Source organism: Nostoc sp. UIC 10890 (assembly GCF_054786515.1).
Genome location: NZ_JBSGKF010000001.1, coordinates 5,144,948 through 5,375,633, shown reverse-complemented (window position 1 = coordinate 5,375,633; position 230,686 = coordinate 5,144,948). Strand labels below are relative to the sequence as shown.

General features: G+C 42.2%; 220 protein-coding genes, 3 tRNA genes and 4 pseudogenes. 93 read left to right on the top strand and 134 right to left on the bottom strand.

Annotated elements, in window-relative coordinates; all coding sequences use genetic code 11:
- Positions 1-88: 88 nt before the first annotated feature.
- The gene (locus ACWATR_RS22360) at positions 89-2,617 is read left to right on the top strand and encodes a CPBP family glutamic-type intramembrane protease (RefSeq protein ID WP_460337164.1); all 2,529 of its coding nucleotides are present in this window, start codon (positions 89-91) and stop codon (positions 2,615-2,617) included.
- Positions 2,618-2,934: 317 nt separating this feature from the next.
- Here ACWATR_RS22360 and ACWATR_RS22355 read toward each other — a convergent pair whose 3' ends face one another.
- Positions 2,935-3,342 carry a universal stress protein gene (locus ACWATR_RS22355; protein WP_179069103.1) on the bottom strand — a complete coding sequence of 136 codons (408 nt, stop codon included), beginning with the start codon at positions 3,340-3,342 and terminating at the stop codon, positions 2,935-2,937.
- Positions 3,343-3,431: 89 nt separating this feature from the next.
- Between ACWATR_RS22355 and ACWATR_RS22350 the strand changes: the two genes are divergently transcribed.
- Together ACWATR_RS22350 and ACWATR_RS22345 are read left to right on the top strand one after the other, a co-directional pair.
- The gene (locus ACWATR_RS22350) at positions 3,432-4,634 is read left to right on the top strand and encodes a phosphoglycerate kinase (protein ID WP_460337161.1); all 1,203 of its coding nucleotides are present in this window, start codon (positions 3,432-3,434) and stop codon (positions 4,632-4,634) included.
- A 111-nt stretch (positions 4,635-4,745) separates the two neighbouring features.
- Positions 4,746-5,363 carry an NUDIX hydrolase gene (locus ACWATR_RS22345; protein WP_460337157.1) on the top strand — a complete coding sequence of 206 codons (618 nt, stop codon included), beginning with the start codon at positions 4,746-4,748 and terminating at the stop codon, positions 5,361-5,363.
- A gap of 405 nt (positions 5,364-5,768) precedes the next feature.
- Here the strand turns inward: ACWATR_RS22345 and ACWATR_RS22340 are convergent, their stop codons facing one another.
- The 3 genes from ACWATR_RS22340 to ACWATR_RS22330 form a co-directional block, all read right to left on the bottom strand.
- Entirely contained in the window at positions 5,769-6,407 is a 639-nt protein-coding gene (locus tag ACWATR_RS22340; RefSeq protein ID WP_460337154.1) for a histidine phosphatase family protein, read from the bottom strand.
- Positions 6,408-6,652: 245 nt separating this feature from the next.
- Positions 6,653-8,830: a protein kinase domain-containing protein gene (locus ACWATR_RS22335; RefSeq protein ID WP_460337151.1), complete on the bottom strand. Its 2,178-nt coding sequence runs from the start codon at positions 8,828-8,830 to the stop codon at positions 6,653-6,655.
- Positions 8,831-8,894: 64 nt separating this feature from the next.
- Entirely contained in the window at positions 8,895-10,595 is a 1,701-nt protein-coding gene (locus tag ACWATR_RS22330) for a protein kinase domain-containing protein (RefSeq protein ID WP_460337148.1), read from the bottom strand.
- 133 nt (positions 10,596-10,728) lie between these two features.
- Between ACWATR_RS22330 and ACWATR_RS22325 the strand changes: the two genes are divergently transcribed.
- Positions 10,729-12,243 carry a phenylacetate--CoA ligase family protein gene (locus ACWATR_RS22325; protein ID WP_460337145.1) on the top strand — a complete coding sequence of 505 codons (1,515 nt, stop codon included), beginning with the start codon at positions 10,729-10,731 and terminating at the stop codon, positions 12,241-12,243.
- Between the two features lie 36 nt (positions 12,244-12,279).
- Here the strand turns inward: ACWATR_RS22325 and ACWATR_RS22320 are convergent, their stop codons facing one another.
- The gene (locus ACWATR_RS22320; protein WP_460337142.1) at positions 12,280-12,945 is read right to left on the bottom strand and encodes a transposase; all 666 of its coding nucleotides are present in this window, start codon (positions 12,943-12,945) and stop codon (positions 12,280-12,282) included.
- Between the two features lie 53 nt (positions 12,946-12,998).
- Between ACWATR_RS22320 and ACWATR_RS22315 the strand changes: the two genes are divergently transcribed.
- Positions 12,999-13,283: a hypothetical protein gene (locus tag ACWATR_RS22315; RefSeq protein WP_460337140.1), complete on the top strand. Its 285-nt coding sequence runs from the start codon at positions 12,999-13,001 to the stop codon at positions 13,281-13,283.
- A gap of 22 nt (positions 13,284-13,305) precedes the next feature.
- Here ACWATR_RS22315 and ACWATR_RS22310 read toward each other — a convergent pair whose 3' ends face one another.
- Positions 13,306-16,071, bottom strand: coding sequence for a HEAT repeat domain-containing protein (locus ACWATR_RS22310; RefSeq protein WP_460337137.1), 2,766 nt, complete (start codon positions 16,069-16,071; stop codon positions 13,306-13,308).
- A 160-nt stretch (positions 16,072-16,231) separates the two neighbouring features.
- On the opposite strand from ACWATR_RS22310, the gene ACWATR_RS22305 reads away from it, so the two are divergent.
- A complete protein-coding gene (locus ACWATR_RS22305) occupies positions 16,232-16,486 on the top strand; it encodes a hypothetical protein (RefSeq protein ID WP_460337134.1) in 255 nt (84 codons plus the stop codon).
- A gap of 63 nt (positions 16,487-16,549) precedes the next feature.
- On the opposite strand, the gene ACWATR_RS22300 is transcribed toward ACWATR_RS22305, so the two are convergent.
- Positions 16,550-17,137, bottom strand: a complete 588-nt coding sequence (locus ACWATR_RS22300) for a Uma2 family endonuclease (protein WP_460337131.1) — start codon at positions 17,135-17,137, stop codon at positions 16,550-16,552.
- A gap of 153 nt (positions 17,138-17,290) precedes the next feature.
- On the opposite strand from ACWATR_RS22300, the gene fni reads away from it, so the two are divergent.
- Positions 17,291-18,340: a type 2 isopentenyl-diphosphate Delta-isomerase gene (gene fni, locus ACWATR_RS22295; RefSeq protein ID WP_460337128.1), complete on the top strand. Its 1,050-nt coding sequence runs from the start codon at positions 17,291-17,293 to the stop codon at positions 18,338-18,340.
- Between the two features lie 209 nt (positions 18,341-18,549).
- On the top strand, positions 18,550-20,385 hold the full coding sequence (gene sppA / locus ACWATR_RS22290) for a signal peptide peptidase SppA (protein ID WP_460337125.1): 1,836 nt from the start codon (positions 18,550-18,552) through the stop codon (positions 20,383-20,385).
- 76 nt (positions 20,386-20,461) lie between these two features.
- On the opposite strand, the gene ACWATR_RS22285 is transcribed toward sppA, so the two are convergent.
- Positions 20,462-21,019 carry an HPP family protein gene (locus tag ACWATR_RS22285; RefSeq protein WP_460337122.1) on the bottom strand — a complete coding sequence of 186 codons (558 nt, stop codon included), beginning with the start codon at positions 21,017-21,019 and terminating at the stop codon, positions 20,462-20,464.
- A 198-nt stretch (positions 21,020-21,217) separates the two neighbouring features.
- On the opposite strand from ACWATR_RS22285, the pseudogene ACWATR_RS22280 reads away from it, so the two are divergent.
- Positions 21,218-21,409 (top strand): annotated as a pseudogene (locus ACWATR_RS22280) (signal peptide peptidase SppA); the annotation flags it as partial.
- Between the two features lie 224 nt (positions 21,410-21,633).
- A complete protein-coding gene (locus ACWATR_RS22275) occupies positions 21,634-21,873 on the top strand; it encodes a hypothetical protein (protein ID WP_181928723.1) in 240 nt (79 codons plus the stop codon).
- Between the two features lie 116 nt (positions 21,874-21,989).
- On the opposite strand, the gene ACWATR_RS22270 is transcribed toward ACWATR_RS22275, so the two are convergent.
- Both ACWATR_RS22270 and ACWATR_RS22265 read right to left on the bottom strand, forming a co-directional pair.
- Positions 21,990-22,721, bottom strand: coding sequence for a helix-turn-helix transcriptional regulator (locus ACWATR_RS22270; RefSeq protein WP_460337118.1), 732 nt, complete (start codon positions 22,719-22,721; stop codon positions 21,990-21,992).
- Positions 22,722-22,756: 35 nt separating this feature from the next.
- Positions 22,757-23,155 (bottom strand): hypothetical protein, encoded by a 399-nt coding sequence (locus ACWATR_RS22265; protein ID WP_460337115.1) that lies wholly within the window; start codon positions 23,153-23,155, stop codon positions 22,757-22,759.
- A 191-nt stretch (positions 23,156-23,346) separates the two neighbouring features.
- Here ACWATR_RS22265 and ACWATR_RS22260 point away from each other — a divergent pair, with 191 nt between their 5' ends.
- The 5 genes from ACWATR_RS22260 (at position 23,347) to ACWATR_RS22240 (ending at position 28,594) form a co-directional block, all read left to right on the top strand.
- The gene (locus ACWATR_RS22260; protein ID WP_460337112.1) at positions 23,347-24,660 is read left to right on the top strand and encodes a zinc ribbon domain-containing protein; all 1,314 of its coding nucleotides are present in this window, start codon (positions 23,347-23,349) and stop codon (positions 24,658-24,660) included.
- Between the two features lie 2 nt (positions 24,661-24,662).
- Entirely contained in the window at positions 24,663-25,442 is a 780-nt protein-coding gene (locus tag ACWATR_RS22255) for a hypothetical protein (RefSeq protein ID WP_460337109.1), read from the top strand.
- 183 nt (positions 25,443-25,625) lie between these two features.
- Positions 25,626-26,312 (top strand): hypothetical protein, encoded by a 687-nt coding sequence (locus ACWATR_RS22250; RefSeq protein ID WP_460337106.1) that lies wholly within the window; start codon positions 25,626-25,628, stop codon positions 26,310-26,312.
- Between the two features lie 44 nt (positions 26,313-26,356).
- Complete coding sequence (locus ACWATR_RS22245) at positions 26,357-26,752, top strand: hypothetical protein (RefSeq protein ID WP_460337103.1); 396 nt, start codon at positions 26,357-26,359, stop codon at positions 26,750-26,752.
- A gap of 243 nt (positions 26,753-26,995) precedes the next feature.
- Complete coding sequence (locus tag ACWATR_RS22240) at positions 26,996-28,594, top strand: Hsp70 family protein (protein ID WP_460337100.1); 1,599 nt, start codon at positions 26,996-26,998, stop codon at positions 28,592-28,594.
- Between the two features lie 23 nt (positions 28,595-28,617).
- Here the strand turns inward: ACWATR_RS22240 and ACWATR_RS22235 are convergent, their stop codons facing one another.
- The 4 genes from ACWATR_RS22235 to ACWATR_RS22220 all read right to left on the bottom strand — a co-directional run bounded on the left by ACWATR_RS22235 (position 28,618) and on the right by ACWATR_RS22220 (position 31,715).
- A complete protein-coding gene (locus ACWATR_RS22235) occupies positions 28,618-29,181 on the bottom strand; it encodes a Uma2 family endonuclease (protein WP_460337096.1) in 564 nt (187 codons plus the stop codon).
- Positions 29,182-29,358: 177 nt separating this feature from the next.
- Positions 29,359-29,898, bottom strand: a complete 540-nt coding sequence (locus tag ACWATR_RS22230; RefSeq protein ID WP_069070693.1) for a L,D-transpeptidase — start codon at positions 29,896-29,898, stop codon at positions 29,359-29,361.
- A 555-nt stretch (positions 29,899-30,453) separates the two neighbouring features.
- Positions 30,454-30,969, bottom strand: a complete 516-nt coding sequence (locus ACWATR_RS22225) for a L,D-transpeptidase (protein WP_069070694.1) — start codon at positions 30,967-30,969, stop codon at positions 30,454-30,456.
- Between the two features lie 113 nt (positions 30,970-31,082).
- Positions 31,083-31,715: a bifunctional 4-hydroxy-2-oxoglutarate aldolase/2-dehydro-3-deoxy-phosphogluconate aldolase gene (locus ACWATR_RS22220; protein ID WP_460337091.1), complete on the bottom strand. Its 633-nt coding sequence runs from the start codon at positions 31,713-31,715 to the stop codon at positions 31,083-31,085.
- Between the two features lie 224 nt (positions 31,716-31,939).
- Between ACWATR_RS22220 and ACWATR_RS22215 the strand changes: the two genes are divergently transcribed.
- Both ACWATR_RS22215 and ACWATR_RS22210 read left to right on the top strand, forming a co-directional pair.
- The gene (locus ACWATR_RS22215; RefSeq protein WP_460337088.1) at positions 31,940-32,185 is read left to right on the top strand and encodes a hypothetical protein; all 246 of its coding nucleotides are present in this window, start codon (positions 31,940-31,942) and stop codon (positions 32,183-32,185) included.
- Positions 32,186-32,566: 381 nt separating this feature from the next.
- On the top strand, positions 32,567-32,692 hold the full coding sequence (locus ACWATR_RS22210; protein WP_460337085.1) for a hypothetical protein: 126 nt from the start codon (positions 32,567-32,569) through the stop codon (positions 32,690-32,692).
- Between the two features lie 67 nt (positions 32,693-32,759).
- Here ACWATR_RS22210 and ACWATR_RS22205 read toward each other — a convergent pair whose 3' ends face one another.
- Positions 32,760-33,839 carry a hypothetical protein gene (locus tag ACWATR_RS22205; RefSeq protein WP_460337082.1) on the bottom strand — a complete coding sequence of 360 codons (1,080 nt, stop codon included), beginning with the start codon at positions 33,837-33,839 and terminating at the stop codon, positions 32,760-32,762.
- Positions 33,840-33,892: 53 nt separating this feature from the next.
- The gene (locus ACWATR_RS22200) at positions 33,893-34,876 is read right to left on the bottom strand and encodes a hypothetical protein (RefSeq protein WP_460337079.1); all 984 of its coding nucleotides are present in this window, start codon (positions 34,874-34,876) and stop codon (positions 33,893-33,895) included.
- Between the two features lie 538 nt (positions 34,877-35,414).
- Between ACWATR_RS22200 and ACWATR_RS22195 the strand changes: the two genes are divergently transcribed.
- The 5 genes from ACWATR_RS22195 to ACWATR_RS22180 all read left to right on the top strand — a co-directional run bounded on the left by ACWATR_RS22195 (position 35,415) and on the right by ACWATR_RS22180 (position 40,657).
- Positions 35,415-36,167 carry a winged helix-turn-helix domain-containing protein gene (locus tag ACWATR_RS22195; RefSeq protein ID WP_069070698.1) on the top strand — a complete coding sequence of 251 codons (753 nt, stop codon included), beginning with the start codon at positions 35,415-35,417 and terminating at the stop codon, positions 36,165-36,167.
- A 53-nt stretch (positions 36,168-36,220) separates the two neighbouring features.
- Entirely contained in the window at positions 36,221-37,546 is a 1,326-nt protein-coding gene (locus ACWATR_RS22190) for a sensor histidine kinase (RefSeq protein ID WP_460337075.1), read from the top strand.
- 28 nt (positions 37,547-37,574) lie between these two features.
- The gene (phoU, locus tag ACWATR_RS22185) at positions 37,575-38,243 is read left to right on the top strand and encodes a phosphate signaling complex protein PhoU (RefSeq protein ID WP_460337072.1); all 669 of its coding nucleotides are present in this window, start codon (positions 37,575-37,577) and stop codon (positions 38,241-38,243) included.
- Between the two features lie 521 nt (positions 38,244-38,764).
- Positions 38,765-38,821, top strand: a complete 57-nt coding sequence (locus ACWATR_RS40420) for a hypothetical protein (protein WP_465249744.1) — start codon at positions 38,765-38,767, stop codon at positions 38,819-38,821.
- Between the two features lie 216 nt (positions 38,822-39,037).
- Positions 39,038-40,657 carry an iron uptake porin gene (locus ACWATR_RS22180; RefSeq protein WP_460337069.1) on the top strand — a complete coding sequence of 540 codons (1,620 nt, stop codon included), beginning with the start codon at positions 39,038-39,040 and terminating at the stop codon, positions 40,655-40,657.
- 68 nt (positions 40,658-40,725) lie between these two features.
- Here the strand turns inward: ACWATR_RS22180 and ACWATR_RS22175 are convergent, their stop codons facing one another.
- Positions 40,726-40,977 (bottom strand): hypothetical protein, encoded by a 252-nt coding sequence (locus tag ACWATR_RS22175; protein WP_435024997.1) that lies wholly within the window; start codon positions 40,975-40,977, stop codon positions 40,726-40,728.
- Between the two features lie 231 nt (positions 40,978-41,208).
- On the opposite strand from ACWATR_RS22175, the gene ACWATR_RS22170 reads away from it, so the two are divergent.
- Entirely contained in the window at positions 41,209-41,820 is a 612-nt protein-coding gene (locus tag ACWATR_RS22170; RefSeq protein WP_460337066.1) for a DUF3318 domain-containing protein, read from the top strand.
- A 52-nt stretch (positions 41,821-41,872) separates the two neighbouring features.
- Positions 41,873-43,336 carry a hypothetical protein gene (locus tag ACWATR_RS22165; protein WP_460337063.1) on the top strand — a complete coding sequence of 488 codons (1,464 nt, stop codon included), beginning with the start codon at positions 41,873-41,875 and terminating at the stop codon, positions 43,334-43,336.
- Positions 43,337-43,532: 196 nt separating this feature from the next.
- Here ACWATR_RS22165 and ACWATR_RS22160 read toward each other — a convergent pair whose 3' ends face one another.
- The gene (locus tag ACWATR_RS22160) at positions 43,533-44,666 is read right to left on the bottom strand and encodes an ISAs1 family transposase (protein WP_460337061.1); all 1,134 of its coding nucleotides are present in this window, start codon (positions 44,664-44,666) and stop codon (positions 43,533-43,535) included.
- A 155-nt stretch (positions 44,667-44,821) separates the two neighbouring features.
- Here ACWATR_RS22160 and ACWATR_RS22155 point away from each other — a divergent pair, with 155 nt between their 5' ends.
- Positions 44,822-45,229, top strand: a complete 408-nt coding sequence (locus tag ACWATR_RS22155; protein ID WP_460337058.1) for a hypothetical protein — start codon at positions 44,822-44,824, stop codon at positions 45,227-45,229.
- A gap of 219 nt (positions 45,230-45,448) precedes the next feature.
- On the top strand, positions 45,449-45,640 hold the full coding sequence (locus ACWATR_RS22150; RefSeq protein ID WP_181928708.1) for a hypothetical protein: 192 nt from the start codon (positions 45,449-45,451) through the stop codon (positions 45,638-45,640).
- Between the two features lie 188 nt (positions 45,641-45,828).
- Here ACWATR_RS22150 and ACWATR_RS22145 read toward each other — a convergent pair whose 3' ends face one another.
- The 8 genes and pseudogenes from ACWATR_RS22145 to acpP form a co-directional block, all read right to left on the bottom strand.
- Positions 45,829-46,233, bottom strand: a complete 405-nt coding sequence (locus tag ACWATR_RS22145; RefSeq protein WP_412979770.1) for a hypothetical protein — start codon at positions 46,231-46,233, stop codon at positions 45,829-45,831.
- Positions 46,234-46,558: 325 nt separating this feature from the next.
- Positions 46,559-46,807, bottom strand: a pseudogene (locus tag ACWATR_RS22140) (hypothetical protein); the annotation flags it as partial.
- An 18-nt stretch (positions 46,808-46,825) separates the two neighbouring features.
- Positions 46,826-47,548, bottom strand: coding sequence for a leucine-rich repeat domain-containing protein (locus tag ACWATR_RS22135; protein WP_460337054.1), 723 nt, complete (start codon positions 47,546-47,548; stop codon positions 46,826-46,828).
- 61 nt (positions 47,549-47,609) lie between these two features.
- Positions 47,610-48,020 carry a PIN domain-containing protein gene (locus ACWATR_RS22130; RefSeq protein WP_460337051.1) on the bottom strand — a complete coding sequence of 137 codons (411 nt, stop codon included), beginning with the start codon at positions 48,018-48,020 and terminating at the stop codon, positions 47,610-47,612.
- 5 nt (positions 48,021-48,025) lie between these two features.
- The gene (locus ACWATR_RS22125) at positions 48,026-48,319 is read right to left on the bottom strand and encodes a hypothetical protein (protein WP_181928704.1); all 294 of its coding nucleotides are present in this window, start codon (positions 48,317-48,319) and stop codon (positions 48,026-48,028) included.
- A 133-nt stretch (positions 48,320-48,452) separates the two neighbouring features.
- Entirely contained in the window at positions 48,453-50,465 is a 2,013-nt protein-coding gene (gene tkt / locus ACWATR_RS22120; protein WP_460337047.1) for a transketolase, read from the bottom strand.
- 333 nt (positions 50,466-50,798) lie between these two features.
- Positions 50,799-52,049 carry a beta-ketoacyl-ACP synthase II gene (gene fabF, locus ACWATR_RS22115; RefSeq protein WP_460337044.1) on the bottom strand — a complete coding sequence of 417 codons (1,251 nt, stop codon included), beginning with the start codon at positions 52,047-52,049 and terminating at the stop codon, positions 50,799-50,801.
- 264 nt (positions 52,050-52,313) lie between these two features.
- Entirely contained in the window at positions 52,314-52,568 is a 255-nt protein-coding gene (acpP, locus tag ACWATR_RS22110; RefSeq protein WP_460337041.1) for an acyl carrier protein, read from the bottom strand.
- A 415-nt stretch (positions 52,569-52,983) separates the two neighbouring features.
- Between acpP and ACWATR_RS22105 the strand changes: the two genes are divergently transcribed.
- A complete protein-coding gene (locus ACWATR_RS22105; protein ID WP_069070710.1) occupies positions 52,984-53,889 on the top strand; it encodes a CoB--CoM heterodisulfide reductase iron-sulfur subunit B family protein in 906 nt (301 codons plus the stop codon).
- A gap of 526 nt (positions 53,890-54,415) precedes the next feature.
- Here the strand turns inward: ACWATR_RS22105 and ACWATR_RS22100 are convergent.
- Positions 54,416-55,060 (bottom strand): DUF3318 domain-containing protein, encoded by a 645-nt coding sequence (locus ACWATR_RS22100; RefSeq protein WP_069070711.1) that lies wholly within the window; start codon positions 55,058-55,060, stop codon positions 54,416-54,418.
- 77 nt (positions 55,061-55,137) lie between these two features.
- Positions 55,138-55,695, bottom strand: coding sequence for a hypothetical protein (locus tag ACWATR_RS22095; RefSeq protein WP_460337037.1), 558 nt, complete (start codon positions 55,693-55,695; stop codon positions 55,138-55,140).
- A gap of 564 nt (positions 55,696-56,259) precedes the next feature.
- Here ACWATR_RS22095 and ACWATR_RS22090 point away from each other — a divergent pair.
- The 6 genes and pseudogenes from ACWATR_RS22090 (at position 56,260) to ACWATR_RS22065 (ending at position 61,371) form a co-directional block, all read left to right on the top strand.
- The gene (locus ACWATR_RS22090) at positions 56,260-57,339 is read left to right on the top strand and encodes an amino acid ABC transporter substrate-binding protein (protein ID WP_460340598.1); all 1,080 of its coding nucleotides are present in this window, start codon (positions 56,260-56,262) and stop codon (positions 57,337-57,339) included.
- A 114-nt stretch (positions 57,340-57,453) separates the two neighbouring features.
- On the top strand, positions 57,454-58,380 hold the full coding sequence (locus ACWATR_RS22085; RefSeq protein WP_460337034.1) for an amino acid ABC transporter permease: 927 nt from the start codon (positions 57,454-57,456) through the stop codon (positions 58,378-58,380).
- Positions 58,381-58,527: 147 nt separating this feature from the next.
- Positions 58,528-59,703, top strand: coding sequence for an amino acid ABC transporter permease (locus ACWATR_RS22080; RefSeq protein WP_460337031.1), 1,176 nt, complete (start codon positions 58,528-58,530; stop codon positions 59,701-59,703).
- 55 nt (positions 59,704-59,758) lie between these two features.
- Positions 59,759-60,499, top strand: a complete 741-nt coding sequence (locus tag ACWATR_RS22075) for an amino acid ABC transporter ATP-binding protein (protein ID WP_460337027.1) — start codon at positions 59,759-59,761, stop codon at positions 60,497-60,499.
- Between the two features lie 183 nt (positions 60,500-60,682).
- Positions 60,683-61,051: pseudogene (locus tag ACWATR_RS22070) on the top strand (element excision factor XisH family protein); the annotation flags it as partial.
- The gene (locus ACWATR_RS22065; protein ID WP_460337024.1) at positions 61,039-61,371 is read left to right on the top strand and encodes an element excision factor XisI family protein; all 333 of its coding nucleotides are present in this window, start codon (positions 61,039-61,041) and stop codon (positions 61,369-61,371) included. The pseudogene ACWATR_RS22070 and the gene ACWATR_RS22065, both read left to right, overlap by 13 nt.
- 170 nt (positions 61,372-61,541) lie before the next feature.
- Here the strand turns inward: ACWATR_RS22065 and ACWATR_RS22060 are convergent, their stop codons facing one another.
- From ACWATR_RS22060 to ACWATR_RS22030, 7 genes are all read right to left on the bottom strand, one after another.
- Positions 61,542-62,495, bottom strand: a complete 954-nt coding sequence (locus ACWATR_RS22060; RefSeq protein WP_460337021.1) for a hypothetical protein — start codon at positions 62,493-62,495, stop codon at positions 61,542-61,544.
- A 402-nt stretch (positions 62,496-62,897) separates the two neighbouring features.
- Positions 62,898-63,161 carry an AbrB/MazE/SpoVT family DNA-binding domain-containing protein gene (locus ACWATR_RS22055; protein ID WP_460337018.1) on the bottom strand — a complete coding sequence of 88 codons (264 nt, stop codon included), beginning with the start codon at positions 63,159-63,161 and terminating at the stop codon, positions 62,898-62,900.
- Between the two features lie 165 nt (positions 63,162-63,326).
- Complete coding sequence (locus ACWATR_RS22050; RefSeq protein ID WP_163939065.1) at positions 63,327-64,730, bottom strand: ferredoxin:protochlorophyllide reductase (ATP-dependent) subunit N; 1,404 nt, start codon at positions 64,728-64,730, stop codon at positions 63,327-63,329.
- Positions 64,731-64,906: 176 nt separating this feature from the next.
- Complete coding sequence (locus tag ACWATR_RS22045; protein WP_460337014.1) at positions 64,907-65,695, bottom strand: DUF5331 domain-containing protein; 789 nt, start codon at positions 65,693-65,695, stop codon at positions 64,907-64,909.
- 32 nt (positions 65,696-65,727) lie between these two features.
- Positions 65,728-66,594, bottom strand: a complete 867-nt coding sequence (gene bchL / locus ACWATR_RS22040) for a ferredoxin:protochlorophyllide reductase (ATP-dependent) iron-sulfur ATP-binding protein (protein ID WP_012410753.1) — start codon at positions 66,592-66,594, stop codon at positions 65,728-65,730.
- A gap of 706 nt (positions 66,595-67,300) precedes the next feature.
- The gene (locus tag ACWATR_RS22035) at positions 67,301-67,555 is read right to left on the bottom strand and encodes a TIGR02450 family Trp-rich protein (RefSeq protein WP_460337009.1); all 255 of its coding nucleotides are present in this window, start codon (positions 67,553-67,555) and stop codon (positions 67,301-67,303) included.
- 75 nt (positions 67,556-67,630) lie between these two features.
- Positions 67,631-67,999, bottom strand: coding sequence for a hypothetical protein (locus ACWATR_RS22030; RefSeq protein ID WP_460337006.1), 369 nt, complete (start codon positions 67,997-67,999; stop codon positions 67,631-67,633).
- Positions 68,000-68,194: 195 nt separating this feature from the next.
- Here ACWATR_RS22030 and ACWATR_RS22025 point away from each other — a divergent pair, with 195 nt between their 5' ends.
- Positions 68,195-69,037: a GAF domain-containing protein gene (locus ACWATR_RS22025; RefSeq protein ID WP_460337003.1), complete on the top strand. Its 843-nt coding sequence runs from the start codon at positions 68,195-68,197 to the stop codon at positions 69,035-69,037.
- Between the two features lie 28 nt (positions 69,038-69,065).
- Here the strand turns inward: ACWATR_RS22025 and ACWATR_RS22020 are convergent, their stop codons facing one another.
- Entirely contained in the window at positions 69,066-69,317 is a 252-nt protein-coding gene (locus ACWATR_RS22020) for a hypothetical protein (protein WP_460337001.1), read from the bottom strand.
- A gap of 478 nt (positions 69,318-69,795) precedes the next feature.
- Between ACWATR_RS22020 and clpB the strand changes: the two genes are divergently transcribed.
- A complete protein-coding gene (clpB, locus tag ACWATR_RS22015; protein WP_460336998.1) occupies positions 69,796-72,414 on the top strand; it encodes an ATP-dependent chaperone ClpB in 2,619 nt (872 codons plus the stop codon).
- 268 nt (positions 72,415-72,682) lie between these two features.
- Here the strand turns inward: clpB and ACWATR_RS22010 are convergent, their stop codons facing one another.
- A complete protein-coding gene (locus ACWATR_RS22010) occupies positions 72,683-73,237 on the bottom strand; it encodes an SRPBCC family protein (protein WP_460336995.1) in 555 nt (184 codons plus the stop codon).
- A 421-nt stretch (positions 73,238-73,658) separates the two neighbouring features.
- On the opposite strand from ACWATR_RS22010, the gene ACWATR_RS22005 reads away from it, so the two are divergent.
- The 5 genes from ACWATR_RS22005 (at position 73,659) to lpxD (ending at position 78,084) form a co-directional block, all read left to right on the top strand.
- Positions 73,659-73,853 (top strand): hypothetical protein, encoded by a 195-nt coding sequence (locus tag ACWATR_RS22005; RefSeq protein WP_069070730.1) that lies wholly within the window; start codon positions 73,659-73,661, stop codon positions 73,851-73,853.
- Between the two features lie 135 nt (positions 73,854-73,988).
- A complete protein-coding gene (gene rd, locus ACWATR_RS22000; protein WP_069070731.1) occupies positions 73,989-74,153 on the top strand; it encodes a rubredoxin in 165 nt (54 codons plus the stop codon).
- 49 nt (positions 74,154-74,202) lie between these two features.
- Entirely contained in the window at positions 74,203-75,441 is a 1,239-nt protein-coding gene (locus ACWATR_RS21995) for a BaiN/RdsA family NAD(P)/FAD-dependent oxidoreductase (RefSeq protein WP_460336991.1), read from the top strand.
- Positions 75,442-75,824: 383 nt separating this feature from the next.
- Complete coding sequence (locus tag ACWATR_RS21990) at positions 75,825-76,898, top strand: hypothetical protein (protein WP_460336988.1); 1,074 nt, start codon at positions 75,825-75,827, stop codon at positions 76,896-76,898.
- 133 nt (positions 76,899-77,031) lie between these two features.
- Positions 77,032-78,084 carry a UDP-3-O-(3-hydroxymyristoyl)glucosamine N-acyltransferase gene (lpxD, locus tag ACWATR_RS21985; protein WP_460336985.1) on the top strand — a complete coding sequence of 351 codons (1,053 nt, stop codon included), beginning with the start codon at positions 77,032-77,034 and terminating at the stop codon, positions 78,082-78,084.
- Between the two features lie 753 nt (positions 78,085-78,837).
- Here lpxD and ACWATR_RS21980 read toward each other — a convergent pair.
- Positions 78,838-79,635 carry a 7-carboxy-7-deazaguanine synthase QueE gene (locus tag ACWATR_RS21980; protein ID WP_420758870.1) on the bottom strand — a complete coding sequence of 266 codons (798 nt, stop codon included), beginning with the start codon at positions 79,633-79,635 and terminating at the stop codon, positions 78,838-78,840.
- A 198-nt stretch (positions 79,636-79,833) separates the two neighbouring features.
- On the opposite strand from ACWATR_RS21980, the gene ACWATR_RS21975 reads away from it, so the two are divergent.
- Complete coding sequence (locus tag ACWATR_RS21975) at positions 79,834-80,883, top strand: anti-sigma factor antagonist (RefSeq protein ID WP_460336982.1); 1,050 nt, start codon at positions 79,834-79,836, stop codon at positions 80,881-80,883.
- Positions 80,884-81,071: 188 nt separating this feature from the next.
- Here ACWATR_RS21975 and ACWATR_RS21970 read toward each other — a convergent pair whose 3' ends face one another.
- The 6 genes from ACWATR_RS21970 to ACWATR_RS21945 all read right to left on the bottom strand — a co-directional run bounded on the left by ACWATR_RS21970 (position 81,072) and on the right by ACWATR_RS21945 (position 86,632).
- Positions 81,072-82,529, bottom strand: a complete 1,458-nt coding sequence (locus tag ACWATR_RS21970) for a YcjF family protein (protein ID WP_460336977.1) — start codon at positions 82,527-82,529, stop codon at positions 81,072-81,074.
- Positions 82,530-82,634: 105 nt separating this feature from the next.
- A tRNA-Met gene (locus ACWATR_RS21965) sits at positions 82,635-82,711 on the bottom strand.
- Positions 82,712-82,757: 46 nt separating this feature from the next.
- On the bottom strand, positions 82,758-83,711 hold the full coding sequence (locus ACWATR_RS21960; protein WP_460336974.1) for an asparaginase: 954 nt from the start codon (positions 83,709-83,711) through the stop codon (positions 82,758-82,760).
- An 88-nt stretch (positions 83,712-83,799) separates the two neighbouring features.
- Positions 83,800-84,300 (bottom strand): CGLD27 family protein, encoded by a 501-nt coding sequence (locus tag ACWATR_RS21955; RefSeq protein ID WP_069070739.1) that lies wholly within the window; start codon positions 84,298-84,300, stop codon positions 83,800-83,802.
- Positions 84,297-84,755, bottom strand: coding sequence for a ribosome silencing factor (rsfS, locus tag ACWATR_RS21950; protein WP_460336970.1), 459 nt, complete (start codon positions 84,753-84,755; stop codon positions 84,297-84,299). Before rsfS ends, ACWATR_RS21955 begins: the two co-directional genes overlap by 4 nt.
- A 602-nt stretch (positions 84,756-85,357) precedes the next feature.
- The gene (locus ACWATR_RS21945) at positions 85,358-86,632 is read right to left on the bottom strand and encodes a glycosyltransferase family 4 protein (protein WP_460336967.1); all 1,275 of its coding nucleotides are present in this window, start codon (positions 86,630-86,632) and stop codon (positions 85,358-85,360) included.
- A gap of 371 nt (positions 86,633-87,003) precedes the next feature.
- Between ACWATR_RS21945 and ACWATR_RS21940 the strand changes: the two genes are divergently transcribed.
- The 5 genes from ACWATR_RS21940 (at position 87,004) to ACWATR_RS21920 (ending at position 93,257) form a co-directional block, all read left to right on the top strand.
- Entirely contained in the window at positions 87,004-88,182 is a 1,179-nt protein-coding gene (locus ACWATR_RS21940) for a DNA cytosine methyltransferase (RefSeq protein ID WP_460336964.1), read from the top strand.
- Between the two features lie 170 nt (positions 88,183-88,352).
- Positions 88,353-89,033, top strand: coding sequence for a deoxyribose-phosphate aldolase (deoC, locus tag ACWATR_RS21935; protein WP_460336961.1), 681 nt, complete (start codon positions 88,353-88,355; stop codon positions 89,031-89,033).
- A gap of 111 nt (positions 89,034-89,144) precedes the next feature.
- Positions 89,145-90,095: a DNA repair protein RecO gene (recO, locus tag ACWATR_RS21930; RefSeq protein WP_460336958.1), complete on the top strand. Its 951-nt coding sequence runs from the start codon at positions 89,145-89,147 to the stop codon at positions 90,093-90,095.
- Positions 90,082-91,755, top strand: coding sequence for an MFS transporter (locus tag ACWATR_RS21925; RefSeq protein ID WP_460340595.1), 1,674 nt, complete (start codon positions 90,082-90,084; stop codon positions 91,753-91,755). Before recO ends, ACWATR_RS21925 begins: the two co-directional genes overlap by 14 nt.
- Positions 91,756-92,108: 353 nt before the next feature.
- Positions 92,109-93,257, top strand: coding sequence for a glycosyltransferase family 4 protein (locus ACWATR_RS21920; RefSeq protein WP_460336954.1), 1,149 nt, complete (start codon positions 92,109-92,111; stop codon positions 93,255-93,257).
- A 226-nt stretch (positions 93,258-93,483) separates the two neighbouring features.
- Here the strand turns inward: ACWATR_RS21920 and ACWATR_RS21915 are convergent, their stop codons facing one another.
- The 9 genes and pseudogenes from ACWATR_RS21915 to ACWATR_RS21875 form a co-directional block, all read right to left on the bottom strand.
- On the bottom strand, positions 93,484-94,284 hold the full coding sequence (locus tag ACWATR_RS21915) for a peptidase (RefSeq protein ID WP_460336951.1): 801 nt from the start codon (positions 94,282-94,284) through the stop codon (positions 93,484-93,486).
- A 10-nt stretch (positions 94,285-94,294) separates the two neighbouring features.
- Positions 94,295-94,528, bottom strand: coding sequence for a preprotein translocase subunit SecG (secG, locus tag ACWATR_RS21910; RefSeq protein ID WP_012410686.1), 234 nt, complete (start codon positions 94,526-94,528; stop codon positions 94,295-94,297).
- 143 nt (positions 94,529-94,671) lie between these two features.
- A complete protein-coding gene (gpmI, locus tag ACWATR_RS21905; RefSeq protein ID WP_460336947.1) occupies positions 94,672-96,270 on the bottom strand; it encodes a 2,3-bisphosphoglycerate-independent phosphoglycerate mutase in 1,599 nt (532 codons plus the stop codon).
- A gap of 223 nt (positions 96,271-96,493) precedes the next feature.
- Positions 96,494-98,179: an ABC-F family ATP-binding cassette domain-containing protein gene (locus ACWATR_RS21900; RefSeq protein ID WP_460336944.1), complete on the bottom strand. Its 1,686-nt coding sequence runs from the start codon at positions 98,177-98,179 to the stop codon at positions 96,494-96,496.
- A gap of 155 nt (positions 98,180-98,334) precedes the next feature.
- Positions 98,335-98,877: pseudogene (locus ACWATR_RS21895) on the bottom strand (Rpn family recombination-promoting nuclease/putative transposase); the annotation flags it as partial.
- Between the two features lie 247 nt (positions 98,878-99,124).
- Entirely contained in the window at positions 99,125-99,622 is a 498-nt protein-coding gene (locus ACWATR_RS21890; protein ID WP_460336941.1) for a hypothetical protein, read from the bottom strand.
- Positions 99,623-99,878: 256 nt separating this feature from the next.
- Positions 99,879-100,343, bottom strand: coding sequence for a hypothetical protein (locus ACWATR_RS21885; RefSeq protein ID WP_460336938.1), 465 nt, complete (start codon positions 100,341-100,343; stop codon positions 99,879-99,881).
- Between the two features lie 116 nt (positions 100,344-100,459).
- Positions 100,460-100,918, bottom strand: coding sequence for a DUF29 domain-containing protein (locus ACWATR_RS21880; RefSeq protein ID WP_460336935.1), 459 nt, complete (start codon positions 100,916-100,918; stop codon positions 100,460-100,462).
- 217 nt (positions 100,919-101,135) lie between these two features.
- Positions 101,136-101,498 (bottom strand): helix-turn-helix domain-containing protein, encoded by a 363-nt coding sequence (locus tag ACWATR_RS21875; RefSeq protein ID WP_094328443.1) that lies wholly within the window; start codon positions 101,496-101,498, stop codon positions 101,136-101,138.
- A 240-nt stretch (positions 101,499-101,738) separates the two neighbouring features.
- Here ACWATR_RS21875 and ACWATR_RS21870 point away from each other — a divergent pair, with 240 nt between their 5' ends.
- Positions 101,739-102,185, top strand: a complete 447-nt coding sequence (locus tag ACWATR_RS21870; RefSeq protein WP_460336931.1) for a hypothetical protein — start codon at positions 101,739-101,741, stop codon at positions 102,183-102,185.
- A 93-nt stretch (positions 102,186-102,278) separates the two neighbouring features.
- Here ACWATR_RS21870 and prfA read toward each other — a convergent pair whose 3' ends face one another.
- The 31 genes from prfA to rplC form a co-directional block, all read right to left on the bottom strand.
- The gene (gene prfA / locus ACWATR_RS21865; protein WP_163927947.1) at positions 102,279-103,376 is read right to left on the bottom strand and encodes a peptide chain release factor 1; all 1,098 of its coding nucleotides are present in this window, start codon (positions 103,374-103,376) and stop codon (positions 102,279-102,281) included.
- A 103-nt stretch (positions 103,377-103,479) separates the two neighbouring features.
- A complete protein-coding gene (rpmE, locus tag ACWATR_RS21860; RefSeq protein ID WP_251955662.1) occupies positions 103,480-103,722 on the bottom strand; it encodes a 50S ribosomal protein L31 in 243 nt (80 codons plus the stop codon).
- A gap of 109 nt (positions 103,723-103,831) precedes the next feature.
- Positions 103,832-104,248, bottom strand: coding sequence for a 30S ribosomal protein S9 (gene rpsI, locus ACWATR_RS21855; RefSeq protein WP_190935522.1), 417 nt, complete (start codon positions 104,246-104,248; stop codon positions 103,832-103,834).
- The gene (gene rplM / locus ACWATR_RS21850; RefSeq protein ID WP_334819036.1) at positions 104,248-104,709 is read right to left on the bottom strand and encodes a 50S ribosomal protein L13; all 462 of its coding nucleotides are present in this window, start codon (positions 104,707-104,709) and stop codon (positions 104,248-104,250) included. Before rplM ends, rpsI begins: the two co-directional genes overlap by 1 nt.
- Before the next feature lie 116 nt (positions 104,710-104,825).
- Positions 104,826-105,674 (bottom strand): tRNA pseudouridine(38-40) synthase TruA, encoded by an 849-nt coding sequence (gene truA, locus ACWATR_RS21845; RefSeq protein ID WP_460336925.1) that lies wholly within the window; start codon positions 105,672-105,674, stop codon positions 104,826-104,828.
- A 102-nt stretch (positions 105,675-105,776) separates the two neighbouring features.
- Positions 105,777-106,127 carry a 50S ribosomal protein L17 gene (gene rplQ, locus ACWATR_RS21840; protein WP_094349105.1) on the bottom strand — a complete coding sequence of 117 codons (351 nt, stop codon included), beginning with the start codon at positions 106,125-106,127 and terminating at the stop codon, positions 105,777-105,779.
- Positions 106,128-106,158: 31 nt separating this feature from the next.
- Positions 106,159-107,106, bottom strand: coding sequence for a DNA-directed RNA polymerase subunit alpha (locus ACWATR_RS21835; RefSeq protein ID WP_069070760.1), 948 nt, complete (start codon positions 107,104-107,106; stop codon positions 106,159-106,161).
- 311 nt (positions 107,107-107,417) lie between these two features.
- A complete protein-coding gene (gene rpsK, locus ACWATR_RS21830; RefSeq protein ID WP_012410703.1) occupies positions 107,418-107,813 on the bottom strand; it encodes a 30S ribosomal protein S11 in 396 nt (131 codons plus the stop codon).
- A 54-nt stretch (positions 107,814-107,867) separates the two neighbouring features.
- Positions 107,868-108,248, bottom strand: a complete 381-nt coding sequence (rpsM, locus tag ACWATR_RS21825) for a 30S ribosomal protein S13 (RefSeq protein ID WP_069070762.1) — start codon at positions 108,246-108,248, stop codon at positions 107,868-107,870.
- Positions 108,249-108,363: 115 nt separating this feature from the next.
- A complete protein-coding gene (gene rpmJ, locus ACWATR_RS21820) occupies positions 108,364-108,477 on the bottom strand; it encodes a 50S ribosomal protein L36 (RefSeq protein ID WP_015129703.1) in 114 nt (37 codons plus the stop codon).
- A gap of 117 nt (positions 108,478-108,594) precedes the next feature.
- Positions 108,595-108,819, bottom strand: coding sequence for a translation initiation factor IF-1 (gene infA / locus ACWATR_RS21815; protein ID WP_006276978.1), 225 nt, complete (start codon positions 108,817-108,819; stop codon positions 108,595-108,597).
- A gap of 213 nt (positions 108,820-109,032) precedes the next feature.
- Positions 109,033-109,587 carry an adenylate kinase gene (locus ACWATR_RS21810; protein WP_460336916.1) on the bottom strand — a complete coding sequence of 185 codons (555 nt, stop codon included), beginning with the start codon at positions 109,585-109,587 and terminating at the stop codon, positions 109,033-109,035.
- A 2-nt stretch (positions 109,588-109,589) separates the two neighbouring features.
- The gene (secY, locus tag ACWATR_RS21805; RefSeq protein WP_289799264.1) at positions 109,590-110,900 is read right to left on the bottom strand and encodes a preprotein translocase subunit SecY; all 1,311 of its coding nucleotides are present in this window, start codon (positions 110,898-110,900) and stop codon (positions 109,590-109,592) included.
- Positions 110,901-110,974: 74 nt separating this feature from the next.
- Positions 110,975-111,418 (bottom strand): 50S ribosomal protein L15, encoded by a 444-nt coding sequence (gene rplO, locus ACWATR_RS21800; protein ID WP_069070765.1) that lies wholly within the window; start codon positions 111,416-111,418, stop codon positions 110,975-110,977.
- A gap of 103 nt (positions 111,419-111,521) precedes the next feature.
- Positions 111,522-112,049 (bottom strand): 30S ribosomal protein S5, encoded by a 528-nt coding sequence (gene rpsE / locus ACWATR_RS21795; RefSeq protein ID WP_012410709.1) that lies wholly within the window; start codon positions 112,047-112,049, stop codon positions 111,522-111,524.
- Between the two features lie 115 nt (positions 112,050-112,164).
- Positions 112,165-112,527, bottom strand: coding sequence for a 50S ribosomal protein L18 (gene rplR / locus ACWATR_RS21790; protein WP_181928654.1), 363 nt, complete (start codon positions 112,525-112,527; stop codon positions 112,165-112,167).
- Positions 112,528-112,529: 2 nt separating this feature from the next.
- Entirely contained in the window at positions 112,530-113,078 is a 549-nt protein-coding gene (rplF, locus tag ACWATR_RS21785; RefSeq protein ID WP_460336911.1) for a 50S ribosomal protein L6, read from the bottom strand.
- Between the two features lie 86 nt (positions 113,079-113,164).
- Positions 113,165-113,566, bottom strand: coding sequence for a 30S ribosomal protein S8 (gene rpsH, locus ACWATR_RS21780; RefSeq protein ID WP_069070769.1), 402 nt, complete (start codon positions 113,564-113,566; stop codon positions 113,165-113,167).
- 20 nt (positions 113,567-113,586) lie between these two features.
- On the bottom strand, positions 113,587-114,135 hold the full coding sequence (gene rplE / locus ACWATR_RS21775) for a 50S ribosomal protein L5 (protein ID WP_069070770.1): 549 nt from the start codon (positions 114,133-114,135) through the stop codon (positions 113,587-113,589).
- Positions 114,136-114,260: 125 nt separating this feature from the next.
- On the bottom strand, positions 114,261-114,614 hold the full coding sequence (rplX, locus tag ACWATR_RS21770; RefSeq protein WP_435021217.1) for a 50S ribosomal protein L24: 354 nt from the start codon (positions 114,612-114,614) through the stop codon (positions 114,261-114,263).
- A complete protein-coding gene (gene rplN, locus ACWATR_RS21765; RefSeq protein ID WP_069070772.1) occupies positions 114,614-114,982 on the bottom strand; it encodes a 50S ribosomal protein L14 in 369 nt (122 codons plus the stop codon). Before rplN ends, rplX begins: the two co-directional genes overlap by 1 nt.
- A 46-nt stretch (positions 114,983-115,028) precedes the next feature.
- Positions 115,029-115,277: a 30S ribosomal protein S17 gene (gene rpsQ, locus ACWATR_RS21760; RefSeq protein WP_069070773.1), complete on the bottom strand. Its 249-nt coding sequence runs from the start codon at positions 115,275-115,277 to the stop codon at positions 115,029-115,031.
- A 6-nt stretch (positions 115,278-115,283) separates the two neighbouring features.
- Positions 115,284-115,511 carry a 50S ribosomal protein L29 gene (gene rpmC / locus ACWATR_RS21755; RefSeq protein WP_179068334.1) on the bottom strand — a complete coding sequence of 76 codons (228 nt, stop codon included), beginning with the start codon at positions 115,509-115,511 and terminating at the stop codon, positions 115,284-115,286.
- Positions 115,512-115,514: 3 nt separating this feature from the next.
- Positions 115,515-115,940 (bottom strand): 50S ribosomal protein L16, encoded by a 426-nt coding sequence (gene rplP, locus ACWATR_RS21750; protein ID WP_069070775.1) that lies wholly within the window; start codon positions 115,938-115,940, stop codon positions 115,515-115,517.
- Positions 115,941-116,020: 80 nt separating this feature from the next.
- Positions 116,021-116,803, bottom strand: coding sequence for a 30S ribosomal protein S3 (gene rpsC / locus ACWATR_RS21745; protein WP_322665917.1), 783 nt, complete (start codon positions 116,801-116,803; stop codon positions 116,021-116,023).
- Between the two features lie 53 nt (positions 116,804-116,856).
- On the bottom strand, positions 116,857-117,213 hold the full coding sequence (gene rplV, locus ACWATR_RS21740) for a 50S ribosomal protein L22 (RefSeq protein ID WP_069070777.1): 357 nt from the start codon (positions 117,211-117,213) through the stop codon (positions 116,857-116,859).
- 81 nt (positions 117,214-117,294) lie between these two features.
- Positions 117,295-117,573, bottom strand: a complete 279-nt coding sequence (rpsS, locus tag ACWATR_RS21735) for a 30S ribosomal protein S19 (protein WP_012410721.1) — start codon at positions 117,571-117,573, stop codon at positions 117,295-117,297.
- Positions 117,574-117,666: 93 nt separating this feature from the next.
- Entirely contained in the window at positions 117,667-118,530 is an 864-nt protein-coding gene (gene rplB / locus ACWATR_RS21730) for a 50S ribosomal protein L2 (RefSeq protein WP_069070778.1), read from the bottom strand.
- 100 nt (positions 118,531-118,630) lie between these two features.
- Positions 118,631-118,945 (bottom strand): 50S ribosomal protein L23, encoded by a 315-nt coding sequence (locus ACWATR_RS21725; RefSeq protein ID WP_069070779.1) that lies wholly within the window; start codon positions 118,943-118,945, stop codon positions 118,631-118,633.
- A complete protein-coding gene (gene rplD, locus ACWATR_RS21720; RefSeq protein WP_069070797.1) occupies positions 118,938-119,576 on the bottom strand; it encodes a 50S ribosomal protein L4 in 639 nt (212 codons plus the stop codon). Before rplD ends, ACWATR_RS21725 begins: the two co-directional genes overlap by 8 nt.
- A 107-nt stretch (positions 119,577-119,683) precedes the next feature.
- Positions 119,684-120,316, bottom strand: coding sequence for a 50S ribosomal protein L3 (rplC, locus tag ACWATR_RS21715; protein WP_069070780.1), 633 nt, complete (start codon positions 120,314-120,316; stop codon positions 119,684-119,686).
- A 950-nt stretch (positions 120,317-121,266) separates the two neighbouring features.
- On the opposite strand from rplC, the gene ndhN reads away from it, so the two are divergent.
- Entirely contained in the window at positions 121,267-121,743 is a 477-nt protein-coding gene (ndhN, locus tag ACWATR_RS21710; RefSeq protein ID WP_289799259.1) for an NAD(P)H-quinone oxidoreductase subunit N, read from the top strand.
- Positions 121,744-121,851: 108 nt separating this feature from the next.
- Here ndhN and ACWATR_RS21705 read toward each other — a convergent pair whose 3' ends face one another.
- Positions 121,852-125,118, bottom strand: coding sequence for an efflux RND transporter permease subunit (locus tag ACWATR_RS21705; RefSeq protein WP_460336898.1), 3,267 nt, complete (start codon positions 125,116-125,118; stop codon positions 121,852-121,854).
- 62 nt (positions 125,119-125,180) lie between these two features.
- Positions 125,181-126,710 (bottom strand): efflux RND transporter periplasmic adaptor subunit, encoded by a 1,530-nt coding sequence (locus ACWATR_RS21700; protein ID WP_460336895.1) that lies wholly within the window; start codon positions 126,708-126,710, stop codon positions 125,181-125,183.
- 586 nt (positions 126,711-127,296) lie between these two features.
- Between ACWATR_RS21700 and ACWATR_RS21695 the strand changes: the two genes are divergently transcribed.
- Both ACWATR_RS21695 and ACWATR_RS21690 read left to right on the top strand, forming a co-directional pair.
- On the top strand, positions 127,297-127,839 hold the full coding sequence (locus ACWATR_RS21695; RefSeq protein ID WP_460336892.1) for a phycobiliprotein lyase: 543 nt from the start codon (positions 127,297-127,299) through the stop codon (positions 127,837-127,839).
- Between the two features lie 351 nt (positions 127,840-128,190).
- A complete protein-coding gene (locus ACWATR_RS21690) occupies positions 128,191-128,508 on the top strand; it encodes an RNA recognition motif domain-containing protein (protein ID WP_069070785.1) in 318 nt (105 codons plus the stop codon).
- A gap of 183 nt (positions 128,509-128,691) precedes the next feature.
- Here the strand turns inward: ACWATR_RS21690 and ACWATR_RS21685 are convergent, their stop codons facing one another.
- On the bottom strand, positions 128,692-129,450 hold the full coding sequence (locus ACWATR_RS21685) for a YebC/PmpR family DNA-binding transcriptional regulator (RefSeq protein WP_460336888.1): 759 nt from the start codon (positions 129,448-129,450) through the stop codon (positions 128,692-128,694).
- Positions 129,451-129,622: 172 nt separating this feature from the next.
- On the opposite strand from ACWATR_RS21685, the gene ACWATR_RS21680 reads away from it, so the two are divergent.
- Positions 129,623-130,969, top strand: a complete 1,347-nt coding sequence (locus ACWATR_RS21680; RefSeq protein WP_460336885.1) for an ABC transporter substrate-binding protein — start codon at positions 129,623-129,625, stop codon at positions 130,967-130,969.
- 57 nt (positions 130,970-131,026) lie between these two features.
- Here the strand turns inward: ACWATR_RS21680 and ACWATR_RS21675 are convergent, their stop codons facing one another.
- From ACWATR_RS21675 to ACWATR_RS21660, 4 genes are all read right to left on the bottom strand, one after another.
- The gene (locus tag ACWATR_RS21675) at positions 131,027-132,598 is read right to left on the bottom strand and encodes a metallophosphoesterase family protein (RefSeq protein WP_460336882.1); all 1,572 of its coding nucleotides are present in this window, start codon (positions 132,596-132,598) and stop codon (positions 131,027-131,029) included.
- Between the two features lie 113 nt (positions 132,599-132,711).
- Positions 132,712-133,137 (bottom strand): type II toxin-antitoxin system VapC family toxin, encoded by a 426-nt coding sequence (locus tag ACWATR_RS21670; RefSeq protein WP_069070788.1) that lies wholly within the window; start codon positions 133,135-133,137, stop codon positions 132,712-132,714.
- Between the two features lie 19 nt (positions 133,138-133,156).
- Complete coding sequence (locus tag ACWATR_RS21665; RefSeq protein WP_292746820.1) at positions 133,157-133,372, bottom strand: hypothetical protein; 216 nt, start codon at positions 133,370-133,372, stop codon at positions 133,157-133,159.
- Between the two features lie 290 nt (positions 133,373-133,662).
- Positions 133,663-134,892 carry a damage-control phosphatase ARMT1 family protein gene (locus ACWATR_RS21660; protein WP_460340591.1) on the bottom strand — a complete coding sequence of 410 codons (1,230 nt, stop codon included), beginning with the start codon at positions 134,890-134,892 and terminating at the stop codon, positions 133,663-133,665.
- A 102-nt stretch (positions 134,893-134,994) separates the two neighbouring features.
- Here ACWATR_RS21660 and ACWATR_RS21655 point away from each other — a divergent pair, with 102 nt between their 5' ends.
- Positions 134,995-136,344: a glutamine synthetase family protein gene (locus tag ACWATR_RS21655; RefSeq protein WP_460336878.1), complete on the top strand. Its 1,350-nt coding sequence runs from the start codon at positions 134,995-134,997 to the stop codon at positions 136,342-136,344.
- Positions 136,345-136,440: 96 nt separating this feature from the next.
- Here the strand turns inward: ACWATR_RS21655 and ACWATR_RS21650 are convergent, their stop codons facing one another.
- Entirely contained in the window at positions 136,441-136,845 is a 405-nt protein-coding gene (locus tag ACWATR_RS21650; RefSeq protein ID WP_460336875.1) for a hypothetical protein, read from the bottom strand.
- A gap of 86 nt (positions 136,846-136,931) precedes the next feature.
- The gene (locus tag ACWATR_RS21645; protein ID WP_460336872.1) at positions 136,932-137,156 is read right to left on the bottom strand and encodes a hypothetical protein; all 225 of its coding nucleotides are present in this window, start codon (positions 137,154-137,156) and stop codon (positions 136,932-136,934) included.
- Between the two features lie 899 nt (positions 137,157-138,055).
- Here ACWATR_RS21645 and ACWATR_RS21640 point away from each other — a divergent pair.
- Positions 138,056-138,340 carry a DUF427 domain-containing protein gene (locus ACWATR_RS21640; protein WP_460336869.1) on the top strand — a complete coding sequence of 95 codons (285 nt, stop codon included), beginning with the start codon at positions 138,056-138,058 and terminating at the stop codon, positions 138,338-138,340.
- Positions 138,341-138,467: 127 nt separating this feature from the next.
- Here the strand turns inward: ACWATR_RS21640 and ACWATR_RS21635 are convergent, their stop codons facing one another.
- From ACWATR_RS21635 to ACWATR_RS21595, 9 genes are all read right to left on the bottom strand, one after another.
- Positions 138,468-139,163: a PEP-CTERM sorting domain-containing protein gene (locus ACWATR_RS21635; protein ID WP_460336866.1), complete on the bottom strand. Its 696-nt coding sequence runs from the start codon at positions 139,161-139,163 to the stop codon at positions 138,468-138,470.
- Between the two features lie 375 nt (positions 139,164-139,538).
- Positions 139,539-139,754, bottom strand: a complete 216-nt coding sequence (locus ACWATR_RS21630; protein WP_460336863.1) for a hypothetical protein — start codon at positions 139,752-139,754, stop codon at positions 139,539-139,541.
- 52 nt (positions 139,755-139,806) lie between these two features.
- Positions 139,807-139,959 carry an NACHT C-terminal alpha/beta 1 domain-containing protein gene (locus tag ACWATR_RS21625; RefSeq protein ID WP_460336860.1) on the bottom strand — a complete coding sequence of 51 codons (153 nt, stop codon included), beginning with the start codon at positions 139,957-139,959 and terminating at the stop codon, positions 139,807-139,809.
- Positions 139,960-140,163: 204 nt separating this feature from the next.
- On the bottom strand, positions 140,164-143,175 hold the full coding sequence (locus tag ACWATR_RS21620) for a hybrid sensor histidine kinase/response regulator (protein ID WP_460336857.1): 3,012 nt from the start codon (positions 143,173-143,175) through the stop codon (positions 140,164-140,166).
- A gap of 251 nt (positions 143,176-143,426) precedes the next feature.
- Positions 143,427-146,243 carry a methyl-accepting chemotaxis protein gene (locus tag ACWATR_RS21615; RefSeq protein WP_460336854.1) on the bottom strand — a complete coding sequence of 939 codons (2,817 nt, stop codon included), beginning with the start codon at positions 146,241-146,243 and terminating at the stop codon, positions 143,427-143,429.
- Positions 146,244-146,304: 61 nt separating this feature from the next.
- On the bottom strand, positions 146,305-146,802 hold the full coding sequence (locus tag ACWATR_RS21610; protein WP_460336851.1) for a chemotaxis protein CheW: 498 nt from the start codon (positions 146,800-146,802) through the stop codon (positions 146,305-146,307).
- Positions 146,803-146,806: 4 nt separating this feature from the next.
- Complete coding sequence (locus ACWATR_RS21605) at positions 146,807-147,184, bottom strand: response regulator transcription factor (protein ID WP_069071198.1); 378 nt, start codon at positions 147,182-147,184, stop codon at positions 146,807-146,809.
- A gap of 62 nt (positions 147,185-147,246) precedes the next feature.
- A complete protein-coding gene (locus ACWATR_RS21600; protein WP_460336848.1) occupies positions 147,247-148,314 on the bottom strand; it encodes a response regulator in 1,068 nt (355 codons plus the stop codon).
- 650 nt (positions 148,315-148,964) lie between these two features.
- Positions 148,965-149,381 (bottom strand): Pepco domain-containing protein, encoded by a 417-nt coding sequence (locus ACWATR_RS21595; RefSeq protein WP_460336845.1) that lies wholly within the window; start codon positions 149,379-149,381, stop codon positions 148,965-148,967.
- 496 nt (positions 149,382-149,877) lie between these two features.
- Here ACWATR_RS21595 and ACWATR_RS21590 point away from each other — a divergent pair, with 496 nt between their 5' ends.
- A complete protein-coding gene (locus ACWATR_RS21590) occupies positions 149,878-151,746 on the top strand; it encodes an SUMF1/EgtB/PvdO family nonheme iron enzyme (RefSeq protein WP_460336842.1) in 1,869 nt (622 codons plus the stop codon).
- A gap of 422 nt (positions 151,747-152,168) precedes the next feature.
- Here ACWATR_RS21590 and ACWATR_RS21585 read toward each other — a convergent pair.
- Together ACWATR_RS21585 and alr are read right to left on the bottom strand one after the other, a co-directional pair.
- Positions 152,169-152,250, bottom strand: a tRNA-Leu gene (locus ACWATR_RS21585).
- Positions 152,251-152,354: 104 nt separating this feature from the next.
- Positions 152,355-153,542, bottom strand: a complete 1,188-nt coding sequence (alr, locus tag ACWATR_RS21580; RefSeq protein WP_460336839.1) for an alanine racemase — start codon at positions 153,540-153,542, stop codon at positions 152,355-152,357.
- A gap of 439 nt (positions 153,543-153,981) precedes the next feature.
- Between alr and ACWATR_RS21575 the strand changes: the two genes are divergently transcribed.
- On the top strand, positions 153,982-154,479 hold the full coding sequence (locus ACWATR_RS21575; RefSeq protein WP_435025793.1) for an HNH endonuclease: 498 nt from the start codon (positions 153,982-153,984) through the stop codon (positions 154,477-154,479).
- Positions 154,480-154,543: 64 nt separating this feature from the next.
- On the opposite strand, the gene ACWATR_RS21570 is transcribed toward ACWATR_RS21575, so the two are convergent.
- Positions 154,544-154,789: a hypothetical protein gene (locus ACWATR_RS21570; protein WP_460336836.1), complete on the bottom strand. Its 246-nt coding sequence runs from the start codon at positions 154,787-154,789 to the stop codon at positions 154,544-154,546.
- A gap of 342 nt (positions 154,790-155,131) precedes the next feature.
- Between ACWATR_RS21570 and ACWATR_RS21565 the strand changes: the two genes are divergently transcribed.
- The 12 genes from ACWATR_RS21565 (at position 155,132) to ACWATR_RS21510 (ending at position 165,348) form a co-directional block, all read left to right on the top strand.
- Positions 155,132-156,415: a DHH family phosphoesterase gene (locus tag ACWATR_RS21565; protein ID WP_181928619.1), complete on the top strand. Its 1,284-nt coding sequence runs from the start codon at positions 155,132-155,134 to the stop codon at positions 156,413-156,415.
- Between the two features lie 279 nt (positions 156,416-156,694).
- A complete protein-coding gene (locus ACWATR_RS21560; RefSeq protein WP_460336832.1) occupies positions 156,695-157,165 on the top strand; it encodes a DUF29 domain-containing protein in 471 nt (156 codons plus the stop codon).
- 121 nt (positions 157,166-157,286) lie between these two features.
- Positions 157,287-157,532: a hypothetical protein gene (locus tag ACWATR_RS21555; RefSeq protein ID WP_460336829.1), complete on the top strand. Its 246-nt coding sequence runs from the start codon at positions 157,287-157,289 to the stop codon at positions 157,530-157,532.
- On the top strand, positions 157,525-157,914 hold the full coding sequence (locus ACWATR_RS21550) for a PIN domain-containing protein (protein ID WP_460336826.1): 390 nt from the start codon (positions 157,525-157,527) through the stop codon (positions 157,912-157,914). Before ACWATR_RS21555 ends, ACWATR_RS21550 begins: the two co-directional genes overlap by 8 nt.
- A gap of 152 nt (positions 157,915-158,066) precedes the next feature.
- On the top strand, positions 158,067-158,561 hold the full coding sequence (gene sixA, locus ACWATR_RS21545) for a phosphohistidine phosphatase SixA (protein WP_460336823.1): 495 nt from the start codon (positions 158,067-158,069) through the stop codon (positions 158,559-158,561).
- Positions 158,562-158,669: 108 nt separating this feature from the next.
- On the top strand, positions 158,670-159,806 hold the full coding sequence (locus ACWATR_RS21540) for a citrate synthase (RefSeq protein ID WP_069070628.1): 1,137 nt from the start codon (positions 158,670-158,672) through the stop codon (positions 159,804-159,806).
- 369 nt (positions 159,807-160,175) lie between these two features.
- Positions 160,176-161,294: an NADH-quinone oxidoreductase subunit NuoH gene (nuoH, locus tag ACWATR_RS21535; RefSeq protein ID WP_114083481.1), complete on the top strand. Its 1,119-nt coding sequence runs from the start codon at positions 160,176-160,178 to the stop codon at positions 161,292-161,294.
- A 106-nt stretch (positions 161,295-161,400) separates the two neighbouring features.
- Positions 161,401-161,985 (top strand): NAD(P)H-quinone oxidoreductase subunit I, encoded by a 585-nt coding sequence (gene ndhI, locus ACWATR_RS21530; protein ID WP_069070630.1) that lies wholly within the window; start codon positions 161,401-161,403, stop codon positions 161,983-161,985.
- Between the two features lie 133 nt (positions 161,986-162,118).
- Positions 162,119-162,733 (top strand): NADH-quinone oxidoreductase subunit J, encoded by a 615-nt coding sequence (locus ACWATR_RS21525; RefSeq protein WP_460336818.1) that lies wholly within the window; start codon positions 162,119-162,121, stop codon positions 162,731-162,733.
- Between the two features lie 59 nt (positions 162,734-162,792).
- Positions 162,793-163,098, top strand: a complete 306-nt coding sequence (gene nuoK / locus ACWATR_RS21520) for an NADH-quinone oxidoreductase subunit NuoK (RefSeq protein ID WP_006199065.1) — start codon at positions 162,793-162,795, stop codon at positions 163,096-163,098.
- A 6-nt stretch (positions 163,099-163,104) separates the two neighbouring features.
- Complete coding sequence (locus ACWATR_RS21515; protein ID WP_435025797.1) at positions 163,105-164,025, top strand: NAD(+) kinase; 921 nt, start codon at positions 163,105-163,107, stop codon at positions 164,023-164,025.
- Between the two features lie 492 nt (positions 164,026-164,517).
- Positions 164,518-165,348, top strand: coding sequence for a GNAT family N-acetyltransferase (locus tag ACWATR_RS21510; protein WP_435026234.1), 831 nt, complete (start codon positions 164,518-164,520; stop codon positions 165,346-165,348).
- On the opposite strand, the gene ACWATR_RS21505 is transcribed toward ACWATR_RS21510, so the two are convergent.
- On the bottom strand, positions 165,322-167,988 hold the full coding sequence (locus ACWATR_RS21505; RefSeq protein WP_460336812.1) for a bifunctional diguanylate cyclase/phosphodiesterase: 2,667 nt from the start codon (positions 167,986-167,988) through the stop codon (positions 165,322-165,324). The two genes, ACWATR_RS21510 and ACWATR_RS21505, sit on opposite strands and share 27 nt — an antisense overlap.
- 459 nt (positions 167,989-168,447) lie before the next feature.
- On the opposite strand from ACWATR_RS21505, the gene ACWATR_RS21500 reads away from it, so the two are divergent.
- Both ACWATR_RS21500 and ACWATR_RS21495 read left to right on the top strand, forming a co-directional pair.
- Complete coding sequence (locus ACWATR_RS21500; RefSeq protein ID WP_460336808.1) at positions 168,448-170,103, top strand: glycosyltransferase family 39 protein; 1,656 nt, start codon at positions 168,448-168,450, stop codon at positions 170,101-170,103.
- A gap of 97 nt (positions 170,104-170,200) precedes the next feature.
- Entirely contained in the window at positions 170,201-171,805 is a 1,605-nt protein-coding gene (locus ACWATR_RS21495; protein ID WP_460336805.1) for a glycosyltransferase family 39 protein, read from the top strand.
- 19 nt (positions 171,806-171,824) lie between these two features.
- Here ACWATR_RS21495 and ACWATR_RS21490 read toward each other — a convergent pair whose 3' ends face one another.
- On the bottom strand, positions 171,825-174,065 hold the full coding sequence (locus ACWATR_RS21490) for a glycosyltransferase (protein ID WP_460336802.1): 2,241 nt from the start codon (positions 174,063-174,065) through the stop codon (positions 171,825-171,827).
- 325 nt (positions 174,066-174,390) lie between these two features.
- On the opposite strand from ACWATR_RS21490, the gene ACWATR_RS21485 reads away from it, so the two are divergent.
- Positions 174,391-175,110 carry a DUF4079 domain-containing protein gene (locus tag ACWATR_RS21485; RefSeq protein ID WP_460336799.1) on the top strand — a complete coding sequence of 240 codons (720 nt, stop codon included), beginning with the start codon at positions 174,391-174,393 and terminating at the stop codon, positions 175,108-175,110.
- A 120-nt stretch (positions 175,111-175,230) separates the two neighbouring features.
- Here the strand turns inward: ACWATR_RS21485 and ACWATR_RS21480 are convergent, their stop codons facing one another.
- The 4 genes from ACWATR_RS21480 to ACWATR_RS21465 form a co-directional block, all read right to left on the bottom strand.
- Positions 175,231-176,409 (bottom strand): sensor histidine kinase, encoded by a 1,179-nt coding sequence (locus tag ACWATR_RS21480; RefSeq protein ID WP_460336796.1) that lies wholly within the window; start codon positions 176,407-176,409, stop codon positions 175,231-175,233.
- Between the two features lie 105 nt (positions 176,410-176,514).
- Positions 176,515-176,961, bottom strand: coding sequence for a response regulator (locus ACWATR_RS21475; RefSeq protein ID WP_460336793.1), 447 nt, complete (start codon positions 176,959-176,961; stop codon positions 176,515-176,517).
- 53 nt (positions 176,962-177,014) lie between these two features.
- Entirely contained in the window at positions 177,015-179,276 is a 2,262-nt protein-coding gene (locus tag ACWATR_RS21470) for a sensor histidine kinase (RefSeq protein WP_460336790.1), read from the bottom strand.
- Between the two features lie 338 nt (positions 179,277-179,614).
- The gene (locus tag ACWATR_RS21465) at positions 179,615-179,815 is read right to left on the bottom strand and encodes a hypothetical protein (protein ID WP_181928605.1); all 201 of its coding nucleotides are present in this window, start codon (positions 179,813-179,815) and stop codon (positions 179,615-179,617) included.
- Between the two features lie 410 nt (positions 179,816-180,225).
- On the opposite strand from ACWATR_RS21465, the gene ACWATR_RS21460 reads away from it, so the two are divergent.
- Entirely contained in the window at positions 180,226-181,257 is a 1,032-nt protein-coding gene (locus ACWATR_RS21460) for an HNH endonuclease (protein ID WP_460336786.1), read from the top strand.
- Positions 181,258-181,517: 260 nt separating this feature from the next.
- On the opposite strand, the gene ACWATR_RS21455 is transcribed toward ACWATR_RS21460, so the two are convergent.
- Positions 181,518-182,999 carry a GTP-binding protein gene (locus ACWATR_RS21455; RefSeq protein ID WP_460336783.1) on the bottom strand — a complete coding sequence of 494 codons (1,482 nt, stop codon included), beginning with the start codon at positions 182,997-182,999 and terminating at the stop codon, positions 181,518-181,520.
- A 253-nt stretch (positions 183,000-183,252) separates the two neighbouring features.
- Here ACWATR_RS21455 and tpiA point away from each other — a divergent pair, with 253 nt between their 5' ends.
- Both tpiA and folP read left to right on the top strand, forming a co-directional pair.
- Positions 183,253-183,984, top strand: coding sequence for a triose-phosphate isomerase (gene tpiA / locus ACWATR_RS21450; RefSeq protein ID WP_460340588.1), 732 nt, complete (start codon positions 183,253-183,255; stop codon positions 183,982-183,984).
- Between the two features lie 52 nt (positions 183,985-184,036).
- Positions 184,037-184,897 carry a dihydropteroate synthase gene (folP, locus tag ACWATR_RS21445; RefSeq protein WP_460336780.1) on the top strand — a complete coding sequence of 287 codons (861 nt, stop codon included), beginning with the start codon at positions 184,037-184,039 and terminating at the stop codon, positions 184,895-184,897.
- 3 nt (positions 184,898-184,900) lie between these two features.
- On the opposite strand, the gene ACWATR_RS21440 is transcribed toward folP, so the two are convergent.
- Both ACWATR_RS21440 and ACWATR_RS21435 read right to left on the bottom strand, forming a co-directional pair.
- The gene (locus ACWATR_RS21440) at positions 184,901-185,737 is read right to left on the bottom strand and encodes an SPFH domain-containing protein (protein WP_460336777.1); all 837 of its coding nucleotides are present in this window, start codon (positions 185,735-185,737) and stop codon (positions 184,901-184,903) included.
- Positions 185,738-185,771: 34 nt separating this feature from the next.
- Positions 185,772-185,927 carry a hypothetical protein gene (locus ACWATR_RS21435; RefSeq protein WP_460336774.1) on the bottom strand — a complete coding sequence of 52 codons (156 nt, stop codon included), beginning with the start codon at positions 185,925-185,927 and terminating at the stop codon, positions 185,772-185,774.
- Between the two features lie 207 nt (positions 185,928-186,134).
- Between ACWATR_RS21435 and ACWATR_RS21430 the strand changes: the two genes are divergently transcribed.
- On the top strand, positions 186,135-186,479 hold the full coding sequence (locus ACWATR_RS21430; RefSeq protein WP_460336771.1) for a hypothetical protein: 345 nt from the start codon (positions 186,135-186,137) through the stop codon (positions 186,477-186,479).
- Between the two features lie 795 nt (positions 186,480-187,274).
- A complete protein-coding gene (gene rpsU, locus ACWATR_RS21425) occupies positions 187,275-187,454 on the top strand; it encodes a 30S ribosomal protein S21 (RefSeq protein ID WP_460340585.1) in 180 nt (59 codons plus the stop codon).
- A 193-nt stretch (positions 187,455-187,647) separates the two neighbouring features.
- Here the strand turns inward: rpsU and pth are convergent, their stop codons facing one another.
- The 3 genes from pth to psbH form a co-directional block, all read right to left on the bottom strand.
- The gene (gene pth, locus ACWATR_RS21420; protein ID WP_460336768.1) at positions 187,648-188,289 is read right to left on the bottom strand and encodes an aminoacyl-tRNA hydrolase; all 642 of its coding nucleotides are present in this window, start codon (positions 188,287-188,289) and stop codon (positions 187,648-187,650) included.
- Positions 188,290-188,441: 152 nt separating this feature from the next.
- Complete coding sequence (locus ACWATR_RS21415; RefSeq protein WP_069073044.1) at positions 188,442-188,714, bottom strand: TatA/E family twin arginine-targeting protein translocase; 273 nt, start codon at positions 188,712-188,714, stop codon at positions 188,442-188,444.
- Positions 188,715-188,863: 149 nt separating this feature from the next.
- Positions 188,864-189,067, bottom strand: a complete 204-nt coding sequence (gene psbH, locus ACWATR_RS21410; RefSeq protein WP_069073047.1) for a photosystem II reaction center phosphoprotein PsbH — start codon at positions 189,065-189,067, stop codon at positions 188,864-188,866.
- Between the two features lie 85 nt (positions 189,068-189,152).
- On the opposite strand from psbH, the gene psbN reads away from it, so the two are divergent.
- The gene (gene psbN / locus ACWATR_RS21405; RefSeq protein ID WP_012410654.1) at positions 189,153-189,284 is read left to right on the top strand and encodes a photosystem II reaction center protein PsbN; all 132 of its coding nucleotides are present in this window, start codon (positions 189,153-189,155) and stop codon (positions 189,282-189,284) included.
- A 244-nt stretch (positions 189,285-189,528) separates the two neighbouring features.
- On the opposite strand, the gene ACWATR_RS21400 is transcribed toward psbN, so the two are convergent.
- A complete protein-coding gene (locus ACWATR_RS21400) occupies positions 189,529-192,804 on the bottom strand; it encodes an alpha-mannosidase (protein ID WP_460336763.1) in 3,276 nt (1,091 codons plus the stop codon).
- Positions 192,805-192,891: 87 nt separating this feature from the next.
- Here ACWATR_RS21400 and ACWATR_RS21395 point away from each other — a divergent pair, with 87 nt between their 5' ends.
- Together ACWATR_RS21395 and ACWATR_RS21390 are read left to right on the top strand one after the other, a co-directional pair.
- Positions 192,892-194,532, top strand: coding sequence for a hypothetical protein (locus ACWATR_RS21395; RefSeq protein WP_460336760.1), 1,641 nt, complete (start codon positions 192,892-192,894; stop codon positions 194,530-194,532).
- A gap of 284 nt (positions 194,533-194,816) precedes the next feature.
- Positions 194,817-195,113 carry a hypothetical protein gene (locus ACWATR_RS21390; RefSeq protein WP_460336757.1) on the top strand — a complete coding sequence of 99 codons (297 nt, stop codon included), beginning with the start codon at positions 194,817-194,819 and terminating at the stop codon, positions 195,111-195,113.
- Positions 195,114-195,117: 4 nt separating this feature from the next.
- Here the strand turns inward: ACWATR_RS21390 and ACWATR_RS21385 are convergent, their stop codons facing one another.
- From ACWATR_RS21385 to ACWATR_RS21375, 3 genes are all read right to left on the bottom strand, one after another.
- Positions 195,118-196,008, bottom strand: coding sequence for a lysophospholipid acyltransferase family protein (locus tag ACWATR_RS21385; RefSeq protein ID WP_460340582.1), 891 nt, complete (start codon positions 196,006-196,008; stop codon positions 195,118-195,120).
- A gap of 352 nt (positions 196,009-196,360) precedes the next feature.
- Positions 196,361-201,517, bottom strand: a complete 5,157-nt coding sequence (locus tag ACWATR_RS21380) for a beta strand repeat-containing protein (protein WP_460336754.1) — start codon at positions 201,515-201,517, stop codon at positions 196,361-196,363.
- Between the two features lie 61 nt (positions 201,518-201,578).
- Entirely contained in the window at positions 201,579-202,640 is a 1,062-nt protein-coding gene (locus ACWATR_RS21375) for a TIGR03032 family protein (RefSeq protein ID WP_460336751.1), read from the bottom strand.
- 532 nt (positions 202,641-203,172) lie between these two features.
- Here ACWATR_RS21375 and ACWATR_RS21370 point away from each other — a divergent pair.
- Positions 203,173-204,093 carry a lysophospholipase gene (locus ACWATR_RS21370; RefSeq protein ID WP_460336748.1) on the top strand — a complete coding sequence of 307 codons (921 nt, stop codon included), beginning with the start codon at positions 203,173-203,175 and terminating at the stop codon, positions 204,091-204,093.
- A gap of 91 nt (positions 204,094-204,184) precedes the next feature.
- Here the strand turns inward: ACWATR_RS21370 and arsS are convergent, their stop codons facing one another.
- The 5 genes from arsS to ACWATR_RS21345 all read right to left on the bottom strand — a co-directional run bounded on the left by arsS (position 204,185) and on the right by ACWATR_RS21345 (position 208,639).
- Entirely contained in the window at positions 204,185-205,177 is a 993-nt protein-coding gene (gene arsS, locus ACWATR_RS21365) for an arsenosugar biosynthesis radical SAM (seleno)protein ArsS (RefSeq protein WP_460336745.1), read from the bottom strand.
- A 43-nt stretch (positions 205,178-205,220) separates the two neighbouring features.
- A complete protein-coding gene (locus tag ACWATR_RS21360) occupies positions 205,221-206,180 on the bottom strand; it encodes an inorganic phosphate transporter (protein ID WP_460336742.1) in 960 nt (319 codons plus the stop codon).
- A 107-nt stretch (positions 206,181-206,287) separates the two neighbouring features.
- Positions 206,288-207,256, bottom strand: coding sequence for an arsenosugar biosynthesis arsenite methyltransferase ArsM (gene arsM, locus ACWATR_RS21355; protein WP_460336739.1), 969 nt, complete (start codon positions 207,254-207,256; stop codon positions 206,288-206,290).
- Positions 207,257-207,483: 227 nt separating this feature from the next.
- On the bottom strand, positions 207,484-208,158 hold the full coding sequence (locus ACWATR_RS21350) for a response regulator transcription factor (RefSeq protein WP_460336736.1): 675 nt from the start codon (positions 208,156-208,158) through the stop codon (positions 207,484-207,486).
- 193 nt (positions 208,159-208,351) lie between these two features.
- A complete protein-coding gene (locus tag ACWATR_RS21345; RefSeq protein ID WP_460336733.1) occupies positions 208,352-208,639 on the bottom strand; it encodes a Mo-dependent nitrogenase C-terminal domain-containing protein in 288 nt (95 codons plus the stop codon).
- Between the two features lie 403 nt (positions 208,640-209,042).
- Between ACWATR_RS21345 and ACWATR_RS21340 the strand changes: the two genes are divergently transcribed.
- Entirely contained in the window at positions 209,043-209,660 is a 618-nt protein-coding gene (locus ACWATR_RS21340; RefSeq protein WP_460336730.1) for a class I SAM-dependent methyltransferase, read from the top strand.
- A 194-nt stretch (positions 209,661-209,854) separates the two neighbouring features.
- Here the strand turns inward: ACWATR_RS21340 and ACWATR_RS21335 are convergent, their stop codons facing one another.
- Complete coding sequence (locus tag ACWATR_RS21335; protein WP_460336727.1) at positions 209,855-210,352, bottom strand: GNAT family N-acetyltransferase; 498 nt, start codon at positions 210,350-210,352, stop codon at positions 209,855-209,857.
- Positions 210,353-210,705: 353 nt separating this feature from the next.
- Complete coding sequence (locus ACWATR_RS21330; RefSeq protein ID WP_460336724.1) at positions 210,706-212,358, bottom strand: mechanosensitive ion channel; 1,653 nt, start codon at positions 212,356-212,358, stop codon at positions 210,706-210,708.
- A gap of 252 nt (positions 212,359-212,610) precedes the next feature.
- Between ACWATR_RS21330 and ACWATR_RS21325 the strand changes: the two genes are divergently transcribed.
- Positions 212,611-213,060 carry an SRPBCC family protein gene (locus tag ACWATR_RS21325; protein WP_460336721.1) on the top strand — a complete coding sequence of 150 codons (450 nt, stop codon included), beginning with the start codon at positions 212,611-212,613 and terminating at the stop codon, positions 213,058-213,060.
- Between the two features lie 133 nt (positions 213,061-213,193).
- On the opposite strand, the gene ACWATR_RS21320 is transcribed toward ACWATR_RS21325, so the two are convergent.
- Positions 213,194-214,018, bottom strand: a complete 825-nt coding sequence (locus ACWATR_RS21320) for a SirB1 family protein (RefSeq protein WP_460336718.1) — start codon at positions 214,016-214,018, stop codon at positions 213,194-213,196.
- Positions 214,019-214,717: 699 nt separating this feature from the next.
- Here ACWATR_RS21320 and atpD point away from each other — a divergent pair.
- The 3 genes from atpD (at position 214,718) to ACWATR_RS21305 (ending at position 219,087) form a co-directional block, all read left to right on the top strand.
- Positions 214,718-216,166 (top strand): F0F1 ATP synthase subunit beta, encoded by a 1,449-nt coding sequence (atpD, locus tag ACWATR_RS21315; protein ID WP_069071044.1) that lies wholly within the window; start codon positions 214,718-214,720, stop codon positions 216,164-216,166.
- A 144-nt stretch (positions 216,167-216,310) separates the two neighbouring features.
- Positions 216,311-216,724, top strand: a complete 414-nt coding sequence (gene atpC, locus ACWATR_RS21310; protein ID WP_435023206.1) for an ATP synthase F1 subunit epsilon — start codon at positions 216,311-216,313, stop codon at positions 216,722-216,724.
- Between the two features lie 251 nt (positions 216,725-216,975).
- Entirely contained in the window at positions 216,976-219,087 is a 2,112-nt protein-coding gene (locus ACWATR_RS21305) for an SPFH domain-containing protein (RefSeq protein ID WP_460336713.1), read from the top strand.
- 267 nt (positions 219,088-219,354) lie between these two features.
- Here ACWATR_RS21305 and ACWATR_RS21300 read toward each other — a convergent pair whose 3' ends face one another.
- Complete coding sequence (locus ACWATR_RS21300; protein ID WP_460336709.1) at positions 219,355-219,564, bottom strand: hypothetical protein; 210 nt, start codon at positions 219,562-219,564, stop codon at positions 219,355-219,357.
- A gap of 79 nt (positions 219,565-219,643) precedes the next feature.
- Between ACWATR_RS21300 and ACWATR_RS21295 the strand changes: the two genes are divergently transcribed.
- The gene (locus ACWATR_RS21295; RefSeq protein WP_460336706.1) at positions 219,644-221,530 is read left to right on the top strand and encodes a protein kinase domain-containing protein; all 1,887 of its coding nucleotides are present in this window, start codon (positions 219,644-219,646) and stop codon (positions 221,528-221,530) included.
- Positions 221,531-221,540: 10 nt separating this feature from the next.
- Here ACWATR_RS21295 and ACWATR_RS21290 read toward each other — a convergent pair whose 3' ends face one another.
- The gene (locus tag ACWATR_RS21290) at positions 221,541-221,840 is read right to left on the bottom strand and encodes a 30S ribosomal protein PSRP-3 (protein WP_094333099.1); all 300 of its coding nucleotides are present in this window, start codon (positions 221,838-221,840) and stop codon (positions 221,541-221,543) included.
- Positions 221,841-221,977: 137 nt separating this feature from the next.
- Between ACWATR_RS21290 and ACWATR_RS21285 the strand changes: the two genes are divergently transcribed.
- From ACWATR_RS21285 to ACWATR_RS21265, 5 genes are all read left to right on the top strand, one after another.
- The gene (locus ACWATR_RS21285) at positions 221,978-222,448 is read left to right on the top strand and encodes a DUF29 domain-containing protein (protein WP_460336701.1); all 471 of its coding nucleotides are present in this window, start codon (positions 221,978-221,980) and stop codon (positions 222,446-222,448) included.
- A gap of 44 nt (positions 222,449-222,492) precedes the next feature.
- Complete coding sequence (locus ACWATR_RS21280; RefSeq protein ID WP_460336698.1) at positions 222,493-223,308, top strand: TIGR01548 family HAD-type hydrolase; 816 nt, start codon at positions 222,493-222,495, stop codon at positions 223,306-223,308.
- Positions 223,309-223,382: 74 nt separating this feature from the next.
- On the top strand, positions 223,383-224,771 hold the full coding sequence (locus ACWATR_RS21275) for a cytochrome P450 (RefSeq protein WP_460336695.1): 1,389 nt from the start codon (positions 223,383-223,385) through the stop codon (positions 224,769-224,771).
- Positions 224,772-224,808: 37 nt separating this feature from the next.
- The gene (locus tag ACWATR_RS21270; RefSeq protein ID WP_460336691.1) at positions 224,809-224,976 is read left to right on the top strand and encodes a hypothetical protein; all 168 of its coding nucleotides are present in this window, start codon (positions 224,809-224,811) and stop codon (positions 224,974-224,976) included.
- On the top strand, positions 224,960-225,139 hold the full coding sequence (locus ACWATR_RS21265; protein WP_460336688.1) for a hypothetical protein: 180 nt from the start codon (positions 224,960-224,962) through the stop codon (positions 225,137-225,139). Before ACWATR_RS21270 ends, ACWATR_RS21265 begins: the two co-directional genes overlap by 17 nt.
- Before the next feature lie 53 nt (positions 225,140-225,192).
- On the opposite strand, the gene ACWATR_RS21260 is transcribed toward ACWATR_RS21265, so the two are convergent.
- The 3 genes from ACWATR_RS21260 to ruvB form a co-directional block, all read right to left on the bottom strand.
- Positions 225,193-226,470, bottom strand: a complete 1,278-nt coding sequence (locus ACWATR_RS21260) for a glycosyltransferase (RefSeq protein WP_460336685.1) — start codon at positions 226,468-226,470, stop codon at positions 225,193-225,195.
- A gap of 86 nt (positions 226,471-226,556) precedes the next feature.
- Positions 226,557-227,363 (bottom strand): tetratricopeptide repeat protein, encoded by an 807-nt coding sequence (locus ACWATR_RS21255; protein WP_460336682.1) that lies wholly within the window; start codon positions 227,361-227,363, stop codon positions 226,557-226,559.
- Between the two features lie 116 nt (positions 227,364-227,479).
- The gene (ruvB, locus tag ACWATR_RS21250) at positions 227,480-228,580 is read right to left on the bottom strand and encodes a Holliday junction branch migration DNA helicase RuvB (protein ID WP_460336679.1); all 1,101 of its coding nucleotides are present in this window, start codon (positions 228,578-228,580) and stop codon (positions 227,480-227,482) included.
- A 204-nt stretch (positions 228,581-228,784) separates the two neighbouring features.
- Here ruvB and hisF point away from each other — a divergent pair, with 204 nt between their 5' ends.
- From hisF to ACWATR_RS21235, 3 genes are all read left to right on the top strand, one after another.
- The gene (gene hisF, locus ACWATR_RS21245) at positions 228,785-229,558 is read left to right on the top strand and encodes an imidazole glycerol phosphate synthase subunit HisF (protein WP_069071056.1); all 774 of its coding nucleotides are present in this window, start codon (positions 228,785-228,787) and stop codon (positions 229,556-229,558) included.
- 99 nt (positions 229,559-229,657) lie between these two features.
- Positions 229,658-229,849, top strand: coding sequence for a hypothetical protein (locus tag ACWATR_RS21240; RefSeq protein ID WP_069071057.1), 192 nt, complete (start codon positions 229,658-229,660; stop codon positions 229,847-229,849).
- A 97-nt stretch (positions 229,850-229,946) separates the two neighbouring features.
- A tRNA-Ala gene (locus ACWATR_RS21235) sits at positions 229,947-230,019 on the top strand.
- The last annotated feature ends 667 nt before the right edge of the window (positions 230,020-230,686 follow it).

Here is a 230,686-nt window from a genome sequence, read left to right as displayed (position 1 = left end):
AGAATGAAATAGCCCTGGATTACCGCAAAGACTCAAAACAGTATATTTCAGAGTAAGATTATCAGCAGGTTTTCGTTGCTGATAATATATGATTTTCCGTGGATTGAGTCGAACAACAAGGCTAATATTTACGAGATTTTTACCGCTAGTGTTCATAGCAGTAATTGCAGTCTGGCAACTTTCCTCAACACAACCCCAGTTATTACAGCAAGAAAGCAATTACGCAATCCATATTCAACAAAAATTTAATCAATCTGGTTTTTATCCCGTTGCCCAAATTCCATCTGCAAACATTTATAAACCTATTGGTGACTGGGTAGGAAGGTTAATTTTACCAACGAAACAGAAATTACAAGATGGTTTAGATTGGGTGTGGATGGAAGTTCAATATGCACCACCTACAGCCCAAAATTTGGTAGGTAAAATTGTGCGTTTGGAATGGAAAAAGAATAAATATTTGCTTGCTTTGGGTCAAGCGGTAACACAAGATATAAATTTCACTCCGGAAGTGATTAAAAGTCAAAAACAAGGAAATATTCATCCTTTTCGACTAAATGGAGTTCGTCAGGTAGGGATTTTACGCTCTTTGGCTGGTGCAAATCCTGATGATGAAACAATTGTTGCTTTAGATTCAAGTACAATCATTGATGCAATTAAAGAAAAAGCTATTTTGCAAATTGAACGCGAACCAATTTTGGCAACTGGTAGATTTTATGGATTGGTAAAAATAGTTAAACCGATTAAATCTAGTTATAAAAATAGTTTATCTCCAGAGCCAAAACAGGATAACGATTATTTTTTAGTACAGCATTATAATCCGATTTCAAATAAGTTTGATGGTCTTCAAGAAACTATTCGTATTCCCCAACAAATAATAGATCAGCGAAATTTTGCTCCTTCAAGTTTGCAGCAAATCGAACAATCACCTGCTGGTGAAAATGGGTGGTATATTTATGGCGCTCCCGATGCAAAGGGTGTATTTACCGTAGTAGCACTTGCACCTCGTTCTCTATTTCAAATTCAACCCAATCAAATCATTACTGGTGAAGAATTAGGGCTAAATTACATCCGAGATGTAAATTGGCAAAATACCGAGAAAAATAAAGGTAAATTGAATACTGTATTATTAAAACCTGTAGAAACGCAAAATTTACTTAATCAATCTATATCAAAATGGCAAGAAGGCAATAAAGCTATTGTCTTACACCTATTTGGTGGAATTGGCGGAAGTAAAGGTGAATCAGTGGGAGTACCTTATACTATCACCGGACATTTTGCTTTTGGGATCGCAGAAGTTATCCGCGACGAATTTACTAACGAATTACGCTTCGAGACTAAATACCACCAAATTTATGCCCATAACCCTGATGGAATTATTGCCGGAACGCATACATGGGCTGATTATATGGGTAATTTACAACGTGGTTGGTTAGCAACACGTCCAGTATCGGATATTCTCATCAAATTCGACCCGGTAACGCAGGATTATGATTTTGATGGTGTTAAACTTTCGCCTTTAGAAGAATTCCAGCAACAATTAGAGGTAACAATGGCACGTTATCGGGTTGGTGATGGAACTGGTGGTGCAATGGTGTCACCTGCGACTTCATGCGTCCAAGACTCAAACCAAGCACTTTATGCTGCAATATTGGCAATTAAAAACCAAGTTGCTATAACTCCTCAAATTCAAACTTGGATACGCACAAACCCCAATCACCCGCAAACATTACGCTTTCAGCAGCTAGTTGAATTAGGTCAATCTTTAGAACAACAGTTAGCACCCTTGGGTATAGTTCGCGCTGATTGGCAAAGTCAAGCAGGAATACTCGCAGGTACGGGAATAGGAAAAACGACGGAAGCATTTCAAGATCGTAGTATTTGGGCTGGTTTGACAACATGGCGAACAATAATGCCTAGACTTGCACACGACGACCTTGCCGCAATATTTTTAAAGCATGGTGCAATTATGCAAGTATTGCGGACTAATCAAGTTGGTGGTTGGGAACCTAATATTACACCCATTGCTCCAACAGTACTTCTGGGACAAATTAAGATTCCCTTTAGCAATATTTCACCATTTTCAATTCTTTTAAATCGCACTTTAGCATCCTTAGTACTTCCAAGGCTCAAAGATTGCTTAGTTGTTGTTGTACTGCTGATAATTTATAGTATTATTGCTCTACCTTATGGTTGGAAATTTGGATTTTTACAGATAGAAGTTTGGTCTGCAAATTGGATTGATAAATGCTTGTTAATATTGCGTTGTCTATTTTTACCTGCAATTGTTGAAGAACTATTTTTTCGCGTTTTTTTGCTTCCTCATCCTAGCGAAATCAACAATTTGTTTCAATGGTCTTTGTGGGCAATAGTGAGTCTATTATTATTTATTTTGTATCATCCATTGAATGCTAGAACATTTTTTAAAGCTGGAATATCCACATTTTATAATCATGTTTTTCTTGTATTAGCTGCATTTTTAGAAATTATATGTACTGTTGCATATACCCTAACAGGATCTTTGTTTGTAATAGTTTTAATTCACTGGGTTGTTGTAGTAGTTTGGTTAATTGTTTTTGGAGGAATTAGAAAATTAGATAATCATCAAAAAATTCAGTAAGGAGGCAGGAGGCAGGAGTCAGGACAATACGGTTCGGTTAAAGGGGAAAGGGAAAAGCGGAAAGGTTTTGAATACATCGTTTACCCTTTACCCCTTACCCTTTCCCCAGACCACAAGGAAAATGAAAAATGCTTATCCGAACCGTATTGGGAGTCAGGAGGCAATAATGCTCGATTAAGGCTAAAACTAGATGCCTATATTTAGCATAACTAAATCTAGGACAACCTTACCCCAGCCGCCTTTTTGGAACAACCGCAGAACTTTTTATTAGCGATCGCACTACAACTACAAATTTACTAGTATTGAGCAACACACTTCTAAGGCACAATCAGCACTGGGCAAGGAGAAAGGTTAATCACGCGGGTGGTAACACTATCATCCGCTCCCTCTTCAGTCAAGCCTAGACCCCGACAGCCCATGATAATTAAATCTGCTCCAATTTCATCAGCAACATCGCAGATAGTAAAAGCTGGTTTGCCTTGCCTTTCCAGGATTTCGGATTGAATTCCTTGCCCAGAAAATAAAGATTGGGCATTTTCTAGCAGTTTAGCAACTACCTCTGGCGACACCATCGGATCGGCACTAGGCGCATCTGGAGGTGGTTCTTCTACCACAGACAGCAGCACCAAGCGACTGCTGTACTTTTTGACTACGTTGGTAACAACGTCAGCAGCTTCCCGCGTTTCCCGACTTTGATCGATAGGAAATAGTACTGTCTTAAATATATCTGTCACTTGGGTACCCCTGACTCCGGTAAAATCTTGATGGTTCTACTTTCAAAACAATAACAAAAAGGCAATCAGGAGAGTTTGGTGTGTCCAAAAAAAGTTTAGCAAGTTTATCTTCGGCTGATATCTCTGGGAAACGTGCCTTAGTGCGGGTTGACTTTAACGTGCCTGTGGACGATCAAGGCAACATTACTGACGATACTCGCATTCGCGCCGCTCTACCAACCATCCAAGATTTGACGCAGAAGGGAGCTAAGGTCATTCTCGCCAGCCATTTTGGCCGTCCCAAGGGTGTGGATGACAAATTACGCCTAACTCCCGTTGCCAAGCGTCTGTCTGAGTTACTGGGGCAAGAAGTCATTAAAACTGATGACTCTATTGGCGATGAAGTTGCAGCTAAAGTTGGCGCTTTGCAAAATGGCCAAGTGCTGTTACTAGAAAATGTCCGTTTTTACAAAGAAGAAGAAAAGAACGACCCAGAATTTGCGAAAAAATTGGCAGCTAATGCTGATTTTTATGTAAATGATGCTTTTGGTACTGCACACCGCGCCCATGCTTCTACAGAAGGCGTGACTAAATTCCTCAGCCCTTCTGTGGCTGGATATTTGGTTGAGAAGGAATTGCAATATCTGCAAAACGCCATTGAAAATCCCCAACGTCCTTTAGCGGCAATTATTGGTGGTTCCAAAGTTTCCAGCAAAATTGGCGTAATTGAAACACTGCTGGAGAAGTGCGACAAGCTGATCATTGGTGGTGGGATGATTTTCACCTTCTACAAAGCCCGTGGTTTGAATGTTGGTAAGTCGTTAGTGGAAGAAGACAAGCTGGAACTAGCGAAGTCTTTAGAAGCTAAAGCTAAGGAACGTGGCGTTGCTTTATTGCTTCCCACAGATGTGGTATTGGCAGATAACTTTGCCCCAGATGCCAATTCTCAAACCGTTAGCATTGAGAATATCCCCGATGGTTGGATGGGTTTGGATATTGGGCCAGACTCAGTAAAAGTTTTCCAAGAAGCCCTTGCAGATACCAAAACGGTAATTTGGAACGGGCCAATGGGTGTGTTTGAGTTTGATAAGTTTGCGGCAGGTACGGAAGCGATCGCTCATACCCTTGCAGAAATCGGTAAAACTGGCACAACAACCATCATTGGCGGTGGCGACTCAGTAGCGGCTGTGGAAAAGGTTGGTTTAGCCGATCAAATGAGCCATATCTCCACCGGCGGCGGCGCTAGCTTGGAGTTACTTGAAGGTAAGGTATTGCCTGGAATTGCAGCTTTAGATGATGCGTAATTAGGGACTAGGGACTAGGGACTAGGGACTGGCTAAGAGTCTTACCAGTACCCAATCCCCAGTACCCAGTACCCAATACCCAATACCCAAGCCACTACATGAGAAAAATATATGCAACCTAAATGGCTGGAATGGACGCAAAAATTACAAGCGATCGCTCAAAATGGGTTAACTTATTCTGAGGGCGTGTTTGATATTGAACGTTACAAACAATTACGAGCGATCGCCACAGAAATTATGGCGACTTACTCGAATGTAGAACACAGCTATATCCTCGATTTATTTAGCCGTGAACTAGGATATGCAACTCCCAAAGTTGACGTGCGGGCAGCTATTTTCCGTGATGACACTATATTGTTAGTCAAGGAAAGAGTAGACGGCTGCTGGAGTTTACCTGGTGGATGGGCTGATGTTGGTGAGTCGCCCAGTCAGGTAGTTGTGAAAGAAGTATATGAAGAATCTGGATATCAAGCACGCGCTATTAAACTCTTAGCAGTCTATGACAGAAACAAACAGGGACATCCACCATTGCCGTTTTATGTCTACAAACTGTTTTTTCACTGTGAACTCATTGGTGGTTCTCCATCATCAAGTATTGAAACTGAAGATGTAGGTTTTTTTCCTGAAAATGCGTTACCAGAACTTTCTATTGGACGTGTGACACCAACGCAAATCACGCGACTTTTTCAACATTATCGCCAACCAGATTTACCGACAGACTTTGATTAGTATAGGAATCCGCTTTGATTTCTGAACTAATTTGCGTAGGCAGGCAATAGGCAATAGGCAACAGGCAACAGTCAAGAAGGCTTCTTAGTTGTACTGAGTTTTTTCAGAAATCAAATATGAGTCCTATAAGTCCTATAGTTCCTTCAATATTTAATATACTTTGCCAAATTTTTTAGGCAATATACTACTACACAAATTTCCTATCTACACTAATTAACTATCCCTCTTTTGTCAGTTTCGGCAACACAAATTCTGAAACCTTTATTTAAAAAGGTTTTTATAGCAGTCCTAAATCATTCGTGAAAAATTAGATCCCCGACTTCTTAAAGAAGTCGGGGATCTGGACAACGCAAATTTTCACAACTTTCACGTCGCGCATCTCGGCTCAATACCTAGTAGGGACTATTATGTTCCCGGACGAGAGCGAATATGATCGGGTATATGATGGCGATCGCCTAATATTTCTAACAAAGGCCCATGAACATCAAATTTAACCATACTTACCGACGCAACCAAAATATTCACCCGATAGCGATAGCGTCCCAAATCAATTCCCAGTAAACTGCAAAGCGTAATCCGAATCGTGGCTTTATGGGAAACTACTAAAACATTACCGTGGGGATGTTTTTCTTGAATTTCAGAAATTACAGGCATAGAACGGTTAGCAATATCTACCGCAGTTTCTCCACCTTTGGGTGCATTCCAAGCTGGTTCTGTCAACCATTTTACATAGTTTTCTGCGTAATTCTCTTGGGCAAACGATTTACTCTTAGTTTCCCATTCGCCGTAACTACCTTCTCTAAGTCCGTCACGCAACTGCATATCCATACCGATAGCATCACAAAATGGCTTGGCAGTTGCAATTGCCCGCTTCATCGGGCTAACATAAACAGCCTCCCACTTCAATTTTTGATAAACATCGGCAAAACTCTTTGCCATCTGCATCCCTTCAGAAGTCAACTCCGCATCAGTTTCACCGCAGAAATTACCACTTTGACTAAAAGTAGTTTCTCCATGTCGCAGTAAATATAAATTGAGTGTCATAGATTGTATCGCGATTGGGATCAAGGAGTTGGTGCAAAAATAAACTAGCATCAATCTCGCAATCAAGTATGTGACACCAGGACAAAGTAATCAACCAAAAAAGTCAATCAACTACAAACATTTTGAAATCGAAGACAACTAGTACCGCAAGGCGGAAATAAACCACCCATTCTCAATCAACAAAACCCTTATGCTGTCTTCATTTTTAATTTTTAATTTTTAATTTTTAATTCCGCCTTGCGGTACTAGGGCGTTGTCTCCTGCGGCGGTGTCGGTGTCGGGGTCGGTTCAGGTGTGGAGGTTTCTGTGGGAGTTGGTGTAGGTGTTTCTGTGGGTGTGGGAGTTGGCGTGGGTGTTTCTGTAGGCGTTGGTGTTTCTGTAGGCGTTGGTGTTGGCGATGGGGGAGGAGTGGGATTTTCGGCTGTAATGCTGAGTTTATAATCTACTGGTTTCGATGCTGTGGAAACTACAACAAACTCGTAAAATCCGTTTTCTGGTAATTTAGTTGACAAACTACGCTGGGTAGAATCTTCTAAAAATCGAATTTTGCCAGAAGGTGAATAGACTGATAACAAAACTTGGGAATTTGCTTGTAGGTTCAAGTCTAGAGATTGGTCTTTGGCAAGTCCAGCAATGAATACTTTACCACCACCAGGTTGGAGAGTACCGCTGACTGTTTTGCCAGTAGCCCCCGGATCAAAGACAATTTTCTGGAAAGCACTACCGGCGAGGATAGCACTGAGTTTATCGCTAACAAATCCGTACCAAACTTGTCCAATGGGCTGATCTTGAAAATTTTTACCCCGCTGCTCAGGGAATACACGTAAGAAAGCCGCATCTCCTAAATCATACAAAGAACGACTACCAACGTTAATTTTGTTGACTTCCACTTTCCAGCGATCGCGTTCAGCAGTTGTGTAAGTTCCCAACTGTCGTCGTGTATTGGAACTCAATGGTGCAAGTTTTTCTAATAATTCTGAGGCTGTTTTATCCCATTCTGCCCGCAAACCTTCATCTTCAGGGCCATTGCTGAGAGTGCGTCCTCGCAAGCTGGGATTTCTATCCCAAAAAACTTGATTTACCAAATTCACATAGAAGTTAGAACTAATACCCAACTGTTGACGGCGATCGCTTAATTTTTCTTTGCGTTCCCGTTCTGCTGGTGAATATTGCGCTAAGGGATCGGTTGGTTGTTCACTGGTGGGAATTGGGCTGGCTGTAGGTGTAGGTTCGACTTCACCGACATCTCGTCTGCTATTCAATCCCCACGAAATTAATCCAACACTACCAACGACTAACGCCGCCACAAGGAAGATTTTTGTTGGTGTCCACCAGCTTGTGGGCTGAGGAGATGGGGGATATGAGGGAGATGGAGAGGATGGGGGAGGTGGAGAGACGGCGATGGTGGCGGATGTGGCTTGTGGTTGTGGTGGTGTGGGGTATTGAGTTGGGGGAAAGTTAGCTGGGGGCGAGTTGATAGCTTGGAGTACTTGACGGGCTGATTGATAGCGATCGCTTGGTCTTGCAGATAGCATTTTATCTAATACCTCTGCCAAAGTTTGACTCAGGCTTACTTCCCGTCGCCACTGCCAACTAAGAGTGTAGGTATCAATTAATTCTTGAGGTTGTTTCCCTGTCAGTAAAACCAACATGGTTGCTGCTAAAGCATACAAGTCGCTGTGGGGAGAAACTAACCCAGTTTGCATCTGTTCTGGAGGCGCAAATCCTATCTTACCTAGTAGAGTTGGTGATGGGGAAGATGCAACTACGCCGGGTTGGTAATATTGGGAAGCAACTACTGCTACTACTTGTTTGACACCGCCAAAATCAATTAATACTGGCAGTTTGTCAACAGTGCGAAGCATTAAATTATCTGGAGAAATATCTCGATGAATTACTCCTAGTGAGTGGATGTATTCCAACACTGGCAAAATTTGCTGCAATAATTGGCGTACTTCTACTTCTGTAAAGCGCAAACCTTGCTTTATCCGAGCATCTAACAATGAGTTGTAAGTTTCCCCTTCTACATAATCTTGCACCAAAAACAGATATTCTTTGCCTCCTAAGTTCATCCGCAGCAGTTCTCGGAAGCGGGGAATTTGGGGATGTTGGAGTTTATAAAGAACACTTGCTTCCCTCTCAAACAGTTCTTCAGCTTTTTGGACAACGTAAGCGGTTTGAACTTGGGGAGAAAATTCTTTTAAAACACAAAGTTCGCGGAAACGGTTGACATCTTCAGCTAAATAAGTACGTCCAAAGCCACCCTGGCCAATTTGACGTACAATCACATAGCGATCGCCTAAAGTTAATCCTGGTTGGATACCATAACTCATGGGCGTATCCAACAAATTTTCACCACACTGGAGACAAAAGCGACTACCTGGAGTATTTTCATGTCCTTTAGAACAATATATTTTAGTCATTAGTTATTAGTCATTTGTCATTTGTTATTAGTAACTCTTCTCCAGTCCCCAGTCCCCAGTCCCCTTACTTGCCAGATTGTACTTTACTGACTTGATCAGCTGCGATCGCATACCAAATTTGACCGAAAGTCTGTTGATTGAGTTTTCGACGCTGCTGATCAGGAAACAACCGATCAAATTTTTCATTTGTGTCTTTGGTCAGCTGATCAAATGTATAGTTCCCAAACTGCCCCGATCGCGCTTGTCGTCTCCATGTATCGTAATCTTTTTGACTATAGTTCCCCAATTGCCGACGAGCTGCGGTACTGAGGTTAGCCTGTTCTAGTTTATTCAATAAATCATTAGCGATACCAGACCATTCATCTCGTAAACTAGCGTCTTCAGGTTTAGATGTCAGGCTACGTCCTTTTAATTCTGGTTTTTTTGTATAAAATAAATCATCTACTGAGCGAATAAAAAATCCTTCAGAAATTTCTAGCTCTTGACGACGACTGATAATTTCCTGGAGATTGCTGTTTTTTCCTTTGTCGCTGACTGGTTTACCAATCGGATTTGGAAACTGGGGAATTTCTGGTAAGGAAATTGTTGGAATGGTAATTGAAGTTACGCTGCGAATGACTGCATTTACTACCGCCCAAGCACCCGCGCCAGTTAAAACAACTAAAGCCGTCCCACCAAGACTCATCACAAAAGGGCGAATCCAAATAGGTAAAGACATTGGTTTAGCAATGGCTTGCGTTCTGCTCTGGAATCTACTCACAACAGCACTGGCGCGTTGTCTTCCTGGAGCAACGACCATTGTCTTGATTTTGCTAGTAATATAATTACCTGGGGATTTAATCGCAGTTGACGATGGTAAATCTTTGAGGATTTGCTCGGCTCGTTGGTAGCGATCGCTCGGTTTATAAGCCAGCATCTTTTTTAACACCGCTTCCAGTTGAGGACTAACTCTGATTTGTTTTCCCCATCCCCAAATTCCCTGATAGCTGTCGTATAATTTTTGCGGTTCTTGTCCTGTGAGCAACACTAATGTTGTTACCGCCAAAGAGTATAAATCACTACTGAAAAATGCTTTTCCCTGACGTAGCTGTTCTTCTGGGGCGTAGCCCTTTTTACCTAGCAAAGTATTATTTTCAGCTAGCTTAGTCTGCCAAAAACCTTGAGAAGCTGGCAATTGCTTGACACCACCAAAATCAATCAGCACCGGGAGATTATCAGAACGCCGCCAAATCAAATTATCGGGAGAGATATCACGGTGAACTACATCTCGTGAGTGGATGTAGGATAACACTGGTAAAATCTGTTGCAGTAGAGTAATTACTTCCTCTTCACTAAAGGTTTTTCCTTGAGTTTCCCGCTGTTCTAATAATTGGTAATAATTATCACCATCCACATAATCTTGTACTAGAAAGAAAAAATCTTTACTACCGATTTTCACTTGTAGCGAGGCGTGAAAACGCGGAATTTGTGGATGCTGGAGTTTTTTGAGAACATTGGCTTCTCGTTCAAATAACTCTTTAGCTTTTTGTAAATCTTGATGTTCTTGTACTTGGGGTGCAAATTCCTTCAACACACAGGTTTGATGGGATTTATTTATATCCTCAGCCAAATAGGTGCGTCCAAAGCCGCCCTGCCCTAATTGACGGATAATTTGATAGCGATTATCCACAACCTGTCCCACACCAAGAGGTAATGGCTCACCGCAATGGGTACAAAAGCGGTTACTACCATTATTTGTGTGTTGTTTACTGCAATAGAGCTGCATGGTGCCCAAGGATAAATTAAGGTTTTATTGAGTAACTACAACGCGTATACCCTTATTTTCGGATATCCTACGAATTACGAATTACGAATTATTTTAACGGTGTTGGTCTACTTCAGGATAAACAACAAGCGTTATGAGCCGCAAATCAAGACAGCAGCAAGTAATTAAAGCATTTGAAGACTTTTTGTCTACCCCCCTAGAAACGATACTGCAACGGCATCTCAACACTCAAACTTCGACAGCTTTGAGCTTATTTCACGATGTGGCGGCGAATGTGCCAGCTTACAAGGCTTTTTTAGCAGAAAGGGAAATTAATCCCGCAACTATTCAAACCTTGGAAGAGTTTCAAAAACTCCCAGCGATCGCTAAACAAAATTATATACTGCGTTATCCCTTAGCTGACTTGTGCCGCAACGGTCAACTCCAAGCGTGCGACATGATAGCTGCTTCATCAGGTTCCAGTGGAAAACCGACATTTTGGCCTCGTTTTTTCACAGATGAACTCCAAATCGCCACACGTTTTGAACAGATTTTTCACGATAGTTTCTATGCAGATACGAGACGTACCTTAGCAGTAATTTGTTTCACTTTGGGCACTTGGGTAGGTGGGATGTTTACTACCAATTGCTGTCGTTATCTTGCTAGCAAAGGTTATCCCATCACTGTAATTACTCCTGGTAACAATAAAGAAGAAATCTTGCGAGTTGTCCAAGAACTAGGTTCAGCATTTGAACAAGTGGTTTTATTGGGATACCCACCATTTTTAAAAGATGTCATTGATACTGGTATCGCCCGTGGTGTGGAGTGGCAGCAATATCAGATTAAATTAGTGATGGCGGGAGAAGTATTTAGTGAAGAATGGCGGAGTTTAGTTGGCGAAAGAGTTGGTTCACAAAATCCTTGCTATGATTTTGCATCACTTTACGGCACTGCGGATGCGGGAGTTTTAGGTAATGAAACACCGTTAAGTATCTGTATTCGTCGTTTTTTGGCAGAAAATCCCGATGCAGCTAGAGCTTTATTTGGGGAATCGCGTTTACCCACACTAGTACAATATGATCCTTGCAGTCGCTTTTTTGAAGTTCACGATGGCGGATTGCTGTTTTCGGGAGATAACGGTATTCCCTTAGTGCGTTATGACATTTTAGATACTGGCGGAATAATTAGTTATGATGCCATGCTGCAATTTTTAGCAGAATGGGGATTTAACCCGCTGGAAAATCTGCGTTCTGACACTCAAGAATCATCTAGAGGTATTCATCAGCTACCTTTCGTTTATGTCTTTGGGCGTTCTAACTTTACAGTTTCCTACTTTGGCGCAAATATCTATCCCGAAAATGTGACGGTGGGATTAGAACAACCAGGAATTCAAGAATGGGTGACAGGTAAATTTGTGTTGCAGGTGAAGGAAGATGCAGACAAGAATCGATTTTTATCTGTGGTTGTGGAGTTAGGAGCAGGGGTAGAGGGTAGTGAAGATCAAAGAGTTGCGATCGCATCTTCTATTCTTTCACAACTGCTACGTTTAAATAGCGAGTTTGCTAATTATGTTCCGGTAGAATATCAAACACCACAAGTTACGTTAGCGCCAATGGGTGATGCTGAATATTTCCCTATTGGGGTGAAGCATCGTTATACGCGTAAATAGCGATGAATTAGCAAGAAGACGCGATGAATCGCGTTTCTACAAGGGGGGATGGGGTGGGTGTTCGCAATCGCGTTCCCAATTGATTGGGTTATTGATAATATATTTTCTAATGCGATCGAGGGCGAATTCATTACGAATTATGTTGTCATGAAACCTTTCTTGCCATCCAAAACCTTCATATATTTGATTAATTTCAAATGAACATCGTCCTTTGTACCACCTAACAATTTTAGAAAGGGAATTTTTAGACAACATCGGGTTAAATAACCCAGTAACCCCACCCCGTTGAATATCCCCCCTTGTAGAGACGCGATTCATCGCGTCTTCTTGTTTTTTATTCATCGCGTCTTCTTGTTTTTTATTCATCGCGTCTTCTTGTTTTTTATTCATCGCGTCTTCTCGTATTTGATTAATAACCAAAATCCCATGAATATGATTAGGCATGACGCAAAACGAATCTATCTGGCAATTAGAAAAACTATTAGGAATCTCATACCACAATTTATGAGCAATTTCTCCAATTGGCGATCGCTGCATTTCACCCTGTACAATCTCACCAAAAAAGCATTTTTTACCGTCGGTACAAATAGTAACGAAATATCCAGCGTTACTAGCATAACTCCATGCTGGTAAACGCGTTGAATCAATTCGATATTTACCTTTGTATTTGGGTTTTTTTTCTGGTTGAGGATCATTATTCATAATTACATTTTTGATATAAAAATTTATGCAATTATTGCTTTGCATTGATGTAATTGCCAACCCAAAAAACTCGGAATTATTCGCGCTATGTAAATGATGGGAAGGAAGAAGACGCGATAAATCGCCGTCTCTACAAGGGGGGCGATCGCAAAAACGATGCCTGCGGCGGGCTACGCCTACGCATTCCCATTCTGTTTACGATATCTGTTTTATTAGGGGAGACGCATTCCCTGGATTGCGGAAATATCGGACGCGATAGATTTACGAGACGCTTACGAGATGCGATGAATCGCGTCTTTACAAGGGATTGCTGCTTCTACATTTCGCTTATGTTTTAGCTGGAGGAAGTATTTTTCTTTCCTACTCTCCATCTTTCACTTTCTCTTTTTGATGCCAAGCTTGATAAAAAGCGGGGTAGGGCATACTTTGGGCGCACTTCCAGATAACTTGGTAGCAATTATCAAATCGCCCAAAGTCATTTTCGTAAGTTTCAGATGATAAGTAATCCTTCAAGACGTTGACAACACTCGGCATTTGCTCCTCTGACATAATTTTCCCTAAGCTCTCTGCCGCTTGCCTTCGGGTATGATCATCCAGTTGTAATTTACTGATGAACTCCACCAAAGCAGCGATCGCTTTTTGGTTGCCAGAGCCAATTTTCCCTAAGCTTTTTGCCGCTAGCCTTTGGGTATGATCATCCAGTTGTGGATTGCCGATTAACTCCACCAAAGCAGCGATCGCTTTTTGGTTCCCAGAATCAAATTCTCCTAAGCTTGATGCCGCTAGCCTTTGGGTATATTCATTCACCTGCGGGTTACGGATTAACTCGACTAAGCCATGAATCGCCATAGAGTTGCCTGGGTCAATTCGCCCTAAGATACATGCTGCTAACCATTGACTATTATTATTTATCTGTGGGTTGCTCATTAACTCTGTTAAGGCATTAATTGCCCTTTGGTTGCCTGGATCAATTTCTCCTAAGCTTCCTGCCGCTTGCCTTCGGGTAGAATCATCCAGTTGTGAATTGCCTCTTAACTCGAGCAAAGGAGCGATCGCTTTTGTACGATTTGTCTGAGATAGTGCTGTCCTTGCTCCCTTTTCGATTGGTTCGAGAAATCCCACCGACTTGTTTTGCTCAACCTTAAACTCGCCAAAGCGCCATTTAACGATTTCCGCCACAATAGCATTTGCGTTGCAAGAATTTTTCCACTCATCAACCCCCGCAGCAGCGAGAAAATAAGCGCGAAACTCGTAAAATCCCCTTCTGACTCTATCAAAAGCTCTGTATTCTCCGCACCCATCATCAAATTCCACCAACACCTGAATAAACTCTTCCTTCTTCTCCCTCTCCACATCCTCACGTCCCAACCACAGCAAAATCACCTCTTTCCACTGCGGGGCAAAAATGCGATAAACGCCTAGCGCGGGGTTGTCGGGAACATGATTCAGAAACTCGTGCCAATCATCAACCACTAACGCTGCAAAATATTCCTCAAATGTGGGATGGTAGAAAGCGTAAACTTTCTCTTTTGTTGCTGATTCCGCAGCCAGTCCAACTTCATTTAGCCATCCCAACTTTAACGCTAACCAAAATAAAGAATTTTGCTGTTTTGCATCACCTAATTCCTCACGCACAAACTTATGTCGTAGCCGAAACCGTGACGTTTCTTGATCGATTGCCCGTTTTGCTAAACGTCCCAACGCAGCGTTTAATTCCTCTTGCTGCTGTTCGGTGGTAGGGAAGCGGTTTTCTTTCCACTTGTAAACCTCTTCCACAAACTGCTGATAAAGTCCGGCTTTAGTTTCCGGTAAACCTTGATCGGAACCTTGCCAAGTGCTACACAACAGCGCTAACCGCAAAGGATTTTTCACTAAATCTTGGATGCGCTGACGTTCAGCTTTATCTAATTCCTGCCATAATCTTTCGCCTTTGTCTGCATCCTTGTTGTGAAACCAACGCCCGATAAACTCTTGCACTTGTTTCGGATATTCAAAATTGAGTAACCGATACGTCTCAAAATCTTCTAAAGCGTTGGCGTTTGCTTCCCAAACATTCACCCGACAAGTCAGCACAACCAGCGCATTTTTCACCCATCCCGTCAACTGCTGGGAAATCTCAGTTAATGGTTGGAGTGAAGACATTTCATCTGCTGCATCCAACAACAACCACACACGATTATTCTTGAATAAATCTGCGAAAGCGTTTTCCTGTTCTTCTTTTACACGCACCACTTCTAAAGCATTCTTTAGCCAATCTTGCAACAGATAATTTTCTAAACTCTTTCCTTGCAAGTCTGCCAAAGAAATCCAAATTGGTAAACCCAGATTCTTCTTTAATATCCAAAAAGCTATAGTTTGCAACTGAGTAGTTTTTCCCGCACCCGGTTCCCCAATTAAAGCGATGCGTTGTCCTTGAGTTTTACCAACACCATCACGGATAATTTGCTCTAAAAAAGCCTCATGTTCAAATCGCTGCTTCTCTTCATAACTCGGTTCGTAAAGCCGCGAACCTTGTTCTGCGGAAATATCCTCGCTGCACTTCTTCGGTTTGTTACGCTCTACCAATGCTAAAGGGACATGAATTGCCTCTAGCTCAAATTTCATCTCATCATCAGCAAACAGCAACTCATTTGTGGTGAGACGCTTGTGCTTTTCCAGCATAGCGTTGCAGATTTCTTGCCAGTAAGACTCGTCTGATTTCTCGGAATTTGCCTGTAAAGCTTTAGATTTTTCTGGTCTACTAGCTTCCCATGCCTGTTCAAATTGATCCAGGTTCTTTTTCTTATCCTTTGACCACAGTCTCAGCGTGCAGTGCCAAATATCAGCACCCCTAGTTTGGGTGCGGTTGTCCTCTAGAATCTTCAAAAAGTCTTTCAGCAGAACCAGCGCTTCTCGAATTTGCGGTTTGGTTAACTTGCCTGAATGTTTATCTTTTTCTGTGAGATATTCCAAAGCTACCAGGGTTGTCTCGATTATCAGCTTCGGGTTGGCACTGTCTTCTGCTTCCCACTTGAACTTAATATCAAACTTACTGTTTTCAAATTCCCAATTGGCGAAATCAACTAAAGCCTCTAAAAGACGCTTCACCCGTGCTTTTACCTCAGAACCGTAAGTCTTTCTTGGCATGACAGTCAAAGACAAATCCCAAAAAGTTTGGGGCTACCCCTAATTGAATTTACCACCCCAAACCCATGTATTCCTGATTTGAACGAGATTTTATCCGCCTTGATTGCGTTCACCACCCCAAAGAGATGCTGTATTCAACAACTCATTCAGGTGGTACGAAATGAAAAACAAGGGTCAAAGTGCAAGTCAAAGAGCGATGTCTACGACGGGCTACGCCTACGCTTTCTTACTAATTCTGCAAACAATATTAATTGGCGTAAATGCCGAAAACCGCATTCAGCAAGGAGACTCACCAATCGAGGTTTTAATCTGGATGATTAACCAGTGTATTCCAGTCTTGAAACAAGCCAGCAGTTTGCAAGAAAAACAGAAAAAGAGCCTGTTACCCAGACATCGCCGTTTTAAGGATCAATAATTTCATAATCAATCCTTTGTAGAGACGGCGATTTATCGCGTCTCTCTCTTGCGAAAAAGGATTTTATTCCTCAATCAACTCAAAATCAACTCGTTCATAAATATCACGCAAGGTAATTTGAAATTCAATAGAATCTAAGACTAAAACTGCCTCTTCACCTTCATATTCCTTAAAAATCCATTGACCTTCTGCTTGCTTTGTAAATTGTTCCACAGCAAAACTATACTGGTCAATCATGATATATTCCTGAAAACCAGAAATTGAACGATAATATTTAAACTTATCTGTTTTGTCATAATTTTTAGTTGAATTTGATAAGACTTCTACAATTAATAAGGGATTAGTAATAATTGTTGTACCTGTTCCCTCAAAAATAGGCTTACCTTTGATGACGATCACATCAGGATAAGTATAAAGGTGATAACGGGGTATTGATAATTTTACATCGCCTATGTAAATATCATAATCTTGCCCTTGCACTGTCAAGGGAAACTTGCGACAAAAATTAAGTGCAATTTTGTTGTGGTTAGTTGTTCCCCCAGTCATGGGTATAATTTCTCCATCTCTGTATTCATTTTTATATTCAGCTTTCTCTTCTAATTCCAAATATTCTTCTGGGGTGTAATAACGCTTTTCTGTTTGTAAAACCATATTAATTAACTCATAAAATGGGGGAATGGTTCTGTTATCAATAGCGTAACGTACCCGAAAGATAGCGAAAATAAATAATTTTGTTATACAAATACGGTTGCAGACAATGTAACAATAGCGATCGCAAGCCAATACTTTTAGCCATACCCACCAGTGAACGCCCCTACCAACATCTCTGCACAAACTCAGAATCGCAAAGCGGATCACATTCGGATCTGCTTAGAGGAAGATGTTCAGTCTCATCAAATCACCAATGGACTGGAACGTTATCGTTTCACCCATTCTTGCTTACCCGAACTAAACCACAATGATATTGATGTCAGCACAACTTTCCTGGGGAAACACCTGGGCGCACCTTTATTAATTTCTTCCATGACTGGCGGAACAGAACAAGCCGCAATGATTAACCAACGTTTGGCCCAAGTCGCGCAACACTACAAAATTGCAATGGGTGTCGGTTCCCAGCGAGTCGCGGTAGAAAAACCCCAAGTGGCTGATACTTTTGCTGTCCGCAAGTATGCGCCCGATGTTCTGTTATTTGCCAACTTAGGGGCTGTGCAACTTAACTATAAGTACGGCTTAGATGAATGTTTGCGCGTAGTTGATATCCTAGAGGCTGATGCCCTGATTTTACATATCAACCCTCTACAAGAGTGCATTCAACCCAAAGGTGATACTAATTTTCGGGGTTTGCTTGACAAGATATCTGATTTATGCAGAAAAATGCCAGTACCAGTGATTGCGAAGGAAGTAGGTAACGGCATTTCAGCAGCGATCGCACAGAAACTCATCGCCGCTGGAGTAGCAGCAATTGATGTGGCGGGTGCGGGGGGTACTTCTTGGGCAAAAGTAGAAAGTGAACGGGCAGAAAATCCTTTGCAACGTCGCTTAGGGATGACATTTGCCGATTGGGGTTTACCGACAGCAGAGTGCATTACAACTATTAGAGCGATCGCACCAAATGTCCCCTTAATTGCTTCAGGAGGTTTGCGTCATGGATTGGATGTTGCAACTGCGATCGCCTTGGGAGCAGATATAGCTGGTTTAGCCATGCCTTTCTTGCAAGCAGCAGCAACATCAGAGACAGCAGTTGCAGAACTCGCTGAAGTATTAATCGCCGAAATCACCACAGTCTTATTCTGCACTGGCAACACCACCTTGTATCAGTTAAAGCACTCTGGAAGTTTACAGCGCATAGAATAAATTAAGTAGGTCATTAGTCATTAGTCATTTGTCCTTTGTGAATGACCAATGCCCAATGCCCCTCAAGAGTGCTGAGTCATGAGTGCTGAGTGCTGAGTGGGGAATCTCACTTTTACTTTTTTACTCAGAACGGGCTAAACGCCCCGCTATCCATGTACGGAACTCGGAACTCGGAACTATTTTGCCCCATGCCCAATGACTAATGACTAATGACTAACTTTATTAAACAAACTTTTGCTAGTTTAGTTGGCACCTTACTAGGACTAATTATTTTCAGTGGTTTGGGAACTACTGGACTGTTTCTCCTGATATTGGCTGCTACCTCCTCTAAAGATACTGGGCCAAATGTGAAAGATAAGTCAGTGCTGGTTTTTGACTTGTCAATGAAAATTACTGATGGCGAACCTAGTTCAGACCAACTGTTTCAAAACACAATATCAGGTGTGAATGAAGAAAGAATAACACTCCGCAAAGTTGTGGAAACTTTGGAAAAGGCTCGACGCGATCCGCGAATTATCGGGATCTACCTGGATGCGACAAGCACAAGCCAAGCTAGTAACGTCGGCTATGCCTCCCTGAAAGAAATTCGGAAAGCACTGGAAGAGTTTCGCGCTGCTGGGAAAAAAATTGTCGCCTATGGCAGTGATTGGAGCGAAAAAGGATATTACGTTAGTTCAGTGGCAGATTCCATTGTACTTAATCCTCTAGGAATGATGGAAGTCAACGGTTTGAGTTCACAACCGGTATTCTTAGCGGGAGCATTGCAGAAATATGGCATTGGTATTCAAGTCGTGCGAGTGGGGAAATTTAAGGGAGCAGTTGAACCGTTTCTCCTGACAAAGTTGAGTCCAGAAAACCGCGAACAAACTCAGAAATTGTTAGATGATGTTTGGGGAGAGTGGCGCACTGCTGTAGGCGCAAGTCGGAAAATTGAACCTAACCAGTTGCAAGCGATCGCAGATAATCAGGCGCTACTAGAAGCCACACAAGCCAAAACCAGCGGTTTAATTGATCAAGTACAATACCCCGATGAAGTGGTAACTGACCTCAAAAAGTTGACAGATAGCGATAAAGAAGACAAAACATTTCGTCAAATTAGCCTAAATAGCTACGCCCAAGTTTCCGGCAAATCTTTGGGTGTAGAACGTAGCTCAAAAAATCAAATTGCTGTTGTTTATGCTGAAGGCGAAATTGTCGATGGGAAAGGAGAAGATGGGCAAGTAGGAGGCGATCGCTTTGCCAAAATCTTCAACAGACTGCGACAAGATCAAGATGTGAAGGCGGTTGTATTACGAATTAATAGTCCTGGTGGTAGCGCTACCGCATCTGAAGTCATGCAGCGAGAAGTGAAATTAACTCGTGAGGCAAAACCAGTTGTAGTCTCAATGGGTGATATTGCCGCCTCTGGTGGTTATTGGATTGCTAGCGACTCCAATCGGATTTTTGCCGAACCAAATACCATCACAGGCTCAATAGGTGTGTTTGGAGTGCTATTTAATGGGCAAAAGCTAGCTAATGATAATGGCATTACCTGGGATTCGGTGAAAACCGCACGCTATGCTGATAGTCAAACAGTTTCGCGTCCGAAATCGCCTCAAGAGTTGGCACTTTATCAGCGCAGTGTTAACCGGATTTATAATATATTTCTGAATAAAGTTTCTCAAGGTCGCAAACTCCCAGAACAAAAAGTAGCAGAAATTGCCCAAGGAAGGGTTTGGTCGGGTGTGGCGGCCAAAGAAATTGGTTTGGTGGATGAAATTGGTGGTTTGAATACTGCGATCGCTTATGCTGCCAAGCAGGCGAAACTAGAAGAAGACTGGGAAGTGCAAGAATATCCCCGCACTAGCAGCTTCGGAGAACGCTTTTTTGGGCGTGTAACAGAAGAAGCGCAGACTGCTTTAGGAATTGAGGGTACGCAACTCAAACAATCCAATCCCCTCACCACTGAATTCCAGAAATTGCAACAGGAAGTAGAGATTCTGCAAAGGATGAACGATCCACAAGGGGTTTACGCCCGCTTGCCTTTCAACTTGAAGATTGAGTAATTTTTTGTAAGGGCAATTCATGAATTGCCCCTAAATTTTGTACTTGATACGATTAATTTTGCTCTAGAGATTAATGTTATAACCAGTGCTTTGGATACGTCCTTTCTGCTGCTAAATTATTAAAGATCACAGCGCATAGCACTAGAATCATCGATCCCTCAAAAGCAGGTGTTAGCAGAAATTGCCAGTCCGGTTTCGTCATCATAACAACTAATGCAACAGCACCCGAAGGTGGGTGTACAGTTCCGCTAAACTGCATAATTGCGATCGCACTAGAAACAGCCATTCCCATTGCCAAGGGAGAGGAACCGAAAAAATGCAGAATTATTAGACTCACTATAGCAGCTAAAAGATTACCCCCAATGACATTACGAGGTTGAGCCAGAGGACTGTCAGGGACACCAAAGATCAAGACACTTGTAGCACCAAAAGGAGCCATCAGCAAGGGAGAATTAGTTTTGACAGCAAGGTAGGACGTTGCTGTGATGGCTAAAAAACTACCGATCCAACTCCAAAAAACATGCCGATGATGAGGTTTTTCTATTGGACAGGTTAGCGGACAGGAGCGCCATCTACCAAAGGTTTTAAACCAGTAATTTTGCCACTTCAACCGAAATTTTTTACTATCGATCATGAATCAACCACTCGATACTCATGACTCCTGGAATTGACTGAGCAAGGCTTTGCTTAAGTTACAATAACATGACATTTACGAAAAAAATCTCTAAAAAGTATCTAAATACACAGATTTTTTTGTTTTATTAAAGTTTTGCCTAAATAGGCTAATTTGAACAGCGAGGCGGATGAGTCGGCCTTGCCAAGGTCGTAATCAGGAGAACGCTTTTTTGGGCGGGCAACACAAGAAGCGCGGACTGTTTTCGGAATTGAGGGTACGCAACTCAAACAATCCAATCCCCTCACCACTGAATTCCAGAAATTGCAACAGGAGGTAGAGATTCTGCAAAGGATGAACGATCCACAAGAGGTTTACACCCGCTTGCCTTTCAACTTGAAGATTGAGTAGATATTTTTATTGAGCATCATGAGGCAAGAACTCAGGGTTTGTAGTAAGGACTTTAGTGCTTAGAAAATTAAGGACTAAAGTCCTTACTACTAACTGGTTTACCCACTACCGCAAGGCGAATAGCTTGGACTCGCCAGCCATAAACCAGCTGACATTTACTGGATGGATGTGTAAAGTAGTTGAGAGAAACTATTATCTTTTTTCTGACATATCTATATCTATCTATGGCTAGAAAAACACAACGTCTTTTGCTGCTAATTATTTCCTGTAGTATGACTGGTGTAATTTTAGGAGGTACTGCTGGTTGGGCAGAAAGCAATCTCTGCTTGGGAGACAGTAAAGTTACCAGTGAGTGCCTAACCCAAGATCCAACTCAAAAAACTATCCAAGGAATGAGTACCGGATTGGTGGCTGGGGCCGGGGCCGCTTTTGGTGCAGTATGGCAGTTACGGCATGAAGATTGAACATGAACTACTACTAACCCGGAATTTCGGGTTAGATTGGGTTTCTTTACTAATTAGCCAATGCCTCCACTTTTACTTTCGCCCAGCATAAAGTCATGTGGGTCAATAATCCTGATTTATATAGCTTTGGAAGAATACCGATCTATTAATGCACGAGCAAATTTCTGGTGTTGTTCGGCTAGATGTTGAGGATAGATGAACTGAGCATTGTCCATGAAGCGGTACACCCAGCGACAAAACTCCTCCAGCGATCGCTTAGGCAATTTAACAATATAATCTACATAAGCAAATTTGCCATCTTTTCCCGTAGGCCCTGGTTTGATTTCTTGGTGAAGATGTCGCTTTTCTCCCTCTTGGATAAATCCCATTACTTCAGGGAAAAATCGAACTTTCACTTCTACAAGCTCCAGTTCTCCACGGATCTCCTTTTTTTGCTCTTCTCTTAAACCCAACTTCAAGCCACAACCTGCCTTTAACAGCCGATGAGCGATATGTAAGCTTTTCAATTGGCTATCTAAGCCGCGGCCTTTTCTATCCAGAATATTGAAGTGATCACTAAAGCGATCAATACGTGACACTACGAGATGACCGTCTTTATAGTCTTCGTGCAACAAATACCAGGCAATATCTGCATAAATCAATTGTAAAGGATAAACTTGCTCATATCTGGTTTTGTTGGGATTGTACGGATTACGACAGCGATAAAGCTCAACTGCTTGCCCTTTAATAATTGCCGTTTCAAGTGCATCTAGTTTTTCAAATAACGTACCTTGGCTTTGATATTTGCCCTTGGCCATCATTTCCAGCGGATCGGTGTAGACAATAACTCGGTCTAATTGGGTTCTCACCGGATAAAGCATCTCATCTTTCAGGTTTAACCCTCCTAATCCCGCATTAGTCTTTGATAGATCCGGTTAATTTGAGGGTCTTCCTGATATCTTGCCTGAGAGTGTAGGGCATTGAGCGCAACTTGTAACTCCTCCCGATTCATTAGACCTCTACCAACATAGTAACCCCAGCGGTAAGGTCGCCTATCCAAAAGTCCATAGCGACGAAGAGTCTTCAAATCACTTTGGATGGTATGACGCGAATAAAGGGGTAGCTCTATATTCAATTCACTTGCTACTTTCTGGAGGTACAATTGTACTAATTGCAATGTATCATGATTATTAGAGTCAGATTGCATAGGATCAATACAACCAACTCCTGGGTATCTGACAAAGGTTGCAATTAATAGTAAAAGTCGCTCGAAGGCAGGAAGAGCAGCATAAGAATGCGCCATAAACTATATTTCACCCTGAAAAGTCAATAATATAAAAGTATTGACCTGTAATTTATAAAAAGTTTAAAACTTTTGCTAAATATAGTTCCTAAAGATTTCATTTTATAGCCTCTAATACTGCTAAATAGTCGCGCTCTATCTGAACCTCTTTGTAAAATGCAGTTCAAATAGAGTTTTGGAGACTTAAAAATATGCAAACATGTCCCTCCTGCCAACATCCCTTGTCTAGCAATGGATTCTACTGTTCTAACTGTCCTCAGCAGATTCGATGTAAAAACAAAGACTGCTATGAAATACTTCTTCCCGGTGCAAAACGATGTGTAATGTGTGGAACCCCAATAGGTGAAGGGCATAACGGATCAGCATCAAGCAATGGCGGTAGTCTACCTAACGTAATGAATACATTAAAATTCGTTGAAACTAGCAAAGGCTACTCACGAGAGATTCAGGCATCTCTGAGCAACGAAGTAGGTATTAGCTGGGGTGGTGCTGCGATCGCCGCGATCGTTGGTGGACAAATGACACCTGGAAAACCACCTAATGGTCGTCCTGTGATTCGTAATTTAAGTAATGCCGAACCTCAACAACTTTCCTTATTCAACGACAAATCCAGCGACGAGAACAATAAATCTACTATTGATGTAGTTGCTCAACTTCCTACTGCTCATGAAGGCGATACCGCCAAGTTAAAACAGATTTTCCGGCACAACGGCGAACAACTACAGCTAATGGACAAGAAGAGGCTCAAAGCTGCAAACAAGAAAGATGCTGCACGCAGGTTGACCTATCTGGTTCTCTTGTATTCGTTAGATATCAATGGACGGGAGGAAATTCCTCGTGCTGAGTTGAATGAAATTCTTAAAAGAGTTGGATTCCATGATAACAACATCGTCACATGGATTAGTAAAAGTCCTGACTTGATTGTTGAGAGAAATATGGCTGGGCTAAGTCTTTCAGGAAAAGACGAAGCGCGAAAAGTTCTCGCAGAAGTATTTGATGACAAGATAAAAGGCAAGTGGGATTTAACCTCTGGTACAGCCTCACGTAGTTCTAAATCTAATGCCAAAAGCGAGGAAGATTCAGAAAGCAGCAGCAAGAATGGCAAGCGCAAGAATAATGGAATGTCCAAAGAAGTGGAGCCTTGGTTAGCTAGTTGGAAATTATTTGCCTCGAATATTGATTTTTATGCAGCCATTAAAGATTGCACAGTCATGCAGAAGGGCTTGTTTAGTCTATGGGCAATTGGTAAGGCAACAAGCAATCCTGAGATAGCGGTTTCAAGCTACAAGCTCAAACAGTTCTTGTATTTCGGACTCGGCATCGAACTAGATGAGCGTAATTTAGAAAGACGCTTACAAGCAACTTCAGGACAAGGAAGCTTAATTAAAGTGCAGGATGGTTTCCAATTACTATCTCCTGGTTTGGCTGAGGTCGAAAGATTGATAAGCTCCACACAAAGCAATGGAACTATTGATGAATCTTATGAAAATTCTGGTGGGGTGTAACTATGAGAAGGACATCTCAGCAATTAATTCAAGAACTTTCAACAATTATTGACTCTCACTTTGCCCATGCAGTGGTTGAATGCTACGTCGAAATGCAGCAACGATTTCTAGCTGGCGACTGGCAACCAACAGAACTAGACGGTGGGCGATTTTGTGAAGCAATTTCGCGTTGCTTGCTTCAAATGGATACCGGAAAGATTGATCATCGAAAATTACCTGGTAAAATTCGTGAGGATTTATTAAACAAAAATATTCCTCATCAACTTGGATCGAAGGATCGTTATCATTTGACTAAAGTGATCGAGGTTGTATATGGATTTCGCTCCGATCGCGGTGCTGTTCACATATCAACCGAGTACACCGCAAACTATATGGATTCAATGCTGGTGCTTCATGCAAGCAAATGGATTTTTGCAGAATTTCTCCGCCTAGTTTGGAATCGAGATCGAAAGGTTGTTGCAGAAACCATTGCCCAAATTGTTCAACTAGAACATTCAGTAATTCATGAATTGGATGGAAAACCTCTAGTTCTGGCAAGGGATATTTATGCAACGGATGAAGTGCTTTTGCTGCTATATCATGCAGCCAATAATCGCTTGAGTCGGGCTGAACTACGTGAACATGCTGTCAGCCAGAACCCTAAAAACGTTAATGTTGCTATATCTAGGCTAATCAAAAGTAAAGATATTCGACCCGTTGCAGAAGATGAAGTTGCTCTCACCCCTAATGGTCAAAAACGAATCCTTGAGCAGGTATTGCCTAAACTCGTCCCCCAAAAATAGAATTCTTAGTTCAATTGCAGGGTAAGCATTTATCAAATCCCGTCTAAATCATGGCAAAAATAGCAGATGATGTAACAAAATGAAGATTTCTTAAAGTAGTTCTAAGTAAATAAGGCTACATATCAACTTCCAGTTACTCTATCTTTAAGGATAAATAAATACTTTACAAGCGATCGCACAATCATGGACGACAGCAAGGCATTGTTTGACTACTGGCATGACCGAGTTCGGCTGAAAAACTCTGATTTAATTGCGGCGCCTGGACACGTCAAAACCCAGGATCTACGCCATGATTGTACCAACTACGATGATCTTTGGCGTAGCCCTGAAGTTCAACAACTCGATGAACCAGAGCGTAGCAGAGTTATTGCTATTATTAAGTATGAATGTACAGCTAAAGTTCTACAGAATCGGGCTGGCCGTCTCCGCGATCGCGCTAATGAGCTTGAAGCAGCTTGTAATGAACAAGAGCAACAAAAATCCAAGCTTCTGGGTTTGATCAAAGTATTACAAGAGAAACTGTTTGGCAAAGATAAAGAAATTAAAAGATTAGAAGCACGGATTGCCTCGTTAAAAGCGGAAAATGAAGCCTTCCGATCTGAAGCTGAAAAGAGTAAAGCTCAGGTGGAATTGGTTAAAGAACTGGAGCAGCTTAAAAAGAAATACAATGAAGTTGAGAAGCGAAGACAGGAATTAGCTCAAAATAATAAGAGTTTAGGTGGAAGAGTTGCCCATACCAAACGGTATAAGCAGCAAAGAGATGAAGCAAGAGCTTTAATTGAACAGCAGAAACAGCAAATTGCTACATTAGTTCAAGAGAGTCAGCGTCTTCGTGAAGAGAATGAAAGACTGGCTCAGAAATTAAAATAAGTGATCGACAAAATGATCTAAATTTGGGACGCTCGATAGTAATCATGAAACTTCAAGAGCTAAAAGCTAAAGTCTACGAATTAGCTGGAGTAAACAATACCAAACAACTCAAGGCAAAAAATCAGGAGATTAAGACGTTAGATATGCGTCTTAAAACCTCCTGGGAAAAAACTCTTGCTATTCTTCAAAAACCACAAGGCGAGTTTGAGAAGTGGTTGGAAAATCCGCCGGAAGAATACAAAGATATTTTTTCTGAAATTACAGAAGTATCTCAAAAATATGATCAGAAATCAGCACAAACGAAACAGTTAGCACGTGAGGTATTGTCAATAGCTAATAATCTTGAAGAACTAGCAGAGGAATCTCAAGACGAAGCAGATAAAATCAAGCAAGAAATTGAAATAACTAGACGGATTTCAAAACAAGCCAGACTAAACTAGTTTTGACATCAGACGACAGCTAACACTTCGCTGCACTGAACGGAAGCATTAGTTAGTAGCTTATACTGTTGAAAATTGAGACTTTTTATGCAACGAAGTGTTAGCTGCAACAGACTGAATCGATATCTGGGTTGGGATGCAAAGAAGCAAGCGTCTGGGCGCATTGCATTCTTGGTAGCTTATAGAGAATAATCACAAAGAAAGCAGCTTTGGCATCTTCGTGCGAGAGAATAAATATAAAATATGGCGATCGCAATAGATTTTGGTACTAGCAACACAGTCATTGCTCGTTGGAACCCTGTCACCCAGCAGCCAGAAACCCTGACTCTACCAGGTTTATCAATTAAACAAAGTCTCAATCCGCCACTGATTCCCAGCTTGGTTTATGTTGAAGACGCAACCCAAAATCAAGTCTTAGTCGGGCAACAAGTACGCGATCGCGGTTTTGACCTCAAGGGCGAAACGCGATTTTTCCGCAGCTTCAAACGCGGTATTGGTGCAGATATCCAAGGTTTTTTACCCGAATTAGATGGGCAAATTGTCACCTTTGAACAAGTCGGACAATGGTTCCTGACTCAAGTAATTGAACAACTAGCGCCTCTGGAAGGTGGCTTAGATTCTCTCGTGTTAACTGTACCCGTAGACAGTTTTGAAGCTTATCGTCACTGGTTGGGGAAAGTTTGTCAATCCCTCCCCGTCGAACAAGTGCGAATGCTGGATGAACCAACAGCCGCCGCCTTGGGTTATGGCTTGGCAGATCAAGAAATTCTCTTGGTGATTGACTTTGGTGGCGGTACTTTAGATTTGTCCCTTGTGCGGTTGGATAAAGGCGTGCAAGCAACCACTAAGCCGTTGGGATTTATCCTCAAGTGGGGTAATAAGTCCTTAGCTGAAGATTCAAAACAAAAAGTTAAAACTGCCCGTGTACTGGCGAAAGCTGGGCAAAATCTGGGCGGTACTGATATCGATAATTGGTTAGTAGATTACTTTGCCAAAACTCAAGAGTTGGCGGTAAGTCCGTTGACAACAAGATTGGCAGAACGAGTAAAAATTCAGCTATCAACTCAAAATCAAGCGAGTGAAGTTTATTTTGATGATGAGACATTTGAAAGCTATGAACTAGAATTAAACCGCGATACTTTTGAAGATATTCTCAAAGAACACGCATTTTTTGAGTTACTAGATGAGTCGATGACGACACTGTTGCAACAAGCAAGACGCCAAGGGATAGAACTTCCAGATATTAATGCAGTTTTGTTAGTTGGTGGAACTGTGCAATTGCCGGCAGTGCAGACATGGATTAAACAGTATTTTGAGCCAGAAAAAATCCGTTGCGAACGTCCCTTTGAAGCGATCGCTCAAGGTGCATTACAGTTAGCCCAAGGGATACAAATCAAAGACTTTCTCTACCATAGTTATGGTATCCGCTACTGGGATCGTCGCAACCAGCGTCACAAATGGCATTCTTTAATTAAAGCTGGACAAGCATATCCAATGACTCAGCCAGTGGAATTAGTCTTAGGCGCTTCTGTAGAAAATCAGCCCAGTATTGAGTTAATTATGGGAGAATTGGGAGCAGATACGGGTAGTACTGAAGTTTATTTTGATGGCGATCGCTTAATTACTCGCCGTCTGGACAGTAATGAAACCAGCGTCAAACCCCTCAACGATCAAGAAGGCGCGAGGACAATTGCCCAATTGACACCAGCCGGATATCCTGGAAGCGATCGCATCAAAATCCTCTTTCAAGTTGATGAACAACGCTTTTTGCGAATCACCGTTGAAGACTTGTTAACAAATGACACACTTTTGGAGAATCAACTTGTGGCACAGTTGAGCTAGATGTAATGTACAACAAGTTATTGTTAGCTATCCATCTTTAACCATCCAAAAACTTGATTGACGGTTAGTGCAAGTTCAATTTCTGGTAATACAGGCAAAAAATCTTCTCCCTGGATTAACTCTGGTTGTTGGCCCGGACGGAAAACCAAAATTGAGCGATCTGTTGGATCAATTAACCACCCTAGTCGGCAACCATGCTGTAAGCAATAAAGGATGTTGCCAATTACTCGGTTTGAACTCTGTTCTGGGGAGAGGATTTCAATTGTCCAATCTGGCCACAGCAAAAAATCGTTGGGAACTTCCCCATCAGCATCAAATGGAATTCGTGACCATTTAAAAACCGCTACATCAGGCACAATTGAGCGGATACCAAAGCTACAGCGCAACTCTGGGAATGCATAAGCAATTTTTTGGCTTTCTGCTACTTCGTTAATGCTATTGCAGAGTCTTAGCTGCAATCGACTATGCTTCCCTTTCGGCATTGGCTTTTGGATAATCTCACCATTAATATATTCACTCGCGGGCTTTGTTTCTGGGAGCTTCAGAAACTCCTCCAGGGTAAGTAGTTGAGTAGTTGAGTAGCTCATAGCTCCTAAATCCCTCGAAGATGTGTTTTTAGTCTAGCAGTGATGTAGAGTGCGTCACACTTGGCAATTCTTACCTGGATATATGGACAGGTAAGAATTGCCACAATGATTAATTCATCTTCACGATAATTCGTTATTAAAACTCTTAATTACGAATTACGAATTACGAATTACGAATTATTTCCGCACCACTACTAAAGTTCCATTCCTAGCCCAGTTGTAAAGATTGCGAGCTTGCTGAACAGGTAAATTTACACAACCGTGGCTAACTGGAGTCCCAAAACGATTATGCCAGTAAGCGCCGTGGATGGCGTAGCCTCTGTAGAAATACATTGTGTAAGGAACGTCAGGAATATTATAGCCCCTGCCTCGCATCCGGTGAGTGCGATACTTAGAATTAATCCGAAATTTACCTATGGGTGTAGGGGTCGATCGCTTACCTCCAGAAATGCGGTATGAATAAACAAGTTTATTACCTTCCCATGCACGTAAGCGTTGCTCTGACAAGTCAATTTCAATCCAGCGAGGTTGGGATGTTTGCCTGATATTAGATGCAGTGATGCTGTTTTCATTCACTGGCGCAGCTGTTGCTGTAGTCAAGTTGGGTGTACCTGCTAAAGGTGATGACCAAGAAAATAGAGTTGCCACCATCAGCGCCACGCCTGTACAAAAATTCCCTGAGGAACGAATCTTACCACTGCGAATCCAAGATTGCATTATGCCTCACCTTCTAAACTACGCAAAAATTATGAAGTGAAGTAATTGTCTGGAAAACTACAAATTTCCAGAGTTATTACTCCTTTCTGTGGAGGATTTACGCAATTCATCCGCTAATGCTTCTTAAGACAATTCCCAAGCTAATCTGCGTCCAATTTGGTCATTAGTCATTAGTCATTTGTCACTTGTCCTTTGTCATTTGTCCTTGATAAATGATGAGTCCTAACTAATGACCAATGACTAATGACCAATGACTAATGACCAATGACCAATGACTAATGACTAATGACCAATGACCAATGACTAATGACCAATACCTAAATGCAAACTTTCCCCGAATTCATATTTGCATTTGTAATTTCACACAGTAATTGTCAGGATTTACGCTTATTTTTTGGGTAAATTGTTGAATACCCTCTTCTATATTTTATTTCAACTTCAGTAATTCCGACTCCGAAGATTCCCAGCAAGATTTTATGCTGGGAATCACTTAAATTATCTTGATTTGTTGTTATTTCTAGTTGTACTTCAATTGCCTTCTGGCTGCTTCACTTACTATTTATGGATAACTACTGGTGTCCCTACTGATGCCCACTCAAATAGCCATTTAGCATGTTTAGGTGCAAGATTTACACACCCGTGGCTTACTGGAGTTCCAAATCTCTTATGCCAATAAGCTCCGTGAATACCGTAATTACCTTGATAAAACATCGCATGAGGAACGTTGGCAACATCGTAACCCCTTCCCCGCATCCGCGTAGTTTTGAACTTGGATTGAATATTAAAAGTACCAACAAGAGTAGGAGTGGATTTTTTACCAGAGGAAATAGCACTTCCATAAACAACTTTGTCACCTTGCCAAGCTATTAATCGTTGCTTTGAAAGATTAATTTGAATCCAGCGCCGATCCGATTGTTGTAATGTCTGGATTTTTTGTGCAATCACTTGATTTTTGGAATTCGCCCAAACTTCACTCGTTCCAGTAGTAGTAAAAACACTTAAGGACAATGCTGTACCCGTGAGGAGTATTTGTAAGCGACGCACCCAGTCAGAATAAATCAGTTTTTTCATTTTAGATACACTCACACTCAAATCATGAAGTCTTGAGAAACTTATCAGCTTTCACTTTTATTTCCCTATCTATTACTTTAATAGACGTTAAGTTTTGATGATTTGATTCTAAGTTAACCTAACTGTCGCATTAGGTTTTTTGCCCCAAATGCGATCGCTTCCCAATTTCGCTCTGTGACAAGCTTCTGAGGAAATAATTCACCGCTCAAACCTACAGCGATCGCTCCAGCTTGTAAAAATTCTTTAGCATTTTCAAGTGTGACGCCGCCAGTAGGAATTAAGGGAATCTGACTCAGCGGCCCTTGCAAACTTTTGATATACTCAGCCCCTCCTAATGCTTGCACGGGAAACACTTTTACACAACTAGCACCCTGACTCCAGGCGGTAACAATTTCTGTGGGAGTCAGCGCTCCTGGTATAATAGGCACATTTTTTTCTACCGCTGCTTGAATCATTGCTGGATCAACGTGGGGTGTAAAGAGGAATTGTGCCCCTGATGCGATCGCTTCTTGTAACTGCTGCACGTTGAATAGTGTACCAGTGCCAATGATACAGGCTGGTAATTCCGAACGTAATTGACTGATTAATTCCCCAGCGCGATCGCTATTCCAGGTAATCTCAATTAGCTGCATTCCCCCAAATGCTACAGCCATTGCCATTTGCTGTCCCAATTCGATTTTAGGGGCGCGGATGACTGCGATCGCTCGGTGTTTTTGCAATTGTGATAACCAAACTTGATTAGGCATTTTTACTGGAGACTATGGGCTAGGGACTAGGAACTGGGAACTAGAGAATAATTTTCACTCTAGTAAATACCTAATTTTCAATCCTAGTACCCAATGCCCAATCCCCTTAAAACTTGCTTCTTGCATCAAGCTATGAGATATTAGAGATATAACATCAAGTCTATCGACTTACCGTATTTTAATATCAAATGCCTTAGCGTTTGGATCTCAAAGGAGTAATTAAAATGACAATTGCACAACAAAACATAGCAGCATCCTTACCAATCACCATTCACGATTCCGAAAGTGTGGATATAGGCAACCTGTGGAAGCTTGTGCGACTAGGTGCAAATAGATTTTGGTGGCACACTAAGGCGTATGGAACGATTCTAGGTGTTATGCTGCTGACCCTGGTGAGTCTGATTTTCTTAAGTATGCATTGGTCTTACCGCAGACTGTTGCAATTTTTCAGCTATCGAGTCAAATCCTGAATTTTTATCAAACAGTCAAAACTCAATTTTGATAAGCGTTTCACGCTTTTTATCATCTATGGGGGGCGATCAAAGCGTTTAAACCCAAAGATACTGAGCTTATTGCCATTATTGTCAATAAGTTTTGTTTGTTCGCTAGCTAGAACTGCGATTTAGCGATCGCACATAATTTACAATGTTAAAAAACTTTACATTCTAAGAATTTTAGGTGTTTGTATTCAACACATTTCTACAGTTTGATTCATCTTATTTATTCTTTTTACGTAAAGGGAGGGATAGAACCACTTTTTTAGTGAAACATAAATTTTATGTGATATATTTCTGTAATCAACAATACCCGTGATGTAGATAATACTGTAGTAAATTTTAAAATTTAGTATTATGTCTAGTCAAGAACAAAATTCCAATAAAGCATTCAAGCAAACACAAGCTAGCACAACAACAAAGAAGAAGAAGAAGAAAGTACAACCTCCCCCAGATATCAAAAAACCAAAGAAAACCGAATAAAAAACTTTATATTTTCTTGTAGAGACTTAAATTAAGTCTCTACAAGAAACATCAAAAATAAATCAGCTTATTTATTTTTTGCTTGAGTCTTTGCCTGTTCCAAAGCTATTTCTTTGATTGCCTGATATGAATTAACATTTGAAGTACCTTCAATAGCTTTAACTGCCAAATCCTGAACTTGTTTGAGAGCCGATTCAAGTTGTTTAGAAAGATTTTGAATCCGCGTCTCTTGATTCGTAATAGTTTGTTCTAGAGATTGTAGTCTTTGTTCATAGAAACGCTTTTGCCCTTCCACTTCTTTAGAATATAAATCAGATTTTACTTTAGCTTGGTAGTGGGCGATGCCTTTGCCTTCTTCTGTAGCTTTTTTTATAGCTGCTTCTTTATCTTTCGGAAAAGCCTCTACCTTGGCTTTTAACTCTTCAAATTGTTTCTCTCTCTCAGAAATTGCTTTCTCCCGTTCAGCCCACTGTTTTTCCGTTTCTTGTAATAATTCTTCCAGTTGCTTATATAGTGCTTTCTGCTCTTGTTCGTATTCGTCACTTTCTCGTTGCCGCTGGAGTTCTAAATTATACTTGTACTCTGACGCATCACGTTGTCGAGTTTTATGCAAGTTTTCATTCCGTTCTTTTATCGCCCTTTGCTGTTCCTCTTGTTCTTTTCCCCAAGTATTCCTTTGCTCTAATATTTCTTGAAATAATACTTCAGAACGCTGGCTATATTCTTCCTGATAAGCTTTAGTATTATCTTCATAGGCTTGGATGAGAGTATCCAAGATATCATCAGAAACTTCTAAATTGTGCAACTGTGTTAATTGTTGAATTTCTTCTTCTAAAGTTCGCCTGATTTCTTCCAATTTAGAGGCTTTTGTGGTTAGCTGTTCTGATAACTCATTAGCAGCACTGCCAAAACCTAATTGAATCTTCGCCAAGCTTTCAATTGTATTGTTCATCTTTTGTTGGACACTAGAAAGCTGATTCATAGGTGTTTTTTGCTCTAATTTAGGCTGTTCTTTAGTTCCAGATTGGTTTTCTTTGGCAACTTGATCGAGTTCTGATTTCAGCGCTGCTTTCTCTTTAGCTAACTCCTCATACGCCTGAAGAATTTCTACTTTAGTATTCTTATCAGTCGGTTTTTTTACCACCACAACAAACCTCCTCTTCAGGAATTAAAAATGGTTAAGATGCTACAGACTCAAAACTATTTAGGATTAGAACTACCAAAAGCCCTCATAGCTAAGTCTTGTGCTTGTTTTAGTGCAGTTTGCAATTGAGCAGAAATGCCTTCTATTTGCTCAGACTGTTTCTTAATTGTTTCTTCCAGAGATTGAATTTTCTGTTCATAACTCTGTTTGTTAGATTCCCATTCCTTCTCAAATAAATCAGCCTCAATTTTAGCTTTTTGGCTTGTTTCTTTAATTGCTTCTTCTCTAGCTTTCTTAACGGCTTCTTCTAGTTCATTAGGAAATGTACTTACCTTTTGTTCATAGTCTGCAAAGAGTGGTTGTCGTTCAGCAAATATCTTTTCTCGTTCTGCCCAATCTTTATCTTTCTTTTGAGAATTTTCTTGTATTTCTCTTTGTTGTTGGCGCTTTATTGCTTCGTAGCTGTCTGTATTTAGTTTACGAGTAGTTTCTAACTTATACTGAGATTCTTCTTGTTCTTGCTGGCGATCTTTGGCTAATAAATCGTTATATTGTTGGAGCTTTTCCTCATACTCTGCTTGCTCTTTTTGCCATTCTTTCCGCCTGCTTGTAATTTCTTTTTCTAGTGCTTCCCTTTTGCTGATAGTATCTTGTTCAAGAATTTTTAATTTTTCTTGGTGTTCTTGACTTAAAACGTCTAGAGTATCTGCTACAACTCTGATTTGTTGAAGCTCTTGTAGGCGTTGAGTTTCAATTTCTATAGCTCGGTTCAATTCATCTAACTTGGAATTTTCCTGAGCTAGTTTTTCAGATAATGCGTTGAGAATACTGCCAAACTCCAATTGTAAATCAGCTAAACCTTTGACAATACTATCAACGGTATATGCAGAAGCCGCTTGCAGTATTTCTTGACTTTTTGCCTTTTCTGCTTCCTCTTGCTTGGTTGCTATTTTAGATTCCAGCTTTTTTCTTTGGATAATAATTTGTTGAAATGCTTGCATTAGTTGTTGTTTGCTGTCCTTGACTCCAACTGTAGTCATCTTCCAACTCCCTTCAATAGGCAAATGATTTATTGGGTAGCAAGCCATACCAAGGACTACCCTATGCAGACATCAGGGTAGCTTTTAAATCAACATTTTTAACGCGGTGGAAATACTGAAATGATCAACATAGGATACTGAGATGGTGTACGAATTTTCCACATATATATCCTTATGTTTTTTAGGTATATTTTTCCTTCAATTTGTAGTACTTTTGTACTAAAATAAATATACCTAACTTAATCTGCTCTTGTCAAGACAACCATTCGTGCAATTCCGTCAGAAAATGTTTTCCCTATTTTTAGGACAGAATCGAGGCTATTTAGGAATTTGAAAATGCAAAGTCCCTAATTAAAAGACTATTACAAGCTTGCAGCCACACTGTTTGATACTTTATGAGTCCGTTGTGGTGTATGTTACTCTTTGTAAAGAAAATCTAAAAGAATTAACCCTAGTAGAAGCGCGGTTACAGTTAGGCGAGATAATAGACTCATCATCCTAATTGATACAAGCACAGTCCCAGACTTTTGTGATATCAATGTATACCACTGAATCGACCAAATATTCTGCTAGAACGGACATTGGGCAAACCAGCCGTATTCTAGTAGTAGAAGATGAAGAATTAATCCAGGAAATGCTAGCTGTAGCTCTGGAAGAAGAAGGTTATGGGGTGATAACTGCTCCGGATGGGCGGTCTGCTATAGAGTATCTCAAAAGTTTTGAAACCAATTCTGGGGAACCGCCCTTTGATCTGGTCATTCTTGATTTGATGCTGCCGCAAATCAATGGGCTAGATATTTGCCGTTTGCTGCGTCATCAAGGCAACCCAGTACCTATTTTAATGCTCAGTGCTAAGGGTAGTGAAACTGACCGGGTTCTGGGATTAGAGGTGGGAGCAGATGACTACCTGACTAAACCATTTAGTATGCGCGAGTTAGTGGCTCGTTGTCGCGCTTTACTCCGCCGCCAACGCCTAAGTAATTTACCACAACTACCAGTATTAAAATTCAAGGATGTCACTTTGAATCCCCAAGAATGCCGAGTGCTGGTTCGTGGTCAAGAGGTGAGTCTTTCCCCCAAGGAGTTCCGCCTGCTGGAATTGTTTATGAGTTACGCCCGGCGGGTATGGTCACGGGAACAATTGCTCGATCAGGTTTGGGGGCCAGATTTCGTCGGCGATAGTAAAACCGTAGACGTTCACATTCGCTGGTTGCGCGAAAAATTAGAGCAAGATCCCAGTCATCCCGAATATATTGTGACTGTAAGAGGTTTTGGCTATAGGTTTGGATAATTAGTTGGGATAGTTGTTAGTTTTTAGTAGTCACCAAAAAACTAACAACTCAAATGCTTTTATTGGGATTTTTTCTGGGTTTAGCGGTAGGCATTGGGTTTTGGATTTGGCAACAGGTTCAACTTAACCGCTACCTGGGGCGCTTAATCCGACCGTTAACCCCCCATTCTTATAAGATGGGACTGCTGCTGATTCCTGGGTTGCGGCAGGAAATAGCAATGGTGAAGCAGCAACGGCAAGATTTGCAGCAGTCGTTGCAAACTTACCAAGACCTGCTAGATTTTGCACCAGTGGGATATTTGCAGGTAGATGAGGAAAATCAACTGCTGTGGTGTAATCGACAGGCGCAGGAAATTTTGTATCTGCAAAGGTGGCAACCAGAACAGGTGCGCTTGTTACTGGAGTTGGTACGATCTTACGAACTTGACCATTTAATTGAGCAAACTCGTGATTGGCAAAAACCACAGACGGGAGAATGGATATTTCACCCATCTTGTGATGATGCGGCAGAGATGGCAACAAGAAAATCTTTGGCTTTACGGGCATCTAGCTTGCCTTTACCCAATGGACAAGTGGGAGTGTTTTTAGAAAATCGTCAACCCCTATTGGATATAAATCAAGTACGCGATCGCTCTTTTTCTGATCTAGCACACGAACTCAGAACGCCACTGACTTCGATTCGCTTGGTTGCGGAAACTTTACAAACCCGCTTGGAACCACCTTTAAATCGTTGGGTTAACCGCTTGATGCAGGAAGTTGATCGGCTAATTAATTTAGTGCAAAGCTGGCTAGACCTCACTCAAATGGAAGCAAACCCAACGATGCAATTGCAAACCAAAGTTGTAGAATTGCGATCGCTCATTGCATCTGTTTGGGAAACACTAGAACCCTTGGCAGGGCGCCAACATCTGTCTTTTTCTTATTCTGGCCCAGAAAATCTTTGGATTAAGGCAGATCAAGCCCGTATTTACCAAGTTTTTCTCAACTTGCTAGACAACAGCATTAAGTACAGTCTTCCTGGTACAAGCATTCAAGTCCAAGCAAAAATCCGATCAACGAATAACAATGAGGGCGATGCTGCTTCCCCAATCTTGGAAATAAATCTTATTGATTCTGGAGTTGGGTTTTCTGAGGCAGATTTACCCCACGTTTTTGAGCGATTTTATCGAGGAGATAAAGCGCGAACCCACTCTCCCCAAGATAGTAACTCCATAGGAGCGATCGTTGGCAATGGTTTAGGTTTAGCGATCGTTGAGCAAATTCTAATTGCCCACGGTGGTTCAATCAAAGCAATGAACCATCCCGAAACTGGGGGTGCGTGGATGCAACTCCAATTTCCTGAAGTTATGGCAAACTCCTTAAGCCAAGACTATAGTTAATAATATCTTCACCTTTGAGACAACAAGTGTGAAAGCTGTCCATTACAGTCCCAATCCTCAAAGACCCCAACTCGCACGCGCCATTAGGCGCTTAGAACGGGATGTATTACGTATGGGTGCTTTGGTAGAACAATCATTTCGCCTCAGCCACCAAGCGTTATTTGCTCGTAACTTAACAGCAGCTGAAGAACTTCCTCGATTAGATAAAAAAATTGATCGCTTTTATCGTCAAATCGAATCAGACTGTACAGCGATTATGACGCTGCAAGCGCCTACGGCTCCGGATTTGCGCTGCTTAAGTGCCTTTATGCAGTTGGTGCGAGACTTAGAGCGCATTGGCGATTATGCTGAGGATTTAGCTGAGATTGCGATTAAAATTTTTCCTTATGAGCCTCATACATCTTTGCCAGACATTGAAGCTATGTCCCTTCACGCACAGGCGATGCTAGCAACTAGCTTGAAGGCTTTGGGAGATTTTGATGAAGCCAGCGGACGCCGTTTAAAGCACCTAGATGATACTGTAGACGATGCCTACGATCGCGTTTATCAGACTTTAGCACAACAACGGGATGTGCCTGGTGTGGTCGAGCCAATTGTACTGTTAGCACTGGCAATTCGTTGTTTGGAACGCATGGCAGATCATGCCACTAATATCGGCCAAAGGGTAGCATATATTGTCACCGGTCAACGCTCTTAATTGATAGTTCATCTAACTTTTTCCTACCTTGAACTTTTGCGTAGCGTCCCGCAGGGTAACCCAACAAACCACAACAAATGTTGGGTTACCCTGCGGGAAGTCTCTTCTAATTATTTGCGCCGACATACTTACTTAGTCTTCAGAAAAGACCAAATAAAAATAAGTTAACTGAATATTTTACAAAAAGCTTACCTCTTCTTAAACTTACACAATTAAAGTAACCAATAAACAACTAGAAAATTCCGCGTCTATCTCACCGAATAGATACTTTAAAACAGAAGTTATTGCCGTCAGAAGATTTCCAGTTAGTCCCTAGCTCTGATTGAGAATAATAGATTTTTAGATGTATAAGTAAATTTTGATACAAACAATTGGAGTTTCTTAATCATTGGAAATAGCAAGATTACCTGATAATTATGTAGCTACTGGCAGTTTTTGTTGTACTTAAGTCAAAAATATAGACGTATGTAGATAATGGCAAGCTAATTGATTTAAATGTTAGCCATCAAAATATTGCTGAAGTGTTAAATACCAAGCAAGTAACAGTTACCCTGCTCCTACAACAGTTGGAGCAATGAAGAAGAGTCTTACGTCACAAACGTCGCAGATTGTTGCGCTTACCAAATAAATTAATTAAAAAATATAGTTCGGCAATATGCTAACTAACTTACTTGTAATAATCACAAGTTAAATGTATAATCATCACTGTGATTGTGAGTAAAATCCCCGAAAATAAAGTGTTATAAGCATTTTATAATCACTGGATTTGTGTAGGTGTGAGTGAAAGGAAAAACATGACAAAACGATTCTGGAATCTTTTCAAGATTAGTCCGGTTGTTGTCGCTGCTACATTTTTCGCAGCGAATAGTGCATTAGCAGCTGAAGTCAACGAGCAGTTAACAAATGTTGCCCAGTTATCTGAAGCTCAAGAGTCTAACAACATGAGCCAGGTAACATCAGTTTCGCAATTTTCGGATGTGCAGCCCACAGATTGGGCATTCCAAGCTTTACAATCCCTAGTTGAGCGTTACGGCTGTATTGCAGGTTATCCCAACAGTACCTATCGTGGTAACCGTGCTTTGACCCGTTATGAATTTGCCGCAGGTTTGAACGCCTGTTTAGACCGGGTTAACGAGCTGATTGCTACAGCTACTGCCGATTTGGTCAGCAAACAAGACCTAGCTACCTTACAGCGCTTACAAGAAGAATTTTCTGCTGAACTAGCAACCCTGCGTGGTCGTGTGGATGCTCTAGAAGCCCGCACTTCTGAGTTGGAAGCCAATCAATTCTCCACTACTACCAAGTTGGTTGGGGAAGCAATTTTTAATGTGACTCAGGCTTTTGGTGACACAGCGGCTGATCAAGACGCTGACTCTGGCAATAACCCTGATTTAGAAAGCAACACCACTTTCGCTAACCGTGTTCGTTTGAACTTGTATAGCAGTTTCACTGGTACAGACCAACTGCAAATCCGGTTGAATTCTGGGAATATCGTCAATAATAGTGGACAAACTGGTACTTTCATGACCCGCTTGGGTTTTGAAGAAGATACTGGCAACAGTGTTGAAATCGATAAAGTTAACTACGCTTTTAACTTTGGTGAAGCAATACGTGTAAAAGTTGATGCCACTGGCGCTGAGTTATACGAAAACGTTAATAACTTCAACCCTGACTTTGCTAGTTCTGGTAGGGGCGCTATCTCTCGCTATGGACGTTTCAGCCCCATCTATCGCCAAGGTGCTGGTGGTAGTGGTTTAACTGTTACGTTCAATCCTAAAGGTGCTATCAGCTTGAGTGGTGCTTATTTAGCTCCAAATGCTCAAAACCCTGCTGGTAGTAACGGGTTGTTCAATGGTGATAGCACCATCTTTGGTCAATTAACTTTCCAACCAAACAAAGCTTTCAATATTGGTTTGACCTACGCTCGCAGTTATCAAGATGGTGGCGTAGGAGATGCTCCAGACCTGTTTGGTGATACTGGCAGTATCCTAGCTAATAATACATTTGATGCTCGGACTGAATCCAACCATTACGGTGTACAAGCTAACTTTAAACCCAGTTCTAAGTTCACTATTGGCGGTTGGGCAGGCTTCAGCGATATAGAAGCTAAAAATGGTGTTCAAGCAGGACAGAGTACAGATGTCTTCTACTGGGCTGCTACCCTTGGTGTTAAAGACCTTGGTAGAGAAGGTAGCTTGCTTGGTTTGATTTTTGGCCAATCACCCAAAGTGACCGACACTAATTTTGGGGTTGAAGATTCGAGCACTTCTTATCATGCAGAAGCTCTTTATCGCTTGCCTTTAACCGATAATATTGCCGTTACCCCTGGCTTGTTGGTGATCTTCAACCCTGATCACAACGATGCTAATGATACCATCTATGTAGGTACTCTGCGTACCACTTTCTCCTTCTAAAATGGGAAATAACGCTCAGAATTAGATCAACAAAACCCCACCTCAAGGTGGGGTTTTGTTTAGATTTTTCAATCTATGGGAACCGTCGTAATATCTTGAGGGGGGCGATCGCTACTCCAAGCCCACCACACAGAACCACAGTGACAGTAATAAAACTCTTGCCATTTGCGACGACGGTCTTCTGTAAGTACAGGCGATCGCCGATTTAGCCAAACTTTTTCAGCTTCCAGGCTACTGGAGTGGCAGTTAGGACAGCAAAACTCGTAAGCGTGTGTTGCTTTATTCGTCCATTCAGGCGGGATAGGAACAAAAGCATCCATGTCGTTAAAAGTGTAGTCTCAATGGTGATTCAAAACTTTGAGGTTTTGAATTTGGCGGCAAACGAATACTATAAAATCCCGCCACACTATCAAACTGCTTAATCAATATTCTTAGGCTTGATCTGAATCTATTCAAGACTGCGAGAGCATCTCACAAATCAAAGGTTAACACGAAAAATTTATTTTTTACACATCTAGTTACTATGCACATTATGACTAATAATTAAATTTATGGAGCCAAATGTTGAAATTCGCCGTTTGTTAGATGTGATGCCTGCTTCTGGTCGGATGACGACAAAACTTGTTAGTAAGCCGGAGCAGGCAAAAGTGATTGATGCCTCTTTTCCCCAACCCTGGAATCAAGCGCGACCGATATATATTAATTTCGATTTGTGGCGTCGCTTGACAAAGCCACAACGAGATTTGCTGTTGTTGCAGATGGTTAGCTGGTTGACGGGGGTGAAGTGGTTTAAACCCGACATTTATCAAGGTGTGGTGCTGGCGGGGCTGTTGAGTGGATGCTTGGAAGCAGCGCAGTCAGATTTGGTGGGTGTAGGTGTCGCTGGGGGATTAAGTGCGATCGCGGCTTTGCGGATCTGGCGCACTAATAAATCTCCAGAGTCAGAGTTAAATGCCGATGCAGCAGCAATTCAAATAGCACAGCGGCGCGGTTATTCAGAAGCAGAAGCAGCGCAGCACCTATTATCTGCCATTGAAGCGGTAGCCAAAATTGAAGGGCGTTCCAGCTTAAATTTTACTGAGTTGATTCGTTGCCAAAACTTACGAGCGATCGCAGGTTTATCACCAGTGGGTATGCCAGAAAGTTATAACAAGGAAAAATAAACGTCAGTGCTGATCATTTGTAGCACCTTTAAACTGAGAAGGCTTTATATAAATGCAGATAACAAGCTTGCATAAGTTTTTGACGGCGACTGAAGCCAATACATCTAAGTTTAAGATGAGATTTTGGTTTGGTTTAAGCCTAATCTTTGCCATATTCTATAGTTTATTAGAACTACAGCAAGCGTTCAGTAACAAATATGCAGTGCAAGATGATGCGCGAGTATATGTTTTTTGGATGCAGCGATTTTTAGAGCCAGACATACTACCAAATGACTTAATCGCCGACTATTTTGAATCAGTAACCCCAGTGGGATTTTCTCATCTTTATAAAATAGTAGCAATGCTGGGTATTGAGCCACTCTTATTTAGTAAATTATTGCCAGTTTTATTAAAAATACTTAGTATTTGTTATTGGTTTCCATTATGTATGCAAATATTTCCAGTGCCCACAGCAGGGTTTATCAGTACATTCTTACTGGCTCAAAACCTCTCCATGAGGGACGATTTAGTTTCTGCGTCGCCTAGATCATTTATTTTTGTATTTTTTATAGCGTTTTTATACTATTTATTACGGCAATCTCTACTACCATGTTTGGGTGCGATCGCATTAGTAGGATTGTTTTATCCACCGTTTTTGTTAATCATCGCCGGAATTTTAATATTAAGGCTTTGGCATTGGAAAGAAAAGCTACCTCAGCTATCTAATAATCGCCGTAATTACCTATTTTCCGTTACTGGATTGGTAACTTGTCTAATATTTATGTTGCCTTACGCCTTAAGTTACTCTAAATTTGGGCCTAGTATTGCAGGAGTTGCAGCCAGAGAATTACCAGGACTTGCAGAAACAGGAAGAATCCCTTTTTTCAGTGATGATCTAATTTGGTTTTGGTTGCTGAATCAGCACAGTGGCCTAATTCCAAATGTTTTGGAACATCCATTAAACATAATTGGATTATTTTTACCTATTATCCTCCACTATCCTCAACATTTTCCGTTAACTAAGCAAGTTACTGATAAGGTCAAAGTTTTACCTCACATTGCTCTGGCATCTGTGGTAATGTTTGGGCTTGCTCATTTACTACTTTATAAACTTTATTCTCCAGCCCGATACACAAGGTATACTCTAAAATTTATAGTGATTATTGCCACAGGTATAGTAATAGTGGCAATTTTAGATGCAGTTTTTCAATGGGCAAAGCAGCATCGAGAGTATTCATCTAGGCGACAGATATTAGTGTTAGGATTTACAAGTTTATTAGGAATTTTACTTTTCTTTTATCCATGTTTGTTGAAAAATTTCCCAACTAGCCTCTACCGGGTAGAAAAAAACCCACTAATTTATGAGTTTTTTCAGAAACAACCTAAAGACATTCTCATTGCCTCTTTGTCAGAAAATATAGATAATGTCCCTACGTTTTCTAAAAGGTCTATCTTGATCGGCTGGGAATACTCTGCTCCTAGGGGAAACGCACCTTATTTACTAATAAAATTTAAGAGAGATTTCAAAATGACATAGATAATTGCAAAAATCGATAAGGTTATGAATAAAATAAATGAATTGTCTCGAAAAAGTATGATTTAGCTTATCTGATGCTAAATAATTATTTATTGATACTAAAATAACTCAAGATTCGAGTTTATAAAGCTATGTTCATCTAGAGGAAAAGTAAAACTCTTCCTAAATATTCAAATTTAATTTCTGATATATGAGTTTATGCTAATGCTAAAACTCTTGCTAAATAATTGTTATCTAGCCCAGCGAGAAACTGTTTATTTTTTATTCCACGTTTGACACGCTTCTCTTGACCTAAAAGATTGACTGCAATATGTCTAAGAATTGCAAAATTCTGTGGAGCATTATTTTTTCTAATCCGACAGTCATCTTCTCTTAAAGCAACATCTAATATCCAATGTAGTGAGTTCTCAATTCCCCAATGACTGCGAATAGAATTACCAAATTGTTTAGCATTTGATTCAAGGCTACTGATAAAATAATGGGTTTCAACCGTTGTTTCACCATTTAACGAACGAACGGATTCTACCATTCCAACACTATTAAAGTTTGACCAAACTGAATTTGGGTTAAGCCGAGACTGGATTTGAGATAACATCACATAATGGCGGATTTCACGACGACCATGCCCTATTTCATCTGTTTTATATGTGCTATGTTCAATCCCCTCAAAACCTGTAACTATTCCTGAATGGAAGAGTTCTTCAACCTCATCATAAAGATTTCCTTGATTCTTTTTTAACGTAATTACATAATCTGCATTTGACTGCGTAATTAACTTCACAATTTCTTTTTGGCAACCCATTGCATCGATTGTCACAATACATCCAGATATATCTAATACTTTTAACAACTCTGGGATTGCTGTAATTTCATTCGATTTTTCATCTACTTTCACTTGTCCTAACACTAATCTATTTGTAGTTGCCCATGCACTCACTATTTGGATTGCACTTTGCTCACTACTTTCATTATAGGAACCACGTAATGTTTTACCATCAATTGCAATTACTTCTCCTGAAGTTATCTGATGTATTGATTTCATCCAATCTACAAAACAGGACTGAAATTGTTGAGGATTTATTCGTGCGAATACTCGCGCAAAAGTATCGTGTGACGGAATGCCATTCGGGAGTTCTAAAAATCTTTTTAACCAGTCATACTTCGCACAACCATAAGTCTCGATTCCCACCCATCCATCTGCCCCACAAATCACCGCGCATACGGCAATGGTCATGATATCGATTAACTTGTGTCGTTTAGTACGATCTATGCGTGGATCTTCTATTACACCAAAATGGTCAGCAATCGTAATTTTGGGTTTAAGCTTCATTCAACTATAATCTGGTTCTTGTTGTTTAATGCAAACAATGAATTTACTACAAAAACGAACCTATATTGCTTGGCAGCCGACGGCTGCCACAAATTCACGCCTCTACAACGATTATCATTCTTATTCAGCTTTATACCTAATTATCTGAAAGTCCTGTGTGGTCTAGTGTTGGGGAAGTTAATCTTGATTATCTATCTTTAATATTTAGATGCGTTCGCCCTAACTCTGCTCCTTATCATGTGGGTTATGATAACCAGATTACTGAACGAGGGACTGATCTGATTCGTGCTCAATACAGCGATAATTTAGCAGAAGCACAAAACTTTATTCAGAAATATGGGGTAGACTTTTTTGTACTGGATGAATCAGCATTTACACCTGAATATATCACCATAAATCCTTGGTTTATCCAGTGGCAATCGATAGCAAAAGATATTTCATTAAAGCTACAGCAAGGAACTAATCCTGCTTTCTTAGCCATTTTAAAGCGTTGTTCTGTCTTAGAAACTAATGGCTTAATTGTTATACAAGCAAAATGTGTCGCCCAAACACCCCAAAAATAACGCTTTTACATTCTTTAGCTAGCTTGCCAGCGCTGATAACTAGCTGCTATGCGTGAGGCTAATCTACACTGTAATAAGAGAATGTGTGTTTAACTAACTTAGATGTCCGAGAGTGAGGAGTTTAGTGATACCTTCTCGGTGTTAGGTTATAAAGTGCTTACCTAGTGTGGTAAAACTTAACTTAAATTCTGTCAGTTACTAACGGAGTTGATAGGAATAATGGGTAACTTGATTATTTTTGCCTTGTTAGTGGTTTACGGAGGCGGCGTTTGGAAGTTTTGGAATGGGTTTGGGCGGACAAATTTTAATCCAACTTTGACCAATCGTATTGGTTTATCTTTGCTATGGCCAGCTTTGTTTATTACAAATCAATCCTATCGTCGAAACTTTAGAAAGGCACTGAAGGGCTAGAGTTTACTATTAAGTCTAAGGTCATCTGAATCTTGACGGTGGTATATATCTCAAATAAATCTAACTCACCAACCTCCCTTCCCTAGTAGGGAAGAGAGGCTGGGTTTGCTCCTTTTAGGAACGAGAGGAATTAGGGAGGGATAATTTCGTTAACCGTTGGAAAATATTTCGGCTGATGAATTGATTAATTATTTGCCATTGGTTAATAGATGGATTGCTGCACCTACGGCTGCACCATCAACAGCATTGCCTAATGTATCTTTGCTATCGCCAGTAATTACACCAGTTACTGCGCTAGCGCCTGCACCGACTCCGACATCTTGAACAACGTTCCGGTTACGGCGATTGCGAGTGTTTCTCAGACCATTTGCACCATTGACAGCTGCACCAGTGACACCACCTTTAACAGCATTGTTTAATACACTACCATTTCCCCTAACTGCTCCGGTGACTACATTGGTAACAGCCCCAATACCTGCATCTCTTAATACTTGATCATCAGCAGCAGCTGGTTTAGCGGGAATTATAGTTACACCAGCTAAACTTGCAGCCATGAGGCTGGGTAGAAGTGTGCGCTTTAGGATATTATTCATTGTGTTACCTTCTCAAAACATCAAACAATTGGATAAAACCGAAGTTACTGGAGTCAGAGAAAATCATATTTTTTCATTTGGACAACAGCAACTATTTATTGTTTGAGGACATATATATAATCGCATTTATAAAGACATAACTGCATCCACTGAAAGCATGAATATAAATTAAGTCCTGAGAAGGCCTTGCTGATTTATTAGACGATACTAGAGATTACACATTGACAAAATCAACTAAAGATGCAATATAGATTTTTAGATATGAAAGTTTTATTTTTTCAGTACTAGCAAGCGATTTCTGATGATTGATTGCGTACTGTTTACCCTATCTATCTAAAGATAGTTGCCAAAATAACGAAACTAACTGGTCGAGGTTAATATTTAATTCTCTTAGTTTAGCAGCCAAGCGTTGCGATCGCGCTTCTGTTTGCTGCGATCACTCCTATCCTTCTTGTAGCAAATCACCTTAATTATTCCACCAGTGCAACCAGGGTAACTCTAGATTTTGATAGCGGCCTTGCCAAATTCCCAATTCTATACCCATCGGTTCAATAAGATAATGTCCGCGTTCATTGACAGAGTATCGGCGATTCTACTCCAATAGTTTTAGGATATGTTTTGGGATATAATTCCAATTCCACTTGGGATTATTATTTATGTCGATATCCTCCAGTAATTTCAAATCGCAAATACTATCTGGCAAAGACTCTAACATATTGTCACGAGCATCTATATATCGAAGATTTTGTAAATTGCCAATGCTTTCTGGTAAATCTCTTAAAATATTTCCTCTGATATTTAAGAATTCAAGACTTTTTAATTCACCAATACATTCTGGCAAAGATGTGAAGTGACCATATTCAAGAGAAAGATTCTTTAGGTTTTTCAAATTACCGATTGTATCAGGTAACTGATGTAATGGGTAATTCATGGTAATTTCTAAATATTCCAGGTTATCAAGATTACCAATTGTCTCAAGTAATGATTCTATTCCTGCTTCGCTAATGGTAAGATGTGTTAAAGCTTTAAGCTGTCCAATACTATCAGGAAGTTTTTTTAATTTAAAAAAACCTCCATAACAACCTCCTATTCGTAGTTTTTCAAGATTTGTCAACTTTCCTATGCTGTCTGGTATTTGTTTGAGCGAATAGCAATCACAAATCTTTAGTTCCCTTAGACTTGTGAAATTGCCAATGCTATCAGGTAAATATTCCACATCGCGGCAATCGTAAATATGAAGTTTTGTTAATCTAGGTCGATGATTAATAAATTTTTCAAGTTCTTCTAGAGTATATGCACTGTCAAAATAAGTCATAATAGTTCAGTAAATAATCATTAATACTTAGCTTAAAATCTACTTACCGAAGCTCTTATTTCTAAGAATCTGTTGATAGCCAATTCTCCAAGCTTAGTCCTTCAACTCGCAGCAAGTCAGAATCATTAGAAACCAGAATTAATCCGCGTGCGATCGCTGTAGCCGCAATCAATATATCTTGTTCTTGTATCTTCAAACCCCTACGTTGTAAATCCACATGAATTTCACATGCTCTCTCAATAATTTCTATATCATCCAAGAATAAAACTTCATATTTTCTATAAAACTGATTAAATTCTGCTATTTGCCTCGTAGCATTTACATACAAAAGCCCTCTTTTAACTTCATAATAAGTTATACAACTGATAAAAACTTCTTGTCCTGAACGATTAGCATCCCGTAGTTTCCTACTAACAGTTGCATTTCTCCTCAAAATGTAACTAACAATATTTGTATCTAATAAATAAGCCACTTTGTCTATTTTCGCTTTACTGCATCATCGTACATTTTGTTTTGCTCTGGGGTCAAATCATTTAACGTACCAGAAACCGCTTCTAAGACAAGAATCTTATCAATTCTGCGTGTCAGTTCATGCTCGGTTATAGCTCTGATTTCCTCTGGTGATAACTGCCCAAAAAGTTCTACTAACATTTCTATCATTTCCTGTTGGTTTAACTTAACTTGATATAAGCTATTACCTTTAATTAGCTTTTCAACGATTGGTGATATGCGATTACTCACTTCTTGATGATAATTAGCAACTTCTGGCATAATTCCCTCCATTTATCAAATAATTATCTTAATTATAAACAATTTTACTCAGCGAACCTCTGCGTTCCTTTGCGTTAAAAAAAAGCGGGCCTTTCAGCCCACCTCACAAAATTTTGAGAATATTCTGTTGCTATTAACCCAACAATTGTTTAGCCTTAGCTAACACATTATCAACGCTAAAGCCAAACTTCTCTAAACAAACACCACCTGGAGCCGAAGCACCAAAGCGATCGATACTAACGCAATCGCCTTCAGTACCGACATATTTGTGCCAACCGAAACTGCTAGCAGCCTCTACAGACAAACGCTTGGTGACAGCTTTCGGCAGAACTGACTCTTTATAAGCCGCATCCTGTGCTTCAAACAGTTCCCATGAAGGTAGTGAGACGACACGGACTTTCTTACCTTCGGCTGTGAGTTTTTCGGCTGCGGTGACGGCGAGGCTCAATTCTGAACCAGTACCAATCAGGATGATATCGGGTGTACCTTGGCTATCCACCACGGTGTATCCACCCTTCGCTACGCCCTCAATTGACGTACCTGCCAAGTTGGGAACATTTTGACGGGTGAACGCCAACAGAGATGGAGCGTTTTCCTTCGCCTTCTCGATCGCTACTTTATAAGCGCCAGAGGTTTCGTTACCATCTGCGGGACGGAATACCGTTAAGTTAGGAATGGCTCGTAAGGAAGCGAGAGTTTCAATGGGTTGGTGCGTGGGGCCATCTTCACCTTGTCCAATGGAATCGTGAGTCATCACCCAAATCACACCAGCTTGAGAAAGGGCGGATAAGCGGATGGCAGCACGCATATAATCTGTGAAGATCAAGAAGGTAGCACCGTAGGGAATTAATCCCGAACCATGCAGTGCTATACCATTACAGATTGCGCCCATACCATGTTCCCGCACACCAAAGTGGATGTTGGGGTTTTGGTATTCTCCTTTTTGGAAGTCGCCTTTGCCCTTGATTTCGGTCAAGTTCGAGTGGGTTAAGTCAGCCGAACCACCAATCAATTCAGGTAAAACTGCCGCTAATTTGTTGAGGCAAGTTTCTGAGTGTTTACGGGTGGGTAATCCTTTATCTTCGGGGGTGTAGGTGGGTAGTACTTTATCCCAACCATCAGGTAGTTTGCTGCTTACATAACGTTCAAATTCAGCCGCTTCTTGGGGATACTTAGCTTTGTAGTCGGCAAAGGTCTTGTTCCATTCGGTTTCGTAACCTGCGCCGCGTTCAACTGCTTTGCGTGTGTGGTTGAGAGCGTCTTCGGGTATAACGAAAGGCTCGTGTTCCCAATTCAATTGTTTACGAGTCAAAGCAATTTCGTCTGCACCCAAAGCAGCGCCGTGAACGCCAGCAGTGTTTTGTTTATTGGGTGAACCGTAGCCAATGGTGGTTGTCACCTTAATCATTGATGGTTTATCGGTGACAGCTTTAGCTTCTTCAATTGCTTTGGCGATCGCTTCTAAATCCGTATTGCCATCTTTGACATGGAGAACATGCCAACCATAAGCTTCAAAGCGCTTGGAAACATCTTCGGTGAATGCCACATCTGTGGAACCGTCGATGGAAATGTGGTTGTCGTCGTACAAAGCGATGAGTTTGCCTAATCCCAAGTGCCCCGCGAAAGAAGCAGCTTCACCGGAAATTCCTTCCATGTTGCAACCGTCACCTAAAATTACGTAGGTGTAATGGTCAACAATCTTGGTATCGGGTTTATTATATTTAGCGGCAAGGTGTGCTTCGGCGATCGCTAAACCAACTCCATTGGCAATTCCTTGACCCAAGGGGCCAGTTGTGACTTCCACACCTGGGGTTTCAAAGTTTTCTGGGTGTCCAGGAGTTTTAGAACCCCACTGCCGGAATTGCTTAATATCTTCAATGGTGACGCTATCGTAACCTGTCAAGTAAAGCAGGGCGTACTGCAACATCGAACCATGACCGGCAGACAAGACAAAGCGATCGCGGTTAAACCACTTGGGGTTCTTGGGATTAAACTTCATAAAGCGATCCCAGAGGACAAAAGCCATTGGAGCCGCGCCCATTGGCAATCCTGGGTGTCCCGATTTTGCTTTTTCTACGGCATCAACAGCCAAGAAGCGGATCGAGTTAATACAAAGTTCTTCGAGGGATTGGGTTGCAACAGCCATAATCTCTTGTTTTTAACGACGGGTTAGCACTCTTTGTAGCTTCTCTTGCTGGGGTTATTTTAGATTCCCCACAGTATCCTCATCATCCCACTCCCGCTTGTCGATGGACAAGCGGGATCTCCTGAGTTTCTGGTGATAAATCAAGCTGATAATTGGGTCATGCTGAACGCTTACTTTATATCGGAATGTTATTTCTGATACTTTGGGCATGGGCATGAAGCATGGGGCATTGGGCATAGGGCATTGGGCAAACGAGCATAGTCGGATCAAACTAATGAATTCTGATTCCTGCCTTCTGCCTTCTGCCTCCTGACTTTTGCCTCCTGACTTCTTTTAAACGTATTTCTTAAAGGCCAGTGTGACATTATGACCGCCAAACCCAAAAGAATTGGATATTGCCACCTCGACTTTTTGAGCGCGGCTAAAGTTAGGCACGTAATCTAAGTCACATTCTGGATCAGGATTTTCCAGATTAATTGTCGGTGGAATTTGGTCATTAGCGATCGCCAGTACTGTTGCCACTGCTTCAATACCTCCAGAACCGCCCAATAAATGACCTGTCATCGATTTGGTGGAGCTAATTGCTACCTTGTAGGCATATTCTCCCAAGGCTTTTTTGATTGCTGAGGTTTCAGTTGAATCATTAGCTGGGGTGCTAGTGCCGTGGGCATTAATATAGCTAATCTGTTCGGGAGTTAGTCCGGCATCTTTGAGCGCTAGTTCGATCGCTCTAGCGGCTCCGAATCCACCAGGTACCGGCGAAGTAATATGGTAGGCGTCACAGGTCATCCCATAGCCGACCATTTCGGCATAAATGTGAGCGCCGCGACTGATGGCATGTTCAAGTTCTTCTAGAATTAAAATTCCTGAACCTTCACCCAAAACAAATCCGTTGCGATCGCGGTCAAAGGGACGGCAAGCTTTAGTTGGGTCATCATTGCTAAAAGAGAGTGCCTTGCAGGCGGCAAACCCAGCTACCGACAATGGTGTAACAGCTGCCTCCGTACCCCCGCAAATCATCGCCTCGGCATATCCCCCTTGAATGAGACGAAAAGCATCTCCAATGGCGTTAGAACCAGCGGCGCAGGCAGTTACAGGACAGGAGTTTGGCCCTTTAGCACCCGTGTGAATTGCCGTTAACCCTGCGGCCATATTGGCGATCATCATCGGGATCATGAATGGACTACAGCGATCGGGGCCACGGTTGAGGTAGATAGTTTGCTGGTCTTCTAATACCTTAATGCCACCAACGCCAGAACCGATCATGACACCGACCTGTTCTGCATTCAGGTCATTGATCACTAACTCCGCGTTAGCTAGAGCCTGTTTTGCTGCCGCGACCCCAAATTGGGAAAATCGATCCATCCGCTTGGCCTCTTTGCGCTCCAAGTAATCATGTGGATCGAAGTTTTTCACCTCACCAGCAATCCGGCAATCATGGCGAGACGCATCAAAAAATGTGATGTAGTCAATGCCATTGCGTCCACTTAATAATCCATCCCAATATTCTGTTGCTGTGTTACCTATAGGTGTAATCGCGCCAACACCAGTTACAACAACGCGTTTACGTGTATGATCTGTCATGATTCAGTTAAAAATGGCGAAAAAGCTGCATGGCAAAAAATTCGGGGTTAGTGAGTAAGTAGCGTCAGCCAGCTTGGTGTTGGGGGCTTCCACCCCACTTGTTTCTCCTGTTCGGAGACGCTACGCGAATACTTGAGGAAACCCCAATACCGCAGGGCTGCACCATGAGCGACTGGCGTTAGCTACGTTAGGAGCATCACCTCCATGTGACTAGGTGCGGGGAAAAATCTTCCCAATCCCCAATCCCCAATCCCCCATCTCCAATTAAGCTGATGCGGTAACTTTGTTATTGATGTAATCTACTGCGTCTTGAACCGATGTAATCTGTTCGGCAGCTTCGTCGGGAATTTCGATATCAAATTCTTCTTCCAAGGCCATCACCAATTCAACGGTATCCAGGGAATCTGCTCCCAGGTCTTCCATAAACTTGGATTGTGGTGTGACTTTCTCAGGGGGGTCAACACTGAGTTGTTCGACGACGATTTTCTTGACCTTTTCAAAAAGTTCCGCTTGGCTCATAAATAAAAGTCCTTAACCACTTGCTACGATCTTCTCTAACGAGGAGACATTGTTTTTAGCATATACATCTTATCGTCAAGCGCGATCACCCGGATACTGCCAAGGATTTTTCTGTTAGAAAACCTTTCTTCTAAAAAGAATTGGCAAGTTTTCTGGCAACACTTAGGCAGTGGAGGGTGCTACACCATCGCCGACACCGTGTAAATGCTTTTGTTTTCCAATTATTGCTAAAAAATTTTACAATGTCTCTATCAGTATTTACAGCCTTGCTAGAAATAAAAATATGTAGATGCTGCGGCTTTGAACCTAGATGGTTAAAGGGTCGCGAAACATCCAACATTAGAAATTCGGTGCTAACAAGGAATGATAAAACAGTTATTGTTTAGAGCGATCGCTCTAACCCAAACATACTTCTATGCTACCTCAGACACTCAAATACGCTTACTTCCCCGGTTGTGTTGCCCAAGGGGCCTGTCGGGAACTTTACCAGTCAACTCAAGCTCTTACCCAAGCACTAGGTATTGAACTGGTTGAACTTAAAAAAGCTGCTTGCTGCGGTTCTGGCACATTTAAAGAAGATTCCCAACTGCTAGAAGATACAGTCAATGCCAGAAATATTGCTTTAGCAGAAGAATTAAATCTGCCCTTACTTACCCATTGCAGCACTTGTCAAGGTGTTATCGGTCATGTCAACGAACACCTGAAAGAATGTCAGACTTCTAACCCTGTCTACATTGAACAGGTTAATGGCTTGTTGCATAAAGAAGGTTGTTCGCCTTATCGCGGTAGTACTGACGTTAAACATCTTCTCTACGCTTTGGTGACAGATTACGGTTTAGAGGAAATTACCAAACGTGTCACCCGAAAGTTGACTGGATTAAAATGTGCGGCTTTTTATGGCTGTTATCTCCTCCGCGCCCAAAAATCTATGCCCTATGACGATCCGTTCCAACCAGAAGCGATGGAGAATATGTTTCGGGCTGTGGGTGCAACACCAATTTATTACCGAGGTCGGACACAATGTTGTGGTTGGCCACTTTCTAGTTATGCCACTACCCAATCTTTTAAGATGGCAGGGATGCATATTCAGGACGCTTTAGCATCTGGTGCTGATTGTATAGTTACACCTTGCCCTCTATGCCACTTAAATTTAGATTCGCGTCAGCCAGAGGTAGAAAAGGTAATTGAACAAAAGCTAGGTTTACCAGTGTTACATTTACCCCAGTTGATTGCTTTGGCACTTGGGGTTAGTCCAAAAGAATTGGGTTTAGAACGCCACATTGTTTCCACAAAGCCAGTGTTGGAAAAATTAGGATTTTAGGGGAAACAATGTTCACGACTATCAATAATTAAGCGAACACGTACTTATACCGTTTCTTTGTGAAGCTGCATATAATTCACCCCCCGGCTATCGCCGTCCCCCCGATGCCTTGGCTACGGTGTACACACAAGTCCTAAAAACCTAGCTTGATAAGCATTTCCTCGTTCCCAGGCTCCGCCTGGGAATGCATTCATTGAGTCTCTGACTCAATATCTGACTAGAGGCAGAGCCTCTAATCAGGCATTCCTATGCAGAGCAATAGGAACGAGATAAAACGAGATAAACGAGAGAACAATGAGAAATTGATCTTTTTTCGACTTGTGTGTACACCGTAGGATGCCTTGGGGAGACTACAGGGGGGTATTATGATGTGCATCTTCATAGAGAAATAGAAACTAGAAAACAGGGTTTGATGCCCTGTTTTCTAGTAATGGATGATAAATTTCACTTGTTGAAGATACCTTAAGTCCCGTAATTTAGGTATTTTGTAGGGTGGACAATAACCACCCAACCCAATTTCTGGTTTCTAGAGTGCGCCTTCATCTGTAGTTTTGGATTTAGCTTTTGCCTTATTGGCACTGCGTTTGAGGGCAGAAAGTCTTGCTTCGTATCTCGACCGTTGGCGCTTACTAGGAGTATTGTCAATCAGGGTTTTTAAGGCGCTACCGAGACTCTTGTAGGCATTGGGGAGGCTATAACCAAAACGAGTTGCCAAAGCGATCGCTTTCTCATCAGCATTGAGCAATTCTTTTAGTTGCTTTTCCCCATTATTCTTTTGGTACAGTCGCCAGCCTGACACGCCACAAAGCGACAAAGCTAACACCAGCAGCAATCCATCTTGTACCCACAATTCGCCTACAGCACCACCTAAACCGATGGCTAGTGCTGCCATTTCCCAACCATCTTTGGGAATTGTGTCATTTTGAACGCGAGCAACTTCATGCCAGAACAGCAGATTACGCTGATCCATTGCGAGGGCATCCCATTTCACCAAGTCAATTTGAATTTCTACCTGGTCTTTACCAATTTCTTCGCAACGAACCAGGGGTGGATTGACCTCAGTTGTGCCTTCAACCGTGACCCAGCTCTGTAATTCTGGCGGTAATAAGCCTTTCAACCGCCGGAGTTCACTCATTTCCGCTTTGGCAGAGGAGGTTGCATAGGATGTCATAATATCCAGCCCCAGAAAATTTCAGTATATAGTGAGGGTATCACTTTGGAGTATAGCTATTTAAGTGATGATCCGTCTCACTCGTTAGGAAAACTTCCTCGCTTTTTCCTCGCCTCCATTGCTTTTTCCAGCAAATCTAACAATCCTGGAGCTTCTTCTTGGATACTGAGTAACAGTCTTTCACCAAGTTCTATATTCCCCGGATCAAGACCTGTTGCCATAACTTCTTTCAGGCGAGGTATTGCTATACCATCGACAATCTGAATTAACCCACTCAGACAACGGTGAAATTGTTTTTCTGTCAAAATCGAGTCTTCTAGAGGGAACTCAATAATGGCACGGATTTCGCCATCGGATGGGTCATATTCCCATTGCAACATTTTGGTTTCCCAGGAAATGGCAAGCATTGTCTGTAGGATCGCTCCCTTGTGAGGATGGTCTTGAATTCCTGCTAGAACTTGAGGGGCAAATACGCGAAAAAATTTTCCCTCTTCATCCAGCTGGACAACTATTAGGAAATCTTCTAGGTTATCAGCCTCCACACCTGTTATAATTCGGTCTTCTTCATCATCAAAACGGTAGTCCCAACCAAGGTTGTCTAAATAGTTGGCAATCTGTTCGAGGTTAGCTCCCATAAAAGCCTCATAAGGAACGTGGAGCAGTTGTTACCAGACCTAGTTTAACCTGCTAAGGGTAGTTGTTTGGGTTGGTGTGGATACTTCTAATCACATAGAAGTATGCAATTAGGGCATGGGGCATTGGGTATGGGGCATTGGGCATTGGGCATGAAGATAGAAAAAACAGATGATCATTCTGCGCTGTGAATGATATTTTATGAAGGATTCTTTCTCATTATTAAAGAAGCGATAACGACTTGTTTTTAAATCTTCCGTGGTGAAGGATATAGCACTAACTCACTTAAATTTTAATATTCTCTTATGGTTTTAATGAATGTACTGCTAGGACAAGCATGGTAGCAGGATTTTAAATCAAACTTGAAAGCTAAAGTCAATTTTAAATAATTTCTATACAGCATCTGAGGCTTTTGAAAATATAAGTAAAAACGGTTATTGCGCTTTTAAAAGCGAATAAAAATAGCACATAGACTGGTAAAGTTTTATATTACAAGCAACAAATTGTTTTCACTGAATGATTGCAGTGAGCAATACATTATTTCTGGTCTAGTAATTATGAAGTTTATGCGTAAATCAGCTTTGATTCTAACGATCGCACCTTTAGTATGCGCGATCGCTGCTTGTGGTGGAAATTCAGGGCAAACAACAAATACACCCAGCACTCCAGCGAGTACTTCCACAGCACCAGTAACTCGAAATCGTTGGGATAGCATTAAAAGCCGTGGTCAATTAACTTGCGGTGTCAGTGGTGAAGTGCCAGGGTTTAGCTTTGTGGGAACTGACGGTAAATACAGCGGCATTGATGTAGATATTTGTCGTGCGATCGCCGCAGCTTTATTCGACAACCCAGATGCAGTAGAATTTCGCAATCTCAATTCCAAAGAGCGGTTTACAGCTTTGCAAACTGGAGAAGTAGATGTTCTCAGTCGCAATACTACCTGGACACTTAGCCGCGATACCTCTGTAGGTCTAGAATTTGCACCTGTAGTCTTTTACGATGGACAAGCCATAATGGTTCGCAAAAATAGCAACATTAAGTCTCTAGCAGACTTGAAAGGTAAAGCTATCTGCGTTCAAACTGGAACTACGACTGAACAGAACTTAGCAGACCAAATGCGGAAAAGGAGCATCACCTACAAACCCGTTGTCTTTGAAGACGTTAACGTTACCTTTGCTACTTATGCCGAAGGTCGTTGCGATAGCATTACGGCTGACCGTTCAGCATTAGTTTCGCGGGGTACAATTTTACCCAAACCAGAAGACAACGTGATTCTCGATGAAGTGATTTCTTCAGAACCCCTTGCACCAGCTGTTGCCAAAGGAGACACTAAGTTTGGTGATGCTGTCAAGTGGGTGGTTTATTCCCTAGTAAAAGCTGAAGAGTTGGGCATTAATTCCCAGAACGTAGGTCAGTTTGCTGCTAGTAATGACCCAGATATTAAGCGCTTTTTAGGAACCGAAGGCAACCTTGGGGAAGGACTAGGCTTAACAAACGACTTTGCAGCCAGAATAATTAAACACGTTGGTAACTACGCCGAAGTTTACGATCGCAACCTCGGCCCCAAGACAAAACTAAATCTAGCTCGTGGTCAAAATCAACTCTGGAGCAAAGGCGGACTACTTTATTCTCCACCATTCCGGTAGAAGACATTAGGGAGATGAGGAGAATAACTCATGCCAAATGACCAATGACCAATGACAAATGACCAATGACAAATGACCAATGACCAATGACAAATGACAAATGACAAATGACCAATGACAAACTCAAAACCGCTTATATGGCGTGATGTCCGCTTTTGGAGGATTGCCTTGCAATTAGCTGCCATATTTTTAGCAGCAATTGTAGTAGTAATCCTGTGGGAAAATCTTCAGCGCAATTTGCAGCAATTAGGTATTCAGTTTGGATTTGATTTTCTTAAGCAACAAGCATCTTTTGATATTGGCGAGACGCTGACTAGCTACAAACCCACTGACACCTACAGTCATGCTTTGTGGGTGGGGTTAATTAACTCCTTACGTGTGGCGGTTGCAGGGATTTTTCTCACGACAATTGTAGGGATAGGTGCTGGGATTGCCCGACTTTCTGACAACTGGCTAGTGCGGAATATTACGATGGTTTACGTGGATATTTTCCGTAATACGCCCTTACTGCTGCAATTGCTGTTTTGGTACTTTGCTGTTTTTCTTAGTTTTCCCAAAACAGAAAATAAGATATCCCTTTGGGGTTTTATTGGTGTTAGTCAAAATGGCTTAGAGCTTCCTTGGTTTACCTTATCCCCAGAGTTTTCAGCTTTGTTATTGGGATTAACTTTTTACACAGGTGCGTTTATTGCGGAAATTGTTCGAGGTGGGATTCAATCAGTACCGAAGGGACAATGGGAAGCAGCGCGATCGCTAGGATTAAAACCAGGGTTAGCAATGCGGTTAGTGATTTTTCCCCAAGCTTTGCGGGTTATCATTCCACCGTTAACGAGTCAGTATCTTAATTTGACCAAAAATACCAGTTTAGCGATCGCGATCGGCTACCCCGATATTTATTTTGTCGCCTCCACCACCTTTAACCTAACGGGGAAAGCCGTAGAAGTGATATTACTGATTATGCTCACCTATCTCACCCTAAGTTTAACCATCTCTGTAGTGATGAATTTATTCAATCGCAGTGTACAAATTAAAGAGAGATAATACAATTTTAGATTTTAGATTTTAGATTTTGTTAGCGTAGCGTCTCGTAGAGAAAGATTTAGTGGTAATTGCTTTTTGCTTTCAATCTGTCGCAATCTTTTTTTTAATTGGTCTAGCAGAGGTATACAGGGAGAATAAATAATTAAGATGACAAGTAATCCAAAATCCAAAATTCAAAATCTAAAATTGTTGTGGTTGCGTAAAAACCTGTTTAGTACTTGGTACAACAGCTTGTTAACTGTTGCCTATTTGGTGTTGCTATTTTGGGCAGTGCGAGGAATTATCACTTGGGCAACAACTCAAGCACAATGGGCAGTAATTCAGGTTAATTTACCTTTATTTTTAGTTGGTAGATTTCCGCAAACGCTATATTGGCGAATTTGGATTGTGCTGGCGATCGCTTCGATTTTAGCCGCCATAACGGTAGGTATATTCTTTGGCAAGCAACAGTTAACAAAACGTGGAATTGCTTTGTTTGCTTTTATCATCGGCATTTTGTTATTTGTTTTACCACTAGACTTTACATCCCGCCTTTGGTTACTGTTAATTGCAATTTTACTATTTGTAGGTTTTTGGCTTGGAGGAAAGTTTACTAAGGTAGTAACTCCTTGGCTTTCCCTATTATGGTTATTGTCTTTCCCCATAATTCTTTGGCTAATTGGCGGTGGATTTGGATTGCAGCCAGTATCTACAAATTTGTGGAATGGTTTGCTACTTACCCTCCTGATGGCAGCAGTTAGTATTGTGCTTTCCTTTCCCATTGGGGTTTTACTGGCTTTAGGGCGCACAAGCAATTTACCCGTAGTGCGTTGGTTTTCTATCCTGTACATTGAAATTATTAGAGGATTACCACTGATTGGTATTTTGTTCTTAGCTCAGGTAATGCTTCCCTTGTTTCTATCAGCAGATGTGCGTCTAGATCGAGTATTGCGAGCAATTGCTGGATTGGTTTTATTTAGTGCTGCATACATGGCAGAAAACGTGCGTGGTGGACTCCAATCAGTTCCTCGCGGGCAAATTGAAGCTGCAAAAGCGTTAGGATTAAATACAGCCTTAGTAATTTTGTTAATCGTTTTACCTCAAGCCTTACGTACCGTTATTCCTGCGATCGTTGGTCAGTTTATTGGCTTATTTAAAGACACTTCACTATTATCTTTGGTGGGATTAGTAGAACTAACAGGTATTGCCCGTTCAATCTTGGCACAACCACAATTTCTTGGACGTTATGCAGAAGTTTATCTATTTATTGGATTTATTTACTGGGTATTTTGTTACTCCATGTCGTTGGCTTCTCGGCGGTTAGAGAGACAGTTGAGTAATTAGTCATTGGTTATTGGTTGTTATCAAAATAATATTGATTATTCGGGCTTTGAATAATATGTCAGATATACAAAAAATAATTATTGCTGAAGATGTTCATAAGTGGTATGGAAAATTCCACGTTCTTCAGGGTGTGAGCTTGACAGTCAATCGTGGAGAAGTAGTAGTATTAATGGGGCCGTCTGGTTCAGGAAAATCTACCTTTATCCGCACATTTAACGCTTTAGAAGAATATCAACAGGGAAAAATTGAAATCGACGGCATTACCCTCAGCCATGACTTGCGAAATATTGAAACGATTCGCAAAGAAGTGGGAATGGTATTTCAGCAATTTAATTTATTTCCTCATTTGACAGTGCTGCAAAATATCTCTTTAGCACCAATTTGGGTACGGCGATCGCCAAAAGCAAAAGCTGAAGAATCGGCAATGCAACTCTTAGAAAGAGTGGGAATTTTAGAACAGGCGCAGAAGTATCCAGGACAGTTATCTGGTGGACAACAGCAACGGGTTGCGATCGCACGTGCTTTAGCCATGCAACCCAAAATTATGCTGTTCGACGAACCCACCTCAGCCTTAGATCCAGAAATGGTACGCGAAGTTTTGGATGTAATGCGAGGTCTAGCCCGTGATGGGATGACAATGGTAGTAGTCACCCACGAAGTTGGATTCGCTCGTGAAGTCGCCGACCGAGTGATTTTAATGGATAGCGGTTCCCTCGTTGAGTCAGCCACCCCAGACACATTTTTCAGCAACCCCAAAGAAGAAAGAACACGCAAATTTTTATCACAAATTCTCTAAAACCTCTGCGCTACTTTGCGCTTACCTCTGCGCCCCTCTGCGTTTCACTTCTAATTGTTGTTTCACTAAGTTGTCAATGTATTATTGAAATGGAAATTTTTAAATCAAGCACCGCCATAAATTGGAATTAAACCCGTGTCTGCTAAAGATGCTTTTCATACAGTTGTCTAAACAGCACTTGAGAAAGAAGGGTGGTTAATCACTCATGATCCTTATGCTCTCCAGGCGGGAACACTTGAGCTATATGTTGATTTAGGAGCAGAAAAAGTTATTGCAGCCGAAAAACAAGGACAAAAAATAGCTGTTGAAATTAAAAGTTTTTTGAGTCCTTCAAAAATTACAGAACTTTATGCTGCATTAGGACAATTTATTATTTACCGAATTGCTTTACAAAAAAAAGAAGCCAATCGCACTTTATATTTAGCTGTTCCTAGTACTGTTTACAATGAGTTTTTTATACTTCCATTTATCCAATCTGTTATTCAAATTAATCAACTCTGTTTACTAATTTATAATATTGAACAGGAGGTAATAGACCAATGGCAAAGCTAAACGAATATCGACAATATATTAAGAATTTACTTCAACAACACGCTAGTATTGTTTGGGATAATCGCATTCAAGCACAGACAATTTATGATACAGAACACGATCATTATCAATTAGTTTATGTAGGTTGGCACGAGCAAGACCGCATATATGGGCCTGTTCTCCATCTAGATATTATTGACGAGAAAATCTGGATTCAGCAAGATGGGACAGAGGTAGGAATTGCTAATGAATTGGTTGAATTAGGTGTCCCAAAAGAAGATATTGTTTTAGGTTTTCAGTTACCTTCTGTGCGTAAATATACAGACTTTGCTGTTAGTTAATTGAACTTATTGAAAATAGCGATCGCTCTCTCATCTGCGATTTATTAATTGAAGTCAGATTTCAAGCCGCGTTCAATGCTTGTATGTGCGATCGCTCTGCATCTCTGGTTAAAAAGAGCCATCGCTAGTCCAAACATTCTGTTGACTAGCCAGATTCTCAGTTATTTGCCTCAAGGCTTATTAGCAAACTCCCATTCTTCTACCGCGTAATCTGCTATCTCCTTATAGCATCTACCTATATAAATGTCACCATTACTTAATTTCTGACTTTCCCGTAATGTTGCTATAAATGGCTTATTTTTACTACGCCAAAGAATATTTGATTTGTTAATTACATTTGTAATTGGGCTTTGTTTGTAACCTCCCCAACACCATTTTATTGCACGTTCTAGCTTTATTCCGTCCCATTTACCTAATTGAGGGTTTCTATTTAAAAGATTACTTAACAGCGATTTAATTATTAACTGTGTGTATGTTTTACTTCCGTGTAGTTTTATAATTGTATTGAAGCCTAAATTATTTTTCTGGTAATCTACATAAGCAGAAATGATGTTTTCTTTACCTTTTTTGTTGACTGCGTTATTATTTAAAATTTGATTTATAAATTTAGAAAAAGTTATATTAGGATCTTGAATTAAAGGTAAAATGTCTTGAAGCTGCCGTAAGTAAATTTCTTCACTTTTTGACATACTTCTTCCTTCGTTATCTGCAATAATTAATTCAATAATATCCAAAAAATTATTTACTTTTCTCATTTCTACCTGAACTTTAAAATGAGATTTATCTTTATTCTCTTTTTCCAGTAATTTCAGTAATGCAGTTACTCTATGCCTGCCTCCTATGATGTAATTGTTTCGTATAGGATTATCATCATCATTATCTTCTTCTCTTTCAATTTCTACGTATGCAATACTAGGTAGCCTGAAAAATTTATTATATTTTTTCAAACTGTTCATAATATCAAGCAATCTTTTAGAATTTTCTTCAATAAGAGCTTGATTAAAAGTTTTTTCAGTTCTTTCAAAAGCTTTTTCCAGTTTATCTGCCGTCATTATTTCTATATATGGTTCATAATCTTTTTCATAACTTATCCATTTTTCTTGAACTTGAGAAAAGCCACTCATTATTTTTTCCTTGTAATTTTATAGAAAATGATGAATTATGTATTTTCTGGGTTATATCTACTGAGTGAAAAATATGGCAACAGTATAACTACTATAACATCTGTAACATCGGTCAATACATTCTGACTAATCGGAGGTCAAAAGATTGTAGGATGTGGATCACAGCGCCTACAGTAAGCGCGATAAAAATAAATTGGCACGGATGCGCTAAGGTATTAACGGAGTCAAGGATACTTATGTAGTTTTCGGAGATGTCTAATGAGTAAGGCGATAGCTAATCTTGGGCTAGCTCCTGCTCAATGTCGTGAAAACCGTGTTTATATAGGTGTTAAACTGTCGTAAATTGGCGTTTGAAACTGTAATTCATCATCTTGAGTTAAAAATCTAACAATTATATTTGTATCAACTGCAATCATGCCATGATTCCTCTACACCTTGGCGAATTGCATTGTCCATATCCTCAATAGTTTTGGGTTTTCCCTGATATTTTAAACAACCTGCTACATCATCTAATTTAGTTTCTGGAAAAACTTTCTTAGGCTTTAAAAGAATTCCATCGCCCATATCAATAATAATAAATTCTTGGCCCACTTCCCATTGATGAGCTTCTCGCAAAGATTGGGGAATAATTACTTGTCCTTGGGGAGACAATTTTGTAATTTCCATTAAGTTAAGAAGTAAAAAACTAAGAGTAATATAAAAATTTTAGCATTTTTGTTTATCTCCATTTCTCTCTTCCTCTGTGTTCTCTGCGCCTCTACGAAAAAAAAGGCGAACTCGAAAGTTCGCCTGTAACATAGTGTTATGCTGTTGCTCAATCGAAACCGAAATTTAAATCTTCGCTTCTTCTCTCACCAACTTATCCCAACCCAAATCTTTCAAATTATTATTCCGACGCAACGGACGAGTCACCAACTCTAACATGTCACGCGCATTCGTAAAGCCGTGAATTTGAGCAAAAGTGAACTCCACAGACCACTTAGTATTAATACCCCGTGCTTCCAACGGATTCGCGTGAGCCATACCAGTAATTACCAAGTCTGGTTTCAACTCATAAATCCGTTGAAGTTGATTGTAATTATCCGGCTTCTCTACAATCCTTGGCAGAGGTGAATTCATTTCCTGGCAAGTTTTCTCCAGCAATGCCAACTCAGCAGCTTGATAGCGCTTATCCATGTAGGGAATGCCGATTTCGTGAACAGTCATCCCACAACGGATTAAGAATCTGGCTTGGGAGATTTCCAGTAAGTTATCACCCATGAAGAATACAGATTTACCACGAATCAATTTCACATAATCTTCCAAACCTGCCCAAATTTGTGCTTCCCGTTCATCCAAACCCTTGGGAGTAATACCAAACACCGAGCAGATTTTCTCAATCCAAGCGCGAGTACCATCGGGGCCAATGGGGAAGGGTGCGCCAATGAGTTTACACTTGCGGCGGCGCATTAAGGTGGTAGCTGTGCGGCTGAGGAAGGGGTTAACACCAGCGACATAATACCCTTCTTCCAATACTGGCAGTTCAGTGAAGCGCTTCGCGGGTAGCCAGCCGGAAACTTTGATGCCTTGTTTCTTCAGTTCTAAGGTTAACTGAGTCACTACGGGGTCGGGAAGGGAACCAAAGAGAACTAAGGGTGGATGATCCACGTACTCAGATTCATCTTGGGCGACATCTTCTTTCTTTTTACCGAAGTTGAGCAATTTAGCGATCGCATTTCGTTCACTTTTCTCTGTTTCCGCCACCGGAGCCTTATCAGGACAACGGTTAGCCATCGCTGCTAATACGGTGTCTTCTCCTTGGGTAAAGGCGTAATCTAGACCATTTGCCCGCGCTACAACGATGGGAATTCCGATTTCGGATTCTAGTTTTGGTGCTAAACCTTCCAAATCTGTTTTGATAATTTCGGTGGTGCAAGTGCCAATCCAGACAATTACACTAGGATTGCGATCGCGTTTAATTTGCAAGCACAACCGCTTTAACTCTTCATAATCACTCAGCTGTGCCGAAATATCGCCCTCTTCCAACTCTGCCATTGCATAGCGGGGTTCAGCAAAAATCATCACCCCCATCGCGTTTTGCAGGAAGTAGCCACAAGTTTTTGTCCCAATCACCAAAAAGAAGCTATCTTCAATTTTTTGGTATAACCACGCCACGCAGCTAATTGGGCAAAAGGTATGGTAATTTCCAGTTTCACATTCAAAGCTTAAAGCTTCTGGTTGTTGAGCGACAGTCATTTTGGTTTTTTCTCCCCTTGATATTTAATGGCAGTTCAACCAATTTCAGATTTTAGATTGATAATTTTGGATTGAAGGCTGGGACAACAAAAGTATCCTCTGTCTAACGACAATTTCCCTAATTCCTCATCCAAAACCCCAAATCTAAAACTTAAAATTGTGAGGAACGGCAATAATTAAGCGTTGGGGAAGAGACGGGCAATTTCTGATTCATCAAAAACGCCTGCTGGCAGTTCTTCCCCCAAAAAATCGTTACTTTCTTCAGCCTTCTGCAAAGCTGTTTCATCACCCCAGACATCTGATAACACGTCTTTAAACGCATTCTCATCTAGTGAACTATCTTCAAGTTCCTCCTCTTCATCCAGCTTTACTTCCATCGCAGCTGTTGAATCGAAGGCAATTTCCCCAAACTCATCTGCTTCTAAACTAGAGGTTTGGAGAGACTCATCTTTTGAGTTGTGTCCGTTGGTCAAGGAAATATCGCCAAAGCCATCCTCGGTTTCCTCCAACTCGCTGATCCCAAAGCTTTCATCCTCAGAATCCACCATTGTGAACTCTTGAACTACCGCCACCGCCGCAAAGCCATTTGTATGAGAATGTGTCAATGTTTCATCTTCAGGCTTTTCGTCAATGACATCTGCTGCTGCTTCCACGAATCTCTCGACATCTGGGTTGACGACGAAGCGATTACCGAGAGCTAAATCTGGGTCAAAATGCAAATCCAGTACGTCAATTAGGGTATCGGCGTCAGGATTAAGTTTGGCAAAGGGCAACATTAACTGCGCTAGCTTTGGTTCTAGGGCGTTAAGAACTCCCAGGATGAGGTAAGAAGGTGGTCGCTTCCCGCCATCAGGGGTGTACACTGATTCCACTTGCATGTGCAGGGTAATCCAGTCTCGATTATTCTGGAAAAATTGCAACCACTTTTGCTTTATTGAATCCGTAAAGCTATGAAAGAATGCCATGTTATTGTCCCCCATCCTGAGAACTTGGTGATTTATACAATCATCAAGTCTAGTTCCTCTTCTGAATTAGGAACCTGGGGTTTACCCGGATTTAGATAAAAATCGGACAACAAAGAGAACAACTCCCGATCTGGTGTGTCGTTCGGTACAACACCTTCAGGACGCGCTAGAATTTGGTCGGCGATGTTGAGATAGTAGTCGCAAACGTAGTCTAGGGAAGGATCTTGCTCTGCCATCTCAAACAAAGTTTTCCCTTTCACACGGGAAACACGGATATCTTCAATTAAAGGTAAAACTTCCAAAACTGGCATTGGCACAGCTTCTATATATTTTTCAATCAAGTCGCGCTTGGATGTGCGGTTGCCAATTAACCCAGCTAAACGCAGTGGGTGAGTTCTTGCTTTTTCGCGGACTGAAGCAGCAATCCGATTGGCAGCAAATAAAGCATCAAAGCCGTTGTCTGTAACAATCAGGCAGTAATCTGCATAGTTGAGTGGTGCTGCAAAACCACCGCAAACTACGTCACCCAGAACGTCAAAAAGAATTACATCGTACTCATCAAAGGCGTTGAGTTCTTTAAGTAATTTTACGGTTTCACCCACTACGTAACCGCCACATCCAGCACCCGCAGGTGGACCACCAGCTTCTACGCAATCAACACCGCCGTAGCCTTTATAAATCACATCTTCCGGCCAGACATCCTCGTAGTGATAATCCTTTTCTTGGAGGGTGTCGATAATTGTCGGAATCAAAAACCCAGTCAGGGTAAAGGTACTGTCATGTTTGGGGTCGCAACCAATTTGCAGCACTTTCTTGCCACGTTTAGCTAGGGCGACGGATATATTACAGCTAGTTGTGGATTTGCCGATACCACCTTTTCCGTAGACTGCTAGTTTCACTGTTGTTTCCCTCTTATAGCTTCTTGTCAAACTTGTGGCTCAAACATTTGCCTTCACCTGTCCTGAGATGGCGATGCGTGAGGTCTGTGAATTTCATTATTGGGCAAGTTACATAGAAAAGAAAGTGGCTCTTGATTTGTAAAACGGTCTAATATGATGAATTAAAAATTAATTATATGTATTTAGGCTTTTATAAACTTAAAAGACTTCAATAGCTCTAAAAATAGCTAAAAAAAAGTTTTTATTACTTACTTTTATAAAAAGAGTTACAAAATACAAAAAGCTATAATAGGCTTTTTTAAATGCTTTTCATGGAATTAACTGATGTTTATACAACGTGTTTTCAGGGCATTGGGGCGCAGGGTGAAGAGTAAAGCGAGGTATATGCAGCCCTATGCTGAAAATAATATTGGAATTTGCGTTAGCGTAGCTCACCGTACCACTTCATCGAAGCAAGCTACGCGTAGCGTCCGTCTGCGACACCCTGCGCGAACGTAGAGAAGGTATCGCAGATAAGTTGCCAGTTTTTAGTCGATAGTCACAACAGTTTAATTGCTGCTTGAGAGTAAGTTAGTGTGATTTTGTAAAAAATTATTAAATTACCAGATATTGTCTAATATTATTCAAATATTTTGGCTGCCGCCTGTGAAGAAGGCAGCAGCACACTAATAGGCATTACCAGTCAGAGAATTCGGAAAGAGGCAAATCAGGACACTTCAGTTTCAATTTCCTGGATTTCCTGTAATGTTTGCCAGCCAGCTTGCCACTGGGAGTTATCTTGTAATAATTTGGCATTTATCCAGAAACGGACTTTAGGATCACAAGCAGAAACCATTTCGGCATAAACCCACTTAGCCTGATTTTTACGATTTACTACTTGGAAGTGCCGCCAGCCATCAACTTTTTGCTGTGCTGTCCACTTAGAACCAACTAGGTAAGGAAATTTTTGTTTTTTAGTCATTTGTCATTTGTCATTCGTCATTTGTCATTCGTCATTGGGAAAACACTTTCTTTATCTCTAGTCCCCAATCCCCAACTAAGCCAAATCACCGTTACGGGTAAACTTCTGGCAATGCAACTCACTATCTTGCTGGACACATAGCGAAAACCATCTTATATGACTCCAGCAGGTATTGATGTTGTTGGTAATTTTGCGCTTTTTCTTAGAAAGGCGTTGCCTTACAACTTCATTAGGGCACAGAATTTCTAACGTACCCGTACCATCTTCGTAATCGACAATCCGAAATAGACAATCTTGCAACATAGCCCGACTGCTGCTGTCGAAGAACCGCTTAAACCGCTGTAGCTTTTCACCTTCAGTCATTTGGCTGATGGGTTTTATTTTAAATAACTCTTCATCCTCAAAGTCAAAGTCATCATCTTCAAAGTCGTAGGGGTCAATCATTTTCAGCATCCACTAGGCGACCTGGAATTATGGTAACTCTGTGTGGGGACAGGGAAGGTTTATGTAGATGACTGTGCAACAACTGTTAGATATATCTCAGTGAGATTCTGTAAAGTACACCTGTTGTTGTTTATATAGCCTTTATACTGTAATTAAAGGTCTACTGACCACCTCTTTAGATGCCTATCAGCAGCTATGGCGTTTAATTTACCAAAAATTCCCAACTGGGTAAAAATAGTTATCAGTTTTCTAGCGTCTTTATCGCTTGCGGCTTTTAGTGGTGTTATTGGCAACCAAGCAGATAAAGTTTTTTCAGAAAAGCTATTGCCTTTAATTAACGAGCCACTACCTGTCAAACTATGGGTTTTGGCTTTAGTTCTATTAATTACTCTGTTGCCGCTTTCATTGACTGCAATACACTATCATAAAGCGCATCAAATCGCAATCAAGCTTAACGAACTGGATGAATCTTTACTATTGCTTTTGCCTAAGTTAGATGTAAATCCAAACATTCATGAATCACTCAAGCGGCTCTTAGAGCAATTTATCGAAAAAACACTCAACATCATGCCACTTCTAGATGGTTGTGGTATTGCCATTTATGCACCAGATCCTAGTGATCCAGATTTTTTAACTACTTGGTGTCAATCACAATCACCAAATGAGTATGGAAATAAAGTACGTTTCTATATTGGTAAAGACTCTAATCCAAATCGGGGGTGTGCGGGTTGTACTTTCATTGACAAAAAACGACGGGTTGTACACTTATCACGCATAAATAATATGTGGCACGCGGATGATCCGCAATACGTTTTTAGCAAAGATAGAACTGGCCGTATTTTAGATTATGCAACATTGATTACTATACCAATAATCGGAGGTACGGATAGTTTAGGAGTTTTGTGTCTCTACAGCAGAGACGTGACAACTTTTGATTCTAAAGCCACACAAGAGTTGTTATTTGTAATTGCTAATCGCCTAGCTGGAGTTATGCTAGTAGCGCGTAATTACCAAGTACAACATTCAATTACTAATTAAAACTACAATTTCAGCACATAGATAGATACTATCTGAGTTTAATTAAGTCTTGATCTTTGTTTTGCCGCCAAGGAGATGCCAAAAAACGCCATAGCTTTGGCATGAGCTTATCTTTACTAGCTAATTCGAGGGTAACTGAACCATAATCTGTACCATATTTACGTTCAGCTTCCTGAAATTGGCTTAGGCTTTTCTTGCCGCGCATATACTCTTTCGATTCTCTCATTAACAGAGATTGACGTTCTTCGGCTGTTAAACTTCTTATATGAATATCTTTCACCTTTTTCACCACTATTAAATAACGATAGATAATTTTACTGGTTTATATTTAGTTTTTATGCATTTTCTGACAAGAATCTTTTCATGACAGATCGTAGTATTATATATTCATTTTACTCAATTTATCCATAAAACTAGCTGCGACTCCCTAGAAACTCATTATATTCATTGTGCTAGCACTCTGTTAACAGAAATTTACTGAATCTCAGTAATAAGTTAATTTAAATTAAATTTCTGATGATTATGGTGCTAGGATGCTCAGGGCGATCGCTTTAGTGTGTCTTGAGCCTGGGAAATTTGTTTGTAGACGAACCAAAAAACGGTAGCAAAACCAGCAAGGGCGGTAATACTACTACTCTACAAAGACGTGAAGACCGATCCAGCTAAGAGCTTACCTTTTTTTACAATGTCTTTATGGGAGACTATTTGTCTCTCTGTGCCTTGTGCGCCTAGAGTGGTTTCTCTAAAAGCCTGCCTATATGCAACCTACTAATCCTAATCAATTTACAGAAAAAGCCTGGGAAGCGATCGCCCATACCCCGGATATTGTTAAACAATATCAACAACAGCAGATAGAAAGTGAACACCTGATGAAGGCGTTGCTAGAACAAGATGGTCTAGCAACAGGGATTCTCACAAAAGCGGGTGTTAACCTCCAAAAACTGCGCGATCGCACTGAACAATTTTTTAAACGTCAGCCGAAAGTATCTGGTAGCAGCAGTTCTGTCTACTTGGGACGTAGCTTGGATACGCTTTTAGACCGAGCAGATGGGTATCGCAAAGAGTTTCAAGACGAATATATTTCAATTGAACACTTATTGCTGGCTTACGCTAAAGATGACCGCTTTGGCAAAGCTTTATTCCAAGAATTCGGTTTAGACGAAGGCAAGCTAAAAAATATTATTAAACAAATTCGTGGGAGCCAAAAAGTGACCGACCAAAATCCAGAAGGCAAATACGAAGCACTGGAAAAATACGGGCGTGACCTCACCGAAGCTGCACGTAAAGGTCAACTCGATCCAGTGATTGGACGGGATGATGAGATTCGTCGCACTGTCCAAATTCTCTCTCGCCGGACTAAAAATAACCCTGTGCTAATTGGTGAACCAGGTGTTGGGAAAACTGCGATCGCAGAAGGATTAGCACAGCGCATTATCGCAGGTGATGTACCCCAATCCCTCAAAGACCGCAAGCTGATTTCTTTAGATATGGGTGCTTTGATTGCGGGGGCAAAATTCCGGGGTGAATTTGAAGAACGCCTGAAAGCAGTATTAAAAGAAGTTACTGAATCTGGCGGCAATATTGTTTTATTTATTGATGAAATTCACACCGTTGTCGGCGCTGGTGCAACCCAAGGCGCGATGGATGCGGGTAACTTGTTAAAACCAATGTTGGCGCGGGGCGAATTGCGCTGTATTGGGGCGACAACTCTAGATGAATACCGCAAACATATCGAAAAAGATGCCGCACTAGAAAGACGCTTCCAGCAAGTTTATGTCGATCAGCCCAGTGTAGAAGATAGCATTTCGATTTTGCGCGGGTTGAGAGAACGTTATGAAAACCACCACGGGGTGAAGATTTCTGATAGCGCTTTAGTTGCAGCCGCCGTATTGTCGAGTCGTTATATTAGCGATCGCTTCCTCCCCGATAAAGCCATTGATTTGGTAGACGAAGCCGCCGCGAGATTAAAAATGGAGATAACCTCCAAACCAGAAGAACTCGACGAAATCGATCGCAAGATTCTGCAATTGGAAATGGAGAAGCTATCGCTGCAAAAAGAAAGCGATGCAGCTTCTCGTGAACGTCTAGAAAGACTCGAAAAAGAAATTGCTGATTTCAAAGAAGAACAAAGAACCCTGAATACTCAATGGCAGTCTGAAAAAGATATTATTGACAAAATTCAGTCTGTTAAAAAAGAGATTGAACGAGTTAATTTAGAGATTCAGCAAGCAGAACGCGACTATGACCTTAACCGCGCTGCGGAGTTGAAATACGGCAATTTAACCAGTTTGCATCGTCAATTGGAAACAGTAGAATCTGAATTGGCAAGCACTCAAAAAAGTGGTAAATCACTATTGCGGGAAGAAGTCACTGAAGCTGATATTGCCGAAATTATTTCTAAATGGACAGGAATTCCCATCAGCAAGTTGGTGGAATCTGAGAAAGATAAACTGCTGCATTTAGAAGATGAACTGCACCACCGCGTGATTGGACAAGAAGAAGCAGTTACAGCTGTAGCAGATGCAATTCAGCGATCGCGCGCTGGATTAGCCGATCCGAATCGTCCCATCGCTAGCTTTATTTTCCTTGGGCCTACAGGTGTGGGTAAAACCGAGTTGGCGAAAGCGCTGGCGGGGTTTATGTTCGATAGCGAAGATGCGCTGGTGCGAATCGATATGTCGGAATATATGGAGAAACATGCCGTCTCTCGCTTAATTGGTGCGCCTCCAGGATATGTGGGTTATGAAGAAGGCGGACAACTTACAGAAGCGATTCGTCGCCGTCCTTACTCAGTGATTCTCTTCGACGAAATCGAGAAAGCACACCCCGATGTCTTCAATATCTTCTTGCAAATTCTCGATGATGGTCGCGTCACTGATGCCCAAGGTCATAAGGTGGACTTTAAGAACGCTATTATCATCATGACCAGCAACATCGGTTCGCAGTATATTCTTGATGTCGCTGGAGATAACGCCCACTACGACGAAATGCGCCGTCGGGTGATGGAGGCGATGCGAAATAGTTTCCGTCCAGAATTCCTGAACCGGATTGACGAAATTATCATCTTCCACGGCTTAGATAAGAAGGAATTGCGCCAAATTGTACTACTGCAAGTGGAGAGATTGCGCCAAAGATTGAGCGATCGCAAAATATCCCTGAAACTCTCGGATACTGCACTTGACTTTTTAGCAGAAGTAGGATACGACCCCGTGTATGGGGCGCGTCCACTGAAGCGGGCGATTCAGCGAGAGTTGGAAACTCAAATTGCTAAATCCATCTTGCGCGGCGAATTCAACGACGGCGACACCATCTTTGTAGATGTCCAAAATGAGCGTCTTTCTTTTAGTCGCTTACCTGTCGAGGTATTTACTAGCTAATTGAAGCTCATCTCACGCCAAGACGCCAAGCTAAGCAAAAGCCTCTTGGCGTTTTTTTGTGAAACATTCCTAGGGTAGTAAGTAGAGTCGTTGGGACAAGGTAGGGGGAAAGAGAGTTTGAGCCTTGTTTACATTTATCTAGAAAGGCAGAGAGCAGAAAACAGTATTCCTTCTGCCTCCTGCCTTCTTCAATTACACAGTTTGGTTTTATTACGCCGACTTACTTAATTACGAATTACGAATTACGAATTACGAATTACGAATTACCTTAACCCTTACAAATAACTTGTCGCATTTTACGCATATTTGCAGGCAATTCTAAATTCATTGCTTGTTGAATGAAAATTGATGGAATTGGAATCAAAGGGGTAGCTTGGACAGTGTAAGCAAGTATCGTGCCATTACCACAATCTTTGAGTTCTAAATTGGCGTTAAAGTCCTCAAAAGTCCCTTTTTCCATGCGAAATTGAATTTGCTGCCCCAGCACTTCTACAACGTTGAGGTAAATTTCCACTTGAGCTGTGAAAAAGAAGAAGGCTTTTTGTGCTGCTTGATACAGACGTTTGACTTCACCTTTATGTAATACCTCGCTCTGGGTGATATCGGGAAAATATTGTACCCACCGGGGATAATCAGTTAATTGCTGCCAAACATGCGATCGCACCATCGGCAAATACATCCAGGCAGTCACCGCACCACCACATGTTTTGTGCGATCGCGTTTCTACAAAAATTTCACCCTGTACCAGCAACTTTTGCTTGTCTTGATTCCAAGCCATACCTGAACCTGCAATAATTGAGTCTGATATATAAGACGCAGACATAATGATTTAAGTTACTCCTCAACTCATCCACCTAAATGGAGTTGAAATTACAAGCCATAAAACTTGATTTAAATCCAACCCATTAAATTTAGTTCCAGTCTAATCCTTATTTTTTCCGGAAACAGTGATTTTTTGCTAATTATTTCAGTCACTTTACTGTAAAAACTGTATTCTTTCTCACAATTAACACAATTAGTACTTAAGTGAGTTTTATCAAAGTAATACTTGTAGATGAAAAACTGCATTATTAACAGCTAGAATTGCACAAAGACGAACTAATATCAAGTACCTGACCCCAACTTTTGGATAGCATATCTCGATTTTTACGTATTATTTCTGATGAAACTGCAACTTCATCGTAACTTCATATCTTAATTATCAATATTAAATGTAATGTCTGTTGAGTTGAGAGGAAAAGTAAGTGAGTCAATCTTCTTTAAATCGTAGATTAATCCAGATTTTTGGTATCCTTCTTGGCGTTAGCGTCGCCGTCTGGGTACTGAGAGGCTTTGGTATTCTCACCTTTATTCCAGGTGGAATAATTTGGCTATTGCTACTTGGGGCGATCGCAATTGGGATTATCAGTTACGCCCAAAGGACATGGTGGCGTTTTTAGTCATTTGTCATTGGTCATTGGTCATTTGTCATTTGTCATTGGCCTTTGATAAAGAGTTATTGGGTATATACCGCGCCACTCCTGGGCGAAAAAAACTATTGAAGCAATGCCAACAATTTACTAGGGGAAAGGAACATGGCAAAGTATCTATGTACTGTTTGCGGCTATGAATATGACCCAGAAGTAGGCGATCCAGATAGCGAGATAGCACCGGGAACAATGTTTGAAGATATACCAGATGATTGGTCATGCCCCGTTTGCGGTGCAACAAAAGAGGAATTTGAACTAGTTGAAGAGTGAAGATAACGGCTAGCCTAGTAAAGTACGTGCTATTGAGAAATTTTAGAACTTGCTACCGTTACAAATTGTAGTTATTGGGGGTGGGGCAGCGGGATTTTTTGGCGCGATCGCTTGTGCTAAAGCTAATCCTGAAGCCGAAGTTACTTTACTCGAAGCCAGTCGCCAACCTCTAGCGAAAGTGCTAATTTCTGGCGGTGGACGCTGCAACGTCACTCACGCTTGCTTTGATCCGGAGGAATTAGTGCAAAATTACCCCAGAGGTGCAAAAGCTTTGCGGGGTGCTTTGACTCGGTTTGGGCCTCAAGACACAGTAGCTTGGTTTGCTGCTAGTGGAGTCTATCTCAAAACGGAAGCTGATGGCCGGATGTTTCCTGTCACCAACACTTCAGAAACCATTGTGGAATGTCTAATTAAAGCGGTGGCGAAATCTGGGGTAAAACTCCGTATCGGTACACATGTAACTTCAGTGAAACGAACCTCAGCAGATGGGGGGTTTGATATTCTTTTGAAGTCGGGAGAGACAATTCAATGCGATCGCTTACTTTTGGCAACCGGTAGTAGCCTTGCGGGTTATAAAATTGTCCGAGAATTAGGTCATCAAATTGAACCGCCAGTACCTTCGTTATTTACCTTCAATATTGTCGATCAAAAGCTGCGGGATTTAGCTGGAGTTAGCGTTAACCCTGCCCAATTGCGGTTATCTGCCGGCGGAAAATCCAAATTACAACAAACTGGGCCATTGCTAATTACCCACTGGGGTTTGAGTGGCCCCGCTGTTTTGAAACTTTCTGCTTGGGGTGCAAGAGTTCTGCACGAAAGCCGCTATCAAGCCACATTATTGATTAATTGGCTACCTGATTTGCAACAAGAACAAGTGCGAGAAAAAGTTTTAGCAGTTAAGGATGAATGGGGAAAGAAAGCGATCGCATTGCATCGAGGCGTTGAGTTACCCCATCGTCTCTGGCAATATATCATTGCCCGTGTAGGCATTACTACAGAAGACCGTTGGGCAGAAATATCTAGTAAAACCTTAAATCAACTGGTGCAAGAACTTACTCAGGGACAATACTTAATCAACGGCAAAGGAGCCTTCAAAGAAGAATTTGTTACCTGTGGCGGCGTCAACCTCAAAGAAGTCAACTTCAAGACAATGGAAAGTAGATTAGTTCCTGGTCTTTATTTTGCCGGAGAAATCTTAGATATTGATGGCGTCACCGGCGGGTTTAACTTCCAAAGTGCTTGGACAACCGGGTATTTAGCAGGAATAGCAATGGCGACTAGCGATTAGTACCGCAAGGCGGAATTAAAAATTAAAAATTAAAAATGAAGACAGCGTAAGGGTTTTGTTGATTGGGAATGGGTGGTTTATTTCCGCCGTGCTGTACTAGTAGTCTGTCAATAAATAATTGATGGATAAATTCCTTGTAGAGACGGCGATTTATCGCGTCTCTCTAACCTGAGCGCCGACTTTCAGCGCTCAGACTTTTCTGCGTGTTAACCTCAATCCATTTACAAAATATCTACGAAGAAGCGATCGCTACTTAACTATATTTACTTATCAAAATTCATACTAATCCTTTCGCATTTCCCACCTTGCCACTCCACATTCACACCAGCCACCCTAGAGAAGGCAAATTTTTCCGGGTGTATTACTTTTTTCATGAAAAATATATGATCACTGATAAAAATACTGCGTCTGAAATTACGTTACACGCTAGCCAGTATATGCTGCATGGTTTTCCAGTACTTGGTGTTCCTGATGAGGAGCGTGCTGTTAAATACTTCAGTCTCAATCCATTTCTGCCAAATGCCCAGAATCGTTGTCCAATTGAATGTGCCTATTGTGTCTGTCATCAAGACCGTGACTGGCATCATTATCCACAAAACTTTCAGGATGTCTCATCTCCGGTTGACCTGCTTGATATTTTGCTAGACTGCATTTTTGCTACAGAGGAAGGACAAAAGGGTTTTCCGATTTCACTATGCGACTACTCTGATCCCTTTATTCCAGCCCATCGAGAACGTGTACTCTCAATTCTGGATGCACTGATTGACCGCAAAGCCGCCAACATAGTCTACATCACCACTAAAGTCCATCCTGGTCAATCTTTTCTAGAGCGCCTCAAAACAACTCTAGAGCGACCTAATTCACTTCGAGTCACTGTCTTTGTCAGTCTACCACCCTTGAAACCAGGCTATGAGCAAGCCTCAATTCAGAGTCGGGTACAGTTGCTACAAGATTTAGTAAAACTTGGCATTCCGTGTTGTTGGTATCTGCGTCCACTGGTTGAAGAGTGGTTTGATGAAGCTTTAATGTGGCAATTAGCACGCACACTGTTACCTCATGTTTCCCGTCATGTTATTTTGTCTGGGCTTGTCATGTCTGAGGAGATTGAAGCGAGTCTGTTAAAACAAGAGTTAATCGTTCCAGAATGGGATCGTACACAACCAGGACGTAAGCAATACTTGTCATTGGAGTTCGAGTCAAAACTGCGCTCAATTCTCAGCACAGTTGCTAGTGAACAAAGTATTTCCCTCGGCCCAGTGATGGGACATCGGCTGTGCGGTACTAACGGCAATCATGCCTATGGCTGCTTGATTTGCGCCAAACAAAACCGTTATTGCCAACTTTTTCAACTTCATCACTATGGTGAAACGATCGCAGCCGAAGATAATCAACGCCTCAAAACACTACTGATAGGCTCATCTTTACAACGAGAGCCATCAAAAGAAGAATGTCGGTAAAGTATTCCAACCTGAAGCGAAGTTAAGAAAAATCTGATTAGCTTACTGCTACGCGTCTACAAAATTATTGTATTGGAACATAAAGAGGGAAAATTATTTTGCCATCATAGATCAATTTTGAACACACCCAACAATGAAATTCAGCGAAATCCTCCGTCAATTTGGTGACGCGGCCACCAATAATAGCCTGACTAGCAACCCAGACCAAGACCCAGAAATTACAGGGGTAGCAGCCATTGATGAAGCTAGCATCGGTACTCTCTGTTACGTAGAAGGTGCAAAATTTAAATCTTTTGTCGGCAATACCAATGCTAGTGCTTTAATTTTGCCCCAAGATGAAAAATTACAGGCGCTTGCACAAGAGAGGGGTATTGTTTGGCTAGCAACCCCAGATCCGCGATTATTGTTTGCCAAAGCGATCGCACTTTTTTACCAACCATATCGCCCTACCCCAGAAATTCATCCCACAGCTGTGATTCACTCTACCGCAAAAGTTGGTAGTGATGTTTATATTGGCCCTCATGCTGTGATTCAACAAGGGGTAGAAATTGGCAATGGCGCAATCATTCATCCCAATGTAGTGATTTATCCAGATGTCAAAATAGGTGATCGCACCACCTTACACGCCAACTGTACCATCCACGAACGCACCCGCATCGGTGCAGATTGCGTCATTCACAGTGGTGCTGTCATTGGTGCAGAAGGCTTTGGTTTTGTTCCTACCCGTGCTGGTTGGTTCAAAATGGAACAATCCGGCTATACAGTTTTAGAAGATGGTGTGGAAATTGGCTGCAACACCGCCATTGACCGCCCAGCAGTCGGAGAAACACGAGTAGGTCGCAATACAGTAATTGATAACTTAGTCCAAATAGGTCACGGTTGCCAAATTGGTTCTGGCTGTGCGATCGCAGGTCAAGTTGGGATGGCGGGAGGTGTTAAACTGGGAAATCGCGTTATTTTAGCTGGACAAACAGGCATAGCCAATCAAGTGAAGATGGGAGATGGGGCGATCGCATCTGCTCAAACTGGAATTCACAGCGATGTTGCACCAGGAGAAATTGTCTGCGGAACACCAGCCATTCCTCACAAACTATATCTCAAGGTATCTGCTGTTTATGGCCGCCTGCCAGATATGTATCAATCGCTAAAACAGTTGCAACGTAAATTCAAAAATAGCAATGATTAAGCTACTGCTGTAGTGACGCTCTCCCGCTACACCGCAAGCGGTGTAGCGGGAGCGTCTAACCTCACGATTAGAATTTGCTGATTCACAGGACTGGCAACCCAGTATCCTCCACAGCCAGCAACGACCCGTCCAGACCGTTGTTTTGAACAAGTACAAACTCTTTGAAAAGTATGTTCAACCTATTACGCACACAGTTTTACCTAGACCGCGATTCATGTCTAGAGCCCCATACCATGAATTCATCGGTTCAGTAGTTTAGCAGTGCGAATTACCGCTACTCTGCTATTACAATAGTAACCCGAAACGCTTACCATACAAGGCTTTTAGTTGTGAAGATTGCAAAAAGAATGCTGACTTCGGGGGCATTGAACCCCACTCAGCCAGCCCTCCTATCCCCCGACGCTCAAAGACTCGCTACCGCAAGCTATCACCGCCAAGCTTCGCTGTGGCGGGAGTACCCCGGAGGCTTAGATGGATTTAAATCCCTGATTTTTTAATAAGTTGGAGATTTGGGCAGCAACTTTATCAAGACTTAGGCAAACAATAACCGAAAAGAATGATTTTCAGGTAGGGGAAATTCATGAATTGCTCCTACAGCATATAGTTTTGCGTAAGTCCTATTTATAAGAATGTTGGCTGAAAACCCCAAAGTTGAATTTGGGGGACGGCAGTTGCGATGAGTCGAGAAAACCGCCCTAACCATTTCATAAAATCTTACTTTTTTCTTGACTACATCTTCATCAAACTCAAATTTTACAGTTGGTTCAGCATTTTATGCGTCTGGGGTATTACACGCACGTGCCTGACAAAGCCCTTCATCAAAGCTTGCCACGTCAAAACCTGATCGCTCGAAGGCGCAAGCATAGGTATTGGGGAAAATTGTTCAGATACTGCCAAAGGCGTAACAGGTTGTAAAAATACTGAGATATCTGGACTAACCTCTGCCACCAAGGAAGCTGAACGTTCTAACTCGGCGGGATCTGTGTTTTGAGACACAATTATCTTGACAAAAACATTTAAATATGAGTCATAACATAACTGGAGAAATTTACTATGTTCTTGCCAATGACTTTCGCCACTAACACTGGGCAATTTGAAATCCATACCTACAGAGTCTAAGTAGGGGAGAATCATTGCTAGTTGTTCTGGGCGATGTCCGCCAGTTTCTAAGTATATAGGTAGACCAGTTATGGCTCGCACTTGGGGTAGAAACTGCGTTAGAAATGAGGCATGAAGAAGTGGTTCGCCTCCAGTTAAGCTAATGCTATCGTGTAGACAAGGTAGATTTTGCTGTTCCACCCATTCGATTAAGATGGGTAATGGGACAGGGTTAGAGTGGATTTCAAAGTCGCGCAATCCAGGCGATCGCTCTATCCGACAAGTTGCAGGTGCATTCCAAGTGTGGGCACTATCACAAAAGTGACAGCGCAAATCACACAAAGCAAAACGAATAAATATCTGACGCGTCCCTACATTCAGTCCTTCCCCTTGAATGGCAGAAAAGACCTCAACCAGGCGTGCGGTAGGTGTAACCGTATTTTTAGCAATCATTTGATGAGAGCAACGCGATCGCGCTGCGTCGGCACAACAGCAAGGATGTTTTTTGGCTTCTTGTTCTATTGTGAATCGTCGCTAGCGATCTCCAATCTCAGCCCCGGTAAATAGCAATTAGTCCTTACTACTACTGATTCCAATATTAGGTTAGGTAATTTTGTAGGACAAAATAATGTTTGGCAGATTACATTATACATGGCAACGAAAGTGCAAAGCTTCATGACTAGCCAACCGACAGAGGTCGATTTTCCAGTTAATTCCATAAATGACACGGCTATAGTGCAGGTGCCCGCGCGGTTGAGCGTGCTGGAGGCTTTAGGGTTTAAGCAAACCTGCCAAGGCTTAATCCAGCCCAATTCACATCCCAAGCAAATCATTATTGATTTTCACCAAACTACTTTTATGGATAGCAGTGGTTTAGGGGCCCTGGTCAGTAATTTTAAATACGCCCAGACCAAAGGGATTACATTAACACTGCGGAATGTAACACCTCAGGTAATGGCAGTCTTAAAACTCACCGGATTGGATCAGGTCTTTCCCCTAGAGCTTGTGGACGATGGGTCGTTAATCAAACAAGAAGACTTAGTAGATAATCGGAAGACAACTTCCCGTAAAGTAGAGCAGTTACCCACTACTCATCCTTCTGTGGCATCTTGGATGAAACGGTTATTAGACATTGTGGGATCTGTGGTCGGTTTATTAATTACAGGAGTTTTGTTTATTCCGATTGCGATCGCTATTCAAATTAACGATCCCGGCCCAATTTTCTTTAGTCAAACCCGCTGTGGCTGGATGGGTAAGCGGTTTCAGATTTGGAAATTCCGCTCTATGTGTGTGGATGCGGAAGCGAAGAAATCCCAAGTCAAAAACCAAGTGCAAGGTGCTTTTTTCAAGAATGATAATGATCCCAGAATTACCAAAGTAGGGCGTTTTTTACGGCGAACTAGTCTTGATGAACTGCCACAATTTTGGAACGTCCTCAAAGGACAAATGAGTTTAGTAGGTACTCGACCACCTACACCTGATGAAGTAGAACGCTACGAAGTACCAGAGTGGCAACGTTTAGATGTGAAACCCGGTATGACTGGCGAATGGCAGGTAAACGGGCGTTCTACAGTCCGTAGTTTTGAAGATGTAATTCGTCTGGATTTGCAGTACCAAAAAAATTGGAGTTTGGTGTACGATTTAAAGCTAATTTTCAAAACTATAGCTATTCTGTTTAATAGAAACAGTGGTGCTGTTTAGCTAAATTACCCTTATTCACAATTTTTTGCTAACTCCCAACTTTCACAATAATTGTTAGATACACCCAAGTCTAAACATAGGCTTGGGTAAATTTTAGGTTTACCTACAGCACCAGGTAAGTGTCAGCCAATTTTGGATTGTGAATCATGCAATCCAAAATCTAAAATATGGTAATTCTCTGCGTCAGATTATCCTAACGCCTTCTGAACACCAACTACTTCAACCGGCTGCACCTCTGGCAACAAATGCTTCATGCCTTGCTTAACAAACCCCTGCAAAAAACCAATCTGCTGATTTTGCTGAAATACTTTTTGCAATGTTTGCCGTAAATTCTCCAAATTCAAACCAGTTCCAGAATCTATTGCTATTTCCTGGTGTTGGAAATACTCAACTAGGCTTAACCCTGCGACTCTGGTCAAATAAGCTGCACTTACTCCCTGGACTACGCCACCAGCCACAAAGGTAACGGCATTACTTTTAAGAACAGTACTAATAGCCTTTGTAGAAAGTTCCACTAAACCCAGTTTCAGCATTAAACTTCCCATTGCTCGAGCTACGGTTTGTGCTTGTTCGAGGGAAAATTTCTGCTGATAGATATTACCCAAATCCATTACCATTTGAGCATTAATTGCCGCAGTCGCCAGAATATCAAGGGCCGGGACTGGGTTAGCAAAGGCAGCAGCAGCAGCTATCCATTGATATTGTTCAATAATTGGAGTGGCGCGATCGCGTCTGGTTCCATTCAGCCAGTTTTTCGCCTCAGCTTTCAACAACCCAGCTTTTCTCATGGTTGTCACCCAAACCAGGCGTTGTCCTTGCTGTACCAAAACTTCACCCAACTGCTGCGTCAACTGCTGGACATCTGCTGCTGGTTGTTCCATCCACTCTTGCACAGAACCATCAGCCTCATGCTTTCGGACTTTGATGGCAATGGGAGAGGCCGCGGTTGCAACTACATTTCCCTGCATCCGCTGTTTTAATTGACTAAAGATGCTGGCGCTTTCATCAGTTAAATACTGATCTTGTTTGTTGAAAACCAGGATTGTGGATTGATTTGCTGCCTTTAGCTGCTGTAAAGTTTGAAATTCTGAGTCTGTCAAATCACCGTTTGTCAGAAATAGCACAAAATCAGATTTTGCTACTTCTGCCAAAATAGCCGCATCTGAATTTTCACCGACTTCTCTAAATAAAGGTGCTGTCTCTTGTAGAGATACGAAATTTTGTGTCTCTAGATTTTGCTCTAGCACTTGAATTAAAGTGCTTTTACCCACGGATTTCCCGCCAGTCACAGCCACTTTAATTTTTTGTCTGTCTAATTCCAGCAACAATTGGGCAACTTGTTCTCTGAGTGTTTGTAATGCCGGATGGTTTTCTGCTTCTTGTGCTAATTGGTTAATTACAGTTTCAGTTTTAGCGATCGCACTTTCCACAGTCACCCGATCCACAACCATACCATTTAGCTGCTCTAAACTGTCTTTCGGGCGATTTTGTTGGAATAACCACAAACCGCCGCCTACAGCTAAAGCACTCAACAAACCAAACTCACTCACCTGCACTATAGAATCGTGCCAACTGTCCAACATCCACAGGGAAAAGGACAGTCCCAATCCTCCCACTAAAATTGGTCGCTGCAACTTCACAACCATGATTCTCCGCGCCTTTTTGATGGCTATTTCTTCCAGAATAGATCAAAATAAAACAAAAACCCTGCAATCTTAACTGATTGTAGGGTTTTTGTGTTGTCTTTCATTTGGTGGCGGGAAGTGGATTTGAACCACTGACCTTCGGGTTATGAGCCCGACGAGCTACCAGGCTGCTCTATCCCGCGTTGCTCTCGACTTATTTATAGTAACCTATAGTCAAGAGTTTGGCAACTACAAAAATGATAATTCTCCAATTACTTCTAAACGCTTGTATTTTCCTAAGGTGACAAACTTCTCGGAGAGGCTTTGTGCGGCGCTGGGACTAATCCAACCCATTTGTTGGAGTAAGTGAATAGCAACAGCATGTTTTGCCCGTTTTGCCCCATCCATAACTTTAATTGCCAATCCCATACCTTCACCGAGTCTACCAATGCACTGCACTCCTTCAGCACCAGCTTTACTGACTAGTTCCCCTGGAGTTAAGCGCATCAGTTCCGTATCAAATTCTCCATCTCCTGCTACCAAAGCGGGGTGATGAGTCATCGCACGGACAATACGCTCCATATCCAAGTTAGTACTAGAAGCTAACAGGGCATACAAAGAGGCCATGTGACCTAGTTGCATCAGATAAGTTGGTGCGCCGCAATCATCATGAGCGCTGATAAATTCCTCCGCTGGCATTCGCAGCAATTCTGCTACTTTGCCCAAAATCAACTGCTGTATTGGGTGCTTGCGATCCAAATAGTTATTCAAGGGCCAACGGCGTTGCTGACAAACAGCTAACATCCCTGCGTGTTTTCCAGAGCAATTGTATTCTAAAGGACTCCGCTTATCTTCAGGAATTGGACACTGGAGTATAGTCGGGTCAAGATCAGCCCGCCAAAGAATATTAAATACCTGTCGGACTTGATCTATTCTGCCTTTATGGGAACTTGTAATAATTGCTAAGTCGCGATCGCTGAGTTGATAGCGTTCCAGTGTACCTGTGGTGGTGACTGCGAGTGCCTGAAATGGTTTGAGGGCTGAACGGATAAATGCAGCAGTTTCAGAATTTCCAGCAACGGTTAAAACCCGTCCTCGTTCGTCGCAGACAACAGCTTGGACTATATGCCTGGATTCAATAATACCTTCCCGCAGCAACCGGACTTCCAGTGCTGTGGCTTGAGTTCGTTTTCCCATTGTCATGGGTTTATATTTATCACCTTTATTTAATTAATTTAGTCATTGGTCATTGGTCATTAGTCCTTAGCTAATGACTAATGACCAATGACTTTTAAAACAAATGCCAAACTATAGTACCAATAACGTACATTCCCGCCAAGCCAGCAAAGGTAAATTGTAACCGCCGCAGAATGGGTTTGATTTCGTATGCAACAATTAAGCGATCGCGGTTGAGGACTTCCTGTGGTTTTATCCAAGTTTGGCCGTCGTACCAGCCGGACTCTTCATAAAAGACTGTGGGACTACAAAGGCGATCGCACACGTAGAACCAGCCTAAGTACAACCTTACCAGTATAAGCACTAACCCGACACTCGCTCCGGCTGCACCACAGAGAATAAAATGTGCAATATACTTGTGAGGTGCAAAACTTGCCGCAGCTATAGGCCCTGCGAAAAGCCAAGATAAACCCCAAATCCAAACAAGTTTCGTGATATACTCGCGCCAATCTAAAGTAGTATCACGAAACAGCCAGGAAGTTTTTAACTCTTCGTATTCATTAAGCGGTTGTTGGTCTGTAGGAACTGGGCAATTAGAAACCGAAGACCTAATCATGTTGGTTTACCCTCACCTTCATCAGATTCTGGAAGGGAAATACGCTCTGCATGAATCCAGAACGCTTCTAAATTATAAAACTCCCGTTCTTTGGGCATCATGATGTGAACGATCACATCACCGTAGTCTTGTAGTACCCAACTTCCCTCGACTTTTCCTTCTGTCCTTAAGGGACGGCGTTGTAAGTCAGTTTCAACTTTTCCTTCAATTGCTTGAGCGATCGCCCTGACCTGTACTTTAGAATAGCCAGTCATCATCACAAAGTAATCAGCCAGGTAAGACACCTCTGCTACTTTCAGCAATAAAATCTCACCTGCTTTGCGGTCTGATGCTGCAACAGCGATCGTTGCAGCTAATTTTTCACTCGCCTCTTCGGTTTGGCCGTGGCTTATTACCGCACTCTTTGTCAGTGGGACAGATTGCAATGGGAAATTTCCTTGGAAATAATCAGTCATTAAACCTCAGGTGCTTTCTTCCTTTTGAAACAATTGTTTACATTTACTTACAAACAACAAACAATTGATCTGACCAAATGTGTCAATAGGTTTTTTTGAATACTAACAAAAAAACAGGTGTCTATGGGGCTAGTTTGATAATTGACTGTTTCGATGCAGTTGCGGATGGTTATTATGCAGCGATAAATCAACCAATAGCTTTCCAGAAATAATTTCCAGCGAAAATAATCGCAGATTCATCAAACAGCACAATATGTAATGGAAAGCTAGTAATTCGCAGATAAGGCCACATCTAGCCTTTAGACTATCTGCTAAAAATTACGACACAACACAGCATACTCATAACTGGTCTACCAAAAGTGCAATTTCCGTACATTTATTGCTAGGTGATTTTATATACTTAAGATCCTTTCTCCACGGATTGAATGAAGCGAAGCCGTGGAATTTTCGGTTCAACAATGTACTTGGAAACCTGCTTTTCTATTGCTGTATATTTCCTAATAAAATTTAGCTACCCTCAAAATCTTCTATATCTAGATTTGAGGGCTTGACACTGCCCGATTCTAGCCTTGTGGTAGTTAAATGTAACTTAGCTGCGGAGATTAAACTTCTTGTTTCGTAACTATGCCTGTAGACTGAATTGCTCGACGATCTGCTGTCAATGAGTAACACAAGGACTCATACTGATTTAAAGCTTGCTCAAAAGCATATTGCTCAACGGCATATTGACGACTTTTGTAACCCAGAGTTTTGACTTTTTCGGGGTTTTGGTACAAATCTAAAATTGCCATAGCTAAGGCTTGAGGATCTTCTGGAGGAACAATAATTCCACCACCACTTTGCCTGATGGCTCTTGCTGCCGTACCATTATCGGGGACAGAGGCAACTAAAGCCCCTCCACTGGCAAGTAGCACTTGAATTTTTGACGGCATATTGAAGGATACAACATTTTTCTTTTGCACCACCAAGCCAACATCGGCAGCTGACAACATTTGTGGCAAATCTTTGCGGGGTTGAAATGGCAGTAGCAAAACATTATCTGCGCCGCAGTCTAGACATTCCTGTTGCAATCGTTGTAAACCTTTTGCCTCTCCAACGATGACAAAAACAATATCTGGGATATGACGCAATACAGAAGCCGCTTTGACAACGCTTTCTAAGCCTTGGGTTAGGGCGATATTACCAGAATAAAGTACTACAAATTTGCCATTTAGATTATGTGCTGCCCGGAAAGGGTTATCTTCTTTAGGCAAAGGGCGGATAAAATTTACATCAACCCAGTTGGGAATTTGTACAATTTTGTCAGCTTCTACGCCCTTACCTCGCAAATTGTCCACAAACCCATCGGCGATGACGCTAATTTTACTGGCAGTGCGGTAGGCAAATTTTTCCAATAATGTAAACAACTGGATAAGTAATTTATTTTTCAGTAGACCGACGTGGACGGCTGCTTCTGGTAATATATCTTGTAGATTTAAGATCACAGGACAAGCACGTAACCATCCTAAAAGAGCAACTGGTACACAGCTTGGCAAGGATGGCGATGTTGACAGAATCACATCTGGACGCCAACCAATGAGGGCGGGTACAAAACTAGTGACAACAAAACTCGCATCTAATAACACCCTATCTAATAGGTTGGGTTGTGGACGAATCCAAACGTAACTGCGTTGAATTTGAACGCCATTTTTGTATTCGTTGAGATACCACTTGCCCCGATATTCCTGGTAAATTTGACGCTCAGGGTAGTTAGGCATAGCAGTGACTACGCGCACTTCATGCCCACGTTTCACTAGTCCCTCTGCTAATTCAGTCATCAGTGGGGCAATACCAATTGGCTCTGGATAGTAGTTGTAGGAGTAAATTAAAATCCGCATAAAAATTAGTCCGAAGTACCCCGGTTTTTTATTTAATGACAAATACTTGTCTTAAACATCATTTGGAGCTTGAAAACTCCTATATCTAATTGTGACTTCAGACTGCTTTTCTGTCAGGGATTTTCCTTAAAGATTGAGTAAACTTTGATATTAGCTACTTAGTGAAATTGTGAATTTTTTTTACTATTTAAGCAATCTTCCAATTGTTCGTTTTTGATTGGTACTTACGTAGAAACCCTAAGTATATTTGGTTTTGCTAACCCTAAGATTAAATTGGGATAGTTAGTCTTAATTCTCCCTAGAGGTAAAGACATAACCAATTTTAGTAATATCTGATATTAATAAGACTGTTTTATAATACTAGTCATTCAATGAGCGATCGCCCTTGTATTTTCTCTTTTTTTGCTGGCTCAGGTTTCCTAGATTTAGGTTTTGAAACCAGCGGTTTTGATATTGTTTATGTCAATGAAATCTTCGCCCCATTTATGGCTGCCTATCGCCATTCACGGGAAGTTCTGAAAATGCGATCGCCTGAATATGGATATCATCACGGTGAAGCAGCAGATGTAAAAAAACTTATCGCTGGAAAAGAAGCACAACGCCTTCAAGAATTAGTCAAAGATTGCCGCAAATCTCATAAGACAATTGGTTTCATAGGTGGGCCTCCCTGTCCTGATTTTTCTATGGGTGGCAAAAATAGAGGGAGTTTAGGAGATAATGGCAAGCTTTCCGCTTCATATATTGAATTAATTTGCCAAAATATTCCCGACTTCTTTTTATTTGAGAACGTTAAAGGTTTATGGAAAACGGCAAAACACCGTTTATTTTTTGAATCGCTCAAGCAACAATTACAGGAAGCAGGATATATATTAACAGAGCGGTTAATTAATGCTATCGAATATGGTGTACCGCAGGATAGAGAAAGAATTATACTAATTGGCTTCAAGAATAATTTTCTTAAGGATATAGGAATAAAATTCAGTAGTGAAAAGTTACCATATAATGGATATTTTCCTTGGAATGATTACATCGTATATCCTCAAGAAAAAGTTTTTGCTTACCCCTGGTGTAAGTGTGAGACATTCAAAGAAAATTATTTAATACCTTGTCCTGATGGTATACCTGAAGAACTGACAGTTGAATACTGGTTTAGAAAAAATAACGTTCTGAAGCATCCTAATGCTGAACACTATTTTCAACCAAGAGCAGGTATCACAAAATTTGCTGCTGTTGATGAAGGAGATAATTCCAGAAAGTCTTTCAAGCGTCTGCATAGATGGCGTTACTCTCCAACAGCTTGCTATGGAAATAATGAAGTACATTTACATCCTTATAAAGTTCGGAGAATTTCTGTAGCAGAAGCTTTATCTATCCAATCTTTGCCTGCAAATTTTGTACTTCCAGAGAATATGTCGCTAACGAATATGTTTAAAACTATTGGTAATGGCGTGCCATATTTGGCATCGAAAGCGTTAGCTAAAACTATTATTAACTTCTTAGAAACTGGTGTGAAAAATACTGTTGATATTACTAACCTTACTACCACATAACGTCAACTTAAATACTTACAGTAATTCCGGCATATCTATAAAACCAAAATTTAAGACAAGTCAGTAGCTTGTTTTCAGGATAAACTCGTAATAAATGTGGTTTAATATATATATAAGAAATGTTTTAATTTTTTATAAAGTTTAATAATCAATCACTGGCAGAAGACACGATGGCAGCAGACTATCCAGACATTGATATTGCGCCATTTATCGATCACTCTCTGTTAACGTCAACGGCTACTCCAGAGCAGGTTGAGCAATGGTGTGAAGAAGCATACAGATTCAATTTTGCGGCGGTTTGTCTGTTCCCCGCTCATGTCAAGCAAGCAGTTGAACTTCTCCACGGTAAGAACCCGAAAGTCTGTACGGTGATTGGCTTTCCTTCTGGTGCGACAACTTCAGCAGTGAAACTATATGAGGCTCAAGAAGCGGTGGATAGTGGGGCCACTGAGTTGGATGTGGTAATGAACTTGAGCTGGTTGAAAGCTGGCAAAACTGAAGAAGTCCACCGGGAGATTGCCGAAATTTGTGAAGAGACTGGGCAAACGGTCAAGGTAATTTTGGAAACTAACCTGTTGACAGATGCGGAGAAAAAAATAGCTGCTGAAATAGCTATGGAGGCGGGAGCAGCATTCTTAAAAACTAGTACAGGTTGGAATGGTGGTGCAACAGTGGCAGATGTACGACTTTTGCGGGAATTGGCAAAAGAAAGGGTGGGAATTAAAGCTTCGGGTAGTATCCGTACTATCAATCAAGCCCTAGAGTTAATTGTAGCGGGTGCTACTAGATTAGGCACCTCTCGCGGTATCGATTTGATCCGCCAGCGCGATAACCTGGGAAAAGGTGAATAGTCATTTGTCCTTTGTCCTTTGTCATTTGTCATTTGTCCTAAGCTAATGACCCTTGACCAATGACTAATGACTAATAACTACTAATGATTAGTGACTAATGACTAATGACTAATGAGTAGAACCTACAAAGCAACTGGTATTAATCTTAAAACCCAGGCATTGGGAGAATCGGATAAAATAGTCACGATTTTGACACGTGAATTCGGTCTGATTCGAGCAGTGGCTCCAGGATCACGTAAGCACAACTCCAGCCTGGGCGGTAGGAGTGGGATGTTCGTTGTGAATGAACTATTGATTGCGAAAGGGCGATCGCTTGATAAAATTACTCAAGCACAGACGTTAAAAACTTATCCTGGTTTAGCTAAAGATTTGGGAAAATTAGCAGCCAGTCAATATTTAGCAGAAATAGTTCTGTGTGAAGCTTTGAGCGAACAACCCCAAGAAGAACTTTATGAGTTGTTCACTGAACATCTTCATCGGTTAGAGGCGGTGTCTAGTGTAAATCAATCTGGTGTTTTGGCTCATTTAGCTCATGGTGTGTTTCACCTTTTAGCCTTAGCAGGACTGACGCCGCAAGTGCAAATCTGTTGCATATCTGGGCGCCCCATTAAGCCAGATTTTACAGACCCAAACTGGCAGGTAGGATTTAGTATCCCTGCGGGTGGAACGGTTTCCTTAGAAGCTAGGGAACGTTTGCGAAGAGAGGGACAGAAGGAGAGGGGAAGAGAGGAGCATAGGAGCAGGGGAGCAGGGGAGCAGGAGGAGATTAACAACCAATTTCCAATTTCCAATGCCCCATTCTCAATGCCCAATGCCCAAACAGTTGTTATGCATCGGCAAGAAATACCTGTGATTTCTTGCCGTCTAGGTGCTATGGAACTGGCTTTGCTTCAACATCTGTCACAACCAGAGATAATGCAAATTGATGGTGCTAGAGATCATAACTGGTTATCTGTTGAGCAGATTTTGCGCCAGTATGCTCAGTACCAATTAGGTCGCCCTATTCGCTCTGCTACCTTGATCGACTCTTATTTTGCTGCCAACCATGATGCAACCGTCTGATTTGGATAAAAAAATCCTACCTTTGTCACCAAGCCTCGTCAAAAAACAGAATAGGGTATCAGATCCTACAGTCAGGAATCACTTGAGTGCCATTCCCAAGTCTACACTTAGTCAAATAAATAGCCAAGAAATGTCTCCAAAAGACGTTTCTAAAAACGATCAAAGTTGGACAGCGGAGATCCCAAAAACTGATGTTCCAAGTCAATCAGAAACACAATCTGAAAACAAATTAACCACTGCTGAAGCAGATAGCAACGGCGATGCCTGCGGCGGGCAAGACCTACGCAACGGGCAGAATTTGCCAGTAGCGACTATCCCAGAAAAAGAACCACCGAAATTAGATGGATCTGGTTCAGGTGGAGAAGCTATTGCAGGGAATGTAAAACAGCAAGGATTTTTGCCTGTATTAAAAAACCCTAATTTTCTGGCTCTTTGGGGCGGTCAAGTTTTCTCTCAATTAGCAGATAAAGTTTATTTGGTGCTGATGATTGCCTTGATTAATACTCAGTTTCAAGCAAGCAATCAGAGTATTAGTGGCTGGGTGTCAGTCTTGATGATGTCTTTTACTATTCCAGCCGTTTTGTTTGGTTCCGTTGCTGGCGTGTTTGTCGATCGCTGGTCAAAAAAAGCTGTGTTGGTAGCAACGAATATTTGGCGCGGCATCCTGGTTTTGTCAATTCCCTTCCTGTTGTGGTTGACTCATGACTGGAAACCCATAGGACTGCTACCTGTGGGTTTTGTAATCATCTTGGGTGTGACTTTTTTAGTGTCGACTTTGACACAGTTTTTTGCCCCGGCAGAACAGGCGGCAATTCCTTTAGTGGTAGAAGATCAGCATTTACTCTCGGCTAATTCGCTTTACACAACTACGATGATGGCATCGGTGATTGTTGGGTTTGCCGTTGGAGAACCGTTGTTAGCGATCGCAGATGGACTTTGGCTGCAAATTGGTGGTAGTGGTAGTTTGGGCAAAGAACTTTTAGTAGGTGGCAGTTATGCGATCGCTGGACTAATTTTGTTCCTTCTGGCAACTAAGGAAAAACACCACCACCCCGATACAGAATTCCCTCACGTATTCTCTGACTTGCGGGACGGTTTTGCTTATCTCAAAGCAAATCATCGCGTCCGCAATGCTTTGCTTCAACTGATTATCTTATTTTCTGTCTTTGCAGCATTAACAGTTCTAGCTGTTCGCATGGCAGAAATAATTCCCAATATGAAAGCCTCACAGTTTGGCTTTTTACTAGCAGCTGGCGGTGTTGGCATCGCTGCTGGAGCAACAATTCTCGGTCAATTTGGTCAACGCTTCTCATACACCCAACTAAGTCTGTACGGTTGTATGGGCATGGCAGCATCCCTGATTGGTCTATCAATATTTACAACCCAACTATGGCTAGTTTTGTTACTAGTGGCGCTATTGGGCATATTTGGGGCACTAGTGGGAATTCCTATGCAAACCGCAATCCAAACAGAAACACCTCCAGAAATGCGTGGTAAAGTTTTTGGCTTGCAGAACAATGTAATTAATATTGCCCTTTCCTTACCTTTGGCATTAGCTGGTGTTGCAGAAACCTTTCTGGGATTACAGGTAGTTTTTTTGGGATTAGCTGCGATCGTCTTTTCAGGAGGTATATTAACCTGGTATAACTCACACAAGTAGTTATCAGCTAACAGGAGTTATTATTCATTACCTTGATGTAATTAATAATTTACTGAAAGCTTTTGTGTTCATGGTAAACTATGTCCAGTGAAAATTTATCACATACTTGCCGGATATGAATCTGACATTAGTCAGAATAAGTTGTTTAAATATCAGAGATTAACAACTTATAAGTAGAATAAATAAAGCCATAAATCCATTGGTTTAATCAGCTTAGAATATAGCTTTTTAAACTAGAGTATTGTGGGAATTTTTAATAAATAAAAACCAGCAAGTATAGCTAGATAAAAGAAAAATCACAAAAATCATACAAGTAATAGATTAAACCCGCTTTTCTTACAGCTAAATAAAGAATGCGTATAGCCTGGATTGGAAAAAAATCACCCTTTTGCGGCAATGTCACCTACAGTCGAGAAATTACAAATGCCTTGCTAGATAGGGGACATCAAGTTAGCTTTCTTCACTTCGCCCAGGAAGAGTCTGAACCTGACAATTGGCCAAATCTTCGAGAGGTTTCCCTGCCTTTCATTTACAAGTCACAGGTTTATACAATTCCCACTTTTAAAGCGACCAAACTTTTAACCGATTCACTGCGGGAAATCAAGCCAGATGTAGTCCATGCTTCCTTGACGTTATCTCCTCTAGATTTTGTTCTACCAGAAATCTGTGAGGAACTGAGATTGCCCCTAATTGCCACTTTTCACACACCGTTTGCTGGGAAGGGGGCAAAATTGATATCGGGGACACAACTTTTGGCTTATCAGCTCTATGCACCTTTTTTAGTTAACTACGATCGCGTGATAGTATTTTCCCAAATTCAGCGGGAATTATTGGCACGGATGGGCGTGCGGGAAGAAAATATTGCTGTAATTCCCAACGGTGTTGATACCGCCAAGTATTCTCCAGGATTTTCTCAAGTCAAAGCAGAATTTAAAGCCGAACGCTTATTTGTCTATCAGGGTCGCATAGCCCCAGAGAAAAATGTCGAGGCCCTCCTCCGCGCTTGGAAGCAGTCGGCAATGGCGCCTGGTAGTAAGTTGCTAATTGTTGGCGACGGGCCTTTGAAATCTTCTTTAGAGCCGTTTTATGGTTCAGAGTACGGCATTATCTGGTTAGGATTTGTCGCTGATGAAGACCGACGCATCGAAATTTTGCGGGGCGCAGATGTATTTGTTTTGCCTTCATTGGTAGAGGGTTTATCCCTATCTCTGTTAGAAGGAATGTCATGTGGGTTGGCTTGTTTAGCAACAGACGTGGGTGCTGATGGAGAAGTATTGGAAAAGGGCGCAGGTGTAGTTATTAGTACCAAAACAGCGCGATCGCAATTAAGAACCCTCTTGCCAGTGTTGCAAGATCATCCTGAGTTAACAACCCTACTGGGGCAAAAAGCCAGACAGCGTATATTAGACCGCTATACCCTTAGTAAAAATATTACTCTGCTGGAAGAACTTTATAAAGAAGTTTTAGCACAACGACCTCTACCGCTAAGTCGTAGAGCGTAGGGAAAGGGATGAAGTGCGATGCCTGCGCCTACGCATTTTTATGCATATCAGTGTTCTCCAGATGCATCAGGTGCAGTTTAGCTTTTCTTCATTCGCCTCAAGAAATAGCGGCAGAGCTGCAATGATGTGCATTTCCAGCCAGAGGCTGGAAACGAGGTTTTAAAGGGGTTTGGGCTTAATTTGAAACCCATGAGCAATGTTCCCTACTGTGTATAAACGAGAATCGCTATAAAGACCATCCTAAAGTAGTTGGCTGTTCATAAACCCGCTTTAGAGTATTTACGTCTCTGGGAGAAATAGGCGACGGGTTACGAACTTGAGAAAAATATAGCGCATCAGTGTGTAGCGGACTATGACCCCAAATTCCTAGTGCATGACCAAATTCATGGCGGGTTGCTGCAATGAGATATTCACCTGTTTGAGTAGGACTTAGCAAGATGGTGAAGCGGTGGGATAAAACTTTGTTGCTGGTGTATAACTCGTAAGTAGTTTGTGCCGATCGCGCACGGGGTATATTACTACCAGGGGAAATTTGTAAAGGTGGCGCTTTTCGCGCGATCGTAATATCAGCAATTTCTGGCTGTTCTACTACTATCAAAGGTAAATAAGTACTCCACTCCTGTACACCCTGTAAGACACCGTTAACCCATACTTGAGCTTGTTTTTCGCTGATGGCTCTTGGTGGTTCTACGTAAACTCGAATGGGAAATTGCGACCAGACTAAATAGCCTACTTGGGTTGTTGTGACTTGAGAGAAGTAGTCACCACTGCTAGTGCTATCTTGCCACTGTGCGAGTGTGGGCGGTAAGGGATGGGGTTTTGGGGAAGATAATGGGGAGGTGGGGAGAGAGATTATTAAGTCTGAATATACATATTTTGGTATTATTGTAAACCCATCACTCGATTGGATATTAGTAAAAAGGATTAACAGCCCTGTGCCAAGAAATAAGGCAAGAACTGTCATTATCCGTTGTGAAATTAAATTTATGAGGGTGTTAAGTATCGGGTGTTGGGTTCTTTTCCCCATTTACCTATCCTTATTTAGGCAGCCAACCAGCACTTAAAACTACTGTTAAACCAAGAAAAATTACTGTCAAAGCCCAAGTAATTCGGTTTAAAGTGTTTTCTGCACTTTTGGTGCTGCTAAATAGCTGGGCTTGCCCGCCAATCGCTCCAATGCCATCACCTTTGGGGCTATGCAGTAAAACCAAGATAATCAAACCAGTGGCGGAAAATGCCCAAATGCCTTGCACTATATTAGTAGCTGTCATGGTAGGAATCTCTTTTATAAAAAGTTTCAAAAAACAGAAGTCAGAATTCACAATTCAAAAGTTAGGAGTTCACTAAAAACTCCTAACTCAGCACTCAGCACGGGCTAAACGCCTCGCTATCGCTAACAGCACTCAGCACTATTTTACAGTCCTACTTGCACTGGGGTGCGAGTGCGTTGCAGCTCATATTCTGCTGTTTTCAGCAGCGATCGCCCGGTCATTTCTGGTGGCTGAGGCAGCTGTAAAATCTCTAGAATCGTGGGAGCGATGTCGGATAGCTTGCCATCGCTTCGCAGTTCGACATTTGTACCATATCCAGGGATTTTGACTTTCTCGCCTTCCACCAAGATGAAGGGGACTGGGTTAGTGGTATGAGCTGTCCAGGGATTACCCCCTTCATCTAGCATATACTCAGCGTTGCCGTGATCGGCAGTAATAATTGTTGTACCACCGGCTTTGATAACGCTCTCTAACAAGCGTCCCAAACAGCGATCAACTGTTTCAATTGCTGTAATAGTAGCGTCGATTTGACCAGTATGCCCTACCATGTCTGGGTTGGCATAGTTAATTACAACTAGAGAATACGTACCCTTTTGAATCGCAGCGATCGCAACATCTGTAACTGCTGCTGCTGACATCGCTGGGGCGTGATCGTAAGTCGCTACCATCGGGCTGCTTACTAGTTCCCGATCTTCTCCAGCAAAAGGTTCCTCTAGTCCCCCATTAAAGAAATAGGTGACGTGGGCGTATTTTTCTGTTTCGGCGGTGCGGAACTGATTCAGACCATGATTGGCAATCACTTCTCCCAGAATGTTACTGAGATTCTGAGCCTCAAAGGCTACAGCCACTGGTAAATCTGAATCATACTGTGTAAACGTGACAAAGGACAGCGGTGTGATTTGCTGTCTTTCAAAACCGTTAAACGTTGGACTGACTAAAGCTTGAGTCAGTTGTCTAGAGCGATCGGGGCGGAAGTTGAAAAATATCACCCCATCCCCTGGTTCTATTGCGCCGGGTGCAATTCGGATGGGGTTGATAAATTCATCTTTTACCCCTTCGGCGTAAGATGCTTGCAAGATTTCTACGGCGTTGCGATTATCACCCACAGCATCTTGAGTCATCACGTCGTAGGCGCGTTTGACCCGATCCCAGCGGTGATCGCGATCCATCGCGTAGTAGCGACCGCAGAGGGTGACTATGCGCCCAATTCCTGTACGGTCTATATAATCTTGCAGCAGTGTGATTGCTCTTACACCGTCAGTTGGGGCGGTGTCACGACCATCGGTGATGGCGTGAATACAAACTTCTGGAATTCGCTGGTCTTTGGCTAAGTCAAGTAGTCCGAATAGATGGGTGATATGAGAATGTACCCCTCCCTCAGAACAAAGGCCTACTAGATGCAGCTTGCTATTCCGAGAACGAACTTCCTGGCAAATTTTGACAAGTGCTGGGTTTAAGGCAATAGAACCGTCTTCGACCGCATCGGAGATGCGTACCAGTTCTTGCGGTACCACTCGCCCAGCACCAATGTTCAAATGACCAACTTCCGAGTTGCCCATTTGACCCTCTGGCAACCCTACGGCTTTTCCTGATGTGTGGATGAGGGTATGCGGGTAGGCTGTCCATAAACTGTCCACGATGGGAGTTTTAGCAGCAACAATAGCGTTTCCTCGCTTCTGGTCGCAGTAGCCCCATCCGTCTAAAATGACTAGCACCACAGGAGCAACAGGTGCTTTGGTCATAGTAAAATTGCCCTTTACTTTTTGTAATACCCGAATGATACCACTGCTAATCCACGCCGCAAGTGAATTTTTGCTTATTAATTTCTTTTATGAAAGAACTTGCAGTTTTTTGAAAGATTTTTTTAAACTTTAGCAATTTTTCTGTAATGTTCTTGATCTCTAATAACAAGTAATTACTTAGTAGTAGCGTTTTATCACTACTACTAAGGCACTATGCAGTGCATCATTTCCTTTTCGTAGAAGCTTTTGCAGCTTTTTTAGCAGCTTTTTGGGCTTCTATTGCAGCTAACTTTGCCTGTTCTTTTTCTTCGGCAATTTTCTGGAGATAGTAATGATAGTCTCCTAAGTAAACCCGGAATTCACCATCACGAATTTCGACGATTTTGTTAGCTACTTGAGAAATAAAGTAGCGATCGTGGGAAACTACAATTGCCGTACCATCATAATTTTTGAGAGCTTCTTCCAGCATTTCTTTAGCTGGAATATCGAGATGGTTTGTCGGCTCATCTAAAATTAGTAAGTTCGCGGGACGTAAGAGCATTTTTGCCAACGCCAAACGAGCTTTTTCTCCTCCACTTAATGCCCCAACTGCCTTAAATACAGTATCACCAGTAAATAAGAAGCGTCCCAAAAGCGTGCGGACTTCTTGATTATCCCAGTCGGGAACTTCATCATGGATAGTTTCCATGACAGTTTTCTTCAAGTCCAAAGCTTCAGCTTGATTTTGCTCAAAGTAACCGGGAATAACGTTATGATCCCCTAATTGAACGCTACCTTCTGTAGGTGGTTCCATACCCATAATGACGCGCAAAAGGGTAGATTTTCCAGCACCATTGGGGCCAAGAAAAGCAATGCGATCGCCTCTTTCAATTAGCAGATTTGCTGCCAAAAACAAGATTTTATCACCGTAAAGATGAGTTAAATCTTTAATTTCTACTACCTCGCGTCCACTGCGGGGTGCAGGGGGAAAACGGAAATGTAGAGTTCTTACCCCAGCAATGGGTGCTTCAATACGCTCAATTTTGTCGAGTTGCTTTTCCCGGCTTTTTGCCTGGGTACTGCGGGTAGCACTGGCGCGGAATCTATCAACAAAGGTTTGCTGTTTCTCTAATTCTTTCTGTTGGCGTTCGTAAGCACTCAGTTGTGCTGATTGACTTTCGGCTTTTTGTTCCAAATATGCCGAGTAGTTACCAAGGTAAGTACTGGAAACACCACGTTCTGTTTCCACAATTTGGGTGCAGAGGCGGTCAAGGAACTCCCGGTCATGGGAGACTATTACCATTGGCGTAATCAGCCCTCTGAGATAATTTTCCAACCACTCAATGGTTTCTAAATCTAGGTGGTTAGTCGGTTCATCCAGCAGCAACAAGTCGGGTTTTTGCAGCAAAATTTTACCTAAACTCATCCGCATTTGCCAACCACCACTGAAAGCGCTGACGAGGCGATCGCCATCTTCTAGCCCAAACCCCATCTCTGGTAAGATTTTCCCGATGCGTGCATCTAAGTTGTAGCCATCCAAGGCTTCAAATTTACGTTGCAAGCGATCCAACTTGTCGATCAGTCGATCCAGTTCCTCTGGGGTAGCAGTTTCCATCTCTTGTGGAATGTGTGCCAGAGATAACTGTACTTCGTTGGCTTCTTTGAAGACAGTCCAAAATTCTTCTCTAACGGTGCGGGTGGGGTCTACTTCAAACTCTTGGTTTAGGTAGGCTATATGTAAGCTATTGGGGCGAATGATTTCGCCGGCGGTGGGTTCCATTTCCCCAGAGATGATTTTGAGTTGGGTAGATTTTCCAGCACCGTTGACACCGACTAAGCCAATGCGATCGCCTGGTTTAACTTCCCAGTTGATATCTTTGAGAACTTCGCCTGTGGGATAAATTTTACTTATATGTTCTAGTCGCAGCATTAAGTTTCTCTCAGGTAGGGAGTGGGTGGTTGAGGACGAAGTACTAACACCGCCTCTAATATTAACAAAAATTAACTATAAATTCGTCGTGAGAAAATCGGGGAGGCGCAAAGCAAATTTGGCTTGAGCTACGGATAAAATTTACCACATCTATCTTAAGGGTGGCTTTGTGTTACTTGTCTAACTTCTTCGACACTTAAATCTAACGCCTCTGCTACTTGTTCTACAGTCAACCCTGCTGCCAACATTGCTGGTACTGCTTTGAGCTTCCCTTTAATCTCACCTCTAACCTCACCTTGTTCAATACCTTGTTCAACACCTTCCTGAAAGGCTTCCTGATAAAATCTGGTTTGCTTTAACTCACTTAAGCCAAACATTTCTTCCATCTCCTCCCTACTCATTGCAGGAAATTTGTAAGCCAAAATAGTCTCTATAAATTGTAATAATTGTTGCTGTTTTGATGGTGAGATTATCTCTGACTTGGTTCTGTCTATCAACTGCCTTGCTTGTGCGATCGCTATATCGTCGGTTGCAATTACTAATTTAGCAGTTGCAATGCCAAGTGGAAGCAATGCACCTTCACCTAATTCATCCAAATAAATGCGCCTGACGCGCCCACTTGTGAAAAACTCGCGGTAATGTTTGATATTGCCTGTATCTACATTCCTGTTTGGGTATAAAACCACAGCACCCCAGTCAAAATAATTCGTAATTTTTAATTCGTAATTCGTAATTATTACCCCACACAGAAATGCAGTAGCTTGAAGAAAGAATCAAATTTATTTTTTTTATCAATAAATTGATTTCCTTCGTACTCTCAATGGATTAATTAATAATTTATAATTAATTGACTCTTAACTACAAACTACGAATTACGAATTATGAATTAAAAATGATGATGTCTGTTTTCACAACTTTTTATCATTTGAAATTTTGATCTGCTGTTCATGTGTTACTTGATTCTTCAGAACCATCTCGCACTTTCAGCAATTGCTCTTTTGCTATACCTAATATACGTGAAAGGGGCGGTAATAAACTATCATCAAATCCTTCTCCGGCATAAATATTATTCAGTTCCGTAGGAGATAATTTGAAGGTATCGCAAAATTTAGCAAACTCCTGGTTACTCAAGTCAAGCTCTTTTTGCCTATCTTGAAGTAAAACTGCGATCGCTCTAGTTCCATACTTGGGACGTTCACTAGTTTTTACATATTTTTCCATTAAATAATTGACTTTTCTGGTATCGCCGCCGATTTTTTTAATTAAATCAGTACAAGCCATTTTCAGCGCTTTCTTTAAAACTTCTTCTTCATTTAAAATTTTAATAATTTCATTGGCATATTCTGGTTTAAAAAATCCCACCAAATTCCCTTGATGATAAACTGGTATATAAGGATTGTTCGTTTCAAGTTGCCAATCTAATGGCTCATTGCGTAGCGACATAGGTGCACCCCTAAATATTTTAAGATTGCACCATTTTAAAACCATTTATTGTTTAACTGCCAGTAAAAATATCCTAAACCTGGCGATTAGAAATCGCAGCTATACAGACAAAACCCACCTCCGTGGGTTTCAACTTGCTGGAGTCCACGCAGACGGACTTAGTTTGTGCAGCCGTTATGTATTTCTATCAAAACCTTTAACTCAGCCAAAATTAGCGATCGCCAGGTGAATCAATGCGATTTTACTACTCACACGCCTAGTTTTGTGATTCGTATTCTTCAAAAATTATTACAGCAGCTTCTAGGTATCGATCTAATAGACGACGATCGGATATATCAGGTAATACTAATTCGACTGCCATAGTGGTTTCTATTACTCCACCACAATCTTCTCCATCTTTAAAAGCTGCGATAGAACCCCATAGTCGAGCTATTGCAGTTTGAATTTCTTCCCTTTCAGGCAAATACCATATTTCTCGACTAATTTCATTACACTGTAAAGGAGTTAAAAAATTTGGCTCTGACAAAGCTTGCTGAATATATTTATTAAGCTGGGAGAGTTTGTCCGATTCAATCTCGGATGAATATATTTGTATGCATTCTATTGCCCATTGAATTGCCAAACTATAGTGATATTTTTGTAATTTAAGTGCAATTGGATAAGCCCAAAGTATTTGTTTTTGCGCTATAGTTTGTTTTACATTTTCTATTACTTCTTTCATAGATGTAACTATATCTAACTAACTTGAAGTAAAACTTATAAGTATATAATTTTTTTGACCTCGTTCTACTTAAGGTATCTCCAAATAACAAATGAGCGTCATAAAAATGGTAGTAATTATCCTTCCCAGTCTTGACGAGTATCGCACAGAAAATTGTCTGCGATCGCATCATCAAATAAATACGGGCAATCCTTTGGAAAAGTTCGTAATGGTAAGTTAGTTTCTCGTAGCGCCAAATCGACTCCCGCTTCAAAACCATCTAACAAGGCTTCTTCAATTCGAGACTTTAAGCTAGGGTTCTGCCGCAGATGCCTATGAATGGCGCGGCGCTGTTCTCGAATTGTTAAAAACCAACTGCGACAACGTTGTTCGGGTTGATACTCCCACTTTAAGAGATGACCAAGTAATACACTCAGACGGCTCACAAGTTCTCGATACTCCTGTCTCCCCAAAGCTTGAATTTCTTCTTGCAGGTGTTCCCAGTCTAGTTCCATAACTAGCCTCTGCTCTAACGCTTTAGCCTGCTGCTGTGTCCAGCCATAGAAGTCTTGGTCATACAAAAAAGGTTTGTCCATAGGGTTGAATCTTGACAGCAAGAGACGACGAGCTATAGCGCTTCTGAGTTGAGTCCAATACAGACCTAACCCCCAGCCCCTTCCCTACAAGGGAAGGGGAGTAAAATTCAAAGCCTCTCTCCTAAAAGGAGAGAGGTTTGGAGAGAGGTCAGAGTGTATTGCATACAAACAAGAAACGTTATATTTTAATGATTTAAATTCAATCCTGAACAAATATTCAACTTGCCTTCGCCTCATCCCCGGATGCTTCAGCCACAGCCGCCAATCTCTCCGCCGCAGCTTGCACAATTTGAGCCACTTGGGCCAAAGGCATATGCTGGATTTGTCTAAGAATCAGACTCAAATCTGAGGTTTCTGGAATTGGCTTGCCATCTATGCAGCTGATTAACTCTTCCATTGTGTAGCCTGCTTTCGATGCGATTCGAGCCAAATTTTCTGTATCTGGAACCTTCACACCTTTTTCCCACATCTGAACAGCAGTAGCAGATACCCCCAAAAGCTTACCAAATGCTCGCTGACTCATTGAACCGCGAGCTAGTTTAATGATTTCAATCAGTTTTTGTTTGCTTTCGATCTTCACTGCTTATATAGCTAGCCAACTTTATTTACAAGTCTACTTTCAATATTACAAGTTTACTTTTATATTGACAGCCTTGTGTTTTAGTATTAAACTATATCTCTGGTTGTAAATCAGCAACTACAGACATCAAGCTAGTAGACGAACCCATCTATCTTTAACCAACCCAAAAAACTTAGTTTGCTACGGCAGTTGTGCTAGTAGCTAGACTTTGCTGCGAAGAAATAATATCGAAGGTGCATCATGTTTCGCAAGCCACGCAAAATTAACCAATATCGCCGCAAAGGTAAAAACCTTATAGCCACTAATAAAATTAAACCAGAACGGTGGAACATTTCTGACGCAGAAACCAAAGAAGCTTTAAAAGTTAAAGGCTACGATGTTAAGCAAATCAAAAAAATCCACCTTCTGAAGCATCAAGTGTGTATTTCCTACTGGGATACAAAAGGCAATATATGCAGCAGTTTTTTTAGCTACCGGATTTTTGCACGTTGGCAAGAAGAAGTGGAAAAGCTAATTTATACCTGTAAAACCTTGAAGGAATGGGCAAAGTTAAATTACGTTATGAAGTACGAATTTGCCTATTACCATTATCCCAGTGAAATAGAAGATACACTCCACGCAATATTAGAAAACCACTTGTCTGTGTTAAAAGCAACATTACAACAAGTGGTTTTACAGGATATTTAACAGCAAAAATTATTACCATTTGTAGAGACGCGATTCATCGCGTCTTTATCCAACCAAAGATGTGTTGCAATCATTAATTGAATTCAATTGGTATTAGTTAGCGGCAGAAGTCGCTAACTCCGCCAGACGTTCCTGTTGGTCTAGAGATATACAAGATTGGATAAGTGTCTCTAAATCACCATCCAAAACAGGGGTAAGGGAATAATTCTGACCTAACCGATGATCGGTAGCGCGGTTATCTTTATAATTATAGGTGCGAATTTTTTCTGATCGCGATCCTGTACCAACCTGCGATCGCCGCATGGAAGTAACAGCTGCTTGTTGTTCGCTTAACTTGATGTCATACAACTTCGCCCGCAGAATTTGCATCGCCCGTTCTTTGTTTTGCAACTGGCTGCGTTCTTCTGTACAGAAAATGCGTATTCCCGTTGGTTTGTGCATCAAGTCAACGGCTGTTTCCACCTTGTTGACGTTTTGTCCGCCAGCACCACCAGAACGGGCTGTAGTCATTTCAATATCTTTCGGGTCAATGTGAATTTCCACATCATCGACCTCTGGCATAATCGCTACCGTAGCTGTGGAAGTATGAACCCGTCCCCCAGATTCGGTTGCCGGCACGCGCTGCACACGATGCACTCCAGCTTCAAACTTTAGCTGGCTGTAAACGTCATTACCTTTGATTTCTAGAATGACCTCTTTCCAGCCACCCATTTCTCCGCGAGATTCGCTCACTAGAGAAACTTTCCAACCTTGAGTTTGGGCATAGCGGGTGTACATCTGCATCAAATCGCCAGCCCAAATACTTGCTTCATCGCCACCAGTACCAGCGCGAATTTCCAACATGATATTCTTTTCATCATTGGGGTCGCGTGGTAGCAGTAAGACTTTCAAGCGAGACTCTAAATGTTCTATTTTTTCTTCAAGTTCTTTTACTTCCAGTGATGCCATTTCTTGCAACTCTGGGTCACTTGCAGATTCTTTGTAAACCTGACGCGCTCCGATTAAGTCTTCTTGGGCTGTTTTCCAAATCTCATAAGTATTAACCACCTCTTCCAAAGAAGAACGAGACTTAGCAATTTCTTGATACTCATCAGGATTGCTAGCGGTATCGGGGTCGCCAAGACGACGTGTTAATTCATTAAAAGTTTGTTCAACGGATTTTAGTTTGTCCAGTAAGTATGATTCAGCCATGACGATTGCGATCGCTCCTTAAAAAATAACAAATTGGCTCGAGCATATAAATGAAAATCGACCCAGCTGATGCAGGGCCGTCGTTAACAGCAGAGCCAACTCGCTACTTTTTGTCTTGTTCGTCGCCAGATGTTTGAGTGCTGCTCATACCGTACTTACGGAGGAAGCGCTCTACTCGACCCTCAGTGTCAATAATCTTCTGAGTGCCAGTGTAAAAGGGGTGATTTCCAGACCAAACATCTACGTGCAATTCTGGCTTTGTAGAGCCAATGGTCATAACAACTTGACCGTTGCAGTAAACTTTAGCATCTGGATACCACTGGGGGTGAATATCAGCTTTAGCCATTGTTCTTTTTGTGATGAATCTATATGAATTATAACTTTTAGCGTTCAATTGAAGCTAGGGAGTGGGGAGTGGGGAGATGCCCCATGCCCAATGCCCCATGCCCAATTCCCTAACGCTTAGAGTACTGAGGTGCTTTCCGGGCTTTATGTAAACCATATTTCTTCCGCTCTTTTGCTCTCGGATCGCGAGTCAAGTAACCTTCGGTTTTCAAAGGTGGGCGGTTGTCTGGATCTAGTTGGCATAAAGCACGAGCAACTCCTAAGCGAACAGAATCAGCCTGTCCGGTCAAGCCGCCGCCTTCTGCTTTTACCAAAATGTCATATTCGTTTTCTAGTCCCAGAGTTTCCAGGGGTGCTTTGATCACTCCCAGGTAGTTGGGGTTGAATTGGAAATACAAGTTTCCATCTTTACCGTTCACAATCAGTTGACCAGTGCCTGGAACCAAGCGTACCCTTGCTACTGCGTTCTTACGACGGCCAGTACCCCAGTATACGGCGCGACCGCTATTAGCATCTGCTACTACCATTAATTTTCTTCTCCAGGAATTGTACTAATTTGTAGTTCTTTAGGTTTTTGGGCATCGTGGGGATGCGTGGGTCCAGCGTAGACTTTCAGCTTGGTGAACAACTGCTTACCCAGGCTATTTTTAGGTAGCATACCTTTAACAGCTTGTTCTAAAATCCGCTCTGGTATGCGCTGTTGCAGTTTAGCGAAAGTTTCGGTTTTCATTCCACCGGGACGACCAGAATGGCGACGGTAAAGCTTTTGAGTGCGCTTTTTGCCTGTGACTGCTACTTTCTCGGCATTGATGACGATTACGAAGTCACCTGTATCTAGGTGGGGTGTATATTCGGGTTTCTTTTTGCCTCTCAGGATCTGAGCAATTTCGCTGGCGAGGCGACCTAGGCGCTTATCGGTGGCATCTACTATGTACCACTCACGCTCAAGAGACGCTTGAGAAGGAAGGTATGTTTTACTCGTTGTCATTTGTCATTTGTCCTTTGTCATTTTTAATTTGTCATTAGTCATTTGTCTTTTGTCATTTGTCAGTTGTCCTTTGTTATTCACTAATGACCATTGTACAGACGCGATTAATCGCGTCTCTACTGACCAATGACTAATGACTCTTGACTAGTGACGAACTTTGGCAAGGTGTCGTACCAAATCTCTTTTGGAAAGGGAAAATCGGGATAGCCGACTCGCAACAAGCACAAGCCTTGAGGCGGTGCAGCGTATTTCACTTCTTCCCGACGTTGTTCTTTCCAGAGTTCGGTGAAGCTAGAAAGTGTTCGTTGTCCAGAACCTACTTGTACTAGCATCCCTACCAACAGCCGTACCATGCCATACAAAAATCCATCTGCCTGTATTTCAATATGGATAAATGGCCCACTGCGACGACACTCTGCTGCTTGCACCTCTACCCAGGAATGCGATCGCTTTGAGCCTGCACGGTGAAAAGCAGCTAGGTGATGTTTTCCCAAGAGAGGTTTCAAGGCAGCTTGGATTAAAGATTCATCCAGGGGTGCATAATAATAATGCCAACTGAAGGGTCTTACAAACAAGTTAAGCTGATCTTCAGTATATATTGTGTAGCGATACCGTCGATAGGCTGCACTAAAGCGAGCGTGCCAACGGTTATCGACACTAGCTGAAGCCCTGATTAATATATCTGGCGGCAGGTAGCTGTTGAGGATTGTTGCCCACTTGTGAGGCGGAATAAAACCTGTTGCTTCAAAATGGGCTACTTGAGCAGCAGCGTGAACTCCAGAATCGGTTCGCCCAGCCCCATGTAGTGTCACATGGTAACCAAGAATAGTCGCGATCGCAATTTCGATCTCTTCTTGGACTGTTCGGTGTTGTTTTTGCCGTTGCCAGCCATGAAAATGAGTGCCCAGGTATTGGATTACCAAGGCTACTCGATGAGTTTGTGTAGGCTGGTGGCTTTCTAACATACAGATTTTGTCCTTTGTCTTTTGTCATTTCTCCTTTGTCACTTGTCCTTTGTTATTCACTAATGACCAATGACTAATGACTAATGACCAATGACCAATGACTTAAACCAATTCAATTATTGCCATTTTTGCATTATCACCCCGACGCGGTACGGTACGCAGGATGCGGGTATAACCGCCCTGGCGATCGCCATATCGAGTAGGAGCTTGCTCAAATAGAGCGTGAACCAGTTGTTTGTCGAAGATATAGCCAAGGGCTTCCCGACGTGCTGATAAGGAGCCATTTTTGGCTAGGGTAATCATTTTTTCCACTTCACTTCGGAGAACTTTCGCTCTAATTAAAGTGGTGGTGATCTTACCATGACGGATCAGCTCGGTGGCGAGCGATCGCAGTAAAGCACGGCGTTGATCAGCTGGTTTACTGAGTTTTTTGACGCGACAACGGTGACGCATAATTATGCACTATGAATTATGAAGGTTTTTCTTAAGGGTGTTTAGAGCCTCTTTCCATTGGCAGGGTGATGCCCAAGCGTCGCTGCAAAGCTTCCACGACTTCTTCTGCTGACTTCTGCCCAAAGTTCTTAATTTCTAAGAGGTCTTCTTGGGTATAATCCAACAAATCTGCCACAGAGTTAACTTGTGCCCGTTTGAGACAGTTATATGCCCGCACAGAAAGTTGCAACTCTTCGATGGGTATCTGGGCAGTTGGGTCGTCTGGAATCTCCGAACCTGTATCTGTTGGTTCTAGGGAGATGTCTTTCAACGGGTTGAATAAATCTACCAAGATCGCAGCGGCGGAAGATAGTGCTTCTTGAGGGGAAATACTGCCATTTGTCCAAACTTCCAACAGTAGTCGGTCTTTTGGAATCAAGCCTTCCCCACGAGATTCTTCAACACTGTAGTTGACTTTTCGCACTGGCATAAATATCGAGTCGATTTGCAGAAAATCCAACGATGTGGCTTCCTCACGTCCTCGCTCTACAGTGCGATAGCCTTTGCCTTTCTCGATCCGAAATTCCATTTCCAGTTTTCCACCCTCAGCAATGGTGGCTACATACTGGGTCGGATCGATTATTTCTACTTCACTGGGCAAATCAAAATGAGCCGCAGTGATTGTTGCTGGGCCGTTAACGAGTAATCTACCAATCTGAGGCTGTGAGGAATAGTTTTTCAGGATAACTTCCTTCATTTTCATGAGGATTTCCAGTACATCTTCCCGCACGCCCGGAACTGTGGCAAACTCGTGTGAAACGCCTGCAATCCTCACTGCTGTAACTGCCGTACCCTCTAGATTGGATAGTAAAACCCGCCGCAGTGCGTTGCCAACAGTTGTTCCTTGACCACGCTCTAGAGGTTCCAGAACAAATTTACTGTAATGGTTCCGACTTTCGTCAGTATTCGACTCTACACATTCAATTTGAAACTGCGCCACGGATGAGCCTCCCTTTTTCTAAGGTGCTGCTAGCAGACAAGTCAATTGCCTCCCGAATTGAATTTATGTCCTGTAGATTATAGGTATATCAAAACTACTAGTATGAAATTACGGTATAGTTTGACGCCCCTATTGAGCTTGCAGGCGCTGATAATATTTTGGGTATCCTGAAGCTTAACAGCTTTCCCTGTGGGAAAATCTGACACGCTTTTGGTCGCCCAAGTTTTCACTTGATGACAGTTTGCACGTTAGACGCCCAAGCTGTCATTGCTGGCTGTAACTTTTCGTCCTCACTGCCCAAGTCTTAGTGTTTAAACTCGACGGCGCTTGGGTGGACGACAACCATTGTGAGGAATCGGGGTAATATCCCGAATGAGTGTAATTTCCAGTCCTGCTCCTTGAAGCGCCCGGATAGCGGTTTCTCTACCTGCTCCTGGTCCACTGACCATTACCTCAATTTGGCGCATTCCTTGATCAATGGCTCTACGGGCTGCACTTTCAGCAGCAGTTTGCGCTGCAAAGGGAGTTCCCTTTTTTGCTCCCTTAAAACCGCTAGAACCAGCACTGGCCCAGGAGATGACATCTCCATTTTGATCGGTAATGGTGACAATGCTATTGTTGAAAGTAGACTGGATGTAGGCCATCCCACTGGGCACATTCCGTTTCTGCTTCTTGCTCCCGGATTTTTTAGTTGGTTGTCTCGCCATACTTGTTTCGTTGGTTTAAGGTAAAACTTGCTCAGATTAGCAAGCGTTGCAAAATTATTTCCCTGGAGCCTTCTTCTTCCCAGCCACTGTCTGCCTTCTTCCTCGACGGGTTCTGGCATTTGTGCGAGTTCTTTGACCTCTGACTGGTAAGCCCATCCGATGACGACGGCCTCTGTAAGTACCAATGTCAACTAAGCGCTTGATGTTCAAAGACTCCAAGCGCCGCAAGTCGCCTTCAACTTGATAGTTGCTTTCTATTTCCCCTCGCAGGGCTGTTACATCAGCATCACTTAAGTCCTTAACGCGGGTGTCTGGGTTCACACCAGTAGCCGCTATAATTTCTTGAGAGCGTGATAACCCAATTCCGTAAATGTAAGTCAGACCGATCTCGACGCGCTTATCGCGTGGAAGGTCTACTCCGGCAATACGTGCCACAATGAACTCTCCCTATTGTTTTCGCAATTACTGTTGGTTAGAAAAACGTGATTAATCGCGTCTTTTCGTTTTAATGATGATATGCGTCCTGCAACTGGCTCTGTTGGTAAGAGCCTTATCCTTGACGTTGCTTGTGCTTGGGGTTCACACAGATCACCATCACGCGACCACGACGTTTGATCACGTTACACTTTTCACAAATTTTCTTGACTGAGGCTCTAACTTTCATGCCTTTTATTTTTTGACTCCAAATATAAAATTATAGCATTTCTAGGGAAAATAATCCAGTTAAATGACTAGTAAACAGTCAAAAAAATGGTTTTATGGTAAAATTCTCTACATATACTTACTTCTTACGCAAGCGATAGGTGATTCTGCCTTTGGTCAAGTCGTAGGGGGTTAACTCTACCTTGACGCGATCGCCGGGCAAAATCTTGATATAATTTCGGCGAATCTTGCCGGAAATGTGTGCTAGCACGTTAAAGCCATTGTCCAAGTCAACGCGAAACATCGCATTGGGCAAGGACTCTGTAACCGTGCCTTCCATTTCAATCAAATCTTGCTTAGACAATTTGTTTTTTCCTCAACTCAACAATTTCGTGTTCAGTTGCAGCGCTTCATCTGCAAAGAAACACATTTTAAGAAATATATCAACAGTTTATTAATATATCTTAGCTAAAATTGATCTTTTTTTTGTTAGGGGGAGTGGGGACTGGTGAGTGGGAAATAGTGAGTGATAAGTGGTGAATTCCCTACTCCCCACTCCCTACTCCCTACTCCCCTTTCAAGAAGCGATTACCTTTTGTAATTCACCAGTGACATCTTCTTGGGACTGATTGCCATTGACTGTTAGGAGTTTTTGGCGATCGCCATAATAATCAATTAAAGGTGCAGTTTCCGCGCGGTATACTTCTAAACGACGACGAATCACCTCTTCGGTATCATCTTTTCGTCCTCTAGCTAGCAAACGTGCGATGACAATTTCATCTGGTGCATCTAAATTGACTACCCTTTCGCCACCTTGATGTATTGTTTCCAATAACTTCTCCAAAAAAGCTGCTTGAGTAACTTTCCGGGGAAAACCATCAAGAATCCAACCATTTTTGGCATCTGGTTGATCGAGGCGCTCCTGTACCAAGTCCTGCACTAGCTGATCGGGTACTAACTCGCCGCTATCAACATAGCTTTGAGCTTTTATTCCTAAAGGAGTTTGCTCTTTCATGGCTTGTCTTAATATTTCACCCGTAGAAATATGGGGAATATTCAAGTGTTCAGCCAAAGTTTGAGCTTGTGTTCCTTTACCCGCTCCAGGTGGCCCCAAGAAGATTAATCGCGTCACTATTATTTCACCATTCCTTCATAGCGCTGAGAGATGACATAAGTTTGGACTTGTTTGGCTGTCTCAATTGCCACACCGACTAAAATTAACAAAGAGGTAGCACCTATCCCCTGGAAAGTTTTCACATTCAAAGCACTTTCCACTGCGGTGGGGATAATTGCAACAAAGCCCAAAAAGATCGCACCCAAAAAAGTGAGTCGGTTGGACACGCGTTCAATATACTCACTAGTTGCCTTACCGGGACGAATTCCAGGAATACTAGAACCCATTTTCTTCAAGTTCTGCGCCACGTCTACTGGGTTGAGAATCAACGAAGAATAGAAGTAGCTGAAGAAAACTATGGAAACCATGTACACCAAGGCATAGACCCAGGAACTAGAACCGCCTGGACTCAAATAAGTGTTAACTATATTCGCCAATTCGGCATTTTTAGTAAAATTGGCGATCAGCAATGGCAAGCTGAGGATGGCAGCAGCAAAAATAATTGGCATTACGCCGCCTTGATTTAGGCGCAAGGGCAGATAGCTACGCTGTTCTGCCAAAACTCTCCGACCTACTTGGCGACGAGCCGAAATAATTGGGATGCGGCGCATTCCTTCTTGAACAATCACAATACCAACAATTGTTGCTAGGAAAACTAAGATCAGCACGATCACGCGACCCACTGTTTCCCGACCGCCGACTTGTACCAAGTCGATGGTATCGCCCAAAGCTTTTGGTAATGACGCGACAATATTGACAAAAATCAACAATGATGCACCGTTTCCAATGCCCCGTTCTGTAATAAGTTCTGATGCCCACATGACGAACATCGAACCAGCAGTCAGAGCGATCGCAGTTTCAGCTACGAAGATTGGCCCTGGGTTTAAGGCAAATTGCTGTAGGAATAATGCCGAAAAAGCTGTACTTTGCAGAATCGCCCAAACTACAGTGACGTAGCGGGTAATTTGCGATATTTTTCGCCGACCTGCTTCGCCTTCATTTTTCTGTAAATTTTCTAAAGATGGAATCGCAGCAGTAAGCAATTGGATGATAATAGACGCATTAATGAAGGGCAAAATTCCTAAAGCAAAGACTCCCAAAGTCGAAAGTCCTCGCCCGGAAAATATATCCAATAAGCCGAATATGGAATTACTGCCCGATATGGCTTCGGCAAATCTTGGTCTATCAATCCCTGGCACGGGTAAGAAGATACCCAGGCGAACCAAAATTAAAATACCGACGGTAACAAGCAGCCTACCTCTGAGGCCAGCTGCCTGCGCCATCTGCATAAAAGTTTCTTGAGCCGTTGGGGCTTTATCTCGACTGATCATAGAGTGCTACCTTTATAGTGAACCAAGCACTGGCAGCGAGTTGGCTTGCATTTAAGTGCGCTGTTCCGGCTCACTCATAAGACTTCACAACTACCACCAGCTGCCTCAATTTTGCTACGAGCTGAAACTGTGAAAGCTGCCGCTTGTACTTTGAGCGGAATGCTCAATTCCCCGTTACCTAAAACTTTCAATGGCCCTTTGACAGCAGTCAGGATACCTGCGGCTTTCAATGAGGTCAAAGTTACTTCCGTATTAGCGGGAAGGGAAGCTAGCTTCTCTACATTAATCGTAGTGTAAATCTTCTGATTAACAATCGGAAAGCCCTTCAGCTTAGGTAAGCGGCGGTACAATGGCTGTTGACCACCTTCAAAACCTGGTCTAGTACCACTACCAGAACGAGATTTTTGACCCCGCATACCTAGACCAGCACTGGCACCTTGTCCGGCAGAAATACCTCTAGCTACACGCTTCTTGCGTTTCTTTGAGCCTTTTTGCGGCTTAACATCATGGAGTCTCATAATTTATCAAGTTCTCATTTGTCGTTTGTCATTTGTCGTTTGTCATTTGTCATTTGTCCTTTGTTATTCACTAATGACTAATGACCAATGACTAATGACTAAATTAGATGTAGAGATTTTGAATAGGAATACCCCGATCTTCGGCGACTTCAGAAAGGGTACGCAGTGTAGATAAGGCATTAACTGCGGCTCTAGCATTATTGAGCGGATTGTTTGAGCCTAGTTGCTTGGCTAAAACGTTACGAACTCCTGCTAATTCCAACACAGTTCGCACAGCACCACCAGCAATTACCCCAGTACCAGGTGCGGCTGGACGCATAATCACTTTTGCACCGCCACCGACACCATCAATAGGATGGGGGATGGAGTTGGATTTGGTGATTGGGATATCAATGAGGTGTTTTTTGCCATCGGCTACGCCTTTTTTGACGGCGCCAATTACATCTGAAGCTTTGCCTACTCCAACTCCAACCTGACCGCGTTCGTTACCAACGACAACGATCGCTCGGAAGCTGAGTTTTTTACCACCTTTGACCACTTTACTTACGCGTCGGATTTGGATAACCCGCTCTTGCCAAGTGGTTTCTTCTTTTTTGGCACGCTTTGTTCTACTTTTACGCTCTGTTGCCATAATTTATGCTCTGGTGAACGTCATTTGTCAATTGTCAGTTGTCATTTGTCCTTTGTCATTTGTCCTTTGTTTATTCACTAATGACCAATGACTAATGACTCAATGACTAATGACTTTAGAAATCTAAACCAGCTTCGCGTGCTGCATCAGCTAGTGCTTTGACACGACCATGATATAAGTTACCACCGCGATCAAAGACTACTTTGGTAATGCCTTTTTCTAGCGATCGCACTGCGATCAACTTGCCAACTTGCGCCGATGCGTCGCGGTTTGCACCTGAGGCTAAACTAGATTTCAAATCTGGTTCTACGGTCGATGCGGACACGATGGTTTGATGCTGAGTATCATCAATTAACTGGGCATAAATATGCTCATTAGAACGAAACACCGCTAAACGCGGACGTTCTGGGGAGCCAATAACCTTGCCACGAACGCGTCGATGACGACGATTTTTTGATTCTCTACGAGTAAGTTTCATTTCTACTTCTTACCACCCTTACCAGTCTTACCAGCTTTCCGTCTGACCACTTCACCCGCATAGCGAATGCCTTTACCTTTATAAGGTTCTGGTGGACGAACAGCACGAATTTTGGCGGCTGTGTTACCTACGATTTCTTTGTCATAGCCACTGACAATGACGTTAGTGGTACCTTCTACAGCAAACTGAATTCCTTCTGGTGGTTCAATTTGCACTTGATGGCTGTAACCCATATTTAAAACTAGGTTACGCCCCTGAAGTTGTGCCCTGTAACCAACACCTTGAATTTCCAAACGGCGCTGAAAACCTTGGGAAACTCCCTCGACCATGTTGGCAACTAAAGTCCGGCTCAAGCCGTGCAGTTGCTTTGAGGTACGAGTTTCATCCCGTCGATTTACCTGTAATATTTCTCCCTCTTGAGAGAGTGAAACGTTCGCTGCTAGAGTGCGAGAAAGTTCTCCTTTCGGGCCTTTCACCACAATTTTTGTACCATCGATCGCCACTTCAACTTTGGCGGGAATAGTAATTGGACGTTTACCAATACGAGACATGACTTTTTGTCCTTTGTTATTTGTCCTTTGCCTTTTGTCCTTTGTCTTTCACTAATGACTAATGACAAATGACTAATGACCAATGACTACCAAACGTAACAAAGCACTTCGCCACCCAAGTTCTGACGCCGCGCTTCGCGGTCAGTCATAATACCACTGGATGTAGAAATAATGGCAATGCCAATGCCGCCTAGTACCCTTGGTAATTCTTTTTTATTGGAGTAAACACGCAAGCCAGGCTTACTGACCCGCTTTAAGGCGGTGATCAGAGGCTGACGGTTTTTACCCTTGTATTTCAGGGAAATCACCAGATTGTGTTTTACCCCTTCTTCTGCTTCTTCGATTTCAGCAATAAAGCCTTCCTCGCGTAGCACTTTGGCAATGCTCCGGGTCATTTTTGTCGCTGGCACTTGTGTAGTTTGATGCCGCGCCAGGTTGGCATTGCGGATGCGCGTCAGCATATCTGCAATTGTGTCGTTAGCCGCCATCGTTCCCTCTATAGATGAACTTATTGATCGCGAAAGGGCATTCCTAATTCTTTAAGTAAGGCGCGTCCCTCTTCGTCGTTTTTTGCTGTGGTGATGATGGAAATATCCATCCCACGTACTTGATCGATGCTGTCGTATTCGACTTCTGGAAAAATTAGCTGTTCTCTGACACCCAGAGTATAGTTACCGCGTCCGTCAAAGCTTTTAGGGCTAACGCCGCGAAAATCTCGAATTCTGGGTAATGACAGGCTAACTAGTCGGTCGAAAAAGGCATACATCCGTTCGGCTCTGAGGGTAACCATGATCCCCACAGGCATCCCCTGACGAATCTTAAAGCCAGCGATCGCCTTTTTCGCCCGTGTCACCACTGGTTTTTGACCTGTTACTAAGGCAATTTCGTTGATGGATGCCTCTAGTGACTTCGCATTTTGAGCTGCTTCACCCAAACCTCGGTTAATCGTAACCTTTACCAACTTCGGTACTTCATGAACGTTGGTATATTGAAACTGATTGATCAGTTTGGGGACGATTGTCTCTTGATATAAGGTTTTGAGTCTTGTTGTCGCCATAGTTTTTTGTCCTGATATCCCTGGGCTTGGTCAGGGAACTTTTATTGTCCTTTGTTATTTGTCCTTTGTCTTTTGTTATTTGTCTTTTTACTAATAACTAATGACTAATGACCAATGACTAATGACTATTTATCTAGAATTTCGCCAGTTTTCTTGAGCTTTCTGACCTTTTTGCCTTCTGAGGTAAAGGTGTAACCAACACGACTGGCAACGTTTTGCTTGGTGGAATAAAGCATCACGTTAGAGCTATGAATCGGGAATTCTTGGGTAATAATTCGCCCTGATTCCCCTTCTTGCTGGGGTTTGACGTGCTTGGTTTTAATGTTGACACCTTTGATGATGACTTTACTCAGTTGGGGCAGTGCTTGAATAATTTCACCAACTTTTCCTTTGTCTTTGCCAGCAATCACTTGTACTGTGTCGCCAGTTTTGACATGCATTTTGTGGAATACTTTGGGCGTACCCTGTTTGGTTGCCATTAAAGCACCTCCGGAGCCAGAGAAACAATTTTGGTAAAGTTTTTATCGCGCAGTTCCCGTGCAACTGGGCCAAAAACCCGTGTGCCTCTGGGATTACCGTCTTTGTTGATGATCACAGCGGCGTTATCATCAAAGCGAATGCTCATGCCGCTGTCACGAGATACAGCTTTACGAGTCCGGACAATTACTGCTTCCACAACATCAGACTTTTTGACAGCCATGTTGGGTGTAGCATCTTTGACAACGGCGATAATTTTATCGCCGATAAAACCATAACGACGATTTCCTCCGCCTAAGATGCGGATGCACATTAGTTTGCGGGCGCCGCTATTATCTGCGACATTCAGGTAAGTCTGGGGTTGAATCACAATTATTCTCCCTTGTAATGTTGTTAGTTTCTAACAACGATGAGGTTTAAGCAGGCTTGACGTTCAGGACTTCTGTGATTTTCCAGCGCTTGGTTTTACTCAGGGGTCTAGTTTCCTGAATGCGAACGCGATCGCCTACTTTACACTGATTTTCTTCGTCGTGAACTTTATATCGTTGGGTGTTAACCACAATCTTGCCGTACTTGGGGTGAGGAGCGCGGTTTTCTATGGCCACTACCACAGTTTTTTGCATTTTATCGCTCACTACCAAGCCAACTCGTTCTTTAACTGCCATAATCTCCTACTTCTTTTCTTTAGCCGATTGACTTGCTGCCCGTTTGCGTTCTGTTTCTAGCGTCAGCAATTGGGCTAGGCGGTGGCGCAATTGCCGGAACTGATGGGGCTTTTCTAATTGTCTGGTGGCTTTTTGCAAGCGCAACTGAAATAGTTGTCTTTTGATCGCGACAATTTCATCAGATAGCTTCTCGTCGCTTAATTCTCTAGCTTCTGAAATCTTGGGAAGAGGCATAAGCTACTCCTGCTCCTGTGGTTGAGAGCGCACAATAAACTTGGTTTTGATGGGCAGTTTAAATGAAGCCAAACGCATCGCTTCACGAGCGATTTCTTCAGAAACTCCACCGATTTCAAACAAAATTCGTCCTGGCTTGACTACAGCTACCCAAAACTCTGGATTACCTTTACCCGAACCCATCCGGGTTTCAGCAGGACGCATGGTTACAGGTTTATCAGGGAAAATCCGAATCCAGATTTGTCCACCCCGACGAATATAACGAGTCATTGCCCGACGGGAAGCCTCGATTTGACGCGAGGTAATCCAAGCAGGTTCTTGAGCTTGGAGTGCAAAATCACCGAAGTTTAGGGTACTACCACGGCTGGCTAGTCCTTCCATCCGTCCGCGCTGTTGTTTGCGGAATTTAGTTCTTCTAGGGCTTAACATGGTTTGTCATTTGTCATTTGTCATTTGTCATTTGTCATTTGCCATCTGCCATTTACTAATGACTAATGACTAATGACGATTTATCCTTCATTTGAACGGTCTTCAAATTGCTGGCGACGACGTTGTTGTTGACGACGACGGGGTTCACGTTCGCGATCGCGGGGGTCACGTTCGCGATCGCGGCTTGCTGGTGGTAGTGGATCTGGTTCCTGTCCAGGAATAATTTCTCCCTTAAACACCCATACTTTGATACCCAAAATGCCGTAAACAGTTTTTGCTGTGCAATAAGAGTAGTCAATGTCAGCCCGTAAGGTATGTAAAGGTACTCTACCTTCACGAGTCCACTCTGTCCGGGCGATTTCTGCACCGTTGAGGCGACCGCTAACTTGGATTTTAATACCTTGGACACCAGCACGTTGGGCACGTTGAATAGATTGCCGCACTACCCGCCGAAAGGAAACCCGACGTTCCAATTGTTGAGCAATGTATTCAGCAATTAGGTAGGCATCAGCATCAACTCGTTGAACTTCAACTACATTGATCCGAATTTGACGATTACTACCCAACAATCCTTGGAGTCCGGTACGTAAGGATTCAATACCTTGTCCACCACGACCTACTACTACCCCAGGTCTAGCTGTGCGTACTTCTAAGTCGATTTGGTCGGCTTTGCGCTCAATCCGTACTTCGGAAATTCCGGCGTTGTTTTGAGCCTGTCTACCCAGCTTTTGTTCTATATATTGACGCAGTTTGTAATCTTCTTGTAGAAGTTCTGGATAACGATCAGGAACAGCAAACCAACGGGATTGATGTTCATGTGTAATACCCAGACGAAAACCAACTGGATGAATCTTCTGTCCCACGAATGCTTCCTCTAAAATTTCTTACTTTACGCAATTTATTCGTGTAAACGTGCTTATTTTTCTGGGGCGGCTGCAACGGCCACAGTAATATGACACGTCGGCTTGCGAATTTGGTAAGCTCGACCTTGCGCTCTTGGCTGGAACCGCTTCAACGGCGGCCCTTGATCGGCATAAGCCTGAGTAATCACTAGTTGAGTCCGATCTAATCCAGCGTTGTGTTCGGCATTGGCAGCAGCGCTTCTGAGAACCTTCAATATGGGTTCAGTGGCGCGATAGGGCATGAATTCCAGGATGATTAACGCTTCTCGGTAAGATCGCCCGCGGATTTGATCGAGTACCCGACGCACCTTGTAGGCCGAGATGCGGATAAAACGAGCGATCGCTTTTACTTCAGTAGTATTAGTAGCCATAATTTTCTCCAATTTTGTCATTTGTCATTTGTCATTTGTCACTTGTCTTTAGCTAATGACTAATGACGTAATAACTAATAACTACCTACCCGCTTTTTTGTCGCTTTTTCCATGACCCCTGTAGGTGCGTGTTGGGGCAAATTCACCCAATTTGTGTCCTACCATCTGTTCATTTACAAAAACTGGAACGTGTTGGCGTCCGTTGTGAACAGCGATAGTATGACCTACCATTAGAGGCAAAATTGTCGAAGCTCTTGACCAAGTTTTAATAACTTCTTTTCTGTTGTTGTCGTTGAGCTTTTCAATTTTCTTTAAGAGATGATCCGCAACGAAAGGACCTTTTTTTAGAGAACGACCCATAGTTCAATTTTGGATTTAGGATTTAGGAATTAGGAGTAAGGAGTTAGGAGTTAATAAGTTAGATTCAACTCATAACTCATAACTTCTAACTCTTTAAGATTCACGACCACCGCGACCGCGTTTAGAAGATTTACGACGACGACGCACAATCAACTTGCTGCTAAGTTTCTTGCGATTGCGTGTCTTCGCACCCAATGTGGGTTTACCCCAAGGAGTTACAGGCCCTGATCTACCGATAGGCGCTCTACCTTCACCACCACCATGTGGGTGATCCACTGGGTTCATGACGCTACCTCTAACCTTAGGACGGCGACCTTTCCAGCGATTTCGTCCGGCTTTACCTGCACTCAGGTTTCTCGCGTCGGTGTTGCCTACTTGCCCAATGGTGGCGTAGCACTCGCGTCGAATCAAGCGGACTTCTCCTGAAGGCAACTTGAGAGTTACATAATTACCTTCTTTTGCCACGACTTGGGCGCTAGCACCAGCAGCACGGACAATTTGACCACCTTTACCAGGAGTGAATTCTACGTTGTGAACACTAGTACCTAAAGGAATCTTCGAGAGCGGTAAAGCATTACCATCTTCAAAGGGAGCCTCTGGCCCAGAAATAATTATTGTTCCAACTTTCAACCCGTTGGGATGGAGAATGTACCGTTTTTCGCCGTCTTGGTAATACAAAAGGGCAATTCTGGCATTGCGGTTAGGATCGTATTCAATTGCTGCGACTTTGGCAGGAATATTATGTTTATCCCTTTTAAAATCGATGATCCGGTAAAGTTGTTTGTGTCCGCCACCCCGGCGACGACTAGTAATCCGTCCGTGATTATTCCGACCTTTGGCGCGATGCTTCGAGGTTGTTAGGGATTTTTCTGGCTCGGTTTTGGTAATTTCCGCAAAGTCAGAGATTGTAACTTGGCGAGTGCTGGGGGTATAAGGGCGATAAGAACGGGTACCCATATTTATTAAGTGCTGAGTGCTAAGTGCTGAGTTTGAAATTTTGAGTGCTGAGTTTTGAGCATAGTAACTCCTAACTCTTAACTCCTAACTCCTAACTTTTTTAGACTTCTGGGAATAGAACTTGTCTAATCTTGTCTTCATCCCCAGGTGCGACGGTGACGATCGCTCGCTTATATTGGGGCTTATAACCAATAAATTTACCAACGCGCCGCTTTTTACGCGGTGGTAGGGTGGTGTTGACTTTTACAACCTTGACCTGAAATAAATCTTCGATCGCAGCCTTGATTTCTGGCTTTGATGCCTTTGGAATTACTTCAAAGGTGTACTTATTTTGCTCCATCAAGATGGTCGCTTTCTCTGTAACGATTGGGCGACGCACTAAATCGGCAAGGTCGCGGGGGTCAAAGCTAGGCACTGTAGACCTCCTGAATTTTTTCTAGGGCTGATGCCGTAACTACAATTTTGTCAGCGTGCAGTAAATCAAAAACGTTTAGCTGGTCGGCTGCAATTAGTTTTAAATTTTCAATGTTGCGGGCTGATAAATAAACGTTATCTGTATCCGCAATTTCAGACAAAATTAACAGTGCCTTGCTTTCTGGTACTACTCCCCAACGGGCAAGAGCTGCTACTAATTCTTTAGTCTTGGGGCGAGATAGCTCGGTGCTAAATTCTTCTACTACTATCAAATCGTCAATGCGGCTGACAAATGCTGTCCGCAGTGCCAAACGTCGCTCTTTGCGGTTCAATTTGAGGTTGAAGTCTCTGGGTTTTGGCCCAAAGATCACACCACCACCACGCCACAATGGTGAACGAATAGAACCTGCACGAGCGCGACCAGTACCTTTTTGTCGCCAAGGTTTGCGTCCGCCACCTCTGACTTCAGCACGAGTTTTCGTACTGGCATTTCCTTGACGAGCATTGGTCAATTGCCGTACTAAGGCGCGATGCACAATATGAGACGCTGTTTCTTCCTTGGCAACGCGCAACTCGAAGGTCGTCTCGCCGACCTGTTCTCCTTGCCAATTTTTAACTACGCTTTCAACCATCTTTCTTTGTTATTTGTCCTTTGTCATTTGTCATTTGTCATTTGTCTTTTGCCATTTGTCCTTAGCCAATGACTAATCACTAATGACTTTTGACTAATGACTTTTGACTATCCCACTACTTTTGCAGGCACAACACTTACTAGAGCACCTGGTTTACCAGGAATAGCTCCCTTAATTAGCAATAAGTTGCGTTCTGCATCAACTCTTACTATGGTCAGTTTGCGAATTGTGATGCGTTTTCCACCTAAACGCCCTGCCATCCGCTTACCTGGATAGACACGACCTGGTGTTGTACCAGCACCAATAGAACCCGGCGCTCTGTGGTTTTTAGAACCGTGTGACATAGGCCCACGAGCAAAGTTGTTGCGCTTCTGGTTTCCCGCAAAGCCGCGACCAATACTTGTGCCGACTACATCGACAATTTGACCTGCGCTAAAAATATCTGCTTTAATCTCTTGACCTAAAGCATAATCACTAGAGCTATCGGTGTGATATTCATTTAAGTGACGCAATGCAGGGGCAGATGATTTAGCCAAATGACCCAGTAGTGGTCTGTTTAGTGCCTTGGGTTTGACTTCGCCATAACCAACTTGAATGGCAAAGTAACCGTCGGTTTGTTTCGTTTTAACTTGTGTAACAGTGCATGGCCCTGCTTGAATGACAGTCACAGGAATAGCTACTCCTGCTTCGTCAAATATTTGGGTCATGCCCAGCTTGGTGCCGAGAATACCTACAGACACAATAACTGGTTCTCCTTTCTACTTGCTGACCTTGGAATTGGACTCTAGAGGACACGCTTTGTACGCATCAGTTTAGGCTGGGTTAGCCTGCGAAATTTGGAATGGCTTCAATAAGCCGCTCCAAATGCTTTCGGACACAACAAACCGTGTCCGTACTGCTTGGTGAATCTGTTTAGCTTCACTCACTAGATCACCAGAACAGCCACAAGTCCCTTCATATTGGGAAGGGGTAACTTCTGGAATCAATGCAAGGCGCTACAGCTTTAAGCTGTGTGCAGCAATGCTTTCGTCCAAGCAATTGCTCTGGCACTTTCTGGAGGCAGCGCTGTCGGCGGGTTTTCCGATTTTTACACGCCCCAAGGGCGGCTTCCCGGAGATTGGCTACTGCCGTGTTGCAGTTGGACTTAAGCGGTTTTTACCGCCCAGTATCCGTTAACTGAGACTGACGTAATGCCATGAAACCAACATTGCTGCTCAGTCTTTACTTCCCTAAACACCTTAAACTATTGTTTAAGATTTTGCCTACTTTTTCAGAGGCACAGGAGTAAACTTACTCTGGAGCTTACATAAGCTCCAATGTTGACCTGAAAGCTTTTCTAGTTTACCAGTCTATGATCAATCTGAGTCAGATTATCCAATTTGGATTTATTCGTTAGTTTTTTATGCTAACACTACCCCAGAATGACAGTTGAGAAGTTCACTACTTTGCGTTTTTGGTCACAATCTAATAATATAAATTATTTATTTATGTTTGTCCAGTAATTTATAGAGTTATTTTTAGGGAGTGGGGAAGAAGTAAGGGAGCAGGGAATAGGGTACAGGGTACAGATTATCACCTATCACCTGTCACCTCTCCCCTAATCCCAATGCCCAATGCCCAAAAAAATGCTTTTAATCTATCGGTTCAGGGTAAATAATAGAGATATCTAAGTGGGATAAGACGAAAATCTATGGCACTAATTACCACTGGCAACGGTTTGATCCGCGATCTGGAAAAATTTGGCGCTCTTGGAGTGTATGTACCTCTGGAAGGGGGTTATGAAGGTCGATATCAGCGCCGACTACGGGCTGCTGGCTATACCACCCTTCACATTACCGCTAAGGGACTGGGTGACGTAGCTGCGTATCTCACAAGAATTCATGGAGTCAGACCTCCTCATCTTGGTAAAAAAAGTACTGGTAGCGGTGCAGCAGTAGGTCAGGTACACTATCTACCCCCAATTCTCAATTCTCATCTAGAACAGTTACCACCAAAGTCAAAGGGGCTGGTCTTGTGGATTATTGAAGGGCATATTCTTTCTAATGAGGAAGTTGAGTATTTAACGAATTTGCCTCAGCTAGAACCACGAGTAAAAGTAATTATTGAGAGAGGTGGCGATCGCGCTTTCCGTTGGACTTCTCTAGAAAAAACTCTGTTAGCTAGCTAACAGTTACAAAAGTGAGGAAGTTATGAGTTATAACTTCCTCACTCTCAAAATATTGGCAATTATCGGTCAGAATCAAACCAGAAGAACTATTTGCAACTTAAATGCTCATTAGTTTGTAAGTTTTTTGGTAAATCCCTGCAACCGAATTAACACTGGCTTCGCCCATTTTCCACCCAGCAAATCGTGCAACAGGGTATAAAAACAGGGGATGATAAACAGCGTCAGCACTGTTGCCAAAGATAAACCCGAAAACACCACTACGCCTAATGGTTGCAGAAATTCTGAGCCTTCCCCAATTCCTAACGCTAGGGGAAACATACCTAAAACGGTGGTAATAGTTGTCATTAATATTGGTCTTAGGCGTTGAGGAGCCGCTTTCAAAATCGCAGTTTTCCGGTCAACTTTTTCCCGTTCCAGAATTTGATTCGCCAATTCAACCATGATGATGGCGTTATTGACCACAATACCCACTAGCAAAACCGCACCGACAATCACTGTCGCCCCAATGGCAGTTTTGGTGATGTAAAGTCCAAAAATCCCCCCAGCTAATGCCAACGGAATTGTAAACATAATTACCAGTGGGTCAATAAGCGAATTGTATTGCACCGCCATCACCACAAAGACTAAAAAGGCAGCTAATCCACCTAATAGTTGTAGTGAGCTTTGGAGTTGCTGATTAGATTCTGCTGCTGAACTAGGTAAGCGGCTGACACCTTCAGGTAAATCTAGACTATCTAGTACCGTACTGACCTGTTCTAGGGCGTCACTAAGGCTAGCTCCCTCAGTTAAGTTGCCAGCAATTAAGAAAACCTGACGCTGGTTAATTCGCTGAACTTCTCCTGGAGCTTGAGCTTCAGCAATTTTGGCAACATCACTCAAGCGAATTTGGCGATTGTTATCCACAAACAACGGCAACCTCTGCAATTGAGAAGCTGCTTGCAACGATTTTTCATTCAACTTGACGCGAACATCGACTAAACGGTTGCCGCGTTGCAACTGAGTTGGTACGCTACCTTCAAGAGCAGTCTGAATTGTTTCCCCAATTTGTGTGGTAGTTAAACCCAAAGCTGAAACTCTCTCCCAATCAGGAAGAATCTGAATTTCTGGTTGGCGATCGTCTGCATCGGGACGAAATCTCGCTAATGTAGCTTGTTCTTCCAAGGCTGCTAGTACCTGACGACCAGCTTGTTCTAAATTATTTACGTCATTTCCCTGAAGCATCACGTCAACATCAGCACCACGTATCGGAGAGTTGCTGAGAATCAAACCCCGTACTTGACCGGGGGAAAGGCGGAGGCGAATTCCTGCTAAATTTAGCTTATTTAACTCTTGGGTAACTCGTTCTACATAAGCTTGGACATTAGTACCCGCCTTCAAGGTAATATTGCTGGAAGCTCGTAGGGCATTAGCATTGGTAGCGTTTCCAAAGAGGGAGCCACCAATTGTAGAGAAAACATATTCTGTTTCTGGCTGCTTGCGGATAATCTCATCCACCGCAACCATTACTTTTTGGTTGGTTTCTAAAGGTGTACCGGGAGGAAATTGGGCGTTTAAGTTGGCTTGTCCGGTGTTGATGCGGGGGAGAATTTCTTGAGGAATTTGCGGAGCCATCCACAAACTGCCGCCGCCAAAAAGGATAATAGCGATCGCTACCGTAGCCACCCGCCAGCGTAATATCCCTGCTAAAAAACTGCCGTATCCCCTCGTAGAAGCATCAAAGCGGCTATTAAACTTTCGTAAAAACCAAAATTCGCTCAGACGGCTAGAAAACTTCCATGCCAACATCCGGGAAGCAAGCATTGGTACAACGGTTACGGCAATCAAAATTGAAGCTGCAACTGAAAAGGTGATGGTGAGAATTAACTCATTAAATAGTAATGCGATAAAACCGCCGATCAGCAAAAACGGTAATACAGCTACCAAGTTTGTACTAGTAGAAGCAATTAAAGCTGATTCTACTTCTTGGCTACTTTTTTCTGCTTGATAAATTAGTTGCTGCGAATTCAAGCGGGTTCTATTATCCTTACCGGGAGTCATCCCAGCCCCTTCGGCAATGTTCTCTAACATGACGATGGAGTTATCTACCACAATACCCACACCCAGCGCTAGACCACCCAAACTAAAAACGTTGATAGATAAGCCAAATAGCCCCATCAAGATGATGGCAGCTAGGGTTGCTAAGGGGATGGCTAGGACGATGATGAAAGTTTGTCGTAGAGAACCAAGAAATAGGAGAACTGCGATCGCAGCTAGTCCAGTACCAATCAACCCAGAACTGGTAACATTGGAGATAGAGTTGCGAATAAACCGCGACTCATCCAAGGTGGGTGTAAGAATTGTCCCTTCGGGAATTACCCCAGATTGTCGGAGTTCTTCCAAGCGTTTTTTCACACCTTCAACAACGTTAATGGTGTTAGCATCGGGCTGCTTTTGGATGCTGACTTTTACAGCTTCTTCCCCGTTGAGTAGAACGTACACCCGTTGTTGTTCTGAGCCATCAATGACTTCAGCAAAGTCACGCAAATAGACACGGCGGTTGGGGACTGGGGATTGGGTACTGGCGAGTGGGGACTGGGTACTGGTGACTGGGGAAGAAGGAGCAGAAGAGACTTCAAAAGAAAGATTGCTAATTTCATTGGCATTTTGGAACCGCCCAACGGTACGGGTTAAGGGTTCAGAATTCTGCCCTAAAATCCGACCACCAGAAATATCTATGTTGCGATCTCTGAGTTCATCTAGGACATCGGTTAAACCGACACCCAAAGCTTGCAACCGATCCAAATCAATATTTACCCTAACTTCTTCTTGAACTCCTCCCGATATGTCTACCCCTGCGACTCCGGAGACAACACTCAGTTCGCGGGCTAGTTCTTCTTCGGCAAAAACCCGCAAATCAACGCCTTCTAGAGAGGGCGAAGTTAATGCCAATTCGTAAACTGGCAATTGGGAAGGATCAACTTTAAATAAGCGTGGTTCTTCGATGGCATCTGGTAATGTGCTTCTAGCTCTGTTAAAAGCAGCTGTCGCATCGTTTAAAGCTTGGTCAATATTGCCACCTGGTTGAAAGAACAGATCCAAATTTATCTGTCCCTCACGAGTTTGGGAAAAAATCTGTACCACACCCTCGGTAGCCGCAAAGGCTTCTTCTAGGGGTCTGGTAACTTCATCAACTGCTACCTCTGGGGAAACTCCAGGTGCTTGTATTCGCACACCAATCCGAGGATAGGTAATTGATGGTAGTAAATCCACGGGTAATTTGACGACAAAAAAGACACCCAGCACTATCACTGCGAGAGTGAGCATGAGTGTGCCGATGTGTTGGCGGATTGATATAGCACTGATACTAAATCCGCCACCGTTTTTTACTTGCTGCATTACTGTCGCTGCGCTCCAATTAAAAAGGCAAAATGGAAAATCCCAAAAGACATTTTGAATTTTTAATTCCCTTTAGGGGATGACTCTGCTGTTTCGGAAAGAATTGATAAACGTACAGAGGCTCCATCTTTTAGGGGTTGACCACTGCGAACAACATAGCGCTCCCCGACTTGTAAGCCAGATAGAATTTCCACTCTGCCATCAACCCTTTTTCCTAAAGTGACAGCACGCGCCACTACTTTTGCCTTACCTTCTGTATCTTTCACAACAAATAGCGTTCCAGATGGGTTTTCTTGCTCTCCACCTGCTCTTTTCGCTGTCCCTGCTCCTTTGGCTGCCCCGGCTTGTTTTTGAATAGCTGTTTGTGGCACTACTACTCGCTGTTGAGTCTGAGTTTCAAAATTGACTCGCGCCAGTAATCCGCTGCCAATCTTCCCTTGATTGTTGGGAATCACTACCTCTACAGGTATCAAACGAGCTGTGGCATCGGCAGCTGGGGAAATGCGCGTAACTCTGCCAATTAATGTTTCGTTGGGGAAGGCATCTAAGCGGACTTGTACAGACTGCCCAACCTGAATTTGTGCCAGTTCTAATTCGGAAACTTGCACAACGACTTTGACACGGTTAAAGTCGCCAATTTTCAAGACTTCGCTACCTGCTTGCAGAAGGTTGCCTGGTTCTGTCACCTTTTCTGTGACTACGCCAGTGATGGGTGATGTGAGTCGAGCATAAGACCTCCGCTCTTTGGTTTGGGCAACCAATGCCTGTTGGGCAAGTACTCTACCTTGGGCGGCGGCGACGGCTTGCTGTTCTGTACGGACTTGCTCTTGGGCTGCCCGTAGTGCCTGGGCGGCTGTTTGCGCCTGGGTACGTGCTTGTTCGGCAGATTGTTGGGCGATCGCTCCGGCTTTGAATAGATCCTGTTGTCGTCTTGAGTCTGCCTGAGCTTGTACGACTTCTAGCCGCGCCCGTTCAACGTCTGCACGGGCATTACTTACCTGATTAGTTGCCCTAGCTACTTCGGATTTCAGGGCTGCTAGTTCTGCTTCTGCTTGCTTTAATTCGGTCAAAAGGATGGCATCATCTAACTGCCCGACGTTTTGCCCAAGCTTTACTGTATCGCCCACATCAAGGTTCAAAGCCAACAATCGGGCTTCTACCTGCGATCGCACTGATACAATCCGAAAAGGTGTTGTATTACCTGTGTATTCTGGTTGTGTTTGCAGGGAGTCAGTTCGAGCGATCGCCGCATCTACAGGTGTTCCACCACCGCGTTCTCCACCACCAGGTTGCTGAGATTGTGCTCCTGCTGATTCCTTGGGCAGTGATCCGCAACTCGCCGTCAGCAGTCCTATACCTACCAAACAGGGAATTAATAAACTTCTTACAGAATTGGAAGAAAGGGAATAATTTCCCTCTTTACCTTTCCTACTTATTACACAAGTACTTTTTGCAAGAAGTCTACTCTTTAAATCTGCGGTAGCCACCTCAGTCTTCACAACTGAATCTAACTGGATATTAATTAGCTTTTTAGCGACTACTGGATCTGTCATTTTCACCTGTTTGTGCGGCTTATTTGTGTCCAAAATCATTTATTTTTCTCCTATTGGGGAGCTTTTGGGGTTAAACAGCCGTGTTTTAATCAAGTAATTTTGAGAGATATCATTAACAAAAAACGGCGAGAATGAATAAGCTGTCTGACAGTAATTTTTTGCATCAAAAACTACTGTTTTCCCACAAAAGTCCAAAACTTCTCACCGCTCTACTTCTTACGCAGAGGTAGATAATCTTCTTGCAGTTAACAAATTATAAACTTAGTATAAATATTTGTCATTTTTCTCGAATCTACCCATAGGCTAAATCTGGCTTTTTCTAAAGATATGAGCCAAAAAGTTTCATATCCTAACATAATGGGCAGTCTTAAAAAAAGATTACTCTTGTTTTTATACATTCAGTACTAGATTATAGTCTACTGCAACTTTTAGTATTTACAGTACTTTGATTGTTAAAAATATTAAAGATTTATTGCTTTTTGTGTCTATAATGTAATGGCAAACACTATTTTTTCTTACCCCCTTGCGTAAGATGGCAAGAGACAGGGCGATCAGTGTTATGGCAACAACAGCAAGAATTAACTTTTGCCAAAAATATATTTGGATTAGGTGAGGAAGGTAAGACGTGACATCTCTGTTAAAAATTGCACAAACTGCTGATGAATCCCAGATTTCCGAATTTTTCCAAGAATCAGCGGGTAATTGGCGATCGCAACGGCGCTACTACACCCTACCTGAAGGAGAAACCAAGGAAATGGAGAGTATAGTTACGATCAATTTTCTTGAGCCGGGCTGTAATGAATTGCAAAATCTAGCTCAGATGCACGATTTGGCTGACACAGGAAGTTTGATCTGTGGTGCAGTAGTTACATGGGAAAGTACGGATGTGTTGAAAGCAAGGAAAGAGTCGCAAGGTTCGACGATATTTGGGGTTGTGGGAAACATTTTGTATCGCGATCGCGGTTTTGCCATATCCAAACCAGTCACCGCCCAGTATTATTTCTCCAACCCGAAAACACTGTGTTTACGAACTGAATACAACGGTTCAGTGTTTGAGGAAGAGTTAAAGCTAATTGGCAGTAAATACCGCACCAGACAAACCATTATCTCCCGTGCTGGTGAGCAGTTGATGATTGGTCAATATTTAGAAAAGAGAGTGGAGAGTTAGTTTATATCATCGATGCGGTTCGCTATAGCCTCACAGGTTTGGGGACTAGTACCGCAAGGCGGAATTAAAAATTAAAAATTAAAAATGAAGACAGCGTAAGGGTTTTGTTGATTGGGAATGGGTGGTTTATTTACGCCGTGCTGTACTAGGCAGCAACTTTATATAACTTTTTATAACAGTTTTTCAAACATTTCCCCAGAAAGTAAGTTGCCATGTCATCATGGGAAGTGAAATGAGAATTAATTCGGCGACAGTGTTTGTTTTTAGTATTGACAGGCTTTTCCCTTTTGGTATTACAGACTTCTCTCCGAAATCTAAATCTCTACAAACTTATGATTTTGGAGACATTTAATGTCAATTTACGTTGGTAACCTCTCCTATGATGTTACACAAGATGCGCTAAGTGCTGTATTTGCAGAATATGGTGCTGTAAAGCGTGTTCAACTACCTACTGACCGTGAAACAGGTCGTTTACGTGGCTTTGCTTTCGTGGAAATGAGTTCAGAAGATGAAGAAACGAAAGCCATTGAAGCTCTTGATGGTGCTGAGTGGCTTGGTCGTGACCTCAAAGTAAATAAAGCCAAGCCCAGAGAAGACAGAAGTGGTGGTGGTTCCTTCGGTGGAAACCGTGGCGGTGGTGGCGGTGGCTACAACCGTAACCGCTACTAAGTTAAACCGACGAAAGTAACTTAATTTAATCTAGAAAAGGCTCAGGCAGAAATGCTTGAGCCTTTTTTATGCAAAACTTTGACTATTTGAAGAAGAATTCAGGAGCCAGAATTCTGTTTCGATAAGATTTAAGACATCATCCAAATAACTGCAATTTGGCTATGATGCCGACATAAATTTTGATTAAGAAATGCTGAGTTCCATCAGTTCTTCGGCTATTTCAAAGTTAGCTGTGACATTTTGCACGTCATCCAAGGTTTCTAGAGTGTCAATTAACTTGAAAAGCGATCGCGCCTGATCGGGATCAGTAACTTCTACACTATTACTAGGAATCCAGCGCAATTCGGCATCAGTTACCTTAAAGCCTTGATTTTTGAGTGTCTGGCTAAGGGTTTCTAAATTCCCAATATCAGTAAATACCTCAGCCATCTCATCTTCATTCATCTCATAAGATTGGGCACCACCTTCGAGGGATGCTTCTAAAAGCCGTTCTTCGTCAACCACACCCTGCACTAGACAAACGCCTTTTTGCTCAAACATCCAGCTAACACAACCTGTTTCACCAAGATTGCCACCATTTTTACTAAAAGCTACACGCAAGTCAGCAGCAGTGCGATTACGATTATCTGTGAGGGCTTCGATTAAAATCGCTACACCACCAGGGCCATAACCTTCATAGCGAATCGCTTCAAAGGTAGCACTATCGCCGCCAAAATTGCCTGCACCTTTAGCGATCGCTCGTTCAATATTATCATTAGGGATACTCGCTGCTTTTGCCTTGTCAATTGCCGTCCGGAGTTGAAAATTCAGCGCCGGATCTGGTACACCGCTTCTAGCAGCAACGATAATCGCTCTAGATAACTGAGTGAAAGTTTTTCCCTTTTTTGCATCTACTACGGCCTTCTGACGCTTAATATTTGCCCATTTACTGTGTCCTGCCATAATCTGAAATTATCAAAACTCTATTCAAGTTTAGGATATACCTAACTTTTGCTCCGATGCAAAAGTGCATTTGCTAAAAGGGAGTGGGGAAGTAGTAGTGCTGAGTGGGTAGTCTCACTTCTTTACTCAGTACTCGAAACTGTTTTGCCCAATACCCAATTTAATTAACATCATGCACGATTTTTTTTACCCTCCTCGCCATGCCAAGCGAAAAAGTAAGAAAGTGTCACACTATTTTAGGAGCTTACTCCTTGTATTATTAGTGGGCATAGTAGCTTTAGTTGGATGTCAAAGTATTCTACCTGGTCTTAAGGAAGATAAAATAATACATTTAACCCTGTGGCAAGGTGTAAATCCGCCGCCAAATCGGGATGTACTGCAAAAGCTGGTAAATAAATTCAATCAATCCCATCCAGATATTCAAGTTGAGTCACTTTATGTTGGACAACAGGATCAGCAAACGCCCAAGATTTTAGCAGCGGTGGTAGGAAATGCACCCCCAGATTTGTTGTGGTATAATCCGACGATCGCAGGTCAATTGGTGGAACTCGACGCACTTTTACCTTTGGATGAAATGCTCGAAAAATCTTCAATTCAAGCCGAAATTGACCCTGCTTTGTATGAATCGATGAAATACAACGGTAATATTTGGTCTGTGCCCTTTGCTACGAATAATGTTGGTATTTTTTACCGTCCGAGTTTGTTTAAGGCAGCGGGTATTACTGAATTACCCCGCACTTGGCAGGAGTTTGGACAAGTTGCGAGGAAATTAACTCGTGATACTAATGGTGATGGACGAACTGATCAATATGGGATGTTTCTGCCTTTGGGAAAGGGAGAATTTACAGTATTCACCTGGCTACCGTTTATGTGGAGTGGTGGCGGCGAGTTGGTGAGTGGTGATTCACAGAATGCGGCAGCAGTAGATTTGCAAGAGAATCAAGGAGCGATCGCAGCTTTGCAATTTTGGCGTAATTTAATTACGGATGGTTCCGCTATTTTATCTGGCCCAGAACGGGGTTATGAGACGGATGACTTGCTGACTGGTAAAGTCGCAATGCAATTAAATGGCCCTTGGACTCTGGGGCAATTTCAAGAGACTGGTGTCGATTTTGATGTTTTTCCGATTCCGGTTGGAGAAAAACCTGCTACTGTGATTGGCGGTGAGAATCTCTTCTTTTTCAAAACCACACCGGAACGCGAAAGAGCAGCTTTTAAGTTTGTCGAATATGCTTTGAGTGAAGAATTTCAGACAGAATTAGCATTGGGAACTGGCTATTTACCGGTGAATTTGAAGTCTCGTCAAAGTCCAAAATATCAGGATTTTGTAAATAAAATACCCCAGGTGAAGGTATTTTTAGATCAAGCTAAATATGGGCGATCGCGTCCCATATTTCCTGGTTACAATCGCATTTCTGACAGTGTAGGTCGAGCAATTGAATCTGTATTGTTGGGTAAAAGTTCACCAGCAGACTCACTCAAAGCAACCCAGCAACGCTTAGATTTGATTTTTGAGTAACATGGGTAATTTGTAGAGACGCGATTCATCGCGTCTATGATTCATCACGCATCCCGTTTAAATCACAAAAGGTTCAAGTTCACTGTTATACCAATCTTCCTTAACCCGTTCAGTAATCAGCGGTCTGATGATAAACTTGGGCGGGCAACCATCTAGAACATCAATCCGCACGCATGAGTAAGGCAGTCGGTTCTGGAAATTGTAGTCATGACGACCCACAAAAAGCATTGAATCTGCAACTTTCCGAGTGGGTTTACCTGCAATCTCAGCAAAAGTCTCCATCAATTCAGTCCCTCCTCGGCGTTGATAGCGGGGACGATGACCACTACCACCAGAGATAATGCAGTTAATGTGAGAGTCAGCAAATCCGGTATCAGTTGTGCAAAGATGCTCTAAACAGTGAGCGTGTCCATTTAAAATCAAATCGACTATGGGACGTTCTTTAATTAGAGAGCCAAGAGTTTGTGCTACTTGTTCAAACACCCAGCGCAAGCGATGGCGAACCGCCAAGGTTTGTGCCTGATTCCACTTGGTAGCTTCTGTAACGTATGGTGGATGGTGGAAAAATATTACACGTCCGCGCACTTCGGAGGTGTTCCAAGATTCGATTAGTCTGCTTCGCAACCATTCAAGTTGTTCAAAGTCGATGGCAGGCATTTTATGAGATGCTAGTTGTTTTTCAATGTCGATTTTGATCTCGTTGATTTGGTCTAATTTGGCGCTAAGGTCATCAAGTTGTTCCGCTTCGCTTGGTTTATCTGGGTTGAGGCGATCGCATATTTTCAAAATCTGCAATTCTTCTTGATCGATTTCATGGCGACGCTTTTGCAATTCTCGGCGGTAAATTTCCCCTTCTTGAGTTGCAGGTAAGGGTGATGGTGTATTAAAAGTGTTAGAATCCAGTGCAAAAAAGTCTATCCCGCCGTAACGAAAGGTGTAATAGCGATTGGGTAAGCGGGTAAACTGTCCAGGTTGATAACGCAAACAGCGTCCTGTGTCAGTTTTAGCAGTGTAGTGGCGATCTAAATGACGTTCTAACTCTTGTGGGGAAGCGATCGCCTGGGTGTAGTCCATAAATGCCCGTGCATAGGCATTACCTTGATATGATCCATGCCAGCCAATCTCAATATCTTTATAGCGGAACAGGCGACGTAGTGATGATGTTGTGCCAGTAAATAAACGGTACATCAACGGCACATCGTAGTAATCATGATTACCGAGTACTGGCAAGAACGGCAGATTAAACACCATGCGGTCATAAGGAATGCTTTTCGGGTTATCGCCACCGACAAGAAATTCCCGGTAAGGCTCGATAAAGTTTGTTGAATAATACTCTTGAGAACCTACCACATAGATTACATCGCCTGTGTGCAACACAAAACTGCAATCATCGCGGTGAGGAAGCATCAGTTCGGCAACTTGTCGTTGGGGGTGGTGTCGAGAATGGGACTTAGTGCCAGAATCACCGATAACCATAAAGGAAAATTCTGGATTATCCTGCCTGCCATCGTCAATAACTATACTGGTTTGGTCAATTCCCCGTTGCACAAAACTTGGATGCATCCACCGCACCCGTTCCTTCATCTTTTGAATTTTGACAGGAATCGGTGGATCGGAAATCAATTTCATGGCTGATAACTCTTGAATGCCTAATGCACACACCGATTGTAACGAAATATTTAATTGTCATTAGTCATTTGTCATTAGTCATTTGTGAATAACTAATGCCCCATCTCCAATTTTTAAGGCAAATTTTCTCGCAGCAATGCTCGAAAGCCTGCTTGCTGAAAATGCTCATCAGCAGTCAGTGCTTCAGTGATTCCGCTATATTCCATCACAATAAAAGATACGCAATCGACAAATCCCCATTCTTTCTCTGTTCGTTCGCGATATAGCTGGAAAGCACGTTCGTAGAGTTCCTGGGAGAGGGGGACAATTTCTACTTTGGAGTCTGCTACTAGAGAATTTAATAATATAATTGCCGCTTGACGATAAGGTTGTTGGGATAAGGCATTGCCAATTTCCAACATCACAGCTTGTGTTGTTACCAAACGAGTTTCTGCTGCTTGTAACATTTTAGCCAGATGTAAGGCACGGTCATGTAAGCGATCGCTCGGTGCAGATAAGGCAATGGCAAATGATGTATCAAGAAAGACTTCAGAATGCATGAAAAGTTTACTTAATAATTTACTTACTGTATAAATATTTATCTATATTGGCAGACCAGTCAGCTGGCCCTTCGAGGTTGAGCGATCGCGCTGTTTGCAGAAATGATACCGTTTCATGTTCACTTGGCGGTAAAATTTCAATACTGATTCGCACGCGGGTATTGATTGGCAGTGCGATCGGTTCAGCCGGATAGAACACTTTGCCATTAAACACAGCTGTGATTTTTTCTACCATTTTCCCCAAAAATTGCTTTTAGTCTATCCTAAGCTGGTTGTGGTGATACGGGTAGGGTAGACGACGCTTTAATTAGTGAAGATACGTATACTTGTCTTACAAATTATCTCAATTTTTTAGAATTGTCTAAGAGGATGTTTGAAAAGTTTCTCTCTGTAACTTTAGGCACTTTAGATCCCCCCTAACCCCCCTTAAAAAGGGGGGAACTGGAGTCAAAGTCCCCCTTTTTAAGGGGGATTTAGGGGGATCTAAAACTTTTGATACCGACAAAAGGACTTTTCAAACAACCTCTAAGCCACTAACTGAATCACACCCCACTGTCCATTTGTCAACCAAGAAGAGTCAGATTTGGCTACTTTTTCAATCACTTCTGGTTTTAAACCTACTATTACTTCTGACTTCAGGGTGCGTAGAGCTACCATTGGCATAGGTAAGTAAGAGACTATATCTGCAATATTGGTGCTAAAGTCCCAGTGGCGATCGCCTAATAATCGGCGATAATTGGCATCTCCTTTGACTATAACCAAACTCGCATTGGCTAACTCATTTTTAAGCGAGTTGGGTATTTCCCAAAAGGCTAAAGGCGATGTCCAAAAGTAATTTTCAGATAACACTAAACGCCCTGATGCAATATTGTCTTGGAGTCTTTGGGTAAAGGATGTAAGTTGTTGATTTCCACTAGCGGCTAAAAAACTTATTGTGTAATGTACATCCTTAATCATGGCATCAGATACAAAAGTCGGATGTGGCTTTAAGTGTAAGTAAACCCGATCGGCCAGTCCGCTACTTAATAAAAAGTCTACTAAACATAAATCACAAACAAGTTCAAAACCAGCATTGTCTACAACAAAATCAATCCGTCCCCCTTGAGAGTTGGTTAACAATTTCATCACTTGAGAGGCATCATTTACTAAGATATGAGCTAGTTGGGTTTGAATATCAAAACGACTGCGTTCGCTCTCGGATGCTGACCATAAACTCAAGTCAACTCGATTTCCCCACAAAGCAAAATATAATAGTGCGATTAAAGCTGTTTGATTTGATTCTCCCTTCAGTTGGGAATTATTTAACCAATTGTTAGCCCGATCGCACAGTAGAATAATCGAATCCAAAGATGCTTCTAAACTTTGAGACTTTTGTAACTCAAATGGATCGACACCTTGCGATACACCAGTCCGAAAATAATTGGTAATTTCTAGAATTAACCGAAAAAAATAAGTTTCGGCAAAAAACCAGGGAACATCTATCCAACGTTGATCCTTGTAAAACTCTAAATATGTATTCCAGGCGGAACAATCTCCAGCAGTGTCATTTAAAATGGGTGGCAAAAATCCAGTCGGCAGTTCTGTAGCTAAGTTTTCCAAGCTGGTATTAATCTCAGACGAGAAATTATTTTCAGCAATAACTTTGCGAGCGATCGCAGGCATTCGTTGAGTGACTGTAAACTCAGTAAAAGAACCGACTTCTGACCCCAAAAGAGACGGTGGTATGGGTAATTTGGGGATGTGGGATGTATTCACCACCTACTTTTCTTGCCTTCGTAATTTCAGTTATTCTAACTTGAGCATGAAAATGAGGTGGGGAAATTGTCAAATCAACTCAAAAGCGGGATAAATTAACTGATGGCTGCAAACAAAGTATTCAAGAAAGTCAAAAAATCTCTTCAGGAAGCTGGAATCAGGTTTGTCCGTATCCTTTGGTGTGACAACGCCAACATTATTCGTGGCAAAGCTGTTCATATCGAGATGTTATCCCACTACTTTGAGTATGGTGTAGGCATTTCTGCTGGACAACAGGGAGTCCCTGTAATGTATGATGCTGTCATTCCCGAAACTGGTCTAGGCCCGGTAGGCGAAATCCGCTTAGTACCAGATTGGTTTAGCTTCACTCCTTTACCTTATGCTCCCAATCATGCTCGTGTAATGGGAAATATGGTACTTAATGGCAGTCCTTGGGCGCTATGTCCTCGCAATTTCCTGGTGCGGATGATTGAGGCGGCGAGACGCGAGGGGTTGGAAATTCGGGCTGCATTTGAAAATGAATTTTATCTATTACGGCAAACATCTGAGGGAATTGTACCCGCAGATTCGACAGTTTTTGCTTCGACTCAGGCAATGGATAAGCATCGAGAAGTAATTGATGAGATAGTCGAGGCACTCATCGCCCAAAAGATTCCTGTAGAGCAATATTATCCCGAATCTGGCCCAGGTCAACAGGAAATCTCTATGGGATATACTGATGCTTTACGAGCAGCTGACAGGCAGATTACCTTTAGAGAAACTGTGAGAGCGATCGCTCATTACCACAATCTTACAGCCTCTTTCTTACCCAAAATTTTCCCAGATGCCGCTGGTAGCGGTTGCCACATCCATCTTAGCCTCTGGCGTAACGGGCAAAATCTCTTACCAGATCCTCAAGGTGTCTGCGGTCTTTCTCAAATAGGCCAAGCATTTATCGCTGGTATACTCGATCATTTACCAGCACTGATGGCGTTAACTACTCCTAGTACTAATTCCTACCGCCGCATTCGTCCTCATAGCTGGAGTGGTGCTTTCCGTTGTTGGGGACTAGACAACCGTGAAGCCGCCGTGAGAGTGCCCAGCAATCCTGGATTCAACGGTTCCAGCCATTTTGAGTTAAAAACCGTTGATGCATCAGCCAATCCTTACCTCGCTTTAGGTGCGGTAATTGCAGCCGGACTCGACGGTGTGCAACGAAGTCAAAAACCGGGAAATCCTGTTGCACAAGATCCCGGACACCTGCCAATTGAGGAACGTCATGCCAATGGTATTGACCTTTTACCACAAAGCCTGGGCGAAGCTCTAGACTATCTAAAACAGAATAATATTCTTTTAAATGCTTTAAATCCAGACTTATCGCAAGCATTTTTAGCAGTGCGTCAAGCTGAGTGGTCAGCCATAAAAAATTGGGAATTGGAGGCAGAAGTAAAGCTTTTATTAGATAAATACTAGAGTTAGTAATTCCCACAAGTTAAGCTAAAAGGCTAAATTTAATCGGATGAAAGTACAGCATTTAATAAATCCGTTACGAGCTTGGTAAACTTATATTTATTCGGATAAATCATTAGTGTTGCTGAATGATGTCAACTGCAATTCAAGTGCGTTGAGGTAACTTGAATCACTTAAAACTTGGGCTGGTAACTTGTTAGCCCTGATAGCAGCCTGAACCACATCTTTCGCAGTCAGGCTTCCTATTTGGTATGCAGATATCAAAGCGCCTCCACTGGGAATACCCTGCTCTTTTAAATAACCTTGATAAGCTATAAAGGCAGTATTGAAGGGTTGCAGATAGCTGTCCTCTATAGAATTTTTGCGTAAAGCATTAGAGTTAACATCTGTATTTATTTGTCCGCCACTATTGTTATTATTAGCTGTTTGAGCGCCAGCGATTCCAGGTATAAAAGCAATAGAAGCAATGATAAGTGAAGAATTGAATAAGGTTGTGAGTTTCATAATTTTATCCTCATTAGAACTAGATTAATTAGCAAAAACTTGTAAATAATTTAAGTGAAGCATCAAAAATGTCAAGGCAATTTAGATTATTTAAAATTACCAAAACCCATCATGTAATAGGCGATAAAAGCAGTATCAAAGGATTTTAGGGAATTGACATTCCTTGAATGTCTAGGGAAAGTGTCAGAGTTTGCAGTTATGTTTATTGATTGGCTATGATGATTCTTGCCTGGATGAGGGTTAGTGATTTTAGGCATAGAATTAAACCAAGCAACAATATGTGCAGAATTTATCAAGTTTGTGAGTTTCATAGAGTTATCCTCAATTAGAACAAAATGCAATCAGTATTCTCTAGAGAACTAACAAATAAAAAAATATTCAATTCACTCTTGTGGGGTGGGCGTCTCGCCATTGGTGTCAACTTAACGCGAAACCGCACGTCCGCCAGCACATCCGCCAGGGATTGTAAATCCTTGTCTCATAGCTAAAGTCCTCTGAAGAGGACTTCATAGCGCAAAAATCTTCAGTCTAGTTCAGTAGACTTGAGCAATTAGTCAGGGATTGTAAATCCCTGGTGGGTGAACAACACCCAATCAGCACGCTATTTTTGGCTTAAGTTGACACCAGTGGCTTTTCGGCCCACCCCACAATATTGGATAATTTATTTCTTGGAGTTCTCTAGTAATAGAATCTGCTGTTATATTAATCTCAACCTCTTATAGTGAGTTCACCTGATGGGTTGATTTGTTAATTACCCAAACGGGTTAATCAAATTCATCCCAATTTTAGCAGTTGGGAATTCGGAGAAGGTTTAGTAAGAATTTAATAGAGGCAAATATATGCTAGATAAAATCCTTCGCTGGTAAACATTTCTAGAAGGTGTGTTAGCGTAGCTCGCCGTAGGCATAGCTCACTCAAATATCTAGATATTTTTTTGCTTGAGCCTATAAACCGAAATCCAACTTTTTTTGGCTAATTAACTTTGCATATCAATATCCTAGAAAATCTTGACGATAGAAGCAAATGCTTTTAGTTTTCAAATTCATAAATAAAAGTGATTGTAATTAATACTGGAAGAAAATCCCGACAACATATTGCCTCTTCGTGACTCGATGAACTCTTTTGGTAGCGTTACAGGTTCCATAAATTCGCTACAAACAAGCTGATGGTGTCAAAATGTTATGTGTATAGTTTATTTACAAAGTCATTTATGCCGAAAGCAATTTGGAATGGAACTGTTTTAGCTGAGAGTGATAATACTGTCGTTGTGGAAGGCAACCATTATTTTCCTGTTGACACCATTAACAAGCAGTACTTCGCAGAAAGCAACACCCACACCACTTGTCCTTGGAAAGGTGTTGCCAGTTATTACAGTATTGAAGTTGATGGGCAAATCAATAAAGATGCTGCTTGGTACTATCCCAGCGCTAAGGAGAAAGCTAAGAATATTGAAGGCTATGTCGCCTTCTGGAAGGGTGTAAAAGTTGAGGCTTAATAAGGATTCCTGGAAATATTTTAGTTTCAGGTAATTGATATTATGTCCAACTAATTGCCTATAAAATAGTCAGCCCGCTTGTGCGGGCTGACTATTTTAACTATTTGGGAATTTTTTTAATACGTAATTATACCTTCGTCTTGCAAAATGCTGCTTGCTTTCTCTTGGCCAGCCAAGCCAGACTACAAGCAAGTATAGTACCAGCGATCGCACTTGGTTCGGGTACTCTTGTCGTCACTATAAGAGTAACAGGTGTAATAGTTATGTTGCCTCCTGACACTGAAATATTGCCACCACTGCTAATTTGCCCAGAATTACCGACGATAGTGCCGCCTTCTATACTAGAATTATCGCGAATGCTGATATTATTACCACCAACGCTGATTTGTCCAGCATTACCGTCGCTGATGGTGCTATTGGTAAACGTTACGCTACTAGAATTGTAAGCATTGATTTTACCAGCGATCGCAAGCCCAGAAAGTGTAACATCGGCGGCGTTAATGGCAAACACGGGGAATTGATTATTGCCACTGATGGTTAGTAAGTTAGCACCTGGGCCATTAATAGTAAAATTGTTAGCGATCGCAAGTGTCCCACTAGTCAGGGTAATTGTACTAGGATTACTGTCCAATAAGAACTCTACCACGTCATTGCTAGTTGCAATGTTGATCGTATCTCGCAATGAGCCAACGCCACTGTCATTGAGATTGTTAACCGTCAAGGTAGCAGCTCGTGCTGATTCCACTTGCATTATTACCCAGCCCAAAGCAACGGCTGTGGAAATAGCTTGAGCGACAGCCTTTTTTCTATTATTTTTTATCACCTAAAACTCCTGGTATTAATTTGTCAAAGAATAAAAAAGTTACTTGTACAATTACATAGATACATCATAATGTTTAAATTTAATTTGCAAAGCAGGTTTTAATAATTAACAGATTTAAAATGTAATTAAATAATTTTCAAAAGGCTGTGAAATATTGCCCGTATCGCTAGAAATGCTTCAATATGCAGCGAATAGCGATCGCCTATTCATAGCTTTGACTTGAATCAAAGGTGGTTCACTCGGCATCAATACCTTTCCACACTTGAGATACAGGTATAGTATTTCCGATCATCGCATCGTACCAACCTTTTGTAAATCTGAGTTGTGCTGGTAATAGTATAGGATTTGTATATATAAGTTTTACTTAAGCTGTGGTTACGATCGCATAAGCGTTTGCCACAAATAGATAAGCTTTGGTAACAAAACAGGTTGTGTTGGTAACGAAACAGGTTGCGTTAGTAACAAAACAGGTTGTGTTGGTAGCAAAACAGGTTGTGTTAGTAACAAAAAAGGTTGTGTTAGTAACAAAACAGGTTGTGTTGGTAACGAACAAGCAGTGCTGACGACAACAACTTTATTGCTAATGTCCACTTCTGTATTAGTAACAAATGGACAAGCTGTTGTTATCAACGGATAAATATAATCAATTACGCCGCAACCATTCTAAAATTTCATCAATCAGCCGACTGGGTGGAAAGAATTTGAGGGTGTTGTAATTTGGTATGGGGTTGCTCATAAAACAAATCGCTCCCTCAAACTTGCTGATGTCATTGAGAAAACGATCGCTGTATGTCACGCTAGCATTAAATTATTTCAATTTACACAAATAGTATTACGCAAAAGCTGGGCAATTATTACTGATATAACTCAGTTTTTTAACCCACGGAGGTGGGTTTTGTTTGTATAGCCGTGATTTTTAATCGCCAAGGCACTAAAAACGGTGCGTTAGCCTTTGGCGTAACGCACCCTACAAAAATATCTGAAACCTAGTTGTGAATTATTAATTAGAAGCTACCTTTTCTGCTACAGGATGAATTATTTCCTCCAGCGTTTGCAATAACTCTTGCTCATTATAAGGTTTAGAAAAGTAAGCTCGCGCACCCAATTGCATAGCCAATTGCCGATGTTTATTGCTGCTACGAGAAGTCAGCATCGCAACTGGAATGTTTTTGGTATCAACGTCTGAATTTACCTTACCTAAAAAGCCATAACCATCAAGGCGAGGCATTTCAATATCACAAATTACTGCCTCAACTCTCAATCCACTATGGAGTTTTTCTAAGGCATCTTGACCATCTTTAGCTTGCTCTACTTGATACCCTCCTTTTTCAAGGGTTAGAGCTAAGAAACGGCGAACATTAATCGAATCATCTACGATTAAAATTGTGCCTTTCTGTTTAATAGATGCTGCTGATATTTTATCTTCGTCAAATATCAGGAACGGTGTTTTTAACCTTGCTGATGGTAATTGAGTTCCTCTCGGTGTCTTTTTATTTGTAGCAATCCAATACAGCAACTCATTGACATTAACTAGTGGCACTACTCGGCCATCACCGAGAATTGTGCAGTTACTAAAACCTTCCGGTAAAGGGATATTTCCCTCGACTTGGCGAATAGCAACTTCTTGTTCACCCCAGCAACGATCTATTTGAATTGCTACTGGCTGATTATTACCTTTGACTACTAACACACTGTTAGTACTAATGGCTGCCGGAATTTCCAATTCTGCGCTATTGTAACGTAGACAATTAAACTCTAAATAACGAGTTAAGCGAATCAGTGGCAGCATAGTTCCTTGCCAATTTAAAACTTCGCTACCAGCCATTTGGAAAACTCGCTCGTCTTGGAGTAAAGATATTTCTGAAATGACATCTGTGGGAAATGCTAATAGAATCTTGTTGATTTCTACCAGCAGAACTCGCGCAACGGAAAGTGTAAACGGTAATGAGAGGGTGAAAGTAGTACCAACTCCTGGTTCGGTATCAACTTTGACATCTCCTCGAATTAGTTTCAGGTTGTTGCGAACCACATCCATACCGACACCGCGACCAGATAATGCTGTCACTTGCTCGGAGGTGGTAAAACCTGGCTCAAAAATTAGTGATAACAGTTCTTCATCACTAGCATTAGCGAGTAGAGAAGTATCCAGTCCCATAGCTAGGGCGCGGGTGCGAATTTTCTCCAGAGAAATGCCCCAACCATCATCACGGATAGTAATGAGAGTGCGATTACCGCGGTGAGTGGCTGTAATTTCAATCAATCCTTGTTCTGGTTTACCCAAAAGGCGACGCGTGGCAGAGTCTTCGATACCATGATCGAAAGCATTCCTTAACAGATGCATTAAAGGTTCGTTTAAAGCTTCTAAAATGCTGCGTTCAATTAAAGTATTACCACCTTCAATTTTTAACTGGACATTTTTCCCATATTCTACATTTAAATCGCGCAAAGCTCTAGGAAAACGTTCGACTAAATCAGACAAAGGTCGCATTCTGATGTGATTTAGTTTGGTTTGTAACTGTTTTGATGTTTTGTTGAGTTTACGAGCAATATGGTCTGTATCATCTACACTGAGTTGCACATCTGTTGTGACTTCCTGCACCTGAACAATGGTTTCCATAACTTCCTGCGATCGCAGGTTGAAATCGTTATAGCGATCCATCTCTAAAGCATCAAATTCACTGTCTGTACCTTGTGTTTGCTGGCTATTTTCATCTCGCCCCCTCACCCCAGCAGCTTGAGTGGAAATTTTGTCGGAGACTATACGTAATTCCTGGTTTTCTCGGTCGAGAACTTGGACTCGCTGGTTCAGGTTACGAACGAGTTTGCGTAATCTTTCTAGTTGTGAGTTTAACCCATTTCGCTGAACAATCAATTCGCCAAATAAATCATTAATTTGCTCTAGTTGTTTGCTAGGAACTCGGACGCTATTTTCATGACTGTCTCGTTCTTTAGTTGGCTCTCCTTTGCTTTCTCCAAATCTGGCATCTGAAGGATTATCTTCTCTAGCAAATATTGTATTGTGTTCAGTGACATTGACAGAATTTACGTCATCGGCAAATTCTGCATCCACAAATGTAAAATTGGCTGCGATCGCTTCATCTTTAACCCAAGTTTCTGGAGTTATCTCTGCTTGCCAAACAGCTGTTGACGCTACTTCTGTGTCGAGGACATCTGTGGGAAGAAGTTGTGGTATTATTTCTGCTGGTAATAGGGCTGGGAATTGCGTAGAACCACCCAAATGGATTTCTGTAGGTAAGTTATCTAGTTGATTCGTCAGCACCAAAGCTTGCGATCGCCGCCATGCTTGCAATGCTAACTGAGCAATTTCAGAAACGCGTTCCCCGTCGCTATTTACAGTTTCTAAATGCTGTGTTACTGACTCACAAAGCTTGCTAAAAGCTGCCAATTGGAGCATTTCACCCAAGCCGCCCAATTCAGCTGCCATGATGACAATTTCTTCATGCAATCCGGCTTGTTCGCTATTTGCCAATACAGATTCTAGACGCTGCAAACACTCTTCTACTTCTGTGGCAAATAGCAAGGGAATAACGTCTTGCCCATCTTCTGGGGATAGCATGGTTGATGCATCCTCTGGGGTGGGGTCGCCCAAGCGATCGTGCAACTCATCGAAGATGGGATAACAAAAAGTTGCTAACCACTGATCTTCGACAACATTCCCTTGTGCAAGTAAGTCTACAATCTGACGCAGCCAGTCAACTCCAGATAGCAATAAACTTTGCAACTGAGTATCAATTTCTAAAGAATTTTTTTTAGTTTTTAAAACTTTAAAGGAATCTTCCAGACGGTGAGATAAATCACTTAGCGATCTAAATCCCATCATCCCCGCGCCACCTTTAATAGAATGAGTAGCTCGGAGTGCAGCATTGATTTTATCCAAATCGATGCGATTACTAGTATCGATTTCCAATAATACCCCTTCTAAGGTATTTAAGTAATCTGTTGCTTCTTCTAGAAACTGCATCTGGATTTCTAATTCTTTGTCTTGTAGCATAGTTTTTGTCCTTAGTCATTGGTCATTGGTCATTGGTCATTAGTCATTAGTCATTGGTCATTGGTCATTGGTCATTATTAAAAAGACAAAGGACAAATGACAACAAACAAATAACAAAAGTCATTTGTCATTGGTCATTGGTCATTATTAAAAGGACAAAGGACAAATGACAACAAACAAATAACAAAAGTCATTCGTCATTCATCACTAGCAAATAGCAAAGGACAAAAGACAAATGACAAATGACAAACTTAACTAACTTTGAAAGCCTCGACAGTCTCTTGCAACTGCTGGGAAATATCCACAGTTTGTTGCAGAGATTCAGAAACTTGGCGAGAAGAATCGCTGGTGCGTTGTGATATGGCAGCGATATCTTTCATCAATTGGCTAACACTTTGGGATGTTTCAACCTGAGATGCGGTTGCAGTGGAAATCGACTGCACTAAGGAGTCAATTTGAGACGATACATCCAAAATTTCACTCAGACTTTGTTTAGCCTCCTCCACAATTCGAGTCCCTTCTACCACTTGGGTAGTGCCTATTTCCATTGCTTGGACTACTTCACTGGTTTCTCGTTGGATATTTTCAACAATTTGTTCAATTTCTTGGGTGGCTGCGGCACTCCTGACTGCTAGTTCGCCGACTTCTTCAGCCACTACAGCAAAACCTTGACCTTCTTCACCTGCACGCGCTGCTTCAATCCCGGCGTTGATGGCTAGTAAGTTGGTTTGAATCGCAATTTGGTTAATCAAGGACACCACGCGAGAAATTTGTTGCGAAGACTCTCCCAAGCGTTTCACTTTCTTGGCAGTTTCACCCACAGTTTCCCGCAAAGAAAGGATGTTGTGTACTGTTAAATCCATCGCGTGTCCGCTCTTGGTGGCGGTGTGAGCAGCATGGTTAGCAATGAAAGCAGCTTTTTCGGCACTTTCGGCTACAGCTTTCATGGATTGGGTCATTTGGTCAACAGCATCAAGGGTATGGTTGATTTCGGCAGCTTGGGTAAGCGCTTCCTCTGCTAGGTGGCGGATAGCTCCTTCGTTAGAGCCAATGGCACTATTTACATGGATGGCAGCTTGTTTAACTTGGGTAACAATATCCCGGAGGCTTTCGACAATGGAGTTGAAGAAGTCGGCAACAGTGCCGATTTCCCCTGCGGTTACGTCTGCACGTACTGTCAAGTCGCCTCTGGCTGCTCCTTCTACGTCGTTGAGTAGTTGTAAAAGTTGTTGTTGCAGTGTTTCGTCTGACCCGGTTACGGTAACATTTCTAACTTTTTCTATTTCTTCTAGTAACTTGGTTTGTTCTAAGGCATAGCCGACTTGAGTTGCTATCTGTTGAAACAAGTCAATTTCCGACTGTTGCCAGACACGAGGAGTTTCGCAATGATGAGCAATTAATAAGCCTAAAAGTTTTTCTTGGGCAAGAATCGGTACGATTAAATTACCTTGGACAGCAAATTTTTCGAGCAGTTGGATGTAAGCGTCGGCATTTTTCAGGCTTTGATCTTGATGAATATTGGCAACTGCTTGCACCTCTCCATCGTGATAAGTTTCTAGATAATGTTCTCGAAAATAAGGGTCGTCGATTTTCACTCCCAGCATTTTCGGCCAATCACCAGTTACCGATTCCGCAACGACAACACCATCCCGATTATCTGGATTCAGACTATAAATGATTACCCGGTCTGTTTTTAGCGATCGCTGAACTTCTTTAACCGCTGCGTGATAAATATCTTCAGTTTTAAGAATTTTCCGAATTCTTAGAGTAATATCTGCTAATAATTTTACCCCTTCAACGTCTAGTTCCTGTTGCTGCTCCTTAACTAAGACTTGTAATTGTTCGGCCATAAGGTTGATATTTGCACTCAATACCCCTAATTCGTCTTCTCTTTCAATTTCCAGACGGGTATTGAATTTACCTTGACCTAGCTTTGCTAATGCCGCAGTGGCATTAAGAATGGGTTGTGTAGTCAGTTTAGCTAACCGAGATGCGATCGCAGCTACAATCAATGCTGTCACTGCTGTACCGATGGCTATAATCCACAACAATTGTCTTTGCGGCTCAAATACAGTTGCGGTGTCTGTAGCTAAAAGTACCTGCCAGTTTAAATCAGGTAAGCCATCTATACTACTAGCTGGTACGTAGCTAACTAGTTCTTGTTTTTTCTGAGTTTTGGGAACTTCTATAAAACTATCTACCTTTTTGGCTGCTAGGAGTTTAGGTAAATTAGAATACTCTCCCTTGGCCTCTTTCCCCAATAATTCCTTTTGGGGACTCAAGAAAACTGTTCCCGAAGCATCAAGCAAATGGTATTGTTGTCCATTAGCTACGTAGTTTTTGATTACTTCCTCTAAAGATTTTACGGGCATACGTGCTTGTACCACGCCAATGGTTTGTCCCGTCCTTGTCTCTTTCACGGGTGCAGCTAGATAAATACTCACTACACCAGTGTTTTTTGCTGCTTCCGGTTTGCTGATGACAGGAGTATCTTTTTGTAAAGCGTCTTGAAAATAGGTGCGGTCTTTTTGATTTTCCAGCGGTTCGCCTGTGGATTGCACAATCAAGTTACCTTGGCGATCGAAAACAGCAATGCTGTCATAAGCTTTGTAGGCTTCGACAACACTATCTAGGACTGCTTGTTTTTGCTGAGTAGTGATACTGACACTAGCTTGAGGACTTGTCAAAAATAGCAAGTTTGATATTACTTGGATATCTCCGTAGCGTCCCAGCATGAAGCGGTTAATTTTATCACTTAAACCAGTGGCTTCAGCTTGTTGAGATTGGGTAATTTGCTTAGTAATGGACTTGTTGGCAAAACCAAAAGCGATCGCACCGATGCCCAAAACTGGTATAGTACCGATTGCGATCGCTAAAATAGTCGCTTTCTTAACCAATCCTAACCTTGTAAAATAAGCAATTCCCTGATTCAAAGAAGAATTGTTAGCACTTTCAGTAGTCAGTTTAGTGGGTAACTTTACTACAGTTCCAATGGTTTTTTGGGATGAAATCAGTGATGCTCGATTTTGAGCGCTATTACCTTGATTTGTGTTGGTTTTATTAAACATAAAATTAATTCTCCTAAGTATGTGAATAAGACACTAAAAATCTTTTTTTTAGTAGTAAACCCTAATCACTGCGGAGAATAGAAGACTGTACAATCGCCTGTGCATCTAATACCAGTAATATTTCTTCCTGCTGCACAACGCACCCACATAAATAAGGAACCAAACTGGATGTCACTTGTCCTATAGGAGAATGAATATCATCAACTAGAAACTTGGTTGTACCTTTTATTTCTTGTACAACTAAGCCCAACACTAATGATTCTACTTGGATAACGATTACATTGTACTGCCGCAGTCGATAATCTAAGGATTCTAAATTGAGCATTTTCGGCAAATCAACTACCCAAATTATCCGACTCCGCCAATTCATTAATCCTAATATGCAGGGGGGCATATTAGGCATCGAAGTGATAGATTCAACTGGCACAAGAATAGCTTCTTGTGTATGCTTCATTGATAAAACAGCAGTAGTTTGTTGATTTAGCTGAAACTTCAGATAACCATCTGCTAAGTTATTTTGGGTTGCTTTGGAAGCAAGAGTAATGTTTGTACTAGTCATTGATTTAAATTACCACTGATTTAATAGTACGTAGGAGATGTTCGCGGGTGTAAGGCTTAGTTATATAGGCATCTGCACCTTGCCTCATCGCCCACAAACGGTCAATTTCTTGATTTTTAGAACTACAAACCACAATCGGCACTTTTGCAGTAATTGGATTTCTTCTCAGAGAACGACACAATTCAAATCCACTCATTTCTGGCATAACTACATCAGTAACGATCGCATCTGGTTTTTCTAACACAGCTTTTTCTAAACCCTCTTTTGCACCACTTGCTTTAATTACGTTGTAACCACTTTCTTTGAGATAATGGCTCATTAATTCCAATTCGCTGGGAGAATCTTCTACAATTAAAATTGTGCCAAGCAAAGTCAGGCTCACTATTAAATCTCCTAAAAAAATAAATTAAACATATTTTGTTATTTTTATTTGACTTATTTCAATCAATCAAGATGCTTAAAAACCATTTTTAGCAATTCTGATTGTGTAAAAGGCTTAGTCAGATATCCTGATGATCTGACCATTTTAGCCTTTGCTCTGTCGATAAAGCCCGTTCTACCAGTCACCATAATGATTGGTGTATTTTTAAAAGCTGAATGTTTACGTAATAATGAACATAGCTCATAACCATCTAAGCTAGGCATTTCAACATCTAGCAAAATTAGATCGGGCTTACTCCGCAGAATTTGCATTAAAGCTTTTACTGGATCGTTGATCATCACAACTGAAAATGTGTTTTCATCCAAAAAGTGTTTGATAGAATTCAAAACCGTTTGGCTATCATCAATGCAAGCAATTGTATACAGTTTTTTACCAACAGATGGCTGAGTAATTTTATTATTCTCAGGGATATCAAAATTAATTGGTATCGACAAGTTTTGTCCAAGTTTTATTTGCAGTTGTGGCTGAACTTGAGACGATTGTGTTGCAGACAAAACTTGAGAACCGCCACCAGATGGAATTGATGACTGGATATTTTGCCGATTTCGTAACTGCTTTTGACAGTGTTCAACAAGTAAGCGCAAATCCAGGCGACAGAACTTTGGTAGTTCATTCAAAGAGCTTTCTGGACTGAATTCATAGCTACCTTCTTTTAAACACAGAAATGATTCCAGCACTTCTTTTGCCAATTCGTCTATCAGGCTTCCTGCTTGTACAGTGGTAATATAGTCCTGATTTACTAACCAACAAATAGCTTGGTAATCCGCATTTGGTATTGATTGATGTTCATTCTTCGTCTCAAACATCAGCCGCATTTGCACGCGAGTGGCGCTGTTGAGAGCAGGAATTTGCTGGCTTAAGCGTCGCAAGTGACTGTCAAGCCGTTCAAACAGTTTATCTGAATAGGAGGCATAAGTAAGTTTACCGTCCTCTAGATAAATTGACCAAGAAACTATTCCAGTAAATATGCTTAAGCACCCTGTAGCACGCCGACTGGTTAATTGTGCCAACAGAGATAGCGGATGTAGTTTCTGGAACAACCTGTAGCTACCTATAGGAGTTGTGCTCATTTTGCTTTTACTTCAGCTAAATTCGATATGTGTAAGCTAAATTCGTATAGAGTTCTTCCACAATTTAAATCAAGTAAAAAGCATCAAACTTTTGTATTTTAAAGTACATCAGTTTACATCTAGGTTTGTGGTGAAACTCAACGACAGTAGCGTTATTTTCAGATGAGCAAATCTTAGTAAATTCGTAAATTCTTATTAATTTATTTACTGTTACTGAGATTTATGACCATCTTTCGAGAAATAAGACATAAAAATGTCAAGAGTAGATGAAGCCACTTTCCATTGAGTAACCCCATTCTGACCACAGGAATAATACTGATTTTGTAAAGGTTAATATATTTGAACTACTGTATTTACACTTAAATACAATCTAGTTTTTAAGCAAATAAGAACTATATGAAGCCACTTTTAATTAAATACCCACGTTATGACTACGGGGATAATACTGATTTTTTGGATAAAAATAAAACCAGAACTCAGAATTCAAAAGTTAGAATATTTTAAGTAAGATTTTATACTTTAATGAGTTGTTGTTCAAAAAAATTGTGCGATCGCTAATTTATTCTTACTGTTGATATTGTGCGATCGCTATCCCTACGGCTGTAAACTAGGCCACATCTCTACATTAGGCATTAAGAGAGCATTTATTTTTATTTGCGCTTGAATTTAAAAGTCATCGCTCCTTTTCCCCCAGCCTTCCCACCACCAATCCCAAATAAACTGATTTGTCCTTCGCCATTAACTTCTACTGAGAGTTCAACCTCATCAAGCTGAAGCTTAGAATCTGGTTGATCAGCTTCATCAAGCATTTCCCGCATTGCTTGCAGAAATCCCTTCATCTCTTGCTTGAGTTTCGTTACCTCTACTTTGTGTCTAGTAATTACTATTTCGTCTCTTTTTCGGCTGACAACTATTTCTTCTGTAGTTTCAACTCCCAGTATTCCTCCTGTATCTCTACTGCTTCTTGCTCCACTATTTATCAATGTTTCACTAGTTGTACTTGATGTTTGGGCTGTTTCTTCAGTAAGAATCCAGATGGCTTTGGGGGTGGAATTTTCTGCTGACATAAATTTAATTATTGAAATTATTCTTGATTTAAGTACAGATAATCGTAGATGCACAACATATTCATTAGTAGACCTCTTGCAAAAGTCCCTAACACCCCACCCTCAACCCCTCCCCGCAAGCGGGGCTACGGTGTACACACAAGTCTGAAATAGCTGATTAACCAGGGTTTTACCCCACCCTAACCCTCCCCTTGGAAAGGGGAGGGAACTAGATTTTCCGGTTTCCCCCCTTTCCAAGGGGGGATTAAGGGGGGTAATTCGACTTGTGTCTACACTGTAGGCAAGCGAGGAGGGGAGACAAAGCGTAGCTTTGGCGGGGTGGGGTTCTTTCTTATTTTTGATTTATGCAAGAGGTCTAATAATTTGAGGTTTAGTTATGTCAGGCAATTTTTTTAGTTTCAGACTATAAACTGCATGAGCAGTGTATTACTATTATTCAGTAGCAACACGTAAACTTGCAATAAGGAAGAATAAATTAGTCAATACGAACGCAGAAATGGCTAAAAATTGGGCGATCGCGATCGGCATTAACCAGTACAACAATCTTCAGCACCTAAACTACGCCAAACTAGATGCCGAAGCTATGCGCGATTGGTTTCAAAAGGAAGTGCGGTTTGACAAAGTATTTTTGTTTACAGAAGATTCTCCCCCAATTAAGACTTCTCCACCCATTCCCACTCAGGCTACTTACGGTAATTTGCGGCGGTTTTTAAGGGCAAACTTTGAAAAACCACTATTAGCACCAGGGGATAATCTCTGGTTTTTCTTTGCTGGTCATGGTTGTCGTGAAGCTGACCGTGATTATCTCATGCTCATAGATAGCGATCCAGGGGATGTAGAACATACGGCAATCCCTGTTGATTATGTTACCCAAAGATTGCGCCGTAGTGGAGCAGATAATGTAGTGTTGTTTTTAGATGCTTGCCGCGATGAAGGAAGCAGGGGAGGAGAGGGTATTGGTAAAGAACATCAGGGAGTAGTCACTTTTTACTCTTGCAGTCCCAGTCAAAAGTCTTATGAAATTGACCAGTTGCAACACGGCTCATTTACTCAGGCGTTGTTAGATGGGTTGAGGATAGCAGGTGCAGGAAACTGCGCCACAGTAGAAAGATTGGACAGATATTTACAATCGACAGTACCTACAATCAATCAAACCTACCAGAAAAATCCACAACATCCTTATGCTAAAGCCGAACCAGCTACCAAATTACACTTAATTTTGTTGCCCGACTATGCCACCCTAGCTGATATTACCCAGATAAAAGTCGATGCTTATGAAGCTGAAGTTAAAGGAGATTGGGAATTAGCTAGACAGTTATGGATTCGCGTGAATGTGGCTGCTAGGGGTTCTGATATGCAAGCAATTGAAGCATTTTCTAGAATTTTTCTGCGACAAGGAGAGTCTTCTGCACCTCCAAAAAGTCCTGAACCTTTGCCAAACGGTGGGAGATCAGGAGTTTCTGAACCAGCACCTACAGCACATCAAAGTGAACTACAGATTTTTCAGTTTGAGATTGTGAAGGTAAATGCAAGTGGTCAAGAGGTGAAACGAGACACAAGCAAAGCCCAATATTTCACCGAAGACTTAGGAAATGGTGTCAGCTTAGAAATGGTGCATATCCCCGATGGTACATTCCTGATGGGTACAGAAGATGAAGAGATAGAAAGGCTTGTGCAAAAACTCAGTTGGGATAGGTTTAGAAGAGAAAAACCTCAGCACGAAGTAATGGTTCGATCATTTTTCATGGGTAAATATCCAGTTACCCAAGCGCAATGGAGGAGAGTAGCAGCACTACCCAAACTTAACCGTGACCTGAAAGCAGACCCATCTTATTTTAAAGGAGATAAACGACCAGTAGAGAAAGTATCTTGGGACGATGCAGTTGAATTTTGCGATCGCCTCTCCAAATATACAAATAAGCAATATCGTCTACCGAGTGAAGCGGAATGGGAATATGCCTGTCGTGCAAGCACAAATACACCCTTTCACTTTGGCGAGACGCTTACAACTGAGTTAGCTAACTACGATGGAAATTATACTTACGCTTCTGAGCCAAAAGGAAAAAAGCGTGGAGAAACAACAGAAGTAGGCAGTTTTCCACCCAACGGCTTTGGATTATACGACATGCATGGGAATGTTTGGGAGTGGTGTCAAGATAATCGGCATGACAGCTATGAAAGAGCGCCTAGAGATGGAAGTGCATGGATAGATAATGATAATCAATATAAAATGCTGCGGGGCGGTTCCTGGATCTTCAATCCTGGGTACTGCCGTTCCGCGTATCGCAACGGCAGCTTCACGCGCGTCGTCCACGGCAACAATATTGGTTTTCGTATTGTGTGCGCTGCCGGGAGGACTCTTTAGCCCTTTACACTTTAGCTCTTTTGCCCTTTGCTCTTATTCTCTTTACCCTTTTTGAGTGTAGCGGAGCGGAACGATCTAATTTTTTTGAGAATCAAAGGTTGAATTAGACAGAAAATTAATCTTACAGCTATTTACATGAAAACTGCTGTAAAAAACACAGACAATAATTTTCTTATGCCACGCGATGTGCGACTTATTATTGAAACCCCTCTCCAAACCTCTCCCCGAAACGGAGAGAGGCTTTGATTCTTGCTCCCCTTCCCTTGTAGGGAAGGGGTTGGGGGTTAGGTCTGAGAGAAAGTCGCACACGGCGTTATGTCAGCAAGATATAGCTCTTCTGACTTCCCTGCTTGCAGTTGAGGATAAATTAATTCAAAAACTGCATGAGTCTGTTGGCTCATGCAGTTTTCAGAAATTAAAAATGCGGATGAAAGGACTTGAACCTTCACTCCTTTCGGAACTAGAACCTAAATCTAGCGCGTCTGCCAATTTCGCCACATCCGCATCAGTTTACTAACTTATCATAAGAAAATAATTATAGCAATAGGGAATCGGGGACAAGGGAGAAATTAATTTCCTATGCCCCATGCCCAATGGCCCATGCCCAATTACATAACTGCAACACGAGGCAGACGATGCTTGAAACCACACAGAATTTCCCAAGAAATAGTGTTTAATTGTTCTGCCCAGTCATCCGCTGAAATTTGTTCTTTTCCCTGTTCCCCTAGCAAGGTGACTACTTCTCCTTCTTGGATATTGGGTATGGCACTCACATCCAGCATCAACTGATCCATTGTAATTGTGCCAATTTGCGACACCCGCTGACCGCGAATTAACACCTGCATTTTGTTGGAAAGACTGCGAGGAACACCGTCAGCATAGCCAATTCCCACGACGGCAAGGCGAAGTTCACGCGGGGCAATAAATTTATGACCGTAGCTGACAGATGTTCCTGCGGCAATTGTTTTAACTTGGGTAACTCTTGCCTTAAGTTGCAAAACGGGCTTGAGGTCGATCGCATTTTGCAAATGTGCTGCTGGGTAGAGTCCGTAAACGGCTAAACCTACTCGCACAATATCGTAGTGCAATGCCGGATTTGTGAGTGCAGCCGCTGAGTTTGCCAAGTGCAAGCAAGGTACTTGAATTCCCATTGCTTTGATTTGAGCGATCGCTTCCTCAAATCGTTTATGCTGTTCTTCCATTGCCGTCGGATCAGGATCATCTGCTGTTGCCAAATGGGAATAAATACTGGCAATCGATAGATGTGGTAAGCGCTGGACTAATTGCACAAATTCGCCAGCTTGCTGCCAATTAGTTCCCAACCTAGACATTCCCGTGTCTAATTTGATATGTACGGGGACTGGAGAACCATAATTCATCGATTCCAAGGTATCGGAAAATACTAGAGCTTGTTTAGGGCTACAGAGTGTGGGCTGGAGTTTCCAATGTGCGATCGCATGAATCTGCTCTGGTGTATGAGTTGCTCCTAAAATCAAAATGGGTGCTTGAATCCCACCTTCTCGCAATTGAATAGCTTCTGGAACTGTAGCGACTCCCAGCCAACTAGCTCCCGATTGAATTACAGTTTGGGCGACTGTTACCGCTCCATGTCCATAAGCATCAGCTTTTACTACTGCCATCAACTGGGTATTCGGCGATAAAAACTGCACCAATTGCTGTACGTTGTAAGACAATGCTCCTAAATCAATTTCTACCCAAGCTCGTTGCGAAAACCACGCGTAGGGGTCGCACTGCTGATTAGGAACTACACCGGGGATTTCTTTGCGACTTAACATTTGTACTGACTCCTATCCCACCACGGCTAAACTTCAAGTTATCTATCTATACACGCTCCTAAAAGCGAGATCAGATTAAATAGGAAGTTTACCCTTCATATTGGAATTGATACAAGATATTGGGGCAGTAAAGTAAAAGTTAAGAGTGAGGAGTGAGGAGTTAGAAGTTAGAAGTTAATCTTACGGCTCAAGTTTTTACTCCGTTCTTCTCTACGAGACGCTGCGCGATTACGTCAGTCTAAGTAAGTAATTTAATCAAGTGATAAATTTGACTTTCCAACTCTTAACTCCTCACTTCTAACTCCTAACTCTTAACTCCTCACTCCTCACTCCTAACTCAATTTTCAAATTCTCCCGAAAGTATAATTTATTCTCATCTCCCTAGCAGGGTGTAATTGTGTTAATATTTATGTAAAGCTAATACCCTGAGCGCAGATAAATGGGGAAGGTTTTAGTCTTAAACGCCTCTTACGAACCTCTCAATATAACGAGCTGGCGTCGCGCTGCGGTTCTGTTAATCAAGGGCAAAGCAGAACGCGTGGAACACAACGGTAAATTCCTTTACTCGGATTTCCCGCTGCCTACCGTGATCCGGTTACGTCATTATGTACGTGTTCCTTATAAAGAAATTCCTCTGACTCGCCGAAATATATTGCACCGTGATAGTCATGCCTGTCAATACTGTGGTTACACAGGGGATGAATTGACACTAGATCATGTAATACCGCGATCGCGCGGCGGTGGCGATACCTGGGAAAACATTGTGACAGCTTGTGTCCGTTGCAATGTCAAAAAAGGCAGTCGGACTCCCCACGAAGCTCACATGCCTTTGCGTCATCCTCCCCGCCAACCTTATAGCAGCCTCTATTTCGAGGTCAGCAAACATCTTAAAAGTGGACTGCACACAGAGTGGCAAAAGTATGTTATAGGTCTTTGAGCAAAAAAGCAAAGGAGAAAGAAGAAATACCCTCTTTCTTTGGGACATAGCCAATAACTATTAGTTATGGAGTGTGAGAAAAATTCGCGGCTATATGGCTTGCAACGAAGGCGAGTGCGTCAATCCTCAAGCTTCTACTTAATGTATGGGGTTTCTTCTTTACTTCTCGTCTTCCCTGCCTTCTTTCACTGGACTTCGCTCTAAAATTATCAGAATTATCAGAATTTTCAAAGGGGATACGAAACAGGCGTTGTTCATCAAAAATAATTGTTAATTGCTCAATAGTCACAATAATGAGAATATTAAGCATAAGAATATTTCAAATATCAAGGACTAATCCTAAAGTATAAGATAGAAAATATACCCTAAGTCAGATAAAAATCCCGCTGATTCAATTTACAGAAGAGAGAAAAAGCTCCTAAAACAGATTTATGCTGCCACATACAGCCCGATCTACTAAACTTCCTTGGTGTACGCCCTTGAGTGGAATTTAGTTGAAGTTAAGCGCTGTTACTGACAAAAAATATACTTAGATGTATAGTGCAATGTCTTAATATTTTTGCGAAGATCAAAATAATGTGGCTAAATTCAGTGAACTGCTGCTCGTAGTATCTCTGAATTAAAGGAGCCTCACACTTTAAAAAAGTTCCCTATGTACTTGAATTCGCCCGTTACTCAGTTTGAGAGTTTGTCATTGACCACAGAGCCAAACCAAGAGGAACCTGAAATCGAGAAAGCGCCAGTGGAAGTTGCATTTAAAAGTCCATCATTACCGCCATCGGTAGGTGATGGGGCTATATATCTCAGTCACCGCGGTAATTCCCTGGCACAACAAAAGTCAGAAGAACTACAAAGAACCCTTCTGGCGCACAGACACGATCGCCAGCTCGTAATTCTGCAAGATTTTCCTGACCCTGATGCCCTTTCCTGTGCCTGGGCTTACCAGTTAATTGCCCAGCAATATGATATCAAATGTGAAATCATTTATGCTGGTGCATTGAGCCATCAAGAAAATATTGCCTTGGTAAGGTTGACTAATTTACCTATCCAACGCTGGACAACGCAAACCTTGAAAACCAAAGATTTGTCATCTTATCAAGGTTTTGTATTAATTGATAACCAGGGAACCACTTCACAGCTACTATCAGCGGTACAGCAAGCTGGAATTCCCCTAGTAGTACTCATCGACCATCACAGTATCCAAGGTGATCTCCAATCAGAGTTTGAGGATATTCGCCCTTACGTAAGAGCGACTGCAACAATTTTTACGCAGTATCTTCAAACAGGATTACTGGCATTAGATAGCAGCATAAATCAACACGTCAAATGCGCTACAGCCTTAATGCATGGCTTGCGATCGGATACAAATCGGCTCATGCAAGCGCAAGAAGAAGACTTTATGGCAGCGGCGTATTTAAGCCGATTTTATGATGCTCAACTGCTGAATGCCATTTTACAGGCCAACCGTTCCAAGCGGGTAATGGATGTGATCGAGCGATCGCTAAAAAATCGCATCGTCCAAAATAACTTTTCCATTGCTGGTGTCGGTTATTTACGTTACGATGACCGCGATGCCATCCCCCAAGCGGCTGATTTTCTCGTCACCGAAGAAAATGTCCACACCGCCGTAGTTTATGGCATTGTTCACGATGAAGATGATGAACTGGAGATAGTCATCGGCTCCCTGAGAACCAGCAAACTTACCCTTGACCCCGATGAATTCATCAAAGAAGCCTTTGGTCAAGATAGCACAGGGCGCTTTTTCGGCGGTGGAAGAACAAGTGCAGGCGGCTTTGAAATTCCAATGGGCTTCTTATCTGGCAGCAACGAAAATTCCGCTTATGCGAAAATGAAATGGGAAGTATTCGACACTCAAATTAAGCAAAAACTGCTGAGGTTGGTTAATCCTAGAGATAACCCGATTCAGTCGGAGTAGAGGGAACCGAAGGAGACGCGGAGAACTCCTAACTAATGCAGCGATCAAAGTGTTTGGTCAGATAGCATCCCTTCCCGATTTTTGATAAAAGTCGGGAATTTGGATTTTATGACAACAACTGAACGAAATCAAAGTTATACCAATTTGAAAAAAGAATGCGACAAATAGACCATTTGTAGAGACGCGATTCATCGCGTCTTTACCCAAGGATATGTTGCAATCATTAATTGAATTGGTATTAATTTGCGTTTACCTATTTATTTGTGAACAAGGAGCGCCATGAAGTCTATAAAACTCCAAATCTTACAAACTTTGTATGAGCAAGATTTTTGTGAGTGGGTAGAGCAGACAGGAGAGCTTTTACAGTCGCATCAGTGGGACATGCTTGATTTAGAACACTTAATCGAGGAAGTGGTGGACTTGGGTAAGAGTCAACAGCGAGCGTTGCAGAGTGCGTTGCGGTTCGTCTTATCGCATTTGTTGAAGTGGAAGTATCAACCCGAACGTCGCAGTCACAGATGGCAAGTGACTATTACCCGTGAGCGACTGAATATAGATGAATTACTGCAAGAAAGTCCTAGCTTGCGGCGTTTTTTAAATGATGCTGAGTGGATAAATACTATCTATCAAAGAGCGCGGCGAGAGGCAATGGTGGAAACAAGTTTATCAGAAGATAACTTTGCGATCGCTTGTCCGTTTTCTGTTGATGAGATTTTAGACTTAGACTTTTATCCTAACGCTGACCAATAATCGTAAGCTTATTTAGCTTATAACAACCGTTATCCCATACGCTAAATCGAGTAAATATACAGCTTATCTTTAGTGTCAAGATATTTTATAGTTATCACCTTTAATTTTTCAAGGCATAAGAATGACACAGCAAGAATTGTTCAACGAGTTTTTGTCTCTTCCTGCGGAAGCACAGCGTCAAGTAATCGACTTTATTGCTTTTTTGCGACAAAAATATGGAGGAGTTGAACCTGCATCTGACTCACCTGATATTGACTTTATAAATGATAGCTTTATTGGGATGTGGAGCGATCGCCAAGATTTAGCTGATAGCACTGCTTGGGTGCGTGGTGTTCGAGAAAATGAGTGGTCAAAGTCACATGACTAACTCAACCATCGTTGATACTGATATTCTAATTGATACAGGTCGCGGTGTTCTCGAAGCAGTAAAGTGTTTGCAAAATCTGAAAGCAAGTTCTGGCTTGGCAATTAGCATAATCACACAAATGGAATTAATGGTTGGTTGTCGTAACAAAGCAGAGCTAAAAACACTAGAAAATTTCCTCAAGCAGTTTTACATTATTAAGATTGACCAGGCTGTATCTGATACAGCAGTTGATTTATTGCGGTCTTATCGGCTCAGTCATAATTTGGCTATTCCTGATAGTCTCATTGCAGCTACAGCAATAGTGTGCAATTACTCGTTTATCACAAAAAACCAACGGGATTACAGATTTATTCAAGGTTTAAACCTATTGCCATATCCATAACACGTTAGAACACCTAACGCCGCGTTGCACCGAACAGATGGCAGATCAACGAATACGTAATAATGATTAAGATGAGGATAGATTAAGTCACACCAGACTTAACTCCTAACTAAGCACGGGTTATGCCCCGCTACATTAATAAAACTAAAAATATGGAACTATATTTAATTCGTCATGGCATCGCCGAAGACAAAGGATTAGGCATCAAGGATGAGGAACGCAGCCTAACCAAAGAAGGAAGGCAAAAAACTGAGAAAGTTGCCCAGAAACTTGTTAAATTGGGTTTAAGCTTTGATTTAATTCTCACCAGTCCCTTAGTGCGGGCCCGCCAAACGGCTGAAATCCTCATAGCAGAAAAACTAAGCTCCCAGTTAGAGGAATCTAGCCACCTCGCCCCCGATGGTCAAATTTCTAGTTGGCTAAAAGACTGGTTAGAGCCGAGGAATTATTCACAAAATACCCAATTGGCGCTGGTTGGACATGAACCTGGTTTGAGCAATTGGGCAGAAATTCTCTTATGGGGAGAAGTCAAAGAAAGCTTAGTCTTGAAAAAAGCAGGTATGATTGGGATAAAACTACCAGAAACGGGTTCTGCTCTGGGTCGTAGTCAGATGTTTTGGTTGACACCACCCAAGTACCTGCTATAACAGTTTTTCAACATTTTCGATTGTTGTTAGAACGGCTACTGTTATGGCGACAATAAATTTCTGGTAAGTTAGCTTGATCAGATATTTCAAAAAGCAAATGGTGTTGCCATGATGGTGTGCGAATACAAGCCTGGTTTAGAAGGCATTCCCGCCGCTCAATCAAGTATCAGCTATGTTGATGGGCAAAAGGGAATACTAGAATATCGTGGCATCCGGATTGAAGAACTAGCAGAAAAAAGTACATTCCTAGAAACTGCTTATCTCTTAATCTGGGGCGAACTGCCAAGCAAGGAAGAACTGAAAACATTTGAGCATGAAGTTCGTTACCACAGGCGAATAAAGTACCGCATTCGGGACATGATGAAATGCTTTCCAGAAAGCGGTCATCCAATGGATGCCTTACAAGCCTCTGCTGCTGCTTTAGGCTTGTTTTATTCGCTCCGGGATTTACATAATCCTGCCTACATTCGAGATTCAGTGGTACGCCTGATAGCAACGATTCCCACAATGGTGGCGGCGTTCCAACTGATGCGAAAAGGCAATGACCCGGTACGTCCCCGTGATGACTTAGACTATTCGTCCAACTTTCTATACATGCTCAATGAGCAAGAACCCGATCCTTTAATGGCGCGGATTTTTGATATCTGCTTGATCCTTCAAGTCGAGCATACAATGAATGCTTCTACCTTCAGTGCCAGGGTGACAGCTTCCACCTTGACTGATCCTTACGCTGTGGTTGCTAGTGCTGTGGGAACCTTGGGAGGGCCCCTGCATGGCGGAGCGAATGAAGAAGTAATTCAGATGTTGGAAAAAATTGGCTCTGTGGAAAATGTCCGTCCTTACATAGAGCATTGTCTGCAAACTAAATCTAAGATTATGGGCTTTGGACATCGTGTGTATAAAGTGAAAGACCCACGAGCCATAATTTTACAAGGATTAGCAGAGCAACTGTTTGAGAAGTTTGGCTATGACCAGTTCTATGACATTGCTCAAGAAATGGAACGAGTGGTAGGAGAAAAACTCGGTAGTAAAGGGATTTATCCAAATATTGACTTTTATTCCGGTTTGGTGTATAGGAAAATGGGGATTCCCACAGACTTGTTTACACCAATATTTGCGATCGCTCGCGTTGCCGGTTGGCTAGCCCACTGGAAAGAACAACTAGCAGAAAACCGGATTTTCCGTCCTACCCAGGTTTATAATGGTCTGCACGAAGTTACTTATACCCCCATTGACCAACGGTAAATTGGGCATGGGGCATGGGGCATGGGGCATGGGGAATTGAAAAGAGGCAGAGGGGCAGAGGGGATGGGGGGCAGAGGGGAAAGACTTGCTGTAATTGCTCCCCTGCTCCCCTGCTCCCCTGCTCTCCTGCTCTCCTGCTCCCTTGCCTCCTGTCCTCTCAATAGCCAATCTCAATGCCAACCATAAGTAGAAGTTCTCATCTCGCTTCAGAGGGCTAAAACCATCCAAGGATATACTAGGCATGGGAATTAGCGACAAATCTTCAATCAAGCGTCATCTGGGCAAAAATTAAAAATGGGTGAATTTACAGGTATTAATTTAACTAATAGTTGTAACTCACCATGACTCGATGTCTTAAAGAGCGGAAACATGAATTCAGGAATTGACCTCCAAGGAACTTTTATTGAATCCCTCCGGGATTTAGGTATACCAGCAGGAACAGCCAAAGCGATTTGGATGCCACTGCCAATGATACTGATGCTGATTGGGGCAACAGTGGGGGTATTGGTAGCCACTTGGCTAGAACGAAAAATTTCCGCATCTGCACAGCAGCGAATTGGGCCAGAATACCAGGGCCCTTTTGGGTTGCTGGTACCTGTAGCGGATGGTTTGAAGTTGGTATTTAAAGAAGATATAGTACCAGCCAAGTCTGACCCCTGGCTGTTTACCCTCGGCCCAATTATTGTTGTAATTCCGGTGTTTCTGTCGTTCCTGATCGTTCCCTTTGGGCAGAATATCGTTATTAGCAATGTGGGCATGGGCGTCTTCTTGTGGATTGCCTTGTCAAGTATTCAGCCCATTGGTTTGTTGATGGCTGGCTATGCATCTAATAACAAATACTCCCTCTTAGGGGGCTTGCGGGCAGCAGCGCAATCTATTAGTTATGAAATTCCTTTGGCGTTGGCGGTGTTAGCGATCGCTATGATGTCTAACAGCCTCAGCACCGTTGATATTGTCAATCAGCAATCTGGCTACGGCATTCTGGGCTGGAATATTTGGCGACAACCAATCGGTTTCCTGATCTTTTGGATAGCCGCCCTAGCTGAATGCGAACGATTACCCTTTGACTTACCCGAAGCGGAAGAAGAAATCGTCGCAGGATATCAGACTGAATACTCAGGGATGAAATTCGGTCTGTTCTACCTGGGTTCCTACGTTAACTTGATCCTTTCTTCCCTGCTAGTAGCAATTCTCTACCTGGGCGGTTGGGACTTTCCTATTCCCCTCAACCTCATCGCTGGTTGGCTGGGAGTCAGTGAACTAAATCCTGTGTTCCAGATAGTAACTGCTTCTTTGGGGATCACAATGACCGTCTTCAAAGCCTATTTACTAGTGTTTGTCGCCATCCTGTTGCGCTGGACAGTGCCACGGGTACGGATTGACCAACTGTTAGATTTAGGATGGAAGTTTTTGTTACCAGTCGGTTTGGTTAATCTCCTATTAACCGCCGCTCTGAAACTAGCCTTTCCCTTCGCTTTTGGTGGTTAGTCATTAGTCACTAGTTATTAGTCATTTGTACAAATGACTAATGACCAAGGACAAAGGACAAGGGACAAATAACGCTGATAGCTTAAAAAGAGAGAGTGAAACATAAATGCTCAAGTTCCTGAAACAAGTTGGTGATTACGCCAAAGAAACAGTACAAGCTGCGCGTTACATTGGTCAGGGGCTTTCTGTTACCTTCGATCACATGCGGCGGCGTCCGATTACCGTACAGTACCCTTACGAAAAATTGATTCCTGGCGAACGGTTTCGCGGTAGGATTCACTTTGAATTTGATAAGTGCATCGCCTGCGAAGTTTGCGTTCGCGTTTGTCCGATTAACCTACCTGTAGTAGATTGGGCATTCGACAAAGCCAGCAAAAAGAAAAAACTCAACCACTACAGCATTGACTTTGGAGTTTGTATCTTTTGCGGTAATTGTGTGGAATTTTGCCCAACTAACTGTCTATCCATGACAGAAGAGTATGAGCTTGCCACTTACGATCGCCATGAATTGAACTATGACAACGTAGCGCTAGGTCGCCTGCCCTATAAGGTAACAGATGACCCAATGGTTACACCACTGCGCGAACTAGTTTACCTACCCAAGGGCGTCCTCGAACCACATGGACTGCCCGCCGATGCGCCACGTGCAGGTGCGCGTCCAGAAGACCTGGTGGAACAAACGGAAAAATAAATGTCGTTTGTCATTTGTCCATTGTCATTTGTCCTTTGTCCAATTGTTATTTGACCAATGACCAATGACCAATGACCAATGACCAATGACCAATGACCAATGACCAATGACAATTGACTAAGGACAAAAAACAGTGAATCTAGCAGAAGGAGTACAGTTTGTATCACTTGGCATACTGGGCGTGATGATGATTGGGGCGGCCATTGGTGTGGTGCTGTTCTCCAACATCGTCTATTCTGCCTTTATGCTGGGGGGTGTGTTCATCAGCATGGCGGGAATCTACCTGTTACTGAATGGTGATTTTGTTGCCGCCGCACAAATACTAATTTACGTTGGTGCGATTAACGTGCTGATTTTGTTTGCCATTATGTTGGTGAACAAGCGGCAGGATTTTGTAGCATTTCCCAACTCTTGGGTGCGAAAAGTACTTACAGGTTTAGTCAGTGTAGGATTGTTTGGTCTTTTAAGTACGATGGTGTTGGCTACTCCTTGGGCTTACTCAACTGCTCCTGTGGCGGGTGGTGAAAGTTCTATAATTTTGATTGGAGAGCATTTCTTCACTGACTTTTTACTACCTTTTGAACTGGCTTCCATTTTGCTGCTGATAGCGATGGTAGGAGCAATTATTTTGGCACGTCGTGAGTATTTGCCAGACCAACTGACACGATCCGATGTGGGGCAAACTGTTTTGACTTTACAAGAACGCCCCAGAGAACTGGTATCAACAACCAGTGAAACGAAAGAGTAATATTTGCGACCTTATTCGCAGATAAACAGCCAGATTTTTCAGGAGAGATACTTAGATTCATGCAACTCCAGTACTTTTTATTACTAGCAGCAGCTTTATTCTGCATCGGCATCTACGGTTTAATTACCAGTCGCAACGCTGTGCGGGTGCTGATGTCAATTGAGTTACTGCTCAATGCTGTTAATCTGAATTTAATGGCATTTTCCAACTTCCTCGACTCAACATTAATTAAGGGTCAGGTTTTCACAGTATTTGTGATTACCGTGGCCGCAGCCGAGGCGGCGGTGGGTTTAGCGATCGTGCTTGCCATTTATCGCAACCGCGATACCGTCGATATGGAGCAGTTTAATCTCCTGAAGTGGTAACTGTGCGTGCAACTAAAGCAGGTAATCATTGCTTATAAAGCGCGGGATGCCCGGAGTAAACAATGGGCAGAAATCTGTGCTAAACAACTAGAAAGTCGCGAGTGCCATGTGTTGATGGGGCCTAGCGGGCCGAAAGACAACCCCTATCCTGTCTTTTTGGCTTCAGCGGGTCAACCAATCGATCTCGCTTTGGTACTCGGTGGCGATGGTACTGTTTTAACTGGTGCCAGACATTTAGCCCCAGCGGGCATCCCTATTCTGGGAGTGAATGTGGGAGGTCATCTGGGGTTTTTAACTGAGTCAGTGGAAGAGTTTCAGGATACGGAGAAAGTTTGGGATCGGCTGTTTGAGGATCGCTATGCTATCCAACGACGGATGATGTTGCAAGCTGCGGTGTATGAGGGTCATGGATCTAATTTGGAACCAGTGAGTGAACATTACCTGGCTTTGAATGAATTCTGTGTCAAACCCGCCTCCGCTGACCGAATGATTACTTCAATTCTGGAAATGGAAATTGACGGTGAGGTAGTCGATCAATACGTCGGGGATGGGTTGATTATTTCGACTCCTACAGGTTCTACTGGTTATACCGTTTCTGCTAATGGGCCAATTATGCATGATGGTATGGAGGCGATTACTGTTACTCCCATTTGTGCAATGAGCCTTTCTAGTCGCCCCCTCGTTTTACCCCCTGGTTCTGTGGTGAGTATTTGGCCTTTGGGGGATTACGATTTGAGTACCAAGCTGTGGACAGATGGAGTGTTGGGGACTTCGATTTGGCCAGGACACCGCGTTGATGTGCGGATGGCAGATTGTCGGGCTAAATTTATTATTTTGCGCGAGAACAATTCCTACTATCAGACGCTACGGGAGAAGTTGCTTTGGGCAGGTACAAGAGTTCACTACAGCAATAATCACCGTAATTAATTAAGTATTTTAGAGTGCATCTACCGCAGATTGCGTAGGCGTAGCCCGTCGTAGACATCGCGTACCCACCAACACCGCAAGCATCGCAACCAAAATTATTCAAGCCCCTGGATTCATCCGGGGGTTTTCTGCCCTTACTTTCTTTGCTGATACCAATTCAATTAATGATTGCAACACATCTTTGCTAAAGACGCGATGAATCGCGTCTCTACAAATGGTCTATTTGTCGCATTCTTTTTTCAAATTGGTATGACTTGTATTTATAGCGTATATCAAAGAAAAATTTTGTATCTTATTGCCAGATTTTTTGGGAATTAATGTCCATAATAAAAGCACTCTACCTCTAATCCAAGAGAGTAAAAAATCTCTGTAGAGGATCTTTTATCGAAAACCGCCTCAATCACGCTTCGACACATTAATGCATAATGTGAGCTATTTGTATAGTGCCTAAATCCTAGTAGAATATTTTCGCAAATCTAAGTAGGAAGATAGATGGAAGTTTCTGGACGCAACATCAATTACTCACTGAATCCTCCTCCCACTCTTGAAGATTTTCCCGTCCTTCAAACTGAAAAATATACCCTACGCCTGGCATCAACCAAAGAAGAACTAGAATCAATTTTTCGGTTGCGCTTTGAAGTTTTTAATCTTGAACTGGGTTTAGGATTCTCTACTTCTAACTTTACCCAGATGGATATAGATAAGTTTGATGCGGTTTGCCATCATTTAATCTTGATCTCCAGACAAACGGGTAAAACCATTGGAACTTATCGGATGCAAACCTATACAATGGCTTCTCAAAGACTAGGCTTTGATGCTGCCGATATATTTAATCTTAATGCGATTCCCACTTCTGTGCTTCAGGCATCAGTTGAGGTTGGGCGTACATGTATAACTAAAGAATATCGCAATAGTCAGGCACTTTTACTACTCTGGGAAGGGCTGGCAAATTATCTCATCTGGAGTAAAAACCAATATTTCTTTGGCTGTGCATCATTACTAACACAAAGTCCCTGGCAAGCTACTTGCGCTTATGATTATTTTCGGCAGAATGGCTTGATGCATCCAAGTATTTTGGTTTATCCAAATTCACAATTTTGTCTAGAACTGCCTCAAAATTGTCTAGATTCATATACTGTTGAAATTCCTAAAATTTTGCAGGCATACTTGAACATTGGAGCGAAAATATGCAGCCTTCCAGCTATTGATCGGCAGTTTAAGACTATTGATTTTTTAACTATATCTAATATTGCAGACTTTGTGAGATGGCGCTATCCAAATCCTCTCAAAAAACCCTTACCACTGAGGATTTTTCAAGATTAATTCTACTGCTGCCGCGTTATCCAATGGACGCGAGAAAAAATATCCTTGTCCACATTCACAGTTCAAGTTTCTCAGAAATGCTAGCTGCTCTTTTGTCTCCACTCCTTCGGCAGTTACATCCATACCTAATTTGTGTGCCAGTGTAATAATTGTCTCAATAATTTCTAAATTCTTGCCATTACCATCTGTTGGGCTGACAAAAGAACGGTCAATCTTTAACACACTAATCGGAAAGTTATGGAGACGACCTAATGAAGAGTAGCCTGTACCGAAATCATCGATTGATAACTCAATGCCCATCTTCCGAAGTTCTGAGAGGGCGGCATTTGCCTCATCGCCATTTTCTAGAATTGCACTTTCAGTAATTTCTAACATGAGACTGCCAGCATCAAGACCAGTAGAGTGTAAAATTTGCCCAATTTGTTCAATCAAATCCGGTTGAGAAAATTGCTTGACTGAGAGATTGACGCTGATTTTTTCTAACGAGTTTATCCGATGGCTCAACCGCCAATTTTGCATTTGGCAGCACGCTTCATGTAGTGCCCAATAGCCAATCTTGACAATCAGTCCGGTTTCTTCTGCTAGGGGGATAAAATCTGTTGGACAAATCAAACCACGCTCAGGATGTTGCCAGCGCAGCAGAGCCTCAAAGCCTAAAATTCTGCCATTAGTGAGGGAAACAATCGGTTGATAATAAAGCTGAAACTCGTGGCGTTCGATCGCTCGCCGTAGATCGTTCTCTAACTGCAATCTGACCAGAGCGTTAGTATACATCTCTGGGTTGAATACTTCATAGCGGGCTTTGCCCAGCACTTTGGCTCGGTACATAGCCGTATCAGCGTCCCTTAGCAAGTTTTCTGGTTGGTCATAGTCTACTGTCGAACTCAGAGCGATGCCAATACTTGCTGTTGTAAATACTTCTTGCCCGTCAAGCTCAAGGGGTAATGTCAGTTCTTGTTGAATTCGTTCAGCTACTTTGATGGCATCTGAGAGACTCTGGATTTCGTCAAGCAGGATTGTAAATTCGTCTCCCCCAAGCCGTGCGGCTGTATCCGTAGAGCGTACACATACTTCTAATCTATTGGCAATAGCAATTAGAAATTGATCTCCTTTTAGGTGTCCTAAGCTGTCATTGATCACCTTAAACCGATCCAGGTCGAGGAATAGCACAGCAAATAAATAATTCTCCTGCTGCTTGGCTCGCTGGAGTGTGTTTTTTAAGCGCTCTATAAAGAAAGCTCGGTTGGGTAAACCTGTCAGTGCATCGTGAAACGCATTATGTCGTAACTGTTCTTCTGCCTGCTTACGCTCGTTAATTTCAGCTTCTAACTGCCTGTTAGCCTCTAATATTCCAGCAAATGACTCTTGTAATTGAGTAGCCATTTGATTATGAGCCTGAGCAAGAACTCTTAGTTCGTTGATACCCTCTACTGTAACGGTTTGGTCTAACTTCCCATTGGCGATTTCCTTAGAGGCAACGCTCAAACAGAGAATTGGTTCAGTAATCCAATGAGAAGTAATCACTCCTATGACTGTAGCTATTATCAAAGCTCCGAAACACAGTAAAATAGTGGTTCGGGTGTTGGCTTGGATATGCTCCATAAAGTCGGCTTCTGGAACCACCACGATAATCACCCAATTTAGCCCACAGTCAGCTGCAAAGGGCATTAACTGTACGAATTGCCGCTTATGATCAATTTCAAATTCTAGCTGTTGGCTAGAAGAAATGTTTCTAAAGTTACCAAATTGTGACTGCAAATACTGTGTTGTCAGCTGAGTGATCCGATCGCTACTGGCGATCGCTTTGAGCCGTTTTGATGTCTTTTTTCCTCCCTTATAACTTAGGATAAATGGTTGCTCCGCCGTTGAAGTTGCTACTAACTCTCCAGAATGCTCGACAATAAATGTCTTTCCTGAGCGACCAATCTTTAAACTGTGCAAAAACTCACTCAGTTGCGAAAGAGATAACGTTGCATTTGTCACTCCAAGCAAAGTACCTTTCTGGTCATAAAGAGGTTGGGTTGCACTGAATGCTAGACCTGATGAAGAGAAATATGAATAAATTTCTGTGCAAGTAGTTTTACCTGCTTTCACGGCATTTGTATACCAGGGGCGAGTGCGAGGATCAAAGGTTTGGTTAATTTGAAGTAACTTGACAATATTACCTTGATTGTCAGTGGTATAAGTGTAATAATTATCACTTGTTGATTGATCTTTTTTTCGGATGACTAGTGAACCATCCTTAAAGCGATCAACCGAATGAATTTCTCCTTGTGTAGTTGCAAAAGCGATCGGGCTTAAGGGCTTGAATAACTGCATTTGATGCCATAAATGGCGTTCTAAACTTTTTGTATCTTTTAAACTTAACTCACCAATATGGACAGAATTGGCGTTAATCTGAGTAACGAGTTGGGGGATCTCTATATAATCGGTGACATGTTGATGAATCCGAGTCGTAAGTTCATTTTGCAACTGAGTAGCAACATCATTAACAGCTTTCTGACCATTTTTTAATGATAAGAATGCTGTTAAGCCTACAGCAGCAGAGATTTGCATGACGAATGGCACTACAAGAGCTACACGGAGTGGCATCCTCAATAACCCTTTTGGAATCGAACGCAAGAAATTCTGCTGTGGCATCTGTGCGATCTAGCCTCGCATAGGTTAAAAGCAAGAGTTGATTTTGCTCAGAGAGTATTCTCAATCTGCTGATACAGCTACTTTAAACTGCTATCTCGAATTCTGATCAGTCAACAATACTAAGGGCGTATCGCTAAATGCACTATAGCTGTGGATTAGCCTATTAGCCTTACCACAGATGCGGCTACACTTGGTGTATTTTACACTCCATCGATATCTTGGTTTTAAAATTAAGTCCAGTTTTGCGGGATTTGATACAACCTTGCTCATTTGTTTTTGTAGTTAATAAAGGAGAGGTGTTAATTGCCAATCTTCCCAATTAAATTAAAGTACGGTTGGCGATGTTGAACAAATAGGCTCCGCTTGAAGTCTTGGCGATGTCTACTACGGGCGTAGCTGAGACACCTCATCCAGTCCACTTAATCAGATGATTTGAGAAAAATTTTAGGAAAACCACTTATGCGCCATCTCAAATTTGCTCCGAGTTGGTTGCGATTTTTAATTATTTTATTATTGGCGATGGGTATATTGTTTCGCTTTTTTAACCTTGATGGTAAAGTTTACTCTCATGATGAAACTTATACCTCATTGCGGATTTCTGGTTACACAATTGATGAAGCAAAACAGCGACTTTTTAATAATCGCGTCATTGGCGGAGAAAGTTTTGCCCAGTTTCAAGGTGTAAATCCAGAAAAAAGCTTAAATGACACAATCATGACTTTGGCAAAACAAGATCCTTACCATCCACCGCTTTATTACATAATAGCCAGATTGTGGATGGAAATATTTGGTAATTCGGTGACGGCGATTAGAAGTTTATCAGCCTGTATCAGTTTACTAGTTTTCCCTTGCGTTTATTGGCTATGCCGAGAATTATTTAATGTGCCGTTATCGGTTCCTGGTGTAGCGATCGCACTCATGGCAATTTCTCCAATTCACCTAGTATACGCTCAAGAAGCACAAGAATATATTCTTTGGTTAGTCACAATCTTACTATCTGGTGCGTCTCTGCTGCGAGCTATACGGCTAGAAGGTGAGCTAGCAAAAAAACGACAACGACCAGATTTATTCGCTATTTGGAGCATTTATGCAGTAACTTTAGCCATCAGTCTTTATACATTTCTTTGGAGTGCATTTATAGCAGTTGCTCACGGAATTTATGTGATCATCACTGCCAAATTTCAGTTTACTGGAACTGTCAGAACTTATCTGCTAGCATCACTGGTAGCTTTTTTAGCCTTCATGCCTTGGATAACAGTTGTAATTGGTGACTTTTTTCAGTTTTTGATTTCAGCAGATAAAACAACCGCGGAGTCATCTTTCATATCTGTATTTCCATTTTTGCTGATGCAGTTAAGCCGAATTTTTTTTGATATAAATCTGAGTTCAGAAAATTCTCTAAGCTATTTAATTACACCAATTTTTTTAACTTTAGTAGGATATTCAATTTATTTTCTTTATCGAACAACTAACTATAAAGTCTGGTCTTTTATCATCTCATTGATTGTAGTACCAGCACTACCTCTAATACTGCCAGATTTAATTACTGGAGGTATACGATCATCTCCAGAACCGTATTTAATACCATCTTATGTAGGAATCCAAGTAGCTGTTGCTTATCTACTAGCTACGCAACTATATAATGGGAGCGTGGCACGCCGGAGCATTTGGCACATAATCATGGCATTAGTGATTATTTGTGGTTTGATTTCTTCTAAGGCGAGTTCTCAAGCAGAAACTTGGTGGAATAAGGATATGAATTATGGCAATACACAAGTTGCCCAAATTATCAATCAGAGTAATCGTCCACTTTTGATTAGTGATGCTTTGGGCAATAATTATGGGAATGTCTTTTCTCTGAGCTATCTTTTGGAACCAAAAGTACGATTTCTATTGGTGAACAACCAAAAAACTCTCAAAATTCCTGATGGTTTCACGGATATATTTTTATTCAATCCTTCAGAGAGTCGGCGCGAAACAATAGAAAAAAAGTATAAATTTAAAACAGATATGATTTATGAAGATAAGTATTATTCGGTCTGGAAATTGGTTAAAAATCGTAATTTGCGCCGACGGAATATCTCACCTAATAATAAATTAACCGCCAGCTTATAATGTGATAAATTTCAGATTAGATGCCTCACCCTGTAACTTTTGGTGATGTGGGTAAATGTTATAAAGTTATTTGTAAAAATTATTATAAATTTTTGTTATGCGGCATCTCAAACTTGCTCTAAATAAGTTGCGGTTTCTCATCGTCATTCTATTAATGATTGGTGTATTTTTTCGCTTTTTTAACATTGACAGCAAAGTTTACTGGCACGATGAGACTTTCACTTCATTGCGGATTTCTGGTTATACGGCAAATGAAGCAAGGCAACAAATATTTAATGGCCGAATAATTAATAAGGAAAGTTTTGCCAAATTCCAAAGTCCAAATATGGAGAAAGGCTTGAGTGACACAATTAAGTCTTTGGAAACAGAAGATCCACAACATCCACCACTGTATTATGTAATCGCTCGGTTTTGGGTGCAAATATTTGGTAATTCGGTGACGGTAATCAGAAGTTTATCTGCTTTGATTAGCTTGTTGATTTTTCCGAGTATTTACTGGCTATGCCGAGAATTATTTAAAGCATCGGTATGGATATCGGAGGTTGCGATCGCACTTATGGCAATCTCTCCTATTCACCTAGTATACGCCCAAGAAGCACGAGAATATATTCTCTGGATAGTGACTATATTACTATGCAGTGCCTCGTTACTACGAGCATTACGTCTGGAATCAAAAAACAAAGCACAACGCATATTAAATTGGGGAATCTATGCAGTTACTTTGGCACTCAGTCTTTATACATTTTTGTTGACTGGATTTGTAGCGATTGCTCATGGAATTTATGTAATTGCCACTGCCAGATTTAGGTTGAATCGGACAGTGAAAGCTTATCTATTAGCATCTTTAGCAGGATTTTTTGCCTTCATACCTTGGATTCTAGTTGTGATAGATAACTTTTTGCAATTTGACAGTTCAACAACCTGGACAAAAATGCAAGTTCCCCTAGAGATTTTAATTAAATCTTGGTTTTTACAGTTGAGCCGGATTTTTCTTGATTTAAATTTTGGGTTTGAAAATTCGTTTAGCTATGTAATTACGCCAGCTTTTTTAATTTTTATTGGATATTCTATTTATTTTCTTTGTCGAACAACTAACTATAAAATCTGGTTATTTATCGTAACTTTAATTATGATTCCTGCATTACCTTTAGTGCTACCAGATGTAACTTTTGGGGGTATACGCTCACTTTCCGAACGTTATTTATTGCCTTCTTACTTGGGTATTCAACTAACTGTTGCTTACCTATTGGCTACGCAGCTACATAGTAAGAGTCTTGTACGCCGAAGAATCTGGCAAACAATTATGGGACTAGTAATTATTTGTGGGCTAGTTTCTTGTGGGGTGAGTTCCCAGGCAGAAACTTGGTGGAGTAAGGTTATTAGCTATGGTAATCCACAAGTTGCGAAAATTATTAATCAGGTCGATCGTCCACTTTTAATTAGTGATGATTCTGGTATTAATTATGGGAATGTCTTTTCTCTCAGTTATCTTTTACAGTCAAAAGTGCAGTTTCAATTAGTAAAAGACCAAACTATCCCTAACATTCCTGATGAGTTCACTGATATTTTTTTACTAAATCCTTCAGATATCTGGCGCAAGCAAATAGAAGCAAATTACAAGTATAAAACAAATGTTGTATATGGTGACAATCATTACTTGCTCTGGAAAGTAGAAAATTTTCACTCATTGGATCAGAATTAGAAGCATATCATATAAAAAATCAGATTTGAGAAACTTTCATTGCGCTTACATTTACTTTTCGCTCAAATAAAATTCGTGGTTTCAGCAAAAGTTTAAATAGCAATAACAACGAATATAATTCTCCTGGTGCATTCTGGTGCTTCCATTGTCCCGGACGACAAAAGAGGATTTCTACAAGTCGGCGATGTTGATTTAAGCTTACTGATTGAAACCTAATACGTACTGTGGAAAATTCATCTTTAAACCCAGTACTCATAACCTCACCAGTTAACTTTAAACTCTCTTCTATAATTTCTATATCTATTGGCTTATTAATAAATAAATAGGCGGGTAACTTTTGATTTAGAGCAATTTCAGCACCTGCTTCAGAAATCATTGTAGTCACACCCCACAAATTTTGATCGCCAACTCTTAGGTGCACTATTCGCCGCAAATCAAACCATTCATACATATCTGCTTTCGGTGCATCTATTAAAATTAATAGGGTAATGCCAATCATTATTAAGTTATAAACACTCCATATCCAACCTAAATTTATACCTGTAATTTGTTGCGTAGTTTCGGGATCAATATTCAGATTTAGCCATAAACTAACGGCAGTAGCGATAAACAAAATTATCAATGGTAGGGCTAAATTCCAATTAAAAATATAGCGATTCTTAACCATACCCTTGGGTGTAACTTGAAATCCTTTTGCAAAAGGATTAATCATCACTTGGATGGTATTTACTGCTAAAGGAAAACATATTATTAGTGAATAAATATCTGATAGCAAAGCTGAACAAGAACGATAATTTAGCCAAGAAAAGGTTGCTAAGTTTACTAAATAGTAAGGTAATAAAAAAAATAACAATTCTGCTCCTGTTGAACGGATAGGAATCACAGCAAAAAATGAATATGCTAATGGGATAAGTAAAAAATAAACACGCGAAATATTACCAAACCAATATAGCAATCCAGCTAAAGAAGCTAACCTTTGCATGAGGGTTAGCCCAGGAATTTTTAAAGGATTAGATTTAATGAATAGCGCCTGGAGTGTACCTTGTCCCCACCTTAATCGTTGGGTTGCATAGCCGATAATATTTTCTGCTGCTAAACCTGCACTTAATTTTTCATTTAAATAAACCAAACGATAGCCTTGAGCAGATAGGCGAATTCCGGTAAAATAATCTTCACTCAAAGACTCAGTTACAAAACCTCCAATCTGATCTAAAGCACTTCTGCGAACGACAAAGGATGTACCAGCACAAATCGCACTACCTGAAGAATCACGACTTGTTTGAATTTGACGATGAAATACTTCTGCTTCATGGGTGAGAACATTTTCTAAGCCTAAATTACGGGCTATAGGATCAGCATTATAAAAGCTTTGGGGCGTTTGTACAAGGGCAACTTTTTCATCTTGAAAAAAGCCAATAGTGCGAGTCAGAAAGTTTTTGGTGGGGACAAAATCAGCATCAAAAACTACAATTAATTCTCCATTTATTTTAGCGATCGCATGATTCAAATTACCTGCTTTCGCATAACTGTTATCAGGTCGCGTCATATAGTGACAGCCCAATTCTTCTGCCAAATCTTTCATTTCTGAACGATTGGTATCATCCAAAAGATAGATTCTTTTCTTTGCATAATCTAGCGCTTGACAACCAATAATTGTTCGCCGTAAGATAAAAACTGGTTCGTTATAGGTTGGTATTAAAATATCAACAGATAGTACAAAGCTACCACTAATTACAGCTAATGATTTCATGTCTGCTTCGCGGTGACGTTCTTTGATATTCAACATGAACAACAGCTGTATAGTAGTATTGAGTAGCATTAACATCTCTGCAAAAAATAACCCTAGACTAAATACTCCATTCAAAGGATCTACTAAATTTAAGGTAGATAGCGATCGCCACAGAATATACCGCAAAGTTAAAATAATTAAAATTCCCACTATTAAACGTTGCGACCAAATCCGGGGTTGTGGGGAGATTTTCGTCACCACAAACACAATTAGCAATAATCCGACAGTGGGTAATAGTAAATATTTACTATCTATTCTTGGCACTTCTAACCACATTGGTGGGTGCATTTGCCAGTAATTGATTTGAGCAAAAACCCCACTAATTCTATCTTCACCAGCGAACCATCCTACTACAATGATGGCAGATAAGAAAAAAACGCCTAATAAAATCAGCGTTGCTGTGTGGAATCGAATAACTTTCTTAGATACAGTATTTTGCGGTGGTTTGTAGCTAAACTTTAATTTTGACATTTCGCCCTTTTGCACCTGAATGTTATCTGCGAAAAAAGCATTTCACCCGATTTTTTTGACGTATCTTTAAAAAAAAATGTAACAACATATTTCTAATAATACTTTATATTACAAAATATTTCCCTGTATTGAAGAATACATAAACTATTCTTGACTAAAGTTCTAGTTTTTTATAAGATATTCAAATATTTGATTGATTAAAATCAGCTAAAAATAAAAAAAATAAATATTAAACAGAATTCTTATCTGAAATTAATTTAAGTAATGGTACGATGCTTTAAATTGTCCTTTGAGATGAATTTAGTGATTCATTGAAAGGTGTTGTATGCAATTAACAGATTTTCTTGGTCTTGTACATCCAGCGATCGCAGTCATATTCGTGTTTCCACTCATCGGTACAGTAGTTAATTTTGCTTGGCAAACACGCCAACGCAGACTGCAAACTCTAGCCGGGAGTAAGAGCAAAATTCCGCCAGTGGTGGGTACAGAACATAAGCAGTTAGGCGAATGGCTAACAAGTGCAGTTGTTGGATTAACTTTAATCGGATTAAGCTATCCTATTGGCAAAAACATTATCAAAAATCAATTGTGGAATCAAACACCTTTTCAAGTTGTTTTTATACTGTTAATATTTGCTGCAACCATCGCCTCTTTAGTATTCCTGTTTCGGGCAAAGCAGCGGGTGTGGCGGGCAGTTTTTGCAACTTTAACTGGTGCAGGTTTAGTAATTCTAGGCTGTCAGGATGGAGTATATCGTCGCACTAATGAGTGGTACTGGTCACATTATTATATTGGCATTACCGCAGCACTGCTGATGATTTTTTCATTAGCGATTGTTCAAGATATTTATCAAGATAAATCTAATCGCTGGCGTATCGTCCATACGATTTTAAACTGTATTGCTTTGTTGCTATTTATTGGGCAAGGTATGACAGGGACACGAGACTTATTAGAAATTCCCTTGAGTTGGCAAGAAACTTATATTTATCAATGTGATTTTGCTAATAAAACTTGTCCAACGCCAAATCCCCAAGTAGTAAAATAGGCGGGGGAGTGAGGGAGCAGAAGGAGCAGAAGGAGCAGGGGGAGCAGGGGAAGTAGAGGAGAGTAATTAATAACCAATGCCCCATGCCCAATGCCCAATGCCCAAATCTTATTTGCCTAATCATTGTAGTGGCAGAGTCACAATTACTGTTGTACCAATACCCTGCTCACTTTCTAATTGAATATGGCCACTATGTAGCTCCACACATTTTTTCACTATAGTGAGTCCCAATCCTGTTCCTTGAATTACGCCTACATTACTGGCGCGATAGAAGGTTTGAAATAGATGGCTTTGGTCTTTGAGAGGAATGCCCATCCCCTGATCTTTGACCTGGAAAGTTGCGAGGCGATCTTTGCAAATCAAATCAAACCAAATAGTGCTATTCGGAGGGGAATATTTGATGGCATTAGAAATCAAATTGGTTAAGATACAATTTAGTAAGTCTTCATCCATTTTGGCTTGGGTCGATTCCCCTTGAAAAGTAAAGATAATGCTGTGCTGACTACCTGCATTAACTTGAAGAATGTCTGTGAGTTCGTTACAGAAATTTTCTAAATTTAAAAGTGTAGGTTTGTATTCGAGTTTGGCTGCTTCTGTTTTACTCAAGAATAATATCTCATCCAAGAGATGAAGCATCTGGTTGATAGCATTTTGTATTCGATCAAAATATTTAGTTTTTCGACCATCAGTTAGTTTATCACTGTTGTATTCAAGGATATCCACAGCCGTCCGAATCGTAGTCATAGGGGTGCGAAACTCGTGGGAAACCATTGCTACAAAGTTCGACTTTAATTCGTTGAGTTCCTGTTCTTTTGCCAGCGCTTGACGGGTGCGTTCTTCACTCTCCCGTAGTTGGTTGAGAATTTCGCTTCTTTCAATGGCATAGCGAATGGCACGCACTAACCTTTGTATAGTCATTTGATCTTTAACTAAATAGTCTTGTGCGCCTTCTGCCAATGCTTGCAGTGCTAAATCTTCATCATCAAGGCCTGTTAATACAACAACTGGGATATCTGGTACTGCTGCCCGAAATTCTTTCAATGTGTCGAGTCCAATAGAGTCTGGGAGGCTGAGGTCTAACAAAACTAGATCGAATCTTCGTTGCCTTCGACTCATTATCTGAGAATTCTCAAGGGTGGACGCGGAGTTTTCCCTGCTAGCATCTATTGCCTCAGATAGCCGTTCAACATGTAACATCTGCCATTGTTCTTGATCTGCATGTAAAAATATCCGGCGTAGCAGATGAGCATCACTGGCACTATCTTCTACTAATAGAATGTGAATTGTGAGCTTTTCCATAGTGCAGGGTTATATCAATTTATTAGATAATCACCTGATTTCCTATTTGTCAGACAGGGTTTAATTCTCTGATGTTGTAGGCAAAAATCTAAATTTGCAAGCTTATTATTTTCGTGGTAATGTTGCTGCTGTCAGCCAGAAATCTTTGATCAACTGTAAAACCTGAATGAATTGGTAAATATCAATAGGTTTTGTTACGTAGCAATTAGCACTAAGATTATAGGAGCGTAGGATATCCTGCTCATCAGATGAAGTAGTAATTATGACAACAGGAATGCATTTAAGATTTGGGTCTGATTTGATTTCTGTTAGCACTTCGCGCCCATCCATTCCGGGAAGATTTAGATCGAGTAGGATTAAGTCGGGACGGGGAACATTAGTAAATTCTTCTTGCTCTCGTAAGTAGTTGATCGCACTTTCACCATCCTCAACCCAATGCAAGTTATTAGGGATTTGAGCATTTAAAAAGCCTTTGATGGTTAGGTTAGCATCACTAGGAGAGTCTTCAACTAGCAAAACTTCAATGGGTCGCAATGCCTGATGATGAATCATGCAGTTATCAGGATGTTATTAAGCAGGTGTACAGTATATATACTAAAGATACCTTAATTTGCGTTCAGGGTAAGATAAAATACTGTTCCTATGCCCGGTTCTGACTCAGCCCAGATGCGACCACCATGCCGCTCGACGATTTTTTTGCAGATAGCTAGACCAATACCTGTACCAGGAAATTCTCGACGAGTATGAAGACGGCGGAAAACTTCAAAAATCCGTTCAAGATACTGAGGTTTAATACCAATGCCATTATCCTGTACCCAGATGAGCCATTCTGAGTGCTGAGTGGGGAGTGCTGAGTGAGGAGTGCTGAGTGCTGAGTGCTGAGTGCTGAGTAAGGAGTGGGAGTGGGGAGTGGGGAGTTGTTCTTCTGCTTTCTCTGGTTCCTTAAGGAGGGCGCTAATGTGAATCTGGGGTGGCTCTTGTCGGCAAAACTTGATGGCATTGCTGATCAGATTTTGGAATAATTGCACCATTTGGGTTTTGTCTGCGAGTAACTTGGGCAAAGGATCATGGGTGATGATGGCTTTGCTTTGAGCGATCGCTACATGTAAATTATTAAGAGCTAAACTGAGTGCAGTATTACAGTCAACGAGAACAAATTCTTGACCGCGAGTCCCGATGCGAGAATAAGCTAGCAAGTCTTGAATCAACTGCTGCATCCGCTTTGCCCCATCGATAATATAAGCGAAGTATTCCTGTGCAGACTCATCTAGACGGTCTTGATATTCGTTTTCTAATAGTTGGGTATAGCCCGTCACGGCTCGCAATGGTTCTTGTAAATCGTGGGAAGCCACATAGGCAAATTGCTCTAACTCTTGGTTAGAGCGTTTTAGTTCCTCATTCAGCTTTTGTAATTCTGCCGTCCGCGCTTGTACTTTGATTTCTAGTTCGTCATTAGCCTGTTGTAGTGCAAGTTGTGCAAGGTTGCGATCGCGCAGTGCAATTTGTTGTTCTGTAATATCTGTGTGAGTACCCACCCACTCTTGAATCTCGTCATCAGCATCTAAGACGGGAACTGCACGCGCGGCAAAAAATCGATAGCTACCATCTGCAACCTGTAGGCGATGTTCACTAAAGTAAAGATTTTTGGTCTTTAGTGCCTGAGTCCACAACAACTCTGACAACTCCCGATCTTCAGGATGAATTGCATTAAGCCATCCCCACCCCTCAACTTGGGCATCACTTTGGCCAGTTAAAGCGATCCAAGACGAAAAGTCTTTTGGCATTCCTTTAGTATCAGCTATCCAGACAGCTTGAGAAGTGGCAACTACCAGTGAGCGATAGCGTCTTTCATTTTCTTCTAGAGCAATTTCTGCCAATTTTTGGCGGGTGATATCTTGAAAGAAAATTGATATTCCTTCCGATGAGGGGTACATCCAATATTCAAACCAGCGGTCAAACGGTGGATAAAATTCCTGCATCTGAATGACTCGCTGTTCTGCCAAAGACTGGAAATAGGCATGATAAAACTGATGTTCAACAGCTTCGGGGAATACTTCCCAAATGCTTTTGCCAATTAAGTCTGCGGGTTGCTTGTTGAACATTTGTCCCGCTCTTTGATTGACGTAGGTGTAGCATGAGTTGCGATCGAGGGCAACAAAGGCATCTGTAATAGTTTCTAAAATATCTGCTAGTTTTGCTTTTGCAGCTTGTTGTTCCAGACGAATAGCTTCTTGTGATAAAGCCTTATTAAGGCGAATTTGCTTTTGCAGCAGTAAGTAAACCACAATTAGCAAAAGGAAACTCAAAGCATACCCCAAAGCAACTACAATCACGATTTGGCGAAAAAGAACATCTGTTAATGCTGTCCGCTGTTGCAATAAAGTTTTTTCTTCATTGTCCATTGCCTGGAGTTGTTCGCGGATCTCTATACTCCGATCTGCGATCGCTATTTGAGTAGATTGATCTAAACGTTCTTGCCCAACCAAATCAATGGATTGCTCAAGCAGGGAAAATTTCTGTGCAATCAGGGGTTTAAGTTTATCAAGCCGCCCTTGTTGGCTAGGGTTATCACTACTTAGCTGTCGGATGACTTTCAGCACCTCATAGACCTTCTGCTTCTCACCTTGATAAATTTCTCGGTAAACTGTGTTTTTGGTGATAATGTAACTACTTCGTGCTCCTTCAGCATTACCGAGGCCGATACGTACATGATCTAGGGCTTTTATGACTTGATGAGTATGAACTACCCATCGCTTTTCTTCCGTCAACCTTTGGATACTTAAGTAAGAAGCTGTTCCGACGCCACACAATAGCAGTAATGCCAAGCTAAAACCGCCTGCAACAAATTTTTCTAACAGTTTGTTCATGGAATACTCGCAAAAGTGTAGCTAATATAATCACATCAGTTTTAGCTCTAATAGCAAGCTGCTGACGACCATTAAATTCAACAGTACAGTGTTATTACGTATAAACAGTACCGTGTTATTACGTAGATTTAACTCTTATGTTTATGCTAATGGATGTATTGGGATTTCGGATTGCGAAACCTGTGGTAAGCCACGCTAACGCACCTATGTAGGGATGATGCAGTTTTTGACACAAAAAAATGAGTAGATAATTGTGGTTCTTACACCACATATCCACTCGTTTTTTACTGTATTAGGTTTACAACTTTCTTGTTAACATTTGGGAAAGTTCAAACTGATTAACGTGACTCAGTTCCCTGATTGGGGCTACCTGCTACAGAATCTTCTCCTGGTGCTTCTGGAGTAGCAGTGGATTTAGCATCACTCTTTTCAGCATCGCCAGTTTTGCGAATACTTTCGTCTACGGGGGTTTGGTAACCACCAGAAGCAGTAGGTGTAGCTTCTTGATTATTAGATTTTGGTTTCTGTTGTTCAGCCATGACTACATTCCTAATTATTTATTCTTGAGATGATCTTAAGAAAATAAGGTGTGTGAGTGTATCTATCCAAAATCTAGTTATGGCTGATTAATCTCTATGTCGGAAGTATTGTTTTGTACTACTCATGTATTTTCCGAGTCACCTTTTTTAGCGCCGTAAGGGAGAAATCCTTTAGTCTTTTGGACTACCTGATACCGCCATCTACTTCCCAATGCCAGAACTGATTTAGTAGGATTGCTATAGTCGGATAGTTCAGTTTATGAAGTTAGCATACACAAACTATATAAATTGATCACTATCTCTTTAACAATTTTGGAAGTAAATTGGTCATGAATGCTGAGGTGGTTCTTCGTTTTAGAAAGAGAAACTGGAGCAAACACTCCACAGCAGAAATGAAAGGTTATTAAAACATGGATTTTATCAACCAAGCACAGAAGTTGGTAGATATGGTTAGGGATAAAGCTCAAGAAGCAGCTAATAATGTAGTAAATGGGATGGATGAAGTAGTTGATGGAATGAAGAACGCTACTGCCGAGATAACTATTTCAAGTGTCCATGCAGTTAATGATTTACAAAATTTGTCAACTATCGCAGCACAATCAGGTTTTCAAACTGTTCAAAATGTTAGTAAAACATTTCAACAAAATGCTGTTGGAGTTGCCGCATCCAGCATGGTTATGGCTGATGCTTTGCAAAATTTACCAAAGACAGCTGCCGAATTAGCTCAAGAGATGCCCAAGATTGCAAATAGGCTGAGATATCGTGCTGGTGTTCGCGTGGGAGACTTACCTCGCTCGGATGCAGATGTCATGAAGCTTTTTGAGAAAATTCCTGGCACATCAAAGCTTGGAGCCAAAGAATATACAATTCGTCAATTTCTTAGAGATAAGCATGGTAGCCACATCAATCCACGTTCTAAAGGTGGATCAAATGCTGCTGATAATATCCTTTGGGAAGTAGGTGTTGACAATCTCCGCCGAGGTGCCAAAGTAATGACCGTTGGCGAACAGTTTTATATTCGGGTTTATAATGCGGTAGATTCTATTGTCAGCAATTCTGGAACAATCGCCAAACTTGGTATTACTGCAACAGGAACAGCTATTCTCACCCAGGTTATAGTAACGGCAATTTCTTACTCTTTGGATCTTTATCGGGGTGATATTACTGTTGAAGAGTATAAAAATCTAATTTTTGAAGCAGCAAAGGCAGCAGGTATTGCAACACCAATTGTTTTTTTGGTTTTGGTGGCTGTGTTAGCTTTATTTCCAGAATTTACAGTCATTTTGTCGGCACCAGTTGTTGTCGCAGGTTTCAATGCTTTATTTGGTATTAGTATTGCTACACCCATCATCCAATCGCTAGTTCGTCATGTGGAAGCTGGAGGTTTTGGGATAGAAACTGCTGATGCTTACAAGAGTGCGTTTGATGGTACTGCGCTCTGAAATAAGCTGTTCCATACTGAAATTGCATAACTAGGGTGCGTGTCTTGCCCGCCCGTAGCCAAAGGTGGGCTTTTTAGTCTATCTGAAAAGATTGGATAGGTTAGTTTATATAGCGCTTCTCAGTTGAGTGGAATACAGACCTAACCCCCAACCCCTTCCCTACTAGCGTTGGGGAGTAAGATTCAAAGCCTCTCTCCTTTTAGGAGAGAGGTTTGGAGAGAGGTCAAAGTGTATTGCATATAAACGAGAACCGCTATATATCACTTTTTGAGTTTTACCTTGTAGAGTAATTCATCTTTAATGCGGTTGAGAATTGAAGTCTCATCCAGGTTTGTCAAAATCCGATTAATTACTGCTTTCGGCCCATCAGGCCCCCAAGTCGCGCCATTGGCTAAATAAACTTTGGTAACTTGTCCAATACCGTAAGAAGAAACACCAGCTACTCCCCCTTGGGTGATTGCCACCGATAGATAAGGGCCTAGCGCAATGCCACCTGTAGCTGTTGCAGAGATCCCAAGTAAAGTTTTCAATCCACTCAAGCCCAAATTTGCTAATAATTCACTCGCACCGATGCCGCCCATACTCAGGGCAATTTTTTGTAGCAATTGTACAGCCCCGGCTTCGGTCATCGAGAAGCCATAGAGTTTAGATAAACCTAAAATTAGAGCAATATCAATGACCACACTACTCAGAATATCTACCACAGTTACGGGATTAAGTGCGATCGCTAATGCCTTAGTCATCACAGCCTTCCAAATCAACTGATTGGCATTCTGCTCCCGAATCATCAGTTTTCGCTCAACTAATTGCTCATTGACAACATCTGCATAAAGCATGGTATTAAGAGCAACCAAGGCTTTACCCTCACGATGCAGAATTTCCAAAATTTTCAGCTTCAGTTCATCGATTTGGGCATTCCCTGTACGCAACTGTATACCCCTCGTACCATCAGGGCGACGAATCGCCGTCTTTACCAATGGCGATGCCGCAGCCATGACAATTTCTAAAGGTGTAAGTAATTCCCGCACCCTTTCATCGCGGATTTTGTGATAAATTGCCATCCGGTCTGCTTCTGGATACTGGTCTACTTTGTTAAACACCAAAATGATCGGTTTACCTGCTTCTCGCAACTGAGAAAGGGCGGTGTATTCTAGCTTCGTCATGTCGCCAGAAATCACAAACAGAATCAAATCCGCTTGTTTAGCAATCTGTTCAGCTAAGGCGGCACGGGTTGCACCATCTACTTCGTCCAACCCAGGAGTATCAATTAATTCCACCTGCGATTGACCTACACCAGGGAGAGTGACTCGCAAAGCACGTTCAGTTTCCCCAATCATTTCCTCGCTGATACTCCAATTAACTCTTTGTGCAGCACGGGTGACACCGTGCAACGGCCCAGTTTCAAATACTGTTTGCCCAACCAAAGAATTGAGTAGCGAAGACTTCCCACGTCCCACCATGCCAAAAGCCGCAATCTGCACCACCATCCGGTCTAACTTTCCCAGCATGGTTTCCAACTCAGCAATTTCCGTCTCTAAGCCGGTTTTTTCTTGGGGAGTGAGGTCGAGATTAGCTACCAAGTTTCGTAGCGCCGTTTGTGCTTGTTTATAATTCAGTTCTGTTTGAATGTCCTCAAAACTGAAAATGGCACTATCTAGTTCTTCTTCCCAACTGAGAGAATTTGGGTCAGTGTTAGCAGAATCGCTTTGATGAGGTTCAGGCACAGGCAATGTCGAAGTCATATTAATTTGAAATTTTGGATTTTGGATTTTAGATTTTAGATTTTGGATTTTATATACACTCCCTCTACCATCCTAGTTATTTTTAGCAAGGCTTTGGCGAGACGAGACAAAGAGAACAAGATAAGAATAATTTTTACCCAATGCCCAATGCCCAATTCCCAATTCCCAGAGACTAATGACTAATGACTAACAAAAAGTCATAAACTGAAAAATGCATCTAATATAACGCGTTAGGATCTTGACTAAATTACCTGTGCGGAAAATCGTTATTGCCGGCAACTGGAAAATGTACAAAACTCAGGCAGAAACCCAAGAGTTTCTCCGAGGATTTCTGCCCCACTTAGAGGAAACCCCCCAAGGGCGAGAAGTGATATTGTGCCCTCCTTTCACTGATTTAAGCGTTTTGTCCAAGACTTTGCACGGTAGCCTCATCCAACTGGGGGCGCAAAATGTCCACTGGGAAGAATATGGAGCCTATACGGGTGAGATTTCTGGCCCAATGCTGACAGAAAGTGGCGTGCGCTTTGTGATTGTCGGTCATAGCGAACGACGGCAATACTTTGGGGAAACGGACGCCACCGTTAATCTGCGCCTCCGAACTGCTCAAAGGTTTGGTTTGACTCCAATTCTCTGTGTTGGGGAAACTAAACAACAACGAGATGCGGGAGAAACTGAATCACTGATTGCTCTCCAACTCGACAAAGGCTTGGTAGATATTGATCAGAGTAATTTGGTAATTGCATACGAACCAATTTGGGCGATTGGTACTGGTGAAACTTGTGAAGCAGGGGAAGCTAATCGGATTATTGGCTTGATTCGTAGCCAGTTGACTAATCCAAATGTATCAATTCAATATGGCGGCTCAGTCAAGCCTAATAATATCGATGAAATCATGGCTCAACCAGAAATTGATGGCGTTTTAGTGGGAGGAGCAAGTTTAGAACCTGAGAGTTTCGCTCGGATTGTGAATTTTCAGTCAGTGTAATGTGCCTTCTTTTCGTTCCCATGCAGAGCATGGGAATGCCTAATGTAGATTTATGCCAAGGAACTTGATAATTCGAGGACGCTGTTTCGATTGGGGACAGCGGACTTATTTGATGGGTATTTTGAATGTGACGCCTGATAGCTTTAGCGATGGGGGTGAGTTTAACACTACCTCTGCTGCTTTAGTACAGGCGCAAGCACTGGTAGCCGCTGGTGCTGACATGATTGATGTGGGCGGTCAATCGACTCGACCAGGAGCAAAGCAAATAACTCTGGCGGAGGAACTTGACCGGGTTCTATCGGTGCTACAAGTAATAAGACCAGAAATTTCAGTCCCGATTTCTGTAGATACTACTCGTGCTGCTGTAGCTAGGGCATGTGTAGAAGCTGGAGCGGATATGATTAATGATATTTCTGGCGGCACTTTTGACTCAGAAATGTTGCCAACAGTTGCAGAGTTAGGTGTGCCGATGATTTTAATGCACATCCGAGGAACACCACAGACAATGCAACAACAGACTGATTACCAAGATTTGCTCACAGAAATTTATAGTTTTTTGGCTCGGCAAATTGAGGCAGCAACTACTGCGGGCATTGACCTGGATAAAATTATTATTGATCCTGGTATTGGTTTTGCGAAAAACTATGAGCAAAATTTAGAAATTTTTCGCGATTTGCGATCGCTAACAAAACTCAACTGCCCTATCTTAGTAGGAGCATCTCGTAAAAGTTTCATTGGTCGCATTTTAAATCAACCAGATCCCAAAGCACGAGTTTGGGGAACGGCAGCAGCTTGTTGTGCTGCTATTTTTAATGGCGCTGATATCCTCCGAGTTCACGATGTTCAAGAAATGCGTGATGTTTCACTAGTAGCCGATGCCCTATTGAGACAAGCTACACAGCGTGATTGTTAGCTATTACCGTTCTTCGGTTTTTTTGCCGTTACCTTCTTGAGTTACTGACTCGGCTATCAACTCCTGAAACATTTCACTTGAGTTAGCTGGGTCTACAAAGACAATTTTGGCATTATTGCTCTCACCGAGTTTTTGGCTAGCATCTACGTAATCTTGAGCCACTAGATACCGCAAAATGTCCCTACTATCTGGATTGGCACGGAGAGCTTGAGAAATAATTTGCACTGAAGCCATAGTTCCTTCTGCTTTTTTAATAGCAGCTTCCTTTTCCCCTTCTGCTTCGGTAATCAACGCCCGTTTTTTGATGACGGCAGCTTGCTCCTCTTCTCTAGACTTTCGCACACTCTCAGGTAAAGTAATTCTCTGAATATCTAACCGGAGAATTTCAACTCCCCAATCTGCCGTTATATTATTTAACTGGTCTAAGATAGCTGCGTCCATCTCCGCTCTGGAGACATTGGTCTGCTCTAGGGTATTCTGAGCAATAATTTCCCGGAGTGTGGTTGTGGTCAGCTGTGTTAATGCTCCTTGCAGATCCTCAATAGCGTAAAAGCTTTTCTCAATATCTCTGATGCGCCAGTACACAATAGCGTCCACTTCGACGTAAATATTATCTTGGGTAATCACATTTTGAGGTTTAATGTCTGTAAACTGCTCTCGTGTAGTATCTTCCATCACAATCTGATCGACCAAGGGAACGATAAAATTCAGCCCCGGCTTAAGTTTCCGATGATACCGCCCCAAGCGTTCGACTAGGGCTTCATTTCCTTGATTAATCAGTTTTGCAGAACCTAATGCATAACCTATAAGGGCTAAAACTATAGCAATAATTGGCTCCATGTATGCTCCTATTCAGCTTTGGGAGAATTTAGTGTCAAAGATATGCTACTAGCTTGTCATATCTTTGAGTTTTATGTTTTGAGTCTGTAATTTTATCAACACCAGCAGCGATGTTGAGTCGCTGCGCGTCTTGTATGCATTCTGTAAAACAGCAGAATGCGTAGAAGCTTTGCTTCTTGTCGTCAGACATCGCTATTAAAGCACCTTGATTACACCCTGGCAAGGACTACTTGATGTAATTAAGGTTACTCGTACTGATATCTTCAGACAGGCTGGACTTACATACAGTATATTCACTTAAATTTAATTAACTTAACGTAAAATTTAGTAGTAATTTAAAAACTCCACTATAAATCGGGTTAAAATTGGCTTCAACCATTAAAAATGTAAAAATATTATGGGCAGATTGTTAATCAAAGTTATAGGTTTAATTCTACTTTTCACAGGTTTATACTTTTTTGGTCAAAATATTATATTTGTTAGCGGTTACTATATACCTTTTTCGAGAAGATTACCAGCTACAATTTCCGTATTAGCAATTATGTCAGGTGTGTTTACATTGGTGTTTTTTCGCAGAGAAGCTAGTCAGCTTGGATGGATTTTATTAGGTATTGGCGTAGTACTAGTTTTCTTGAGTGGTGGAGTAATTTTCAGATCAACTAGCTTATGGAATTTATTTGTTGCTTTTGCCTCATTAGCAGCCGGATATAAATTATTTAATGAGGGTAGAATCAACTTTTGAAATTTGCAAACCTAATCATATTTTCTCATATTTAGTATAGCAATCCTATTTAATTAGTGAGAGTTAAAAGTCATAGTTCCCCAATTTATCAAAGAAGTTGGGGATTTTTTTTCTTACGAATAAATGAGGTTTATTATAGTAGTAAAAACTACATTGCTCACCAGATTATATTAAAGTCAGCAAAATTTGACATTATGAATTTCTCATCTGGTCTAATAGTGCTAAGACTGTATTAGAGGTTGTTTGAAAAGTGTTTCGCTGTGACTTTAGTCACTTTTAGATCCCCCTAAATCCCCCGATAAATTGGGGGACTTTAATTCCGGTTCCCCCTTTTTAAGGCTACGGTGTACACACAAGTCCTAAAAACCTGGCTTGATAAGACTTTCCTCGTTCCCAGTCTCCGACTGGGAATGCATTCATTGAGTCTCTGACTCAATATCTGACTAGAGGCAGAGCCTCTAATCAGGCATTCCTATGCAGAGCATAGGAACGAGATAAACGAGAGAACAATGATGAGAAATTGATCTTTTTTCGACTTGTGTGTACACCGTAGCTTTTTAAGGGGGGTTAGGGGTGATCTAAAATTTTTGATACCGACAATAGGACTTTTCAAACATCCTCTTAGAGCGCTTAAATTAACTTTTGGTTAAGTGCCGATTTCACGATTTAGAAGCACACATAACCAGCGCCAACTAGATGAATAGTCTCTTAACGATGACTTTAGCTCAGGGGGGTTTTACTAAGGTTGAGAGTAATATTAGAATAGAAACTATTGATGATGAGGAAAAGTCAAGAATGACCCAGGTGCTTCTAGGAGAGAACGAAGGAATAGACTCAGCTTTGCGTCGGTTTAAACGCCAGGTTTCCAAAGCTGGGATATTAGCTGATGTGAAATATCATCGGCACTTTGAAACACCGATAGAAAAACGCAAACGTAAGGCAGTAGCAGCTAGACGAACCAGACGTTTTAAATAAAACCTATAAGAAAACTATGCCGCACCGACAATTAGGGTATAGATGAGTCGCTTTTCCTAAGCACAGAGAACGTTAAGGGCTTTATCTTGGTTGGATGGAAGAAGCTAAAAGCGCTACCCATCAACCAAAATAAGCGCCTTTAAACATCGGTTAGCTTCCTTTCGCAAGCTGATAGGGCAGTATTCATCTAACCCTAAGACTCAGAATTATTAATGGTGCGGCTATTACAAACATTCATCGCCTTTTCCACTCCCTGTTTGAGGCTTAGTTCAAGACACTCAACCACGAACTGAAGTACAAGAGACATCTGCTGATTCTCCGCAGAGGAAAATCGCCCCAGCACATGGGAGATAGCACCGGAATCATCGTTATCAGCTGCACCTTTGGGTTTACCAATACCGATTCGCAAACGGGGAAAGTTTTGGGTACTAAGATGTGCGATCGCACTTTTCATGCCGTTATGTCCCCCAGCCGAACCAGATAAGCGTAGACGAGTTTTTCCCAAGGGCAAATCCATATCGTCATAAATTATCAGCACTGACTCAGGTGGCAATTTATACCAATTTGTCACCGCTTGTATTGCTTGTCCTGAGCGATTCATATAGGTTAACGGCTTTAGTAAGCGAATCTTACCTCCACCTGGGGCCATACCCTCGCCATACTCACCCTGAAACTTGCGGTTTTCTGCTAAGGAAATGCGCCAAGAACGAGAGAGAGTTTCTACAGCCGCAAAGCCGATATTATGTCGTGTTTGGTCATACTTAGCTTCTGGATTCCCCAACCCAACAATTAGTTGGGGAATCACCAAAGCTGGTTGCGTAACAGCTTCTGTCATTTTGCCTACAGTCAATTGATGTGCAACACATTACTAGTATTTTGTCAAGATAGTTTTTAAGGTTTGTAGTAGGCACTTTAGTGCTTAGAAAATTAAGGACTAAAGTCCTTACTACGAACTTGCTTAACCATCAATTTCAACTTGACAAACTACTAGCTAGGTTGAGAAGAACTAGCAGTATCCTGCTCAGATTTAGCAGGGTAGATTTGCTTAGGTTCCAATTCAGCAGTAGTTTTGACAACTTCTTCTAACTGTTCTGCTTCTTTTTGAAACTCGCTTTGAAACTCCTTGGAAGCTTCTTGGAAGCTACGAATTGTTTTGCCCACACTCCGACCAATTTCTGGTAGCTTTTTGGGGCCAAAGATTAACAGCGCCACTACCATAATTACACCCATTTCTGGCAGACCGATACCAAATATATTCATTTTTGTCTCCTGTAAACTATGGAACTACTACAGAAACTCACATATTATAAGAATACTCAATAGTTAGTGTGGACTGAGCATTCACAAAAAAACCCGGATGAACCGGGTGTAACTTAACTTGTTATCCAAACTTGATAGCTGTCTATCCGTTAGCGTCCTAAACTGCGCCAATCGACAAATACATCCTGAACCAACAGTGATTGATTGTAAAGTTGCAGAATAATCAGCAAAAACACGAAAAATAGCAAAATAAAAACAGCCATCACAGGGGTAGTACCCCAACCTGGAGCCACTTTCCCATACTCAGAGTTAAGTGGTTTCAGGATATCTCCCAACCTAGTCCTTTGTGCCATAGTTCACCTAAGATTACTTGCCAAAGCTTTTTTTAATCTTCTGTAATATTCTATAAGAATAGCACTCATAATCAATCTCTCAATTATGGAACCCGCAATAGTTCTTAGCATTTCTATGGCTGCCGTGGTGGTTGCCATCACTGGAATTTCAATTTATACCTCCTTTGGCCCTCCTAGCAAGGAATTGAACGATCCGTTTGATGACCATGAAGATTAAAATATTCACTGGTCATTGGTCATTGGTCATTGGTCATTGGTCATTGGTCATTTGTCATTTGTCATTTGTCAGTGGTCTTTGGAAAACCACAACTGACCACTGACACAGTAATAGTGGCTCACTCCAGCCTACTGGGATTAACATTTGTGAGAAGTCTAAGTCTCTCGCTTCTAAATCCCGACAAGTTTTGCGTTGGGGTTAAAATCCCCATTGCAAAACTTAATTACGAATTACGAATTACGAATTACGAATTATTTTTCGTCGGTATCACCTTGAAGCTGGCGATTTTCCAAGGCTGTATCGTCAAGATTTGTTGCCCAGATGAGAATTCAGTGGTAGAGGAACGCTCTAATAAATCTACTGTTTCTCCTAGATTCAACCCTAAATCACTTTGCAAAGATAACTCGGCTGTTTCTCCGTGACATTCATAACACCGCAGAATTAACTGCTGTGGGTCATCCTCTGATGGCTTCAAGGCCATCAAGATTAAATTCTCAGCGGATAAATCTAGGAAACTCACCCCTTTTATAGTGCTGTTAGCGGTAATGGGGGGTTGAGTCAGTGCTGAATTTTGAGTTGTGAGTGGATTCAATATCACTTGCAATGGGATATTCAATTCATAGCCACGCCGTACCGTATGGGCTGATTCCCAGCTACCAGCGTGAGGATACAAGGTATATGTGAACTCGTGAAAACCTCTGTCAGCCTGTGAGTCTGGCCAATTGGAACTGCGTAGCAGTGTCAAACGGAGTTGATTTGGCTTGCTGTCGTAACCGTATTTACAATCATTCAGTAAACTGACACCATAAGAATTTTGGATTTTAGATTTTGGATTTTGGATTATATTTTCTGCTGTCAAATCAGCCCAACGCAAAGCGGGGACTTCCCATTTTGCTTGTTCTGCGGGGGTTTGTGGTTTAGTTGGGCGGCTAATTGCGCTACAGGGAATTTCATAAGTAGCAAAGTCTGCTTCGATATTTAGAGGAAAAGCAGCTTTCACTAATACATGATTTTCTTGCCAATTGACGGTAGTAGCTATCTTTAGCAGAGGTGAACCAGCTTGCAGAATATAGTCTTGGCAAAATTCCGATTCGCCCAACTGACGCACCACGCGCACACGACTTTGCACTGGGCCTGGTTCTAACCATTGAATCGATTGAAGATTTGTTGAGGGTAAAGGATGTTGAGCATAATTGGGATCTATATTCCAAGCATCCCAATATTGACCACTGTCTTTAAAAGCTTGTAGTTGATTCCCCGCCCCACTCAAAACTTCTCGTTGATAAGTTTTATCAAAAACACTTGATAAATCTCCAGTATCAGGATCTATAACAACTCGTAGGAATTCATTTTCTAAAATCCAGTCTGGGAGGAGGGGGGGAGGTGGGGGAGATGAGGGGGATGGGGGAGAAAGCCAAAATATGCGGTAGCCTACGGGTGGAATTTCGGTGGCGAGAAATAATAGCGTTGATGGTTCAGAGAATTGGGAGACAAGCTGCTTTCCAGAAGTATCGTAAATTTGCCATTCTTGTGATGTGGGTAAAACTACAGAGACTACCTCAGAACGTTGCCAGTTGAGAGAATTGAAAACGAAAATAGGCAAGCTATCGGGTTTTGGTGGTTCTGATAGTGTAATGTGAGATGCGATCGCTAAAAGTGATTCTTGTAATATCTTCGTTCCTACTTGTTCCACTTGCTGCCACTGGGGCAACGCATCTGTGTAAACTTGGGTAATTGAAGAACCAGGTAAAATATCGTGAAACTGTTGAAATAAGACCTGTTTCCAAGCTGCTTCGATTTCTGCTTTGGGATATGTCACGCCACAGCTTACGGTTGCCAAGGTAGCAAATAGTTCAGCTTCATACAATAAATTTTCACAACGACGATTCCAGCGTTTTTGATCTGCGTGGGTAGTGTAGCAACCGCGATGGAATTCTAAGTAGAGTTCGTCATTCCAGGTGGGGAAGGGAGGGGGAGCAGGGGAGGCAGGGGAGGCAGGGGGGGAATTATAATTACTGACAGATGCGATGAATCGCGTTTCTACAATTTGCTGTAAATATTTTTCAGCTGTTGTGAATTCTAAGTCTGGGAAGAAAGGTGATGTTTGCCAGCGTTGGGCGGTTTCTAACATATCACGAGTGGGGCCGCCGCCGTGGTCGCCGACACCGGGAAGCCAGAGGGATTCTGATAAACCAGTTTGGGATTGCCATTCAAGAGCGTAGGATGCCATTTTAACTGGGTCTATAGCTTCACCGATAGGTGCAGACATCAAACTAAAGACTTCGCTACCGTCAGGCGATCGCCACCAAAAAGCCCCATAATCAAATTTAGTAGTATCATTCCACCGCAACTTCTGCGTCACAAAATATTCAATACCGGCATTCGCGAAAAACTGCGGTAAAGTTGCACAAAAACCAAAAGTATCTGGAACCCATACTATAGTTGAAATCTTGCCAAATTTTTCCTGGATATAGCGTTGACCATACAATAGCTGACGGACTATTGATTCACCAGAAATTAGGTTGAGTTCTGGTTCCACCCACATCCCGCCGACAACTTCCCAACGTCCAGCGGCTACCTGTGCTTGAATTTCCCTAAACAAATCCGGGCGATGTTCTTCAATCCAAGCGTAAAGGGCGGGAGTCGAATGACAGAAAATTAACTCAGGAAAATCTGCTTGCAACTTCAGAACCGATTCAAAAGTGTTTTGCGCCGCATTCCAAGTTTCACTCACAGGCCATAGCCATGCTAAATCTAAGTGAGCATGACCCAATAAGAAAATTTTAGATTTTTGATCCCCCTTCAAAAGGGGGGCTAAGATTTCAGATTGAATTAAGTTTTGGCGTAGAGATAAAAACGATTTTACTAACTCTTCCTTCTCTTCCGTGTCCTCTGCGCCTCTGGGGTTCGTAATCTCCGCCACCATCGTCGCCAAAACATCCAACTTTTCCGGCGCAAACTTTTCCAAATAAAGCTGCACCACAGCTAATTCGTCAGCCACAAAGCCCGGATCGGGATTATTATCAACAGTAGACTCGTAAACTAGGAGCGATCGCACTAAAGCACCATCACAATGTCCCGGACTCACTAACCGCAAAGCTACAATAAATTCTTCCCCTGGTTTCACCCCCCGACTGAGAAGCACTCTCGGCGAACAATCAAATAAATCACCCTCCAGCACTAACTCCCCATTTACATAAATCTCAGCAGAATCCGCCCACCAAACCAGCGCCAGCCGCAAAGATAACCCAGCTAAGGAATAACCCTGTAAATCTTGGGGAACTACCAATCTTTGCACTAGCCATAGCACTTTTTTCCCACCTGTCCAAGCGATATGTTCTTTTGCATTCAACTCGACAGGTTGCCAATGAGACAAATCAGCAGCTACAACATCAGTAATAATCAGGTCAGATTCCTGATACAGCCAAGTAGACTGAAGATTAACTTGACAAAAAGAGCGCAGTTGCTCAATTGCTTGTGAGATAAATTTGGTTTGGGATTGAGAGACAGTCGGGGTCATATATTCGCTAATATGAGGTGTTGGTCGTTTTTATTGTTTGGCGCGAGTCTCACAACTTAACAAGACTTGAACTAAAAAATTACTACTATGTCTTCTGGTTCCTCTGGACGTTATCAAAGCAGACTATTTAACTTTGTCCACCAGCAATCTCGGCGGTTGACACAACAGTGGGAACACACCTTCCGGCATTTGCAAGTTGCTACTAAGTGGGGTGTCGAGGCACTACTTTATCCAGTGTATCTACTGTTTCAGTCATCGGAATCGTCTGGGAAAACGCTACACACTAAAGAACCACAAACTAGACTAAAGTTACAACCAAATGATACCGATTTCCAGCCAGAAACTCTGCCAAATGCTGATACTCCCATTCAAAATGTATTAGAGGCAGTCAATTATCTATCATTAGATGAACCCGCCTCCACTCCTACGAAAACATCTGAACATTTCAATGTCTTGGCTTCATTGGGAGTTTTTCGGCTGAAATTCGCTAATCATGGCTCTAATATTACTCAATCATCAAATATTCCAGAGAATCAAGCCGGAAGTCTCAACCCTTCACACTTGGAAAATGACCTTCAACAGCATCTTCCAATAGTGCGAGGAATTGCCACAAATTTGATGAATCGGAATTTAGTACTTGTTACTGCCGATAATGAAATTTTAGATATTTTAACACCCCAACAGCAGACAAAATTAGAAGACCGAATTATTAACGAAGTTGCTAAATATTGGCAGTCTTGGCGGTTGATTATCGCTCAAAAAGAAACGCAGCTATTACCACAAATTGACCGATTATTAGCAAAACTAACTGACGGAAATACAGTCAAAATTCCAGTTTTAGCTGAGGGTATACCAAAAGATTTACTTAATACGGATAGATTATTAGCATTTTTAGATATAGCCGTTGCTAAGTTGGAATCAAATGCTTTAGTCCCAGCACAAGAACGTAGTCAAGAAATTGTCCAAGTTGCTCAAACTCAGTTAAACATATTTCTTTATGGCAAAGAGCAATTAGCTGGTAGGGGAGAAATTGTACCCAATGCTGATGGTTTGGAAACTCATACACTAAATATTCAGGCTTTGATTGAGGCGGCGCTTAATTACTTTTTTGGTGTTGGTAGTAGAAAAACACTTGAGCCAACAACCAGTGATGAGAGATTGCCAGGTAAACTATTCTCATCACGCTTTCTAAAAGCTTTTTCTAAAAGCCCTCAATTAGAGAATCAGGATTTAACAGATGATCCTTGGCTAACGTGGAATGATTTATTTGGTAACACCGAAACCGTTGCTGACAACTCAGTTACACTTTCTCAAAGGACAAATCCTGCTTTAGCTCCAAGTTTATCAGTAGGGCATTTTCCACAAAAGAATTTGAGTGTAAAACAGCCTAAAGTCGGCTCTGGCTTGGTGCGAAGAAAACAAACAACTAGTAATCTCGTTTCTAGTCAAAAAGTATCTGGAAAAGTCGCCTCTGCAAAACAAACCGAAGCTCGCATTTCTCAAACTAAAAGCGAGAGTAGAAAAGGGGAAATTTTACAACAGCAATTTCACCAAAGTAGTCAAGTTGAGGCACAGCCAGACTGGATAGAAATTAAAGCAATTTCAAATGGGTATGAGAAGCACCCCTTAGAGCAAGTTCTGGAATGGCTTGATTATGTTATGCTCTGGCTAGAAGAGAAATTTGTAAATATTTTTCAGTCGTTGCGACAGCTATGGCAGGGAAAATAATACTAATTCGTAATTCGTAATTCGTAATTCGTAATTCAGACTCGTTAGATTTAATCTGGTTTTCCAGGTTTATATCTGTAGCCTAATTTTGGATAATTGCTATAAGCTGGTAGATATTTTTTAATAACCTATTATAATAGTAACAATTTTTCAATTTAAGGATAACTTTGATGTCTACAAGCCATACACTCGTTACTTGTAGTCATGAGTTAGGCGTTTTCTATTGAGCGTGACTTTTAGTCATGTGAGGTTGAATATCTATAATGTTATTGGTGGTTGTCTAAGTGAAAATTATTGTTTACTGTAAATACTTCAATTTCAAAAATCCATTAGATAAACCAAAAATTGAGACATTTGTGGTAAATGTGCCTCAAATCCCTAAGATAGGTGAAACAATTGTAGTCGAAAGAATTTCACCCCAAAAGCAGTTTGTAATTATCTTTGAGTACATTGTGACAGCAGTACAATTTAACGCTTCTAGGGAATCAACTGATTCAGCAGATGCTCAAGTAAGCGCATTTTTAAACCACTGTTGGGAGGGAACATCAAATTTCAAAGTTACAAACTTTTTAGAACAATAATCCCTCACCACAATATATGATTGAGGAAATAACGTAACAGCTTTAATCCTGTTGGTTCTTGATAGTCAGTTGGCAACAAAGCCAGCATCGCATTCTGCAATTTTTCTAAAGCTAGGTCAACTTCCTGGCGCTTTGGTCTGGTTGTTTGGGCAAAGTGTAACGGTTCACCGATCCGAATTGTTAACTCTTTTCTCCAATAGAGGTCATGAGTTCCAATCAGCGCAACTGGAATAATTGGTACACCAGCCCGTAAGGCATAAATCACAGTCCCGCGCTTCAAGGGGAGATGCAACTGAGCCTCAGTAGTTCCTAGTCGTCCTTCGGGAAAGAGAATCATCCCATCTCCACGAGTCAAAATTGCCAGAATAATCCGGTCTATTTGTCGCAGTGTATGTATATCTTCCCCTGTGGGTACTGTCTGTTTAATTGCTGCTACTAGGTCAACTAAATCTTGCCTTCCTGCTTTAGCCGCTTCCATGACAGCAATTTCTTCTTTCCACACCCGTTCTAAAGGAATCACGCCCCCCGCAAAATCAAGGATAAAGCGTTTCCAGCACTTGTTATAGAGGGTACGAGCATCACCCAGGATGTAATAGTAAGGTTGGGTGGGAAGTTCGGCTAGGAGGAGTAAGGGATCGATGTGGTGGAGATGGTTGACAGACAAGATTGCAGCTTGCTGAGGTATTCTTTCGAGGTGTTCTACTCGTACCTTAAAAAAGGAATGGATGAGCGATCGCATTACAAAACGACGCAGCCCAGAGCTAGCTTTGGGTTCGGAATGCCCCTGATTAATAGTTTCTAGGTGATTGAGAGTTTTTTCGATAATTTGACGAACAGCGCGATCGCTAGCCGCCGCTACACCCTCCTTTACCCGCTTGATTGCGGCGGCTGTCAAAGGCGGCAAAGTTTCTGATTGTGTTCTATTTTCCTGCTGATGGCTAGATTCTGTATGAACTTCGGAAGTTACTTCATCAGCTAGGTCTTCTTGAACAGATTCGCTAGAAGAACTTTTGATAACACCCTCTTTGAATTCATAAACTAATCATAATTCTTGAGGTTATATCATTAACCAACCTACGGTTAGAAGTTGTGGAATTATTTCAGGATATTTTAAATACATGAGGTTAATCCAATTCCCTGTAATTATTCCATAGCCATAAGCTATTTTTATCTAAAACGGCAATTCATCCACTGTACTTTTTAGGTACGGTAGATGAATTGCAAGTGAATTGATAAGAGTTATCGGACTATGCCTGCAACATAAAATCTGATGCCGTGAGAGTTGGCGCACCAGTTAAAGTTGCAAATAGACCACCACTGCCAAAACCAGGCGCGCTGCCATTTTGGTTGTAGAACAATTGCCCACTCACAGAATCGTAGACAATTTTTGCCGTGCTAGCCGCTGCTGAAGAAGTGATTTGAAAATCATTGGTATTACTGAAACCTGTTCCCGAAGCAGAAGCGATGCCTACGGCAACCCGAAGCGGGAACGCACTAAAGGTAGTCTTATCCAGTACAATTTTGTCACCTTCAGAACTATTGAAATCAGCGATCGCATCAATACCAACAGCATTGCTGTTGTAAAGGAAAAAGTCAGCACCTACACCACCGATGAGAATATCATTGCCTCTGCCACCCACAAGAGTATCATTGCCTTCTCCGCCGATGAGAATATCATCGCCTGAACCGCCCCGCAAAAGGTCATCGCCACTATTACCATTAATGATATCGTTACCCCCTTGACCATTAATTACATCATTGGAGTTATTAAAACCCGCAACGTTATTGTTAAGGTCATTGAGGAAAGTAACAGTGTTCTTGTTAAAGAGATTAGTTTGAGTAGAGTTGGCATTGAAGACATCAAAACTGTCAGTTACACTGGTTTGTCCATCAAACAGGATATTACCAGTTGTTGGTAAGTTATCCAGGTCTTCTAATTGGAAGTTTTGCAAGGTAACTTTCGTAGAAGCCGCATCCAAAAAAGTGAGTTCTAAGTTATCACCATTTTGAGTTAATTGCAGATTTCGGGCAGTTAAACCACTACCAATAAATTGCAACGTATCCAGTTGGCTAATCACTGTTGCTGATGGATTTGAACCAATTCCTGTTCCAGTAAAATCGGCGATAGTGTCATTTCCATCACCAAGGCCTAAGACAAAAGTATCATTACCATTGCCACCGGAGATGTTATCGTTGCCTCCATTGCCAGCAATCGTATCGCTGCCATTGCCACCAAGCAACAAGTCATTGCCATTGCCGCCGGAGATGTTATCGTTGCCTCCATTGCCAGCAATCGTATCGCTGCCATTGCCACCAAGCAACAAGTCATTGCCATTGCCGCCGGAGATGTTATCATTGCCGCCACCACCAGAGATGGTATCGTCGCCTCCATTGCCAGCAATCGTATCGTTGCCGCCACCGCCAGAGATATTATCGTTACCCTCACCAGCAGAGATGTTATCATTGCCGCCACCACCAGAGATATTAGCACCAACAGCGATCGCAACTCTAGCAGTACTAGTCAGGCTACCATCACTGATGGTGTAATTAAAATTGGCATCACCACTAAACCCATTAATTGGGGTAAACACGATGAAATCATCTGTCGAGTTGCCCGGAGTGCCGTTATCGTTCAGCACAACAGTACCATTAGTTGCACCACTAACCCCAGTAATGCTGAGGTTACTGCTATCGATGTCGGTATCATTAGCCAGTAGAGTAGTAGCAAGGATGGTTACAGCAGTATTAAAGCCAGTAGTCAGACTATCATTGACGGCAATGGGTGCATTGTTAACGGGCTTGACATTGAGGTTGAAAGTATTAGTAATGCTACCGCCATTGTCGTCGCTGACAGTGAAAATGAAGCTATCAGTGCCGCTGAAGTTGGCATTGGGGGTGTAAATGAAGAAGTCGTCACGGGGGTTGTCTGGAGTGTTGTTGTCGTTAAGTGACAGTGTGCCGTTAGTGGGGCTAGTGAAGTCACTAATAGTTAAGATATCGCTATCGATATCTGTGTATCTACGTAGAATATTGCTAGTAAGGATGTTAATGGCGGTATCTTCATTAGTGGTAGCCGTAGTTTGAAAGCCAAAGACCACGTAGCTTGACCCTGCCGCATACTGACCGTTGGGGTCGGCATTTGGTGCACCGATAATCAAGTCATCGAAGCCGTCGCCGTTAATATCCCCCGCACTGCTGACAGAACCGCCTGATCTGTCATATTCAGCAATGCCGTTAATCACAAAGCCGTTACTGCCATCTAGGGATGAGAGGTTGAATTGGGCATCAAAGCCACTATTGCTGCCAAAGACCACGTAGCTTGACCCTGCCGCATACTGACCGTTGGGGTCGGCATTTGTTGCACTGATAATCAAGTCATCGAAGCCGTCGCCGTTAATATCCCCCGCACTGCTGACAGAACCGCCTGATGTGTCAACCTGATTAATGCCGTTAATCACAAAGCCGTTGCTGCCATCCAGGGACGAGAGGTTGAATTGGGGATCAAAGCCACTATTGCTACCAAACACCACATAGCTTGACCCGGCTCTATCCTGACCGTTGGGGTCGGCATATCTTGCCCCGATAATCAGGTCATCAAAGCCGTCGCCGTTGATGTCCCCCGCACTGCTGACAGAACCGCCTGAGCCGTCATATTCAGCAATGCCGTTAATCACAAAGCCGTTGCTGCCATCCAAGGTTGAGAGGTTGAGTTGGGCATCAAAGCCACTATTGCTGCCAAACACCACGTAGCTTTCTCCTGCCACATACTGACCGTTGGGGTCGGCACGAAGTGCCCCGATAATCAGGTCGTCGAAGCCGTCGCCGTTGATATCCCCCGCACTGCTGACAGAACTGCCTGAGAAATCATCTTGGTCAATGCCGTTAATCACAAAGCCGTTGCTGCCATCCAAGGTTGAGAGGTTAAGTTGGGCATCAAAGCCACTATTGCTGCCAAACACCACGTAGCTTGACCCGACACTATAACCGTTGGGGGAGGCACCTATTGCCCCGATAATCAGGTCATCGAAGCCGTCGCCGTTAATATCTCCCGCATTGCTGACAGAACCGCCTAAGTTGTCAAACGCAGCAATGCCGTTAATCACAAAGCCGTTGCTGCTATCCAAGGTTGAGAGGTTGAGTTGGGCATCAAAGCCACTATTGCTGCCAAACACCACGTAGCTTGACCCGACATTATTATACTGATTGTTGGTAGAGGCACCTGGTGCCCCGATAATCAGGTCGTCGAAGCCGTCGCCGTTAATGTCTCCCGCACTGCTGACAGAACTGCCTGAGTTGTCATATCTCATACCGTTAATCACAAAGCCGTTGCTGCCATCCAGAGATGAGAGGTTGAATTGGGCATCAAAGCCACTATTGCTGCCAAACACCACGTAACTCTCCCCTGCGCGAAACTGACCGTTGGGGGAGGCACGTCTTGCCCCGATAATCAGGTCATCGATGCCGTCACCGTTGATGTCCCCAGCACTGCTGACAGAATTGCCTGAGTTGTCATTCGCATCAATGCCGTTAATCACAAAGCCGTTGCTGCCATTTAGGGACGAGAGGTTAAATGAAGTAACCTGAGGTGCGTCATTGACTCCGTTAATGGTCAAGTTGACACTAGCTGTATTACTCAAGCTGCCATTGTTGGTGGTGTACGTAAAGCTGTCAGTACTGCTTTCACCAACAGCCAAACTTTCAAATTGAGCATTCGGGTCGTAGGTCAAGCTGCCATTGGCATTAAGGGTAACTAAGGCACCAGAACTCAGAGTAATGGCAGTGCCAACAACAACTGTTCTACCATTAATAGCCGACAACGTTAAGAAGTTGCTGTCGTTAGCTAAGACATCTATGTTAACGGCAGTGTCTTCGTCGGTGGTAGCCGTATCATTAACCGCGACAGGAGGTTTATTTGTCGGCGTAGGAGATGCAAAACCAAAGACTACATAGCTTGACCCGGCTCTATTCTGACCGTTGGGGGAGGCACCTGGTGCCCCAATAATCAGATCGTCAAAGCCGTCGCCGTTGATGTCCCCCGCACTGCTGACAGAACTGCCTGAACTGTCATACGCAGCAATGCCGTTAATCACAAAGCCGTCACTGCCATCCAGGGACGAGAGGTTGAATTGGGCACCAAAGCTACTACTGCGACCAAACACCACGTAGCTTGACCCTGCCCCAGACTGACCATTGGGGGAGGCACGAAGTGCCCCGATAATCAGGTCGTCGAAGCCGTCGCCGTTAATATCTCCCGCACTGCTGACAGAACTGCCTGATCTGTCATATGCAGCAATGCCTTTAATCACAAAGCCGTCACTGCCATCCAGGGACGAGAGGTTAAGATTGGCTGCAAACCCACTACTGCTGCCAAACACCACGTAACTCTCCCCTACACGAGACTGACCGTTGGGAGAGGCATCTCTTGCCCCGATAATTAGGTCATCAAAGCCGTCGCCGTTGATGTCCCCCGCATTGCTGACAGACCAAACTGATCCGTTATATGCATCAATATCAATAATGCCGCTAATCACAAAGCCGTTGCTGCCATCTAGGGACGAGAGGTTGAATTGGGCATCAAAGCCACTATTGCTGCCAAACACCACGTAACTCTTCCCTACACGAGACCGACCGTTGGGGTCGGCATATCTTGCCCCGATAACCAGGTCATCAAAGCCATCGCCGTTGATGTCCCCTGCATTGCTGACAGACCAACCTGAGAAGTCAAGCTGATTAATGCCGTTAATCACAAAGCCGTTGCTGCCATCCAGGGTTGAGAGGTTGAATTGGGCATCAAAGCCACTATTGCTGCCAAACACCACGTAGCTTGACCCTGCCACAGACTGACCGTTGGGGTCGGCATATCTTGCCCCGATAACCAGGTCATCAAAGCCGTCGCCGTTGATGTCCCCCGCACTGCTCACAGAGCTGCCTGAGTTGTCAGACTCAGCAATGCCGTTAATCACAAAGCCGTCACTGCCATCCAGGGACGAGAGGTTGAATTGGGCATTAAAGCCATTATTGCTGCCAAACACCACGTAGCTTGACCCTGCCGCAGACTGACCGTTGGGGGAGGCAAAAGGTGCCCCGATAATTAGGTCATCAAAGCCGTCGCCGTTGATGTCCCCCGCACTGCTCACGGATCTGCCTAAGCCTTCACTTAGAATACCGTTAATCACAAAGCCGTTGCTGCCATCCAGGGACGAGAGGTTGAATTGGGCATTAAAGCCACTATTGCTGCCAAACACCACGTAGCTTGACCCGATAATCAGGTCATCAAAGCCGTCACCGTTGATATCCCCCGCACTGCTGACAGAACTGCCTGAGTTGTCAAACGCAGCAATGCCGTTAATCACAAAGCCGTTGCTGCCGTTAAGTTCAGATAGATTTAAAACTGCATTAGCCATTGTTGTTGATTCTCCTTATGATTTTTTTTGTCGGCTGTAGAAACGTGAAATTTCACGTCTCTCATCCCATCGTTACTATTCGCCGAATTTCATCACTCTTAAAACCGATCGCCATTGGATGACGCACCTCTGGTAGTGCCACCACGTCGTATAATTCCAGTACCGCCCCCTCTATTCGCAGCGAATGCACAATATCCCCGCTTTTCAGGTCAATCACTAATAGCCCACAGCGAGGTTCAGCATTTTTTTGCAATAATTTCTCGTCTAGAGGCAAACCACTAAAAGTCTTGTTGTGCCTAGGCTGAGAAACTCCGACGATCGCAAAGTCCCCATGAAATGCACAACCACGCATATATCCCGGACAAAATGCCACAGGTTCAAAGCTGCCCCGTTTCAAGTCTAGGTAGCCAAAATCTCCTGTCCCAGAGTTGAGTAACCACAGCTTATCTTTATACCAGCGAGGCGAATGGGGCATGGAAAGTCCTGTGGTGACTATCTCGTTACTTTCCACATCAATGACGCAACCACCATCGGCCCGCCTGTCCCGCCATCCTTCTGCCACATCCGACTGACTCACAGCAGTGACGTATCTGGGTTGACCATCTCGCATTGCTAACCCGTTGAGATGACATCTGTCTTCTGCTGCCAATTTACTAATAAACGGCGGTTGCCACAGAGGAATGAAACTGTGGGTTTGACTGACTCTTGCTAAACAGCTAAATAAAGTATTGACAAATATTAGATTCTCTGAATCATTATTTGCTTGAGAATTACTTAGGGCGATATCATGGATATCTAAGTCTCCAGTCACATAACTCACTTGGGGCAAATAGACGGCATCGTAGTTGTCGTGAACTTGTCCCGGTTGTAGGGTGTTTTCAAAGCGCCACAGTTGATATAGCGAACTCATGTATAAGCTGCTACCTTGAGCATACAAACCCATGCAACGTTGAAAGGTGCGCTCGAAAACAGATAGTTTGCCGCTAGATTGCAAGCCAATGAAAAATAATTTCCCTGCTTGATAAGTGGTAAACGCCAGACTCAGATTTTGCTCGAATAGCCAGGGAGTAAACTGGCGGGAAGCGTTCACCTCGAAGGCAGGAGTTACAGGATTTTGATTCATTTTTCTCCTAGCGAGGAAGATGAAAGATATTCACGAGGCAGACAGAACTGACGCTTCAAAATGTGGGATTGAAGTAAGGATCGCTACCAATACGGTTCGGATAAGCATTTTTCATTTTCCTTGTGGTCTGGGGAAAGGGTAAAGGATGTATTCAAAACCTTTCCCCTTTTCCCTTTCCTCTTTAACCGAACCGTATTGGGATCGCTACTTTCTGTAGCCAGTAAAACCCTTCCAGCGCAGTAGCTTCGCGTTGTATCTTGCTGCACTTAACGCTCGTATCAATATCTTCTTTTTAAACTGGGTTTTCTACTGAGAACTAAAGTTTCTGTTAATACTTATTTCCTCCAGCAAGAACTGCTTTCTGTGAATAAGAATAGAATGTTGGTCGTCGTTTCTTGTCCGTTCTTTTTTTACCACTTAAGCAAAGTCATGTAACCTTCTTTACCCAATCTTTATAATTTGAATTCTTGTACATCAGATAAATCTTGACTTTTTATTAGCTTGTTGGGAAAATACGTAAAAAATTAACCCTATGATTGACCATAGCGATCGCATACTCTCTCATAGAGAAGGTAGATTCCCAGGTGTTGGAGGACTTCACCTGTATTATCAAAGCTGGCATCCACAGGGTAAAGTCCGGGCAATATTAGCCATTTTGCATGGACTTGGAGCACATAGCGATCGCTACGGTAATGTAATTCAGCATTTGATACCTAAGCAATACGCTGTCTATAGTTTTGATTTGCGTGGTCATGGAAACTCACCAGGTCAGCAAGGCTATATCAACGCTTGGAGTGAATTTCGCGACGACCTAGGAGCTTTTTTACAGTTAATTCAGACTCAGAATCCTGGATGCCCAGTTTTTCTCTTGGGTCACAGTTTAGGCGCAGTAATTGTTTTAGATTACATTCTGCGCTATCCCCAACAAGCATCATTATTGCAGGGTGCGATCGCTCTTGCGCCAACTTTGGGAAAAGTTGGGGTTTCACCAATTCGGGTACTTTTAGGAAAAATGCTCTCACGGGTGTGGCCGCGTTTCACCCTAAATACAGGCATTGACCTCAGCGCTGGTTCACGAGATCCGCAAGTTTTAGCCGCCTATGCCCAAGATACACTGCGACATACCCGTGCTACTGCCCGTCTAGCTACAGAATTTTTTGCAACAGTTGATTGGATTAATGCTCACGCAGGTGATTGGCAATTACCATTCTTGATTCTTCACGGTGGCGCAGACCGAGTAGCTTTACCAGCGGGAAGTGACATCTTTTACCAACGGGTAAATTGCCAAGATAAGCTGAGAATTGAGTATCCAGGAGCTTATCACGAAATTCAGAGTGACATAAATTACCGCGAGGTAATGGCTGATTTGGAAGATTGGTTAGAGCAACACCTACCATCTGAAGTGGCGCAGTTGGCACGGGGAAACGCTGAGTTAGAGTTTCCTAATTCTTAGCTTTCAGCAGATGAGGCTTGATTACCGAAACAGTTCTGAGTGGTGACTTGGGATCAAAAGTGCAATATCAACCTCTTGCCTCCTGCCTCCTTTAAAGCAAAGCACCACTACAACTAGAACCAGATCCAGCGGTGCAACCATAGCAATAAGCAGCAGTTTGTATTTCACTAATCAAGTCTAAACTCCCAGCTTCTAACAAGCTACCAACTGTCAAGGTTTCACCATTGCGAGTTTTTGCTGGCAAATTCATCATTTGGTTAAAGTCGCAATCATATACATTACCCAGATAGTCAATTGAAAGTTCATCGCGACACATTAAATGTTCAACTGTGCTGGGATTAAAATGCAACTCTAAAAACTGCAAATAGCTGGTGTACAGTTTTCTCCGTTCTAAATGCATTTTAGTTCTACCAACTGGTAGGTTGGTAATGGTGAAGAGGTTGTTAAATACAATATCAAAATGTTCTTGCAAGAACATTTTGTAATCTTGTTCTAGGTTACTCTGTTCGGGAGCTAAGGAGAAATTTTCACCATTGGGCAACTGGGGATTAAAAACCAAGTCCAAAATTAAATTTTCGTCTTTACCATAGCCGAGTTGATTAAGCCACTGTAAAGCTTTGACTGAACTATCAAAAACACCAGCACCGCGCATTTTATCAACATTATCGACTAGATAACAGGGTAGAGAAGCCACAATTCTTACTTGGTGTTTAGCAAAGTATTCTGGTAAATCACCAAATCCATCTTCAAAATAAATGGTCAAATTAGACCGGACAATCACTTGTTTACCAGTTGCTCTTGCTGCTTCTACTAGTGGTTTAAATCCATAATTCATTTCTGGTGCGCCACCAGTTAAATCCACAATTTTAATTTCGGGAAATTTATGGATTAGTGAAATCAATTGTTCGCAAATTTCAGGAGAAAGTTCTTCTGTACGTTTTGGCCCAGCTTCCACATGACAATGTGTGCAGGCGAGGTTACAACGCTTACCTAGATTAATTTGTAAAACAGTGATTCCTTTTTTTGTCAAAGGTGAACTGAGTTTGTGGTTAAACGGTTTGACCGCTGTATATTGAGATTGCATTATTTACTATTCCTTACAAATCACACAACTATATTCAATTTTTCTAACCTTGCAATAATCTGTAGGTTATTCCACTAATAATTGCAGCAGTCGGTAAAGTTAAAATCCACGATAGTAGGATCTGATAAAAAATACGCGTATTGGCTTTTTTGCCAATTAATCCTACACCAAAAATAGAACCAACTGAAACATAAGTAGTGGAAACTGGAAGTCCAAACCGACTAGCTACAATGACCAGAACTCCAGTTACTATATTTGCTGATAAGCCTTGAGTATGATTCATTGAGGTAATCTTTTCACTCATAGTTACTGCAACTTTTTGGGAGTTGAGTAAACCGCCAAGTGCCATTGCGATCGCTATTGTGATCATTCCTCCCTGAATTGAGAAATATTCAATAATCAGGATCAGTGAAACAATCTTAGGAGTGTCATTTAATCCTCTCGCAAAACTGACAATTCCGGCGCTGATAAAATGGCAAGTATCAATCATTTTTTGATTGACTGGTAGATGCCATTTTGAATTAATATAGTTAGATAAACTGTAAATTCCTGCTCCCAAGGGAATAGCAATGATTGGACTGAGTAATAGAGGTAAAATAAAGTAAGTTACCAAAAGTGCGAAATTAACTTGAAGTCCGAATGCTACTAATCCAGCACCAAGAATAGCACCTGTCAAACTGTGAGTAGTGGAAATGGGAAACCCCATCAGAGTGGCAATGAGTACAGTTAAACCAGCTGCGATCGCTACTGCTATATGAAACTCTGGGGCGTTAGCGATCGCATCAGGTACTAGTCCTTTCCCTGAGAAGTTTTTAATTAATGCCCCTGCGAAAAAAGTCGCAGTTATTGCGCCAGCAAAGGTTGTAAAAGTTGCCCACAAAATTGCTGTTTGATAGCTGCTTGTTCGGCTACCAAACAGCGTTGCTACACCTTTGAAATTATCATTCGCACCATTTGAATATGCTAAAAAAAGCGTAGCTAAAAACAGACTAATTAACAACATTTTGGGGTTATAAAGAAGAAGTCATAATCCAGAATTCAATTGTCCATTCATTACCCATTTGCACAGAATTACTTTGTCTTCTGACACCTGAATTCTTTATTAAGATATTAACAGCAACCACCACCGCTATAATGCCAGGTTGAATTGGTAACAATTATTTCTAGTGGCTTAATAGCAGCAAGTTTAGCAGCGGTTTTATCACATACGGCTGCGGGAATACCTAGCTGAAGTAGATGACCTGCTGAATCGTCAAAGAAGGGTTCAGAACCAGCATAAATTGCTGTTTTACCAGTAAAAATGCAAGCACCATCTTCTGGAATAGCAACTTTAAAAGAGACAGAATCCAGACTTTCTAAAAGTAGGTTTTCTTCTAAATTATAAGTCTGAGAATCTAGGAGACGGTAAGGACGACGGGCGCGAATTTCAATTTGACCAAAACCAGCATTTATGATCCGTTCAGTATACTCTTGATATGTGAGTGCGCCTGATAAACACATGGCTCTCAGTCGCTCATCTTGTTGAAGATGTACTGGAATTGAACGAGTAGCAATTGGATCGCTCATTTGCAAACGTCCACCTGGTTTTAATACCCGATATGCTTCTTTTAAAGCGCGAGTTAAATCTTCTGGCTCAAAGATGTTGAAAAGGCAATTCTGTGCCACGATATCGACGCTAGCATCAGCAACAGGTAAGTTAAAAGCATCGCCTTCACAGATTTCTACAAAGCTGGGGTCAAACCAGGGGTTTTCTTGAGCAGCAATTTCCAAATTACGTGTGGCTGCTTCTCGCATAGCCCCAACCGGTTCAACGGCAACTACAGCACTTGCATGGCGAGAAAAATAAGCAAATTGCAACGCTTCTAAGCCGCCACCAACACCGACATACAGTACAGTAGGTTGGTTTCCTAGTTCGGTGGGGTGAACAGTGGTGCCACAACCATAGTTCATTTCCTGCATTGGCAAAGGAATTTTTAATCCTGGTAGTTGCAGGGGCGTACTTTGCACACAACAAAGTCCAACTTGCGGGGTTTGGGCAACTTCGCTATAGAATTGCGCTGCTGTTTCTAGATAGGTCATGCAATTTTGGATTTTAGATTTTAGATTATGACAGCTTTGTGCATCCTAATATAATTAACTCCGAGTTGGATGAGTTTTTACTGAGATTGCCAAAAGCCCCAAATCTTCATAAGATAGTGGATTTTGGGGATTGGGAACTGGGGATTGGGGCAATTAATTTTCTTCCCCTGCTTCCCCTGCTTCCCCTGCCCCTCTGCCCCTCTGCCTCTTCAGCCCAATCCCCAAATTCAATCACGTAATGTGTAACCAACACCACTCACAGTCTGAATGAGGCATTTTTCGTTATTGGCTTCAAGTTTCAGGCGCAGGTAGCGAATGTAAGCTTCAATAATGTTGGCATCGCCCATGAAGTCGTAACCCCAGACTTGCTCTAAAATGCGATCGCAGGTAATTACCTGTCGCGGATGGGCGAGTAGATATTCTAGTAAATCAAATTCCTTAGCAGTTAACTCAATTAACCGCTGATTTCGGTACACTTCCCGTGTGCGACGATTTAAACTCAGGTCTTCAAATTCTAAAATATCTGCGGCATCTGCTTGGTGGCTTCTTTGCAGGTGTTTGCGGACTCTGGCTAATAATTCATCAACGCTGAAGGGTTTAACGAGGTAATCATCAGCACCAGCATCTAAGCCTGCAATGCGATCGCTCTCTTCATCTTTGATGGTTAATAAGATTATCGGTACTTTATCACCAATACTTCGCAGGCGGCGGCAAATTTCCAACCCCGACAAACCTGGTAACATCCAGTCTAAAATTACTAAATCCAGATGCAACTCCCGCGCTGCGGTGAGTGCAGTCAATCCATCGTAGGCAATACTGACTTGATAGCCTTCATAATTCAATTCCAATTCGACAAATCGCGCCAGTTTGACTTCATCTTCAACCAGTAAGATGTGCGTCATGATGATGTTAATGATTTCAGCAGGATACGGTAAGCAAAAATACTGTCTGGAAACACTGTCTTCGAGGTGCCAGCTAATTAATAGCTAAACATCTAATTAGGTGTACGTTAGCTTAGTATAAACCCAGGCAAGTAACAACCGTAAGTCTGCAATTACCGATGGTTGCTTGAGCAAAGAATAATCCAACTGTCTATTAGCAATAAGCCGTGACATCTTCACCGCATTCATCGGCAAGATAACAGAGCGCTTTAAAACGCAAACCAACCACTTCCTCGTATAGGGGATTTAATTTACACATCGGTGGAATGTGCAATAACTTCCGACCAAATAGCGTGATGTCTCGCTCAAAGGGACACTGAGCAGGAATAGCTTTGCACAGGAAATGAGCCAATTTGGAGTTATGAATTTCTATCGTTTCCAACCACTCGCGGACTGGATGCAATAGATCATTATGTAACCGAACTTGAATAAAGTTTGTCATAATTTTTCACCTTGATAATTTCAAACTAGATTGAGTTTTTTGTAGTTGAACCTCTATAAATAGATACGGTTAGGTTCTATAGTTTTATGCACTAATTGCTCGTTCTTTAGTTCTCTACAGAGATAGAATGAGTTTCTAGGCACACTATTAACTACAAATTCAAGTGCTATAGTTCCCGATAATTTGTCAAAGCGAACATATCTTTTGTGCCAAACTGCATTGTCGTAAGATAGTCGATGCGTTGTTTTATGCCGCAGACTAACGCACCGACTATCTTAACTAACCCGACAAAAGCCAGATATTATAACCAATTCAGAATCGCTATAGTGAATTTGTATTGTTAACCAACTTTTTGGAGGCGCAGCTAAAAAAGCATCAAGCTTTAAGGAAACTGCGAAAACTAATGACTGATGACTTTTTCAGTAATAAAAAGCTACTTTTTGACCTATGGGCACCAAGTTATGACTGGCTCTTTCCTTCAATATTTTATCGAGCCGTTCACAAACGGTTGCTGGAATACGTCGATTTACCAGAGTCAGCAAATGTACTTGATATAGGTTGTGGTACTGGACGCTTACTGGAGCGCCTTGCTACTCAGTTTCCCGATCTGCGAGCCACGGGATTGGATTTATCTGCTAATATGTTGCGGGTAGCAAGACAAAGTAACCGCCACCGCCCACGTTTAATTTATATTGAGGGAAAAGCTGAGTCTCTTCCCTTTGCTGATGGTCAATTTGATGCTGTTTTCAGCACTATCAGCTTCTTACACTATCTGGAACCGAAACAGGTGCTTAGTGAGATAGCACGGGTACTTTCTCCCGGCGGACACTTTTATTTGGTTGACATTACTTCCACAAAAGAGACAGAACCCCAATTATTGCCCATTTCTCCCCGTGGAATTCGACTCTACAGCCCTAATCAACGTCAACTTCTTGGTTCCTCCGCTGGCTTATTGTGTTTGAATCACCATTATTTACTAGGGCCTGTCTTACTAACGATTTTTGCTAAACCTCCGATTTGAAAATAGGGAATGGGGAATGGGGAATGGGGAATGGGGGATGGGGAAGGGGGAATGGGGAATGGGGAATGGGGAAGGGGGAAAGTAAAGGGTTGTAAATAGCTTTTTTTCAAGCCTAGTTCTGCATATCTTAATTACGAATTACGAATTACGAATTACGAATTACGAATTACGAATTACGAATTACGAATTACGAATTACGAATTAGTCTGACCCCGATATTCCATAAGCACCACAGGAACTCTGAGCAGCCTTTTAGCTAATTGCGAGAATCTAAATTTACCCTTGAGCGTAGACAAGCCTCTTGTCTTGGGAAATTTTGGCAAGTCTTCAAAAGATATTGGCACAAAGTGAAAGCGACTGTAAAACTGCGCCAGTCGTTGACCTAAACATTCAAGATAAAGTGGTTGCGTTGCTGTATTAATCAAATGCTGGGTTAGCAAAGTACCTAAACCGCGACCTCTCCAAGCTGATGCAACGACCAAACTACCAAGTTCTTGTGCCCCTGAGAAATTACGTAGCTGTCCGCAAGCTACGAGATTTCCATCGCATTCAATTACCCAAAATTGCTGCCAATTTAATTGGGTTGGGTCGAGTTTTGCTGAGAATACCAGCAATCGAATCGACCACTGATCCGCAGAGATTGCTTTGCGAAGGACACACCCAGATGGTAACGATAGATTGCTCTGGTTCATTCAATTACACTTTGATGGTTTATCGAGTCAGGCAGGGGGCAGATAGCGCAGTCTTAGCGAGTCCGTGAGCGTCAGGCTTTCTGCCTCCTGTCTCCTTGCTCCAACTCAATAGGTTCGGTTAAGGTGCATAGTTCTTAAAGATCCCCCTTAGTCCCCCTTAAAAAGGGGGAAATAGAGCCATTCTTAGCCCCCCCTTTTTAAGGGGGTTGGGGGGATCGAGTCTTATCTAAACCGTATTTAGCTCTAACTTTCAAGCTCTTAGTTAAAATTGCCGATAGATGTTATGCACTATTATTGATGCTTACGGCTGCACTTTCCGAGATTTACAGATGAAGTTGCGCCTTCATCAATTTTTAGTTTCTACCTTTGAAAGAGTTTAGCCATTCTTGAACTTGCTCTCTTGCAATATCGCGCCCTCCCAGACCAAAGGCTAGGGCGATCGCAACTGCGATCGCACCGAGTAAAAGTCCAAAGGCTAAATTCACAATATCACTGGCAACTCCAATCTGTTGCAGTGCCATTGCAGAGACTAAGGTAATGATGGCAATCCGCGCCACTTGTCCCAAAATCTGTGCTTGCCGATCGCCAGAACTGGTAATGATGTTAAAAGCCAGATTTGCTAGGAATAAGCCAATGGCAAAGATCACCAATCCTGCCAAAATCCGCCCGAATATAATCACAATTCCAGACACTAATGCTGTCAGGGCTGGAATATTCAAGATATTCACCGCCGCCACCGTTGCAAACAGCATGATACCCACTAAGGCAACAATACCTGCAATTTCCGATGGAGTGCGAGTTGGGGTAGGTTCAACTGTTGGTTCTGTTGAAATTTCGATTCGTCTAGTGGGTGTTGTCAGACCCAAAATCGTGAAAATGTTATTAAAGCCTAAATTCGTGAGGATACTTGTCACCAAATCTGCAACAAACCGCCCAACAAAATAGGCAACAATCCAAATTGCTATGGCTGTGAAGATTGCAGGTAGGGCGTTGAGAACCTGTTGTAGCATTGCGATCGCAGGCACGGATATCGCAGCAATCCCCAAGGCATTGAGGGCTGCGATCGCCACAGGAATCAAAATCAAAACATAGACAACTGTGCCAAGAATATTCGATAGAGGTTGCACTCCCGCACTTGCAGATAATCCCAACCGACTACCTAAATGATCAATGCCAGTTGTCGCCAGCAAGTTCGTTACAATCCGCCGGACTACATTAGCTATGAACCAGCCAACTACAGCAATTAATATTGCCGCTAAAATGTTTGGCAGAATTAGCAGAACTTCTGTTATTAAAGCTTGTACTGGTTGTAGAGCCTCCCTGAGTCCGAGAGTATCTAAAACTGGTGCGAGAAACAGTAAAAATATAAACCAATACAGAGCATTGCCAATCGTTTCACTTAGAGACAGCTGATTAAGGCTGGGTGCCCTGTCTTCTGGTTCTGGATTCAAACGCTCATCCAGATTGAATGCCTGTAATGAGCGGACAGTGATAATCTTCACAATGGTCGCCAAAAACCAGGCGGCTCCCAAAAGGATTCCCGCACCAACCAACTTTGGCAAAAAGCCAATAAGTTGATTGAGAAAATTATTCAGGGGTCGAGAAGCTATCTCCAGATCCAATGTCTGTAAAACAGCTACCGCCGTCAATAGGATAATGCTCCAAAAGACTAAAGTGGAGATGATTTTCTCCACTTGGGGAACATCTTGACGACCCGTTATCCCAGAGGCAATACGGTTATCTATGTTTGTTCGACTGAGGATTCCTCGCGTCACCGCTGCTGCGATCGCTGCAATTAGCCAACCTACTAGTAAAATTGCTACCGCCCCCAGTAGACGGGGTGTAAACAGAATCAACTGTTGAACAATACCTTGCACATCAGCGATTCCTTGATTCACTGCTGGTTGCACCGGTTGTAGGCTGGGCGACTGTGCTAAAAATTGCTGTCCCCTCATCGATAAACCAATATCTATCAACTGGGTTATTCCCTGCCAAGTTGTGTTCATGGTTTTCCGGTATTAAGGTTTTTAGGTGTTTACCAAAAACACTGGAGATACTTATGAGATGCCTAGAGGGTGTTTGAATGAATAATGTTGCACCCCAGTAAGTTTACTAGTGTTTTGCCTATCAATTTACCAGCAAATTACCCGTAAACTCATTTTATTTATGATTTGGATAAATGCTCAATACTCAATTAATGTGCTGAAAGTGCTTGATTTTGGGTTATTCTAAGTGGAGCAACAGCATAAAAAAGTAGAATGTCCCAAGTTTTGGAACAATCGATTCAAATTAATGCTACAGCTACGGTGGTGGAGCGCTGTATTAGCGATTTAACCCTTATGCACCGCTGGCTAAATCCCATCCTGCGTTGCGAACCTGTGGGCGAAGCTTGGAGTACGGATATCGGCAGTGAAAGTCGTTTTATTATTCAAATTCCTCTACTAAAACCCACCTTGAATAGCGTAGTTGTAGAACGACAACCGGGTTTAGTAGTCTGGGAATTTCAGGGATTTTTTCAAGGACGCGATCGCTGGGAATGTCAACCCATAGAAAAGGGAACGCTCCTACTCAACCGCTTTGAGTACGATATCCCTAACCCATTAGTAAGTTGGGGTTTTAACACCTTTGCCGCATCTTGGACAAAAGCAGATATGCAAGCCCAGCTGCGCCGCCTCAAACGAGTCGCAGAAGAAGAAAATAATTCGTAATTCGTAATTCGTAATTCGTAATTGGGCAGAGGGGCAGAGGGGCAGAGGGGCAGAGGGGAAAAACTTACTGCAACTTCCCCCCTGCTCCCCTGCTCCCCTGCTCCCCTGCTCCCCTGCTCCCCTGCTCCTCAACTCAGCACTTTTCATCCAACTCGATAAGTAGCCGCCGAATCACAGATGCATCCTCGGCATCGGGAACTGTTACTAAATATTTTTGTAAGTCGTCTATGGCTTGGGGGTAGTAACCTAGTTGATAATAAATCAAGCCGCGATCGCGCAATTCTAAAGTTAAACCAGGAAACAGCAATAAAATTCGTTCAACCGCTGCCAGTGTTTTTTCTAACTCTTGCTGTTTGAGGTAAATAAATTTTAAATTTGTCAGTATCCTTGCCAAAAATTGCCGATTACTGACTACGGCTAAAAATTCTGGTTGTAGCGTCACAGGTTGCTGATAAAGTTGAGATAGCCGTTCTTCGCAATCTTGGGCAAATATTATTTCACCGCCATTGAAAGCATCGACAAAAATTTCTATATCTGGAATATCCGGGCGAATGAGGAAATGTCCTGGCATTCCCACACCCACCATCGGAAAATCAATCCGTCGAGCAACCTCTAGGTAAACCAGTGCTAAGGTAATGGGAATCCCCAATCGGCGGTCAATTACATCATTCAAAAAGCTGTTGCGCGGGTCGTAATAGTCAGTTTTATTACCAGAAAACTTTAAATCTTCGTAAAGATACTGATTAATACTTTGAACTATCCGCAGAGGATATCGTGAATCAGGGAGGCGTTCTTGTAACTCCCATGCCATTGTATCAAGGGCATTGAGGTATTCTTCTTGATCTAGCTTGGGATATTCTTCTTGTGCAATATACAAAGCTGCCTTTGCTAAGTCAATGTGCTCGTCAGACTGCTGAATCTCTTGGTAAAAATATTGTCGTGCTGACGAGAAATTCATAAGCTGTTGCTCAGTGAAAGTGTGAAGATGAAGCAAGAGTGGCTTGGCTGAACTGAAAACAGTTTTTTCTACCTATTTTTCTGAAAATTATCTAACTTTTGGACTAATGTTATGGCTGCTTGCAAAAGGGTAGTATTTTTTATGTGTTCATGAACTAATTTTCATAGTTTGTAATATTTTACAGAATGTCTTCTGGCAGGACAGCAGATTTTTGTATGGTTACTTTCTATACATTTGCAAGAATTAAATATTTTTTTATGGGAGAGGTTTCCCTTCTGCCTTCTGCCTCCTTCAACACAGGTACAACTCTCAAGGTAGATGAGGCTCGTTTCGCTGCCATTTAGTCTCAAAGTTACTCAATGCGATCGCCTGGGTTTCCCCTATGAGCAACTGGCGTATGGGATGTAATAACTGTGATTAGCATAGCTAATGATGCGGACATGATACAAAGCCTAGAATTATTCCTAACTGACTTTGAAGCCCGCCGCCTCTGCACCATCCTGACACGGCGTTTTGATTTTGGGTCTTTCCTAGCCTCATCTTAAAACTTACCTTAATTTTGATCCCCAAGCCCCAGTCTTAAGGATCAATTTATGGCGTAGAGTAGGGTCGTTCAGTGCTAATCTGAAAGGTGACATTGCTTAATTTTATGTCTTCTCCGACCGTATCTGAAATATAGCTTCACTCATTAGGCGCAGCATGGTCACAACCGCAGAAAAAACAAACATTGGCTACATTACCCAAATCATTGGCCCAGTTGTAGACGTTAAATTTCCCGGCGGGAAATTGCCACAAATCTACAACGCTTTGAAAATCAAAGGCACCAACGAAGCTGGACAGGAAATCAACATCACCGTTGAAGTACAGCAATTGCTGGGCGACAACCAGGTGAGAACTGTTGCAATGAGTTCCACCGAAGGCTTAGTGCGCGGTTTTGAAGTCACCGATACAGGCGCTCCAATTACCGTACCAGTTGGTAAAGCCACCTTGGGTCGAATTTTCAACGTCCTTGGCGAACCTGTGGACAACAGAGGCCCAGTAAATGCTGAGGCGACTCTACCCATCCACCGTTCTGCTCCCAAATTTACTGACCTGGAAACCAAACCTTCGGTGTTTGAGACTGGGATTAAAGTTGTTGACCTTCTGACTCCCTATCGACGCGGCGGTAAGATTGGTCTGTTCGGCGGTGCTGGTGTTGGTAAGACCGTGATCATGATGGAGTTGATCAACAACATCGCTACCCAGCATGGTGGAGTATCCGTTTTTGCAGGCGTGGGTGAGCGGACTCGTGAAGGTAATGACCTTTACAACGAAATGATTGAGTCTGGGGTTATCAACAATGACAACCTCAACGAATCAAAAATTGCTCTAGTTTACGGTCAAATGAACGAGCCACCCGGAGCCAGAATGCGGGTTGGTCTTTCGGGATTGACAGTAGCAGAGTACTTCCGCGATGTGAACAAGCAGGATGTGCTGTTGTTTATCGACAACATTTTCCGGTTTGTACAAGCAGGTTCGGAAGTATCGGCGCTACTGGGTCGGATGCCCTCAGCGGTAGGATATCAGCCGACATTGGGAACCGACGTGGGTGAACTGCAAGAGCGGATTACCTCAACTACAGAGGGTTCCATTACCTCCATTCAGGCAGTGTACGTACCTGCGGATGACCTCACCGACCCCGCACCTGCTACCACCTTCGCCCACTTGGATGGTACAACAGTACTGTCTCGTGGTTTGGCAGCTAAGGGAATTTATCCCGCAGTTGACCCGCTGAACTCAACTTCCACCATGCTCCAGCCCAACATTGTAGGTGACGAACACTACAATACTGCGCGGGCGGTGCAATCAACTCTGCAACGTTATAAAGAACTCCAAGACATTATCGCCATTCTTGGTCTAGATGAATTGTCTGAAGATGACCGTCTCATCGTAGCGCGGGCCCGGAAAGTTGAGCGTTTCTTGTCTCAGCCATTCTTTGTAGCAGAAGTATTCACCGGTTCTCCTGGTAAGTACGTGAAGTTGGAAGACACCATCAAAGGGTTCCAAAAGATTCTGTCTGGTGAGTTGGATGATCTGCCAGAACAGGCTTTCTACTTGGTTGGTGACATCAACGAAGCGATCGCTAAAGCTGCAAAAATCAAAGGTTAGTCATTAGTCGTTGGTCATTGGTCATTGGTCATTGGTCATTAGTCATTAGTCATTAGTTCAAGTGCTAATGACTAATGGCAATTACAAATGACAAAAGACAAAAGACAAAGGACATAAAGACAACAGACAAAGGACAAAAGACAAATGACATTAACCGTTCGTGTAATTTCCCCAGACAAAACAGTATGGGATGCCCCAGCTGAAGAAGTAGTTTTGCCTAGCACTACTGGTCAACTAGGTATTTTAACTGGACACGCACCACTTTTGACCGCCCTGGATACTGGTGTAATGCGAGTCCGCGCCGCTAAAAATCAGAATTGGCAAGCGATCGCTCTTTTGGGCGGTTTTGCCGAAGTCGAAGAAAATGAAGTGACAATTCTGGTTAATGGCGCTGAACGTGGCGACAAAATTAACCTTGATGAAGCCCGTACTGCTTACAACCAAGCAGAAGCGCGTCTGAATCAAGTTACAGGAGACGATCGCCAAGCCCAAATCCAGGCAAACCAAGCCTTCAAACGTGCCCGCGCTCGGTTTCAAGCCGCTGGCGGTTTGGTCTAATTTAACTTTATATTTCCACTTTGTAGGTTGGATATTGCCCAACCTACAAAATATTTATTAAAGAGAACTCAGAATTCAGGAGTCAGAATTCAGGAGTCAGAATCAAGACGCTCGATAGCTACGCGCAAAGCGAATCCTTTCTGACTCCTTATTTATTAACTTTTAAAAAAATTACGTCAAGTTTAAGAAATCGAGGTCAGCCTTGCTGAAGTGTTAACTTAACTAATTAGTTGCCCAAATGGGCACAAATTATGAAAAGCTTTTCATCTTTGCTTGGTACTCGTAAACAAAATAAGGTAGCTCTTTTTGCAGCATCTATCGTAGCAACATTAGCGATGGCTAGTAGTATTAATTCTGCTAATGCTACTACCGTAAAAATAACTACTGCAAAAGAAATTACTTCGGCAACTGTCCAGCGAAATCAGACCAAACCAAATATTGCCCAATTACAAATTAGCAGGAATCAATATCAAGCTGCTGGAATTGATCCTTTTGTAATGGTTCCCATCGTCCTTGTGGGCGGTTTCATCATATTCGTCCCCCTTTTCTTTGGCGGACTTGTAGTCATTGGTGAACGCGAAGTAGGTATTGTAGTTAGGAAATTTACCCTTTCCGGGCGTGGACTCCCCGCCGGCAGTTTGATTGCCCTCAACGCGGAAGCTGGCTTACAGGCAGATACTTTAGCTCCTGGTTGGCACTGGGGCTATTGGCCTTGGCAGTATTCTGTAAAAAAAGAGACGGTAATTGTCGTTCCCCAAGGGGAAATCGCTTTAATTGTGGCAGCAGATGGCGCATCCAACCCCCCAGAGCGGATTTTGGGTAAAATCGTAGATTGTGACAACTTCCAAGATGCTCGGAAATTCCTTACCCAAGGCGGGGAAAAAGGGCGGCAAATGGGTTTTCTCACCGCAGGTACGTACCGGATCAACACTGCCCTATTTAAAGTCATCATGGCATCAAATGCCAGCGCTCATGGCATGACTCCAGAACAGTTGCGGGTATACAGTCTGGCATCGGACAAAGTTGGCATCGTCACTACCTTAGATGGTTTGCCAATCTCTGCCGGTGAACTTGCAGGCCCCACAATTGACGGACACGACAACTTCCAAAATGGTCAGAAATTTATTAATGGCGGAGGGCGGAGAGGCTTACAAGAGCAAACGTTGCTTTCTGGTTCTTGGAACTTGAACCCTTGGTTTGTCCAAGTTGAACAAGTGCCGATGACGGAAATTCCCATTGGGTATGTGGGTGTGGTAATTTCTTTCGTGGGTAAGGCACATCAAGATGTCAGCGGTGCAGCTTTCACCCACGGTAACTTGGTTAATCAGGGACATAAGGGCGTATGGGTCGAACCGCTATATCCTGGTAAGCACCCGATTAATTCCCGGATCATGAAGATGGAACTAGTGCCAACGACCAACATTGTCTTAAACTGGTCAGGTCGCACCGAACGTCACAGCTATGATGCTCAACTAGCTTCCTTGACAGTGCGATCGCGTGATGGGTTTGCTTTTGATTTAGAAGTAGCGCAAATTATCCATGTGGGTGCTTTAGATGCGCCGAAGGTAATTTCTCGTGTAGGTGCAATGCAAAATCTGGTAGACCATGTATTGGAACCTACCATCGGTAATTATTTCCGCAACTCAGCCCAAGACTATACTGTATTAGACTTTCTGACCGCTCGGAGCGAACGACAATCTGAGGCTGCTGAGTATATAAAAACAGCATTGCGGGCTTATGACGTGCAAGCGATCGATACCCTCATTGGTGATATTCAGCCACCAGCGTCGTTAATGCAGACACAGACAGACCGGAAAATTGCCGAAGAAGAACGCAAGACTTATGAAGTCCAGCAGATGGCGCAAACCCAACGGCAGCAACTTGTCCGGGAAACGGCACTGGCTAATATCCAGCAAGAAATGGTGAAATCGGAGCAGAGTGTACATATTGCCGATCTAAAAGCCCAAGCCCAAATCAAAGAGGCAAATGGTGAAGCCGAGGGGACAAAACTCCGGGCAATTGCTGAGGCTGAAGGTATTCGTGCTACAGGTAACGCCAAAGCTGAAACCTATCGCGCTGGTGTGGAAGCTTTGGGGTCACAAGGTTATACAGCAATGCAACTGATGCAGATTATCGGCGATCGCAATGTCCGCTTGATACCAGATGTCTTAGTTGGCAGCAACGGTAGCAATAACGGCTTAGTAGATGGGCTACTATCCATGATTTTATGGAATCAAACTGGTAAGGGGGAATTGACACCAACACCTTTGCATCCACAACCAGTAGTTACTAAAGCACAACCAACCACAGAAAACGGTATTCCACCGATAGTTGTGAATTTTCCGGCGGATAAGTCAACTTAACGTTAAAAGGGCGGTTATAAATCCGATTCGCAATTCGCAATGGGCTAACGCCCCCTCCGCTAACGCAATTAAACTCAGCCCAATACTAGGGGTGGGGTTTTTACCTACCTTGAGATACAAGGATTTTTTCGCCCACAACGAGCGTTAGCGTAGCGGCACGAAGTACGGTTTTGAACCTTTACTTTTTTGATAAACTGCGTCTATACAGGCAAAACCCACCTCGGTGGGTTTCAAACCCTCAATTTTCCTTAGTCCGCAAAGGCGGACTTATACCATTTCACGAAAATCTGGATACATGTCTCGTTCCCAGTCTCCGCCTGGGAATGCCATCTTAGAGGCTCCGCCTCCCTTGCTGGCGGCAGAGCCGCCAAGAGCAGCATTTCCAGCCCAGAGGCTGGAAACGAGATTTGAAAAGACTTTTAACTTAAGTTGACACCAATGAGCACTGCTAAACCCTTGCCCACGTATTTGTATCATTATTAAAGTGAAATGGTATTAGTTTGTGTAGCCGCGAATTCTATTCGCTCTGGCTACCTGTAACTCTGGCGGATAAATTTTGCTTTTACAAGAACGTTATCGTTTACTCAAGCAGATTGGTAAAGGGGGATTCTGTAAAACTTTCCTTGCTGTTGATGAAGGTCAGTTTCCGCCAGTTCCTTGCGTTGTTCAAGAATTATCGCTGAAATACGAAACATTGGAAACTTTTCAGCAAAAGGCACAAAAGCTAGAGGAATTAGGAAAGCATCCCCAAATTCCCACCTTATTAACTTATTTTCAACAGAAAGGGCATTTTTATTTAGTGCAGGAGTTTATTGCAGGCACTAATTTAGCTCAGGTGGTTGAAGAAGAAGGCGCTTTTAATGAGACTCAGATTTGGCAACTGTTAGAAGATTTGTTGCCAGTTTTGCAGTTTATTAGCGATGCCTGCGGCGGGCTACGCCTACGCCACATCATCCACCGCGATATTAAACCCCACAATATCATCCGTAGATCCCCAATTACCAAAAAGGGAAATTTCGTTATAGTTGATTTTAGCACTGCGAAAATTGTCACAGAAATCGATCAGCTAACATTTGAAACTAGTATCGGCAGTCCAGAATACGCTGCACCAGAACAAATAAAGGGGAAAGCCGTTTTTGCTAGTGATTTATATAGCTTGGGTGTAACTTGTATTTACTTACTTACCCAGATTCCTCCCTTTGATTTATTTGATATTGCAAATGATTGCTGGGTTTGGCGAGATTATCTTACTAGTAAGATAAGCGATCGCTTGGCACAAATCCTCGACAAGTTGCTGCAAAATGCTGTTGACCAGCGCTTTCAATCGGCTGATGAAGTTATGCAAGCAATGGGTATCGAATATAAAACTCAAAATTTGAAATTACCAAATCCTCCTTGGCGATGTTTGCATACCCTAACTGGGCATTCTGGGACATTGAGTAGTGTGAATGACCTTGCCATCAGTCCCGACAGTTACACTTTAGCCAGTGCTAGTGATGACAAAAACATCAAATTGTGGGATTTAAATACCAAAAAAGTCCTAGCTAGGTTATCAGGACATTCCCAAGCCGTAAAATCAGTTACCTTCAGTCCTGATGGTCAAATTTTGGCAACTGCTAGCGACGATAAAACAATTAAATTATGGGAGGTTGAGACATTAAAAGAAATCTGCACCCTATTGGGACACTCACACGCTGTAAAATCAGTTGCTTTCAGTCCAGATGGGCAGATTCTCGCTAGTGGTAGTTGGGATAAGACAGTTAAACTTTGGGATGTCAATACTGGCAGAGAAATTTGCACCATAACTGGACACCAATTACAGGTAAATTCAGTAGCATTTAGTCCCCAAGGACAGCTTTTAGCCAGTGCTAGTTATGACAGAACAATTCGCCTGTGGCAGATATCTGCATTAGGAAGAGGCAGGGGAGCAGGGAGCAGGGAGCAGGGGGATATGAATAGTATTGAGTTAAAAAACTATCCACAAGGGGCGGAGAACATTTCCCTTTTCTCCCTGCCCTCTGCCCCCTGCCCTGTTGAAAACCGCCCATGCTATAGCTTTTTAGGCACCCTTTCGGGTCATGCATGGGCGGTTTTGACAGTCGCTTTTAGTCCCGATGGGAAAATTTTGGCGACGGGTAGTGATGATAACACTATTAAATTGTGGGAGGTAAACACAGGTCAGCTAATTTGCACACTTGTAGGCCATTCTTGGTCTGTGGTGGCTGTGGCTTTTACTGCCGATGGCGAAACGCTCCTAAGTGCAAGTTGCGACAAAACAGTTAAACTTTGGAGGGTAAGCACAGCAGAAGAGATTGTTACTCTCTCTGGTCATGTAGACTCAGTATCTGCTGTTGCTATGAGCAAAGTTACACAATTAATTGCAAGCGGCAGCCGGGACAAGACTATCAAACTGTGGCAGCTTGTAGAACAGGACAATAGCTAATTTTGTAATATCAGGCGCTACCTGTGAAGGCAACTTCTGGAAATTTCAACTGAGCTTCTGCCATTGGACGGTTTCTGCCTTCCTCTTGCCAGTAGTTAATCACTTCTGTTGCTTTGTTAAGCAACTCAACACGATCCAGGTCAGTAATCCAATGTTTGGACTCTAATTCCTTTTTTAACTCTTCCCAGGCATCATTTCTGGGCCAAAAAAAGTACTTAGTCAAGGGACTGGTGCCTTTGCCTACAACTTGATCCACTGCTAGAGCAACGTTCTCGTCTAACCACAGAATTTTCAAAATAAACTTGGTCAATCACACCTCCGGGAATTTCCGGGCATTATTTAACTAGGATAGCGATCGCTTATTTTAACGCAATACCCTATCAAATGACCAAACAGTGATTGGATTGGGCTAGCATAAGGTGTAGTCGGCGCTAACTAAAGATGCTTATGACTGCCCAACTGCCCCAATCTCAAACAACATCTGGTTCAGATTTGTATGAGCAAGATTTTTACCTGTGGATTCAAACCACAGCAGAACTGCTCAAACAAGGTCGGCTCACAGAACTGGATTTGGAGAATTTGATTGAAGAAATTGAAACAATGGGCAGGAGTGAAAAGAAAGCACTTAGAAGCAACTTGGAAGTGGTGCTAATGCACCTATTGAAGTATAAATATCAAGCCGAGAAGCGCTCTGGTAGTTGGCGAGCAACAATTCGGGAGCATCGCAAACGCATTAGACAAGCTCTAGAAGAAAGTCCTAGCCTCAAACCATATTTTGATGAGGTTTTTAGGCTATGTTATGACGATGCTAGACTCTTGGCTGCCGATGAAACTGAATTGCATTTGGCTACCTTCCCCGAACAATCTCCCTTCACGCCAGAGCAATCCCTCGACCCCGATTTTTTACCTGAGTCATGATTTCACGTTTTATGATGATGTAAAACTCTTTTGCTTCCTACCCCATGACTCAACCAACTTCTGTAAAAGCGATCGTTATTTTCGATATTGATGGCGTTGTGCGCGATGTTAGCGGTTCCTATCGCCGGGCGATCGCAGATACGGTAGAATATTTTACTACCCAAGCATATCGTCCAACCCCACTAGATATTGACCAACTGAAGTCTGAAGGCGTGTGGAATAACGATTGGGAAGCATCGCAGGAATTAATTTACCGCTACTTTGAAACTCAACAACAGAGCCGTGAGCAACTGCAACTAGATTATGGTGCGATCGTTGCTTTTTTTCAATCCCGTTACCGCGGCCCTGACCCAAATAATTTTACAGGGTATATCTGTAATGAACCTTTATTATTGCAACCTAGCTATTTAGAACAACTTACCGAAGCTGGGATTGCTTGGGGATTTTTTAGCGGTGCAACTCGTGCTTCCGCTAACTACGTATTAGAAAAACGCCTGGGTTTGGCATCTCCAGTGTTGATTGCGATGGAAGATGCACCAGGGAAACCTGACCCTACGGGACTTTTCGCTACAGTTCGTGAGTTAGAAAATGGAATTGAGGAAAGATTAGCGATCGTGTATGTAGGAGATACGGTAGCAGATATGTATACCGTTGAGAAAGCGCGGAGTCTAGATTCTACTCGCACTTGGCTTGGTGTAGGCGTTTTACCTCCCCATGTCCAGGAAACAGCAGCGCGTAGTGATGCTTATAATGAGACATTGATAGCAGCAGGAGCAGCAGTAGTTTTACCTAATGTGCAAGAATTAACCCCAAGACAGATTCAAAAATTGGTCAGTTCATCTCCCCAATCTGTGTTCTAAGATTAATCAAGCTACGGGTGTATGAATGACTGACTGATAACAATCTTGCTTTAATCATTGGGAGATTAATAGAAATGTCTGCACTTAAACTGCCTAACGGCCCTCAAACTCACCCTTGGGTACAGACGTATCAATGGCTTACTAATCCCTTAGAATACATCGAAGACTGTGCTAAACGCTATGGTGATATCTTCACTCTTCAGCTAGGACAAAATGTTGCTCCTCAAGTTTTCATTAGCAATCCTCAAGCGATTGGGCAAATTTTTACTACAGATCCAAAACAGTTAGACTCCGGTGAATCAGCAGGTATTCAAGCGCCTTTATTAGGACGCCAATCACTACTAGCGCTGGAAGGAAAGCCTCATCAGCGACAACGAAAGCTATTGACACCACCTTTACATGGGGAACGAATGCTAGCTTATGGTGAATTAATCTGCAATATCACTGAGCAAGTAACTAATCAGTGGCAGGTTGGAGAAACCTTTGCAGTTATGCCATCAATGCAAGCAATCTCTTTCCAAGTAATTTTGAAAGCTGTATTTGGTCTAGAAGATGGGCCACGTTACGACAAACTTTATGAACTCCTGATTGCAATCCTGAATCCCAAAATCCCTATCTTAAGAACAGTTCTACTTCTTTTCCCATCACTGCGACAGGATTTAGGAGCGTGGAGTCCTTGGGGGAAATACTTGCGTTTACGGCAGCAAATTGATGAACTTATCTATGCCCAGATTCGCGATCGCAAAGCACAACCTGATCCATCTCGGACTGATATTCTATCTTTGATGATGGCTGCTCGTGATGAGGCGGGAGAGCCGATGACAGACTTGGAATTACGTGATGAACTGATGACCCTATTAGTAGCGGGTCACGAAACTACTGCAACTTCCTTATCATGGGCACTTTATTGGATTCATCATCAGCCCCAGGTGCGGGAAAAACTGCTGCAAGAATTAGATAAGTTGGGTGAACAACCAGACCCAAATGCCATTTTCCGATTGCCTTATTTGAATGCTGTCTGTTCTGAAACCCTACGCCTTTACCCAGTAGCGGTATCGGGACTAAATCGATTGGTCAAATCACCGCTACAAATTGGGGAATATAACTTTGAACCTGGGACTTTGATCATTCCCTCTATTTATTTGACCCATCATCGAGAAGATTTATATCCAGAGTCGAAGCAATTTAAGCCAGAGCGTTTTCTGGAACGGCAATTTTCTCCTTATGAGTATTTACCCTTTGGTGGCGGGAACCGTCGCTGTATTGGAATGGCATTTGCCTTGTTTGAGATGAAACTGGTGTTGGCAAAAGTACTGTCTCTCTGGGAAATGGAACTGGCTGATAGCAAACCAGTGCAGCCAGTACGTAAGGGTTTGCTATTTAGCCCAGCAGGTGGCGTAAAGATGGTGGTGACTGGGAAACGCCAGCAAAATCAGGTAGTTCGAGAAACTAGTTTTGTTTAGAAAGTTTGAGAATGCGATCGCCAGGGAGGCATTTACCATGAAAGATGTTGCAAGTTTAGTAGATGAAATTATTACAGGAAAAGGTTATATCCTGATTCCTGAAGTGTTAAATCCAACACAGGCATTGGAAGCGCGATCGCTTGTTCTCCAACTAGCCGAGAAGGAGAAACTGCAAGGAAAAGTTTTGCTTGACGATCCTTGGTAACTATGCTCCTAAGTATGTTCGTCCTCTTGAAAACCCGTTGCATGATATGCAGCAGGAAGTTTTAGATCGTGCCAGCCCTAAACTAAAACAGTTACTAGGATTAGAATTTAAGTCGGCTCTTTTTGAAGATGTCCAAAAAATCCGTTCTGGAAATTGGAATTAAATGGCCATCAGCTACAGAATAGATCATCTTGCCCACATGAAAGCTATTCATTGCTATGTTTCAGTTAAGACAGGCTTTCCTGTAAATATTACTTGTTCAATAATATCAGCGGCCCGACCAACCCCCCCTGCTTTCTGAATCGCCTGTTGTAACCTAACTGCATTCTTCTTATATGAATCTTCCGTTAGCACCTTTTCTATAGCAGTTTGCAATCGGGGAACATTCAATCGGGCTAGGGGAATCATTTCACCAGCACCAGCCCAAACTAAACGTGCTGCTACACCTGGTTGATCGTTGGTAATTGGTATTGCCACCATCGGCACTGCATTACTCAAAGATTCTAAAGTGGTATTCATGCCAGCATGGGTAATGGTGAGAGTAGCTTTTTGCAGCAATTCCAGTTGGGGTGCATAAGCAACAACCAGTGGATTTCCGGGCAGCCCTTGTAGAGACTCTGGAGTTGCAGAACCACCTAAAGAAATAACTAATTGAGCATCTAACTCTTTACAAGCTTCGGCAAAAAATTTGAAAATTTTCAATAGGCGATTTTGTACAGTCCCCATTGAGGCATAAATTAACGGTTGCCCAGTCAATTTTTCAAAGGGGAAAGATACGGGTTCCCTTGTGACTGTGTTATGGTATGGCCCTGTGAAATGGAAACTATTAGGTAAATTCTTTCTTGGAAATTCCAAATCGGCAGGCTGTTGGCTGATCTGAGCTAGTTGAGAGTAGTAGTCGTTGGCACTAAAATGAGGGGCTAACTTCCATTCTCGGCGATACTCATCTATTACCTCCCGGATTGGTTGCCTAACATAGTTTAACAATTCATAACCTGCTCTGTTGCGTAAAAATGCCCACCAGGTAGAGCTATAGCTCCAAGATGTGTTAAAAGGTGGAACGCTGAGATCCCGATTAATCATCATGGCGTTGCACACACTGACAAAGGGGATGCCTAAGAACTCTGCAATTGTTCCTCCTTCGGGTGAAACCTGATCTACTAGCAATGCCTCTACCCCAGCTTCTTTAAGGGCTTGTGGAGCTTCCCTAAGAAACATAGCTGCCATGTTCTGTATCCAAGCTATCGTATACCGCAGGGCAGCTAATCCACTAAGTTCTCCTAATTGGCCAAACAATTGCGCCATCACTCCACGGGGAAACTCAGACTCGCCAATTGCCCAAAATTCTAATCCAGCCGCTAGTGTCTTAGATTGAGCGTCAAGTATACCGAATAGGGTGACACGATGACCACGTTTTTTAAGTTCGTACCCTAGCGTGGTCATGGGGTTAAGATGACCAGTTGCTGCTGGGCAGATCAGTCCAAAATGAGTCATAATTCCTGTTTCTGCATATTTACAATGATGTATACCAGAAAACAGGTATATAGGCAAAGAAAAAATTTTTGCTGAGTTACAAATGCCTACTGGATTTTTAAGAACTTATCCAAAGCTGTAACTAGGCTGGGAGGCCAACGGCGGATATTTTTTACCCAGTCGATATCTTTGTAGCGGCTATCAAGTCCATAAGCTGCAACCCAGTTGCTTTCGGCTTCACCTTGTTCTCCATTTACCCAATATGCAGCTGTGAGGGCGGCACGCACATCAGCAAATTTGGAGTATTTACGGGCGATATTTCGCATCTCGCGGATTGCTTGCTCTTTTTGACCTGTTTCATAAAGAGCAAGGGCATAGTTTGCACGGGCGAAGGCAAAATTTGGGGCTATCTCATTAGATTTTTTGTAGTCTGCGATCGCATCTTCCCATTTTCCTAAACCTGTTTTGGCATTACCGCGATTGTTATATGCCATCGCATCATTAGGATCGAGTTCTAAGACATGATTATAATCTGCGATCGCATCGTCCCATTTTCCCAACCCTTCCAATGCCGCACCCCGATTTAAATATGGATCGGTGACATTCGGCGCTAATTCAATAGCTTTGTTATAATCTGCCAGCGCTTCTTGTAACTTATTCTGACTCACCCGCGAATTTCCCCGGTTACTCCACGCCCCCGCATTAGTGGGAAATTCGTCAATAATTTTTGTCCAGTAAGTTTCAGCCGTCGCAAAATCACCTTGATTCGTCGCTGTAAATGCTTGATTTGCCCACTCATCACCTTGTTTTAACTGTTCTTCAGTAATGTTGGGCGGTTGAGATTGTGCCATAACTGGAGTACCCCAGCCAAACACAAGTAACAGACTGAGAACAATACCAATCAATTTAATCATCTAGGTTTACCTAATTTGTTCTTTGTCATTTGTCATTTGTCATTTGTCATTGAGCATGGGGCAGAGGAATGGAGTTCAAAGGCTCATTTACGAGTATCAATGCCCAATGCCCATAATTACAATAATGACAACTGTTCATTAGGCGGCGTGAATCCCAAATGCTTGTATGCTGCCTTAGTCGCCATTCTGCCACGATGAGTCCGAGTTAAATACCCAATTTGCATGAGGTAAGGTTCGTATACCTCTTCAATGGTTTGGGTATCTTCACCCGTCGTTGCTGCCATTGTTTCTAACCCCACTGGCCCGCCGTTAAATTGTTCAATTATCACACTCAGCATTTGGCGATCTGTCCAATCTAAACCGCAGGGATCTACTTGAAATAGTTGCAATGCCTCAGATGCAATACTTTCACTAATCTCACCAGATATTTTTACTTCCGCATAATCACGTACTCTTTTTAGTAGCCTATTGGCAATCCGTGGCGTTCCGCGTGACCGACGAGCAATTTCTGCGGCACCATCTTCTGTAACGGGGGTTTTAAGTAATTGAGCAGTTCGCAGTACAATTTTAGTCAGTTCGTCAACTTCGTAAAATCGCAGTTTTTGAATTAAACCGAAGCGATCGCGCAGTGGTGAAGTTAAAGCACCTACACGCGTTGTAGCCCCTACTAAGGTAAACTTTGACAGCGGCAAACTTCTAATACGAGCGCTGGAACCCTTCCCAATAGTAATATCTAAGCGATAATCTTCCATCGCCGGATAGAGAATTTCTTCTGTCATCCGCGAGAGGCGATGAATTTCATCCACAAATAAAATATCCCCTGGCTTAAGATTTACCAGTAGCCCGACAATATCTCGTGGACGTTCTAGGGCTGGCGCACTGGTAATTTTGTAATTTACCCCCATTTCCGATGCTAAAATCATTGCCATTGTGGTTTTACCCAATCCCGGCGGCCCATACAGCAGCAAGTGATCCAGTACCTCACCACGAGACTTGGCCGCTTTGATGGCAATATCTAGCACATCCTTTAAATCTTTTTGCCCAATGTAATCGGCAAATCGCTGCGGTCGAATACCCTCTTCTTGCTTATCTTCTTCATCAATAGCAGCTTCAGGTTGCAAAATATTGTCTGTGGATGGTGCTTTCGCCGACTCTCGACGCTGCTTTGGTTCTCCGTTGGGTTCTGGAGGCTGTTTTTTCGAGGATATTATCGCCATAATTTCAGCTATCTACTTTTAAGGGACTAGGGAGTGGGAGTGGGGGCAGGGAGCAGGGAGCAGGGAGCAGGGAGCAGGGGAGGTAGGGGAACAAAGAAGAACCAATGCCCAATGCCCCATTTCTGTGAAAATTTTCGTTTGGAAATACCCGCGCCAATTTAAAATTTAAATTCCGGTCAATTACCCAGAAGTACAAAAGTTATTATGTTATCTAAAAGAATCTTACCGTGCTTAGATGTGAAGGCGGGACGGGTTGTAAAAGGAGTTAACTTTGTCAATCTCCAAGATGCAGGCGATCCGGTAGAGCTGGCCAAGGTTTACAACGAAGCCGGTGCTGATGAGTTAGTATTTCTGGATATTACAGCTACTCATGAAGACCGAGCTACAATTTTAGATGTGGTCTACCGAACTGCTGAACAGGTCTTTATTCCATTGACTGTGGGTGGTGGTATCCAATCCTTAGAAAATGTTAAAGCTTTGTTACGAGCGGGCGCAGATAAGGTTAGTATTAATTCTGCGGCGGTGCGTGATCCAGACTTGATTAATCGGGCCAGCGATCGCTTTGGTAATCAGTGCATAGTTGTTGCTATTGATGCCAGACGCAGAAATAACCCGGAAAATCCAGGTTGGGATGTGTATGTGCGGGGTGGCAGGGAAAACACAGGCTTAGATGCTCTACTTTGGGCACAAGAAGTTGAAAAACGGGGGGCCGGAGAACTGCTAGTTACAAGTATGGATGCTGATGGAACCCAAGCTGGGTATGACATCGAGATTACACGGGCGATCGCCGATGCTGTAGAAATTCCAGTCATTGCTTCTGGTGGTGCAGGTAATTGTGAACATATCTACACTGCCCTAACTGAAGGCAAAGCGGAAGCGGCATTACTCGCATCCCTGTTACATTACGGACAATTAAGCGTAGCAGAAATTAAGAATTACTTGCGCGATCGCAATGTGCCAGTCAGACTAATCTCCTGAACCTCCATTTAGCATTTAATGACATCTATCTGAGGTTAGACACACTTCCCTGAAAGGGTGTTAATATTATTTTACAAGTATTAACAAATATTAAAAAATATGTTGCTTCCTATTTTACTTTTTGATGTAGCCCTGGTAGCGTGGTCGCTGCACTTAATGGAAAGAGCCTATGAGAGTAAAGAATTTTCTCTCATGTTGGCTGGTACATTAGTTGCTCTGGCTGCTGCTGCCATGTTAGTAGTTTACTTTTTGATGGGGCACTGTATGACCTATTTGTTGCAAGTGTCGTAGCGAGTGTTAGGTGGTTGATGAGATATTTAAAATTTAGTTTCCATAAAAAGCTTGACAAAGTACTAATAATTAAGCCATTATGTATAATGGATTTTAAGGGGTTATAGCGCAGTTGGTAGCGCACCTCAATGGCATTGAGGGGGTCAGCGGTTCGAATCCGCTTAGCTCCATTCTTCACACCTTAAACCTCTCCCTTAATTGATGAAAGTGGAAGCATAAGTTTTCTGTAAGAGAAAGCTTATACTTGCAATTTTTGACTTGACAAAAATGCTATAAAGTCATAACTACTTTGTTATATGATCTCCGTTATATGATCTCCGCTAAATCACCCATAATAAACAGCTTGTAGTGGGGACTTCAGTCCCCAAAGCCAGGACTAAAGTCTTACTACGAACATTTTTATTGAGCTTGATTAACTCTGACTTTTCACGTTATGTGGAGAAGTCCACGAAAAACCTAACCCCCTTCCCTATGCGGGAAGGGGGAAATTCAAAGTCTCTCTCTTTCTAAGAGCTACGTGTACACACAAGTCCTAAAAACCTAGCTTGATAAGCATTTCCTCGTTCCTCGTTCCCAGTCTCCGACTGGGAATGCATTCATTGAGTCTCTGACTCTAATATCTGATTAGAGGCAGCAGCCCCTAATCAAGCATTCCTATGCTCTGCATAGGAACGAGATAAACGAGAGAATAATGCGAAATTGATCTTTTTTTGACTTGTGTGTACACCGTAGCTTTCTAAGAGAGAGAAATAGAAGTGAGGTTTTCCAGATGCCGTGAAAAGTCAGGATTAACCGGGCATGATATTAGATAAATTTAACACCTTGAATATACTCATA

What these genes read in the sequence shown, in the direction of transcription:
- ACWATR_RS21610 (WP_460336851.1), bottom strand. Translation starts at nt 146,802, where the DNA reads ATGACTAGTACAAACATTACTCTTGCTTCCAAAGCAACCCAAAATAAC.
- deoC (WP_460336961.1), top strand. Translation starts at nt 88,353, where the DNA reads ATGGCAGCAGACTATCCAGACATTGATATTGCGCCATTTATCGATCAC.
- ACWATR_RS22135 (WP_460337054.1), bottom strand. Translation starts at nt 47,548, where the DNA reads ATGACTTATTTTGACAGTGCATATACTCTAGAAGAACTTGAAAAATTT.
- ACWATR_RS21460 (WP_460336786.1), top strand. Translation starts at nt 180,226, where the DNA reads ATGGATTTTATCAACCAAGCACAGAAGTTGGTAGATATGGTTAGGGAT.
- ACWATR_RS21335 (WP_460336727.1), bottom strand. Translation starts at nt 210,352, where the DNA reads ATGAACCAGAGCAATCTATCGTTACCATCTGGGTGTGTCCTTCGCAAA.
- ACWATR_RS22335 (WP_460337151.1), bottom strand. Translation starts at nt 8,830, where the DNA reads ATGACTAAAATATATTGTTCTAAAGGACATGAAAATACTCCAGGTAGT.
- ACWATR_RS21490 (WP_460336802.1), bottom strand. Translation starts at nt 174,065, where the DNA reads ATGTCAAAATTAAAGTTTAGCTACAAACCACCGCAAAATACTGTATCT.
- ACWATR_RS21980 (WP_420758870.1), bottom strand. Translation starts at nt 79,635, where the DNA reads ATGATTGCTAAAAATACGGTTACACCTACCGCACGCCTGGTTGAGGTC.
- ACWATR_RS21600 (WP_460336848.1), bottom strand. Translation starts at nt 148,314, where the DNA reads ATGAGCACAACTCCTATAGGTAGCTACAGGTTGTTCCAGAAACTACAT.
- ACWATR_RS21955 (WP_069070739.1), bottom strand. Translation starts at nt 84,300, where the DNA reads ATGATTAGGTCTTCGGTTTCTAATTGCCCAGTTCCTACAGACCAACAA.
- ACWATR_RS21475 (WP_460336793.1), bottom strand. Translation starts at nt 176,961, where the DNA reads ATGATTCATCATCAGGCATTGCGACCCATTGAAGTTTTGCTAGTTGAA.
- ACWATR_RS22105 (WP_069070710.1), top strand. Translation starts at nt 52,984, where the DNA reads ATGCTACCTCAGACACTCAAATACGCTTACTTCCCCGGTTGTGTTGCC.
- ACWATR_RS22300 (WP_460337131.1), bottom strand. Translation starts at nt 17,137, where the DNA reads ATGGTTTTACAAACAGAAAAGCGTTATTACACCCCAGAAGAATATTTG.
- prfA (WP_163927947.1), bottom strand. Translation starts at nt 103,376, where the DNA reads ATGGCTGAATCATACTTACTGGACAAACTAAAATCCGTTGAACAAACT.
- ACWATR_RS21620 (WP_460336857.1), bottom strand. Translation starts at nt 143,175, where the DNA reads ATGCTACAAGACAAAGAATTAGAAATCCAGATGCAGTTTCTAGAAGAA.
- psbN (WP_012410654.1), top strand. Translation starts at nt 189,153, where the DNA reads ATGGAACCCGCAATAGTTCTTAGCATTTCTATGGCTGCCGTGGTGGTT.
- ACWATR_RS22055 (WP_460337018.1), bottom strand. Translation starts at nt 63,161, where the DNA reads ATGGAAATTACAAAATTGTCTCCCCAAGGACAAGTAATTATTCCCCAA.
- ACWATR_RS21480 (WP_460336796.1), bottom strand. Translation starts at nt 176,409, where the DNA reads ATGGAAAAGCTCACAATTCACATTCTATTAGTAGAAGATAGTGCCAGT.
- ACWATR_RS21300 (WP_460336709.1), bottom strand. Translation starts at nt 219,564, where the DNA reads ATGATACAAATACGTGGGCAAGGGTTTAGCAGTGCTCATTGGTGTCAA.
- acpP (WP_460337041.1), bottom strand. Translation starts at nt 52,568, where the DNA reads ATGAGCCAAGCGGAACTTTTTGAAAAGGTCAAGAAAATCGTCGTCGAA.
- rplO (WP_069070765.1), bottom strand. Translation starts at nt 111,418, where the DNA reads ATGAGACTCCATGATGTTAAGCCGCAAAAAGGCTCAAAGAAACGCAAG.
- fabF (WP_460337044.1), bottom strand. Translation starts at nt 52,049, where the DNA reads ATGACAGATCATACACGTAAACGCGTTGTTGTAACTGGTGTTGGCGCG.
- ACWATR_RS21380 (WP_460336754.1), bottom strand. Translation starts at nt 201,517, where the DNA reads ATGGCTAATGCAGTTTTAAATCTATCTGAACTTAACGGCAGCAACGGC.
- ACWATR_RS21885 (WP_460336938.1), bottom strand. Translation starts at nt 100,343, where the DNA reads ATGAAAGAAGTAATAGAAAATGTAAAACAAACTATAGCGCAAAAACAA.
- ACWATR_RS21375 (WP_460336751.1), bottom strand. Translation starts at nt 202,640, where the DNA reads ATGAATCAAAATCCTGTAACTCCTGCCTTCGAGGTGAACGCTTCCCGC.
- arsS (WP_460336745.1), bottom strand. Translation starts at nt 205,177, where the DNA reads ATGCAATCTCAATATACAGCGGTCAAACCGTTTAACCACAAACTCAGT.
- ACWATR_RS21285 (WP_460336701.1), top strand. Translation starts at nt 221,978, where the DNA reads ATGACTGCCCAACTGCCCCAATCTCAAACAACATCTGGTTCAGATTTG.
- ACWATR_RS21395 (WP_460336760.1), top strand. Translation starts at nt 192,892, where the DNA reads ATGTCTTCTGGTTCCTCTGGACGTTATCAAAGCAGACTATTTAACTTT.
- ACWATR_RS22220 (WP_460337091.1), bottom strand. Translation starts at nt 31,715, where the DNA reads ATGCCTAATCAAGTTTGGTTATCACAATTGCAAAAACACCGAGCGATC.
- ACWATR_RS21455 (WP_460336783.1), bottom strand. Translation starts at nt 182,999, where the DNA reads ATGACTTCGACATTGCCTGTGCCTGAACCTCATCAAAGCGATTCTGCT.
- psbH (WP_069073047.1), bottom strand. Translation starts at nt 189,067, where the DNA reads ATGGCACAAAGGACTAGGTTGGGAGATATCCTGAAACCACTTAACTCT.
- ACWATR_RS22265 (WP_460337115.1), bottom strand. Translation starts at nt 23,155, where the DNA reads ATGGCGCATTCTTATGCTGCTCTTCCTGCCTTCGAGCGACTTTTACTA.
- rplX (WP_435021217.1), bottom strand. Translation starts at nt 114,614, where the DNA reads ATGGCAACCAAACAGGGTACGCCCAAAGTATTCCACAAAATGCATGTC.
- ACWATR_RS22010 (WP_460336995.1), bottom strand. Translation starts at nt 73,237, where the DNA reads ATGTCTGCGTCTTATATATCAGACTCAATTATTGCAGGTTCAGGTATG.
- ACWATR_RS21345 (WP_460336733.1), bottom strand. Translation starts at nt 208,639, where the DNA reads ATGACAAACTTTATTCAAGTTCGGTTACATAATGATCTATTGCATCCA.
- rpmE (WP_251955662.1), bottom strand. Translation starts at nt 103,722, where the DNA reads ATGGCTAAAGCTGATATTCACCCCCAGTGGTATCCAGATGCTAAAGTT.
- rplP (WP_069070775.1), bottom strand. Translation starts at nt 115,940, where the DNA reads ATGTTAAGCCCTAGAAGAACTAAATTCCGCAAACAACAGCGCGGACGG.
- ACWATR_RS22065 (WP_460337024.1), top strand. Translation starts at nt 61,039, where the DNA reads ATGGCAAAGCTAAACGAATATCGACAATATATTAAGAATTTACTTCAA.
- ACWATR_RS21495 (WP_460336805.1), top strand. Translation starts at nt 170,201, where the DNA reads ATGCGGCATCTCAAACTTGCTCTAAATAAGTTGCGGTTTCTCATCGTC.
- ACWATR_RS22160 (WP_460337061.1), bottom strand. Translation starts at nt 44,666, where the DNA reads ATGAAGCTTAAACCCAAAATTACGATTGCTGACCATTTTGGTGTAATA.
- ACWATR_RS22285 (WP_460337122.1), bottom strand. Translation starts at nt 21,019, where the DNA reads ATGATCGATAGTAAAAAATTTCGGTTGAAGTGGCAAAATTACTGGTTT.
- ACWATR_RS21485 (WP_460336799.1), top strand. Translation starts at nt 174,391, where the DNA reads ATGCAATTAACAGATTTTCTTGGTCTTGTACATCCAGCGATCGCAGTC.
- truA (WP_460336925.1), bottom strand. Translation starts at nt 105,674, where the DNA reads ATGTTAGAAAGCCACCAGCCTACACAAACTCATCGAGTAGCCTTGGTA.
- ACWATR_RS21415 (WP_069073044.1), bottom strand. Translation starts at nt 188,714, where the DNA reads ATGAATATATTTGGTATCGGTCTGCCAGAAATGGGTGTAATTATGGTA.
- ACWATR_RS22095 (WP_460337037.1), bottom strand. Translation starts at nt 55,695, where the DNA reads ATGGGAGCTAACCTCGAACAGATTGCCAACTATTTAGACAACCTTGGT.
- rpsK (WP_012410703.1), bottom strand. Translation starts at nt 107,813, where the DNA reads ATGGCGAGACAACCAACTAAAAAATCCGGGAGCAAGAAGCAGAAACGG.
- sppA (WP_460337125.1), top strand. Translation starts at nt 18,550, where the DNA reads ATGACTAACTTTATTAAACAAACTTTTGCTAGTTTAGTTGGCACCTTA.
- ACWATR_RS22045 (WP_460337014.1), bottom strand. Translation starts at nt 65,695, where the DNA reads ATGGCATTCTTTCATAGCTTTACGGATTCAATAAAGCAAAAGTGGTTG.
- ACWATR_RS21430 (WP_460336771.1), top strand. Translation starts at nt 186,135, where the DNA reads ATGGGCAGATTGTTAATCAAAGTTATAGGTTTAATTCTACTTTTCACA.
- clpB (WP_460336998.1), top strand. Translation starts at nt 69,796, where the DNA reads ATGCAACCTACTAATCCTAATCAATTTACAGAAAAAGCCTGGGAAGCG.
- ACWATR_RS21330 (WP_460336724.1), bottom strand. Translation starts at nt 212,358, where the DNA reads ATGAACACAACTTGGCAGGGAATAACCCAGTTGATAGATATTGGTTTA.
- ACWATR_RS21560 (WP_460336832.1), top strand. Translation starts at nt 156,695, where the DNA reads ATGAAGTCTATAAAACTCCAAATCTTACAAACTTTGTATGAGCAAGAT.
- ACWATR_RS21920 (WP_460336954.1), top strand. Translation starts at nt 92,109, where the DNA reads ATGCGTATAGCCTGGATTGGAAAAAAATCACCCTTTTGCGGCAATGTC.
- ACWATR_RS22060 (WP_460337021.1), bottom strand. Translation starts at nt 62,495, where the DNA reads ATGAGTGGCTTTTCTCAAGTTCAAGAAAAATGGATAAGTTATGAAAAA.
- ACWATR_RS22305 (WP_460337134.1), top strand. Translation starts at nt 16,232, where the DNA reads ATGAAAAACAAGGGTCAAAGTGCAAGTCAAAGAGCGATGTCTACGACG.
- rpmJ (WP_015129703.1), bottom strand. Translation starts at nt 108,477, where the DNA reads ATGAAAGTTAGAGCCTCAGTCAAGAAAATTTGTGAAAAGTGTAACGTG.
- ACWATR_RS22150 (WP_181928708.1), top strand. Translation starts at nt 45,449, where the DNA reads ATGGGTAACTTGATTATTTTTGCCTTGTTAGTGGTTTACGGAGGCGGC.
- ACWATR_RS21590 (WP_460336842.1), top strand. Translation starts at nt 149,878, where the DNA reads ATGGCTAAAAATTGGGCGATCGCGATCGGCATTAACCAGTACAACAAT.
- ACWATR_RS21350 (WP_460336736.1), bottom strand. Translation starts at nt 208,158, where the DNA reads ATGACGCACATCTTACTGGTTGAAGATGAAGTCAAACTGGCGCGATTT.
- ACWATR_RS22050 (WP_163939065.1), bottom strand. Translation starts at nt 64,730, where the DNA reads ATGACTGTCGCTCAACAACCAGAAGCTTTAAGCTTTGAATGTGAAACT.
- rplM (WP_334819036.1), bottom strand. Translation starts at nt 104,709, where the DNA reads ATGACAACGAGTAAAACATACCTTCCTTCTCAAGCGTCTCTTGAGCGT.
- ACWATR_RS21705 (WP_460336898.1), bottom strand. Translation starts at nt 125,118, where the DNA reads ATGCAGCAAGTAAAAAACGGTGGCGGATTTAGTATCAGTGCTATATCA.
- ACWATR_RS21990 (WP_460336988.1), top strand. Translation starts at nt 75,825, where the DNA reads ATGATCACTGATAAAAATACTGCGTCTGAAATTACGTTACACGCTAGC.
- ACWATR_RS22255 (WP_460337109.1), top strand. Translation starts at nt 24,663, where the DNA reads ATGAGAAGGACATCTCAGCAATTAATTCAAGAACTTTCAACAATTATT.
- ACWATR_RS21915 (WP_460336951.1), bottom strand. Translation starts at nt 94,284, where the DNA reads ATGGGGAAAAGAACCCAACACCCGATACTTAACACCCTCATAAATTTA.
- ACWATR_RS22275 (WP_181928723.1), top strand. Translation starts at nt 21,634, where the DNA reads ATGGCTAGAAAAACACAACGTCTTTTGCTGCTAATTATTTCCTGTAGT.
- ACWATR_RS22360 (WP_460337164.1), top strand. Translation starts at nt 89, where the DNA reads ATGATTTTCCGTGGATTGAGTCGAACAACAAGGCTAATATTTACGAGA.
- ACWATR_RS22165 (WP_460337063.1), top strand. Translation starts at nt 41,873, where the DNA reads ATGCAGATAACAAGCTTGCATAAGTTTTTGACGGCGACTGAAGCCAAT.
- ACWATR_RS22250 (WP_460337106.1), top strand. Translation starts at nt 25,626, where the DNA reads ATGGACGACAGCAAGGCATTGTTTGACTACTGGCATGACCGAGTTCGG.
- rplQ (WP_094349105.1), bottom strand. Translation starts at nt 106,127, where the DNA reads ATGCGTCACCGTTGTCGCGTCAAAAAACTCAGTAAACCAGCTGATCAA.
- tkt (WP_460337047.1), bottom strand. Translation starts at nt 50,465, where the DNA reads ATGGCTGTTGCAACCCAATCCCTCGAAGAACTTTGTATTAACTCGATC.
- ACWATR_RS22100 (WP_069070711.1), bottom strand. Translation starts at nt 55,060, where the DNA reads ATGACATCCTATGCAACCTCCTCTGCCAAAGCGGAAATGAGTGAACTC.
- ACWATR_RS22245 (WP_460337103.1), top strand. Translation starts at nt 26,357, where the DNA reads ATGAAACTTCAAGAGCTAAAAGCTAAAGTCTACGAATTAGCTGGAGTA.
- pth (WP_460336768.1), bottom strand. Translation starts at nt 188,289, where the DNA reads ATGACAGAAGCTGTTACGCAACCAGCTTTGGTGATTCCCCAACTAATT.
- ACWATR_RS21645 (WP_460336872.1), bottom strand. Translation starts at nt 137,156, where the DNA reads ATGAAACTCACAAACTTGATAAATTCTGCACATATTGTTGCTTGGTTT.
- rpsE (WP_012410709.1), bottom strand. Translation starts at nt 112,049, where the DNA reads ATGGCAACAGAGCGTAAAAGTAGAACAAAGCGTGCCAAAAAAGAAGAA.
- ACWATR_RS22145 (WP_412979770.1), bottom strand. Translation starts at nt 46,233, where the DNA reads ATGAATAATATCCTAAAGCGCACACTTCTACCCAGCCTCATGGCTGCA.
- ACWATR_RS21260 (WP_460336685.1), bottom strand. Translation starts at nt 226,470, where the DNA reads ATGACTCATTTTGGACTGATCTGCCCAGCAGCAACTGGTCATCTTAAC.
- ACWATR_RS21615 (WP_460336854.1), bottom strand. Translation starts at nt 146,243, where the DNA reads ATGTTTAATAAAACCAACACAAATCAAGGTAATAGCGCTCAAAATCGA.
- ACWATR_RS22190 (WP_460337075.1), top strand. Translation starts at nt 36,221, where the DNA reads ATGCTTTTATTGGGATTTTTTCTGGGTTTAGCGGTAGGCATTGGGTTT.
- ndhI (WP_069070630.1), top strand. Translation starts at nt 161,401, where the DNA reads ATGCTCAAGTTCCTGAAACAAGTTGGTGATTACGCCAAAGAAACAGTA.
- ACWATR_RS21440 (WP_460336777.1), bottom strand. Translation starts at nt 185,737, where the DNA reads ATGGAGCCAATTATTGCTATAGTTTTAGCCCTTATAGGTTATGCATTA.
- ACWATR_RS22345 (WP_460337157.1), top strand. Translation starts at nt 4,746, where the DNA reads ATGCAACCTAAATGGCTGGAATGGACGCAAAAATTACAAGCGATCGCT.
- ACWATR_RS21655 (WP_460336878.1), top strand. Translation starts at nt 134,995, where the DNA reads ATGGCTGCAAACAAAGTATTCAAGAAAGTCAAAAAATCTCTTCAGGAA.
- atpD (WP_069071044.1), top strand. Translation starts at nt 214,718, where the DNA reads ATGGTCACAACCGCAGAAAAAACAAACATTGGCTACATTACCCAAATC.
- ACWATR_RS22260 (WP_460337112.1), top strand. Translation starts at nt 23,347, where the DNA reads ATGCAAACATGTCCCTCCTGCCAACATCCCTTGTCTAGCAATGGATTC.
- ACWATR_RS21465 (WP_181928605.1), bottom strand. Translation starts at nt 179,815, where the DNA reads ATGGCTGAACAACAGAAACCAAAATCTAATAATCAAGAAGCTACACCT.
- ACWATR_RS21370 (WP_460336748.1), top strand. Translation starts at nt 203,173, where the DNA reads ATGATTGACCATAGCGATCGCATACTCTCTCATAGAGAAGGTAGATTC.
- rpsS (WP_012410721.1), bottom strand. Translation starts at nt 117,573, where the DNA reads ATGGGTCGTTCTCTAAAAAAAGGTCCTTTCGTTGCGGATCATCTCTTA.
- arsM (WP_460336739.1), bottom strand. Translation starts at nt 207,256, where the DNA reads ATGACCTATCTAGAAACAGCAGCGCAATTCTATAGCGAAGTTGCCCAA.
- nuoK (WP_006199065.1), top strand. Translation starts at nt 162,793, where the DNA reads ATGCAACTCCAGTACTTTTTATTACTAGCAGCAGCTTTATTCTGCATC.
- ACWATR_RS21900 (WP_460336944.1), bottom strand. Translation starts at nt 98,179, where the DNA reads ATGCTGCGACTAGAACATATAAGTAAAATTTATCCCACAGGCGAAGTT.
- nuoH (WP_114083481.1), top strand. Translation starts at nt 160,176, where the DNA reads ATGAATTCAGGAATTGACCTCCAAGGAACTTTTATTGAATCCCTCCGG.
- ACWATR_RS21665 (WP_292746820.1), bottom strand. Translation starts at nt 133,372, where the DNA reads ATGGTAGAAAAAATCACAGCTGTGTTTAATGGCAAAGTGTTCTATCCG.
- rpsU (WP_460340585.1), top strand. Translation starts at nt 187,275, where the DNA reads ATGACCCAGGTGCTTCTAGGAGAGAACGAAGGAATAGACTCAGCTTTG.
- ACWATR_RS21575 (WP_435025793.1), top strand. Translation starts at nt 153,982, where the DNA reads ATGGGGAAGGTTTTAGTCTTAAACGCCTCTTACGAACCTCTCAATATA.
- ACWATR_RS22325 (WP_460337145.1), top strand. Translation starts at nt 10,729, where the DNA reads ATGAGCCGCAAATCAAGACAGCAGCAAGTAATTAAAGCATTTGAAGAC.
- rpsH (WP_069070769.1), bottom strand. Translation starts at nt 113,566, where the DNA reads ATGGCGGCTAACGACACAATTGCAGATATGCTGACGCGCATCCGCAAT.
- ACWATR_RS21685 (WP_460336888.1), bottom strand. Translation starts at nt 129,450, where the DNA reads ATGGCAGGACACAGTAAATGGGCAAATATTAAGCGTCAGAAGGCCGTA.
- ACWATR_RS22320 (WP_460337142.1), bottom strand. Translation starts at nt 12,945, where the DNA reads ATGAATAATGATCCTCAACCAGAAAAAAAACCCAAATACAAAGGTAAA.
- ACWATR_RS21505 (WP_460336812.1), bottom strand. Translation starts at nt 167,988, where the DNA reads ATGCCACAGCAGAATTTCTTGCGTTCGATTCCAAAAGGGTTATTGAGG.
- ACWATR_RS21925 (WP_460340595.1), top strand. Translation starts at nt 90,082, where the DNA reads ATGCAACCGTCTGATTTGGATAAAAAAATCCTACCTTTGTCACCAAGC.
- ACWATR_RS21360 (WP_460336742.1), bottom strand. Translation starts at nt 206,180, where the DNA reads ATGTTGTTAATTAGTCTGTTTTTAGCTACGCTTTTTTTAGCATATTCA.
- recO (WP_460336958.1), top strand. Translation starts at nt 89,145, where the DNA reads ATGAGTAGAACCTACAAAGCAACTGGTATTAATCTTAAAACCCAGGCA.
- ACWATR_RS21320 (WP_460336718.1), bottom strand. Translation starts at nt 214,018, where the DNA reads ATGAATTTCTCGTCAGCACGACAATATTTTTACCAAGAGATTCAGCAG.
- rplD (WP_069070797.1), bottom strand. Translation starts at nt 119,576, where the DNA reads ATGGTTGAAAGCGTAGTTAAAAATTGGCAAGGAGAACAGGTCGGCGAG.
- ACWATR_RS21640 (WP_460336869.1), top strand. Translation starts at nt 138,056, where the DNA reads ATGCCGAAAGCAATTTGGAATGGAACTGTTTTAGCTGAGAGTGATAAT.
- rplE (WP_069070770.1), bottom strand. Translation starts at nt 114,135, where the DNA reads ATGGCGACAACAAGACTCAAAACCTTATATCAAGAGACAATCGTCCCC.
- ACWATR_RS21970 (WP_460336977.1), bottom strand. Translation starts at nt 82,529, where the DNA reads ATGGTTGTGAAGTTGCAGCGACCAATTTTAGTGGGAGGATTGGGACTG.
- ACWATR_RS21595 (WP_460336845.1), bottom strand. Translation starts at nt 149,381, where the DNA reads ATGTCAGCAGAAAATTCCACCCCCAAAGCCATCTGGATTCTTACTGAA.
- folP (WP_460336780.1), top strand. Translation starts at nt 184,037, where the DNA reads ATGCCAAGGAACTTGATAATTCGAGGACGCTGTTTCGATTGGGGACAG.
- ACWATR_RS22175 (WP_435024997.1), bottom strand. Translation starts at nt 40,977, where the DNA reads ATGGATGCTTTTGTTCCTATCCCGCCTGAATGGACGAATAAAGCAACA.
- ACWATR_RS22180 (WP_460337069.1), top strand. Translation starts at nt 39,038, where the DNA reads ATGACAAAACGATTCTGGAATCTTTTCAAGATTAGTCCGGTTGTTGTC.
- ACWATR_RS22090 (WP_460340598.1), top strand. Translation starts at nt 56,260, where the DNA reads ATGCGTAAATCAGCTTTGATTCTAACGATCGCACCTTTAGTATGCGCG.
- ACWATR_RS22035 (WP_460337009.1), bottom strand. Translation starts at nt 67,555, where the DNA reads ATGACTAAAAAACAAAAATTTCCTTACCTAGTTGGTTCTAAGTGGACA.
- ACWATR_RS21500 (WP_460336808.1), top strand. Translation starts at nt 168,448, where the DNA reads ATGCGCCATCTCAAATTTGCTCCGAGTTGGTTGCGATTTTTAATTATT.
- ACWATR_RS22030 (WP_460337006.1), bottom strand. Translation starts at nt 67,999, where the DNA reads ATGATTGACCCCTACGACTTTGAAGATGATGACTTTGACTTTGAGGAT.
- ACWATR_RS22225 (WP_069070694.1), bottom strand. Translation starts at nt 30,969, where the DNA reads ATGAAAAAACTGATTTATTCTGACTGGGTGCGTCGCTTACAAATACTC.
- ACWATR_RS21340 (WP_460336730.1), top strand. Translation starts at nt 209,043, where the DNA reads ATGACTGATGACTTTTTCAGTAATAAAAAGCTACTTTTTGACCTATGG.
- ACWATR_RS22310 (WP_460337137.1), bottom strand. Translation starts at nt 16,071, where the DNA reads ATGCCAAGAAAGACTTACGGTTCTGAGGTAAAAGCACGGGTGAAGCGT.
- ACWATR_RS21510 (WP_435026234.1), top strand. Translation starts at nt 164,518, where the DNA reads ATGGAAGTTTCTGGACGCAACATCAATTACTCACTGAATCCTCCTCCC.
- ACWATR_RS21940 (WP_460336964.1), top strand. Translation starts at nt 87,004, where the DNA reads ATGAGCGATCGCCCTTGTATTTTCTCTTTTTTTGCTGGCTCAGGTTTC.
- rd (WP_069070731.1), top strand. Translation starts at nt 73,989, where the DNA reads ATGGCAAAGTATCTATGTACTGTTTGCGGCTATGAATATGACCCAGAA.
- ACWATR_RS21670 (WP_069070788.1), bottom strand. Translation starts at nt 133,137, where the DNA reads ATGCATTCTGAAGTCTTTCTTGATACATCATTTGCCATTGCCTTATCT.
- rplB (WP_069070778.1), bottom strand. Translation starts at nt 118,530, where the DNA reads ATGGGTACCCGTTCTTATCGCCCTTATACCCCCAGCACTCGCCAAGTT.
- ACWATR_RS22170 (WP_460337066.1), top strand. Translation starts at nt 41,209, where the DNA reads ATGGAGCCAAATGTTGAAATTCGCCGTTTGTTAGATGTGATGCCTGCT.
- ACWATR_RS21540 (WP_069070628.1), top strand. Translation starts at nt 158,670, where the DNA reads ATGATGGTGTGCGAATACAAGCCTGGTTTAGAAGGCATTCCCGCCGCT.
- ndhN (WP_289799259.1), top strand. Translation starts at nt 121,267, where the DNA reads ATGGCACTAATTACCACTGGCAACGGTTTGATCCGCGATCTGGAAAAA.
- ACWATR_RS22125 (WP_181928704.1), bottom strand. Translation starts at nt 48,319, where the DNA reads ATGCCAGAAGTTGCTAATTATCATCAAGAAGTGAGTAATCGCATATCA.
- ACWATR_RS21270 (WP_460336691.1), top strand. Translation starts at nt 224,809, where the DNA reads ATGAAAGATGTTGCAAGTTTAGTAGATGAAATTATTACAGGAAAAGGT.
- ACWATR_RS21555 (WP_460336829.1), top strand. Translation starts at nt 157,287, where the DNA reads ATGACACAGCAAGAATTGTTCAACGAGTTTTTGTCTCTTCCTGCGGAA.
- secG (WP_012410686.1), bottom strand. Translation starts at nt 94,528, where the DNA reads ATGACAGCTACTAATATAGTGCAAGGCATTTGGGCATTTTCCGCCACT.
- ACWATR_RS21275 (WP_460336695.1), top strand. Translation starts at nt 223,383, where the DNA reads ATGTCTGCACTTAAACTGCCTAACGGCCCTCAAACTCACCCTTGGGTA.
- ACWATR_RS21550 (WP_460336826.1), top strand. Translation starts at nt 157,525, where the DNA reads ATGACTAACTCAACCATCGTTGATACTGATATTCTAATTGATACAGGT.
- ACWATR_RS22330 (WP_460337148.1), bottom strand. Translation starts at nt 10,595, where the DNA reads ATGCAGCTCTATTGCAGTAAACAACACACAAATAATGGTAGTAACCGC.
- ACWATR_RS22025 (WP_460337003.1), top strand. Translation starts at nt 68,195, where the DNA reads ATGGCGTTTAATTTACCAAAAATTCCCAACTGGGTAAAAATAGTTATC.
- ACWATR_RS21870 (WP_460336931.1), top strand. Translation starts at nt 101,739, where the DNA reads ATGTTTCGCAAGCCACGCAAAATTAACCAATATCGCCGCAAAGGTAAA.
- ACWATR_RS22240 (WP_460337100.1), top strand. Translation starts at nt 26,996, where the DNA reads ATGGCGATCGCAATAGATTTTGGTACTAGCAACACAGTCATTGCTCGT.
- sixA (WP_460336823.1), top strand. Translation starts at nt 158,067, where the DNA reads ATGGAACTATATTTAATTCGTCATGGCATCGCCGAAGACAAAGGATTA.
- ACWATR_RS22075 (WP_460337027.1), top strand. Translation starts at nt 59,759, where the DNA reads ATGTCAGATATACAAAAAATAATTATTGCTGAAGATGTTCATAAGTGG.
- secY (WP_289799264.1), bottom strand. Translation starts at nt 110,900, where the DNA reads ATGATCAGTCGAGATAAAGCCCCAACGGCTCAAGAAACTTTTATGCAG.
- ruvB (WP_460336679.1), bottom strand. Translation starts at nt 228,580, where the DNA reads ATGGCGATAATATCCTCGAAAAAACAGCCTCCAGAACCCAACGGAGAA.
- ACWATR_RS22085 (WP_460337034.1), top strand. Translation starts at nt 57,454, where the DNA reads ATGACAAACTCAAAACCGCTTATATGGCGTGATGTCCGCTTTTGGAGG.
- ACWATR_RS21280 (WP_460336698.1), top strand. Translation starts at nt 222,493, where the DNA reads ATGACTCAACCAACTTCTGTAAAAGCGATCGTTATTTTCGATATTGAT.
- ACWATR_RS22340 (WP_460337154.1), bottom strand. Translation starts at nt 6,407, where the DNA reads ATGACACTCAATTTATATTTACTGCGACATGGAGAAACTACTTTTAGT.
- ACWATR_RS21880 (WP_460336935.1), bottom strand. Translation starts at nt 100,918, where the DNA reads ATGGACAAACCTTTTTTGTATGACCAAGACTTCTATGGCTGGACACAG.
- ACWATR_RS21570 (WP_460336836.1), bottom strand. Translation starts at nt 154,789, where the DNA reads ATGCTTAATATTCTCATTATTGTGACTATTGAGCAATTAACAATTATT.
- ACWATR_RS21400 (WP_460336763.1), bottom strand. Translation starts at nt 192,804, where the DNA reads ATGACCCCGACTGTCTCTCAATCCCAAACCAAATTTATCTCACAAGCA.
- alr (WP_460336839.1), bottom strand. Translation starts at nt 153,542, where the DNA reads ATGTTAAGTCGCAAAGAAATCCCCGGTGTAGTTCCTAATCAGCAGTGC.
- ACWATR_RS22080 (WP_460337031.1), top strand. Translation starts at nt 58,528, where the DNA reads ATGACAAGTAATCCAAAATCCAAAATTCAAAATCTAAAATTGTTGTGG.
- ACWATR_RS22200 (WP_460337079.1), bottom strand. Translation starts at nt 34,876, where the DNA reads ATGACTACAGTTGGAGTCAAGGACAGCAAACAACAACTAATGCAAGCA.
- ACWATR_RS21690 (WP_069070785.1), top strand. Translation starts at nt 128,191, where the DNA reads ATGTCAATTTACGTTGGTAACCTCTCCTATGATGTTACACAAGATGCG.
- ACWATR_RS21680 (WP_460336885.1), top strand. Translation starts at nt 129,623, where the DNA reads ATGCACGATTTTTTTTACCCTCCTCGCCATGCCAAGCGAAAAAGTAAG.
- ACWATR_RS21675 (WP_460336882.1), bottom strand. Translation starts at nt 132,598, where the DNA reads ATGAAATTGATTTCCGATCCACCGATTCCTGTCAAAATTCAAAAGATG.
- rplR (WP_181928654.1), bottom strand. Translation starts at nt 112,527, where the DNA reads ATGAAACTTACTCGTAGAGAATCAAAAAATCGTCGTCATCGACGCGTT.
- rplF (WP_460336911.1), bottom strand. Translation starts at nt 113,078, where the DNA reads ATGTCTCGTATTGGTAAACGTCCAATTACTATTCCCGCCAAAGTTGAA.
- ACWATR_RS21470 (WP_460336790.1), bottom strand. Translation starts at nt 179,276, where the DNA reads ATGAACAAACTGTTAGAAAAATTTGTTGCAGGCGGTTTTAGCTTGGCA.
- ACWATR_RS22230 (WP_069070693.1), bottom strand. Translation starts at nt 29,898, where the DNA reads ATGCAATCTTGGATTCGCAGTGGTAAGATTCGTTCCTCAGGGAATTTT.
- ACWATR_RS21240 (WP_069071057.1), top strand. Translation starts at nt 229,658, where the DNA reads ATGTTGCTTCCTATTTTACTTTTTGATGTAGCCCTGGTAGCGTGGTCG.
- rpsQ (WP_069070773.1), bottom strand. Translation starts at nt 115,277, where the DNA reads ATGGCAGTTAAAGAACGAGTTGGCTTGGTAGTGAGCGATAAAATGCAA.
- ACWATR_RS22235 (WP_460337096.1), bottom strand. Translation starts at nt 29,181, where the DNA reads ATGAGCTACTCAACTACTCAACTACTTACCCTGGAGGAGTTTCTGAAG.
- ACWATR_RS21890 (WP_460336941.1), bottom strand. Translation starts at nt 99,622, where the DNA reads ATGTCGCTACGCAATGAGCCATTAGATTGGCAACTTGAAACGAACAAT.
- ACWATR_RS21255 (WP_460336682.1), bottom strand. Translation starts at nt 227,363, where the DNA reads ATGATTAAATTGATTGGTATTGTTCTCAGTCTGTTACTTGTGTTTGGC.
- ACWATR_RS21960 (WP_460336974.1), bottom strand. Translation starts at nt 83,711, where the DNA reads ATGACAATGGGAAAACGAACTCAAGCCACAGCACTGGAAGTCCGGTTG.
- atpC (WP_435023206.1), top strand. Translation starts at nt 216,311, where the DNA reads ATGACATTAACCGTTCGTGTAATTTCCCCAGACAAAACAGTATGGGAT.
- gpmI (WP_460336947.1), bottom strand. Translation starts at nt 96,270, where the DNA reads ATGACCAAAGCACCTGTTGCTCCTGTGGTGCTAGTCATTTTAGACGGA.
- rpmC (WP_179068334.1), bottom strand. Translation starts at nt 115,511, where the DNA reads ATGCCTCTTCCCAAGATTTCAGAAGCTAGAGAATTAAGCGACGAGAAG.
- ACWATR_RS21650 (WP_460336875.1), bottom strand. Translation starts at nt 136,845, where the DNA reads ATGAAACTCACAACCTTATTCAATTCTTCACTTATCATTGCTTCTATT.
- ACWATR_RS21435 (WP_460336774.1), bottom strand. Translation starts at nt 185,927, where the DNA reads ATGTCTGACGACAAGAAGCAAAGCTTCTACGCATTCTGCTGTTTTACA.
- ACWATR_RS21975 (WP_460336982.1), top strand. Translation starts at nt 79,834, where the DNA reads ATGGCAACGAAAGTGCAAAGCTTCATGACTAGCCAACCGACAGAGGTC.
- ACWATR_RS21945 (WP_460336967.1), bottom strand. Translation starts at nt 86,632, where the DNA reads ATGCGGATTTTAATTTACTCCTACAACTACTATCCAGAGCCAATTGGT.
- rplV (WP_069070777.1), bottom strand. Translation starts at nt 117,213, where the DNA reads ATGGCTACTAATACTACTGAAGTAAAAGCGATCGCTCGTTTTATCCGC.
- rpsI (WP_190935522.1), bottom strand. Translation starts at nt 104,248, where the DNA reads ATGGTAGTAGCAGATGCTAATAGCGGTCGCGCCGTATACTGGGGTACT.
- ACWATR_RS22215 (WP_460337088.1), top strand. Translation starts at nt 31,940, where the DNA reads ATGACAATTGCACAACAAAACATAGCAGCATCCTTACCAATCACCATT.
- lpxD (WP_460336985.1), top strand. Translation starts at nt 77,032, where the DNA reads ATGAAATTCAGCGAAATCCTCCGTCAATTTGGTGACGCGGCCACCAAT.
- ACWATR_RS21700 (WP_460336895.1), bottom strand. Translation starts at nt 126,710, where the DNA reads ATGATTTTGGACACAAATAAGCCGCACAAACAGGTGAAAATGACAGAT.
- ACWATR_RS21565 (WP_181928619.1), top strand. Translation starts at nt 155,132, where the DNA reads ATGTACTTGAATTCGCCCGTTACTCAGTTTGAGAGTTTGTCATTGACC.
- rsfS (WP_460336970.1), bottom strand. Translation starts at nt 84,755, where the DNA reads ATGACTGATTATTTCCAAGGAAATTTCCCATTGCAATCTGTCCCACTG.
- hisF (WP_069071056.1), top strand. Translation starts at nt 228,785, where the DNA reads ATGTTATCTAAAAGAATCTTACCGTGCTTAGATGTGAAGGCGGGACGG.
- ACWATR_RS22195 (WP_069070698.1), top strand. Translation starts at nt 35,415, where the DNA reads ATGTATACCACTGAATCGACCAAATATTCTGCTAGAACGGACATTGGG.
- ACWATR_RS21325 (WP_460336721.1), top strand. Translation starts at nt 212,611, where the DNA reads ATGTCCCAAGTTTTGGAACAATCGATTCAAATTAATGCTACAGCTACG.
- ACWATR_RS22210 (WP_460337085.1), top strand. Translation starts at nt 32,567, where the DNA reads ATGTCTAGTCAAGAACAAAATTCCAATAAAGCATTCAAGCAAACACAA.
- ACWATR_RS21305 (WP_460336713.1), top strand. Translation starts at nt 216,976, where the DNA reads ATGAAAAGCTTTTCATCTTTGCTTGGTACTCGTAAACAAAATAAGGTA.